We start from the raw sequence: 224,918 nt of genomic DNA on the forward strand, positions 1-224,918 counted from the left end.
CGTGCACGATCACCCCCGGGATGCCGGCAATGCGATAGGCGTCGCGCAGCAGCTGGTCGTCGACCTCGAAGAAACCCTTGTGGGTGAAGTAGTGGTTCTCGATGCGCGCGAACGCGAGCGCGAACTGCGCGTCCTCGTGCCCGGTGACGAAGTCCTGGTCGACGTGCAGGAACGAGGTGGCGCCCTCCCAGACGCTCCAGGCGCGCGCGGCGGCCAGGCGGGTGCCCTCGTCGTCCGAGGTCAGGCGGCGGTGGAACGCGGCGATCAGGTCGTCGCGCTCGCCCTCGGGAATCGCCGCGATGTACTGCTCCCAGGCCTCGGGGAACAGGCGCGACGCGCCTTCCTGGTAGAACCACTGCAGTTCCCAGTGGCGCAGCATGAAGATGCCGCGCAGCACCAGTTCGGTCACGCGCAGGCTGTGGGCCTGCGCGTAGGCCAGCGCGAGCGTCGAACCCCAGGAACCGCCGAACACCTGCCAGCGCTCGATGCCCAGGTGCTCGCGCAGCGCCTCGATGTCGGACACCAGGTGCCAGGTGGTGTTGTCGACCAGGTCGGCGTGCGGCGTGGACCGCCCCGAGCCGCGCTGGTCGAACAGCACGATGCGGTACTTCGCCGGATCGTGGAAACGGCGCATCTTGGCGTTGCAGCCGCCGCCGGGCCCGCCATGCAGCAGCACCACGGGCTTGCCCTTCGGGTTGCCGCACTGCTCGTAGTACAGCGCGTGGCGGTCGTCGACCTGCAGACTGCCCGTGTCGTAGGGCGCGATCTCGGGGTACAGCGTGCGCATGCGGCGCCTCCAATCATCGTTCGCGCCAGTCTAGTGGCAGCGCCGCAACCGCGCGACCGCGTACCGCGAGCCGCTATGCAGGCAGGCGCCCGAGGCTGATCCGGTCCCGTTGCTCGAGGTCGGCATGGGTGGCGACCTCGGACAGGCCCGCCGCCAGCAGCAGCGCGCGCACCGCGGCGCCCTGGTCCCAGCCGTGTTCGAGCAGCAGCCAGCCGCCCGGCACGAGATGGGCCGGGGCGGCCGCGGTGATCGCGCGGATCGCGTCGAGCCCGTCCGGACCGGAGGACAGCGCGGCAGGCGGCTCATGGCGCAGGTCGCCCATGTGCAGATGCGGATCGTCGTCGGCGATATACGGCGGATTGCTGGCCACCAGGTCGAAGCGACGGCCCGCCACGGCGTCGAACCAGTCGCCCTGCCGGAACTCGACGTTGCCCAGGCCCAGTCGGGCTGCGTTGTCCCGTGCCACGTCCAGCGCGGCGGCGCTCGCGTCGGTCGCCGTCACCCGCGCGTGCGGACGCTCGCTCGCCAGGGCCAGTGCGATCGCGCCGCTGCCGGTGCCGAGGTCGGCGATGTCGGCGGCGCCCCCGGCGGGCAGGCGTTGCAGCGCCAGTTCCACCAGCAGCTCGGTTTCCGGGCGCGGGATCAGGGTGTCGGGAGTGACGGCCAGTTCAAGCGTCCAGAAGCCGCGCCGGCCACACAGGTAGGCGACCGGTTCGCCCCGGGCGCGCCGCGCCAGCAGCGATGCGAAGGCTTCCTCGTCCGCGTCCGCCACCGGATCGTCGGCGTGCGCGAACAGCCAGCCGCGCGGGCGGCCGAGGACGTGGCACAGCAGCAGCGCGGCATCCTCGGGGTCCACGCGGGGGCGCGCTTCCTCGAGCAGGCGGCGAACGGTCGTGGGACGGGTCATGGCAGGCATCGTAGCGGCGCCCCGCCTGGCGCCCGGACAAAGTGAAGGCGGCCGAAGCCGCCTTCAAAGATTCCGTACGCGTGTGGGAGGGAGGAACGAATACGGAACTCGGCGGGATCGGCGTGCGGGCACGCCGGATCCGATGCCCTGCACTGCCCCGGAGGCTCCGAACCTGCGTCACCCCGGACTGCAGTGCGTGGACGAAATATGCTGCACTGCAAAAACGGATGCAAGCACTTCGGTGGACCCATGACTTGAAATTTGCGGCAAATCTGATAGATTTTATCTATTGAAAGAATAAATACATTTGATTTCACTAATTGATAGTCGATGTCTATCATTCCTCCGTCGATCGCACTCCCGGTCGAAGCACGTCCATCCGCAACCACAGAGGTGCCCATGTCCCTGATCAACACCGAAATCAAGCCGTTCAAGGCCTCCGCCTACCAGAACGGCGAGTTCATCGAAGTCTCCGACGCCAGCCTCAAGGGCAAGTGGTCGGTCCTGATCTTCATGCCGGCGGCCTTCACCTTCAACTGCCCGACCGAGGTCGAGGACGCGGCGAACAACTACGCCGAGTTCCAGAAGGCGGGCGCCGAGGTCTACATCGTCACCACCGACACCCACTTCTCGCACAAGGTGTGGCACGAAACCTCCCCGGCGGTGGGCAAGGCCCAGTTCCCGCTGGTCGGCGACCCGACCCACCAGCTGACCCGCGCCTTCGGCGTGCACATCGAGGAGGAAGGCCTGGCCCTGCGCGGCACCTTCATCATCAACCCGGAAGGCGTGATCAAGACCGTCGAGATCCACGACAACGCCATCGCCCGCGACGTCAGCGAGACCCTGCGCAAGCTCAAGGCCGCCCAGTTCGTCGCCGCCAACCCGAACGAGGTCTGCCCGGCCAAGTGGAAGGAAGGCGAGAAGACCCTGAAGCCGTCGCTGGACCTGGTCGGCAAGATCTGATCCGGCTTCACGCCTGATCCATCGCGACACCCCGCCCCGTGCCGCATTCGCGGCGCGGGAGCGGATCGGAGCCGATGCCGGCCCAGCCCGCGGCTGGAAACCCCTCCCCTCGTCCGGCGGCAAGCCAAGCCGGCGTCGGTTCCGATCCGCTTCCGCAGCGTCCTCCCCCAGGAGTCCCACGTGCTCGACAACGATCTCAAGGGCCAGCTCAAGGCCTACCTCGAACGCCTGCAGCGACCGGTCGCGATCGTCGCCTCGGTCGACGATGGCGACAGCTCGAAGGAGATGCTCGAACTGCTCGAGGACATCCGCGCGCAGTCGTCGCTGATCAGCGTCGAGGTGCGCCGCGACGACGCCGAGCGCAAGCCTTCGTTCGCGCTGACCTCGCCCGGCCAGGATATCCAGCTTCGCTTCGCCGGCCTGCCGATGGGCCACGAGTTCACCTCGCTGGTGCTGGCGCTGCTCCAGGTGGGCGGACATCCGTCCAAGGCCGCACCCGAGCTGCTCGAGCAGGTGCGCGGGCTGGATGGCGAATTCCGCTTCGAGACCTATTACTCGCTCAGCTGCCAGAACTGCCCGGACGTGGTCCAGGCGCTGAACCTGGCCGCGGTGCTGAACCCGAACATCTCGCACGTCGCCATCGACGGCGCCCTGTTCCAGGACGAGGTCGAGGCGCGCCAGGTGATGTCGGTGCCCTCGATCTTCCTCAACGGCGAGCTGTTCGACCAGGGCCGCATGAGCCTGGAGCAGATCGTCGCCAAGCTCGACACCGGCGCGGCCCAACGCGAGGCCGCGAAGATCGCGACCAAGGACGCGTTCGACGTGCTCGTGGTCGGCGGCGGCCCTGCCGGCGCGGCCGCCGCGGTCTATGCCGCGCGCAAGGGCATCCGCACCGGCGTGGCGGCCGAGCGTTTCGGCGGCCAGGTGCTCGACACCATGGCGATCGAGAACTTCATCTCGGTACCGCATACCGAAGGTCCGAAGCTCGCCGCGCAGCTCGAACAGCACGTGCGCGAGTACGACGTGGACGTGATGAACCTGCAGAAGGCCACCGCCCTGGTGCCGGCCGGTGCCGATGGCCTGGTCGAGGTGAAGCTTGAAAGCGGCGCCTCGCTGAAGTCGAAGACGGTGGTGCTCTCCACCGGTGCGCGCTGGCGCCAGATGGGCGTGCCCGGCGAGGACCAGTACCGCAACAAGGGCGTGGCCTACTGCCCGCACTGCGACGGCCCGCTGTTCAAGGGCAAGCGCGTGGCGGTGATCGGCGGCGGCAACTCCGGCGTCGAGGCGGCCATCGACCTGGCCGGCATCGTCTCGCACGTCACCCTGTTCGAGTTCGATTCGAAGCTGCGCGCCGACGAAGTGCTGCAGCGCAAGCTGCGCAGCCTGGCCAATGTCCGCATCATCACCAGCGCGCAGACCACCGAGGTGCTGGGCGACGGCCAGAAGGTCACCGGCCTGGTCTACCGGGACCGCGTCGGCGGCGACAGCCACCGTGTCGAACTGGAGGGCATCTTCGTGCAGATCGGCCTGCTGCCGAACACCGAGTGGCTCAAGGGCACGGTGGAACTGAGCCCGCGCGGCGAGATCGTCGTCGACGACCGCGGCCAGACCAGCGTGCCGGGCGTGTTCGCCGCGGGCGACTGCACCACGGTGCCGTACAAGCAGATCGTGATCGCGATGGGCGAAGGCTCCAAGGCGGCGCTGGCCGCGTTCGACCACCTGATCCGGACCTCGGCGCCCGCGCCGACCCCGGTCGAAGCCCACGCGGCCTGAGCGCCACCGGAGCCGGACGGTGAACCTGCGCGACCTCAAGTACCTGATTGCGGTCGCCGACCACCGCCACTTCGGCCGCGCGGCCGCGGCCAGCTTCGTCAGCCAGCCGACCCTGTCGACCCAGATCCGCAAGCTCGAGGACGAACTGGGCGTGGCGCTGATCGAGCGCGCGCCGCGCAAGGTGATGCTGACCCCCATCGGCGCGGAGATCGTCGAGCGCGCGCGCCGGGTGGTCTCCGAAGTCGAGCAGATGAAGGAGGCCGCGCGGCGCAGCCAGCGGCCGGAAGCGGGCGCGGTCCGCCTGGGTATCTTCCCGACCCTAGGTCCCTACCTGCTGCCGCATGTCATCCCGACCATCCGCGCGCGCTATCCCGACCTGCAGCTGCTGCTGGTCGAGGAGAAGAGCGACGAACTGCTCGCGCGGTTGCGCGACGGGCGGCTGGACGCGGCGATCCTGGCCCTGCCGGTGCACGACGACCAGCTGCACCAGGAATACCTGTTCGAGGAGCCGTTCCTGCTGGCGGTCCCCGAACAGCATCGCCTCGCCCGCCAGCCCGGATTGAGCGTGGACGACCTGGCCAGCGAGAACCTGCTGCTGCTCGAGGACGGCCACTGCCTGCGCCGGCAGACGCTCGAGGTCTGCCAGCTGGCCGGCGCGCACGAGAAGAGCGAGTTCCGCGCCACCAGCCTGGAGACGCTGCGGCAGATGGTGGCGGCCAACGTCGGGATCACCCTGCTGCCCGCGCTGGCGGTGCAGCCGCCGGTGAGCCAGCCGCCGCATATCCGGGTGCTGCCGTTCAGCGGCACCCAGCCCAGCCGCGAGATCGCGATGCTCTGGCGCCGCAGCTCGGCCATGTCCGGCTTCCTCGCCGGGCTGGCGGGCGTGTTCCGGACCCTCCCCCCGGCCCTGCTGGCCGCGCCGGGCACCGTGCCGGAACGCAGCGTCGCGCCACCACCACCCCCCGACATGCTCTGACCCGCCGGACCACTTGAAGCGCGCCGCCGGGAGCGCTACGTTAGAGGCACCACGAAGCGGGCGACGCGCCAGACGCGCCGTCCGTTTTTCTTTGGGTTGGCCCCCGCCCGCCCGGACCTGTCACGGAGCAAGACCACATGACTTCCCAATCCAGCGGCGGCCTGCCGCCCCCGATCGTCGTCTCCCGCCGCGACGCGGCGCGGCTGGATGCCCTGCTCGACTCGCCGCGCTGGCAGAACGACGCCACCGCCGAAGCGCTGCTCGGCGAGCTGACCCGCGCGGAGGTGGTCGACGACGCCGACATGCCGGCCGACGTGGTCGGCATCCAGTCGCGCGTCGAATGCGTGGACGAGAACAGCGGGGAGCAGCACACCCTGACCCTGGTGCTGCCGCACGAGGCCGACGCGGGCGCGGGCCGGATCTCGGTGCTGGCGCCGGTCGGCAGCGCCCTGCTCGGCCTGTCGGTCGGGCAGTCGATCGACTGGAACACCCCGCAGGGCCGCGTGCTGCGCCTGCGCGTCACCGCCGTGCACCCGGCCGCGACCTGAGGAATGCCCGCGCCGGCCCGGCCGGCGCGCATCCTCCACGCGCCGTCCGCGCCCGTCCCGCGGGCGCGGACCGGCTAGCCGGCGAGTCCTACGGGGCAGCTCACGCCGGTGCCGCCCAGGCCGCAATAGCCGGCCGGATTCTTCGACAGATACTGCTGGTGCTCGTCCTCGGCGTAATAGAAGGGCGGCGCCGGGAACGCGATCTCGGTCGTGATCGCACCGTATCCCGCCTCCCGCAGGCGCTGCCCGAAGGCCTCGCGGCTGCGCAGCGCCTGCGCATGCTGCGCGGCCGTGGTGCAGTAGATCGCCGAGCGATACTGGGTGCCCACGTCGTTGCCCTGGCGCATGCCCTGGGTGGGATCGTGGTTTTCCCAGAACGCCTGCAGCAGCGTCTCGAACGCCAGTGTCGCCGGATCGAAGGTCACCAGCACCACCTCGGCATGCCCGGTCTGGCCCGAACACACTTCGCGATAGGTCGGGTTGGGCGTCTGCCCGCCCGCGTAACCGGCGGCGGTCGACACCACGCCGGGCAGCGACCAGAACTTGCGCTCGGCGCCCCAGAAGCAGCCCATGCCGAACTGCACCTGCTGCAGGCCCTCGAAACGATCCTGCAGCGGCGCATCGAGCACGTGGTGCCGGTTGACCCGCAGCGCCAACGGCGTGTCCCGTCCCGGCAGGGCGTCTCCGGGCTGCGGCAGGCGTTGTTTCCAGGCTCCGATTCCCAGCATCGCGCGACTCCAGGTGGGTGGAGGGACTGACATGCGGCCGGGCACCGGCGCTTCAAGCCGGCGCGCGCCTCAGCTGAATACGGCAGGCGCCACCTGCACGCAGTTGCGGCCGTGCGACTTGGCCGAGTACAGCGCGCGATCCGCGCGCGCCAGGGCGCCTTCCGGCGTGTCCTCGCTGGGCAGGCGGGTGGCCACGCCGACGCTGACCGTCAGCCGCAGCGGCTGGCCATTCCAGACCGGCCGCAGGTTCTCGACCGCCATGCGCAGGTTCTCGGCGGCCATGCGCGCGGCCGCGCCGTTGCGCCCGGGCAGGATGGCGATGAACTCCTCGCCGCCGTAGCGCCCGAACAGGTCGCCCTCCTCCAGTGCGCCACGCAGCGCGACGGCCACGTGGCGCAGGCAGAAGTCGCCACCGGCGTGGCCATGGCGGTCGTTCACCGCCTTGAAGTGGTCGAGGTCGATGAACAGCACCGAGACCGGCTGGCTGTCTCGCGCCGCCTCGCCGAAGCAGCGCGCCAGCCACTGGTCGATGGTGCGGCGGTTGAGGCTGCCGGTCAGCGCGTCGAGCTCGGCCGAACGGCGCAGGTTGTTGGCGGCCACGGCCTGGTCGATCTGTTGCACCGCCAGCTGCAGGAACTCGCCGGCGAGCGAAAGCTCGTCCGTGCTGAAGCCGTCGCCGCCGGCGCGGCGCAGCAGCAGCACGCCCCAGGCGGGCGCGCGGATCTGCATCGGCACCACCGCCTCCATCGCCACGATCGCGGGCTGCGCCGGATCGGTGACCGGCTGCTGCTGCGGCACCCCCTGGGCCGCCAGGCGGCGGAGCGCCAGCTGCCGCCTGGCCAGTTCCGGGTGCACGGACAGCAGCAGGCGCGAGGGTTCGGCCAGCACCAGGTCCACGCCGTGGTAACCCTGCACCGCGACCACGCACGACTGCACCGGCAGCAGCGGCAGCAGCCGGTCGACCAGCAGGCGGAAGGCCGTGGTCTGCATCTCGGCCGGGGGCAGGGATCGCAGCTGGGACTGCAGTTCCGTGGCCAGGCCCGAGCGCGCGGTCTCGCGGGCCATCCGGCGCTCGGTATCGGCGCGTGCGAGCAGTTCGCGGTCGCGCTGGTGCCGGTACTCGCTGATCCTGCCCAGCAGGCCCACCGCCAGGATCGCCACGCACAGGGCCACCGACAGCTGCGAGCCGTAGCGCACCACCAGGGTGTCGACCACGTGGCCACGGCTGGCCAGTTCGCCCAGCACCACGCCCGCGAGGGTGAACAGGGCCAACGTGGCCAGCGGCCAGGCCATCGCGATGCGCCGGCGTCCGCCATCGACCAGCATGGCCACGCCCAGCAGCAGCGACAGCGCATAGGGCACGACCTGGAACTTCAGCATCGGCTGCGCCAGCGCGGGCAGGTTGAGCAGGCACACGCCCGCGAGGGTGGCGACCGCCAGCGACATGCCGTCGACCCACCGTTTCCACGCCACCCGTCCCTGCCGCATCTCGACGAAGCGGAGCAGCATCTGCAGGCAGGCCGCGCACAGCAGCAACGTGAGCGCGACCGCGCCCTGGCCGCCCCAGTGCGCGAACAGGCGCAGTCCGGGCATCTGGTAGAGATGGCCGTTGACCGCCGACAGCGCCAGCAGGGCGGCAAGGGTCAGGCCGAACAGCCCCAGGAACAGCAGGTCGCGCGCGGCCGAATACAGCGCCAGCGCGAGCAGGCCGATGGTGAACAGGCAGGCATAGATGGTGGCGCTGGCGGCGACGCCGTACTGCTCCAGCTCCATCGCCCGGGCCTGTTCCATCACCTGGGGGCGCAGGGGACGGCGGCCACCGCCGACGGCGTGGAGTTCGAGTTCCACCGCCCCGTGCCAGTGCGCCGGCAGCGCAAACAGGAAACTGCTCGGCAGCACGCCCGCGTCCTCGCCCGGCTCGAAGAAGCCCTGGGGCGGGCTGCGCCAGTCGCCGCGTTCGACCCAGACCTGTTCGAGCGCGCTGCGCTCCAGGCGCACCGCCCAGCCCGGCCCGCCCGACTGCGCCGGCAGTTCGAAGCGCAGCAGCAGCGCATGGCGCCGCGACCCGTCCGGATCCAGCGCCACGGCCGCACCCGGCAGGGGAGTGACCCTCACGGGCAGGCCCTGACCCTCGGGCACGCTGCCGGCCACCGCCGCGGCGAACAGCCACAGCAGCAGGGCCAGGCAGACCGCGACCAGGCCGTCGTGCCGCGCTCCGGTGTCCTGCGTCCCGGTCAGGAGCTACCTCCCCCGGCGGCCGGGCAGCGGCGCACGCGCCATGGCGAAGCCGGGAGATCCCCGATCGGTCGGACAGCGGACATGCGTTCCCCCTCCTTCGCCCATGCGCATGGGGATGGTAAGCAAGCATCATGCCGACCCTGCCTGCCCGCTGCACTCCGCCACCGACGGACGTTCCCGGGGAAGCGGCGGGGGCGCTCGGCTACACTGGCGTTTTTCCCCCAAAGCGCGTCATGACTTCTCCCGACCCGGCCGCCGCGGCAGCGGCGCCGTCCGATGCGGCCACCCCGGCCCGCCACGACTTCATCCGCCAGATCGTCCGCGAGGACCTGGCCAGCGGCAAGCACGACGCGATCCGCACCCGCTTCCCGCCCGAGCCCAACGGCTACCTGCATATCGGCCACGCCAAGGCGATCTGCCTGGACTTCGGCATCGCCGAGGAATTCGGCGGGCGCTGCAACCTGCGCTTCGACGACACCAACCCGGCCAAGGAGGACCCCGCCTTCGTCCGCGCGATCCAGGAGGACGTGCGCTGGCTGGGCTTCGACTGGGCCGAGCTGCGCCACGCCTCGGACTATTTCGAGGTCTATTACCTGGCCGCCGAGAAGCTGGTCGCGCAGGGCGACGCCTTCGTCTGCGACCTCACGCCCGAGCAGGTGCGCGAGTACCGCGGCAGCCTGACCGAGCCGGGCCGCAACTCGCCGTTCCGCGACCGCTCCGTTGAGGAAAACCTGGACCTGTTCCGGCGCATGCGCGCGGGCGAGTTCGCCGACGGCACGCGCACGCTGCGCGCGAAGATCGACATGGCCAGCGGCAACATCAACCTGCGCGACCCGGCCCTGTACCGGATCAAGCACATGCCCCACCCGATCGCGGGCGAGGGCTGGTGCATCTACCCCATGTACGACTTCGCGCATGCGCTGGGCGACGCGATCGAGGGCATCACCCACTCGCTGTGCACGCTGGAATTCGAGGACCACCGCCCGCTGTACGACTGGTGCGTGGAGCGGGTGGACCTGGCCGGACACCCGGCCCTGCTTGCGCCGCTGGTCGAGAAGGGCCTGCCCAACGTCGCCGCGCGGCCTCGACAGATCGAGTTCTCGCGCCTCAACATCAACTACACGGTGATGAGCAAGCGCAAGCTCACCCAGCTGGTCGCCGAGGGCCTGGTCGACGGCTGGGACGATCCGCGCATGTACACCCTGCAGGGCCTGCGCCGTCGCGGCTACACGCCGTCGGCCCTGCGCCTGTTCGTGGACCGGGTGGGCATCAGCAAGCAGAACTCGGTGATCGATTTCTCGGTGCTCGAGGGCGCGCTGCGCGAGGACCTGGACGCGCATGCGCCGCGACGCATGGCCGTGGTCGAGCCGCTGAAGCTGGTGCTGGCCAACCTGCCCGAGGGCCACGAGGAAACGCTGTCGTTCGCCAACCATCCCAAGGACGAATCGTTGGGGATGCGCGAGGTGCCGTTCTCGCGCGAGGTCTGGATCGAGCGCGAGGACTTCGCCGAGGTGCCGCCCAAGGGCTGGAAGCGGCTGGTGCCCGGCGGCGAAGTGCGCCTGCGCGGCGCCGGCATCGCGCGCGTCGACGAGGTGGTCAAGGACGACGAGGGCAACGTCGTCGAGCTGCGCGGCTGGCTCGATCCCGAGTCCCGTCCCGGCATGGAAGGCGCCAACCGCAAGGTCAAGGGCACCATCCACTGGGTGAGCGCGCAGCACGCCGTGCAGGCCGAGATCCGCCTGTACGACCGGCTGTTCTCCGCCGCCGACCCGGACGACGAAAGCGAGGGCCGGAGCTATCGCGACCATCTCAACCCGGACTCGCGGCGCAGCGTGCGCGGCTGGGTGGAACCGGCGGCCGCGGCCGCGGCGCCCGAACAGTCCTTCCAGTTCGAACGCCTGGGCTATTTCGTTGCCGACCGCGTCGACCATCGCAACGATGCACCCGTGTTCAACCGCAGCGTGTCGCTGCGCGATACCTGGGCGGCCAAGGCGTGAGCATGGCGATGTGGGCGCGCCATCTGTGCATGTTCTGCCTGGCGCTGGTGCTTGGGGCCTGCACGCCAGGCGCGGAACGGCCCGCGTCGGCGGAACCGCCGCCGGTGGCAGGGCCGGCACAACCTGCTGCGCCGGCGCTGGCGCCCGACCGCTCCTGCCGGCTTGCCAGCGACTGCACGGTGCGCAACGTCGGCAACTGCTGCGGCTACGCACCGGCCTGCGTCAACAAGGACGCGCAGGTCGACCCGGAGGCCGTGCGCGCGCAGTGCGCGCGCGAGGGCCTGTCCTCAGTCTGCGGCTGGCAGGACATCCAGGCCTGCGACTGCGTGCAGGGCCAGTGCAGCGCAGTGGACACGCTGTCGCCGGCGGCGCGCTGATGCTGTACGCACAGGTCCACCTCACCCTGCCGGCCTGGGTGCACGAACGCATCGACCTCGCGCGCGCGTATCCGGGCGACGAGGCCAAGGTCGCGCTCGCGATCGAGCTGTCGCGCCTGAACACCGAGGCCTGCAGCGGAGGCCCCTTCGGCGCGGCGGTGTTCGACGCCGGCAGCGACCGCGTCGTCTCGGTCGGCGTCAACCGCGTACTGCCGCAGAGCTGTTCGGTCGCGCATGCCGAGACGATGGCCTACATGCTCGCGCAGCAGCGGCTGCAGCGCGCGCGCCTCAACCGCGACATGGACGGCAACGTGGTCGGCCGCTACGTGCTCGCGACCTCGGCGCAGCCGTGCTGCCAGTGCTATGGCGCCACCGTCTGGGCAGGCATCGACCGGCTGCTGATCGGGGCGCGCTCGGAGGACGTCGAGTCGCTGGCCGCGTTCGACGAAGGGCCGCTGCCGGCCGACTGGGTCGGCGAACTGCAGCGGCGCGGCATCGAGGTGGTGCGCGACATCCATCGCAACGCCGCGTGCGAGGTACTGCGCGCCTACGGCGCATCCGCTCCCGGCCGCTACTGAACGGCGGATCGGGCGCAGGCCCGCACTACACTGGACCACGATGACCACGGGTCTGCTCTGCTACTGCCGTGCCGGTTTCGAACCGGACCTCGCCGCCGAACTCGGCGACCGTGCCGCGCAGGCCGGCGTCGCCGGCTATGCGCGCGCCAATCGGGGCGACGGCTATGTGGTGTTCCCGGGCGACGATCCGGCCATGGCCGCGCGCCTGCCCTGGCGCTCGCTGGTGTTCGCGCGCCAGTCGCTGGCGCTGTTCGCCGAATTGCGCGGCCTGGATCCGCGCGACCGCATCACGCCGATGCTCGGGGCGATCGAAGCGGCGTGCACCGGCGTGCGCTATGGCGACCTGTGGGTCGAACATCCGGATTCCGACGCGGGCAAGCCGCTGTCGGGGCTCGCGCGCAGCTTCGGCAACGCGCTCCGGCCCGCGCTGCGCAAGCGCGGCCTGCTCACGCCCAGCGCGGATACCGCATTGCCGCGCCTGCACGTGTGCTTCGTCGAGGGCGACCACGTCCTGCTCGCGCACGCCGAGCCCGCCGCCACCGCGCCGTGGCCGCTGGGCGTGCCGCGGCTGAAGCTGCATGCCGACGCGCCCTCTCGTTCGGCGCTGAAGCTCGAGGAGGCGCTGCTTGCCCTGCTCGACGACGCGCAGCGCGCGCGCTGGTTGCAGCCGGGCATGACCGCGGCCGACCTGGGCGCCGCGCCCGGCGGCTGGACCTGGGTGCTGGCGCGCCATGGCCTGCGCGTGACCGCGATCGACAACGGCCCGCTGCGCCAGCACGTGCTCGACACGGGCCTGGTCGAGCACCTGCGCGCCGACGGCTTCCGCTGGCACCCGTCGACCCCACTGGACTGGATGGTCTGCGACATGGTCGAGCAGCCCTCGCGCGTGGCGCGGCGCATGGGCGAGTGGTTCCGCGAAGGCTGGTGCCGGCAGGCGATCTTCAACCTCAAGCTGCCGATGAAAAAGCGCTGGCTGGAAACGCAGCGCAGCCTGGAGGCGTTCGTGGAGTCGGCCGGCGGCGCGGTCGAGGTGCGTGCGCGCCAGCTCTACCACGACCGCGAGGAAATCACGGTCCTCGCCAGGCGCGTGGCCGGCGCCTGAACGCGAGGCGGCGGGCGGGTCGCGCTTGACGCCTGTTTCATTGGGTGCTGCCGAGCATTGGGCCTCCCAACGTCCGGGAGTCCTCCCATGAACAACAGGAATCTCCAGTCCGGCATGCTCGCCGCCGCGATCGCCCTGGCCTGCGGGGTCGCTTCGGCGCAGCAGGCCGGCATGTCCCAGGTCCGCCACGCCGCCGACAGCGCGGCTGATGCGGCACGCCTCGAGGCGGAGGCCGCGCGCCTCGTCGCGCGTGACGCGCAGCAAGCCGCGGCCGTCGCCGAGGCCGCCGCCGATGCGCCCGCGCTGACCGCGCGGGGCGAGGCCAGCGCCGCCTACCATGCCCGGGTCGCGCGCGACGCGGCGCTACGTGCGCAGGAATCCGCGCAGTCGGCTGCCGATGCGGCCAATCGGAGCGGCGCGGCCAGCGGGGTCGGCCACGCCGGCACCGCCCAGCCGCTCGACGCGCTGGCCAAGGCCCACGGCGGCAGCCACGAGGCGGGGGTCGCCAGCCTGGTCGCGCAGCAGGCTGCGGCAGAGGCGGTGGTCTCGTCGCGCGCGGCGATCGAAGCCGTGAACGCGCCTCCTCCGCAGCCGCCCGTCGCGCCTGCCATGGCCCAGCCCGAGCCGCAGGTCACGGTGACCTCGCATGTTTCGGACCCGGCCATGGTGGCCGCCAGTCGCGCCTTCGACCAGCTGGATGCGGACCGCGACGGCGCCGTGTCGCGCACGGAAGCGGCCGCCGAAGCCGCACTTGCCACCGGCTTCGACGCGGTCGATACCAGCGGCGACGGCCGGATCGACCGCGACGAGTACACCGCGCGGATCCGCTGAAGCCGGGACCAGGCGCGGTAGGGCCTTGCCGCCGCCTCCGGGCGGCGGCTTCGCGTCGGGTCCTCCCCCCGGCTCACGCCGGCCCGGCCCTACAATCGCCTCCTTCCCACACGGCGTCCCTCCATGGCCTCCAGCCTGCTAGTCCTGCTCGACGACATCGCGACGATCCTCGACGACGTCTCGGTGATGACCAAGGTGGCGGCGAAGAAGACGGCGGGCGTGCTGGGCGACGACCTCGCGCTCAATGCCGAGCAGGTCAGCGGCGTACGCGCCGACCGCGAGTTGCCGGTCGTCTGGGCGGTGGCCAAGGGTTCGGTCCGCAACAAGCTGGTCCTCGTCCCGGCGGCGCTGGCCATCAGCTCGTTCCTGCCCTGGCTGGTGACCCCGCTGCTGATGGCCGGCGGCCTGTTCCTCTGCTACGAGGGCGCGGAGAAGCTGCTGCATCGCTTCCTGCACGGTCGCGACGAGCGGCAGCGACACCACGCCGCCCACGCCGCCGCACTGGCGGCCTCGAACGAAGAACTGCTGCAGCGCGAAAAGGACAAGATCAAGGGTGCCGTGCGCACCGACTTCATCCTCTCGGCGGAGATCATCGTCATCTCGCTGGGCACGGTCACCGACAAGCCGTTCCCGGTGCAGCTGGGCGTGCTGGTCGGGATCGCGGCGCTGATGACGGTCGGCGTCTACGGCCTCGTGGCGGGCATCGTGAAGCTGGACGACTTCGGGCTGTACCTGAGCCGCGGCATCAGCGGTTTCGCGCGCGCGGTCGGGACCGGCATCCTGCGCATGGCGCCCTGGCTGATGAAGGGGCTGGCCGTGGCCGGCACCGCGGCCATGTTCCTGGTCGGCGGCGGCATCCTGACCCACGGCTTCCACGCGGTGAGCGAATGGATCGGCGACGCGGCCGTGGATGCCTCGCACGTCCCCGGGATCGGCGTCGTGCTCGGGGCGCTGACCCCGATGCTGATCAACGCCGCGGTCGGGATTGCCGCCGGCGCGGTGGTGGTCGGGGCGATCGCGCTGGTGCGACGCCTGCGAGGCGCGTCTCCGGAAGCCGCGCACTGACCCCGCCCGGTCAGAGGCCTGCCGCGCGCCGCCAGAACATCCCCAGCAGCGGCGGCATCCTTCCGGCGATGCCGAGCAGGTGTCCCCGCAGCAGCGTGGGCACGACCGCGTCGTTGGAGAACAGCCGGTTGATGCCTTCGAAACTGTAGGCCGCGATCGTGTTGTCGCTGCGCCGGCTCCGCGCCCAGCGCGCGAGGCGCTGCGGGGAGTCCCAGCGCGCGCGCAGCCGCAGTGCATCGCGCACCGAGCGCTGGAGGGCGGCCACGTCGCGCAGCCCGAGGTTCACCCCCTGCCCGGCCAGCGGATGCACCGCATGCGCCGCATCGCCCGCCACGAGGATGCGTCCGCGCTGCTGCCGCGCCGCCAGCTGGCGCCGCAGCGGGAAGGCGACCCGGGGGCTCACGGGGAGGATCTCGCCCAGCCGCGCCTCGAAGGCACTGGTCAGCGCCTGGGCGAATGCGCCGTCCTCGAGCGCCAGCACGCGCGCCCCTTCGTCGGTCGGCAGGGTCCACACGATCGAACAGGTGCCGTCGGCGCAGGGCAGCAGCGCCAGCGGTCCGGTTGGCAGGAAGCGCTGCCAGGCCGTGTCCTGGTGCGGGAGTTCCGTGCGCACGTAGCCAACCACGCCCTGCTGCGCGTAATCGTGCGCATCGACCTCGATGCCGGCGAGCGAACGCAGGCGCGAGGCCGCGCCATCGGCCGCCATGGCGATGCGGGCCGACACCCGGCTGCCGTCGTCCAGCCGCAGGCGCAGGCCGTCGTCATCCTCGTCCAGCGCCTCGATCGTCGCCGGGCAGCGCAGGCGCACGCCGGACTGCTCCAGGCGCCGCCACAGCGCGTCGACCAGCAGGCCATGCTCGACGATGAAGCCCAGTTCCGTCCGCGCCAGCGCATCGGCGTCGAATACCACCGGTCCGCCACCCGCCGCATCCCAGACGTGCATGCGGCGGTAGGGGTGGGCGCGCGCGTTGCGCACATCGCGCCATGCGCCCAGCGCCTCGAGCAGGGCGACGTTGTCGGGCGCCAGTGCGTACACGCGCAGGTCGGGGGCCTCGCGCGACCAGGCCGGCGGCCGCCGGGCCTCGACCAGGCAGACATCCAGGCCGACCTCGGCCAGCGCCAGCGCGCAGGCCGCGCCGACCACCCCGCCGCCCACCACCACCACGTCGTGCGGATCGCGGCGACTCATGCCCCGGCTCCCCGGCACAGCGCCGGCACGTCGCCGCGATACCCCATCGCGCCGCCCGCCAGCATCGACTGCAGCGCAGGCACGGCGCCCAGCGCGGTCAGTCCGAAACTGCGCAACGGGCGGAGCAGTGGCGCAGGATTGGCGGTGATCCGCGCGAGTCCGTCCGAAAAGGCCAGCGTGCGCCGGCGATCCTCCTGCCTGCGCCGCACATAGGCATCGAGCAGCGCCGCAGCCCCGGGATCGTCCGCGCCGCCCAGCAGTTCGGCGAGCGTCAGCGCGTCGCGAAGCCCGAGGTTGAAGCCCTGCGCGCCGATCGGATGCAGGGCCTGGGCGGCATTCCCGACCAGGACCACGCGCCGCGCGGTGGTACGGGCGGCGACCACCCGCTGCGCCGGATAGGCGCTGCGCTCGCCCACCTCGAGGAAACGGCCGGCGCGCCAGCCGAAAGTATCCTGCACGCGCGCCAGGAAATCGCGCGCGCCGAGTGCCGCCACCCTGTCGGCCTCGTCCGTGGCGACCCCGTGGACCAGGCCGTAGCTGCCATCGCCACGCGGCAGCAGCGCGGTCGGGCCGGCGTCGCCCAGGCGCTCGTAGGCCGTGCCGTCCGGCGCCTGCTGCGTACGCAGCTTCGCCACGAACAGCCGCTGTCCGTAATCATGGGTGTCCGCCCCGATGCCGGCCGCGCGGCGCACCTGGCTGTCGGCGCCGTCGGCGGCCACGACCAGGCGCGCGGCCAGCACCCGCTCCCCTTCCGCGCCGGCCACGCGCACGTGCTGCAGGCCTGCGTCGCGACCTTCGTCGAAGCCGAGGAAGCGCAGCGGGCGCAGGCGCGTGATCGTGCCGGCCTCGGCCAGGCCAGCCTCCAGCGCTTCGCCCAGGTCGCGCGCCACCACCACCCGACCGAACGCCGTACGCCCGAAGTCCGACGCCCGCAGGCAGGCCTGGCCGAAATCGCCCGCGCGGCTGATGTGGATGCGGCGGATCTCGCCGGGTGCCCGCCGCAGTCGCGCCATCACCCCGAGCGCGCCGAGCGCGTTGACCGTGGCCTCGGCAAAACTGAGGTTGCGCTGGTCGAACACCTCGGGCATCGCCGCGGGCGGCGTCGCCTCGAGCAGGGTGGCGGCCACGCCGGCGCGATCGAGCGCCAGCGCCAGGCTGGCGCCGACCAGGCCGCCGCCGATGATCAACACGTCGTGGATCTGCAGGTCTGCCATGCGGCGCCATGATACCGGCAGCGGTCCTGCGGCCGGCGCGAAGGCGGCGACGGCCCGGATCGGCGCGAACGGGTAGAATGCCCCGGTTTCCTACGTCCGCGACCGCCCGCCATGACCCGATCCGCCCCAGACTCCCCGTTCGCACCCGGCCCGATGGTCCTGACGGCGATGATCCTGCTGGCCGCGTTCTCGCGGCTGCTGCCGCTGCCGCCGAACTTCGCGCCGATCGAGGCGATCGCCCTGTTCGGCGGGGCCTACTTCGCCCGCCGCGGCCTGGCCTTCGTGGTGCCGGTGCTGGCCATGCTGCTTGCCGACCTGGCCCTGGGCCTGCTGCGCGGCGATACCTACCTGGCCTACTTCACCACCGCCGGCTACCTGCCGAGCCTGCTGGCCAACTACCTGAGCATCCTCGCCACCGTGGTGCTGGCGTTCGGGCTGCGCGGCCGGGTCAATGGCGCGCGCGTGCTGGGCTATTCGCTGGCCGGTTCGGTGCTGTTCTTCCTGGTCAGCAATTTCGCGGTCTGGCTGACCGCGTTCATGGTGCCGGGCTATCCGGCGTGCAGCACCGGCCTGCTGCCGTGCTACGTGGCCGCCCTGCCCTTCTTCAAGACCACCCTGCTGAGCACGCTGGCCTATTCGGCCCTGCTGTTCGGCGGATTCGCCCTGCTGCGCAGCCGCCTGCCGGCGCTGCGCGCGCAGACCGCCTGACGCACGCAGGCCCGCCGTGGGCAACCGTCTCTCGAAGATCTACACGCGCACCGGCGACGACGGCACCACCGGCCTGGGCGACGGCAGCCGCATCGCCAAGGACGCGCCGCGCGTCGCCGCGTACGGCACCGTCGACGAGGCCAACTCGGCGATCGGCCTGCTGCTGGCGACGACGCTGCCGGAGGACGTGCGCGACCTGCTGGTCTCGGTCCAGCACCAGCTGTTCGACCTGGGCGGCGAACTGTGCATCCCCGGCCATGCCGCGATCTCGGACGCCGATGTCGCGCGCCTGGAGGAACGGCTCGACCACTACAACGCCGACCTGCCGCCGCTGAAGGATTTCATCCTGCCAGGCGGCGGCGAGGCTGCGGCGCGCTGCCACGTGGCGCGTACCGTCGTGCGCCGCGCGGAACGCGAGACGGTGACCCTGTCGCGCCACGAAGCGGTGCGGCCGCAGGCCATCGGCTACCTCAACCGGCTGTCCGACCTGCTGTTCGTGCTCGCGCGGGTGCTGGCGCGCGCCGGCGGGCACGGCGAAGTCGTCTGGCGGCACGAACGCCGCTAGGACAGCCCATGGCGCGCCTGCTCGGCTACACCCATCCGGCGTGCCTGGAGCACGACACCGGGCCGGGCCATCCCGAATGCGCCGACCGCCTGGGCGCCGTGCTCGAAGCGCTGCACGAGGCCTTTCCCTGGATCGAGTGGCGCGAAGCCCCGCGCGCGACCCGCGGCCAGCTGCTGCGCGTGCACGACCCGCGCCTGCTCGCCACCGTGCTCGCACCGCATCCGTCTGGCCGGGTCCGCCTCGATCCGGATACCGTGGTTTCGCCCGGCTCGCCCGAAGCGGCGCTGCGCGCAGTGGGCGCCGGTGTCGCCGCCACCGAGGCGGTGATGCACGGCGAGGCCGACGTGGCCTTCTGCGCGGTGCGTCCGCCGGGCCACCACGCCACCATCGACGCGGCGATGGGCTTCTGCCTGTTCGACAACATCGCCGTGGCCGCGGCGCACGCGCTCGACCGCTTCGGCCTGGCGCGGGTCGCCATCGTCGACTTCGACGTCCACCACGGCAACGGCACCCAGGCGATCTTCGAGCAGGAGCCGCGGGTGCTCTACCTCAGCTCCCACCAGGCGCCGCTGTATCCCTGGACCGGAGCCGGCAACGAGCGCGGCGCCGGCAACATCGTCAACGCCCTGCTCCACGCCGGCGACGGCGGCGAGGCGTTCCGCCGCTGCTGGGAGACCCAGCTGCTGCCCACGCTCGACGGGTTCTCGCCCCAGCTGGTGCTGATCTCGGCCGGTTTCGACGGCGACCGCCGCGACCCGATGGCGCAGCTTGAACTGGCCCCCGCCGATTTCGCCTGGCTGACCGGCGAGCTGCGGCGGCTGGCCGCGCACCACGCCGACGGCCGCATCGTGTCCATGCTCGAGGGCGGATACCACCTGCAGGCGCTGGGGGAATGTGCGGTCGCCCACGTCGGCGCGCTGGCCGGGAACCCGCCAGAAGCTGGATGAACCGGCGCTGGCGGCCTGCATTGCCGCTGCACATGGCTTCCGGCAAGCTAGCGACCTTTCCGCCCCCGGGATCCCGTCGCGTGCGACCTGCGTTCCGCCTGCTGCCCCTGCCGCTCTGCATCGCCCTGTCGCTGGCGGCCCGCGCGGACGACGACATCCCGGTCGACTGGTCGATGTGCCCGATCGAGGACGCGGTTCCGCTGTTCCCCGATGCCCAGCCACCGGTGGGCAACGTCGCCGACCGCGAGAACCTGCCGACCGACATCCAGGGCGACCAGACCATGGGCATGGACGGCGGCATCTACAACGTCACCGGCAACGTGACCCTGCGCCGCGGCGACCAGTTCCTCGGCACCGACAACATCGAGTTCGCCCAGGACACCGGCACCTACACCGCCACCGGCAACGTGCGCTACCAGGACTCGGGCATGCGGGTGGTGGCCGAGCGGCTGGAGGGCGACCAGAACACCGATTCGCACCGCATCGACAACGTGCGCTACCAGCTCACCGAGCGGCGCGGCAACGGCGGCGCCGAGCGCATCGAGATGCAGGAGTCGAAGGGCCGGATGTTCGAGTCCACCTATTCCAGCTGCCCGCCCAGCCAGCGCTGGTGGGAACTGCGTGCGCAGCGCATCGACGTCGACACCGAGGAAGGCACGGGCGTGGCGCGCAACGCGACGCTGCGCATCGGCAAGGTGCCGGTGCTGTACGTGCCCTGGCTGGCGTTTCCGATCGACGACCGCCGCCGCACCGGCCTGCTCTACCCGAGCATCGGGCTGTCCAGCCGCAACGGTTTCGACTGGCGCCAGCCGGTGTACTTCAACCTCGCGCCCAACTACGACCTCACCCTCACCCCGCGCTGGATGAGCAAGCGCGGGCTGCAGCTGGGCACGGAGTTCCGCTACCTGACCGATCGCGGCCGCGGCACGTTCGAGCTGCAGGCGCTGCCCTCGGACGACCTCACCTGGCGCGAGCGTCCGGAAGAGATCGCCGATTCGCGGATCCCGCCCGAGAACTACCGCGAAGAGGATCGCGGCATGTTCCGGTACACCGGCTCGCAAAACGTCAACCGGACCTGGCAGGCGAGGGCCAACATCTACTGGCTCAGCGATCCGCGCTGGATCGAGGACGACAGCAGCACCGCCGAGGGCATGGCGATCTCCTCCCTGCGCAGTACCGCCGGCATCTACGGACGCGGCCGCTACTGGAACGCCGCGGTTCTGGGCGAGTACCGACACCTCACCGACTACACGATCGACGAGTCGCGCCTGCCCTACAACCGGCTGCCCCGCACCTACCTGCGCTGGGAACAGCCCTTCGGGCGATTCGTCGCAGGTACCGACGCCGAGGCGGTGCGGTTCACGCACATCGACGGCGAGGCCAAGCCCGGCGGCAGCCGCCTCGACCTCAAACCGTTCGTGAGCCTGCCGCTTGAGGGTCCCAGCTGGTACGTGACCCCCACCCTGGCCTGGCGCTACACCGGCTACCAGCTCGACGACGAGTACGCCGAGCGGTCGCCGTCGCGCAGCCAGCCGATCGGCAGCGTCGATGCCGGGCTGTTCTTCGACCGCGACACGCGTTTCCGCGGAGAGAGCTTCCTGCACACGCTCGAGCCGCGCCTGTTCTACCTGAACTCGCCCTACCGCGACCAGGACGACATGCCGCTGTTCGATACCCGGCCGATGACCTTCAGCTGGGGCCAGCTGTTCCGCGACAACCGCTATTCGGGTGCCGACCGCCAGGGCGACGCCAACCAGCTGACCATGGCCCTCACCACCCGCCTGATCCGCGAGTCCGACGGGCGCGAGAAGCTGTCGGCCAGCATCGGCCAGATCCGCTACTTCGAAGACGCCAGGGTCACCCTTGGCAGCGAGGTGCCGGTCGAGAAGGGCAGCTCGTCCTGGGTCGCGGACGCCAACTACGCCATCAACGACCGCTGGACGGTGGGCGCTTCCTACCAGTGGAATCCGGCCACCCGCCGCGAGGACCTGGCGACGTTCCGGACGCGCTACCTGATCGGCGACGACGGCATCGTCAACCTCTCCTATCGCTACCGGCGCAACGTGCTGCGCCAGACCGACCTGCTCGAGCAGGTGGACCTGTCGTTCCTGTACCCGATCACCCCCGCCTGGAGCCTGGTCGGCCGCTACTACTACTCGCTGCAGGACCGCCAGGTGCTCGAAGGCATCGCCGGCGTGCAGTGGGAAAGCTGCTGCATCGCCGCGCGCCTGGTGGGCCGGCGCTACGTGCGCAACACCCGCGGCGAGATGAACGATTCGATCCAGCTCGAGATCGAACTCAAGGGCCTGGGCTCGGCCGGACCGGACAATCGGGGCCGGCTGCGCCGTGCTATCCTCGGCTATCACCGCGACGACCTCTACCTCGTCCCGCCGTCGGAGCTGCGCAGCGGCCTGGACGACGACGAGTATCCCGCAGAACTCTCCCCATGAAGATCCGCATCGCATCCGTGTGCGTCGCCCTGCTGTTGGCGGGCACCCTCCACGCGCAGTCCGTCGAGCCGCTCGAGCGCATCGCCGCCGTGGTCGACGAGGACGTCATCCTGCAGAGCGAACTCGACCGCGCCGTCCGCAACATCGTCGCGCAGTATGCGGGCCGCCAGAACCAGCTGCCGCCGCGCGCGGTGCTCGAACGCCAGGTGCTCGAGCGCCTGGTGCTGGTCAAGCTGCAGACCGCGCGCGCGGCGGAGACCGGCGTACGCGTGAGCGACCCCGAGCTCGACATGGCGATCGGCAACATCGCCCAGCAGAACAACCTGTCCCCCGACCAGCTGCGCCAGCAGCTGGCGCGGGACGGCATGTCGTTCGACGACTTCCGCAGCTCGCTGCGCGACGAGATGCTGATCCAGCGCCTGCGCCAGCGCTTCGCCCAGAGCCGCATCAGCGTCAGCGATGCGGAGGTCGACGCCGCCATGTCGGCGCAGGCCGGCGGCGCCCAGTACCAGCTGGCCCACATCCTGGTCGCCCTCCCCGAAGGCGCGACCCCGGAACAGATCGCGACCGGCCAGCAGAAGATCGACGGCATCAAGAGCCTGCTCGACCGTGGCGAGATGGAGTTCGGCGCCGCGGCCGTGCGCTATTCGGACAGCCCGAACGCGCTCGAGGGCGGAAGCCTAGGCTGGCGCAGCCTGGACGAGATCCCGGTGGCGTTCGCCAACGCGATCCGCACCATGTCGCCCGGCGACGTGATCGGCCCGATCCGCGGCCCCAGCGGCTTCCAGCTGCTGCAGCTGGTGGACACGCGCGAAGGCGCGCCGGCCGGTGCCGGCGGCACCGTGACCCAGTACAGCGCGCGCCACATCCTGGTGCGTCCGGCCGAGGGCCCGGGCGGCGACGGCGAGGCCAAGGCCCGGATCGACACCCTGCGCGCGCGCATCGCCGGCGGCGCCGACTTCCAGGAAGTCGCCCGCGAGCATTCCGACGACACCGTCAGCAAGGCCGAGGGCGGCGACCTCGGATGGTTCACCCAGGACGAGTTCGGCCCCGAGTTCGGCGGCCAGGTCTCGGTGCTGGAGGACGGCCAGGTGTCCGCGCCCTTCAAGACCCAGGCCGGCTGGCACATCGTCCAGCGCGTCGCCACCCGCCAGACCAGCGCCGGCGACGAGAACCGCCGCGCCCAGGTCCGCGAAGCCATCGGCCAGCGCAAGCTGGAAGACGAGTGGGACCGCTACGTGCGCGAAATGCGCGGCGAAGCCTACGTCGACCTCCGCGTCGGCAACGAGCAGGCCGCCGGCGACGGCGGCTGAGATGCCGCCGCCGCGGCTGGCGCTGGTGCCGGGCGAGCCGGCCGGCGTTGGACCGGAGCTGTGCGCGCGCGCGGCCCAGCGCTCCTGGGACGCGGACCTGGTGGCTTTCGGCGATCCGGCATCGCTGCTCGACGCGGCGGGCCGACTCGGCCTGCCGCTGACCCTGCTCCCGCCCGACGCGGACTCCGCCGGCCCTGGCGAGCTGCGCCTGCGGCCCGTACCGGCCCCGGTGCGCTGCCAGCCCGGGCAGCCCGCGGCCGGCAACGCCGGCGCGGTGGTCGCCGCCCTGACCGCAGCCGCCGACGCCTGCGCCCGGGGCGCGTGCGCAGGGATGGTCACCGGTCCCGTGCACAAGGCCACGATCAACCTCGGCGGGATCCCGTACACCGGCACCACCGAGCTGCTGGCCACCCAGGCTGGTTGCGACGTGGTGATGATGCTCGCCAACGACGTGGTCCGGGTCGCCCTGGCCACCACCCACCTGCCCCTGCGCGACGTGCCCGGCGCGATCACGCCGTCTGCGCTGGAACGGGTGCTGCGCATCCTGCACCGCGCCATGCACCGCGACTTCGGCATCGCCGCGCCGCGCATCGCCGTGCTCGGCCTGAATCCGCACGCGGGCGAATCCGGACACCTTGGCCGCGAGGAGATCGAGGTGATCGCCCCGCTGCTGGCGCGCCTGCAGGCCGAGGGCATGGCACTGCAGGGGCCGCTGCCCGCCGACACCGCGTTCCTCCCCGCCCGCCTGCGCGAAGTGGACGCCGTGCTGGCGATGTACCACGACCAGGGACTGCCCGTGCTCAAGTACAGCGGCTTCCAGCGCGCGGTGAACCTGACCCTGGGACTGCCATGGCCACGCGTGGCCGTCGATCACGGAACGGCCTTCGACCTGGCCGGCACCGGCCGCGCCGATCCGACCAGTCTTTTCGCCGCCATCGAGACCTGCGCGCGACTGGCAAGGCGCGAGGCAGGCTGAGTTTCCGCGCGGCGCCCTGTTTCCGCCGCCCCATCGTCTACCCTTTGCAGCGACGCCGCGGACCGGGTCCGCCGCAGGATTTCCCGCCATGCCCCCGACAGCACAAGACGCCACCATTCCCCGTCCCGCCACGCAGGACATCGACTGGAACGACTTCCTCAAGGTCGAGCTGCGCGTCGGTCGCGTGCTCTCGGCCCGCGCGTTCCCGGAAGCGCGCAAGCCGGCCTATGTGCTCGAGGTGGATTTCGGCCCGGACATCGGCGTGCGCAAGTCCAGCGCGCAGATCACCGCCCTGTACGAGGCGGATGCGCTGGTCGGGCGCCTGGTGGTCGGCGTGGTCAACTTCCCGCCCAAACAGGTCGGGCCGCTGATGTCGCAATGCCTGGTCACCGGTTTTCACGACGCCGAAGGGCGGGTCGCGCTGTGCGTGCCCGATCGCGATGTCCCGCTCGGGACGCGCCTCCTGTGAGCGGCTTCAGCCAACCGGCCAAGAAGTCGCTCGGCCAGCACTTCCTGCACGAGCGCGGCGTGGTCGACAAGATCATCCTGGCGGTGGACCCTAAACCGGGCGACCGCCTGGTCGAGATCGGGCCCGGCCAGGGGGCGATGACCTTCCCACTGCTGCAGCGCCACGGCAGCCTGACCGCGATCGAATTCGACCGCGACCTGCTCGCCCCGCTGGCCGAAGCCGCACGCGCCCACGGCGCACTGGACCTGGTGCACGCCAACGTCCTGGACGTGGACTTCACCGCACTGGCCGGAGGCAGCCCGATCCGCCTGGTCGGCAACCTGCCCTACAACCTGTCTTCGCCGATCCTGTTCCATGCCCTGGAGCACGCCGCGGCCATCCGCGACATGCACTTCATGCTGCAGAAGGAGGTGGTCGACCGCATGGCGGCCGCTCCCGGCAGCAAGGTTTACGGCCGACTGAGCGTCATGCTCCAGGCCTGGTGCAAGGTGACGGCGCTGTTCACGGTCGGTCCGGGCGCGTTCCGCCCGCCGCCGAAGGTGGATTCGGCCGTCGTGCGGCTGGTGCCGAGGCCGCCTGGCACGATCGGTATCGACGATCCGTCGCGCTTCGCGGCCATCGTCCGCGACGCCTTCGGCCAGCGTCGCAAGACCCTGCGCAATGCCCTGTCCGCGCAGTGCGACGAGGCGAGCATCCGCGGCGCCGGGATCGACCCGCAGGCGCGGGCCGAGCAGCTGGCCGTGGCCGATTTCGTGCGCCTGGCAAACCACGCCGGAGCCGCCGCCCGGGCGGAGACGTAGTCGAACCGTTCACGGCAAGCGCATACACTGGACACATGAGCCGCAACGCCGACTACAGCCTGGAGATCCAGATCGCGACCCAGTTCCTCGACGAGGAATCGGAGCCCGAGGACGACCGCTACGTCTTCGCCTACACGATCCGGATCCGCAACCTCGGCCGGCTGCCGGCGCAGCTGGTGGCCCGCCACTGGATCATCACCGACGCCAACGGCCGCACCGAGGAAGTCCGCGGCGACGGCGTGGTGGGCGAGCAGCCGCGGCTGGAGCCCGGCGAGCAGTTCGTCTATACCTCCGGCGCCACCCTGCCCACCGCGGTCGGCACCATGGAAGGCAGCTACGACATGGTCGGCGACGACGGCACCCGCTTCGACGCGCCGATCCCGCCCTTCACCCTGGCCGTGCCGCGCACGCTGCACTGAGCGCGCATGGCCGTCTGGGCGATCGGAGACCTGCAGGGCTGCTATGGCCCGACCCAGCGCCTGCTGGAGAAGATCCGCTTCGACCCGGCCCGCGACCGGCTGTGGTTCTGCGGCGACCTGGTCAACCGCGGCGGCGAGTCGCTGCAGACGCTGCGGCTGGTGCACTCGCTGCGCGAGAACGTGGTCAGCGTGCTCGGCAACCACGACCTGTCGCTGCTGGCCATCGCCGAGCGCAGCCGGCCCGAGCAGCGCAAGGTCAAGCCGGACCTGCAGTCGGTGCTGTTCGCCGACGACCGCGACGTCCTGCTCGACTGGTTGCGCCAGCAGCCGCTGGTCCACGTCGACCGCGACCTGGGCTGGCTGATGGTGCATGCGGGGCTCGCCCCCAAGTGGACCACCGCGATCGCCGAGCAGCACGCCCGCGAAGTCGAACGCAAGCTGCGCGGGCCCGAGGCGCGCAAGATGCTGCGCAACATGTATGGCGACCAGCCGGTCTGGTCGCCGCGCCTGCGCGGCACCGACCGAGACCGCGCGATCATCAACGTGTTCACGCGCATGCGCTACTGCTCGCCGCGAGGGCGCATCGCGTTCGAGGAGAAGGGCGCGCCGGGCACGCAGCAGCCTGGCCTGTACCCATGGTACGAAGTGCCCGGGCGGGTCGAGCGCGACCTCAGGATCGTCTGCGGACACTGGTCGGCGCTGGGCCTGTTCATCGGCCACGGCGTGCACGCGCTCGACACCGGCGCGGTCTGGGGCGGCACGCTCACCGCGCTGCAGCTCGATGCGGAAGGACTGAACATCGTGCAGGTGCCGGGCCGCGACGCACCGGCGAACGCCCGCCACGGCGACTGACGCTTCAGGCGGCGGACACGAGCGGACCGGCCGGGCCGACCCGCTGGTAGTCGACGAATTCGAATGCGAATGCGTGTCGCGCGTCGGCCTCATGCCGCTCGCGCGCGATCGGCTGCCAGTGCGCGGGGTCGAATCGCGGGAACCAGGCGTCGGCACCCGCCACTGCCGTGTCGACATGCGTGACATGCAGCCGGACGGCCCGCGGCAGCGCGAGGGCATACACCTCGCCACCGCCGATCACGCACAGCTCCTGCGCCCCCTGGGCGGCGGCCTGCCGCAAGGCCTCGTCCAGCGACGGCACCGCCCGCATGCCGTCGTACGGCACCCGCCCCTGTCGCGTCAGCACCATGTTCAGTCGCCCCGGCAGGGCACGCCCCAGCGATTCGGCGGTGCGGCGCCCCATCAGGATCGGCTTGCCGAGGGTGAGCGACTTGAAGCGCTTGAGATCGTCGGGCAGGTGCCAGGGCAGCGCATTGCCCTTGCCGATCGCGTACGCCCGATCGAGCGCCACGACCAGGACGACGCGCGGCCCCGCGTGGACGCCCGCCTGCGCCGCGCTCACACCGCCACCGGCGCCTTGATGGCCGGATGCGGGTCGTAGCCTTCGATCGCGATGTCGTCGTAGCCGAAGGCGAACAGGTCGGTGACCTCGGGGTTGAGCCGCAGCCTCGGCAGCGGCCGCGGCTCGCGCGCCAGCTGCTGCCGCGCCTGCTCGAAGTGGTTCGAGTACAGGTGGGCATCGCCGAGCGTGTGCACGAAATCGCCGACCCCCAGTCCCGTGGCCTGCGCCACCATGTGGGTCAGCAGCGCGTAGCTGGCGATGTTGAACGGCACGCCGAGGAAGATGTCGCCGCTGCGCTGGTAAAGCTGGCAGCTCAACCTGCCGTCGACCACGTAGAACTGGAACAGCGAATGGCAGGGCATCAGCGCCATCTGCGGCAGTTCGGCCACGTTCCACGCGCTCACCACCAGCCGGCGCGAGTCGGGGTTGCGGCGGATCTCGTCGACCAGCCACTGCATCTGGTCGATGTGCCCGCCCTTGCCGTCCGGCCAGGCGCGCCACTGGCGGCCGTATACCGGACCGAGTTCGCCCGACGCGTCGGCCCATTCGTCCCAGATGCCGACGCCATGGGCCTTGAGGTAGGCGATGTTGGTCTCGCCCTTCAGGAACCACAGCAGTTCGTGGATGATCGAGCGCAGGTGCAGCTTCTTGGTGGTGACCAGCGGGAAACCTTCGCCAAGGTCGAAGCGCATCTGCCAGCCGAACACACTGCGCGTGCCGGTGCCGGTGCGGTCGGACTTTTCGGCGCCATGTTCGAGCACGTGGCGCAGCAGGTCGAGGTACTGCCTCACCGGCCAGCCTCCAGCGGAACGGCCGGCTGCAGCGTGGGCGCGGTATGCGATTTCCACAGCAGGAACAGGCCCAGCAGCACCAGCGGCAGCGACAGCAGCTGGCCCATGGTCAGCCAGCCGAACGCGATGTAGCCGATGTCGGCATCGGGCACGCGCACGAACTCGACCGCGAACCGGAACACGCCGTACAGCAGCGCGAACAGGCCGCTGACGGCATATCTCGGCCTCGGCCGCGACGAATACCACCACAGCGCCACGAACATCGCCACGCCCTCGAGGAAGGCCTGGTAGAGCTGCGAGGGATGGCGTGCGAAGGCATCGAGCGCACCGCTGGCGAACTGCGCCTGCAGTTGCTCGGCGCTCCAGCCGGCGAAGCGCGGATCGGTCGGGAACACCACGCCCCAGCCGGCCTGGGTGTACTTGCCCCAGAGCTCGGCGCCGATGTAGTTGCCGATCCGCCCGAAGCCGAGGCCGGCGGGCACCAGCGGCGCCACGAAATCCATCGTGTCGAAAAAGTGCAGCCGGTACTTGCGCGACCAGATCCAGGCCGCCGCCAGCACGCCGAGCAGGCCGCCATGGAAGCTCATTCCGCCTTCCCAGAGCTTGAACATGCGCAACGGCTCGGCCAGGTAGCCGTCCAGGTCGTAGAACAGGATCGAGCCGATCCGCCCGCCCAGCACCACGCCGATCATCCCGTAGAACAGCAGGTCGCTGAACGCATTGGCGTCCACCGGCAGGCGGCCTGCGCGGATGCGCCGGCTGCCCAGCCACCAGGCGGTAACGAAGGCCAGCGCGTACATCAGCCCGTACCAGTGCACGCGCACCGGCCCGAACGCGAAGGCGACCGGGTCGATCTGGTGGAGATGGATCATGGGACGGACGGCACTCCGGTCGGACTGCCGTCATTGTGCCCGAGCGGGCGCCGCCGCGGCAGCGCCGGCCGCGGCATCGTTCAGAGCGGCACGTCCACGCCCGTCGTGGGCTTCTCCCCGCGACGGCGCGCATTGCGCTTGACCCACAGGTTCAGGCACTCGACCAGGGCAGAGAAGCCCATCGCGCCATAGATGTAGCCGCGCGGAATGTGCGCGTCCAGGCCCTCGGCGATCAGGTAGGCGCCGATCAGCAGGATGAAGGCCAGGGCCAGCATCTTGATCGTCGGGTTGTTGTCGATGAACTGCCCCAGCGGTCGCGCCGCCAGCAGCATCACCGCCACCGCGATCAGGATCGCCGCCACCATCACCGGGATGTAGTCCCCGGCCATGCCCACCGCCGCGATCACCGAGTCGAGCGAGAACACGATGTCGATGATCGCGATCTGCGCGATCACGCCGGCGAAGGACACCTTGGGCTTGGCGTCGACGTCCTCGGATTCGGGCTCGCCGACGATCAGGTCGCGGATCTCCATGCCGCCCTTCACCAGCAGGAACAGTCCGCCCAGGATCAGCACCAGGTCGCGCACCGAAATACCGTGGCCCAGCACGGTGAACAGGTCGCTGGTCAGGCTGGCCAGCCAGGCCAGGGTCAGCAGCAGGCCGATGCGGGTGATGCAGGCCACGGCGATGCCGAACTTGCGCGCGAACTCGCGCCGCTCCGGCGGCAGCTTGCTGACCGCGATCGAGATGAACACCAGGTTGTCGATGCCCAGCACGATCTCGATCGTGGACAGGGTGGCCAGCAGGATCCACACCTGCGGATCGCTCAACATCTCCAGCATCGAACACTTCCTCTAAAGTTTCAGAACCAGCGCGGGCCCAGCACCAGGCCCCACACCAGCACGACATTGACCATGCAGACGAACACCGCCGCGGACCCCATGTCCTTGGCGCGTCCCGCCAGTTCGTGATGCTCGGCGCCGTAGCGCTCGATCACCGCCTCGATCGCCGAATTCAGCAGCTCCACCGCCAGCACCAGCAGGCAGCTGCCCAGCAGCAGCGCCCGCTCCACGCCATCCTGGCCCAGCCACAGCGCCAGCGGCGCGAGCACCACCAGCAGGTACACCTCGAGCCGGAACGAGGACTCGTGCAGCCAGGCCGCCCGCAGGCCCTGCAGCGACCATACGGTCGCCTTCAGGATCCGGGCGGGACGTCGCGGCAGGTGCCCGGTTTCGTCGGCCATCAGGCGGCACCCTGGCCCGGCCCGCGGGCGGGTGCCCCGACCCGGCCGGGGCCGGAGCGGAACTGCGACGGGGTCGACAGCATGCGGCGTTCAGCGACGCGGCCGTAGCCGCAACCCGCCGATTTTGCCACAGACAGCCGTGATCCCGGCGTCCGGGACCTGCGGCGTCCCGTTCCGTGACGGCGGGCGGCCCACGCCTGGGGGTTCCGAACGCGCCCTGCCGCCGCCCCGCCTACTGTTGTCGCAACGCTTCGATCGGATCGAGCTGGCTGGCCTTGCGCGCCGGGTAGTAGCCGAAGAACAGGCCGGTGGCGATCGAGAAGCCGGCAGCCAGTGCGATCACCTTGCCGTTCAGTTCCACCGGCAACTCGGTGTTGATCTGCCCGACCAGCAGGGCTCCGGCCACGCCGATCAGGATCCCCAGCAGGCCGCCGCCCAGCGACAGCAGCATCGCCTCGGCCAGGAACTGGCGGCGGATGTCCGACGGCCCGGCGCCGACCGCCATGCGCAGGCCGATCTCGCGGATCCGCTCGGTCACCGAGACCAGCATGATGTTCATGATGCCGATGCCGCCGACGATCAGCGAGATCGTCGCCACCGCACCCAGCAGCCAGGACATCAGCCGCGTGGTCGCGGTGCGCGTGGCCACGATCTCGGACATGTTGCGCACGCGGAAATCGTCCTCGCCGCCGGGCGGAATGCGATGGCGCTGGCGCAGCAGCGATTCGATCTCGCCCTGCACGTAGCCCAGGTCGTCGGGGTTGGCGACCGCCAGCGAGATCTCCATCACCGCGCCGGGTGGCATGCCCATCGATCCCATCAGGCGGCGGCGCGCGGTCTCCAGCGGCACCATCACGATCTCGTCCTGGTCTCGGCCCCAGCTGCTCTGGCCCTTGGGCGCCAACGTGCCGACCACGGTCAGCGGCACGCGGCCGATGCGGATGGTCTCGCCGATACCGCTGTCCTCGCCGAACAGCTCGCGGCGCACGGTCTCCCCGATCAGGACCGACTTGTCGTCGCCGGCCTCGTCGAAGCCCGCGCCCTCGCGCACCACCCAGCCATTGATCACCAGGTAGTCGGCATCCACGCCCTGCCAGCTGCTGTTCCAGTTGCGCTCGGCGTAAACCACCTGGCTGCTGCCGCGCAGCGATCCGGAGATGTACTGGACCTCGGGAATCTCGCTGCGGATCGCCTCCACGTCGCCTTGGCTGAGGGTGAAGAAGCTGCTGGCGCTCATGCGCACGCCGCCGCTGGCGCGCGCGACGTTGGGCGAGATGTCGAGCCGCTGCGAGCCCAGCCCGGCCACCATCTTGTCGATCTCGGCCTGCGTGCCCTGCCCCACCGACACCATCACGATCACCGAGGCGATGCCGATGATCACGCCCAGCGAGGTCAGCGCCGAACGCATCCAGTTGCCGCGCAGGGCGAACAGCGCGGTGCGCAACACGTCGCTGAACTTCACGGGCGTTCCTCCTCGTGCAACTCGCCGTCGCGCATCACGCAGGTGCGGTCGGCATGCGCCGCGACCTCCGCATCGTGCGTGATCAGGACCACGGTGTGGTCCTCGTCGCGCAGCCGCTTGAACAGGGCCAGGATCTCCTCGCCGGTCTTCGAATCCAGCGCGCCGGTGGGCTCGTCGGCCAGCAGGATCGGCGGGCGGTTGATCAGCGCCCGCGCGATCGCCACGCGCTGCTGCTGGCCTCCCGACAGTTCGCTGGGCCGGTGGTGGGTGCGACCGCCGAGGCCCACCGCCGCGAGCGCCTCCTGGGCCATGCGCCGGCGTTCGGCCGGCGGCACCTGGGCGTAGCCCAGCGGCATGGCGACGTTGTCCTCGGCCGACATGCGTGGCAGCAGGTTGAAGCCCTGGAACACGAAGCCGATCTTGTCGCGGCGCAGCGCCGCCAGTTCCTCCCGGTCCAGCGTGGCGACGTCGATGCCGTCGCACAGGTACTGGCCGGACGTCGGCGTGTCCAGGCACCCGATCAGGTTCATCAGGGTCGACTTGCCCGATCCCGATGGCCCCATGATGGCGATGAACTCGCCGCGCGCGATGCGCAGGTCCACGCCATGCAGGGCCACCACCTCGGCCTCGGTGCCCTCGGCGTAGACCTTGCGCAGCGCGCGGGTCTCGATCACCGGCGTGTCGGCGCCGCTCATCGGCGTGCGCGCTCGCCGGTGATGATCACGTCGCCGGCCTCCACGCCGCCGCGGACCTCGGTACTGGTGCCGTCGCTGGCGCCCACGCGCACCTGCACCGGCTGCGGCGCGCCGTCGACCAGCTTGTAAAGGGTGACGCGCGTGGCGCCCAGGGCCGAGACCAGGGCCGCGTCCCAGCGCGCGCGCTGTTCGGGATTGAGCGTGCGGGTGAAGCCGGCGAACGACTCCTGCATGCGCTCGAGCATGCGCTGGCGCATCTGCGCCTGCATGCCGGCATCGCCGCCACCCTGGCCCATCCGGATCATCATGCCCGGCGGCGGGCCACCCTGGCCCCCGCCCGGTCCACGCTGGCCACCCGACTGGCGCGCGGCTTCCGCGCGCTGGCGCTGCGCGGCAAGCGCCGCGTCGAAGGCGGCGCGCTGCGCCTGGTCGAGGTCGAGTTCGCCCGCCACGCGCTCCAGTTCGCCCAGCATCGCGGCGCCGCCGCGGCCACCGCCCGCCTGCGGCGCGGCGGTATCGCCCACCGGCTTGTAGCGCAGCGCGGCGTTGCTGACCTTGAGCACGTCGCTGCGGTTGCTGACCTCGATCTCGGCATTGACCGTCAGGCCCGGCAGCAGGGTGTTGTCCGAGTTGTCGACGCTCACCACGACCGGGTAGGTGACCACGTTGTTGGTGGTGGTCGCGGCCAGGCGCACCTGGTCGACCACGCCGCGGAACTGGCGGTCCGGGAACGCGTCGGCGGTGAACGACACCGGCTGGCCCGGCTTGACCTGGCCGATGTCGGCCTCGTCCACCGCCAGCTCGATCTTCATCTTCGACAGGTCTTCGGCGATGGTGAACAGCTCCGGCGCCTGCAGGCTGGCCGCCACGGTCTGGCCTGGTTCGATGGTGCGGGTGAGCACCACGCCGTCGACCGGCGAGGTGATCACGGTGCGTTCGAAGTTGACCCGGGCGGTTTCGGTGGAGGCGTTCTGCTGGCGGATCTGGGCCTGGGTCGCGGCGACCTGGGCGCGCGCCTGGTCGAGTGCGGCGCGGGCGAGGTCGACATCGGCGCGGGAGACCAGCTGGCGCCCGCCCAGGTCGGCCTTGCGCCGGTAGTCCAGCTCGGCATTGCGCAGCGTGGCCTGGGCCTGCGCCAGCGAGGCGCGGGCGCTGGCGATCTGTGCGGCGCCCTGCTCGATCTGCGCCTCGTAGGTGCGCGGGTCGATGCGCGCCAGCACGTCGCCCTGGCGGACCTGACTGTTGAAATCGACCAGCACCTCGGTGACCTGCCCCGAGATCTGGCTGCCGACGGTGACCGTGGAGATCGCGCTGAGCGTGCCGGTGGCCGAGATCGCCACGCGGATATCGCCACGCTCGACCTGGACGGTGCGCCATGGCGATTCGTCGCCGCGTTCGGCCGCGCCCCGCCACCATACCCAGGCAGCGGCAGCCAGCGCGACGGCGACGACTGCGGCCACGAGATAACGGGGGGACAAGCGCCGGCGGCGGCTTGGGGGTCGGCTCATGCTTTGGTCCAGAGACAGTTCTGCGTCAGGCAGGCCAACGCACCGGCACGCGCCCGGTTGACAGGCGATGCGCGTGGCCCGGCATGCGGGTCAGGCCGGGGAGGCCGGCGTGAAGCGGAGGGTGGCGACCGTGCCCTGGTGCTCGACGCTTTCGAGCTGCAGCTGCCAGCCGAAACGGCGCACCAGGCGGTTGGCGATGGTGAGCCCGAAGCCCTTGCCGAGCGGACTGAAGGCGTCGGCGCGGAAGAACGGGTCGTAGACATGGCGCAGGGTGTCGGCGGACATGCCGATGCCGCTGTCGCGCACCACCACCCGGTCCTGGCCGACCGACACATCGACGCTGCCGCGCTCGGTGAAGTGGCAGGCGTTCTGCAGCAGGTTGCGCACCACCACGCCCAGCACGCTGGGCGGCACGAACAGCGCGGGTTCGGCCTCGACCGCCAGCCGCAGCTCGACCGGCTTGCCGGCCAGCAGCGGCCGCGCCTTCTCGACTTCCTCGCGCACGACCTCGGCCACGTCGACGTGCTCGCTCACCGGCGCCACGCCGCTCTCGCGCGCCAGCACCAGGAACGCGTCGACCACCGCCTCCATGTCGCGCGAAGCGCGCTGGATGCGTTCGAGCGGGCGCCGGCCGTGCGCCGGCAGCGCCGGGTCGGCCAGGAGCATGTCGCTGGCCACGCGGATCACCGTCAGCGGGGTGCGCAGTTCGTGGCTGGCGTCGCGGGTGAAGTCGCGTTCGCGCTGCACGAACTCGCCGATGCGCCCGGCCAGGCCCTGCAGCGCATGCGACAGCGCCTGCACCTCGCGGCTGGGCTCGTCGGCGAACTCGGACAGCACCAGCGGTGCGGTGAGATCGCCCTGCGAAGGGTCCCAGCGCTCGACCTCCTCCGCCAGCCGGTTGACCGGCAGCACCATGCGGCGCGACTTCCGGTAGGTGATGCCGGTGATCGCCATCGCGGCCAGCAACCCGAGGACGATCATCACTCCGGCCGATGTCCACATCAGGCCGTCGATGCCACTGGTATGCAGCACCAGGTACAGCATGCCGGCCGGCCGCTGCTGCACCAGCACCGCCTTGTGCCCGCGGTAGTCGAAGTTGACGCCCTGCGGGAGCGAAGCCACGTCGGGCGGCACCGCGCCGCCCGCATCCGCCGGCCGGAAGTAGCCTCGCAGGGTGGCCGTCTCGGGCAGCCACTCGCCGGTGCCGGCGTCCCGACGGTCCCAGAACGCCTGTGCTTCGACTGTCAGGCGCTGCTTGATCAGCGCGTCGCGGGTGAGCAGGGTGAGCAGGCTCACCCCGAACACCACCGCGAGGATCAGCAGCAGCCCCTGGGTGACGAACGCATAGCGGATCTTGCGGGGTAACCCCTGCGGCATTGCACGGTTCCGCTGGATCAGGCGGGCGACTGGTCGATGTCGGCGATACGGTAGCCCGCGCTCTGCACGGTGTGCAGCAGCGGCTTGTCGAACGGCTTGTCGATGATCTTGCGCAGGTTGTACAGGTGGCTGCGCAGGGTGTCGGAGTCGGGCAGGCCGTTGCCCCAGATCTCACGCTCGATTTCCTGGCGGTTGACCACCCGCGGCGACTCGCGCATCAGGATGGTCAGCAGCTTCATGCCGATCGGCGAGAGCTGCAGCTCGGTTCCGCCGCGGGTGGCGCGCATGCTGGCCGGGTCGAGCACCAGGTCGGCCACCTTGAGTACCTCCGAGCCGACCTGGCGGCGCTCGCGCCGGATCAGCGCCCGCAGCCGGGCCTCCAGTTCCTGGATGGCGAACGGCTTGGTGAGATAGTCGTCCGCGCCCGACGACAGGCCGGTCAGCTTCTCGTCCAGCGTGTCGCGCGCGGTCAGCATCAGCACCGGAGTCGACTTGCGCGCCTCGGCCCGCAGCCGCTTGCACACTTCCACGCCGTCCAGCCGGGGCAGCATCAGGTCCAGCACGATCACGTCGTAGCTGTTCTCCACCGCCAGCCGGTAGCCGTCGAGGCCGTCCGAGGCGTAATCGACCTCGAAACCGCGGCCTTCCAGGTACTCGCCCACCATTTCCGAAATGTTGCGGTTGTCCTCGACGATCAGGACCAGACCGCCGGTTTCCTGCCCTGCACGCATGTTTGCTTCCTCAGAGGGGGTCTTCAGCTTTGTGAAAGGTGCCAGCCGGACTGTACAAGCACCGTGAAGATCGCGGATCTTTTCCGCGCCCACCCCGGACCCGCCCCCATGCCCGTCGACCGCGTGCTCCCGATCCTGCTGCTGCTCGGCTCCAACATCTTCATGACGTTCGCCTGGTACGGGCACCTGAAGTACAAGTCCTCGGCCCTGCTGCCGGTGATCCTGGTCAGCTGGGGCATCGCCTTCTTCGAGTACTGCCTGATGGTGCCGGCCAACCGCATCGGTTCGGCCGTCTATTCCGCACCCCAGCTCAAGGGCATGCAGGAGGTGATCACCCTGCTGGTGTTCGCGGGCTTCTCGGCCTGGTACCTGGGCCAGCCGCTGAAGTGGAACCACTGGGCCGGCTTCGGCCTGATCGTGGTGGCGGCCTGGCTGATCTTCCTGGACTAGCCTCGACCCCGCTCCGGATCGGGCGCGGCGGAAGGACGGTCGGCGCGCGCAGCCGACCCGCTGCGCGGCAGCTCGTCAGCCGGCAACGGATCCGCGACCGCGCGGATCGACTCCGACCGCGTCGTGGACCCCATGGCGGCCTGCTCCGTTTCGTGAAACCCCTGCCTTCGCCAGCGCCGCCTCGATTTCACCCAGGCAGTGCGCCATTCCGCGCGGCGGTCGAGCATCGTGTCGAGGTCGAACTGCCCGATCCATCTGCGGCGGCGTTTGACCCGCCCGCAGGCCCGCTGGCAGTCCGACAGCGCTTCAGCGGCTCCTGGAATCCCGATCCGATTCCAGGCAGGCCCAGCGTCCAGCCTGGAGAATGTGAGATTCCCGAGCGCGACGTGTTTTATCTGGCCTGGGGAGGATCGGCCAGGTTCGACACCGTCGCCTGCACGTCCACCAGCATCGGGTCCTGGATCACGCCACGACATAGGCCATCGGCACCATCGGGCGCATCGACACGCTCTGCGCTGGTTCCGTACGACTCGGGGTGACTATCCAGCGCGCATGCATCCCCTGCATCCGCCCCGTCCGGAGGCATCCACCAGGGTGTCGCCGATGCGAACAGGTTCGCGTGGCGGCGTCAGAAGCGGATCCTGCCGGTCAGGATGTCCTTGAACATCACCCAGTCGCCGGCGAAGGAATAGAACGGGTGGCGGAAGGTGGCCGGACGGTTCTTCTCGAAGAAGAAGTGCCCTACCCAGGCGAAGGCGTAGCCGCAGACCAGCGCAGCCAGCAGCCACCAGGCATTGCGCGTGGCGATCGCGACGGCCACCAGCGCCAGCGCGCCGCAGCTGCCGATGAAGTGCAGCCGCCGCGACGTGCGGTTGGCGTGCTCGTCCAGGTAGAACGGATAGAACTCGCGGAAGCTGGCGAAGCGGCGCATGGGCGTCCTCCGGTCAGGCGGGCCTGGGCGAGAACATGATGACCGCCATGCCCAGCAGGCACAACGCGGCGCCGAGCAGGTCCCAGCGGGTCGGCCGCACCGCGTCCACCCACCACAGCCAGGCCAGTGCGACGCTGACGTAGACCCCGCCGTAGGCCGCATACACGCGCCCGGACGCGGTGGGATGCAGGCTCAGCAGCCACACGAACAGTGCCAGGCTGGCGGCCGCCGGCAACAGCAGCCAGGCGTTGCCGCCCTTGCGCAGCCACAGCCAGGGCAGATAGCAGCCGACGATCTCGGCGATGGCGGTGGCGACGAACAGCAGCAGGGTTTTCATGGCGTTGCGCGTCCCCCTCCGGCGCGGGCGCTGGCCCGCTGCTCCCCATCGCCCGGGACTCAGCCGCCTTCGGCCTTGACCCGGTTCCAGTAGGCTTCCTGGCGCTCGAGCGGCAGTCCGGCCAGCGTCGTGCCATCGGCCGCGGCGAGGGCCTCCATCGCCCGGAAGCGGCGCTCGAACTTGTGGTTGGCCCCGCGCAAGGCGGCGCCCACGTCGACTTTGGCATGCCGCGCCAGGTTGGCGGCCACGAACAGCAGGTCGCCGATCTCCTCCTGCAGCCGCGCCTGCGCCCGCGCATCATCCGGCGCCGCCGCCACGGCGGCGAACTCGGCGCGGACCTCGTCGATCTCCTCGTGCAGCTTGTCGATCACCGGCTGCGGGCCCGGCCAGTCGAAGCCGGTCCGCGCCGCGCGCGCCTGCAGCTTCACCGCGCGCTGCCACTCCGGCAGTCCGCGCGAGATGCCGGCCAGGGCCGAGGTGTCGGCATCGCCCGCGGCTTCCCGCTCGGCGCGCTTGATCGCTTCCCAGCTGGCGGTCTGCGCCTGCGCATCAGGCACGCGCCGGTCGCCGAACACATGCGGGTGGCGCCGCACCATCTTGTCGCAGATCGCCGCGACCACGTCGCCGAAATCGAACGCGCCCTGCTCCTGCGCCATCCGCGCATGGAACACGACCTGCAGCAGCAGGTCGCCCAGTTCGTCCTTGAGCGCGGGCAGGTCGCCGCGGTCGATCGCGTCGGCGACTTCGTAGGCTTCCTCGATCGTGTAGGGCGCGATCGTCGAGAAGTCCTGCTCGAGGTCCCAGGGACAGCCGCCGTCGGGATCGCGCAGGCGCGCCATGATCGCAAGCAGTTCGCGCACGTCGCGGCCGCCGCTCACTGCAGGCTCCCGCAGGCGCGGTGCGCGCCGATGCCGCGCGCCGCCGCAACCATCAGTCCGCCAGCCATGTGCGCCAGGGCAGGCCGGGATCGCCCAGCGCGATGAATTCGCCGTTAAGCAGGGTGTCGCGCTGGTTGTAGCGGAACGCGCGCCCCCGCGGATCGAGCAGCAGCCCGCCCGCGCCTTCCAGGATCGCCTGGCCGGCAGCCGTGTCCCACTCGCTGGTCGGGCCGAAGCGCGGGTACACATCCATCCCGCCTTCGGCGATGCGGCAGAACTTGAGCGACGACCCGAGCCCGACCGGCTCCACTTCGCCCATGCGCGCCATCACCGCCTCGGTGCGCGAGTCGCGGTGCGAGCGGCTGGCGGCCACGCTCAGCGGCGAGGCCGCCGGTGCGCGCGTGCGCAGGGGCCGCTCGCCACGCACGTCGCGCAGCCACGCGCCCTGCCCCGGCGCGCCGTGCCAGAGGGTGCCGGTGACTGGCGCCTGGATCACGCCGAAGGTCGCCACGCCGTCCTCGATCAGCGCGATGTTGACGGTGAACTCGCCATTGCGCTTGACGAACTCGCGGGTGCCGTCGAGCGGATCGACCAGCCACAGCCGGCGCCAGCCGCGGCGGGTGGCGGTGTCGACCAGGTCCGCCGATTCCTCGGACAGCACCGGGATCTCGGGGGTGAGCGCGGCCAGGCGGTCGACGATGCAGTGGTGCGCGGCGAGGTCGGCCTGGGTGAGCGGGCTCGCGTCGGCCTTGTGCTCGACCTCGAAACCGGCCTCGTACACCCGCAGGATCGCCTCGGATGCGGCCCCGGCGATGGCGATCACGCCCTCGCGCAGGTCGGCGGCGATCGGTGCGCGTGCCTCAGCCATTCGTTTCGCGCCGCAGGTATTCGCGCGCGGCGACCAGCGCGGCGATCGAACGGCCTTCGGAGAAGTCCTCGCGCAGGGCCAGTTCGTCCAGCGCATCGAAGCGCCAGGGCACCACTTCGAGCTCTTCGGGCTCGTCTCCCGGCAGCCGCTCCGGATAGAGGTCGCGGGCCAGCACCACCGTGGTCTCGTGGCTCATGTACACCGGCGCAAGGGTCAGCGTGCGCACCACGTCCAGCCGGCGCGCGCCGTAACCGGCTTCTTCCTTGAGCTCGCGGTCGGCCGCCTGCAGCGGCGTCTCGCCGGCGTCGATACGTCCCTTGACCAGGCCGAGCTCGTAGCGGTGCAGGCCGGCGGCGTATTCGCGTACCAGCAGCACGGTGTCCTCGTCGAGCAGCGGCACCACCGCCACCGCGCCGTGGCCGCGGCCGCGCAGGCGTTCGAACTGGCGGCGCTCGCCGTTGCTGAACTCCAGGTCCAGCCGCTCGAGCCGGTACGGGCCGGCGTCGTGCTCGGTGACGCCATGGATCGTCGGCAGGCGGCGACTCATGGCGCCGCCCCGGACGGGCCACGGGCGATAATGGAGGCATGTCGAATCACGATGGCTCCATTCTAGACGAGGCCGGTCGCTGGCGGTCGCGCGACCTGGCGGTGCTCTGGCACCCCTGCACGCAGATGCGCGAACACCCGGACGTGATGCCGCTGCTGCCGGTCGCGCGCGGCAACGGAGCCTGGCTGGTGGGCCACGACGGCAGCCGCACGCTGGACGCGGTGAGCAGCTGGTGGGTGAACCTGCACGGCCATGCCGAACCGCGCATCGCCGCGGCGATCGCCCGCCAGGCGACGACCCTGGAGCAGGTGATCCTGGCCGGCTGTTCGCATCCGCCCGCGGTGGAGCTGGCCGAACGCCTGCTGGCCATCGCCCCGCGCCAGGCCGGTCGCGCCCGCCTGTCGCGGGTGTTCTATGCCGACAACGGCTCGGCCGGGATCGAGGTCGCGCTGAAGATGGCGTTCCACTGGTTCCGCAACCGCGGCGACGAACCGCGCCGAACAAAGTTCGTGGCGCTGCAGAACGGCTACCACGGCGAGACCATCGGCGCGCTGTCGGTCGGCGACATCCCGCTGTACCGGCGCATCTACGCGCCGCTGCTGATGGAAGCGGTGTTCGCGCCCTCGCCCGACGCCTTCCTGGCGCGCGAGGGCCAGAGCGCCGAAGCCTGCGCCGAGGATGCGGCCGACGCATTGGCGCACCTGCTGGACGAGCATGCCGGCGAGATCTGCGCGCTGGTGCTCGAGCCGCTGGTGCAGTGTGCGGGCGGCATGCGCATGCACCATCCCGCCTACCTGCGCCGCGTGCGCGAACTGTGCGACGTGCACGGCATCTTCCTGATCGCCGACGAGATCGCGGTCGGCTTCGGCCGCACCGGTACGATGTTCGCCTGCGAGCAGGCCGGCATCCAGCCCGACCTGCTGTGCCTGTCCAAGGGCCTGACCGGCGGCTTCCTGCCGCTGGCCGCGGTGCTGGCGACGGACGCGATCTACGAAGGCTTCCTCGACGACTCGCGCGAGCGCGCCTTCCTGCATTCGCACAGCTACACGGGCAATCCGCTGGCCTGCGCGGCGGCGCTGGCCTCGCTCGACATCTTCGCGGCCGACGACGTGCTCGCGCGCAACCGCCGCACGGCCGAGCGCATGGCGACGCTCGCCGCGCCGCTGGCCGCGCTGCCGCACGTGGCCGACGTGCGCCAGACCGGGATGATCCTGGCGATCGAACTGTGCGAAGGCGGCCGCAGGGCCACGCCGTTCGAGCCGTCGCGGCGGATCGGCCTGCACGCCTACCGGCACGCGCTTGAGCGCGGCGTGCTGCTGCGCCCGCTCGGCGACGTGCTCTACTGGATGCCGCCCTACTGCATCGACGATGCGCAGCTGGAGCTGCTGGCTGCGGTCACCGGTTCGGCGATCGAAGCGGCGACGGCATGAGCCGGAAGCCTTTCGCCCCGCAGCGCCGCATCCACCTTTCCCTTCCCGACGGCTCCAGCCCATGCGCGTGACCCGCAGCTACGTCGACCTGCCGCTTGCTCCGGGCGTCCACCTGGCCTTGCCGGAAGAGGCGTCCAGCCACCTGCTGCGCGTGCTGCGGCTGCGCGTAGGCGACCGCTGCGTGCTGTTCAACGGCGATGGCCACGACTACGAGGTCGTCCTGACCAAGGCCGACAAGCGCGGGGGCGTCGTGGAGGTGATGGAGCGCCGGGTGGTGGAGACCGAATCGCCGCTGCGCATCACCCTGGTCCAGGGCATCGCGCGCGGCGAGAAGATGGACCTGATCCTGCAGAAGGCCACCGAACTGGGGGTCGCGGCGATCGTGCCGGTCGACGCCGAGCGCACCGAGGTGCGGCTGGACGGTGCGCGCCTGGCCAAGCGCCTGGCGCACTGGCGCGGCGTGGTCGCCTCGGCCTGCGGCCAGTGTGGCCGCGCGCGCCTGCCCGCGCTGGCCGAACCGCTCGACATCGCACGGATCGCCGACGCGGTGCCGGAAGCCGGCCTGCGGCTCACCCTCGACCCGCAGGGGGACCATGCGCTGACCACGCTGTCGGATGCCGCGCACGCGGCCGGCGGTCACGTCGCGCTGGCGATCGGGCCGGAGGGCGGCTGGGCGCCTCGCGATCGCGAACACCTGCGCGCCGCGGGCTTCGAAGGCTTGCGCCTGGGCCCGCGCATCCTGCGCACCGAGACCGCCGGGCTGGCGGCGGTCGCCGCGCTGCAGGCGCTGTACGGCGACCTGCGCGCCTGAGAATCAGGCGGCCAGGGCGCCGCGCAGGGCCAGTTCGATGCCGTCGATGTCGGGCACCAGGGCCGGCTCGTCGTTGAAGCGCACCTGGGCGCGTACGCCGGGAGCCAGCGCCTGCCCTTCCGCATCGTCGAGCATGCGATCGCGCGAGACGGTCACCAGGCGCGGGAAGCCGCGGCTGAGCAGGGCGAAGTACGGCATGGTCGCCTGTCCGCCGAGCGTCTTGAGGACCACCACCTTGTGGCCGAGGCTGCCCTGCTCGGGACCCTGCCCGCTGAAAGGCGCGAACGCCACCAGCGGCAGGCGCCAGCCGCGCCAGCGGATGGTGCCCAGCAGCCAGTCCGGCGCGTTGTCGATCGGGTCGGGCTCGGCGTAGGACAAGACCTCGGAAATCGTGGCGTTGGGCAGGAGCAGGCGCGCGGCTTCGGTCTGGATCAGCACGGCGCGGATGTCGGAGGTGGCGGTAGTCATCACGGCGTTCCGTCCGGATCGGTGTGGGGGTTCCCGCCCGTCGCCGGCCAGCGCGCCAGCAGCTGCCCGGCCAGTTCGCCGGGGCTGCCCGGGGAAGCGCCGGCCTCGATCGCCGCGCGCGCGGCCGCGGGGTCGTAGCAGCCGTCGTCCGGCGTCTGCCCGAGCACCAGGCCGGCCCACTGCCCGCCGGCGACCGGCGGCACCAGCGCGACATCGGCGCCGCTGAGGAAGACCACTGCGCTGTCGTCGGCGGGCAGCGACGCGGGATCCAGCGTCTCGCCGGCCTCGAACGCCCAGCCGGCGCCGGCGGGGCGGATGCCCAGGCCCGGCGGAACGAAATAGATGCTGCCCTCGGCGGCGCGGGCGCCGGACTCGGCCACCTCGACCGGGGCCGTGGTCGCACGGGTCATCTGCTTGACCAGGCGGTCGTAGCGCCCGCCTTCCAGCGCGAGACGGATCAGGATCGGCTTGGAGAAGCCGGCAGGCAGCGCGGCCAGCATCTGACGCACCGCATCGGGGCCGCCCAGGCCGGCCTCGATCAGCACCAGGCCGGGCCGCTTGCCGTGGCCGTAGCTGTCCGGGTCGACCAGCGACAGGCCCGCGCCCAGCGATTCCAGGTCGAACGTGGGTGCCGACTTCGCCGGCGCAGCCCGCGCGGCGGGCACGTGGTCGTCCTCGACCAGGCTGAGGCTGGAGAAATCCACCCGCGGGCCGGTCACCGCCGGCGCGGGATCGGCATCGACTGCGGCGCCGGCCTGCTGCGCTTCGACCGCCGCGTCGGCCTGGACCGCGTCGGGCGTCCGGGCGATCTGGGCGGCCAGGAATTCCTCGATCCCGCCGGCTTCCCCTTCCGCCTGGCCGGCGCGGCTGAAGCGTTCCGGATCGAACGCCAGCGCATCCAGTCCGTCGCCTGCGTCGTCGAGCGACAGGGTCGGCATGTCGGAGTCCGACTCCACCGGGATATCGGAGACGGCCGTGGCCTCCAGCGCGCCGTCGGCGCCGTCCGGCACCAGGTCCAGCGGCGTACCGCCCCACTCGATCGCGGCGTTGTCGTCCAACGCCGGCTCCAGCACCAGGGCGACCGGGGCCTCCCCTGCCGCGGCAGTTGCGTCGGCCGCGGGCGCGGACAGCTCCGGCGCGGCCAGCGGCTCGAGTTCCAGATCCGTCGGCAGGCCCTGCGGGGCCGCCCCGTGCAGGCCTTCCAGCCCGTCGGGCGGCACGTCGTCGGCACGGTCCTGGGCTTCGTCGGTCAGCGCCACGATCGCATCGTCGAAATCGACGCGGGGCGACTGCGCCGGCATCGGTTCGGCGGTGAGTTGCACCTCGTCGGGCGGCTCGGCGCCGGCCGGGAGCACGTCGTCGTGGCGGTGCAGCTTGGCCGAGAGGTGGCGCAGCCAGCGCGCGGCATCCCAGCCGCTGCGCTGCGCGGCCTGCTCGGCCTCCTCGAAGATCACCATGTAGGCCGGATCGGCGAGCACGTCCTCGTAGCGTTCGATCGCGTCCTCGATCGCCGGCTCCAGCGCCACCAGCACCGCCTGCGGCTGTGCCCGGCGGACCTCGTCGCTGCCGGCCTGCATCGGGTCGGCCACCAGCACCAGTTCGGCGCCCGCGTCGCGCAGCGCCTGGGCGATGCGCTCGCAGGCTTCTCCGGCGCGGGCGAGCAGCGCGACGCGGGGCGTGGCCTCACTCGCGGCCATGCGAAACCTTCAGCAGTTCGTGCACGTTGCGCATGAGTTCCGGCTCCTGGTAAGGCTTGCCCAGGTAGCGGTCCACGCCCAGGTCGAAGGCGCGCTGGCGGTGCTTCTCGCCGGTACGCGAGGTGATCATCATGATCAGCACGTCGCGCAGGCGCGGGTCGGCCTTCATCTGCCGGGCCAGCTCGTAGCCGTCCATGCGCGGCATCTCGATGTCGAGCAGCATCAGGTCGGGCACGCGTTCTTCCATCCGCTCGAGCGCGTCGATGCCGTCCTTCGCCGTGAGCACCTCGAGGTTGTGGCGTTCCAGCACGCGGCCGGTGACCTTGCGCATCGTCACCGAGTCGTCGACCACCATCACCAGCGGCACGCGGCGGCGTTCGGCCTGCGGCTCGGGCGCCGTATCGCGCGGCAACACGGCGTGGCGGCGGGCCAGCGGGGCGACGTCGAGGATCACCACGACGCTGCCGTCGCCCATGATGGTGGCGCCGAAGATGCCCGGGATCGAAGCGACCTGCGGACCGACCGGCTTCACCACGATTTCGCGGCTGCCGATGATCTCGTCCACCGCGACCGCGGCGCGCAGTTCGCCGGAGCGGACCAGCAGCAGCGGCATCTGCAGGTGGCCGTCGGCACGCGCCGGCGCATGTCCGACCAGCAGTCCGAGGTCGTGCAGCGCGTACTCCTCGCCGCCGTAGCTGTAGCTCGCATCGCCGGAGGCCAGGCGATCGCGTTCGATGCGGCCCACGCCGCGGACCGAGGCGATCGGCACCGCGAACTGGGTCTCGCCGATGCGGACGAACACCGCCTGGGTGACCGCGAGCGTCTGCGGCAGCCGCAGGGTGAAGCTGGTGCCCTGGCCGCGCCGGGTGGAGATGTCGAGCGAGCCGCCGAGCTGGCGCACTTCGCTGGCGACCACGTCCATGCCCACGCCGCGGCCGGCCAGGCGGCTGACCTCGTCGGCGGTGGAGAAGCCGGGTTCGAAGATCAGCGCGTCCAGATCGCCGTCGCTGAGCACGGCGTCGGTGCGCACCAGGCCACGTTCCTCGGCGCGGCGGCGGATCGCGCCGCGGTCGAGGCCGGACCCGTCGTCGCCGATCTCCAGCACGACTTCCGAACCCTCGCGGCGCACCGCGATGCGGACCGTGCCCTCCTCGCCCTTGCCCGCCTCGCGGCGGCGCTCGGGGGATTCGATGCCGTGCGCGACCGCGTTGCGCAGCATGTGCTCCAGCGGCGCGGTCATGCGTTCGAGCACGTTGCGGTCGAGCTCGCCCTGGGAGCCGTCGAGCTTGAGCTGCACCTGCTTGCCGGTATCCGACGCGGCCTGGCGCAGCACGCGGCGCAGGCGCGGCACCAGCGCGTCGAACGGCACCATGCGCGTGCGCATGAGCCCTTCCTGCAGGTCCGAACTCACCCGCGACTGCTGCAGCAGCAGGGTTTCGTACTGGCGCGTCAGGTCGTCCAGCGTCTGCTGCAGGCTGGTCATGTCGGCCGCCGACTCGCCCAGCGCGCGCGAAAGCTGCTGCAGGGTCGAGAAGCGGTCGAGCTCCAGCGGGTCGAAGCTGGCGTCGCCGGCGTCGCCCTCGCGCTGGTAGCGCGCGATGATCTGGGCCTCGGTTTCGATTTCAAGGCGGCGCAGCTGGTCGCGCAGACGCGTATTGGTCTGCTCCATCTCGTTCATCGCCGAGCGGAACGCGCCGAGCTGCTGTTCCAGGCGGGCGCGGTAGATCGCCACCTCGCCCGCGTAGTTGACCAGGCGGTCGAGCAGGTCGGCGCGGATGCGCACCTGCTCCTGCGGCGCGCGGATCGCCGTGTCGTCGTCGGCACCGAGGTCGTTGATGGGCGTGGACAGCGGCGCCAGCTCGGGCTTCTGCGCAGCGGCCGGCTCTGGCGTCGCCTCCGCGGCCAGCAGCGGGCGGCCGCGGGCCAGCGCGTTGAACGCGTCGATCAGCGCCTGCGGCATGTCGATCGCACGCCGCTCGGCAACCCGCGTGACCATGGCATGCAGGCGGTCGAAACCGCCTTCGAGCAGGCCGATCCCGGTCCGGTCGAGTTCGCAGCGTTGTTCGACCACCGCTTCGAGCATCGACTCCATCGCGTGGCCGAGTTCGCCGATGGTGAAGACGCCGGCCATGCGTGCACCGCCCTTGAGCGTGTGCAGGTCGCGCTGCAGCGCGATCAGCGGTTCGCGCGAATCCGGGGACTCGCGCAGCTGCGTCAGTGCCGTGTCGGCATGGTCGAGCAGATCGCCGCTCTCCTCCAGGAAGATGTCGAGCAGCTCGATGTCCAGGCGCGAGGTGTCGAAAGGCTCGTCGGGATCGTCGCTGGCCAGCACGCGGGCCAGCAGTGCGGCCACGGCCGCGTCGATGCCGGCGGGCACGGACGGCTGGAGTTCCGCCGCCGGCTCGGCCGCCGACTCGGCAACGGGCGCTTCGTCGTGGGCGACCGCGTCGTCGGCGTCGGCGACTTCGACCTCCGGCTCCGGTTCCACGGCTTCGGCTTCGGCTTCGTGCTGCTCGGCTTCGAGGCGCTCGGCTTCCAGTCGCTCTGCTTCGACGCGCTCCGCTTCGACGCGATCCGCTTCGAGGCGCTCTGCCTCGAGGCGCTCTGCTTCGAGGCGCTCCGCTTCGAGGCGCTCCGCTTCGAGGCGCTCCGCTTCGAGGCGCTCCGCTTCGAGGCGCTCCGCTTCGAGGCGCTCCGCTTCGAGACGCTCTGCCTCGAGACGCTCTGCTTCGAGGCGCTCTGCTTCGAGGCGCTCAGCTTCGAACCGCTCTGCTTCGAACCGCTCTGCTTCGAACCGCTCTGCTTCGAACCGCTCTGCTTCGAACCGCTCTGCTTCGAACCGCTCTGCTTCGAGACGCTCTGCTTCGAGGCGCTCGGCTTCGAGGCGCTCTGCTTCGAGACGCTCTGTTTCGACGCGCTCGGCCTCGAGGCGCTCGGCTTCGAGGCGCTCTGCTTCGAGGCGCTCTGCTTCGAGGCGCTCTGCTTCGAGGCGCTCTGCTTCGAGGCGCTCTGCTTCGAGGCGCTCTGCTTCGACGCGCTCCGCTTCGAGGCGCTCCGCTTCGAGACGTTCTGCTTCGAGACGTTCTGCTTCGAGACGTTCTGCTTCGAGGCGCTCTGCTTCGAGGCGCTCGGCTTCGAGACGCTCCGCTTCAAGACGCTCGGCTTCGAGGCGCTCGGCTTCCAGTCGCTCTGCTTCGACGCGCTCGGCTTCGACGCGCTCGGCCTCGAGGCGCTCGGCTTCGAGGCGCCCCGCTTCGAGGCGCTCTGCTTCGAGGCGCTCTGCTTCGAGACGCACGGAATCCAGGTTCGCTACCTCGAGGCCCTCCACGGGAACACCGGCATCGACGCCTGCGGTTGCCGCGATCCCCAGGCCCCCGGTTTCGGGAATTCCAGCATCGACCGTCTGCGCGCCGTCCTGCAACGCATCGGCCGGCAGATCGGTTCCGGACGCACCGGAGACCTCCCCGCCAGGCGCATCGTCCTGGACAGCGGACTCCACGGTCCGCTCGATCGCGATATCGTCCGCAAGATCCAGGTAGGCGCTGAGATCGTCGGTGGTCAGCGCCGGCGCTTCGGCGCCGGCCGCTTCCTCCAGTCCCTGCGCGTCCACCAGCGACGCCAGGCCGCTGGCGGCTTCGGGCAGGCTGTCGCGCAGCGCGACCAGCCGCGCCGCCAGCGCGTCCTGCGGCGCCAGCGCAGGCGCCGGCCCCTTCAGGATCTCCACCGTCTCACGCACCGCCACCGACAGTTCGGCGACGGCGTCGATGCCCTCCGGCGCTGCCATGGCCTGCGAAGCCAGCAGGCGCCGCGCGTAGTGCTCGGCCGGACCCAGCACGCTGTTGATGACCGGCACTTCGGTCATCGCGAAGGCGCCGTTCATCGTGTGCAGCGCCCGCAGCAGCGCATCGCTGCCGTGGCTGTCTCCGACGCGGGCCTGCGCGACCCAGGCATCGACGGTCTGCAGGTGCCCTTGCACCTCGGCGTCGAGGATCTCCAGCAGCAGCGCGTCGATGCTGGCCGGCACGCGCTCGGGCTGCGGCTCGGGCTCGGGCTCGGGCTCGGGCTCGGGCTGCGGCTCGACCGCATCCGGCGCAGGCTGGGCCATCTCGTCCACCAGCGGCGCATGCACGACGGCCGGCGCGGCCTCGGGCGGCATCGTCTCGTCGCCGGACGCGATGCGATCGGCGGCGTCCTGCAGCGCCTCGAGGTCGGTGGACACGCCGCGTTCGCCGCGCAAGGCCGCCTGCAGCTCGGGCAGCGTGTAGAACGCACGGTCGACCATCGCGATCACCGCCGGACTCGGCGGACGCGAGCGGTCGAGCACGCGGTTGAGCATGTTCTCGATCTTCCAGCTGAACTCGCCCAGCGCGCGGGCGCCGACCAGCCGTCCGCTGCCCTTGAGGGTGTGGAACACGCGCCGGATCGGGCGCAGGCGCTCCATGTCCTCGGGCACCGAGCGCCACTGCGGCAGCAGCGCGTCGAGGTTGTCGATCTCCTCGGCGAACTCCTCGAGGAAGACCTCGCGGATCTCCTCGTCGATCTCCTCGCCGACGGTTTCGAAGCCGCCCGCTACCGGCCCCACCGGCAGGTCCGCTGTCCGGACCGGGGCGGCCACCTCGATCTCGACCGGGGTCGATACCGGGAGCGCCACCGGCTCGGCGACGGCAGCCGCTTCGACCGGCTCGGCCAGGGCCGCGGAAACGTCGGTGGACGCCGCCGCGGTTTCCTCGTCATGCCCGGGCTCCGGCTGCGCCGCCGGCGGCGCCACCGGTTCGGGCAGCGGCCAGTAGCCGAGTGCCTCCAGGCTGCCGCGCGCGATGTCCAGGATCTCGTCGCGGTTGCCGCGCTGCTCGCGCAGCGCTTCCAGGTAGTACTCCAGGCTGGCCAGCGCGTCGGCCAGCGTGTCCAGCTGGCGACCATTGGGCACGCGCTGGCGTGCGATCAGTTCGTTCTGGGTATAGCGGCTGACGGCGACCAGATAATCGGCCGGCTGCGCCAGCTCCATCATCCGCAGCGCGCCCGCGACCTCGTCGAGCAGGCGCGGCACGTCGCTGAGCTGCTCGTGCTGCCAGCTCGTTTCGACGAAGGCCACCAGGGCCTGGCGGGCCTGCACGAAATTGGCGATCGCCTCGCGCACGATGGTATCGACCACCTGGCGCGCTTCGCCGGCGAACGGTTCGCCGTCGGCGCCGGCCGACTCGGCCGCCCCCAGTCGCGCCACCTGGTCGTCCAGCGTGGCGTCGACGTAAAGCAATGCCCCGGCGACATCCAGCAGCGCGTCCTCGTTCGCCGCGACCGCGCCGTCGAGGATCGCCTGCAGGCCGTCGCGCTGCTGCTGCACCACCTTGCGCGCCGCGCCGAGCCCGAGCATGCCCAGCGTGTCGGCCACGCGGCCCAGGGTCTCGGCATGGGGCTGCAGCGCGGCCAGGTCGTCCGAGCCGGTGCGCAGGTGCAGGTCGAGCGCGTCCTTGACGTGGAGCAGGTCGTCCTTCACCGCCGCGGAGACGGTATCGAGCAGCGCGCGGTTGCGTCCGCTGATGCTGCCCTGGGCGTGTTCGAGTTCGGACTGGGTCGGCAGCGCCGCCTCGAGTTCGAAGACCTGGCGGAGCTCGCGCAGCGCCGGATGGCCGTCGTCGGGCTGGTGGGCGACGTGGTAGAGCAGCTGCCGCGTCGGTTCCTGCGCGCCTTCGCCGCTGGCCTCGGCATAGCCGTCGTTGTCGAGCAGGGCGCGGCGCGCCTCGCGCTCGACGCCCGCGAATACCTTGCGCAGCGCCGGCGAGGCCGGCAGCGCGCCATCGGCCACGGCGCGCGCGACGCCGGTGGCGACCCACAGCATGCGCTGCACCGGCACCTGGCGGACGTGGCCCAGCAGGCCCTCCAGCGCAGGGGCCAGGCTGGACAGCGCCGTCGCCGGCGTGTGTTCCTGCCACTGCCCGATCTCGCGCCGCAGCGCTTCGAGCAGGGGCGGCATGTCGTCGTTGGAGGCCGCGCCGGCGGCCGCGATCGCGCCCGGGAGCGGGCGCTCCAGGTCGGGCGAGAACAACACGCTCTCGCTGAGCAGGCTCTCGCCGCGCGCGGCGCGCAGCTCGTTGAGCAGCGGCAGCAGCACGATCGGGATGTCGCGATGCCCACCCTGCAGCCGTTCGAGGTAGTCGGGCAGCAGCACGATGCCGCGCAGCAGCGCGGCGCAGGCGCCATCGCGGTCGGCGACGGTGCCGCCGTGCAGGCCCAGCGCGACCTGCTCCATCTCCTCGGCCACCATCGCCGGCGCGTACAGCTCGACCATGCGCAGCGTGCCCTGCACCTGGTGCAGGTAGCCGGCGCACAGCCGCATGCGACCGACGTCGGCCGGGTCCTCGACATAGTCCTCCAGCTCGGCCTTGGCCAGCCGCAGGGTTTCGTCGAGCTCCGGCTTGATCCAGCCCAGCGCGGTGTGTTCGAGGGCCTCGCGCAGCGCAGTCATCGCTTCACCCCGCGCGTGTCGGCGTGCGTCGGCCTGCGACCGGTGGTCGTCGCGTTCATCCCGAGTCCTGGCTCCGTGCTCAGGCCGGCAGCTTGAAGTCGGCGACCGAACGACGCAGGTTGGCGGCCAGCTGCGCGAGGTTGCCGATCGACTGCGCCGTCTGGTTCGCGCCCTGCGAGGTCTGCGCGGTGATCGACTGGATCGTGTTCATGGTCTCGGTGATGTTGGTCGCCGCCGCCGACTGCTGCTTGGCCGCGGTGGAGATCCCGAGAATCAGGCCGGCGAGGTTGCTCGACACGCTTTCGATCTCGCCCAGCGCGGTACCCGCGTCCTCCGCCAGTCGCGCACCGGCGACCACTTCCGAGGTGGTCTGCTCCATCGAACTGACCGCCTCGTTGGTGTCGGACTGGATCGTCTGCACCAGCGCCTCGATCCGCTTGGTCGCGTTCGAGGCGCGTTCGGCGAGTCGCTGCACTTCGTCGGCCACCACCGCGAATCCGCGACCCGCCTCGCCGGCCGACGCCGCCTGGATGGCCGCGTTGAGCGCGAGGATGTTGGTCTGCTCGGAGATGTCGTTGATCAGTTCCACGATCGAGCCGATTTCCTGGGAGCTCTCGCCCAGGCGCTTGATGCGCTTGGAGGTCTCCTGGATCTGGTCTCGGATCGAGTCCATGCCGGCGATCGTCTCGCGCACCACGCCGGCGCCCTTGGTCGCGATCTGCACCGAGCGCTGCGCCACGTCCGCCGATTCGGCCGAGTTGCGCGAGACCTGGTCGATGCTCGAGGCGATCTCGTTGATGCGGTTGGACGCGGAGTTGATCTCCTGCGCCTGGTGCTCGGCGGCCTCTGCCAGGTGCATGGCGGTGGCCTGCGTCTCCTGCGCGCTCGATGCCACCTGCGCCGAGGTGTCGTTGATGGTGCCCACCAGGTCGCGCAGGTTCTCGACCGCGAAGTTGATCGAGTCGGCGATGGCGCCGGTCATGTCTTCGGTGACGGTCGCCTTCACCGTCAGGTCGTTTTCCGCGAGCGCACCGATTTCGTCCAGCAGGCGCATGATCGCCTCCTGGTTGCGGTTGTTCAGCTCCATCGTGTCTTCGTAGCGCTTGCGCTGCGCGCGGTTCAGCGACCAGAGCAGGCCGCCCAGCGCGACGATGGCGAGCAGGCCGGAGATGATGCTGATCCAGACGTTGCCGAACAGGCTCTTGTCGTTGAGCGAGCCGAACGCGGTGAACGCCGAGAACAGGTCCTGCGCATCGGACAGCAGCTTGTCCGAGCCGGTGGTGAGCGCGGCCGACGCGGCCTGGGCCTGGAACAGCGCCGGGGCGCTGGCGATGATCGCGTCCAGGTCCTGCTTCATCGCCGTCCAGCGTTCGGCCGCCTGGTTGAGCGCGGCGACCGCGCCGCTGTTGTTCAGCGCCTGCACGTTCATCGCCTGGTCGCCCGAACGCAGGCCCTCGAGCACCTGCTCGAACACGCCCACGTCGCGCGCCAGCGCGTCGCCCGCCATCGAGGCGCCGCTGCCGCCGGCCTGGATCTCGGCGACGCGTCGCGCCATGTTGCCGGCCAGCACGTTCTGGCGAAGCGCGATGTAGACCTGGGAGGCGGGCGAGCCGCTCGAGGACATCGCGCGCACCAGTTCGTCGAGCTGGGCCTGCAGCTGCGGCACCGCCTGCGTGAAGCGCTGGGCGTTGGTCGCGAAACCGCTCACCGCCTGTTCGCTCGCCGCCACCTGCTCGGCGCTGGCGGCCAGCGGCGTCCAGGTCGCGGTCACGGTCTGGATCGGCCCGGCGACGCCGGTGGTGCTGCCGAAGTTGGCGTTGAGCTGCTCGACGTCGCTGTCGATGCGGCCCTTGGTGTCCTTGAACGCGGTGAAGGAGGCGGCATTGCCAGCGACCGCTTCCCGCGCCTGGTTGGCCAGCCGCTGCGAGTTCACCTGCAGGCTCGAGGCCGCGGTGCTGGCGCCGCCCAGGCGTGCCGCCTTCCAGCCGGCGTAGCCGGTGTTGGCGCCGAAGATCACGAGCGTCGTGACCAGCGCCGCGATCCAGAAGTTGCTCCCCAGCCCGCGCCCCTTGCCGGCGACCGTGTCGACTACTGTGCTCATGGTCCCTTACCCCTGCCCCTGCTTCTGTGCTGCTGGACGCGACCGTCAGGCCGCGGCTTGTCTGAATTCCGGCGTGCGGGCCAGCCTGGCCAGGCTGAAGACGCCCCAGTCCTGGTCCGCGTGCCGGTAGGCGCGCTCGATGAAGTGCGCGTAGCGGCCCTGCGCCACCGACCCGGCGTCGACCTGCTGGTCGTCGTGGAAGCCGCGCTGGCCGTACAGCTCGTCGATCGTGACCGCGACGTTGCCGTCGGGCTGGCGCACGATCAGCACCCGCTGCGTTTCGTGCAGCACGGTGCGCTCGCCTTCGAGGAACTGCCTGAGGTCGACGATGGGCAGCAGGTTGCCGCGCACGTTGCCGACGCCCAGCATCCACGCCTGCGCGCCTGGCACGGGCGTGATCTGCGGCAGCGGCAGGATCTCCAGCACTTCGTCGAAGGCCGACGCGAGCCTGCGTTCGCCGATCCGGTAGCCGACGCCGCGCCACAGGCCCGGTGCGTCGAACTGCTCGGGCAGGCCCGCGACGTGCGCGAGGCTGCGCTGCTCGAAGTCGAGCAGCATCGCGAACGGGTCGCGATGCTCGGTCATCCCGCTGCCCCCAGCAGGCGGTTGACCTCGTTGATCAGCACGTCTTCCTTCACCGGCTTGACCAGGTAGCCCTTGGCGCCCTGGCGCATGCCCCAGGCCTGGTCGGTCTCCATGCCCTTGGTGCTCACGATCAGGACCGGGATCTCCTTGGTGCCGCCATCGCGACCCAGCGCGCGCGTGGCCTGGAAGCCGTTCATGCCGGGCAGCACCACGTCCATCAGCACCAGGTCGGGCTGTTCCCGCTTGCAGGTCTCGATGCCGTCCTCGGCGCTGGACGCGGCCAGCACCTCGTGGCCGTTGCGCTCAAGCAGCTGGGTGAGCACCGCGGTATCGGTCGGCGAGTCTTCGATCAACAGGATTCGGGCCACGGCGGTTCCCCCTTTCACGCCTTGACATGGGTGCGGATCGCGTCGAGGAGTTCCTCGCGCGTGAATGGCTTGGTCACGTACTGCTCGGAGCCGACGATGCGGCCGCGCGCCTTGTCGAACAGGCCGTCCTTGGAGGACAGCATGATCACCGGCGTGTTCTTGAACAGCTGGTTGTTCTTGATCAGCGCGCAGGTCTGGTAGCCGTCCAGCCTCGGCATCATGATGTCGACGAAGATGATCTGCGGCTTCTGGTCGGCGATCTTGGCGAGCGCCTCGAAGCCGTCCACCGCCGTCACCACGTCCGCGCCCTCGCGCTTGAGCAGCGTCTCGGCGGTACGCCGGATCGTCTTCGAATCGTCGATGACCATCACCCGCAGGCCTTCAAGGCTGCCGGCGCGGCTTTCGTGTTCCGTCATGCGTCCTTCCCCCGGCGCGCAGTGGCGGGCCACTGCCCGCACTGCCGCGATCGCCGTATATTCCAGCCTGCCGCCGGACTGTCAAGCGCCGTTGAAGAAGATTGCGCAAGTCGGTGCAAGCACGGGCGAAACCGGCGCGCGCGGCGACTGCTAACATTTGTCAGAAACTGCCACTGGTGGGTCATATGCAGCTGAACGTGGTGGTGGTGATGGACCCGATCGGGTCGATCAACATCGCAAAGGATTCGACCTTCGCCATGCTGCTGGAAGCGCAGCGCCGCGGCCATTCGCTGCTGTATGTGCAGCCGGGCAGCCTTGGCACGGTTCATGGGCAGGCGCATGCGCGGTTGGCGCCGTTGACCGTGCGCGACGATCGCAATGGCTGGTATGAACTGGGATCGGCGTCACATCGTGCGCTGGGCGCCGGCGACCTGGTCCTGATGCGCAAGGATCCGCCGGTGGACGCGGACTTCGTCCACGACACCCAGATCCTGTCGATGGCCCAGCGCCAGGGCGCGCGCGTGGTCAACGACCCGCAGGGCCTGCGCGACATGAACGAGAAGCTGGCCGCGCTGGAATTCCCGCAGTGCTGCCCGCCAACGGTGGTCAGCCGGGAGGCCGCGACCCTGAAGGCCTTCGTCGCCGAGCACCGCGACGCGGTGCTCAAGCCACTGGACGGCATGGGCGGGCGCTCGATCTTCCGGGCCAGTGCCGGCGACGCCAACCTCAACGTGATCCTGGAAACCCTGACCCAGGGCGGCCGCCACCTGGCGATGGCGCAGCGCTACCTGCCCGAGATCGTGGACGGCGACAAGCGCATCCTGCTGATCGACGGCGTGCCGGTGGACTACTGCCTGGCACGGATCCCGCAGGGCGACGAGTTCCGCGGCAACCTGGCCGCCGGCGGCCGCGGCGAGGGCCGCCCGCTGAGCGAGCGCGACCGCTGGATCGCTGCCCAGGTCGGTCCGGAGGTGAAGCGGCGCGGCATGCGCTTCGTCGGCCTGGACGTGATCGGCGACTGGCTGACCGAGGTCAACGTCACCAGCCCGACCTGCATCCGCGAGCTCGACAAGCAGTTCGGGCTGAACATCGCCGGCCTGCTGTTCGACGCGATCGAGCGGGAATAGCCGCGCGCCCATGTCTTCGCTGGCCCTGCCCCCGCCTCCCGTCATCGGCGAGCGCGAACGCCTGAGCGCAACGATGGTGCTGTCCCTGCTGCTGCACGGGATGCTGGTGCTGGGCCTGGGCTTCGCGCTGGACGAGGCGGCCCCGGTGCTGCCGACGCTGGACGTGATCATCACCGAGACCACCAGTCCCCTGACCCAGGCCCAGGCGGACTTCCTCGCCCAGGCCAGCAACCAGGGCGGCGGCGAGGACGAGCGCAGCACCCGTCCGCGCGACGACCAGGCCGGCCTCGTCGCCCAGGCCGAATCCGGCGTGGCGCCGATCGAGATGCGCGCGCAGTCCCCATCCGCGCAGCCGCCGCCGCAGGCGCGGGTAGTGGCCAGCCAGCGCGGCGCGGAGACCCTGCCCGATGCGGACGCGCGTCCCGAGGCCGACGACAGCGCGCTGCCGCGCGGTCGCGAGCGGATCGAGCGCGACCTGCAGATGGCGCGGCTGGCGGCAGAGATCCACCTGCGCTCGGAGCGCTACGCCAAACGGCCCAAGCGCAAGTTCGTCTCCGCCAGCACCCGGGAGTGGGCGTACGCCGGCTACCTGCGCGACTGGGTGGACCGGGTCGAGCGCGTGGGCAACCTCAACTATCCCGACGAAGCGCGCCGGCGCCAGCTGTCGGGCGAACTGGTGATCAGCGTGGCGATCCGCCGCGACGGCTCGGTCGAGCGCGCCGACATCCTGCGCTCCAGTGGCACGAAGCTGCTCGACGACGCTGCGCTGCGCATCGCGCGCTTGGCCGAGCCCTACCCGCCACTGCCGCGCACCGAGGAGGAGATCGACATCCTCCATGTCACCCGCACCTGGCAGTTCCTGCCCGGCGGCACCCTGGTCGACGACTGAGCGCGTCCGGTCCGGCGACTACAGCCGCTTCCAGACCGGTCCTTCGCCGCGCCGCCAGTACACGCCCAGGGCGCGGCCGTAGAACGCCTGCTCCGGCACCAGGCCGAACCAGCGACCATCGGCGCTGGCGCCGCGATGGTCGCCCAGCACCAGCACCATGCCTTCCGGCACCAGGGAGGGCGCGATGTCCGGCCCGCCGCCGTGGGCCAGGTCCAGCCTGAAAACGCGCTCGCCGAGGCGCTCGAGCGGTGCGCCGGGATCTGCGGCCAGCGGCTGCCCGTCGACCAGCAGGCGCCCGTCCACCAGCGCCACCGTCTGCCCGCCCACGGCAACCACGCGCTTGATCAGGCGGGTGCCGTCGGCCGGCGACTTGAACACCACCACTTCGCCCGGCGCCGGACGGCCGCGGTCGAGCAGTTCGATCGCGGTGAACGGCACGCGCAGTCCGTAGGCGCTCATGTCCACGACCACCCGGTCGCCCGGCAGCAGGGTCGGCATCATCGAGCCGCTGGGCACCTGGTAGTGGTTGGCGAACGAGGCGCGCGCGACCACCAGCAGGGCGATGGTCAGGGCGAGCGGCGGCAGCTCGCGGCGCAGCCAGCGCTGCAGCCGGCCGCGGCGTGGGTCGGAAGAATCGGCGTGGTCCATGGCGGGGTCCTGTCGGGTCCACCGTGGCAGACCACGCGACGCACGCCGGGTTCCCCGCTCAGCGGCGGGCGTCGCGCAACGCCTGCTGCTCGCGGCTGGTCAGGGCGACGTTGTCGCGCAGGTATGCCGGCTCCAGCCGCTCCGGCGCCAGCCCTTCGCCCCGTCCCAGGGCCAGCGCGCCCAGGCGCGCCACATCGCCGGCGCGCGGCAGCGCCGCGGCATCGGCACCGGCCAGCGCCGCGCCCATCCGCGTGCGCAGCGCACCCTCGCCCGCGTCGAAGCCGGTGCCCACGCCCCACCAGCCCGTGCCTTCGGGCAAGGCCGCATCCACCGGACCGACCACCCGTTCGGGCATGAGCGCCCGCGGCTCGCCGCCGCCGCGGTCGAACGCCCCCAGGTAGACCTCGCCCATCCGCGCGTCGATGGCCGCCACGATCCGGTCGCCGGCCGCTGCGGGGGCGCCCGCGGCCAGTACCGCCAGGGTGGAGACCGGCAGCACCGGCCGGTCGAGCGCCAGGGCGATGCCCTGCGCCAGCGCCACCGCCAGGCGCACGCCGGTGAAGGCGCCCGGGCCCCGCCCGACCGCGATGGCGTCGAGCTGAGCCTTCGCCAGTCCCGCCTCGGCCAGCAGCGTCTCGGCCCAGGGCAGGGCCAGTTCGGCATGGCGCCGCGGCGCAAGCTCGTGGCGTTCGAGCACGCGGCCGTCCACGTATACGGCGACGGAACAGGCTTCGGTGGCGGTTTCGAACGCGAGCAGTTTCATCGCGCCATGGTAGCGGCGCGGCGGCGCCCACCGAAGCGTGGCGTGCCGATCAGCCTGGCGACAGCGCGCCGAAGGCCACCGTGCCCTCGGGCGAATGGAAGCAGGGCGTGTTGAAGAACGCGGCCAGGTAGGCGTCCGGCGCCGGCTTGAATCCCGAGTCCAGCGTGTAGGTGTTGCCGCTGGCCGGATCGACGGCGGTGAGGTTGATGCCGCCGCTGTCGAGATGGCGAAAGCGGGTGATCTCCCAGCCCTGCCCCTGCCAGCGCGCGTGCGCGGCCTCGATCTGCCTGGCGATGTCGCGGCCCGGCGCCAGCCCGCGCAGCCCCACCCAGATGTAGAACAGGTCGTCGCGCGTCTCGCCGCCCTGGCCTTCGCAGCGGTTGGCGCGCACTTCCAGCGATTCGCGCTCGATCGACAGTTCGGCCAGGACCTGTTCCACCTGCGGCAGGAATCCGGCGGCGGCCTGTTGCGGGGTCATGGACTGCATGCGGTCGGTGTCCTTGGCGCCGGCGCAGCCGGCGAGCAGCAGGCACGCAAGCGCGCCGGCGAGGGGAAGGGGCCGCGTACCACGCCGGGGACCGGTCTCCATGCGCCCCAGCATAGCGCCCGCGCCCGATCAGCCGAAGCGGCGGCCGACCGTGTCCACCTGCTCGTAGTTGCCGGTGACGATGTAGGCCTGGTTGCGCAGCGACTCGGTGCCGGGGTTCCAGTAGTCGCTGTGCCCCGAGGCGCCTTCGGTGGTGATCCGCTGGCCGCCGAAGCTCCAGTCGACCGGGCTGTTGCCGTGCACCTCGGTGTAGCTGACCACGTCGTCGCTGGCGGCGCCGGCCCAGAAGTGGTCGGCGCCGATGTGCATGTCACTCACGTCGTCGACCAGCGCGCTGTCGAACCAGCCCTGGCGCTCGGCGGACTCGTAGCCCATGCCGGGGCTGCCCATGGCGATGATGTCGTCCACCGCCAGCCCCTGCCCTGCCAGCGCGTCGGCGGTGCCGACCACGGTCGAGCCGTAGGAATGGCCGATGACGGTCACCCGCGCGTCGGGACCCTGGTGCGATTCGCGCAGGCCCAGGGTGAAATCGCGCAGGTCCCCGGCGCCGTCCTTCGCGTAGCCGGCCCCCAGCGCGTCGGGGAAGATCGCGTCGGGCGCGTCATAGCCCAGCCAGACGATGGTCGAGGTGTCGCCCGAACCCGGGATCGTGCGGGCCTGGGCCTGCAGGTCGGCCATGCGGTCGATGTTGCCGCCGATGCCGGCGACGTCCGAGCTGGTGCCCGGGACGAACACCGCCACGTTGTCGGCCGCGTCCGGATTGCCGATCGCCACGATGGCCTGCGCGTCGGCGCCGTCCGCGGCCGGCTGGAAGCCCAGCAGCAGCAGGCGCTCCCCGGCCGGGGCGGCCTGCGAGGCCTCGATCCGGTCCAGCAGCGCCTGCGAGGCCTGGCGGTCGGTGCCGCCGGCGGCATCCTGGCGCAGCGCGGCCAGGTTGGCCTCGTGGCGTACCTCGGACGGCAGTCCATCGAGGTTGCCGATCAGCGCGCCCTGGGTGGACAGGTGGTTGGCCTGTTCCTGCGGCGACAGGTCGGCCCACCACTGCGCGTTCTCGCGCGCGCTGCCCGACGGCGGCAGGCCGGCCGGACAGGCGTTGGGCGGCGGCAGGTCGAGCCGGGTGGAGACCGGGTCCAGGGTCGGGCTCATGCGGCGCTCCGTGCAGGAAGGCGGGATCCTGCGCCAAGCCTCGCCCATGCGGCGCCACCGCGACAGCTAGGGCTGACCCTTGGCGTCGCCAGCCGCGAAGAACGCTTCGACGTCGGCCGCGCTGCGGGTGGTCGCGAACGGCGGCAGCGAGTCGAGGAAGGTTTCGCCATAGGACTTCTGCGTCAGCCGCGGATCGCAGAGCACCAGCACTCCGCGGTCGCGCTCGGTGCGGATCAGGCGGCCCACGCCCTGCTTGAGCGCGATCACCGCCTGCGGCAGCTGTTCGTCGCGGAACGGGTTGCCGCCGGCGCGGCGGATCGCCTGCAGCCGCGCCTCGAACACCGGATCGTCCGGCGCGGCGAAGGGCAGCTTGTCGATCACGACCACGCTCAGCGCCTCGCCGGCCACGTCCACGCCTTCGCGGAAGCTGGCCGCGCCCAGCAGCACCCCGTTGCCCGACTCGCGGAAACGCTGCAGCAGCACGTGGCGCGGCGCCTCGCCCTGCACGAACAGCGGCCAGTCGCCCTCCTCGCGCAGCAGTTCGGCCGCCTCGCGCAGCGCGCGGTGCGAGGCGAACAGCACGAACGCGCGTCCCGCCGAGGCCTGCAGCACGGGGCGGATCGCGTCGACCACCGCCCAGGTGTAGTCGCGGTCGGCCGGCTGCGGCATGCGCGTGGGCAGGTAGCACAGCGCCTGCGCCGGCCAGTCGAAGGGGCTGGGCACCAGCAGGGTCTCGGGATCCTGCAGGCCCAGGCGCGTGGACAGGTGGTCGAAGCTGCCCTCCACCGCCAGCGTGGCCGAAGTGAACACCCAGGCCGCGCGCGACTGTTCGCGATGCGTGCGCAGCGGACCGGAGACGTCCAGCGGCGTGCGCTGCAGGCGGAAGCCGCGCGGCGACAGTTCGTACCAGCGCACGTCGTCCTCGCGCGCGGCGGCGGCCGCCTCCCCGACCCCGCCCGCGCCGGTCCAGCGGGCCAGTCGCGACACGTTGTCCAGCGCGCGCGCGTGGCAGGCATCGAACCCGGGCGAGGACTCGCGCAACGGCGCGAGCGCATCGCGCAGCGCGGCCAGCGCGCGCGAGACCGCATCGAGGCCGCTGTCGAAGGCGGGCCAGTGCAGCGCGCGGTCGCGGGTGCCGCGGGTGGGCAGGCCTTCCATGGTGGCGCGCAGCGCGCGGGTGGCGTGCTCGAGTTCGCGCACCGGCTGCTGCAGCACCGCCATGGCGCCGGGCTGGTCCTTGCATTCGGACAGCGCGTCGCGCGCCAGTTCCACCAGCGGCCGCGCAGACAGGCTTTCTCCGAAGAACTGCGCGGCCAGTTCCGGCAGCTGGTGCGCCTCGTCGACCACGAAGGCCTGCGCGCCGGGCAGGATCTCGCCGAAGCCTTCCTGCTTGAGCGCCAGGTCGGCCAGCAGCAGGTGGTGGTTGACCACCACCAGGTCGGCCGACTGCGCCCGCTGGCGCGCCTGGACCACGAAGCACTCGGTCCACATCGGGCACTCGCTGCCCAGGCAGTTGTCCGCGGTGGAGGTGACCATCGGCAGCAGCGGCGAGTCCTCCGGCAGGGCCTCGAGTTCGGCCAGGTCGCCCATGCGCGTGCGCCCGCTCCAGGCCACGATGCGCTGGAACTGGCCGATCTGCTCGCGCGTGCTGAAGCGTGGTTCGCCCTTGGCGCGGTCCAGCCGGTAGCGGCACAGGTAGTTGGCGCGGCCCTTGAGCAGGGCGGTCTTCAGGCCGGTGCCGAGCGCGTCGCGCACGCGCGGCAGGTCGCGGTGGTAGAGCTGGTCCTGCAGCGCGCGGGTGCCGGTGGACACGATCGCCTTGAGTCCGGAGAGCAGCAGCGGCACCAGGTAGGCGAAGGTCTTGCCGGTGCCGGTGCCGGCTTCGGCCAGCAGGGTCGTGCGGTCGTCCAGCGCATGCGCGACCGCGCCGGCCAGGCGCTGCTGCGCCTCGCGCGGGGCGAAGGCCGGGATCTGCCGCGCCAGCAGTCCGCCCTCGGCCAGCGCCTCTGTGCTGCGCCTGGCCAGGGCGCTGCTGCGCGCCGCACCTGCCGTCGCGGAGATCTCAGAAACGGTTGGGACCCTCGACCTTGCAGCCTTCGACCTGGGCCTTGGCCGAGGCCGCCCCCTCGGCGTCGCCCTCGACCAGGCGCACCTGCTCGATGGTCGCCCAGTGGCGCCGGCACAGCGGGCCGACCTGGGCGCCGAGCGTGAAGGCGCGCCCGGCCAGTTCGCCGGCGCGGGCGAAGTCGCGCAGCAGCAGCGCCGCTTCCGCGCGCTCCTGCAGCAGCGCCGGGTCGCCGGGCACCAGCTCCAGCGCGCGGTCGAGCGCCTCGGCGGCCTGCTCGTGGCGCCCCGCATCGTGGGCCTGGCGGGCCTGCGCGCGCAGGTCGTCGACCATCGGATCGCGCAGCGGCTGCACCGCGAGCTCGCCGTCGCCGTCGCCGGCCGCCGCGTCGATCAGCGCGACCATCTCCTCCGGCGTGGCGCTGGTCAGGGCGGCAGGCGCGGGCTCGGGCGGGGTACTGGCGCAGGCGGCCACCAGGACGGCGGCCAGCGCGGCGAAGACAGGGCGGAACTTCATGGAAATCACTCGCTGGGCGGGGGAGTCGATGGCGCGGGCGCCGGCTCGGGCGCGGGCGGCGGCTGCGGGTCGCGGCGACCGAAGCCGAACCACTCGCGCCAGCCGCGGCGCTCGCCGCCTTCGCTGCCGTCCTGCGACGGATCGGCAAAAGGATCGGTCGGCAGCAGCACGTCGCAGGGCTGGTACGGCGGCGCGAAGCCGGCCACGAACGCGAAGCGGCGCGCGCCGGGGCATTCGGCGTCGGTGGCGTTGGACTGCAGCACCCACTGCCAGTCCAGGCCGTCGTTGCCCACCCGCAGCGCGGCACTGGGGAGGTGCTTGAACAGGCCCGACCAGATCCGCATCGCACCGGTGGCGCCATACAGCCCGGTCTGCTCGTTCTGGTCGTTGCCGACCCAGGCCACGGCCAGGTGGTCGCCCGTCCAGCCGGCGAACCAGCTGTCGCGGCCGTCGTTGCTGGTGCCGGTCTTGCCGGCGGCGTTGAGCCGGCCGAGCCCGTCGTTGACCAGCTGGCGGCCGGTGCCCGAGGTCACCGCATGCTGCAGGGCCAGCGTGACCAGGCGGGCGGCGATGGCGTCGCCCTCGGTGGCGGGCGCGGGATCCTTGTCGTAGCGCTTGACCACCTCGCCCTCGGCATTGATCACCCCGCGCACCGCATGCAGCGGCTGGATCTCCCCGCCCGAGGCGAGGAACTGGTACAGCTGCGCCATCGCGTACGGACTCTGGTCCACCGAACCAAGGATCAGCGACGGATTGGCTTCGGCCTCGATCCCGGCCAGCGTGCGCACCAGGTCGGCCAGGCGGCGCGGATCGACCTGCATGCCGATCCGCACCGTGGCCTGGTTGTACGAACGCGCCAGCGCGTCGATCGTGCGCACGGTGCCATGGCTGCGCCCGTCGGAATTGCCCGGCGACCAGCGCTTGCCGTTGTCGAGCGTGACCGTGACCGGGGAATCGTCCACCCAGGTCGCCAGCGACCAGTTGCGCGGGCTGGCCAGCGCCAGCAGGTAGACGAAGGGCTTGAGCAGCGAACCGACCGGCCGGCGCGCCTCGACCGCGCGGTTGAAGCCGTGCACGGTCGGCGTGCCGCTGCCGACCACGGCCACCACCTCGCCGCCGTGCACGTCGGTCAGCACCAGGCCCGCCTCCAGCGGCGGACGCTTGCCGGTCTGCAGCGACTTGAGCGTGCGCGTCACCGAGGCTTCGGCGTAGGCCTGGGCGGAAGGCGACATCCCGGTCATGACCGACAGGCCGGCACCCTGCAGCGCATCGGCCGGGTAGTCGCGGGCCAGCTGTCGGCGCACCAGGTCGACATAGGCCGGGAAGCGGTTGGCGGCGACGCTGCCGGGACCCGCGGTGATGCCCAGCGGCGCGGCCACTGCGCGGTCGTGGGCGGCCTGGTCGATCAGCCCGGTCTCGAGCATGTTGGCCAGCACGAAGTCACGGCGTTCACGGGCACGCTCGGGATGGCGGCGCGGATCGTAGTGCGAGGGTCCGCGCACCATGCCGACCAGCAGCGCGATGTGCTCGGTGTCGAGGTCCTCGAGCCGGCGCCCGAACCAGAACTCCGCGCCCGCGGCCATGCCGTGGATGGCCTGCGCGCCGCGCTGGCCAAGATAGACCTGGTTGAGGTAGGCCTCGAGGATCGTGCCCTTGTCGTAGCGCGCCTCCATCAGCAGCGCGTACAGGATCTCGTTGAACTTGCGGCTCCAGGTCTGCTCGCGGCCGATGCCGAGCAGGCCGCTGCGCGCCAGCTGCTGGGTCAGCGTGCTGGCGCCCTGGCGCTTCTCGCCCGAGCGCAGGTTGACCCAGGCCGCGCGCGCCATGCCGCTGAAGTCGATGCCGATGTGGTGGGCGAAGTCGCGGTCCTCGACCGCCTGCAGGGTATCGGTGACCAGCGCGGGCACGTCCTCGACCCGCACCAGGCGGCGCTCTTCCTGCTTCTGCCCGTACAGCGTGGCGATGCGCGCCGCGTCCAGGCGCGCGGACTTGATCGCGCGGTCGCCGGACAGGTCCTTGAGCGCGCCCACCCGACCGCCCGAGACCACGGCCTCGATGCGGCTGGGACCGACCGCGCCGTCCACGTCGCGGAAGCCGCGGCTCGAGATCCGCCAGCGGCTGCCCTCGCGGGCGTAGGTGCCCGGGCGCACGCCGTCGCCCTCGCGGTAGGAGGCGGCGTCGAGCTCGGTCTTGAGCGTCTGCGCGTCCATCGCCAGGCCCGGCGCCAGCCGCAGCGGGCGCGCGTACACGCGGGTGGGCAGCTGCCAGCGCAGCTCGCCGAAGCGCTCGCTGATCTGGTGGTTGAGGTACAGGGTGTAGGGCAGCAGGAAACCGATGCCCAGCCCGATCGCCGCCAGCGTCCAGGTCGCGATCCGGCGGCGCCAGTCGACCGGGTTCGCGCGATTGGCTGGTTGTTCGTCTTCGTCGTATTCGATGCGGGCCATGGGCGCCTCGGGCCTGCCCCCTGCAGGCGCCGGGGATGCGAGAATGGGGCCGTCGAGTCTAGCGCAGCGCCCCGGATGGACCGCGTCGCCACCGACTCTCCATTCAGCCTGCCAGGAAGCGATCCCCCGACGTGCGCCCCACCCTGTCGTACCAGCTGCGCCGCCTCCGGTCGCGCCTGCACCGGATGCGGATCGCGCTGGCGGTGCGTGGTTGGCGCGGGCTGCTGGCGCGGGTCTTCGGCCCGGGTCCCACCGACGCGACGGAGTCCGGCGCAGCGCCGGCCCTCCCCGCGGCGATGCCGCCCCAGCCGCAGGCGGCGGCAACGCGGCGCTGGCTGCTGGTCGACGTGACCACGCCGAGACCGGACCGGGACTCGGGTTCGCTGCGCAGCTGGAACCTGATGCGCCTGCTGCGCGCGCAGGGGCACCAGGTCGATTTCCTGCCCGACGACGGCGCCGACGCCGGCCACTACACGGCTGCGCTGCGTGCGCTGGGCGTGACCGTGCACGCGGGCGCCGGCTCGCTGGCGCGCTGGTTCGGCCGGCACCTGGCCGACTACGACGTGCTGGTGGTGAGCCGCTACCACCTTGCCGAATCCCTGCTGCCGCTGGCGCGCGCGACCGCACCCGGCGTGCGCGTGGTGCTGGACACGGTCGACCTGCACCACCTGCGCGAGCAGCGGGAAGCCGAACTGCGCGCGCATCCCGGCCTGCTGCGCCTGGCGCGTACCACGCGCCAGCGCGAACTCGCCATGGTCGCGGCGGCGGACATGGCCTGGGTGGTCAGCCCGGTGGAGGCGGCGCTGTTGCGCGAAGCGATCCCCGGCGCGTGCGTGGCGCTGCTGCCCAACATCCTCGAGCCGCTGGCGTCTCCGCGCGGATACGCCGGCCGCAGCGGGCTGCTGTTCGTCGGCGGCGCGCGCCATCCGCCCAATGTCGATGCGGTGGAGTGGCTGGTGCGCGAAATCTTTCCCCTGGTGCGCGCACGGCTCCCCGACTGCGAGCTGCACCTGGCGGGCGATGGCCTGGCGGCGCTGGCGGTCGCGCGGGAGGGCGCGCCCGGCGTCGTGGTCCACGACCATGTGCCCGACCTGGCGCCGCTGCTCGGCCGCTGCCGGTTCGGGCTGGCGCCGCTGCGCTACGGTGCCGGGGTCAAGGGCAAGGTGAACATGTACATGGCCCACGGCCTTCCGGTGGTGGCCACGCCCAGCGCCGCCGAGGGCACGTTCCTGGAGCACGGCCGCGACGTGTTGCTGGCCGCGGACGCCGCCGGCCTGGCCGATGCCGTGGTCGAGGCCAGCCGCGATCCGGCGCTGTGGCAGCGCCTGGCCGCCAATGGCCTGGCCAATGTCCACGAGCACTTTTCCTTCGATACCGCGCGACGCGCCGTCGACGGGATCCTGGAGACCCTGCGCTGATGCGCCTGCTGCTGATCGCCTACGAGTTCCCGCCCAGTCCGTCGCCGCAGTCGCTGCGCTGGACCTACCTGGCGCGCGAACTGGCGCGGCAGGGCCACGAGGTGCACGTGCTCACCGCCGACCTGGGCGGCACCACGCCGGGCCTGCCGGACCTGCCCGACAGCGTGCGCGTCCATCGCACCTGGCCGGGGTTGCTGCGCGGCGCGCTCGCCTGGCATCGCGAGTACCGCCAGCGCAATCCGCGCGCGCCGGCGCCTGCACCCACGCCCGCCGCGGACGGGGACGGCGTCGCGCCGGTCGCCGCGCTGCGGCCGCCGCGCAACTGGAAACAGCGCATTTCCGAGGCAGTGCAGGCAATCGCGGCCTGGGTGCACTATCCCGACATCCGCGGTGAATGGCGGGGGCATGGACGGCGCGCCCTGCGCCGCCTGCTGGCCGAGCTTCGCCCGGACCTGCTGATCAGCTCCCATGAGCCGCCCACCACCCTCGAACTGGGACTGGCGGTACGCGGTGCCGGGCTGCCCTGGGTGGTCGACCTGGGCGATCCGGTGCTTGCGCCCTACACGCCGCCCCGCTGGCGCGCGCGTTCGCTGCGCCTGGAGCAGGCGGTGTTCCGCCACGCCGCCCATGTGATCGTCACCAACCCGCGCGCACTGGCGCAGATGCAGGAGCGGCACGGGACCGCCACGCCGATCAGCGTGCTGACCCAGGGCTTCGACCTGGCGCCGGCATTGCCCCAGGTCGGCGAAGGGCTGTTCGAGCCCGACCGTCTGGAGCTGCTCTATACCGGCAGCCTGTACGCGTTCCGCCGCATCGACGTGCTGCTGGCCGCGTTGCGCTGCGATCCGCGCGTCCGGCTCAGCATCGCCGCGGTGACCGTGCCCGAGAGCATTCTCGCCGCCGCGCGCGAGATGCCCGGCCAGCTGCGCCTGCTCGGCTTCCTGCCGCACCGCCACGCCCTGGCGCTGCAGCGCCGCGCCGACGTGCTGGTGAACATCGCCAACGACGAACCCGCGCAGATTCCCGGCAAGTTCTACGAATACCTCGGCTCGGGACGCCCGATCCTTCACCTGAGCGATACGCAGGACCTGGTCGCAGAGCGTATCGCGTCGCTGCGGCGCGGCTGGGTCTGCGCCAACGACGAGGCCGATATCGCAGCGCGCCTGCTGCAACTCGCTGGCGCCAGGGCGCGGGGCATGCTCGACGACGGCCTGTCGCTGGATGCCGGCCCGGTACGCGAACATTCCTGGCAGTCGTTGGGCGCGCAGCTGTCGGGCCTGCTGGCACAGGTGGCGGCGCGGCGCCGGCCCTGACGCCCGGCTACTCGCGCGCGGCAACCCGCAGCCGCTGCTGGAATTCGTCCAGGCCCGGTACCTGCGGATCGATCGCACGTGCCGCCGCCAGCGCCGCCGAGGCCGGCTGCAGCTGCCCCGCCGCGAGCCGCTCGTCGCCGATCGCCAGCCAGCGCAGGGCCAGCCGGCGCCGCGCTTCGGACAGCGTGCGGGGCGCGTCGCCCAGCGCGTCGCGCGCTTCCAGGCAACGCCGCGCCAGGGCCAGGTTGTTGGCGCTGAGCGCACGCTCGAAGCATTCGCGCGCCGACGGCAGCAGCCGCGCGATGGCCCGCCGCACCTCGGCATCGCGCGGGGCCAGCGCCTGCGCCGCGCGCAGGCGGTCGTAGGCACTGTCGCCGGGCGGTGTCAGCAGGTCGCCGCGGGCTTCGGCTTCGGCCGCCTGGCGCAGCAGCTGCGGCACTCGCGCGCGCTGCGCCGGCGCCGCGGCGGGAACCCGCACATGACTGCGCCGCGCGCGTTCCAGCGCCGCCTGCGCCATGGACACGCCTGCGGCGTCCGGCGCCAGCGCGCGCGCCCTGTCCAGCGCCCGGGCCGCTTCGTCGAAGCGGAAGTCCGCGGCCAGCCGGCTCGCACGCGCCGCATGCGCGTCGGCGGCACGGCGCAGGCCGTCGGCAGCGCCCGCATCGCCAGGTGCCAGCGCCTCCACGCGTTGCCATGCCGCGACCGCCGCATCGATGCGGCCGCGGCGCAGGTCGGCATCGGCGCGGGCGCGCAAGGTGTCCAGCTCCTCGCTGAAACGCGCCTCGGTGTCGGGCAGGTCGACGTGGCCGGGATCGTAGCGGCGCGCCGCCCCGATCGCGCCCGCCGCGGCGGCCAGATCGCCGCCGCGCAGGTCTTCGCGCGCCTGGTCGAGCAGGTCGCCCAGCGCCTCGTCGCGGCCGCGCAGGGCTTCCGGATGCCCGGGCTGCAGTTCCAGCACGCGCGCGTACAGCGACAGCGCCGCGTCCTCGCCGCCGTCCAGGCGACCGGCGACGTGCGCGGCGGCGGCACGTGCGACCAGGTTCTCGACACCGGCCAGCGCCGCCTCGCGATCGCGCAGCCGCGTGGCCAGCGCATCGGCCTGCTCGCGCGGCACCGACAGCTCGCGCGCCAGCCGCAGGTGGGCACGGGCATCGGCGAGGCGGCCGGCGGCCAGGTCTTCGCGCGCCCGCGCGAGCGCGGCCTCGGCCACGCGGGCGAGGCCTTCGCGGGGCTCGATGCGGTCGGGATCCATGGCCAGCGCCGCCTCGTAGAGCTGGCGGGCGCCGCTGCCGTCGGCGGCGCTCAGGTGGCCGCGCGCCAGGGCCTGGTCGCCCTGCGCGTCGAGTTCATGCACGCGCGGGCGCGGCCACAGGCGGTCGCCGACCGGCCCCTGCGCCACCGCCAGCGCCAGCAGCACCAAGGCGCCAACCACGGCCCCGCCCACAAGCCAGCGGCGGCCCGCTCCGGGCGGCGGGCCGCCTGCGCGCGGGCGGGCGGGCGCGTCCAGGCGCAGGCCGCGCAGGTCGCCGACCACGGGTTCCCGGCGTGCGCCCGTCGCGTCGGAAGAAGGTTCGCTGGCCACGGGCGCCAGAGTACGCGCCGCGACTGAACGCGTGCGTGACCGCGCGCTATTCGCGCCGCGCCTGCTCCACGCCGGGCAGGCCGTCGAGCTTGGCCAGCACCCGCGAGAGTTGCTCGTAGCCGTCCACCCGCAGGCGCAGGCGCAGCCGCACCCGGCCGTGCCGCCCCGCCTCTCCGCGGATCGACACCACGTGCGCTTCCTCCTGCGCGATCACGTTGCTGACGTCCTTGAGCAGGTGCTTGCGGTCGACCGCGTCGACCACCGCTGCCGCTTCGTGCACGCCGCCCTGCCGGCCCCAGTCGACCGGCAGCACGCGCTGCGGCTGCGCGGCCGCCAGGCGCAGGAAGGCGGCACAGTCGGCGCGGTGCACGGTCAGGCCGCGGGCGCGGGTGAGGTAGCCGGCAATCGCCTCGCCCGGCAGCGGCTGGCAGCAGCGCGCGACCTGCACCAGCAGGTTGCCCACGCCGACCACGGTGAAGCCGGAGGTCGTGGCCTGGGGCACGCGCCGGCGCGGCTGCGGCTGCGCGGGCGCGGCTTCCGCCTCGCTGCGCGCGCTGGCGCGTTCGTGCTCCTGCAGCGCGCGCCCGACCTGGTGCGGACCGATGTCGCCCAGCGCCACCAGCACCAGCAGTTCGTCCACGGCGGCGACGTTGAAGCGACCCAGGACCGGCTGCAGGTCGGACTGCAGCAGGCCCATGCGCCGCAGTTCGCGATCGAGCATCTCGCGGCCGGCCTGGAGGTTGCGCTCGCGGTCGAGGCGGTGGAACCAGGTGCGCACCTTCTCCCGTGCGCGCGGACTGGCGAGGAAGCCGTTGGCCGCCACCAGCCAGTCGCGGCGCGGTTCCGGCTCCTTGGCCGTCAGGATCTCGACCCGGTCGCCGCTGCGCAGCTTGTGGTCGAGCGGCACGATGCGCCCGTCCACCTTCGCGCCACGGCACCGGTGCCCGACCATGGTGTGCACGTGGTAGGCGAAGTCGAGCGGGGTCGCCCCGCTGGGCAGGTCGATCACCTCGCCGGCCGGGGTGAGCACGTAGATGCGGTCCTCCACCAGTTCGGTGTCGAAGGAGCCGGCCAGGCCCGCGCCCTCCTCGCCTTCGGCATGCGCCTCGAGCAGGCGCCGCATCCATTCGATCTTGCGCTCCAGCGCGGCATTGCCCGCGGCCGAGCGCTGCGAACCGCCGGTCTCCTTGTAGCGCCAGTGCGCGGCCACGCCCAGTTCGGCCTGCTCGTGCATCTCCCGGGTGCGGATCTGCACCTCCAGGGTCTTGCCCTCGGGCCCGAGCACGGCCGTGTGCAGCGAGCGGTAGTCGTTGTTCTTCGGGCGCGCGATGTAGTCGTCGAACTCGCCCGGCACCGGCGCCCATAGCGCATGCACCACGCCCAGCGCGGCATAGCAGGCGGGAATATCGTCGACCAGCACGCGCACCGCGCGCAGGTCGTAGAGCTCGCCGATCGGCACGTCCTTCTTCCGCATCTTCTTCCAGATGCTGTAGATGTGCTTGGCACGGCCGGCGATGTCGGCCTCGATGCCCTGCGCGCGCAGGGCGCGGTCGAGTTCGGCGCTGACCCCGGCGATGTAGCGCTCGCGGTCGGTGCGCTTCTCGTCCAGCAGCGCGGCGATGCTGCGGTAGGTCTCGGGCTCGAGGTGGCGGAAGGCCAGGTCCTCGAGTTCCCACTTGAGCTGCCAGATGCCCAGGCGGTTGGCCAGCGGCGCGAGGATGTCGCGGGTCAGCCGGGCCAGTGCCTGGCGTTCCTCCTCGGGCAGCGCGGCGGCATGGCGCATCCGCGCCAGCTGGCGCGCCAGCAGGATGGGCACCACCCGCAGGTCGCGCACGATGGCCAGCAGCAGGCGGCGCAGGCCCTCGGTGTTGCCCTTGCCGGTGCTCTCGGCGTGCAGCGTCCACACCTGGCTGGCCGCGCGCTGGCCGTCGAGCAGGGCGGCGACGGCGGCGTGGCGCGGCGGCAGCGCGGCTTCCACGCGTGCGGCCAGCTGCGGCAGTTCGAACAGGATCGCCGCGGCAACCGAATCGCCGTCGGCGCCAAGCAGGACCAGGGACGCCAACGTGTCCTCGAGCACCGGCGCGGAGGCCGGATCCGCGTCGAGGTCGCGGCCGGCCGCCCGCATGGCCTCGCGCAGCGCCGGGGCGATCGCGGCGCCGGCGGGCGAGGCAAGCCAGGTTTCGAGGCCGGAGGTCACGGCGGCGATGCATTCGACGGCGGGGGACGTCCTACACTATCGGTCTCCCGCCGAGAGGAACAGCCATGCGACCGATCCCCGCCCTGCTGCTCGCTACCCTGCTCGCCCTGCCCGCGCTCGCCGGCGCGCAGGACGCACCGCCGCTGCAGCAGGCAATGAGCGCCGAGGAATTCAAGGCCGCCGGCCTGGACAAGCTCAGCGCCGAAGAACTGGCCCGGCTCAACGCCTGGCTCGATCGTCGCGTCGAACAGCAGACCTCGGCAGCGGTCGCCGCCGCAGTCGAGGAGGCCCGCGAGGAAGGCCGCCAGGAAGTGGTGGAGAAGAACCGCGGATTCTTCCACTTCGGCTCCCAGGAGCCGATCGAGGCCAGCATCGCAGGCGAGTTCACCGGGTTCGGCAGCCGCAAGCGCTACACGCTCGACAACGGCCAGGTCTGGGTGCAGACCGATGCGACCTCGCTCAATGGTGTGCGCAAGACCAGGCCCAAGGTGTACATCAAGCCCGGGGTGATGGGCGTGTGGTACATGCGCATCGACGGCTACAACACCCAGGCCAAGGTGCAGCGGGTCGAGTAACCCACCTCACGGGATCCGGCAACCCGCCGCCGACGCCGGTCGGCGAGCGCGCCACCGGATCCGGTAACCAGGCCGTGCCGCGCATGCGCCGTTCCGAAGGGATCAGTCCAGCGCCGCGATCCGCGCCGCCAACTTCTTCGCCGTCGCCCCGCCGCGCGCGGCGAGTTCCTGGGCGTAGGTCGCCACCCGCACCTCTTCCAGGTCCCAGCGCAGCGCGTCGTGCTCGGCCTCGGTGCCGCGCCCGGCCGCCCGGGCCTCGGCCAGCGCGTCCATCAAGGGCTTGAGGTCGAGCATGCGCTGCTGGTCGCGTAGTGGATCGCGCTGCGCGCGCTCGGCCCGCGCCGACAGCGCCTTGAGGTAACGCGGATACGCGGCCAGCGCGCTGGCGGGCACCTCGCGCAGGAAGCCCGGATACGCGAGCGCGGCCAGGTGCGCCTGCATGTCGTCGAGATTGGCCCGGGCCCAGCCGACCAGCTTCGACTCGAGCCGCGCGCGGACCTCGGCGACCAGGGCCAGGATCGCCTCGGCCTGCTGCAGCCGCGCCATCGCCTCGCCGAACAGCGCGCGCCCGGCCGCATCGCGACGCGCGGCGAACGCTTCCGGATCGCGGATCCCGCCCAGCCCCTCGGCCAGCAGCGCAGCCAGCGCACCGTCGACCAGGTCCTCGCGCAGGCGATCGCCGCCGCGGGTGCCGCGCTGCAGTTCGCCGGACGATTCGATCGCCGCATACAGCAGCGCGGTCTTCGGTTGCACCGGCAGCTGCTTGCGCGCCTGCTTCACCCGGTCCTGCAGGGCGATGGCCAGCAGCCGGCGCACGCCCTGCGGATGCAGGCGCGCGGCCAGCGCGGGATCGGCGTGGACCGCCAGCGAGGCGCTGTCGCCGTCGTCTTCCAGCGCCGGCCAGGCCGGCACGCCGCCGGCACCCGGCACCGACAGCGGGATCGGCTCGGCCGGAAACTCGCGCAGTCCGCTGCGCGCCAGGCCTTCGGCGGCATGCGCCGAGAATGCTTCGGCCGCGCGTGCGCCGAAGCGCGCACGCAGATCGTCCAGGTCGCGCGATTCGGCCAGCACCTGGCCACCGCCGCGCCCGCGCACGTCGACCAGGCGCAGGTTGGCGCGCAGGTGCGGCTCCAGCGCCGATTCGTCGAAGTCGCCTGGCTGCAGCGACACGCCGGTCATGCGCGACAGAAAGCGCGCCAGCGCGCCGGTGAAGGCATCGGGCTCGCGCGCGCCATGCGCCTGGGCGAAGGCGCGCGCGAAATCCGGCGCCGGCACGAAGTTGCGGCGCAGCGCCTTGGGCAGCCCGCGGATCAGGGCGGCGGCCTTGTCGGCGACGAAGCCCGGGGCCAGCCACGACAGCTGCACCGGGTCGATCGCGTTGAGCAGGTGCAGCGGCACCGAGACGGTCATGCCGTCGTCGGGCGCGCCGGGCTCGAAGCGGTAGCGCACCGCCAGCCGCGCCTCGCCCAGCGGCAGCCAGGCGGGGAAGCGCACCGCGTCGGCGCCCTCGCCCATCAGCAGCTCGTCGCGCGACCATTCCAGCGCGCGCCTGCCCTCGCCGGGCAGCTTGCCGTACCAGGCGTCGAGCGAGCGGCTGTCGACGATCTCGACAGGGATGCGGTCGGCATACCACTGCTGCATCCAGTCCTCGTCCACCACCAGCCCGGCGCGGCGCTGCTTGGCTTCCTCCTCGCGCGCCGCCTCGAGCGTCCTGAGGTTGCGCGCGATGAAGGGGCTGCGCAGGTTGACCTCACCCATCACCAGCGCGTCGCGCAGGAACAGCGCGCGCGCCTCGGCCGGGTAGAGGCGGCCATAGTCCACCGGCTTCTTCGGCGCCAGCACCAGGCCGAACAGGCTGATCTGCTCGCTGCCCAGCACCCGCCCCTGCGAGCGCGACCAGCGCGGATCGTGGTGGCGCCGCGCCAGCAGGTGCGGCAGTTCGGCGATCGCCCAGTCAGGTTCGATCGCGGCGTTGGTGATCGCCCAGACCTTCTCGGTATCCAGCAGGGTCGCCGAGAGCACCCACGGCGGCGGCTTGCGCGCCAGGGCCGAGCCCGGGAACAGCTGGAAGCGGCGCCCGCGCGGCCCTTCGTAGACGCCGCGCTCGGTGACGTGGCCGATCTGGGTGGGCAGGCCCGCGATCAGGGCCCGGTGCAGCAGGGCGTAGCGCGTGGCCTCGCTGGCCGGCGCCCCAGGCGCGGCGGCGGCGACGGTGCGTGGCGGATCGCCCGCGGCGGCGGGGCGTTTGCCGCGCCGGCTGCGGGCCGGCGCGCGCTCGGCATCGCGGCCACCCGCTACGGGCGCGTCGCCGCCCGGCCACAGCTCTTCGCACTGCAGCTTGAGCTGGCGGTGCAGCTCGCGCCACTCGCGCAGGCGCAGGAAGCCCAGGAAGTGCTTCTCGCTCCATTTGCGCAGCTGCGACTGGGTCAGTTCTTCGTGCGCTTCGCGGTAAGCCTCCCAGAGCTTGAGGATGCCGGCGAACTCGGATTTGGGATCGGCGAACAGCGCATGCGCGTTGTCGGCCGCGGCGCGCTGGTCGGCCGGGCGTTCGCGCGGGTCCTGGATGCCCAAAAACGAGGCGATCGCCAGCATCTCGTGCAGGCAGCGATGGCGCTGCGCGGCGATGAGCATGCGCGCCAGCTTCACGTCCACCGGCAGCCGCGCCATCTGCCGGCCGATGTCGGTGAGCCGGCGCTGCGCATCGATCGCGCCCAGTTCGGCCAGCTGCTGCCAGCCGTCGGCGACCGCACGCGGGTCCGGCGGCTCGACGAACGGGAAGGCGTCGATGTCGCCCAGGCCCAGCGACAGCATCCGCAGGATCACGCCGGCCAGCGCGGCGCGGCGGATCTCCGGATCGGTGTACTGCGGGCGCGAGAGGAAATCGGCCTCCGAATACAGCCGGATGCAGGTGCCCGGCGCGATGCGGCCGCAGCGGCCCTTGCGCTGGTCGGCGCTGGCCTGCGACACCGGCTCGATGTGCAGGCGGTCGAGCTTCTGCCGCGGGCTGTAGCGCTTGACCCGGGCCAGGCCGGGGTCCACCACGTAGTGGATGCGCGGCACGGTGAGCGAGGTTTCGGCCACGTTGGTGGCCAGCACGATGCGTCGCTGCGGCCCGGGATTGAACACCCGGTCCTGGTCGCGCGCCGACAGCCGCGCGTACAGCGGCACCACCTCGGTATGGCGGTATTTGCGGCGCTCGAGCGCCTGGTGCGCGTCGCGGATCTCGCGCTCCCCGGCCAGGAACACCAGGGTGTCGCCCGTACCGCGCTCGCGCATGATCTCGTCGCAGGCGGCGACGATACCGTCGAGCACCGAGATCCCGCCCTCGGCGTCGGCGCGGCCACGGGCCGTGCCGCCCGGTGCCGCCTCTCCATCTTCGCCGCCCAGGGCCTCGAGCGGCCGCCAGCGCACCTCCACCGGATAGCCGCGCCCTTCCACGCTCACCACCGGCGCGTCGTCGAAGTGCTTCGAGAACCGCTCGGTATCGATCGTCGCCGAGGTGACGATCAGCTTGAGGTCCGGCCGCTTGCGCAGCAGCTGCTTGAGGTAGCCGAGCAGGAAATCGATGTTGAGGCTGCGCTCGTGCGCCTCGTCGACGATGATCGTGTCGTACCGCGACAGCCACCGGTCGGACGCGATCTCGGCCAGCAGGATGCCGTCGGTCATGAACTTGACCGCGGTCTCCTCGGACACGTTGTCGTTGAAGCGCACCTGGTAGCCGACCAGCCCGCCCATCGGCACCTGCAGCTCCTCGGCCACGCGGCGCGCCACCGCGCGCGCGGCGATCCGCCGCGGCTGGGTGCAGCCGATCATGCCGGCCGCGCCACGCCCGGCCTGCAGGCACAGCTTCGGCAACTGGGTGGTCTTGCCCGAGCCGGTCTCACCGGCGATCACCACGACCTGGCGGCCGCGGATCAGGTCCACGATTTCCCCGGCCTTGCCGGCGATGGGCAGTTCCGCGGCCACGCTCGCAGCGGGCAGCCGGGCTGCGCGCGCCTCCCGTGCCTGCACCGACGCCTGCAGGGCGGCGGCGAACGCCGCCTCGGCCCCGGCCTCGCCGGGCCTGGCGTTCCAGCGCGACCACAGCCCCAGCAGCCGCCCACGGTCGCGCGACAGCGCGCCTTCGACGGCCCGCCGCGCCTGCTTTAACGCAGCCGTCGCGGGGCCGCGCCTAGACTCCACCGGCACCCTTGCATCCGCGGCCATCGTTCGCATATCGGTCGTGCATCGGCCTATTGTCGCCAAAAACCACCCGTATCGAGGTCACCATGTCGAAGACGAGTTCGAAGAAGCAGTCCAGCGCCGCCAGCCGCCCGAAGCCGGCCAGGTCCGGCAACGGCGGCAACACCCAGGCCAAGGCTGTCGTGCCGGCGGCCTCCCCCGCCAGCGGCGACGCCGGTCCGGGCATCGACATCGGCATCTCCGCCGGGGACCGCCAGAAGATCGCCACCGAGCTTTCGCGCTTCCTCGCCGATGCCTACACCCTGTACCTGAAAACCCACAACTTCCACTGGAACGTGACCGGGCCGATGTTCAACGCCCTGCACAACATGTTCGAGGAGCAGTACACCGAGCAGTGGAACGCGCTCGACGACGTGGCCGAGCGCATCCGCGCGCTGGGCTACAACGCTCCGGGCTCCTACGCCGAGTTCATCAAGCTCACCTCGATCAAGGAAGAGCCGGGCGCGACCGAGGCGCCGGACTGGCGCGAGATGGTGCGCCAGCTGGTGGTCGGCAACGAGGCGGTCTGCCGCAGCGCCCGCAAGGCCATCGACGTCTGCGACGACGCCGACGACGAGCCCACCGAGGACCTGCTGATCCAGCGCCTGCAGACCCACGAGAAGTACGCCTGGATGCTGCGCTCCCTGCTCCAGTAAATCCCCGCGTGCCCGCGACGGCGGGACGTCAGCCCTCGGAGACGGCGCGGCAACGCGCCGTCTCCGCATTCCGCGGGCGGTTTTCCTACAAGCCGCCCCCGGGCCGGGCCGCTATCCTGTGCACATGCTGTCCCACGCCCACCACCTGCTCGAGACGATCTTCGGCCACCGCGGTTTCCGCGGCGAGCAGGCCGAGATCGTCCGCCATGTCGCCGAGGGCAACGACGCCCTGGTGCTGATGCCGACCGGCGGCGGCAAGTCGCTGTGCTACCAGCTTCCCGCCCTGTTGCGCGACGGCGTGGCGATCGTGGTTTCGCCGCTGATCGCGCTGATGCAGGACCAGGTGGACGCGCTTCGGCAGCTTGGCGTGCGCGCGGCCTGCCTGAACTCCACCCTGGACGCCGCCGCCGCGCAGTCCGTCGAGCGCGACCTGCTCGCCGGCGACCTCGACCTGCTCTACGTCGCGCCCGAGCGCCTGCTCACCGCGCGCTTCCTGTCCCTGCTCGACCGCGCGCCGCTGGCCCTGTTCGCCATCGACGAGGCGCACTGCGTGTCGCAGTGGGGCCACGACTTCCGCCCCGAATACCGCGAGCTCACCATCCTCCACGAGCGCTGGCCGCAGGTACCGCGCATCGCGCTGACCGCCACCGCCGACCCGCCCACCCAGCGCGAGATCGCCGAGCGCCTGCAGCTGGAGGATGCGCGCCGCTTCGTCAGTTCCTTCGACCGGCCCAACATCCGCTACACGGTGGTGCAGAAGGAGAACGCCAGGCGCCAGCTGCTGGATTTCCTCGAGCCGCGTCGCGGCGAGGCCGGCATCGTGTACTGCCTGTCGCGGCGCAAGGTGGAGGAAACGGCGGAGTTCCTCGCCGGCCACGGCATCGACGCGGTCCCCTACCACGCCGGCATGGACCCGGCCCTGCGCCTGGCCAACCAGCACCGCTTCCTGCGCGGCGAGGGCGTGGTGGTCGTCGCGACGATCGCCTTCGGCATGGGCATCGACAAGCCGGACGTGCGCTTCGTGGCCCATATCGACCTGCCCAAGTCGATCGAGGGCTACTACCAGGAAACCGGTCGCGCCGGCCGCGATGGCGAGCCGGCCGAGGCCTGGATGTGCTACGGCCTGGGCGACCTGGTGCTGTTGCGGCAGATGATCGAACAGTCCGAGTCCGGTCCAGAGCGCAAGCGCCTGGAGCACCGCAAGCTCGACGCCCTGGTGGGCTACTGCGAAACCATGCGCTGCCGCCGCCAGGTGCTGCTGGACAACTTCGGCGAGACGCTGCCGAAGGCCTGCGGCAACTGCGACAACTGCCTGTCGCCGCCCGAGTCCTGGGACGGCACCGAGGCCGCGCGCAAGGCGCTGAGCTGCGTCTATCGCACCGGCCAGCGTTTCGGCGCCGCGCACCTGATCGACGTCCTGCGCGGCGCCGATACCGAGCGCATCCACCAGTTCGGCCACGACCAGCTGGCGGTCTACGGCGTGGGCGCCGACCTCGACGCGCGGAGCTGGCGCGGCGTGTTCCGCCAGCTGGTGGCATTGGGCCTGCTCGAGGTCGACGCCGAAGGCCACGGTGGCCTGCGCCTGTCCGAGGCCGCCCGCCCGGTCCTGCGCGGCGAACAACCGGTCCTGCTGCGCAAGGAATCTTTGCGCAAGGGCAGGCGCGAGCGCGGCGACGGCCGCGGTGCGCGCCCTGCCATCGACATTCCCGCGGCCGACCGTCCCCTGTTCGAGGCGCTGCGCGGCCTGCGCACGCGCCTGGCGCGCGACCAGGGCGTGCCGCCCTACGTGATCTTCCACGACGCCACCCTGCGCGAGATCGCCCGCCAGCGCCCCCAGACTCCCGGCGACCTGGCCCTGATCGGCGGCATCGGCGCCGGCAAGATCGAACGCTACGGCGACGAGGTGCTGGACGTGGTGGCGGAGATCGAGGCGGCATAAGGCTTCCCAGTCCATGACCGTCCCCTCCGCCACTTTGCGCAGGGCACCGCTGCCCGCATAAGCTGTGTTCCGCACTGGGGAGAGCGGTCATGTCTAGAGCGTTCTGGCTGGCAGTCTGCCTGTTTTTGTCCGCATGCTCGACGACGAGCACGGTCCACCAGCCCCCGACTGCAGGGACCAGCGGACCATATGGCTACAGCTTCGAGAATTATGGCGGCGACGATCTGGCCGCGATTGCCGAGCTGGACAGAACGATCCAGCGAACCTTGCGCGATGCAGGAGTCTTTGTGCCCGGCACTGACGCGCCACGGATCGAAATCACGGTGACGCATTTCTATGTCCGTTCCAACGGCGCCCGTTTCTGGGCGGGCGTCATGGCCGGACGCGACAAGATCTCGAGCCGGATCCGGATCGTTGATGCAGCTGGCACTCAGCTTGCCGACTTCGAAGTGGAATCCACCAATGCGACAGCCCTGGGCAGCTCAGGTGGGCTGATGGAAAAGCACGCGGCGGAAATCCTGTCTCGGCTCCGCTAGAGCCGGGCTGACAGACTGCAGCCGCGAGCGGCAGTGGACCTGCCGCGTCGCCGGCAATGTGCTGCCGATCGACGGCGAAGGAATCACCTTCAAGCCTGAGGACGATGGCGGCTACGTGCGCGCCTTCGTCGACTGCATCGCGACCACCCGGAACCTGCCTCCTGACCGCCGGGCCCGGTCTCCTGCGACGACGCAGCCGCGCGCAGCCAGCGCACCCCGGGCGCGGCCGGTGTACCGGGCCCCACGACGAAGGTCTGCGGCAGGAGCCTGCGTAACGTCGGCCTGGGGCGTGGCGCGCAGGTCGTGTGCCGGCATGCCGGAATGCGAAGCGCCCCAGGCAGCAGTGGCCGGATGCTGGTGGGCCGTGATGGATTCGAACCATCGACCAGCGGATTAAAAGGCTCCCCGCTACTGCTATCAAATCAAGCGATTGCAGCGCGCTAAATTACGGAATCGGGCACGTGGAACACGCATGCCGCCGTGACCACGGGTCCAATTTTACGGAGCGCGGCGGGGGCGGCTAGCATGCGAGCCAATCAGGAGGACCCCATGTGCTACTCCGCCCAGGTCAACCGCGAGTTCAAGAAGTTCGTCCGGGCCACCGGCGGGCACGGGATGGACATCGACACCTATGTGAAGGTGTTCTGGTGGCAGCAGGGCAAGGACCCGCGGAAGCGCCCGAAGGTGCCGCGGGCGATCGAGCGCGGCCTCCTGGCCAACGGGCCGCCCGAGGTGGCCGAGCTGATCCGCCGCTGGGACGCCTGGGAGGTCGACCAGCTCACCCAGGAGATCTTCGCCCAGCGCCGGCGGGTAGCGGATGCCGAGCGCGCCCTGCAGGCCAAGGCCACGAAGAAGGCGGCCGAGGACGTGCGCATCGGCACCAACAAGGTCGCCGCGGCCCAGCGCCGGCTGGATGCCCTGAAAGGCAAGGAGAGCGACCAGGACTGGCGGATCTACCCGGGCGTCTATGCGCCGGTGATCGTCGCCGAGGGCGGCCAGCGCCAGGTGAAGCTGATGCGCTACCAGTGCCGGCCGGCGGGCAAGCCCGCCTTCTACGACCGCAAGTTCCCGGGCACGTACAACGCCCGGCGGGACAACCTCGAGGGGTTCTGGCAGGGCCAGTTCGGGCGTCACCACGGGTTGCTGGTGGCCGACGTGTTCTTCGAGAACGTGGAGGGGCCGGACGGGAAGAACCGGGTGCTGGCCTTCACCCCGCGCGATCGGGAGCCCATGCTGATCGCCTGCCTCTGGTCCCACTGGACCGATCCGAAGGGCCTCGAGCCGGACCTGCTCTCCTTCGCGGCCATCACCGACGAGCCGGAGCCGGAAGTGGCCGCCGCCGGCCACGACCGCACCATCATCAACATCAAGCCCGAGCACATCGACGCGTGGCTGAACCCGGATCCGGCGAACCTTGCCGCCTTGCACGCCATCTTCGACGACAAGCGCCACCCCTACTACGAGCACCGGGAGGCCGCATGAGCGAGCCCGAGATGTTCGAAATGGTCCAGCGCGTGCGGGCGCTGACCCGCTGGTGCCGCGGCTACCGGGAGGTTCCGGCGAACGCTGGGAAGACGTACAGCCAGTTCTGGGCCGAATACGACGCCCGCGACCCGGAGATCCTCGGGATCATCGAGGCCTACCGAGGACGCACCATCCCCAATCCGCTGAAGGCGGCCTGCGTACGGTTCTGGCTCACGCTCGATGCCGGCGAATGGGACAGCTCGAGCCGCGGCTCCCAGCTCCTGGTGAGCGAGATCTTCGGCTTGGGGCCCACCACCCGCCCGCCGGACCGTGCCTGGCTCGATCGGCATCTGGACGAGCTCGAGCGACGCATATCGCACATGGTCGAGACCATCCCGCCCGAATACGTCATGGAAGAGTTCGCTGGCTACGCCGACGTGATCCGGGACTCTGCGCCGGCCGAACACCTGCCCCATGTCGACGCCCGCATCGACTGCATGCTGCACAAGGCCGGGCTGGTGCCCGGCGACGAGGAGGAACGCTGCGATGACGCCTGAACAGCTGGAGGAGCGTCTGCAGATGCTGCCGCTCTCGGCCTAGCGACGGTGTCTGGCGCGCCGGCGATGTGTCGTCGCAACCGTCCCCGCTGGGGGAACCTGCATGGTGACTCCTCCATACAGGGTGATCGGATTCGGGCCCTCTGCACGGATCTCAGCTTCCCATTTGCACGCCCAGGCTTCGATGTACCGCCTGCCGATGTCATACGTAGGAAAGAAGGCATAGTGCTGGCCTATCCGGTCCGGGCGGGTGTTCACCCGGCAGTTGCCCCCATCGAGCGCAGTCAGCGTCGCCAGCTGCCGAGGCCCAAAGTACAGAGCCTCGCCGCCTAGGCTGGGGCGCCATTGAAAGTCGTCGGGGAGCATGGGCGCAGGGTACTGGCAAGCGTCTCACCGGCGGAGACGCCTACTCCTGTTGCGCGTTGAGCTGGTCGGCCAGCTCCTGCATCTCGCCGCGACTGAAGCCCGTCACGACCGCGCCTTCGGGGCCCTCGTACCGGCGGTCGGCTTCGTCCACCAGCACCCAGCCGACCTTCTGCCAGGTCCCGTCCGGAAGCTCGAACTGCTCGAGGTGCGGCGTCCACATGGGAGCGACCCTGCGCCTGTCGACGTGAAGGGCGTGCCAGCTGCGCCTCACCGGGAGGCGCACGCACGTGGATACCATCGGGCCGGTCGCGTCGGCGAGTGCGCTGCTGGCCGCGGCAGGATAGACGCCAGCGGCCGCCCTAGGAAACGGCCCGCCCCTCGCGCATTGCCCGTCCATCGGTCAGGCGTCACAGCGGCAGGGGGCGTTGCTGGCGGGAAGAAGATACCTGCGCCCAGAGATCCCAGATATACGGGGACGGCGCGGCCGCGTGTAGGGGAAGTCCTCAATCTTGCGCTACCGCACGGAAGGGTGCTCAGTGAACACTTCTACGCCAGCTTGGCGCACCAGTGTGCGGCCGCCGCGCAGGTCCTGCAGACCTCGAATGCCCGGAGAGTAGAAGACAAGATTCTGCGGCCGGATCCGGAACGCCCTGAACCCCATCCCCAAGGCAGCCATCTCAACAGCAGACAGCGCGACGTTCCAGATGGCTCGTTCTGCGATCTCACCCTCGAGCCACTGGCTGCTGGAATCCAGGCCTCCCCCGAAGGTCTGGCTTCCCAGCACATCGGCATACACGTCGTTGCCCGCCGCGCCGGCCATGCCAGGCGTCGTATTCGACACAGCCAGCTCACCGTTCTTCCAACCATGCATCTCCGTCCCGAGGAAGGTGACGCCGAGCGATACCCATTGATCGACCGGTAGGCTGGTAAACTTCAGCGGCCAGTAGCTCCCGGTCACCGAGCGGTGGTGGTATCCCCCAGCGTAATCCGCCGCGCCGTGCTCCCAATACAGGATGTCGTGCGGATTCTGCCCGTTGCCGACAAGCCCCTCCACTCCGCGAAACCTCGTGGCTGAGACTGGCGCGGAACACCGCACAATGCAGTGACGCGTGTGAGCAGCATGAAGCCCGGCCGAAGCCGGGATCGTTGATGCCGGACGGTAGTACGCTCCCCCGGAGCCTGAGATCGACACGGTTACTGCTCCCTCATGTGAACCGCGAGCAACTCGGCATCGCCCGTCGCCGTGTCGTTGGAAACGTCACGGCGCACACGCAACCTGAACAGCTCGCCCGCCTGCAGACCGTCAATCTCGGCTCCGTCGGCCAAATTGACCGTCACAGCCAGGATCTGCCCAGAAGTTCCTGGAACCGTGGCAGGCGCGGCCGCCACCGCTGTCGCGAAGCTGTCGGCGTCGGTGTCGAGCCCAGTTACATTCACCCTTTCGACCGCGACATCCCAGCCGATCGTCCCGCTGGTTGCCGTCGATGCGGCGCAGTAGAGCGTTACCGCGATCCCGTTGCCACCATAGCCGGCGGGCAGCACGCTCGTGAATACGCACGCCTCCTGGGTCGTGGCGTCGAAGTCCAGCACCGGGCGATTGTTCCGCAGGTCGAGCGTGGCGTAATTGCTGCCCGGCGGCTCGTTGTCGTAGGGCTTGAACGTGACAGCCCAGGGCGCGCCGCCCTCGCTGGTCGCTGCCGGCTGCTGCAAGGTAAGTTCCAGAGCCTCGTCCGCTAGGAAGTCGCCTGCAACGGCCACCGGCTCGACGCCTACCGTGCTGTAGTCACCGTCGTCGCTGATGCTGATCACGCGCCACTTCTGCAACGTGCTGCGCCGTGCCGAATCGGCGACGGCTTGTAGGTACACGAAGCCGCCGATCTGGAGATCTGACAGGAAGCTGGAGATGTCCTCCTCCCCAGCATCCTCGTGACTGATGTACAGTTCCGTGGCATCTTTGGGATCGGCGTTGTTCCAGCGCACATTGCCCGCGCCAGGGTCCGATGCCGCCGTGCCCGACAGGTCCGCGGCCATCGGCCTGAACAGACAGACCACGGCCCCTTGGGGCACGTTCCTGTTCAGGAGGGCCGGCATGCGCCGGTTGCCTTCCGCCCCGCCCCCCTGCAGGACGGGCATCAGTTCAAGCCCGGTAAGCGGCAGCGACACCGGCAACATGCTGGAAATTTCAGGCATTTCTGTTACTCCATAACGATCGGCTCGCCGTCCTCAGTGCGGATCGGCTCGCCGTCTTCGGCTAGAAGGATTGTTCCGCTATCAAACTCACGCACCACTCGCTGCCAGCTCTCAAGGCCGTCGCGCACGCTGAACACCTCGAGGCGATTGGTGGAGGCCAGGCTGGAGCTGGGCACGACGTGGGGCCACTCGGTGATGCCGGTCTGAACGTAGGTCTGGACGTTGGTCGCCCGGTCCACGTTCCTCACCGTGTAGGTCGTCCCAGGCTCAGGCCCGATGTCGCCGACGGACTGGTCGACCAGCTGATCGGCCTGTAGAACACGATCGCGGTGAACCGCGGTGATCACCACATCGCCATTTATTCCAAGCGGCGCCGCCTCCCCATTGAGCCGAACGTTGGCGGGCGGGTACGGCCTCGCTTGGCGGCCTGCGAACTCGAGCGGCAGTGCTGGAGCCGAGCTCAGCGGCAGTTCCGCGGTTGGCGTCCTGGTGAGTAGCTTGGCAAGCACTTCCTCACCGTCACTGAATTCTCCGGGGCCGCGAGCCACTTCCACGACGATCCAGATCCGCTCTCCAGCAGCATGCACGTGCGCGACGGTGTCGGCGCATCCACGCGCCAGCGTGATGGTGCCGCTGACCACGTCTAGGTCGTCCAGCCGGCATATCTCGCTCCCCCACAACACAGGAGATCCCACTACCGCGAGCGCGAGGTGCCGCCCGCTGACGAACGTGAACTCCGTCGCTGCGTGATCCGCCGCCTCGACAATGAGCGCCGTGGGGCACCAGCGGGCCGTGCCCCCGGCGTGGTAAGCACCATCAGCGGACGCTACGGCGACGCGATAGTCCAGATGTTGCCCCGGGTCGGCGGCTACTGTCAGCAGGTAACCCACATCGTCGGGGATCGCTGCCAGCTCGGCGCGTGGGACGGACCCTGCAAGGACCACGTAAGGCGCCTCGAACACTTGCCCAAGGGCGACAGCAAGCGGAGTCTCCGGGGGCCGGGTATCGACGCCGGGCTCTACCTCGATATAGCTGGCATCGGGCAGACCATAGACGTCCTGCGTGACTTTGCGCCTCAACGCGCCGCTGCGCAGCGTGCCGGCGTCCTGCTCGCCCATGATGCACACCATGTCCGCGATGCCGCGGCGTGGCGACTGCAGGCGGAAGTACTGGTTGTTGCGTATGGCACGCGTGCGCGGCGTGGTCATCAGTTCGAAGGTGCGCTTCGGCGTTACGTAGGCTCGCAGCTCGCGGTCGGCGACCCGTGTCGCAGTGCGACCGTCGGGGATCTCCGGAAAGTCGAGCGTCTGGTGGATCTCACCGAACATGCGGATCAGGCCCAGAGCGCGCACCGCCGGCGTGATGATCTTCTCTTTGCGCTCCGGGTCGAAGTAGCGCACCGACACGCTGTTGACCGCGCGATCGAGTGTGGTTGGCAGCTCCCGGAACTCTAGGATGTCGTCGTCGCCGATGATCGGCAGGCTGTCGATGTCGTAGTCGCCGCGCGCGAGGTCCAGGTACCACTGCCCGTCGACGAGGCTGCGCGTGAAGCTGCCGCCGATGATCCGGCAAATGTGCTCGCTCCAGCTGTCGGGCGTGTCCTGCTTGGGGTCGTACTGCCAGCAAATGCCGAACCCCTCGGCGTACAGCCGGTCCGCCGCGGCGCGCAGGCTGTCGTCGTTGATGTTGGCGTAGGGTTCGCGCCCCTTTTCGCCATCAGTGCGCACGTAGTACAGCGCGTGCGCCGGATTCATAGCGATGAGATCGCCCTCGTCGTCTAGGCGCCAGTCGAACCAGAACCAGTTGTCGGGCGGTCCCCCGGTGTGCCTGTCCCACCCAACGACCGCGATGGAGTTCTCTCCGACGACGAACGCCGCGGTTGAGATGGGAACGTCGTAGTAGGCGCCGTGATTGGCGCCAACGGTCACAACATGCTGTCCGTTGACGTAAAGGATCGCGTCGTTGTCGAGGAACGCTTGGAAGCGGATTTCTGGAGGCAGTTCCGGAAAGTTCAGTCGCGCCCGCATCCAAACTTTTCGCGCAGCCGGCACAACTGTCGCAGGCTCCCCCGAGAATCCATATTGCTCCGGCAGGAACCACGAGGCGTTGGCAAACGGTGGCCGGCCAGTGGCCCATGCGCTGTCATCGTAGTCCGCCGCCGACCTGTCTGTTGCGTCAGACAAGACCGTGACCAAGTATCGCCAATCTCTGCCGGCAGCGGCCACGCGTCCCATTCGGATCTCGGCCCGTTCCGGGTACCAGCACGGATCCTCGCCCCAGTCGCCGTCCCAACCCTTGAGGATCTTGCGGACCTTGTAGGCCGGCTTCTGCGGCATCGGGTTCATGGCGCCATAGCGCCCGCCGCAGAACGCCACGGTGGCCAGGCCGCGCCAGGCCACCGTCTGGTCACCGAACACTTCCTGCAGGTAGGGGTTGGGCATCTGGTCGGCCTCGCCGAACATGATGTTCATCGGGCCTTCGATGCCGCCCTGGTCCTTGCTGCCACCGAACAGGTTGGGCTTGCCGATGTAGATGCTGCCCGACGCGGTGAGCGGGCCGGTGGCGGGCAGGGTTTCCTCATTGATCGGATAGCCCGAGCCGCGCTTGCGGATCGCCTCGCCGCCCAGGAACCACGTCTGCGCGCTTCCGTCCCATGCAGTCTTGTCCGCCGCGCGAAACTCCAGGAACGCATCGATCGGGCCGCGCCCCAGCCCCGCGTGGTACGCCACGCGGTAGTGATAGCCGATGACCGGCTTGTCGTCCTTACCGCCCACCGGCAGCCTCCTGCTCCGCGCACTCGCGCGCCCACTTCACCAGCGCCAGCGCCAGGCCGTCCCCCGTCTCCTCGAGCTTCGAGGCGGGGATGCCGTTGCGCACGAAATCGGTCCAGTCCAGCCCGTGCCGGCGGAACCACTCGCGCGACTGGCCGCGGCAGAAGCCGTTGCGGGTGGTGAAACCCGGGATGGTGAACAGGTGCTGGCGGGTCACGATCAGCTCGCTCACTTCTTTCCGCCCTCTCCGTAGATCGGGTCCTGGCCGACGACCTTCCACGCCAGCAGGAAGTTGTCGTCGTGCTCGATCCAGACCGTGCCGCCGTAGTCCTTCACCGCGGTGCCGTCCTCGACGGTCGGCGGTTCGGCCTTGCGCTGCTCGGCGCCCTGCGGCTTGGGACGCAGCGCGTACGCCACCACCGCGGCCACCACCAGGATGATCAGCTGCACCACCCACCAGTACACGGCCTGCGCGGGCTCGCCAGCGGGCCGCGGCAGCGTCGCCGTGACGGCCATGCGCACCAGCTGCGCGACCAGCACCAGCACCGCCATGCAGAAGCCCACCACGTGCGCGCGGGCGCCGCTGTCGGTGTCCATCCACCAGTAGCGCAGGCGCCAGCCCCAGACGTAGCGGCGCATGCGGATGCGCTCCATCAGCCCCATGACATCGACACCCCTTGCGTGATCGGATCCTGCACCGGCTTGTAGATGGCGCCGCCGAAGTGCAGCTCCGGGTCGGGCCGGCGTGCCGCGCAGGCAGCCCATGTGTTGGGGCAGTTGGGCAGCGCCGAGACGGCAAGCCCCTCCTCCAGGCCATCGCCGCCCCAGAGCAGCGTGACCGCGCCCGTGGCCTGGTTGTGGCCCATCACCGGGCGCTCCTCGCGCAGGCCGTCCGGGCGCACCCAGTACAGCGTGCCGCCCAGCAGGCTGAACTCGGTGCCGATGAAGTCGGGCACCGTCAGCACCAGGCCGTCGATCGCGTCGACCTCGCCGTGCACCCAGAAGCCGCGCGTGTACAGCGTCACCTCGGCGTCGGCCGGCATGTCATCGATCGCACCGGCGATGGTGACCGTGGTGCCAGCGTGCGCGGTGATGGCACGCTCGTGCAGCGCCTCGTCCTCGTCCAGCCAGGTGATGCGGCCGCCCACCAGCGTGCGCTTGTGCGGCCCGGCGAACGCCGCAGCGGTGAGCGTCGTACCGCTCGCGCCGGACAGCGTCACGGTCGACGCGTAGCCGTGCTCCGGCAGGTTGCAGCCGCGGATGCCGGTGCTGTACACGGTCTTCCAGCAGGCGCGCTGCCACTTCGGGCCCTGGTTCTGGTTGTTGCCGTGCGGCGGGTTGGGGTCGCAAGTGAGCTCGAGCTGGGTGTCGGTGTAGCTCGGGCCCACCGCCCAGCCCGTCCACTCCACCCGCGGCGGGTCGATCGCGCCGTACTCGGTGGCCAGGCAGACCACGGTGATCGGGTCGTTGGGGATGTGCGGGCGCCACCAGTCGCCGATCGCCTGGGTGATCGGGTACTCGTCCGCGGCCGGGTCGGTGAGGTAGGCCATGCGGATCTTGAGGCGGTCCTTCGCCCGCTCCGCGGTCTGGCGGATGGCGTCGCGTTCGATCTGCGCGGCGTAGTACGTGTGCTCGCCCACCACCACGTCGCGCGTGCCCGACGCCAGGCGGTGCGTGATGTGCTGCCGCCGGATGATGAACAGATGGACGGGGTTGCCCAGCCAGGGCGCCGCCGCGCCGGTGTCAAAGGCCATGCTGGCACCCCACGAACGTCAGCTGCGACTGCACCACGCCCTGCCCCCACAGCCGCAGGGCGTTCACGTCCGCGTCCTGCCGGCACAGCGCCATGAAGCTGATGCAGGCCACCTGGTCGACGCTGAAGCCGCCGGGCAGCGCGGCGTCCAGCACCAGGCGCTCGCCGTCGGTCACCGGGTTCACCGCGGTGATGCGCCGGTACAGCGGCGCGGCGCCGTGGCGCTCGATGCGGATGTCGCGCCGGTTGGCCTGCAGCGGCCAATCGCCGAAGCCGAACCACTCGACGTCCAGCGTGGTGGACGAGGGCGCGGCCAGCAGCCGGAAGTCCTGCGCGAACGATGGCACCCACACCGGGTGGTGGCGGCCGGACAGCGCGGCCAGCAGCGAGCGATGCGCGCCGATCTCCGCGGCCCCCACCGCCGTCACCTCCACGGTGATGCGCGGCAGCACCATGCCGGCCTGGTCGTGCAGCAGGATCGGGCCGATCCCATCGTCCAGCGTGGCCACGCGCCGCGCCGGCGTGTATCCCGGGTCCTGCGTCCAGTACACCGGCTGCTCGAACACCGGCAGGTCGCGGTAGCTGGGCACGCTCTCCGGCGCGCCCAGCGGCATCGTCTCGCCGGCGCGGAAGGCGACCGAGTACGGCGCGTCGTCGCCGGTGAAACGGCTGAACTGGGGCGCGCCATCCAGCCAGCAGCCCAGCGTCGGCATCAGCAGGCTGCCGGCCGGCCAGTCGCGCAGCAGCGGCGTTTCGAGGAACAGCGCGTCGGCCTGCACCTCCTCGATGCGCACCATCTCCGCGAGCCGCGGCTGCCCCGGCATCACCAGCATGGCGTTGCCGCCGGCGACGAAGCGCCGGTGCGCCGTGTCGGCGCCCACCACGGTGGCGTCGGCGGCGGCCGCGGCGGTGGTCTCCACCGCATCGCAGGCAAGCGGCACGTGCCAGCGCCCCGCGCCGTGCATGGCCACCAGGTGCTCCATCCAGCGGCGCGCGCCGGCCTTCTCCAGCCCGTCGAACGTCAGCAGCACTCGCGGGTCCTGGCGCAGGCGGTGCGTGGTCTCCATTCCGTACGCCGGCGGCATGCCGTCGGTGAGCCACTCGTAGCGCTCGGCGATGGCCCCGCCCATGGCGAAGGGCCACGCGATGGCGGCCTCAAGCTCCACTGGACAGGGCCTGCCAGTTGTTGCGCACGTGGGTGAGCACCACGTCCTCGCCGGCGGCGCCGGCCAGGGCGTCGGCGACGGCGCGGTCGCCGATCGCGACCACCGGCGTCTTGACCACCATGCGGCCGCTGCCCGCGTCGAGTTGCGCCTGCAGCGCCTTTTCCTGCTGCTGGGTGCGGATGGTCTCGCCGCGCTCGAGCACGGACACCACCTCGTTGTGCTTCAGGCTGCCGGGCTGCAGACCCGCCATGCCGCCGCCGTGATAGCGCGGTGCGACACCCAGCATGGCCTCGGGCACCCAGCGGCGCACGCCGCCTACCTGGCCCGCCTTGCCGCCGGCGTGGTTCTGCCCGGCGCCCATCATCGCCGCGGTCGTCTTGCCCAGGCCGGGGTAGATGGCATCCAGCATCTGCAGCACCAGGAACGTGGCCAGCGCCCGGGCTGCGATCTGCGCCATGCCGAGGGCGAAGTTGCGCACGAAGTCCCGCAGCGCGTCGCCTGCCGACTTGGTGCCCTCCACCAGGTCCATGAAGAAGCCGGACAGCGCGTCGGTGGCCACGTCCTTGACCTGGTTGCGGTACACGTCCACCGACGCCGCAATGTTCAGATAGCCGGTCTGAAGCTCGTGGAGGCCCTGCAGGGCCGCGGAATGCTCCGGGCTGCCCGGCGACATCATGGTCAGCACTTCGCGCTGCAGGCGGATCTGCTCGGCCAGCTGCTCGAGGGCCACCATGCGCGCCTGACGCAGCCTCTCCTGCCCCTCGACGAAGCCCAACATGCCAGCGTCGACCTGGGCGCTGACCGAACCCTCCTCCGACTGCAGGCGCGACGTGATGTCGCTGGCGCGCGCGCGGATGGCGTCGGTTTGCGCCTTGCGCACCAACTGCTCCACGAGGTTGCGCACCATCTCTTCGCCGGCTTCGTGGCTTTCCTTGCGCAGCTTCTTGAATAGCTCAAGGAACTCCGCCTCTATCCGAATGCGCGCGGCACGTGCAGGGTCTCCTCCTAGCTCGGCCAACCGCGCCTTGACCTCGCCCAACTGGTCAATCAGGTCATTCTCTGCATCCGCCTGGCCGCGGGCAGCTTGCCCGCCCAGCTCGGCGCGGTCCCGCATCAGGATGGCGATCTGCTCCTCGATGTCACGGCGTTTGCCGGCATCCTTGGTGATGGCTAGCTCGGCGCGCGCCTGCTCCACCTGCAGGTCGATCGCTCGTTCCTGCAGCTGCTGGCGAGTGGCGAAGTACTCCCGGATGCCCACATCGTGGGCTTTGTACAGCTGGTCCAGTTCGGCCAGGGCGCGGGCCACGGAATCCCGCAGCAGCGCATTGGAGGCGGCGATGGCCTTGGCCGGGTCGCCGCCGCCACCGGTGCCGGCACCGCTGCCACCGCCACCGGTTGTAGAAACGTTGCGCCAGCGCGGGTGCCGCGTATCGACGTTGCTGAAGTCTGGAGGAGGCGCAGCACCGAACTCCTTGTAGAGCCAAGGGGCGCGCTGCTCGAGGAACGCGCGCACACCCAAGGCATCCTGCGGGTTGCCACCGCGCTGTCGCGCCAATAGCGCGGGCACATTGGCGTTGCGCGCCATGAACCGCTCTGCCTCGGCGAACACATCCCGTAGATTGGAACCGACGCGCGCGAGCTCACCTCCCACGTCGACGGCCAGGCGCGCAACCTGAGTCAAGCCGCTGATCAGGTCAGCAAAGCCTCGCTTCGCATCGTCCGACTCAAGGAATCGAGCCAGATCCGAGATCGCTACCGCCAGATCCTTGCTCGCGCCTTCCGCCTTGTCGGTATCACCGACCAGCTTGGTCAGGGAGTTCCGCAGCTGAGTCGTTGCCCTCGCGACGGTGAGCGGCAGCTGCCCGAACTCCTTGTCCATCTGATCGGCGGCATTTCGGATCGCCCGCAGCAGGATCTCGCTGCTCACCTTGCCGTCGTTGACGTACTGCCGCACCTGCCCCGAATGAATCCCGAGCTCATCGCCGAGAGCCTGTACCAGTCGACCGTTGGTGTCGACGATGGTATTGAACTCTTCTGCGCGCAAAACACCGCCGGCGATTGCCTGGGACAGCTGACGGATTCCGTTGGCAGTCTCCACGGCATCAGCGCCCGAGACGGCGAACGACTGGCTGATCGTCTTGGTGAGCGCCAGAATGTCGTCCTGGGCGAGGTTGGTGGTCTGGCTCAGCCGCGCATACAGCGCAACCACCGACCCCCACTCAGCGGATGTGTCCTGAGCGAGGCGGAAGGTTCCCTGTTGAGCCCGATTGAACTCCTCTTGGGATTTCGTCGCCAGGCGCAGTCGGCCAGCAAGATTCGCCGCCTCGTCCGCGAGACGCACGTACGCACCACCGGCACGGAGAGCCCCGTATGCCGACACGATGCCCACCAACTGCGAGCGGACGGCCGCCAGGCCGCGGGACCACGCGGTATTGTCCGGCAGGGCTCGCTGGGCTTGGCCGCGCACCTTGGCCAGCTCGCCGCGCAGCATGCCGAGGCCCTGCTTGATGTCGGCCAGGTCGGCCGAGATGCGAACGCGGAGGTTGGGGCGGCTATTCATCGAAGGCCTTCAGGTACTTCTGCCAGGAATCCTTGTCGTACTGCGCGGCGCGGGCGTTGATGGCCTGGTCGCGCAGCTGCTCGCGGTACAGCCGCGCCGCGGCCCGGGTGTAGAGCCGCAGCTGCGCGAACGTCATGCCGTACACGTCCGCGCGGGTGTGGCCGTGCGCGATCAGGAAGTGGACGGTGTCGGCCCATCCCCATTGCTTCTTCCCGCCCCCTGCAGGCGCGCCCGCCACCTTTCGAACAGCGGGGCGAGGCGCTGGTCGAAAAAATCGCGGTTCACCTCGTACACGGTGCCGCACAGCTCCAGCGTCTCGGCCAGATCACCGCCCTTGATGAACTCGGCGTCCCGGCCGCTCGCGATGGCCAGCACGCGCGGCACCTGGTCGCCGTGCTTGGCCAGCAGCCCGGAGAAGAACACGATGTCGTCGTTCAGCCCGGACTGCGAGGCATAGGCCACCAGCCCCTCCACCAGCGGCGCGCCGGCGGCGATGATCTCCAGCGCTTGGCCGAACCGGAGCGGCTGGATCTCCAGCCGCTCGCTGCGGAACTCGACCGCCGTGCCGGCGCCTGCGAGCGCCTTGACTTCGGCCATGCCTTCCATCACTTCTCGATCTCGATCGTGAAGTACTGCGACAGGCCCGCGCCCTTGCTGGTGTCGGCCAGCAGCGCGCCGGTGACGGTGCCGGCGCCGTACTGCTCACCCAGCAGCCCCAGCTCCTGCAGGACGCCGCCGCTCACCTTGTGCGCGTGCACGCGCACGCGCTTGCCGCTGCGCGCCTCGTTGAGGCCGGCGAACAGCAGCTGGTACTGCTTGGCCGACTCGACGAACGCCTGGGTGACCTGCACCGCGCCGTGGCTGTAGTCCACCTCGATGTTGGGAGCGCCGGCAGTCGGCGCCGGGATGGACGACGTGAGCGGGACGAAGATGCCGCCGTCCTGCAGCACGTAGTCGTCACCGGCGTCGTAGGCGGTACCGCCGCCCGGCGGTTCCACCGAGGTGATGGCCGACGCGGTGCGCGCCAGCGGGGTGAAGCCGCCCTTGTACGCAACCACCGGCTCCGCGGTGATGTTGCCGGCGGCGACCTCCGCCACCGTGCCGCGCAGGAAGTCGGCGAAGTTGGCGCCCTCGAAATCGTGGAAGGTGAGGCTCATCTCCACGTCGCCGACGCGATCGACGCGGTTGCGCGTCCCGCCGCCGGGCTTGGTGTGGTCCGGCAGGGAGAGCGTGTTGGTCTGCGGGCTGAAGGTGAGCGCCGAGCAGTTGCCGATCTCGCGCATCGGCTCGGCAGCGCCGAACTCGCGGATGTAGATCTTGCCGCTGCCCAGGTAGCTGTAATCGTCCATCGTGGGTTCCTCAGGGTGTTGCCGCGCCGGGCGGCGGGTCAGGTGGTGGCGTGGATGGGGATGAAGCCGGTGACGGTGACCTGCACGCCGATCCAGGCGGCGCCGGCCGGCGGCACCAGCGGCTCGGCGGACTGGTACTGCGGGTACTGGTAGCCGACCGGGAAGCGCACTTCCTGCTTCGCCAGCGCGGTCTCGATGTCCTCGACGATCAGGTCCAGCCGCTCGCGCGCGTCGGTGAGCGTGGCCGGCACACGGGCGATGATGTCGACCGTGGTGGCGCGCGACGTGCGCGTGACCGCCGGTTCCGTGGCCCGGGCCTGGCGCGACCACACCACGGCGATGAACGCCTCGTCGCTCTCCGCCAGCTTCGGCGTGGGTTCCAGCGTCACGGCCAGGCCGGCGTTGGTGTTGTAGCCGCTGGACTGCAGGATCTGCCGCATGCACTGGGCGATGCAGTCCAGGTAGACGGCGCGCGGGCTAGCCATGCTGCACCCACCAGGCGCCGATGCCTTCGTCGTGGCGCGTGCGCTGGGCGAGGGTGAACACCTCGGCCACCAGGCCGTTCGCGTCCAGCAGCGACACCACGCCGCCCTCCTCCGCCGTCACCTCCAGGCGCTGGAAGGTGATGCGGGTGCGGAAGGTGGAGACGGGCGCGACCTCGTCGCCGAAGTCCTCGACCTCACGGTCGACCAGCACGGTGCATGGCGTGGCCGGCGTGCCGGGCATCGCGTGCGGCGGCAGGTACTCGCCCGCGTCGGCGATGCCGGCCGCGGCGAAGGCGGCGAAAGCAGCGGCGTCGAACGCCTGCAGGAAGTCGCGCTGGCTCATCGGCGCCCCCGCAGGGTGGCGTTCTGCACGGCCTTGGCCAGCTCGCGCTCGAAGAAGAACGGCATCAGCTTGTTCCACTGCCGCTGGGCGAGGCCGAAGATGTCGAAGCGCCGGCGGTACACAGGCGCGCGGACGAAGATGAAGATGCTGTCGATGCGGCTGCGGGCGCCGATGGCGCGGCGCGCGGCGTCGCCGGCGGCCATCTCGCGGCGGCGATAGATGCCCGGCAGCAGGTTGCCCTTCTTGCGGCGCAGGACGAAGTAGTCCGAGCCGCCGCGGCGCTTGCGGCGCGTGCGCGACTTCTCGCTCTCGTTCGACACGTAGCCCGCCTCGCGGCCGGCGCCCAGCTGCGAGATGATCTGGCGCACCACGCGCGAGGCCACGTTACCGTAGCCGTCCAGGTCCGCGCCCTTGCCCGGCACGGCGAACATGCCCGCCGGCAGCCACGCCTGGCCGCCACCACCGCTGGAGCGCAGCAGTGCCTCCATGCCCTTCGGCCGGCGGCTGCCGCCTTCCACCTGCGGCAGCAGGTACTTGGCCGGCGGCGTGCCCTTGGCGGCCTCGTCGCGGATGAACACCTCGGCGAACGGCTGCGCCTTCGTGGCCTTGCGGTACAGGATGGCGTTGGTGGTGAACGGCGTGGGCCGGTCGAACACGCGCTGGGCCGTGGTCTTCCAGGTGTTGCGCAGCTCGAACGCCACGGCGTTGCTGGCCTGCATGGCGGCGAACGGCAGCTGGGTGCGCTCCAGCTCGCTGAACTGGCGGGCCAGCACGCCGTCGGCGTCCACTTCGATGCGCAGGGGCACGCTCATGCCGACACCACCTTGGCGCCCGGCGCCAGCCTGGCGACGGTGAGCGCCGCGCGGCGGGCGTCGCGCTCGCGGGTGTGCGCTTCGCCCACGGCGACGACGCGGCCGTTGCCGGCCACCAGGCGCCAGCGCCACGCGCCGGCGCGATCGACGAAGGTCTCGAAGTGGGCTCCCTTCACGGCTCCACCTCGGTGCCCTGCACCGCGGCGCACTGGGCGATCTTGGCGTTCGCGCGCTCGAGGGCGGCGCGGCGCTGGGCTGCGACTTCGAAGCATTGGGCGATTGGCCCCTCTGCGATCGGCTCGGCGGTGAGGTCGCCCGGGATCGGCACGTACACGCGCTTCTCCACCGTCACTACCTCGGGGGCGACGACGGTGCCGGCGCCGGGCAGGTCCGGCTTGACCTCGTCCCGGTGGCGGCAGCAGCCGGCCAGGACGAGGGCCAGGGCGATGGCGAGCAGCAGGCGCATGGTCAGTAGCCTCCGAAGGCCGGGCAGGCCTGCTGCACGGCGTTGAGCGCGGCGGCGCAGTCGCCCACGCGCACTTGCTCGGCGTAGCGGTCCATCCAGCCGGCCAGTGCGCGGTTGGCCTCGGCCTCGCGTGCGCGCGCCGCCGCGAGCGCCTGGCGGCCGGCCTCGTCCAGGCGCCGCGCCTCGCGCTGCGAATCGGCCAGCAGCTGGCGGGCGGTGCCGAAGGCGGTTTCCCAGCGCGTGGTGGCCTCCAGGGCGGATTGCGCGGCGTGCTTCCAGGCATCGCGCTCGGCAACATGCTGGTTGGCGCGCGCGTCGGCCGCGGCGGCGCCGCCGTTCGCAGCATCCACGTCGGCGCCCAGCATGTGCACCCGCACGCCAAGCGCGGCCACGGCCACCAGCAGCAGGCCGCAGGCCCACAGCAGTGGCGTCACCGTCAGCTTGGCGAGCAGGCCGGCCATGGGTCAGGCGCCTGCCTGGTCGGTGGGGTCCGGGATGTCCGGGAATTGGAAGCTCGGCATGCCCTGCCCCTTCAACCGCAGCAGCAGGAAGACGCCACTGGCCACCTGCACGAATGCGCCGAGGGAGGGATGGTTGAACAGCCCGCCGAACTGGGCCTGCAGGAAGTCCACCTGTTGCGTGGCCCAGGCGAACAGGCTCACCACGTACTCGCCGAAGACGGCGCCGATCGCCGCCAGCCACGCGGTGTAGCTGCGGAAGGCGGCCTCCAGCGGCACGGCGCCGCGCTTGGTGAACTTGTCGTAGAACACCCACGCCAGCACGGCGAGGATGAGCATGGCGAGCGAGAGCAGCAGGTTCATGGCGGGCCTCAGTTGTCGGTGGCGGCGTAGCGCAGGTTTGCGGCGATGCGACGCGCCCAGCCCCGGCCGTGGTGCGGCCAGTTGCTCAGGCGGGTCATGAAGTCAAGCCGTTCGGCGTTGAACAGCAGGACGATGTCGTTGGGGTTGGCGGCCTTGATGGCAGCCAGGGTGACCGGGCCGATGGCACCGTCGTCCGACACGCCGACGGCACGCTGCAGCCAGCGGGTGGCCTGGCGGATGCCGCTGTTCACCGCCCCGTCCAGCAGCTGGAACGCGGCGACGGGCGGCAGCTGGTGGCACCGCGCGGCCTGCCAGAAGTCGCGGCGGTAGATCGCGATCGCCTGCGCGCGGGTGAGGCCCTTGATGTCGAGCGTGGGGTAGCTGTTGGCCGCGATGCCGAACTTCGTGCCGCGCAGCTCACCGGCGCCCACGCGGCCGCCGGTCCAGTTGCCGGGGTCGGTGCGGTCGGACGAGTAGCCCCCCTCGTGCGAGAGCAGGCGGTCGATGAAGCTGGGGAAGTGGTCGGTCATGGGGTCTTCTGCGCGGCTTCGACGGTGTTGACGCGGCGTTCGAGTTCGGTGATGCGCCAGATCACGCCGCTGTCGAGCTTGGCGTTGATGACCTGGACATCGCCGGTGACGCCCTGCAGCTTGTTGGTCTGTTCGGTCTGCAGGGTCTTGATGTCGTGGAGCTGCGACGTGATGAACCAGGCGAACCCGGCGAAGACGAACGGTGCCAGCCAGACGAAGATCCGCACGGCGATCTTCGCCAGCTTGGAATCCATCGCATCCTCAGCGTGCATCGCGTTCTCGCTCATCGCCCCTGCCCGAACTGGTGGAAACCTCCTCGCCGCACGCCGCCGCAAAGCGGTTCACGTGCGGCGAGGACTACTGCGCCGATCAGGTCGCGAGCGAGCCCGCGCCGGGGGTGAGCTTCACGACGCAGGTGGTCGTGCCGTTGCCCGCCGCGGCGATGGCCACGCCGAAGTTGTTGAGGTCGCCGGCGGTGGCACTGGCCACGATCACCTGGCCGGCGCTGACGTCCCAGATGACCTTCGCGCCGGCGGCGATGACGGCCGTCGACAGCTTCGGCAGGATGAAGGCGCGTTCGATCTGGACGGCGACGGGCTCGCCTTCGGCCGCGTCGGTGACCGGGATGGCCAGGAGCGTGCCGAGGATGAAGGGAACGCCCGAGGTGGCGCCGCCCGAGGGGGCCGGCACGGTGATCGTGTCGGCGATGCTGTGTGCGTTGAGCATGGGTGCTGTCTCCAGGAGAAGTCGGATCAGTGCGCCGCGACCGGGCCTACACCGGCGCGACCGAGGTCGCGCCGGTGGTCAGGCTCAGGGCGTGCCCGGGAACGGCGACGGGGTGCCGCCGGCGTTCTTGAACAGGCCGCGCCAGTCGATGGCCTTGGCGCCGAACACGTGGCGGCACTTGACCTGCACGCCGTCCACCTCGAAGCCCTGGCGGGTCTCGGTGAACACGCCCTCGTGGCCTTCCAGATAGGCGTACTCGATGGTGTCGACGCGCGACGGGTCCGCAGCGCCGTACCAGGCGGTGGCGCTGCCGTCGTGCAGGCGCGGCTCGGTGATCGGGGTGAGCGTGGGGCCCACCACGTTCACGTCGCTGCCGCGGGCGGCCACGATGGCGGCATTGGTCACCTTCAGCGCGGCCTCTTCCAGACCCGGGGGCACCAGGAGGTACTTCGGGCGGACCGTGATGTAGCGGCCTTCGGCGCCCTTCTGCAGCAGCATCGCCGCGCGCATGGCCGCCAGCGGGTTGCCGACGGTCGGGTCCAGGCTCACTGCGTCGATCAGCGCGGCTGCCGGGTTGCCCAGGTTGCCGTGCGCGGCGCTGAACAGAGCGTTGCCGTCGGCCATGTTCGGGTTGGCGTTGAGGATGCCGTAGACGATGTCGGACTCGAGGTCCGCCGCGCTGGCGCCGAACATCTCCGGGATGCGGGTCAGCGCATCCATGTCGTCGTTGATGATCACCTCCCAGGTGATCGCGACGATGCGACCGTACTTCTGGACCGCGTACTTCTCGGCGCCGTCGCCGATCGTGCCGAACTCGTACTCGGCACCTTCGACCACGCGCTTCAGGCTCGGCGCCCCGGCGAGCTGGGCGCGGCTGACCTGGCGGAAGTCCGGCAGGGTGGCCTGGCGGGTCCACGGCACGAAGGTGCGCTCGCTGGCCTCGTAGGCACGGCGCAGGCTCCTGGTGATGACCGCCTCGAGGATGTGCGGGAAGTCGCTGGTGGACTGCAGCGCCTGCACGGCGATCTCCTGCCGGGACAGGCCGCGGGTCTTGCGCCCGGCGCGCTCCAGGCAGTCGCGGCCGTGGTCGAGCAGGTTCATGCCGCGGAACTGCTGGGACTTCTCGTCGTGCTTGAAGGCCTGCGGATCCTTGCGGTGCAGCAGCGACAGGATCGCGCCGTCGCGATAGGTCGCGGTCTCGTCCTGCGTGCCGGGCTCCGCGCGCGGGCCGCCGGTGGGCGTGGTGTCCTTGCCCAGCATGGCGAGCAGCCTCTGGCCTGCGGCCTCGGGCGTGGTGTCGCTGTCGTCCTCGCACTCGCGCTGCAGGTTCTGCAGAGCGGCCACGTCGAGATCGGTGCGCGCCACGAACGGGGCGAACTGGTTGCGGATGGCCTCGCGGCGCGCCTTGTCGGCGGCGAGCGCGGCCTTGGCCGCGGCCTTCTTCTCTTCTTCGGTCATGGGGATTGCTCCAGAGGGGTCGGAACCGGTATCCACCGGCGGGGTCGCGGCCGGTGCGGCCGGCGGATTCGGTGCGGACGGCGCCGGCCGCGCCCCGGCGGGGTTCACCCCGCCGGGGGTTGGCGTTGTCGTCGTCGAGGTATTCGGGGCCCCGCGCAGCGCGGCGGTGACGACCATGCCGGCGTACTTGGCCGGCGCGCCGCGGGCGCTGATGCGCTCCAGCAGCTGATTGGCGTAGGCGCGCGCGTTCTCGTCGGGGCTGTCGTTGCCGTCGTCGTCGTTGGTGACGGCGTCGGCGAAGCCTTCGGCCACCGCCTCCTCGCCGGTGTAGTAGTGGTCCTCGCCGTCCTTGAGCAGGCTGAGGATGTCGTCCTTCGCCTTGCCGGACTTCTTGACGTAGGCGTCGGCCATGGAGTCGGAGAACTTGTCCAGCACGTCGGCGTACTGGCGCATCTCCTTGGCGTTGCCCCAGCATCCGCCCCAGGGCGCGTGGATCATGAGGATGGACGTGGGCGGCATGGACACCGTGTCGCCCGCCATCGCGATCAGCGACGCGCTGGACATCGCCACGCCGTCGATCGTCACCGCCTTCGTCGCCTTGTGGCGCTTGAGCGCGTTGTAGATCGCCAGGCCATCGGCCACGCTGCCGCCGTAGCTGTTGATGCGCACGTTGATGGTGGCGACGGTGTCGGCCAGGCCGTTGAGTTGCTCCGCCACCGACTGCGCCGTGACCGACTCGCCCCACCAGCTGTCGCCGATGTCGCCGTAGATCAGCAGCTCGTAGGCGCTGTCGTCGGCCGCGCACGGGCGGAGGGTCATCTGCGGCTCGATGTGCGGGCGATCCTGCCGGTCGCGCGGTGCGGCGAGCGGCGCCGTGGCGAGGGCAGCGGCACAGGCCAGGAACAGGGCGTTGCGTTTGGTCACGGGGTGTCTCCGGTGGTGCGCACCAGGCGCATGCGGTGGCCGCGCTGCCGTGGCGCGCGGCGCTGTTCGTCGTCATCCCGGTCGTCGGGCGGTGGCGCGTCCGCGGGCGCGTTCGAGACGGTGTCGAGCGGGAAGCCGAGTTCGGCGGCCAGCTCCCGCTCGCGGGCGATCTCTTCGAACTTGTCCTGCACTCGGCCGCCGCGCTCGGCGATGACGGCAGTGCGGGACTCGACCCGCGCCTCGAACAGGGCCTTGAGGCCGTTCGCTTCCTTCAGCGGGTCGATCCACGGCATCTTCGGGCCGCGGAACACGGCCTGCGCGACCGAGTCGCGGCGGATGTGCGCCGGCACCTTCACCGTGCCATTGGCGATGGCCAGGTCGACGAAGCGCTCCCACACCGGCTGCACGAACGACGCCACGAACTGTTGCGTCATGGTGCGGTAGCCGTCGTAGGCCTCGATCAGTTCCTGGCGCTGGGCGCTGTAGGTGCCGTCGTAGTCGCCCGAAAGGCTGGAGTAGCTGAGGCCGATGCAGCGCGAGACCGCGCGCATCATCGCGGTGCGGAACTGCTCCAGCACCGTGTTCGGCCGGTTCGGGTTGATCATCTCGATCGACTCGCCCGGCATGGTGTCGGTGAAGATCGCGCCGGCTTCCAGCAGGAAGTCACGCTCCACCGGGTCGCCCTGGGCGTCGGTCTCGACCGGCGGCGCCGTCCACTCCATGTCCTTGTCGCGCTTGATGTACGCGGCGATCCGCGCCGCGATCCGCGCCGCGGTGCGCTCGGACTCTTCGTAGTCCTTGATATCGAGCAGGCGGTCGATCGCCGGCGCGAACAGGCTGATGCCGCGCAGGCCGGACAGTCGACGCCGCACCGCCAGGTGCAGCACGCGCTGCGCCGGCACGCGCTTCAGGTCGCCGTGGATGAAACCGCGGCCATTGCCCGGATGGTGCTTGTAGAAGTAGAACGCGACCGGCTGACCCCAGGCGTTGCGCTCGATGCCGGCGTCGACGTTCTCCTTCGGGGCGTGGTCCAGCGGGCAGACGTCGGCCTCGAGCAGTTCGAGCGACAGCGGTACCCGGCTGGCGTGCTGGATGTACGAGCCGGTGCCTTCCACCAGCTGCGTGAACTGGTCGCCGTCGCGCAGCCATGAGCGGCATGCCAGGTCCTGCGCCTGCACCCAGTTCAGCGTGCGGGTGACCTCGGGCCGCTTGCACCACTCACGGAACTCGTTGAGCAGGGTGCGGGCGAAGTCGTCGTCGATGTCGTCGTAATTCTCGCCCGGCGTGCCGACTCGCGGGGTCGGCTCGATGCTGATGCCGGACGGCCCGATGATGTGGCGCACCAAGGTGGACAGCGCGCCGTCGACCAGATCGTAGTTGCGCTCGAGGTCGCGGATGGTGGCGCGAACGGTCGCGGCGTCACGGACGACCAGGCGCTCGCCGCTGCTGTTGTCGCGGCTCTTCTTGCGGCGCTTGGAGCTGCGGCCGCCTTCGTACAGCGACAACACCTGCCGGGCGAACATGCGCCGGGCGGCGACGCGCGGCGCGAGCACGGCGATGCCGCGCTCGATCAGGTTGGGCCTCGCCGGCGCCGGCTTCGTGGCCGCGCGCGTGCTCACCGGTTGAACACCGTGGTGACGTAGCGGAGGCTGCCGCGGCCAGGACGCGGACCCTGCTCGGCGGCCACTTCGCGCTGCAGGGAGGCGATAGCCTTGCGGATCTCGGCGAGTTCGGCTTCCTGCCGGCGGCGCACGTCCAGCTGCACGCTGAAACCCGCAGTGAGGATGCGGGCTTCAGCTGCCAGGTAGAGGTCCAGCCGTTCTTGCGCGGTCGACATGGACAGACAAGCTATACACCGCCCTGTCTCCCGTCATGGCGGCTGGGAGACTTTTTCAGCCCGTCTTCGCGCGACGGGCCTTCTTGTTCGGATGGTGCCTGTACGCAGTCGCCCTGCTGATCTTGTGTGCCTGGCAGACCTCAACGATGGACAGCCCGCGCCGCCATGACTCAGCGATGCCTTCGGCGTCAATGGGCACCGCCTGGCGGTACCGCACCCGAAGACCGGCCAGCAGGTCCAGCTGCACCAGCGCCAACGCATCGGCCAGCTGCAGTGCCTGGTGCGCAGGCAGATCCTTGATCTCCTCGCGCAGCTTCTGATTGAAGCTGTCGCGTAGCTGGTCGACCAGCTCGTCCGCCTTGACGTCTTCTGCCATACCCCCTCCTCAATCCTTCCAGCCGCCGCGGCGGCGCTGTCGTGTTCCACGGGAATCCATCGGGCGCGCCAGGGCCGGCGCCGCCGGCGCGCGTGTTTCACGGGAATCATCGTTCGCCGCCGCCTGCTGGATGGTGGCCAGCACCTGCGCCTCGCGCATGTCCCAGTTCGCCCGGGTCCAGCGGTGCAGCCGCAGCTCGGGGTGCAGGGCGGCGGCGTAGGCGTACACCCAGGTGTCCAGCGGCTCGTTGCGCGGGGTGCCGCGGATCTTCTCGAAGCGGTTCTTCCGCGGGTCGTACGTCTCCGACACCAGGCCGCCGAAGTAGTCGCGGCTGAGTTCGTCGCTGAAGCGCACCTTGCGCTCCTCGGCCAGCTTGTCGGCGTCGGTGCTGAGCATGGCGAACAGGTGGTGCTTGATGGCGACGGTGCCCACCGGGTAGGCGTGCACGCCGCGCTTGTCGACCATGCCGCGGTAGTTGATGTCGTGCAGCTTGGCCTTGCCCAGGGACGGGGCGTTGTTGGCGGTGGCGCCGAAGCCGGCCACCAGGCGGCGCACGCGCTTCTGGCGCACGTAGGCCTTCACCGCTTCGGTGCGGTGGCCCAGCATGTCCTGCAGGGCAGCGTCGACGCGCAGCACGGCGCCGTCGGCGCGCTCGATGGGGGCGTTGAGCAGCGCGGTGAGCGCGGTCCACACCTCGTCCTCGTTCGGGTCGCCCGGCAGCTCCACGTAGTCGATCGGCCAGCAGGTCATGCCGCGGCCCCAGCCGACGATCTGCACCGGCAGGCGGTTGTCCTGGGTGTCGATGCCGGCGGTGACGGCCAGCACCCAGTTGGGCACGGGCTTGAGCGGCAGCGGCTCGGCGCGGTCGGCGATGATGTTGAACTTCACCGCGCGCATGGCCGGGTCTTCCCAAGGCTCGGCCAGGCGGTCGTTGATGAAGGTCTTGAGCTTGGCCGGGTCGCCCTGGGCGTCGCGCCACATGGCCACCAGCTCCACCCAGCGCGGGCCCAGGCCGATGGGGTAGTACAGGGCGTTGGCGTGGTAGCCGCGGCTGCGGGCGCCCGGGTTCTCGGCCACCCAGCGGCCGCGCGCGATCATCGCGGTCTTCTGGTGCTCCTCGATCACCACGCCGCACTCGCGGCAGACGTACCAGGCGTGCAGGCCGTCGGGCGTCCACTGCAGGCCGCTCCACTCCAGCGGCTGCTCGTGGCCGCAGTCCGGGCACGGCACGTAGTAGCGGCGCTGGTCGGACTTGTCGTAGAGCTCGCTGATGCGGCAGCGGCCGGCGATCTCGGGCGTGCCCACCTTCAGCCGCTTGTACTTCGACGGGAAGGCGGAGGTGCGGCCGTCAAGCATCTCGGCCGGGTCGTCGCCGGACTTCAGCAGCGAGGCGAAGCTGCTGAACTCGTCGGCCAGCACCATGCCGGCGCTGGTCGACTTCAGGCGCACGGGGTTGCCCGCGTGCTCCACGTAGAGCTGGCCGCCCTGGAAATCCTTGAAGGTGCGCCGGTTGGACGCCTCGCGGCTGGCCATGCTGGTCATCACGGCCTGGACGGCGGGCGTCTCGTCGATCAGCGGGTTGAGCTTCTGGTCGATCCACTTGTTCATGGAGACCTCGGCCGGGAGCGCCACGATGATCGGCATCGGGTTCTCGCACATGGTGTAGCCGAGGATGTTGGTCTCGATCTCGCTCTTGCCGAACTGGATGGGCAGGCGCGCGACCACGTCGCGCACCGGGCTGCGGGCCGAGAAGCAATCCATGATCTCGACCTGCAGCGGGTTGGTGTCGTTGCGCCACTTCGCCGCGTTCTGGCTGCCTTTGGTCGACAGGATCCGCTTCGCCTCCGCCCACTCGCTGACGCGCATGGGCTTGCGCGGCGCGATGGCCTTCGCGACGGTCTGGAAGATCAGGGGGCGGGCGGCGGCGTAGGTCATCGGCGCGGGGCCTATCACGCCTCGCTCGGCGACACGTAAGGCATCCAGTGGGTCGGCGCCCGACAGCCGTCTAGCTTCTCTTGCGTGACGCTGCCTCGGGTGTACGACCACCAGCCGACGTAATCGTCCACGGTTTCCCCCGGCGACGAGAACACCTGGCCTACGCGCTCCCACTCTTCCTCGCTGTTGAACCAGGCGAGGTGCACGACTTCCACCGACGCCACCTCAACGTAAACCAACACGGTGGTTCCATCGGTCGGCGCTGTCTCGATCGGTTGCCATTTCATGGAGTTCGGCCTCTTGATTGATGGGCAATGGTCAGACATGCCTGCCAATGGCGCTGCACTTCCGGCTGAGCTCCTCGAGCGCATGCTCGATGCCGTTGGCCAGGATCACGCGGCAGCGCTCCTCGGCGCTCTCCGCGGCCAGGGATGCCGACAGGACGGTGGGCAGGTTCTCCAGGCCGGTGCGCAGGGTGGTGATGGCGTCGGCGATCACCGCCACCACCTCGTCGCGCTGCAGCAACTCGCCCAGCTCCTGCTGCTCCTCGCGCAGAGCCTTGCGCAGTGCGGCCTCCTCGCGCTCGGCCTGGGCACGGGCTCGGCGCAGGGCCAGCGGGTCGTCGTAGGCGACGGGCGCGCGGTCCTCGCCGTCCTCGTCGCCGCCGGCGGCGCCCTGCCCCGCCTCCTGGGCGGTGGAGGGGGATGGGCTCACCGCGGCCCGCGCAGCGGCGTGGCGCGCCGCGACGCCGGCCTTGCTGGGGTCGGCCAGGTCGGCCAGCAGCTGGCGGCTCTCGGCGACGCGCACGCGGCGGCCGTCTTCGGTCAGCACCAGGTGGCCCTTGCCCTTGAGCTCGGTGACGTAGCTGGGCCGGAAGCCCATGAGCGACGCGAACTCGCGGAACCCCAGGGTGTCGGGCAGCGGGCGCGGCTCAGCCATCGAGGCGGCCTCCTTCCATTTTCTTTTCGAGGGGCGAAGCGAGAAGGTCGCGCGCGCGCCCGCGACCGGGCCTGTGCGGGGTCGGCGTGGGCGGTGCGGGCAGGTGTGCGGGGAGCGCAGCGCGCAAGTGCCTGATCGCGCAGGCCTGTGCGGCCTGTGCGGCCTGTGCGGCGTGCGCTCCGTGTGCGCGCATGTGCGGGCGCGGGTGGGCGCACTGGCGGAGCGCCCCTCGCGTACGCGGGCGCGCAATCTGCCCGCACAGGCCGCACAGGCGCGCAACAGCGCCATTTCTGCCCGCACAGGTGCCCGCACTGTGCGGGGACGGTGGCCGCACAGGCGCGTGGCCGGTCATCGCGACCCCTTCAGCGCACCCAGGCGCAGCTTGAGCGCGGACACCTGGCGGCCAAGCCAGACCGCTTCGTCGGCGCCTTCGGGCGGTTGGGCGCCGAAGGTGAGCACGCTGTGTGGCCCGACCTTCTCGGGCATCTCGAATTCCGCCTCGACGAGGTAGCGCTTGCGCTCCGCCCGCATGCCACGCTTCTTCTCGATCGCGTTGACGAAGCGTTTCAGCGACGCGGGCTTGACCCCCACCTGTCCGCACCAGTGGCGGTAGACCTCGAACCAGTCCTGCGTCAGCCCGGCCAGCACTGCGCCATCTGAGATGAGCTGCGGGTAGTCCACCCGGAAGACCGCGTCGACGAACTCCACCGGGCTGTCCTGCGCCAGGTCGATCAGCTCGCGCTTGGCTTCGGTGTCCGGCGGCAGGGTGCCGGGGTTGAAGTCTCCGAGGTCCAGGTGTAGCAGGTAGTCGTGCAGGGCCTCGACGCCGCCGGTCTCGATCTCGCGCAGCAGCTCGGCGTAGAACTCCTTCGGCTTCTTCGGCGGCGTCCAGATGATGCAGTGGCGCCGGTCGTCTTCCTCGAGCACCACCGGCATCGATTCGTTCGACAGGAACACCAGGTTGACGTGATTGGCCTCGTCGTATGCGGCGATGTGCTTGGGGTTGATGCGGATCCACGTGCCGGTGATCAGCGTCTTGAGCTTGTTCTTGACCTCGAAGCGGTGCGCCTGGGCGACCACCTCGTCGGCGATCAGGAACAGCTTCCGGCTGGCCCAGTCGTTGTGCTTGTCGGTCAGCGCGTCCTGGTCGAGGATGCGGCCGTACTTGCCATAGATGGCCATCACCGTTTCGAAGAACAGGTTCTTGCCGGTGCCCTGCGGGCCGTGCACCACGATGGTGGACTTGAGCTTGGCGCCGGGGTGCTGGATCGGGTACGCCACCCACTTCAGCACCCAGTCGTACAGGTCGCGGCTGTTGGCCTCGCCGCTGCACATGTAGTGCAGCAGCTCGAGCAGGCGATCGCATTTGCCCTTGCGCGGTGTGGTGGGCCAGCCGCCCCAGAGGTTGCAGGTGATCTTGGAATCGGTCTCGGCCGGGTCGAAACCCACCTCGTCCTGGCGCACGACGTCGCGCTCGGGGTGCTCCATCCATGCCTTGTGCAGGTCGGCGCGGATGCAGAGGTTGCGCATGTCGGTGAGCGGCAGCAGGCAGTGCTCGGCCTTGTCGAAGACCGCGCCGCCGGCGGCGTACACCAGCGCGTAGCGCTCGAGCAGCTCTTCGAGGTGCTGGATCACCCGCAGCTTGCCGCCCCCCTCCCCGGTTGTGGAGGAAGAAACCGCGCGCAATTGCGGGGGGTCCCAGCGCAATTCCAAGAGGCGGGCACGCACCTGCGCGCCGACGGCGGCGATGCCCTCCAGGGCGTGGAGGTCGTTGAAGTCGGTGAGCTTGTGGCCATTGGCGGCGTGCTTGGCCTGGCGCGCCTCCTCGTCGGCGAACGCCGGCGAGATCCACGCGCCGTTGACCGCGAGCGCGGCGGCGCTGGCCGCGGTGACGCCGGGGTTGCCGTCGGTGAAGCAGTCGTCGTCGGCGCACACCAGGATGCGCGCCTTCTTGTAGCGCTTGCGCAGCGCCTCGGCCACGGGCAGCAGGTTGCCGGCGTCGAACGCCACGGCGACCGGGAAGCCGGTGGCCTCGTAGAGCGAGGCCGCGGTGGCATACCCCTCGGCGACCAGCACGATCCAGTGCGGCTGGTGGCCGATCAGGTGGAAGTGGCCCTTCTTGGCCACGCCGACCGGCCAGAACTCCTTCGCCGGCCGCTTGCCCTCCCTCGCCTGGGCGGCGGTACGGAGGAACTGCAGGCCGTGGACCTTGCCTGTGGTATCCACCAGAGGCAGCACGGCGGTGCCGTGCCTGGTGAACTTGAGCCCGTGGGCGCCGACGCCCTTGGCCTTCAGATACGGCGACTCGCCGTCGGGCGCGAGCACGGCCCAGGCTTTGGCGGCCACGCCGGCGGCGCGCGCGGCCTCGCGGGCGCGCTCGCGCTCGACGCGCTTGCGGTCCTCGGCCAGCTTCTTGCGCAGGGCCGCGGCCTGGTCGGGCGTCAGCGGGTCCTTCTTCGACAGCTCGATCTTCTGGCTGTTCGGCTCGTTGCCGCGCCAGATGCCGTAGCTGCCAACGATGATGAAGTCGCCCGGGTTCGCGGTCGACGGCAGCTCGTGCAGGCTGTACCAGCCGCGCTTCTCCCGCCCCCCGCCTTCGACCAGGCAGCGGACCGTGCGCGCGGATCCGATCTCCAGACCGCCCCGCGGGAGGATCAGGCCCGCCGCGGTGAGCTGGCGGACGACGTCGTCGTAGTTCGAGGCTGCCATTTCAGTAACCCTCAGCCCCGCTGACTACCCGGCAAGCGGGGTCCGAATTACCCGCAACGGGGGTCGCCCGGGAGGACCCACGACCGGCGAACCTGAACAGCCCGACCGACCCGCGATCGCGCCCGAAGGCCCGCGCAAACGCGCGCGCGCATCCCCTCACCAAGGGGCGCGGGGATCGCAAGGCCATCATTTCGCGGCCGCCTTGCGCCGCACACGCTTGTCGGCCTGCTGGCCGGCGGCGTATTCGCGCTGCAGTTTGGGGATCATGCGCTTGCGCCAGGCCAGCTCGGCCTTGCGGTCTTCCGGCGTCATGGCCTCGAAGTCCTCGACCAGCCGCTTGAACGTGCGGTCGCTCAGGCGCTGCTGAACTTCAGCTCGCCCTGCCTTCGCCTGGCCGCTTCCACCTCGCGATGCAGCTGGTCGCGCGTGGCGATCGGGTCCGGGTCGTTCGACGGTGGATCCACCTGCAGCGCCAGCAGCGCGCATGCCCTCCACTTCTCCGACGCGTTGGGCGCCGGCTTTCGCGGCAAGTCCACCCAGCGGCGGCCTCGCGGAAGTCCCATGGGTCACCTTCCCCTCCCAGGTGCGTATTGGTGCGCGCGGATGTCTTCCTCGCGCTGGCAGTCGGTGCACAACCGGGCGCCGAGGCGCTGGCGTGCTTCCTCGATCGGTTCGCCGCAGTCCAGCTGCTCGCACGCGGGCAGGCCGGGGCGGCGCGTGGTTGCAGTGGCCTGGTGGCGCTTGAGCGCATCGGCGATGCGCGCGTCCACATCGGCCTGCACGGCATCCATGGCGTCAGGCATCGTTGGCCACCCCTGCCTGCAGAACGCGGCGCAGGGCCGCCACCTCCTCCCGCAGCAGGCGGTTCTGACGCTCCACCTCGGTTTCGCGGTGGCGCAGGCTGTGCAGGTCGTAATTGCGTTGGTGCAGCATCCACAGCAGCGGCGCGTCGTTGCCGCACACGCTCATCAGCCGGTCCAGCTTGGGCCATACCACGCCCTCCCCGCCCGACATCCAGCGCGAGAACTGGGCCTTGTCGACCTCGAGCTCCAACTGCAGGCCCTTGTCCAGGGCATAGCCGCCGGCCTTGGCGCACAGGGCGATCGCATCGCCCAGCGACTTCTCGCGCATGACCTCTTCCGGCCGCAGCGGCAGCGGCATCGCCAGCTGGCTACTCATCGCCGCTCAACCGAGTTGAGTGGAGTTGAGAGACTTCCGCCGGCCAAAATTTTTTCATGGACACAGGCACTTGCAGCGACACGACGCTTTCCCCCCTGTGGGAAATTCAGGACGGCCACCGCACGCGCTTGGCCGCCGTTCTCTTCCGGATGGCGCCCGCCCCCGATGTAGGCTGGCAGGCGCTTGAGCCCCAACCCGACACCGGAGACGGACATGGCACAACCGGACTTGCCGACCAGCCAACTGCTGGCCGCGAAGACCTTGGCGATGGAAGTGGCCCTGCTGGCACTGCTGCGCGAGCAGCGCGACAACCAGCCGTTCTGGGAGAGCTTGGACAAGCTCACGCAGGTCGTCCTGTCCCTGGACGATCTGGGTGCGCACCCCGATCCGGAGATTGCAGCGATGGCCGAGTCCGCTCAGGACTTCCTGGACTCGTGGCGCGCGATCGCTGGTACCAACCCGAACGCGCCAGCGCCTCCCGGAGCTGGTCCTTTCCATCCCGGATCAGGGTGAGTACCGCTAGCTCGCCGGCCTCAGCCATTGCTCGCGCCCTCGCCCTCGGCTGGGGCGGTGTCGTCGTTGGCGGGAAGCGATGCGAATCTCCCGAACAGGTCCGGTCGCTTGAACACGGCCGCTAGCGCCCGGCGCTCAGGGATTGGATCGTCCTCGCCCCACTGGCTCACAGCCGCCTGGGAGATTCCGAAGAAGCGGCTGATCTCCGCGTCGTTGGCGGGGCCGCCCAGTGCGGCTCGAAGCTGCTTTTTGGTGATCGCGAGCATGGGTCGAGACCTTAAGACCTCTTAAGGTGACCTGTCAAGCGGTCTTTAGCCTCAGAAACTTAAGCTATCTTTATGCCTCCACAGTCCCTCGGCCAGCGCCTCGAGTCCCGCATGCGAGAGCGCGATCTACAGCCCGCCGAGGTCGCGCGACGGGCGAAGACCACCGAAGCCACTATCCACAACTGGCTGAAGGACAAGGTCCGCACGGAACACGTGAAGGCCGCCCAGCTGTTCAATATCGCCGAGGCCGTGGGCGCCGACCCACGCGAATTGCTCCTGGGGCATGCCGCCCCCTACCGCGCGCCCCTGCGGATAGCAGACGCCGCGCCCGCCGAGGCGTCTCAGGTTCTGAAACCCGAGGCCCTCACTCTCGCGTTTCAGCTGGCAACCGAGGTCGAGGACGCGCTTCAGCGACAGGCCCGCACGTTGCCACCCGCGAAGCGGGCAGAACTCACGCAACTGGCGTACGAACTGCTCGACGAGGGACTGCCTCGGGCGAAGGTGCTGCGCTTCGTCCTTGCTGCCGCGGCCTAGCCGCTACAGGGGAAATCGATGCACGACGCTGCTTCGCTCCAGGCGAAGGTCTCTCGCCTGCGCCAGATCATCGCGGATTCGATTCCGGCGCCGGCACCGCAGTCGGCGGACGAGGTCGACGCCTGGCGCCGATACCAGCATTTCGCCGCGAACCAGCCGATGCCGGTTGTGGACATGACGCGGACCGCGCGCATGATTCGGGCGATCAACCGCGTCGCCATAAGCTACGGCTGGGTGAGCGAGCTCCAGCGCATGCTCGACATGTACGACGCACCATCCCTGTCCGCCTTAGATGACGACCAGATCGAGGCGGTGCACCAGCGCATGGTCACGCTGGAGGCATGCGTACAGGATGGATGCGACCCGCCAGACGCGCCGCCCGCCCGCTAGTGGTGATCGGCTCAGGGAGTGCCGATGCGCCCGCAGGCATCGCACCGTTTCGCCGGATCCATCTCGCGTGGTGCCTGCGAAGGCTGCGCGTCCGTCGCGGGTGAAACGGGCGCGGCGGCGGCGGGTGTAGCCGTTGCCGACGGCGCCTGCTCGGGCGTCTTGCAGACGATGAACAGGTTGCCGTCGATGTCGCCCAGACCCCAGTAATCCTTCTCGCTGGCCTCGATCGTGTAGCCGTAGGGGCACTGCTGAGCAGCACGCGAGTAGCACTGCGACGGCATCTCGCACCAGATCTTGTAACCCTGCGCACCCGATGGAGCCATCATCGGCCGGGAGGTGGTGCAGGCAGCAAGCAAGACCAGCGCGAGCAGGAAAAGCGCGATTCGCATGTGTGCGTCCCTTCTTCGGTCCGGGTCCCCACCCGGCTCCGCCCAGTTTGCGATGGGCGATCTTAAGAGGGCTTGACAGGAAGACTTAAGGGGTCTTAAGGTTCGCCCGTCCCGGTCATCCCCTCCGGGACGGGCGACCGGCAGGTCGCCAGCCGGTCCCACCCCTGACCGGCTGACTGGGCCTCCCCTCCCAGCGACCTGCCGGCCGCCTTCTTCCACCCGAAGGAGGCGACCATGCTGGCCATGCTCTACGACCCAGGCTTCGTCCTGGGCAACATCACCGGATTCTGCGCGGGCGGCCTGGCCGTCGCCGGGCTGATCCACTCCGGCGCCCGGGCGGCCACCGCACGCCTCAAGGCCGAGACCGACCTGGTCAAGGCACGCGCCACGGCCCATCGCCAGAGCGAGGCATGGACGCGCGCCGGCGCGGCCAACGAGCCGATCGACAGCCACCGCACCGCTCGCGCCGAGATGCGCGGAGGCCCCCGGTGAGCGCGCGCCAGACGCTGAGCGTGCCCACCGTGGCGGGCCTGACGCTCGAACTGGCCTTCGAACCCAACGGCTCGCGGGCCGGCCAGGTGAACGCCACGCTGTACGTGCCGGAAGGCAAGGCCGAGCCGGGGGCCAGCCTCACCGACCGCACCGCCGCGTTCCTTTGCGGTGGGCGCATCTGGTCGGACGTGTACATCGACGCGCGCACCCACCAGCACGCGCCCCCGGTGCTCTGGCTGCGCGGCGCCGCGATCGACATCGACGACGACACCGCCGCCACCGTGGAAGCCTGGCTGGCCAGCCGCCCGCGCGTGGCAGCCGAGGCCGTGCCCTCCACCCTGCCGCGGGACATCGCCGCGCCGGCCGCCCCGGCGGTGCGCGCATGAACGGCCTGGTGGTGGACCTGGGCCGCGTGCGCAACGCCGTGCAGCAGTCGGCGCGCCTGGGCATGCCCGAGACGCAGCAGGACGTCGTGCGCCGCATCGTCGCCGACGCGAAGGAGCGCCACGTAGACGGCGGCAAGCTCGCCGACCTCTACACCGAGCGCCTGCGCCGGCAGGTGTGCGCGTACAGCGAGCCGGGCGGTGCGGCATGAACGCCCTGCTGTGCGAGCTGCTGGTGCTCACCCTCCGTCCCATCGTCGCGGCCTGGGATGCGCTCGACCGCGTCCGCAGCATCGGGGAATACCAATGATCCCGCCCATCACCGCCGAGGACCTCGTCCTCCTGCGCGAAGGCCTGCGCGCGCTCGGCATCGCCGACGGCCACGCCATCAACCTCACCGCGAAGGAAAGCCAGAGCGCCTCGCAGAGCCGGATGCTGGTGAAGTTGGGCAATCGCCAGCGCCACCGCCAGGAGCTGGACTTCCGCCTGCGCGAACGCCTCGCCCAGCTCACCGGCATGCCCGAGATCCTGCACGGCAATGCCGACCTGGCCAGCGAGTCGACGCTCTATCCGCTGACCCACGACCAGCAGGCGCAGGAGGCCAACTTCCGTGGCTGACCGTCGCCGCAACCCCGACCACGCGCACCTGCGCACCTGGCGAGAGATCGCCGAGCGCGTGCTGCGCGCCTTCGTCATCGCCGGCGCCGTCGCCGGCTGGGCATTCGTCGCGTACGCCCTGCGTGCGCAGTTCACCGGAGGCTGACCATGCCCACCCTGCTCGACCACATCCGCACCACCAACGCCCAGGCCGGCCGCGCGCCGCGCATCCGCCGCCGCCACTGGCGCGCCGTGCTCATCGTCGCCGGCGCCCTGCTCACCCTCGCCTCGCTGATCGCCCAGCACGGCAGCTGACCGAATACCCCAACCGCCGGCCCTGGCCGGCAAAGGAACCACCGTGGCCGCGAACTCCGCCGGCACCGCCCCCCGCGTCACCCCTCTCGAGCGCACCGCCCTGCTGGCCGCCTACGGCGCGCCCGGGCACACCCTGCGCCGCTTCGGCGGCGGCTTCGTCGCCGCACCGCCGCGCGCCGCCACCACCGGCACCGTGCAGGCGCCCAACGTCACCAAGCGCATGGCCCTGCGCCTGCAGCGCGCCGACCTGGTGCAGCTGGACGACGAATACTGCCCCAGCTACCTCACCCTCACCGACGAAGGCGTCGCGATCGCGCGCGAGCTGGTCGAGGCCGCGAACGAGGCCGCGCCGTGACGTCCAGCGCCGCTCTCCCTGGCGCCGGCCGTGCTGACCGCCTGCGCGCCTTCCTGCGCGCGAACCCGCGCGCCTACACCGCCCGGGAGCTGGTGGATGCGCTGGAGCCCGGCATCCGCGTCGACAACATGCTCGGCTCGCTCAACACCCTGGTGAAGTCCGGCGAGCTGGTGCGGGTGATGCACGCCGGCCGTCCCCACTTCGCCGATCGCGAGCTGGCCGTCGCCGCAGCAGCTACTCCGCGCGTCGCGCCGATAGCGCCACCCGCACTCTCCCAGCCCGCCCAGGCACCGGCAGCGCCGGAGCCGCGCACCGACGCCAGCAGCCGACCGCCTACCGCCTCCGCCCGCATCCGCGGCTGGCTGCAGCAGGCGGCTGGCCCCGTCACATCGCGTCAGGTGCAGCGGGCCGTCCTGCCCGACACCGACATCCGCGTGGTCTCGGGCCTCATCGCGTCTATGGTCCGCAAGGGCCTGGTGGTGCGCACCGGCACGCAGGGGCTTGAGGGCCTGTACGCGCTGGGCCGTCAGGCGCGCGCATGGGGCTTCCCGCCGAACGCGCGCGCACCCAAGGCACCGAAGGCTGCCAAGCCGCCGGCCGCGCCCAAGCCACCCAATCAGCCGAAGCCGAAGCCCGAGCGCCCGGCCAAGGCTGCGAAAGCGCCGAAGCCGACACCGCGCCTCGTGCACGGCCCCGCGGCGCGCGAGCGCGACGTCCCACGCGGCCTGGCATCGATCGAGCGCCCGGCGCGCCGCAGCGTCGCGGCCTGCGCCCTGGACGGCATTCCCGACGCCGCCCGCGCGGCCAGCGAGCGCCTCAGCGCCGACATCGCCGCATTCGAGGCTGCCGGTGGGCGCATCGAGCGCCTCGGCCCCACCCAGTTCTTCAAGCACATCGGCATGGAAGCCGCGAACACCTTCCCGCCGCGCACCCCGCGCACCGGCACCTACGACCTGGACGACTGACCATGCCCCACGCCCACCGCCAGAGCGGGCCCGACTTCCTCGCCAGCGTCGCCGACCAGAACGCCGCCAGCGGGCTGGACACCAACGCCGCCGAGTTCCGCCAGCGCGCCGCCGACTGGCGCCAGGACCAGCAGCGCATCGAAGAGCTCGAGGCGCAAGTCGCCCGCCTCCAGCGCCAGCTGCGCACCGCCGACGACCAGGCGCGCGTGCTGGACGAGATCAAGCGAACCCTGCAGGCAGCGAACGACCCCCAGGCCGCTGCAGGCGCGGCCTGAGCAACATGCCAATCGCGACAGCCATCACCCCCGCCCTCTGCCAACGCTGCGGCGCCTGCTGCTCCGCGCTGGTCGACGGCGAGCTGATCGCCTGCCGCCACCTCGAAGTTGCGCAGGGCCTGCACCGCTGCCGCATCTACGCCACCCGCCCGCGCGTCTGCCGCGACTACGACTGCATGCGCACCGGTCAGCCGGATCCGGCTGTCGCCGATCGCGTCACCGCAGCCCTGCAGGCCATCGAACCCGCCAACGAACCCACCGCGGCGCCTGCCGCCGCCTGACCCAGGAGGAATCATGATCACAGTGATCTATGGCCCGCAGGCATCCGGCAAGACCCGGAACGCCGAAGCCCTGAAGCGGCACTACGGCTGCCGCCGCATCGTCGACGACGCCTTCCACGTCGTCCGCAACGGGGTCCGCAATGGCGTGGGCGACGTGAAGCTGCGCAGCGGCGACCTCGTCCTCACCAACGACAAAGCCACCGCCGAGAAGCTCGCAGAGCGCGGCGCCGTCGTCGTCGACATCAACACCGCCCTGCGCGCCGCGTGCGGCGCCCGCCACCACTAAGGAACACCGATGGCAGACGGTAGCCGCTCGCCCCAACACGGCTTTCACTTCCCGCAGGTCGTCGCGCGCTCGCGCCTGCGCCCCGGAGAGATCGTGGTCGACCTGTTCGCCGGCGGCGGCGGCGCGAGCCATGCGCTCGAATCCGCACTGGCGCGTGCAGTGGACATCGCGATCAACCACAACCCGTGGGCGATCGGCATGCATGCCGCGAACCACCCGTTCACGCGCCACCTGTGCGAGGACGTCTACGCCGCGGACCCGCGGGCCGAGGTGGGCGGCCGCCTGGTCGGCGTGCTGCACGGCTCGCCGGACTGCACCCACTTCAGCCAGGCGAAAGGCGGCCAGCCGCGTAGCACCGTGATCCGTGGCCTGTCGTGGGTGCTGGTGAAGTGGGCCGGCAGCCTGCGCCGCAGCGGCAACGCGCCGCGCATCATCACACTGGAGAACGTCGAGCAGATCCTCAAGTGGGGTCCGCTGGTCGCGAAGCGGTGCAGGGGGACCGGTCGGGTGATCCGGCTGGACGGCACCGTGGCCGCGCCGGGCGAGCGCGTGCCGCGCCACGAGCAGTTCCTGGTACCGGACAAGCGCCACGCCGGCAGGACCTGGCGCCAGTTCGTCGCCGCGCTGGGCGCGCTCGGCTACGCGGTCGAGTGGCAGAAGTTGAAGGCCTGCGACTTCGGCGCCGGCACTAGCCGCACCCGGCTGTTCATGGTCGCCCGGTGCGACGGCGAGCCGATCCGGTGGCCCGAGCCGACGCACGGCCCCGGCCGCGCGCAACCGTACGTGACGGCGGCCGACTGCATCGACTGGTCGATCCCGTGCCCCTCCATCTTCGACCGTCGCAAGCCGCTGGCCGACGCCACGATGCGGCGCATCGCGCGCGGCGTCCGTCGCTACGTCCTCGACACCGCCGAGCCGTTCATCGTCCAGTGCGCCAACGCCAGCGCCAGCGGCGTGCACCCTGGCGACGAGCCCCTGCCGACGATCACCGGCTGGCCGAAGGGCGGCGCGCACGCGGTGGTGGCGCCCACGCTGGTACCACGCTACGGCGAGCGCGACGGCCAGGCGCCGCGCGCCGCGTCGGTCGCGGAACCGCTGGCCACCGTCGTGCCCACCGGGAATGGCGCGTCGCTGGTCGCTCCGGTGCTGGTGCCGGCAACTCATCACGGTTCCGACCGGGTCAATGACCCTGCCGACCCGCTCCCCACGATCACCGCCGCGCATCGCGGCGAGCTGATGCTGGCCGGCGCAGCCCTGGTCAAGTTCCGCGGCGACAGCGCCGGCAGCGCGATCGACGAGCCGGCCCCCACCATCACCAGCGGCGCCGGCGCTGCCCGGCCCGCGGGGGCGGCCAACGCCTTGGGCGTGATGACCGCCTTCCTCGAGCAGGCCGCCGGCGGCCCGAACAGCAACACCAGCCGGCCGCGCGGCGCCGACGAGCCGGTGTCCACGATCGCTCAGACCGGCAGCCAGCAGCGGCTGGTCGCGGTCCATCTGCAGCACGCGTCGACGTCGAACACGAACGGCGGACGCGGCCGCGCCGACCTCCCGCTGCGCACAGTGCTGGCAGGTGGCCAGCATCACGCCGTGGTCGAGTGCACCCTGAGCCCCGAACACGAGGCCGGCGCGCTGCGCGTCGCCGCGTTCCTGATGCGCTATCACGGCACCGGCGGCCAGGACGCGGATGCGCGGGCGCCGCTGACCACCATCAGCACCCGGGACCGGCTGGCGCTGGTGACGGTGACAATCCGCGGCACTCCGTACGTGATCGTCGACATTGGCCTGCGCATGCTCCAGAAGCACGAGCTGTTCAGGGCGCAGGGCTTTCCGCGCGGCTACATCATCGACCGCACCGCCGACGGCCGCCCGCTGACCGTCAGCCGAAGCGTGGCCATGTGCGGCAACAGCGTGAGCCCGCCGCCCTACGAGGCGCTGCTCGTCGCGAATCTCGACCCCTCTCGCCAGCCCCTCCAGGAGGCCGCATGACGCCCCAGGCACCGTTCGGCACATCTCGCAGCGGAGAAGACGAAGGCAAAGCCCCGCGCCAAGAACCCGACCACGGGCGCGAAGGCGAATGCCGCGTGAGGACCGACGTCGAGCGCACCAGCGCCGCCCGGGGGCATGATCAGCATGCCCAAGCCTTCGGAGAGCCACATGATCCAGCCGGTCACCGACACCCGCCGCCAGCGCCTGCGCGACCTGATCGACGAAGTGGCGCAAGGCAATCAGGCCCGATTTGCAACCATGATCGGCAAATCGCGGGCCTACGTCGGCTTCTGGCTGGCCGACCCGACCAAGCCACACGCCAAGGCGATGAACCACGAATCGGCGCGCGAAATCGAGACGCGCTTCGGCAAGCCGCCTGGGTGGCTGGATACGAAAGGGGCGTAATTCGCGTCATCGACCTGTTCGCCGGAAGTGGCGGCATGGAGACGACGAATGGCTGACGTCACCCGCCTCCCCACCGCCCACGCCCTGGCCAACGTCCCCCACATGCTCCGGCACTGGGCCGACGTGATCGAGCGCGACACAGCGGCGGGCGTCCAGCTCGAGTTCGCCGCGCTCACCATCATCCAGGCCGGCGAGGCCAAGCCCGCGTTCTTCATCGCCGATCGCGCACCAGGCATGCCGCCCCACCCGCTGTTCGCCGCTGGCGTGTTCGACTACTGCCGCCAGCAGCTGATCAACGACGCCGCCCGCGTGGACGACGAAGGCTGACCACCGTGCTGCACCCGTCCATCGTCCCGTTCGAAACCCTGCAGCAGCTGTGCCGCCCCGGCGAGAACCCCCGCCGCGCGACGGTCGAGGCCTGGGCCAAGCGCGAGGGCATCCTCTACCGCTACGACGGGAAGGGTGGCATCTTCACCACCATCGAGGCCGTCAACGTCGCCCTGGGCGTCGCGGCCGCGAACGACGACCGCGCCGCCTACGAACCGGACATCATCTGAGCCATGCCCCCCGCCGGCCGCCCGCGCAAGGTCCCCGCCAACCTGCCGCCGCACATCGACTACGCGCGGGTGCCGAAGGGCGTCTACTGGGACGCCAGCGGCACCGGCCGCTGGTTCGTGTTCGAGCTGGGCGACAGCGGCCGCAAGGTGCGCAAGACCATCGCCGGCCGCGATGCCCGCCTGTCGGAGCTGCACGGCTTCGTCGAGGACAAGGCCGGCACCGGCACCGTCGACTGGCTGGCCGCGGCCTACCACGCCAGCCCCAAGTTCAAGGCGCTGGCCAAGACCACCCGCGCCGACTACGAATACAGCCGCGACGTGATGCTGGCCCAGTCGACGAGCTCCGGCGGCCGCGTTGGCCTGCTGCAGGCCGACCGCCTGCGCACGCACCACCTGCAGCGCCTGGTCGACCGCATCGCCGCCGAGGGCACGCCCACCAAGGCCGCCAAGGTGCTGCGCTACGCGCGCCTGCTCTTCAGCTGGGGCCTGCGGCGCGGCCTGGTCAGCCAGAACCCTGGCAAGGGCCTCGAGGCGCCGGAGGAACGCCGCCGGCAGCGCCTCCCGGCCCAGCAGGCCTATCTGGCCATGCTGTCCTACGCCGTCGACGCCGCGGCGCGCACAGCGCGCACGAAGGGCTCGCACGCGCCCTACCTGCCGCTGGTGATGGAGCTCGGCTACCTGTGCCGCCTGCGCGGCATCGAGACGCTCAACCTCACCGAAGCCCAGGAGACGCCCGACGGGATCCGCACGAACCGCCGCAAGGGCAGCCGCGACAACGTCGTCGCCTGGTCCCCGCGCCTGCGCGCCGTCTGGACGTCCGCCCTCACCTACCGCCGCGACATCATCGCCCGCACCACCAGGCTGCACCCGCTGCGCGCCGAAGACCGCTACCTGATCCTCGCCGAGAACGGCGAACCGCTCACCCGCTCGGGCCTCGACAGCGCATGGCAGCGCCTGGTGCGCGCCGCGATCGAGGAAGGCATCATCGATGCCTCCGACCGCTTCAGCCTGCACGACCTCAAGCGCAAGGGCGGCACCGATACCCCCGGCACCCGCGCCGAAAAGCAGGACGCACTGGGCCTGACCGAGCAGATGATGAAGGTCTACGACAAGAGCGTGCCCACCGTGAAGCCATCGGCCTGATAGGCTCGCGGACGGCGGAGACGCGGCTATGGGGAACTACAGATGAAGATTTCAGACCTTGCCGGCCTGAGCAAGCCCATAACGCGCTTGATCGAAGTGATTTCGAAGGGGACCGGTGCTGTTTCCGCGCCAAGCCTAACCAAGGCGAACGCGAAAGCCACCGCTGAGAAGGTCCACGTGCTCGCGGCGGCGATTGCGCAGGCGAACGAAGAACACGGACTCGCCATTGCCTACAAAGATCAAGAGCTGGAGATTTGGCGACGTCCGGAAGATGACGATTTCCGAGTCGGCCCCTCCACACTTGACGCTCGAGGGGAGCAGCGGCGCGAGTACGTAGCCCGCCTGCGCCAGAACAACGTGGAGTCGATTACGTCGGCGGCGGCAATCGAACTAGCGCCTGAGAGCGAAGTGCCCGATACCGCTCCAGAGCAGGACTGGATCAATAGGTTCTTTCGCGCGGCAGAAGACATCTCCTCCGAGCAGATGCAGTTGCTCTGGGGCAGGATATTGGCCGGAGAGATCAAAAGTCCGGGCAGCTACTCGCTGCGAACCCTAGAGTTCTTTCGGAATCTCACGCGAGAGAACGCTACCCTGCTCGAATTGCTGTGCAGGCAAGCAGTGTGGTACGCGGGGGCGGCCTTCATACCCATGCAAGATCCAGCATGGCTCAAGACTCACCGGCTTGTTTACGAAGGTCATCACTTCGAGGCAGCGGAATTCGGCGCTCTCTACCCGACGGCCCTGACGTATAGGTTACTCACCACTGCAGCATCGATCGAAGTGCTTTCGGCCGGCCGCTGGGCTTTGAAGCTGGAGCGTGGGCAGTCGACAGACCTGTTCTTGCTACCCGTATGGAAGTTCACCAACGTCGGCAAGGAACTCGTCCAGCTGATAGGCCACGACGGCGACCGCGAGCAGCTAGTCCGCATAGGGGCCTGGTTCGCACAGCAAGGCGCATCGGCGGCGATCGGCGAGCTAGTCGCTGCAGACGGCCGTGACTACACAATTCGCGGCTTAACGGATGTTCCGGCGAACGCCTAGCTCACAACAGCACGCGCATTTTACGGAGAATTTTACGGAGGGCGCCGCGCGGCGCGCGTAAGTTGTTGATGCAACTGGTGGGCCGTGATGGATTCGAACCATCGACCAGCGGATTAAAAGTCCGATGCTCTACCGACTGAGCTAACGGCCCGTGCAGGCCGGCGATTATAAGCCATGCCGACGGCGCGCCCCCGGTACTGACCTGGGTCAAGGCCTGTGCAGGCCGCGTGGGCGACAATGTCGCCATGGCCGCTTCCGCCCTCCTGCAGACCCCGTCGCCCGGCGAGGCCCACCTCCCCGACGAAGCCGCGATCCGGCGCCTGGTCCACGCGTTCTACGCGCGGGCCCGCACCGACTGGCTGCTCGGCCCCATCTTCGAAACCACCGTCGATGACTGGCCGGCGCACCTGGACACGCTGGTGCGCTTCTGGAGCTCGGTGCTGCTGCGCGCGGGAAGCTACCGCGGCAACCCGATGGCGGCGCACCGCCCGCTGCGGTTGGACGACCAGCACTTCGCGCGCTGGCTGGCGCTCTGGGACGCCACCGCGCGCTCGGTGCTGACGCCGCTGCAGGCGCGACATGTGTTCGAGACCGCGCAACGCATCGGCCGCTCGCTGCGCATCGGCCTGGAGATCGATCCGCTGCGGCGCGAGCGCCGCGATGCCGGAGGCCCCGGCTGCCCGCACCACCACGCGCCGGATGACCGAATGGATCAGCCCGCGTAGCGGGTCGGATCGTCCACGCCCGCCGCGGCGAAGCCCTCGGCGCGCAGGCGGCAGGCGTCGCAATGGCCACAGGCCCGGCCGGCGTCGTCGGCGCGGTAGCAGGACACGGTGGCGGCGAAGTCCACGCCCAGGCGCAGGCCCTCGCGCACGATGTCGGCCTTGCCCAGGCGCAGCAGCGGCGCATGCACCCGGATGCCCGCGCCTTCCACGCCGGCCTTGGTGGCCACGTTGGCCAGTCGTTCGAAGGCCTCGATGAATTCGGGCCTGCAGTCCGGATAACCCGAATAATCCACCGCGTTGACCCCGCAGAACAGGTCGTTGGCGCCCAGCACCTCGGCCCAGCCCAGCGCCAGCGACAGCATGATCGTGTTGCGGGCCGGCACGTAGGTGACCGGGATCCCGGGGCCGCCGGCGTCCGGCACCTCGATGTCGTCGGTCAGCGCGGAGCCGCCGAAGGCGCGCAGGTCCACCTGCACGGTCTTGTGATCGCGCGCGCCCAGCATGGCGGAAACGCGATCGGCGGCCTCCAGCTCGGAGGTATGGCGCTGGCCGTAGCTCACGCTCAGCGCGTGCACGGCGAAGCCTTGTTCGCGGGCGATGGCCAGCACCACGGCGGAATCCATGCCACCGGAAACGAGGACGACGGCTTTCTTCATGGGGATCGTCGGGCGGAATCAGGAAACAGGGGAGCCGGTTCAGCGGCCCGGCTCGTCGTTCCACAGCAGCTTGTGCAGCTGCATCTGGAACCTGACCGGCAGGCGGTCGGCGACGATCCAGTCGGCCAGGTCGCGCGGCGACAGCTCCGATTTGCTCGGCGAGAACAGCACGTCGCAGCGCGCTTGCAGGGCATGCCGGTGCAGCACTTCGCGCGCCCACTCGTAGTCGGCCCTGCTGCAGATCACGAACTTGACCTGGTCGTGCGGCGTCAGCAGCGGCAGGTTCTCCCAGCGGTTGCGCTCGACCTCGCCCGAGCCGGGGGTCTTGATGTCCAGCACCCGCGAGACGCGCGGATCGACGCAGCCGATATCGAGCGCGCCGGACGTTTCCAGCGACACCACGTAGCCCGCGTCGCACAGCCGCGCCAGCAGCGACAGGCAGCGCTTCTGCGCCAGTGGCTCGCCTCCGGTCACGCAGACGTGGCGCACGCCATGGCGCGCGACCTCGGCCAGGATCGCCTCGATGTCCCACCACTGCCCGCCGTGGAAGGCGTAGGCCGTGTCGCAGTACACGCAGCGCAGCGGACAGCCGGTCAGGCGCACGAACACGGTCGGCCAGCCGGCGTCGCGGGCTTCGCCCTGCAGCGACAGGAAGATCTCGGTGATCTTCAGCCGGTCCGCCGTCGATGCGGCGGCCGCATCGGGCACGACGGCGTTCATGCTCAGCGGCTGACGCGCGCCAGCTGGATCGCGTGCAGCCGATCCTCGGCGGTGCGCGCCGCGTCGGTGCCCGGGAACTGCGAGGCCACCCGGGACAGGGTCGCCTCGGCGCCGTCCAGGTCGCGCAGCCCGTACTGCGACAGGCCGATCTTGAGCAGGGCGCCAGGCGCCTTGTCGTGGGTGGGATAACGGTCCATCAGGACCTGGAACTGCTCGCGCGCCATCTCGTAGTTCTGGGTGACGTAATAACTCTCGCCCAGCCAGTAGCGCGCGTTGGGCGCGTACACCCCTTCCGGGTACACGCGCAGGAAATCCTGGAACAGCTGGGCGGACTGGACGTAGTCGCCGGTCTTGAGCGCGGCGAACGCGGCATCGTAGGCGCCACGCTCGTCGGCGGTATTGGCGATCAGGCCAGCGTCGCCGTGCACACTCGGCCTGGTGTCGGCGGGGGCGGCCGGGGCCGCGCCCACCGGGGTCCCCGCACCGGCCGGATCGGGCAGTGCGGGCGCGCCCGCGCCTTCCAGCCGGTTGAGCCGGCCGTCGAGGTCGAGGTACTGGCTGCGGCTGGTCGACTTGAGCTGTTCGTTCTGCTGCTGCAGCTCCTCCACCTGCGAGCGCAGGGACTGCACCTCGCGGCGCAGCTCGGTCAGCTGGTTGAGCAGGTCGACGTTGCCGCGGTTGTCGGCCGCGCGCTGCTCGAGCACGGCCACGCGGTCGGCCAGGCTCATGCGCTGGCCGGAAGCGGGCGCGGCGGCCACGAGGGCCGCCGCGAACGCGATCGGGACGATCAATGCACGCATCGTCGCTTCTTACTTCGCCGTGTAGACGATCTCGACGCGGCGGTTCTTGGCCCAGCAGTCCTCGCTGGACTCGGTGCAGGTCGGGCGCTCTTCGCCGTAGCTGACCACGGTCAGCTGGCTGCCCGAACCGCCGTTGGCCTGCAGGGCCGACGACACCGCGTTGCCGCGACGCTCGCCCAGGCCGAGGTTGTACTCGCGGCTGCCGCGCTCGTCGGCGTTGCCTTCCAGGGTGATGCGCGAGGACGGACGGTCACGCAGGTACTTGGCATGGCACGACATCGCGGCTTGGAACTCCGGACGCAGCGCGTCCTGGTCCAGGTCGAAGTACACCACGCGCTGGCGCAGGCAGGCGTCGGTGTCCAGGTCCGCCGGGGTGTAGGCGCCCGGAGCAGTGGTTCCACCCGTCTGGGCCGGCGGCGGCGTGGTATCGGCCGGGGGGACATCCTTGACCTTCTTGGAACAGGCGGCCATGGCGACGCACATCATTGCGATGAGCACGGCCTTGCCGAGCACGGCGGACTTGTTGGTGTTCATTCTCGTCGATCCTCAGGCGTTGAAACGGACGTTCAGGTTGATGGAATAGCTGTGCAGGATTTGTCAGCGGGGGGTCCGGTATGGCCCCCACGCTGGTTCGCGTACATCCCCGTCGGCCAGGACCAGGCGCTGTCGCACGCGGCCGTCGGCCGAGACAGCATACAGGACCCCCCGCCGTCCTTCACGCGCCGCGTAGAGGATCATGCTGGCGTTCGGGGCGAAGCTCGGGGACTCGTCCAGCGAGCCGGGGGAGATGGTCGACCAGCGCGGCGAACCGAGGCTGCGGTCCATCACCGCGATCCGGTAGGTGTTGCCGGCCCCCTGGGCCACCGCGATCTTCTGGCCGTCCCAGGAAATGCTCGGATCGGCGTTGTACCTGCCCTCGAAGGTCACCCGGGTGGCGCCACCGCCGGAGGCCGACACCTGGTAGACCTGGGGCTGGCCGCCGCGGTCGGAGGTGAAGTAGAGACTGTTGCCGTCCGGACTCCAGACCGGCGCGGTGTCGATCCCGAACTGGTTGGTGATCTGGGTCAGGGCCTTGCTGCCCAGGTCCATCACGTAGATCTCCGGGTTGCCGCTGCGCGAGAGGGTCAGCGCCAGGCGGCGGCCGTCGGGCGAGAACGCCGGCCCGCTGTTGATGCCGCGGAAGCTGGACACCAGCTCGCGGCTGCCCGTGGTGATGTTCTGGATGTAGATCGAGGAGTTGCCGCGCTCGAAGCTGACGTAGGCCAGGCGGGTGCCGTCGGGGCTCCAGGCCGGGGACAGCAGCGGTTCGTTCGAGCGCACCACCGTCTGCGGGTTGTAGCCGTCGGCGTCCGCGACCATCAGCGCGTAGCGGGTGCCCTGCCCCGCGCCGGTGGCGGTGACGTAGGCGATGCGGGTCCAGAACGCGCCGCGGATGCCGAGGATCTTCTCGTAGATGGCGTCGGCCATCTGGTGGGCCACGTCGCGCATCGCGCTGCCGGGCGCGGTCAGGGCCAGGCCGAGCAGGCGCTCCTGCTTGGCCACGTCGAACAGTTCGTACTCGACCCGGTAGCTGCCCGAGCCGGCGTCGGCCACGCGGCCGACCACCAGGAAGTCCTGGCGCAGCGCGCGCCAAGCCGGATAGTCGACCTCAGAGCCGCGGGTCGGACGGGAGACCATGTCGCGTTCGGGCAGCGCGCGGAACTGGCCCGAGCGCTCGAGGTCGGCACGGACCACCGCGGCCACGTCGGTGGCCGGCGCGGTGCCCCCGCCCTGGTAGGGCATCGGCACGATGGCGATCGGCAGGGCCGAGGCGTTGCCGCCGATGATGTCGATCTCCAGTCCCTGCTGCTGCGCGGCCGCGCCGAGCGGCAACAGCAGAGCGAGCATGGCGAACAGGCAGCGTTTGAAAGTCATCGGGGAAGTCCCTCGAGGGTCGTGAATGAGGCGGCGACAGCTTGGCGGGGAATCGTCGCACGAAGATGAACGGCGATGGACTCCAGCGGTGCGCGCACGGGGGCCGTCGCCCTTGGCCGTGCGAGAGGCGCAGCACGCAACCGCCCGACGTCGCCCGGGCGAACGCTACGCGCGGTGGCGTGAAGGTTTCGCCGTGGCGTCGACCCGCGGCCGACGCCTGCGCGGGCTCAGCGGTCCTGCGCCTGGAAGTTGAGCGTGATCGTGCGCTGGAAGACCGACTCGAAGCCGGCATAAGGCAGCGGCTGCGCCTTGAGCACGGCCGCCTCGACCGAGCGACGACCGAGCTCGTCGTAGGGGCACGAGGGACTGACGCGCGCTTCGACCACCTCGCCGCCCGGAATCTGGCGGATGACGATCTGGCAGCGCTGGCCGGTCGGCACGGTGTCGGGCCGGGTCCAGTTGCGCAGGATCGCCTCCTGCAGCGCGGCCGCATAGCGTGCGGCGAGACCCGTATCGACGCCCTGGTTCCCGGGCGGCGGCGGCGCGGACGAGGACTGGGCCTGGTCGGAGGCCTGCCGCGCCTGCCGGTCGGCGATCTGCTGCAGCCGCTGCTGGGCCTGGCGCTGCTCGCGTTCGAGCTTCTCGCGTTCGGCGCGGATCTTCTCCAGCTGCTGCTGGGCCAGGCGCCGCTTCTGCTCGGCCTCTTCCTGGCGCTTGCGCTCGGTCAGGTCGATCTGCTCCTGGCGGCGCTTCTCTTCCTGTTCCCGATCCACGCGGGCACGCTCGGCCTCGGCATCGCGGCGCACCTCTTCCTGGTTGACCGGCTCCGGATCGGGCACCCGTTCCTGCGGCGTGGGCTGGCGTTCGACCGGCGCCTCCTCGGGGACCGGCTCGGGCAGCGGCTGCGGCGGCGGCGCAACGTCCTCGTCGATCGGCTGTGGCAACGGCTCCACCACGGGCTGCGGCAAAGGTTCGGGATCGAGCGCCAGCGCGCGCTCGACGGCGCGCTGGTCGGCGCTGGAGACATCCAGCACCGCTTCCATCGACGGCGCGCCGGCCACGCTGATGCGGTCCGGGTCCCAGCTCAGCAGGGGCGACAGCAACAGCATTGCCAGCACCAGCACGTGCACGACCACGGCCCAGGCGATCGCCCGGCCCAGGCCTTCTTCCGGCGGCGTCCCGGCGGGACGCTGGAGGGCGTCAGCGTGCATCACCGCCCGCGTTGGTCATCAGGCTGACGTTGCTCACCTTCGCGCGGCGCAGCACGTCCATCGCATCGAGCACGTTCTGGTAGGGCGCATCGCCCTGCGCGGCCACCATGACCCGGAAGTCGTTGCCCTGCTGCTCGCGGATGGGAGCGAGCATGCCTTCCATCTGCGTCGCGTCGATGACGCGCGGGCGCCCATCGCCGGGCAGCTGCAGGCCCAGGCTGCCGTCGGGATAGGCGATGACGATCACCGGATCGGTGCGTTCCTGGGTCGCCCGCGCCTCGGACGAAGGCAGCTTGACGTCGACGCTGAGCGTCAGCAGCGGCGCGGTCACCATGAAGATGATCAACAGCACGAGCATCACGTCGATGTAGGGCACGACGTTGATCTCGGACTTCAGCTTGCGCCGCTTGCGGTGGATGATGCTTCCGGACATCGGAGCCCCCGCCTACTCGATCGAGCTCTGGCGCTGCAGGATGGTGCTGAACTCCTCGGCGAAGCTCTCGTAGCGCACCGACAGGCGCTCGACCCGCGTGGTGAAGCGGTTGTAGGCCCACACCGCCGGGATCGCCACGAACAGGCCGATGGCGGTGGCGAACAGCGCCTCGGAGATGCCCGGCGCCACCGCGGCGATGCCGGTCTGCTCGCCGCTGTTGAGCATGTCGTGCATGGTCACCATGATGCCGAACACCGTGCCTACCAGGCCCACGTAGGGTGCGGTGGAACCGATGTTGGCCAGCAGCTCGAGGTTGCGCTCGAGCTGGTCGACCTCGCGGGTGTAGCTCACCCGCATCGCGCGCTGCGCGCCCTCCAACTGGGCACGGGCGTCGAAGCCGCGCTTCTCGCGCAGGCGCGCGAACTCGCGGAAGCCGGCCTCGAAGATCGCTTCCAGTCCGGTCACGTGGCGGTTGCGGTCGGTCGCGCCCGAATACAGCTTGCCGAGGTCGGCGCCCGACCAGAACCGGTTCTCGAACTCGTCGGCGTCCCGGTTGGCGAGCTTGAAGATGCGCGCCTTGCGGAAAATGATGACCCAGCTGATCAGCGAACCCGCCAGCAGCAGCAGCACGATCAGCTGCACAGGCAGGCTCGCCTTGAGCATCAGGTCGATGTAGTTGATGCCCTCGCTGGCGGCCACGGCCGCGGCAGCAGCCGCGGGGTCGGCCAGCTGGGTCGTCGTCGCGGCGGCCTCTTCGGGCAGCGGCTCGATCTGGGTGGCCTGCAGCAGCATTGCGAGGGGGATCATTCTTCCTGGGCTCCGGGTTCGACGAGTCGGATCAGTTCCTGGTGCAGCGCTTCGGGAATCGCCCGCGGGCGGAACGTCGACGCTTCCAGCGCCGCGCACCGCACTTCCGCGTCCAGCAGCAGCTCGCCATCGCGCAGGATGGACTGCGCGAACACGATGCTCGCGTGCCGGCAGCGGCGCAGCGACACCGTGACCTGCAGCGCATCGTCCAGCCGCGCCGGCTTGCGGAAATCGATCCGCATCGCCCGCACCGCGAACACCAGCCCGTGGGTCAGTCGCAGCGCATCCTGCCCGTACCCCAGCGACCGGACCCACTCGGTACGCGCCCGCTCGAGGAACGCCACGTATTGCGCGTGATAGACCACGCCACCAGCGTCGGTATCTTCCCAGTACACCCTTGTCGGGATGCTGAACGCTGGACGACCGGAATCGGAAAGCGCGGAAGGGCTCAACTGTGGACGCTCCGTGATGAAGGGGGGCGGCGCGTGCGCCATCAGAACAGGCTTTCGGTGTCGCCGATGCCGGTAGCGGCCCCGCGGCGCGGCTCCAGGCCCAGGTGGCGCCAGGCCTTTACCGTGGCCATGCGGCCGCGCGCGGTGCGGACCAGGAAGCCCTGCTGGATCAGGTAGGGCTCGATCACGTCCTCGAGCGTGCCGCGCTCCTCGCTCAGGGCCGCGGCCAGCGAATCCACGCCGACCGGGCCGCCATCGAAATTCTCGATGATCAGGTTGAGCAGGCGCCGGTCGAGTTCGTCGAAGCCTTCCGGGTCGACCTTGAGCATCTTCATCGCCGCGTCGGCCACGGACTGGTCGATGCGCCCCCCGGCCTTGACCTGGGCGTAGTCGCGCACGCGGCGCAGCAGGCGGTTGGCGATGCGCGGGGTGCCGCGCGAGCGCCGGGCGATCTCGGCCGCGCCTTCCTCGGCACAGTCGATGCCGAGGATCTGTGCAGCGCGGCGCACGATCCGGGTCAGCTCGGCGGCGCTGTAGAACTCCAGCCGCTGCACGATGCCGAAGCGGTCGCGCAGCGGCGCGGTCAGCAGGCCGGCGCGGGTGGTCGCGCCGATCAGGGTGAAGGGCGGCAGGTCGATCTTGATCGAGCGCGCGGCCGGGCCCTCGCCGATCATGATGTCGAGCTGGAAATCCTCCATCGCCGGGTACAGCACCTCCTCGACCACGGGCGAGAGGCGGTGGATCTCGTCGATGAACAGCACGTCGTGCGGCTGCAGGTTGGTCAGCAGCGCGGCCAGGTCGCCGGCCTTCTCGATCACTGGGCCGGAGGTCACCCGCAGGCTCACCCCCAGCTCGTTGGCGATGACGTGGCTGAGGGTGGTCTTGCCCAGGCCGGGCGGGCCGAAGATCAGGACGTGGTCCAGCGCCTCGGCGCGGCGCTTGGCCGCCTCGATGTAGATGCCCATCTGCTCGCGCACGGGCTGCTGGCCGAGGTACTCGTCCAGCCGCCGGGGGCGGATGCTGGCCTCGAGGGCGTCGTCTTCGCGGGTGGCGCCGGCGCCGATGATGCGGTCTTCCATCGCGCTATGGTCGCATGCCGCCCGGGGCGCCGCATCGTCCGGTCGCGCCCGCGGGACCCGGCCGGAACGGCCTTCCGTCCCGCGGCCCGGCGGCCGCAGCCGGGATGCCTAGTGCGCGGCCGCCGCCGGCGCCGCCTGCACGCCCTGCGGCACGCCCGCCATATTGGGCAGCCGGTGGGCGATGCCCTTGTGGCAGTCGATGCAGGTCGCGTCGCCGGTGGCCAGGAAGGTGCGGTGGGTGCGGGCGGCGCGGCTCGCCTGCCGGGTCAGGTCCATCGACTCGTAGTCGTGGCAGTTGCGGCACTCCAGCGAATCGTTGGCCTTGAGCCGGGCCCATTCATGGGTGGCCAGCACCAGGCGCTGGTCGAGGAACTTCTCGCGGGTGTTGATGGTGCCGAAGATCTTGCCCCACACCTCCTTGGAAGCCTGCATCTTGCGCGCGATCTTGTCGGTCCAGTCGTGCGGCACGTGGCAGTCCGGGCAGGTGGCGCGGACCCCGGAGCGGTTGCTGTAGTGGATCGTGGTCTTGAGTTCCTCGAACACGTTGTCGCGCATCTCGTGGCAACTGGTGCAGAACACCTCGGTGTTGGTCGCGTCCATCGCCGTGTTGAAGCCTCCCCAGAACAGGATCCCGGCGATGAAGCCGCCCAGGGTGAGGAAGCCCAGGCTCAGGTAGCGTGCCGGCGCGGTGAACTGGCGCCAGAAGCCCCGCAGGGTCGCGATGGCGCGGTGGACCGGGCTCATTGGTGCGCCTGCCCGGCCTGCGCCGCCCGCTCCTCGCGCAGCATCGTGTCGATGTCGCGGAACTGGTTGCCGACCAGCGGCTTGGCGTCGGTCTGCACCACGTGGCACTGCACGCAGAAGTAGCGTCGCGGCGACACCTCGGCCAGGAACTGGTCGTCCCGGTCCATGTAGTGCGTCACGCTCACCGGAATCGCCTGGAACTGCGCGGCGGTGTTGCGCGCATGGCAGAGCATGCAGCGGTTGGAGTTCAGGTCGACCTGGTAGCCCTCGATGCTGTGCGGGATGGTGGGCGGCTGCATCGGGTAGGCGCGTTCGCGGCGCAGGTCGAAGTTCTCCACGCTGGCCATCGGCAGGGGGGTGACCTCGGTGGTGATCGGGATGTTCCGGCGCAGGCCGTCGATGTCCTGCGCCGGGTTGCCGCGGGCGCCGACCTCGGGCGCGGGCGGGGCCACCTGCGGCGGCGGCTCATTCCGGCCGCAGGCCGCCAGCGCCAGCAGCACCAGCGCCAGCAGCGAGTTGGATGCGAGCGCACGCATGTCAGGCCCCTCCCACGGCGGCCACCCGGACCGCGCACTTCTTGAAGTCGGTCTGCTTGGAGATCGGGTCGGTGGCGTCGAGCGTGACCTTGTTGATCAGCTGCGCGGCGTCGAACCAGGGCACGAAGATCACCCCCCGCGGCATCCGGTTGCGACCGCGCGTTTCCACCCGCGTGCGCATCGCCCCGCGCCTGGAGACGACCTCGACCTCGTCGCCGCGCTTGAGCCCGCGCGCGCGCGCGTCGTCGGGATTCATGAAGGCGACCGCCGACGGCACCGCGCGGTAGAGCTCGGGAATGCGCATCGTCATCGACCCCGAATGCCAGTGTTCGAGCACGCGCCCGGTGACCAGCCACAGGTCGTATTCGTCGTCGGGCGATTCGGCGGGCGGTTCGTAGGGCAATGCCCAGATCACGGCGCGCCCGTCGGGCTGCCCGTAGAACTCGAAGCCCTTGCCAGGCTTGACGTAGGGATCGGCGCCCTCGCGGTAGCGCCAGCGCGTTTCCTTGCCGTCGACCACCGGCCAGCGCAGTCCGCGGACCTGGTGGTAGGTGTCGAATGGCGCGAGGTCGTGCGCGTGCCCGCGCCCGAACTCCGCGTACTCCTCGAACAGGCCCTTCTGCACGTAGAAGCCGAACGCCTCCGACTCGTGGTTGGCGTAGCCCTCCTCGATCTGGTCGACGCCGAATGCATCGACCTTGCCGTTGCGGTACAGCACCTCGAACAGGGTCTTGCCGCGGAACTGCGGGTTGGCCGCCAGGATCTCCTCGGGCCAGCACTCGTCGGTGGTGAAGCGCTTGGAGAACTCCATCAGCTGCCACAGGTCCGAGCGCGCCTCACCGGGCGCGTCCACGAGCTGGTGCCAGAAATGGGTGCGGCGCTCGGCATTGCCGTACGCGCCCTCCTTCTCCACCCACATCGCCGAAGGCAGGATCAGGTCCGCGGCCTGGCAGGTCACCGTGGGATAGGCGTCGGACACCACGATGAAGTTGTCCCGGTTGCGATAGCCGGGATAGCCCTCCTCCAGCATGTTGGCCGCGGCCTGCATGTTGTTGTTGACCTGCACCCAGTAGGCATTGAGCTTGCCGTCCTTGAGGGCGCGGTTCTGCTCGACCGCGTGGTAGCCGGGCTTGTCCTTGATGATGCCGTGCGGGATCTTCCAGATCTCCTCGGCGTGGCGGCGGTGCTCGGGATTGGCGACGACCATGTCCGCCGGCAGGCGGTGGCTGAAGGTGCCGACTTCGCGCGCGGTGCCGCAGGCGGAGGGCTGGCCGGTGAGCGAGAACGGGCTGTTGCCGGGGGTGGCGATCTTCCCGGTCAGCAGGTGGATGTTGTAGACCATGTTGTTGGCCCACGTGCCGCGCGTATGCTGGTTGAAGCCCATCGTCCAGAACGACATCACCTTGATGCCGGGATCGGCGTAGAGCTCGGCGAGCTTCTCCAGCCAGCCGCGCTCGATGCCGGTCATCTCGACCGCACGCTCGAGCGTGTATGGCGCCACGAAGCGCGCGAATTCGTCGAAGTCGATGTCGACCCCGCCCTCGGGGTCGTGGCCGTGCGTGGCCGCCACCTGCAGCGGATGTTCGGCGCGCAGGCCGTAGCCGATGTTGTCGTGGCCGCGGCGGAACTTGGTGTGCTTCTCGACGAATTCGCGATTGACCTTGCCGCTGCGGATGATGTGGTTGGCGATGTAGTTCAGGATCACCAGGTCGGTCTGGGGCTTGAACACCATCGGGATGTCGGCGAGGTCGAAGCTGCGGTGCTCGAAGGTCGACAGCACGGCTACCTTGACGTGCGGGTTGGACAGCCTGCGGTCCGTCACCCGGGTCCAGAGGATCGGATGCATCTCGGCCATGTTCGACCCCCACAGCACGAACGCATCGGCGGCCTCGATGTCGTCGTAGCAGCCCATCGGCTCGTCCATGCCGAAGGTCCGCATGAAACCGGTGACCGCCGAGGCCATGCAGTGGCGTGCGTTGGGATCGATGTGGTTGCTGCGGAAGCCGGCCTTCATCAGCTTGTTGGCCGCGTAGCCTTCCCACACCGTCCACTGGCCCGATCCGAACATGCCGATGCCGTCGCCGCCCTTGGCCTTGAGCACGGCGCGGAACTTCTCCGCCATCACGTCGAAAGCCTCGTCCCAGCCCACCGGGGTGAAGTCGCCTTCCTTGTCGTACACGCCGTTCTTCTTGCGCAGCAGCGGCGTGGTGAGCCGGTCGGCGCCGTACATCACCTTGGACAGGAAATAGCCCTTGACGCAGTTGAGGCCGCGGTTGACCTCGGCCAGCACGTCGCCGTGGGTGGCCACCACGCGACCGTTATGGACGGCGACGTTGATGCCGCAGCCGGTGCCGCAGTAGCGGCACGGGGCCTTGCTCCACTTGAGCGCATTGCCGCCCTCGACGACCGGCTCGGCCACCTGGGCCGGAACCGGCAGGCCGGCGGCCGCGGCCGCACTGGCGATGGCGGTATTGCGGATGAACTCGCGGCGACTTGTACTCATCGCAGTGACTCCTGGCGGGCGGGCGCCGATGCGGCTGCGTCGGCCAGCCCCCGCGGTTCGACATGGTGGTAGACGAGGTTGACGGCATAGACGCCGGCCACCGACTCGATCAGCCGGATGTTGTCCATCAGCCCGGCGGTCCCGTCGCTTTCCTGGAGCAGCACGCTGCGGGTGTCGTCCTGCAGGGCGAGTTCGAGTCCCTGCGCGCCTGCGATGGTGGCCGCGAGCGCGGGGATCGCGTCGGGGCGGTGGCGCACCACCAGGCTGGCCAGATGCCATTCGGGCGCAGGTTCAGGCATCGATGGCCTCCTCGTGGAGCGCGGACAGCGACAGGGCGCCGGCCGGGCAGCCGGCGATGCAGGCACCGCAGCCGGTGCACCGGTCGGACAGCACCTCGGGTACCGGCATCGTGCGCGACGGTGCGAAACGGATGGCGGCGGTGGGGCAGGCATCCCGGCAGCTGAAGCAGACCACGCCCTGGGTGGCCAGGCACTCCTGCCCGACCAGCGCACGCAGTGCCCATGGCCGCTGCTCGACCGGTCGGAACAGCTGCGCATCGCACGCACCTGCGCAGTCGCCGCAGAAACTGCATTCGCCGCGCCGCGGGTCGAACATCGGCAGACCACCGGCCGCCTGCACCAGGACAGCCTCTGGACAGGCGCGCACGCAGTCTCCGCAGCCAGTGCAGGCGTCGGAGAATGGCGATTCATCGATCGCCCATGGCGGGCGCAACACCGGTTCGCCACGCAGCCGCCCACGCAGCAGCGTCCTGCGTGACACGCTGGCGCGGTCAGGCGCGATTCCCGCCACGCCCCTCACCCGCCCGCGGGGCCTGGCGGGCCCGCGATCATCTGGTAGATCCACACCGCGAAGCCGTACCCGCCCACGATCATGACCGACAACACCGGAAACAGGACCACGGTGATGAACAGGAACAGCAGGATTTCCCGTCGTTTCCGCGGCTGATCGGGACTGGTCTCCACCTGCATCACTCCTGCTGGCGCCTCGGCTTGCCCGGGAAGCCTACCCTCTGCACGAGTGAAGGCCAAGCAGCGCGTGCCCGCGTCGTGACGCCCGGCGCTGTCGTCAGCTGCATGCTGCAGCGCACAGCGGTCGACGGCCGGGCGCCCTCAGTCCTGCGCGGATCCCGCGCGCGAGAACGCCCTCGCCGCGAGGGCGAACGAATGACAGCGCGCCTGATGGTCGAATACGTTGGCCGTCAGCATCAGTTCGTCGGGACGATGCCGCGCGGCGAATGCGGCGATGCCCTCGCGCACGTCATCGGCATCCCCCACCACCGAACAGGCCAGCGCCTGCTCCACCATCGCCTTTTCCTGCGGCGTCCAGAACGCTTCGATGTCGTCGATCGGCGGCGGGATCAGCCCGGGCGCGCCGCGGCGCAGGCGCACGAAGCTCTGCTGCTGCGTGGTGAACAGGCGCTGCGCATCGGCGCGCGTATCGGCCGCCACCACGTTGAGCGCAAGCATGGCGTACGGTGCGCGCAGGTACTTTGACGGGCGGAAATCCCGGTGATAGAGCGCCACCGCCTCGGTCATGGCCGCGGGCGCGAAGTGCGAGGCGAAGGCATACGGCAGGCCCAGCGAGGCGGCGAGCTGTGCGCCGAACAGGCTCGAGCCGAGGATCCAGACCGGCACGTCGAGACCTGCGCCTGGCACCGCCTGCACCGGCTGGCCCGGCTGCGCGGGCTCGAAATAGCGCAGCAGTTCCATGACATCGGAAGGAAAGGCGTCGGCGCCGGCGTAGTAGCGGCGCAGCGCGCGGGTCGTGGGCTGGTCGGTGCCCGGCGCGCGCCCCAGCCCAAGGTCGATGCGGCCCGGGTACAGCGACGCCAGGGTACCGAACTGCTCGGCCACCTGCAGCGGCGCATGGTTGGGCAGCATCACCCCGCCCGCCCCGACACGGATGGTCGAGGTGCCGCCCGCGATATGGCCGATCAGGACAGCCGTCGCCGCGCTGGCGATGCCGGGCATGTTGTGGTGTTCGGCCAGCCAGAACCGGCGGTAGCCCAGCGCCTCCGCCTGGCGCGCCAGGTCCAGCGAATTGGCGAAGGCCTGGGCCGGTGTACTGCCCTCGCAGACCGGCGCCAGGTCGAGCAGGGAGTACGGGATCGACGGAGCGGGATGGTTGGCCATGGCGCTGAGGTGGGGGCGGTCGGCCGGCTTTCCATGCCGGGACATGGAACGGGAACGCGACAGGGATGGAAAAATGCCGTGGCCCCGCATGATGTGATAGAACAGGGCTTCGCCGCCAGCTCAGGAGGAGCAGGGATGCAAAGGATCGCTACGGCCGCAGGACCCCGTGCCCGCACGGGCGCCGCCTTGTTGACGCTCGTTCTCGGCGTCTGGGCAGTCAACGCCTGCGCGCAGACACACGGCTCACTGCAGGGCAAGGACACTGGCCTGCCCGCCCTCCTTCCCGCTGAAATCCACGGCGTCTGGGATCTGGCTCCTGAACCGTGCTACGTCGACCCGACGGTCGAGAGCGACAGCCGTCTGCAGATCGGTGCGGACTTCGTTCGCGGCTATGAGGAACTGATGGAGATCCGCGAAGTCGCGAGGATTTCGGACATCCCGCTGGCTTTGCGTGTCCTTGCAGTCTCGGACATCGCACCCCCGGATCTGCAGGGCCCAGCCATCTATGTGCTCTCCGGTGACTCGCTGACGATCGCGGACGCCGAACAGGCGCGAAGCTATGTACGCTGCCGGAGCGCATCGAGCGGGCGGGACGGGTCATGAGCCCGGAAGGCGGAAGCGGGCACCGGGTCCTTCAGCTCGGTGCGCCCGATGCGCACGGAAACCAGACCAATATTCCGGTCACCGGCCTGGAGTCGCTGGTCACCCATCATCCGAAAGGCAACCGCCACGCGGCAATGATCGACGGCGTGATCGTGGGCGTGGAGTCCAGGACCAAGCGCTCGTATGCCTACATCGGTGGCGAATTCCAGGAAATCGAGACGCGGCGGACCGACGAATACGGCGCGCTGGCTCCGGACCAGGTGCTGCTGATAAAGGATTTCATCATCGAGTCGCGGGGCGCCGGCGACGCGGGATGGTCCAGACAGCTGGATGTTCCATCCCCGATTTCCGGGACGATCAGCCGGCGCGACGATCGAAACGGACTGGTCGAGATCTCGAACGAATCCGGCGAGGTCATCGCGCGCATGCGTCACCTGAGCGGCATCGAGGTGAATGCAGGGGACGATGTCTCCTACGGGCAGCCGTTGGGAACCCAGGACAACCTGGGACTCGGCCTGCCGCCTGGGCGAGCCGTGCACGTGCACATGGAAATCGACACCCGCCACTACGCCCAGTTCGAACGCTACGTGGCAGACCTGGTCGAAGGGCGACTGCTCCACACCGCCCCGTCCCGAGGCGGGAGCCAAGAGCTGGCTGTCGCGCACGACGGCACCTTCCGCCTCGGCGAATCCCACGCCCGCATCGGCGTCCTGCAGCAGGTCATGCATGGCGAGGGCTATCGCGCGGCGGGCGGCGGGCCGCTCGATCGCGATGGCGTCTACCGGGCGTCGATGCAGGGGGCGCTGCTGGACTTCCAGCGCGCGCATGGCCTTCCGCAGACGGGCGACATCGATCCGGCCACGCTGCGCCTCGCGCCCGCACCGCGCCCGCGCGAGCGCGACCTGGCCGACCACTTCGAGCCCGGGCGGCCGCTGCCGCGCCAGGCGGACCAGGCCACCGCGCCCGGGCATCGCGACCATCCGGACCACCGGCACCGGTTGCCGCCCGAAGCGGAAGCGCCGGTCAACCGCCAAGGGGCGCGCCCGGCGTCGACCGGGCTGCTCGACCGGCTGTTGCCCGCGCTGGACGGAGGCGATCCGGGCGCGGTCGCGCGTGCACTCTCCGATCTCGCCAGGTCCGAAGAGATGCAGGCCTGGCTGCGGCAGGGACACGTGGCACTTGAGCTCCAGCAGCCGCAGGCCGCCGCCGGTCGCGACCACGCCCGCGCGCCTGAGCCCTTGCCCCAAGGCTGAGGATCCGGAGCTCCGCTCGGCAGGATCGGTCGACGGCAACGAGGGGGGCTGCGCGGTGACCGCGAAGCGTTCGCCCCGCCGCCCTACCCTGCCATCACCACGCGGTTGCGGCCCCCGGCCTTGGCCAGGTACAGCCGGCGGTCCGCATCGCCCAGCAGCCGGTGCAGGTCGTCGCCCGGCGTCGCGGTACGCACGCCGATGCTGACGGTCATGCGCAGCGCACCGCCGGGCACGCGTACCCGCAACGCTTCGATCCGCTGCCTCAGCGTCTCGAAATAGGACGCCAGGGCGTCGCCTTCCAGCCCGGGCACGAGCAGGCAGAACTCCTCGCCGCCAAAACGGGCCACGTGGTCCTGCGGGCGGGCGTGTTGCGACAGCTCGCCCGCCATGGCGCGCAGCGCATGGTCGCCGGCGTCGTGGCCCCAGCCGTCGTTGATGTGCTTGAAGTGGTCGATGTCGAGGATGGCCATGGCCAGCGGCTGGTCCTGCGCGCGCAGTTCCGGCACCAGGCGCTCGGCCTGCTCGAGGAAGTGGCGCCGGTTGGGCAGGCCGGTGAGGAAATCGCGGGTGGCCAGGTCCTGCAGGCTGCCGATCAGCTCGAGCTGGTCGACGTTCTGCGACACGCGGCAGAAGAACTCCTCGCGCGAGAACGGCTTGCGCAGGAAGTCGTTGGCGCCGTTCTTGAGGAAGCGCGCGACCAGCCCGGCATCTTCGCGTCCGGACACGCCGATCACCGCGACGCGGTCGCGGGCGCGCACGCCGCGCATGCGGCGGGTCAGCTCGACCCCCTGCATGCCGGGCATTTCCTGGTCGACCAGGGCCAGGCGGATCGTGGGATCGCCCTCCAGCAGCCGCAGCGCCGCGTCGCCGTCCTCGGCCTGGACCACGCGGTAGCCGTAGGTCTCGAGCAGGCTGGCCGTGTGCGCGCGCGCCGACGACGAATCGTCCACCACCAGCGCCGAGATGCGGCGGTTGCGCTCCAGCCGCTTCACCAGCCAGACGATGTAGTCGAGGCTGCCCGGGGTGCTCTTGAGCACGAAGTCGATCACCCGCCGCCGCAGCAGCCGCTCGCGCAGGTCCTCGTCGTAGACGCCGGTGACCACCACCGTCGACAGCCCGCGCTCGAGCAGGCAGTTCACCACCTCGTCGCGGTCGCCGTCGGCCAGCACCAGGCCGGTCAGGGCGAGGAACCAGTCGTCATGGCGGTCCAGCAGCGCCCGTGCCTCCGACAGCGTGGTGGCGACCATCACCGGCAGCTCCAGCTTCTGCTCGATCGCCCCGGCCACCGCCTGGGTATAGGCGCGCGAGTTCTCCAGCAGCAGCACGCGCTGCGGCAGGGTGGTCCTGGCGACGATTGGCTGGAGCAGGGTCATGCGCCCGCACCCGTGCGGTGGCGTCACACCGATAACGGCCGATCCCGGGCCGGCTTGAACAGGCCGCGCCCGGGGCTCCGGCTCAGATCTCGACCTGCGCGCCCAGTTCCACCAGCCGGTTGCCCGGGATCCTGAAGAACTGGTTGGCGGGCGCGGCGTTGCGGTGCATCACCGCGAACAGGCGGTCGCGCCAGACCGGCATGCCGCGGTTGGCGCTGGACACGATGGTTTCGCGGCTGACGAAATAGGTGGTCTCCATCGGGTCGAAGATCAGCGAACCGTGGTCGGCCGCCTGCATCAGCGCCTGGGGCACGTCGGGCGTTTCCATGAAGCCGAAGCGCACCACCACCCGGTGGAAGCCGTCCCCGATCGAATCGATGGACAGGCGCCTGCCCGCCGTGGCGTACGGTACCGTCAGCGTTTCCACGGTGAGGAACACATTGCGCTCGTGCAGCACCTTGTTGTGCTTGAGGTTGTGCAGCAGCGCATGCGGGACCACGCCCTTGTCGCTGGTCATGAACACCGCCGTGCCTTCCACGCGCACCGGCGGCGCCAGCATCAGGCCGGGGATGAACGCATCCAGGCGGATGCCTTCCTTCTGCATCTCCTCGCGCAGGACCTCGCGCCCGCGCCGCCAGGTCCGCAGCAGGGTGAACAGCACGATGCCCAGCACCACCGGGAACCAGGCCCCCTGCAGCACCTTGGCGCCATTGGCCACCAGGAAGGCGATGTCGATGACCAGGAACAGCGCGCACAGCGGCAGCACCCAGCGCCGCTGCCCGGGCCACAGCGTGCGCGCCACCAGGGCCAGCAGCAGGGTGTCGATCAGCATCGTCGCCGATACCGAGATGCCGTAGGCCGCCGCCAGCGACGAGGAGTTGCCGAACGACAGCACCAGCCCGACCACGATCGCCATCATGGTCCAGTTGATCGCGGGGATGTAGATCTGGCCGATGGTCTCGCTGGAGGTGTGCTTGATCCGCATCCGCGGGATGTAGCCCAGCTGCATCGCCTGGCGGGCGATCGAGTAACCGCCGGTGATCACCGCCTGCGAGGCGATCACCGTGGCCAGGGTGGCCAGCACGATCATCGGCCACTGCGCCCAGTCGGGCACGCCCACGTAGAAGGGATTGCGGATCGCGGCCGGGTCCTCGAGCACCAGCGCGCCCTGCCCCAGGTAGTTGAGCATCAGCGCCGGCAGCACGAAGAAGTACCAGCCGTAGCGGATCGGGCGTGGCCCGAAATGGCCCATGTCGGTGTAGATCGCCTCGCCGCCGGTCACCGCCAGCACCACCGCACCGAGGATGAAAATGCCGCCCCAGGTGTGGTCGATGAAGAACCGGGCCGCCCACCACGGGTTGATCGCGTGCAGCACTTCCGGCTCGTGCAGGATGTTCATCAGCCCCAGCGCGGCCAGCGCGGCGAACCACAGCACCGTGATCGGCCCGAACACCCGGCCGACCCCGGCCGTGCCGTAGCGCTGGCTCGCGAACAGGGCCACCAGCACCACCAGGGTGATCGGCACGATCCAGCGGTGCAGGCCCGGCGCCACCACCTCCAGGCCTTCGACCGCCGAGAGCACCGAGATGGCCGGCGTGATGACGCCGTCGCCGAAGAACAGCGAGGCGCCGAGGATGCCGAGGATGCCGACCGTGTAGGCCGAGCGCGAACCCTTGGGGAAGCAGCGCTGCGCCAGGGCCATCAGCGCCATGATGCCGCCCTCTCCGTCGTTGTCGGCGCGCATGATGATCGTGACGTACTTCAGCGTGACCACCAGGCTCAGCGCCCAGAAGATCATCGACAGTACGCCCAGCACGGTGTCGTGGTCGGCCACCAGCCCGTAGTGCGGCGAGAACGCCTCGCGGATGGTGTACAGCGGACTGGTCCCGATGTCGCCGAACACCACGCCGATCGCGCCGATCACCAGGCCGGCCATCCCGACCCGGCCGTTGCCCGGCGCATGCGTTCCGGATCCTGCAGGCGGGTGGGCGGTGTTGGACATGGCGGGCAGCGCGTCCGGTCAGCGAAGCGCGGACTGTAGCGCCTTGCGGATGATGGTTTCGGCAGGGTCGCCTTCCGACGCGGCGGCCTTGGCCATCTTCTGCGCCTCCGCCGGCTTGTAGCCCAGTTGCTGCAGGGCCACGATCGCCTCGGACAGCGGGTCGGCCGGGACCGGCGCGCCCACGCCGGGAACCGTGCCCACGGCCAGGTCGGCGGCGCGGTCGCGCAACTCCACCACGATCCGCTCGGCGGTCTTCTTGCCGATCCCGGGGATGCGGGTGAGTGCGGTGACATCGCCCGTCTGCACGAGCGTCGCGAACTGGTTGACCGTGGCGCCGGACAGGATCGCGAGCGCGATCTTCGCGCCGATGCCGCTGACCTTCTGCACGTCGCGGAACAGCCGCCGCTCGGCCTCCGTGAGGAAGCCGTACAGCGACACGCTGTCCTCCTTCTGCGCGTAGTGGGTGAACAGCGCCACCTCGCGCCCGGCTTCGGGCAGGTCGTAGAAGGTGCTCATCGGCGCCTCCAGTTCGTAGCCCACCCCGTGCACGTCGACGACGAGCCAGGGCGGCTGCTTGTGGACGAGGATGCCCCTGAGGCGACCGATCATGGCGCTGGCCTCCAGCCAATCGATGTGGAATGCGAGAACGCGCGCGCGACGCGCGCGGACCGGGACGCGCCGGCGGGCGCGGACAGGGTGGCGGCCGCCCTCATTTCCTGCTCCAGGCCTGCTGCGTGCTCACGCCCAGGCGGCGCGCGGTCGCGCGCACGTGGGCGTGGGTGATCGCGATGGCCAGCGCGTCGGCGGCGTCGGCCTGCAGCTTGCCCTGCAGGTTGAGCATCAGCCCGACCATGTGCTGGATCTGCCCCTTCTCCGCCCCGCCCTTGCCGACCAGGGCCAGCTTCACTTCCTTGGCCGCGTACTCGTGCACGGGCAGGTCGCGCAGCACCACGGCGCTGATCGCCGCGCCACGCGCCTGGCCGAGCTTGAGCGCCGAGTCGGGATTGCGCGCCAGGAACACGCGCTCGATCGCCACTTCCTGCGGTTGCCAGGTCTCGATGACCTCCGCCAGCCCCAGCAGCAGGCGCCTGAGACGCTGGGCGAAATCGCCTTCGCCCAGCAGGACCAGTGCGGTGTTGTAGACGTGGGTGGCGCGTCCCGCGGCGTCGACATCGATGATGCCCACGCCGGTCCGCTGCGACCCGGGGTCGATGCCGAGGATGCGGGTCATGCCGCGCGTCCGCGGCCCGGAACGATCGGCTCAGCCGAACGCGGCATCGCCCAGCTCGGCGTTGGAGTAGACGCTCTGCACGTCGTCCATGTCCTCGAGCCAGCGCAGCAGCTTGACCACCTGCTGCGCGGTCTCGCCGTCCACGGCGATGTCGTTGTCGGCGCGCATGGTCACCTCGGCGAGGTCGGGCGCAAGGCCGGCGGCGTCCATTGCCTGCTTCACGGCGGAGAAGGATTCCGGGGCAGTGATGACGTCGATCGCCCCGTCTTCGGGGTACACCACCACGTCGTCGGCGCCGCCCTCGATCGCGGCCTCGGTGATTTTCTCCTCGTCCGCGCCCGCTCCGTAGGAGAGCACGCCCATCTTGCGGAACATGAAGGCCACCGAGCCCTCGGTGCCGAGGTTGCCGCCGAACTTGCCGAAGGCGTGGCGCACGTCGGCGACGGTGCGCACGCGGTTGTCGGTGAGGCAGTCCACGATCACGGCGACGCCGCCGGGCGCGTAGCCCTCGTAGCGGATCTCCTCGTACTCGACGCCTTCCAGCTCGCCGGTCGCCTTCTTGATCGCCCGCTCGATGACGTCCTTGGACATGTTGACCGACAGGCCCTTGTCGATCGCGGCGCGCAGCCGCGGGTTGCCCCCGGGGTCGCCCCCGCCGGCGCGGGCGGCGACGCCGATCTCGCGGATGATCTTGGTGAAAATCTTGCCGCGCTGCGCGTCGACGGCGTTCTTGCGTGCTTCGATGGAAGGACCGCGTCCCATGGATCGTAAGGCCGTATGGGGAAGACGCGGCGATTATACGTTTGGCGCGTCGTCCCCATGCTCGAAGCGCCCGCTGCGCAGGAAGCAGGCCGCCTGGCGCGCGGCCTGCGGGGACAGCAGCAGGCCGCTGTGGCTGGCCTGGACGATGCAGTGGTCGCGCAGGCCCGGGACCCGGGTTTCGGCGATCGCCACGGTCCCGTCCGATTCCGGGTCCACCACGGCCAGCAGCCGCCCCAGCCCACGCGGCACGCAGCCGGCCACCACGCCGACCTCCACCGGCGGGGGCGCGTCGCCGAGCCCGCGCTGCAGGAGCCGCGCGCTGCGTCCGAGCAGCGGCGAGGACCAGCGGTGCGCGCCCAGCGAGCGCGCGGTGCAGCTGCCGCACAGCGGCGATCCCAGGCACACCACCCGCCGCACCGGCAGGGCGGGGGCGATGCGCAAGGCCTCCAGCGCCACCAGCCCGCCGAGGCTGTAGCCGACCAGGTCCATCTGCGGGCCACCGCGCAGCCGCTCGGCCAGCGCCCGCGCCGCGTGCGCCGGATCGTCTAACACGCTGCTGTAGCCCCAGATGCGCGCATCGAAACCGGCCGCGCGCAGCTTGCGCGCCAGCGGCAGCAGCCACAGGCGCGCGTTCCAGATGCCGTGGATCAGCAGGACCGGCGGCCGGGCCGGGCTGTCGATGGGCGACACGGGAGAGTCGGACATGCGTGGATTGGGCCGAAGCCGCGCGGGCTGCGCAAGTCTGCACGTTGCGTGGACGACGGCATCCGGCCGGCGCCACCCGCGAGCGATCAGGCAGGCGGCTGCGCGGGCCGCCGCAGGATGTATTCGAGGTCGATCGTATTGCCGACCGGGAAGTCGTACTCCCCCACCCGCTCGAACCCGCGGCGCGCGTAGAAGCGCTGGGCGCCCGGGTTCTCCGACCACACGCCCACCCACAGCGTGCGCGGGCCGTCGCGCAGCAACCAGTCCATCACCGCGTCCATGATGCGCCCGCCGTGGCCGCCGGACTGGTAGTCGCGCAGCACGTACAGCCGCTTGAGCTCGCCATCGCCCGGCGCGACGTCCGGATGCGGCAGCCCGCAGGGACCGGCGGCGGCATGCCCCACGGCCACGCCGTCGTCCTCCAGCAGCCAGACCGCGTAGTCCGGATGCGCCAGGATCGTGCGCTGGCGCTCGACCGCGTAGGACCCGGCGAGAAAGCTGGCGAGGTCCTCCGGCGGATAGAGGTGGCCGAAGGTCTCGGTGAAGGTACGCGCGCACAGCGCCGACAGCGTGGCGGCGTCGGCAAGGCTGGCGCGACGGATTTCAACCGGCATTGGCTGGCCCCCGCCCCGACCCCGTCAACCCTGCGGCCGCACCCGCACGTGCACCTCGGCCAGCTGCTCGTCCGGGATCGGCGAGGGCGCACCGGTCATCAGGCACTGCGCGGAAGTGGTCTTGGGGAAGGCGATCACGTCGCGGATCGACTCGGTGCCGGCCATCAGCGCCGCGATGCGGTCGATGCCGAAGGCGATGCCGCCGTGCGGCGGCGCGCCGTAGCGCAGCGCGTCGAGCAGGAAGCCGAACTTCAGCTCGGCCTCTTCCTGGCCGATGCCCAGCAGCTCGAATACAGCGCTCTGCATGGACGAACGATGGATGCGGATCGAACCGCCGCCGATCTCGTTGCCGTTGAGCACCATGTCGTAGCCGCGCGACACCGCCGTGGCGGCATTGGCGCGCAGGTCGGCCTCGTCGTCCACGGCCGGGGCGGTGAAGGGATGGTGCAGGGCCACGTAGCGCTGCGCCTCCTCGTCCCATTCGAACATCGGGAAGTCGGTGACCCAAAGCGGCTTCCAGCCGTCCTCGACCAGGCCGAAATCGCGGCCGGCCTTGAGCCGTACCGCGCCCATGAAGTCGCTCACGGTCGAGTACCTGCCGGCGCCGAAGAACACGATGTCGCCGTTGCCGGCGCCCACGTGCGCGACCAGCGCGGCGAACGCGGCCTCGTCGAAGAACTTCTGGATCGGCGAGGTCACCTCGCCGCCCTCGCCGATCTTGATGTAGGCCAGGCCCTTGGCGCCGTATTTGCCGGCGTGCGCGGCGTACTCGTCGATCTGCTTGCGCGAGAGCGAGGCGCCTCCGGGAATGCGCAGGGCGGCGACGCGGCCGGCGGGATCAGCGGCCGGGCCGGTGAACACCGCGAAGCCGCTGTCCCTGACCAGGTCTGCCACGTCCACCAGCTCGAGCGCGATGCGCAGGTCCGGCTTGTCCGAACCGTAGCGGCGCATGGCCTCGGCATACGTCATGCGCGGGAATTCGGCGGCCAGTTCGACGCCGGCGACCTCGCGGAACACGTCGCGGATCATCGCCTCGACCGTGTCCTGCACGTCGCGCTCGGACACCCAGGCGAACTCCATGTCGAGCTGGGTGAATTCCAGCTGCCGGTCGGCGCGCAGGGCCTCGTCGCGGAAGCAGCGCGCGATCTGGTAGTAGCGGTCGAAGCCGGCCATCATCAGGATCTGCTTGAACAGCTGCGGCGACTGCGGCAGGGCGTAGAACTCGCCCGGGTGCATGCGCGCCGGGACCAGGAAGTCGCGCGCGCCCTCGGGCGTGGCCTTGGTCAGGATCGGCGTCTCGATGTCCTGGAAGCCGCGCGCGTCCAGCCAGTGGCGCAGCGCGCTGACCAGCTTCGTGCGGGTGCGCATCTTGCGCTGCATCTCGGGGCTGCGCAGGTCGAGGTAGCGGTACTTGAGGCGGATGTCCTCGCCCGGGTTCTCGTGGTGGTGGAACGGCAGCGGATCGGCCTTGTTCAACACCTCGATGCGCTCGGCCACGATTTCCACCTGCCCGGTACGGATCTTCGCGTTGACCGAGTGGCGGCGGCGCACGGTGCCGGTGATGCGCAGGCAGTCCTCGTAGCCCACCTTCTCGGCCATGGCCACCACTTCGGCGTTGCCGGCAGCGTCCGACGGCTCGGCCACGACCTGGACGATGCCCTCGTGGTCGCGCAGGTCGATGAAGCAGACGCCCCCCAGGTTGCGGGCGACGTCGGCCCAGCCGCACAGGGTCACGGTCTGCCCGACCAACGACTCGTCGATCAGGCCGCAGAAATGGGTACGCATGGAACGGGAACTCCGGAAGGTCGTGCCGGCGGTGCCGGCAAACCGCCAAGTTTAAGGGGCCGGCCGCCGCGACGCGACGGAAAGTGAACCGCTCGGGGGGCGATCGGGTTCCCGGGGCTGCCGTCGACGGGAGATTCAGCAATATGACGGCAAGGTGTCAGCCTGGCCCCGTCATGCGGGAGCCGGCCCCGTCCGCCCGAGGAAGCCCATCCGCATGACGCCGATCCTGCTCCTGTCCCTGCTCCTGCTGGCCTACCTCCTGGTCGCCTCGCCGCGCCTGGCGTGGCTCAAGGCGGGCCTGCTGTCGGCCCTGCTGCTGGCGCTCAGCGTCTGGTGGCTGGTCGACCGGATGAGCGGGAACGGGATCGATGCCGCCACCCTCTACCACCTCCAGGCCGGCCTGCAGGGCGCCGGCGTGGGCGACTTCGGCGCGGACATCGCCCGGTTCCTGGGCCTGGCCCTGCTCTCGCTGCTGCCGCTGGCCCTGGTGCCACTGCTGCGCGGACGCCTGCGGGGCTTCCGCCTGCGCCATTCCACGCCCGCCGTGTCCGCGGGCTTCGCAGCCACGCTGGCCCTGGCCTTTCTCGCCAGCCCGCTGTGGTCCGACCTGCAGCGGCTGCGCGGCCACTTCGCCCCGGCCGACGCGGACGGGGTGGCGGCCCAGTACCAGGTCCCCGGCGGCGAGCTGCCGAGGCGTCCCAATATCGTCTGGATCTACGCCGAGAGCCTGGAACGCACCTATCTCGACGAATCGGTCTTCCCGGGCCTGATGCCGCACCTGGCCAGGCTGGTGAAGGAGGGGCTGGATTTCCGCGACATCGCCTCCCCCGAGGGCGGCGGCTGGACCATCGCCGGCCTGGTCACCTCGCAGTGCGGAATCCCGCTGACCGCCGCGCGCGGCGACGAGAACAGCCTGGGGCGGATGAGCGACTTCCTGCCCGGGGCCCACTGCCTGGGCGATTTCCTCAAGGGCCAGGGCTACCGCAACCTGTTCCTCGGCGGGGCCGACGCGAACTTCGCGGCCAAGGGCCGGTTCCTGGAACAGCACGGCTACGACGAGGTCCGCGACCTGGCACATTACCGCGAGGCCGGGATCGAGCCGCGGCACTTCTCCAACTGGGGCCTGCACGACGACGTACTGCTCGAGGATGCCTTCGACACCTTCCTGGCGCTGTCGGCGGCCGGCGCGCCGTTCATGCTCAACGCGCTGACCATGGACACGCACCATCCGGCCGGGCACCTGCCCGAGGCCTGTCGCGACGTGCGCTACGAGAGCCCGCTGGGCGACATCGGCCTGCTGCATGCGATCAAGTGCAGCGACCTGCTGATCTCGCAGCTGGTCGAGCGCATCCGCGCCTCCGACTACGCCGACGACACCCTGATCGTGCTGGCCTCCGACCACCTGGCCATGCCCAACCACCTGAGCCACGTGCTCAAGGACATGCGCCGCGAGAACCTGCTGCTGTTCCTCGGCCCCGGCATCGAGGGCCAGCAGCTGGCGGTGCCCGGCACGACGCTGGATTCGGGCGCCACCCTGCTCTCGCTGATCGACCCGGACCGGACGGCGCTGGGCTTCGGCCGCTCGCTGCTGGCGCCCGATGCCGCGCCGGGCGCCAGCGTGGCGGCGCTGGGCGCGTCCGGCGCGGAGTACGCCCCATACCTGGCCTACGCGCGCAGCCTGTGGACCGGCGGCGATACCCGCACGCTGCAGGTGGACGATGGCCAGATCCGCATCGGACTGCAGCAGGTGCATCCGCCGGTGATGATCGAATACGAGCCGGACTGGACCCTGGGCTCGATCACGATGGAGGACGCACCGCGCCAGTTCGGCATCGACGACCCGGCCAACGTGCGCGCCTACGTGGACCGCTGCACCGCCTTCGACGACGACGCGCTGAGCGGCGAATGGTGCGCCCTGCTGGTGGACGGCCAGAACAACCGCAGGCTCTTTGCCGACGCCGACCTGCAGCGGGGCGTGCGCGTGGATGCGCCGCTGGAGGCCGCCCCGGGCCCGCGCCCGCGTCCGCGCCGCGCGGTCTGGCTGGGCCATGAAACCGAAGTGGTGGCGGGCCAGTACCAGCTGCGCGTGCGCCCGCGCGAATGGCCAACCCACCCGTTCTGGCTCGAGGCGGTGGCCTCGGACGGGCGCGTGGTGGCGCGCGAGTGGGTGCAGCCGGAGGGACGCCGGCCGACCGGGCCGATCCGCCTGCAGATCGGGGTGGACGAGACCATCACCGACCTGGAGTTCCGCGCCTGGCTGGACTGGGCCGAATACATGGAGCTCGACAGCCTGGCGATGGTGCGCACGGCGCCGCGCTCGCGCGGCTGAGCGCGGGCGGCGGACACGGCAACGTTCGCGGGTCCCGGGCGCGCTGCGCGCCCGGACCGGGTTCAGGCTTCGGCGGCCTTCGGCGCCGGGGCGGGCGTGGACGCGGCCGGCTTGGCGGCGTCGGTGGACGACGGTTCGGACTTGGGCGCCTTGGCCTCGTCGCCGCCGGCCAGGTTGCGCTTCTTGTCGCCGTCCTTCTTGAAGTCGGTCTCGTACCAGCCGCCGCCGGCCAGGCGGAACGACGGCGCGGTCAGCGCGCGCTTGACCGAAGCGGCGTTGCAGGACGGACAGGTCTCCGGATCCGGGTCGGAAAGCTTCTGCAGCCGGTCGAAGCTGTGGCCGCACTGCTCGCAGCGGAACGCGTAGATGGGCATGGCGATATCGGGAAGGGGTGGTTCGTCCAGGCGCGCAGGATGGGGGCGCCCGGCGCGGATTCAAGCCCGGGCCGGGCTCAGGGCGCCTCGCTGCCCCAGGGCGGCGGCGGCAGGTCGACCGGGCGGCCCAAGTCGAACGCCACCTTGAACTCGCGGCCACCCGGGCGGGTGAGTTCGTAGACGAAGCGCTCGCCGGGCTCGACCTCCAACGCCCAGGTATTGGCGACCGAGGCGTCCAGGCCTTCGCGCTGGAACATCGCGACCGACTCCTCGTCCACCGGGAACTCCTGGCGCACGGCCGTGCCGGGGCCGGCGGTGTGGCCGCCGTACATGGTCACCGCGTCCTCGCTGCCGTCCTCGTGGCGGTGGTCGTGCTTCAGGCGCAGGCCGGTCCCGGTGCGGGTGAGCACCCAGGTCCGCGAGCGGTCCTCGCCGACATGGAACGGCACCAGCAGTTGCTTCGCCGGCTCATCGCAGCCGCGCACGTGCATCACCAGGCGCTTGCCCTCGAAATCGTCCGGCTCGCTGCTCCTGGGCTCGTTGGCGACGATGCGGCCCTCGAAGGCCTGGCCGCAGTGGCTGGCGAGGGCCGCGAGGAAGGCATCGGCCGGGGCGGTCGCGGCGGTGTCGCCCGCCGCATCGGCGGCTCCGGCCCGCGGGGCGGCGTCGGCGGCGGGAAGATCGACCTCGACGGTCGGGGTGCAGGCGGCGAGCGCCAGCGCGAGGGTCGAGGCGGTGGCGGCGGCGAGGCGTCTGTGGGACATGGCACCAGGGTCGTCGGAGGCAGCCCGCACCGTAGCCGCGGGGTCATCCGATCGCAAGCCGCCGCCCGGCGATCCGCCAGGGCATGGACCGCGCCCGCCAGCGGTGCGGCCGTGCCCGTCCTGCGGGCGATGCCCGCAAGCTGGCAGCGCGCGAACGTGCCGCACGCACGAGCCGCAGCACAGGCAGGCCGCGTGCCGGCACCTAACGGAAATCGCGCGCAGGCGACCGCGCCGGCGGCCTCAGCCGTACAGGGCCAGCAGTTCGCCCTCGGCCTCGTCGAGCTGCGCGCGCAGCGCCGCCTGCCGCTGGCCCAGGGCCGAGACCCGGGCGCCGTCGGCGTAGACCGCCGGATCGGCCAGTTCGGCGTCGATGCCGGCCAGCGCCTGCTCCAGTTCGGCGACCCGCGCCTCGGCCTTGCCGAGCTTGTGCGGATTGACCTTCTGCGCCGGCTTTGCCGGTTCGGCCGTGGGCTCGGCCGCCTTCGGCATCGCCGGGGCGCGGGCCTGCTCGCTGGCCGGCCGCGAACGCAGCCACGCGGCGTATTCGTCGAGGTCGCCGTCGAAGGGCTTCACCACCGCGTCGGACACGCGCCAGAAGGTGTCGCTGACCAGGCCGATCAGGTGCCGGTCGTGCGAGACCAGCACGATCGCGCCGTCGAAATCGCTCAGCGCCTCGGCCAGCGCCTCGCGCATGTCCAGGTCGAGGTGGTTGGTGGGTTCGTCGAGCAGCAGCACGTTGGGCTGCTTCCACGCGATCAGGGCCAGCGCCAGGCGCGCGCGCTCGCCGCCGGAGAAGCCGTCGATGCTCTCGAACGCGCGGTCGCCGGGGAAATACCACTTGCCGAGGAAGTCTCGGAAGGCCTGGGTCGGCGAATCGGGCGACAGCTCGCGCAGGTGGTCGATCGGCGAGGTGCCTGCCTTCAGCGACTCCACCGTGTGCTGGGCGAAGTAGCCGATGCGCAGGTCCGGGTGGGCGTAGCGCTCGCCCGCCACCAGCGGCAGTTCGCCCACCAGCGACTTGACCAGGGTCGACTTGCCGGCGCCGTTGGGGCCGAGCAGGCCGATGCGGTCGCCGGCCTCCAGGCCGAATCCGACGTTGGCCAGGATCCGCGCGTCGGCGCCATAGCCGCAGACGCCGTCGTTGATGCGCAGCAGCGCATGCGGCAGCTTCAATGGCGCCGGGAACTCGATCCGGAACTCGCGCTCGGCGCGCACCGCCTCGGTGCCGGCCAGCTTGGCCAGGCGCTTCATGCGGCTCTGCGCCTGGCGCGCCTTGCTGGCCTTGGCCTTGAAGCGGTCGATGAACTTCTGCAGGTGGGCGCGCTCGGCCTGCTCCTTCTCGTGCGCGATCTGCTGCTGGCGCAGGTGTTCGGCGCGCTGGCGCTCGAAGGCGGTGTAGTCGCCGACGTACAGCTTCGCCTTGCCGTCGTTGAGGTGCAGGGTGTGGGTGGACACGCCGTCGAGGAACTCGCGGTCGTGCGAGATCAGCAGCAGGGTGCCGGGGTACTTGAGCAGCCACTGCTCCAGCCACAGCACCGCGTCGAGGTCGAGGTGGTTGGTGGGTTCGTCGAGCAGCAGCAGGTCGCTGGGCATCATCAGCGCCCGCGCCAGGTTCAGGCGCACGCGCCAGCCCCCCGAGAACGAACTGACCGGGCGGTGGTGGGTCTCGGCCGGGAAGCCCAGGCCGTGCAGCAGGCGGCCGGCGCGGGCCTCGGCGTCGTAGCCGCCCAGTTCGGCCAGCTTCTGGTGGGCCTCGGCCACCGCTTCCCAGTCCTCGCGGGCGTTGGCCTCGGCCTCGGCCTTGATCACGGCGTGGATCACGTCGTCGCCGCCCAGCACGAAGTCGATGGCGGGGTCGGGCAGCGAAGGGGTTTCCTGGGCCACGCTGGCGATGCGGACCCGGTTGGGCACGTCGAGGTCGCCCAGGTCGGGCTCGAGCTCGCCGCGCACCGCGGCGAACAGGGAGGACTTGCCGGTGCCGTTGCGCCCGACCACGCCCACCCGCCAGCCGGCGTGCAGGGCCAGGTCGACGTTGGACAGCAGCAGGCGCTCGCCCCGGCGGAGGGCGAAATTGCGGAAGGCGATCATGGGGCGCGGATTCTACCGGAGCCGGCAGGGGGGCCCGCCCGCGCGGGCCGCACGGGCGACTTATGCAGAATATGCATAAGAAGATGGCTTATTCCGTTTTGTTTGCTTGTTACGCCGGAGTTAATTTCACGTCCATCCCCCGCTGTCGCAAGGAGTTCCGCATGGCCCGCCATCCCCTCGCCGCCGCCCTGCTGCTGGCGCTTGCCGCCCCCGCGGCGCTCGCCCAGTCCGCGGACGCCCCCAGCCCCGGCACCCTGGACACGATCATCGTGACCGGCACGCGCGTGGCCGACCGCACGGTCGCCGAGTCCCAGTCGCCGATCGACATCATCGGCAGCGAGGCCTTGCAGGCCACCGGCACCACCGAGCTGGCCACCGCCCTGGCCCGCGCCCTGCCCTCCCTGAACTTTCCGCGCCCGGCGCTGACCGACGGCACCTCGGCGATCCGCCCTGCCCAGCTGCGCGGACTCGCGCCCGACCAGGTGCTGGTGCTGGTCAACGGCAAGCGCCGCCACACCTCGTCGCTGCTCAACCTCAATGGCACGATCGGCCGCGGCTCGGCCCCGGTGGACCTCAACACCATCCCGGTCTCGGCCATCGACCGCGTCGAAGTGCTGCGCGACGGCGCCTCGGCCCAGTACGGCTCCGACGCCATCGCCGGCGTGGTCAACGTGGTGCTCAAGGGCGCGCGCGAGGGCGGCAGCCTGCTGGTGCAGCACGGGCAGTACTCGGCCGGCGACGGCGCCCAGTCGCAGATCGCCGGCGACGGCGGCCTGGCGCTGGGCGAGGACCGCGGCTTCCTGCACCTGTCCGCACAGATCGGCCGCCAGCACCGCACCAACCGCGCGCGCCCGTTCGCCGGCACGCCCGGGCCCACCCAGCCTGCGCTGGGCCAGAAGGCCTTCGTGATCGGCGAGCCGGACGTGGACTTCGGTGCGGTCGGGCTCAACCTCGACTACGCGCTGACCGACCATCTGTCGGTCTACGCCTTCGGCACCGCCAGCAACCGCGACATCACGTCGTTCGCGTTCTTCCGCGCGCCGGGCAACCCCACCCAGAACATCCCGTCCATCTATCCCGACGGTTTCCTGCCGGAGATCAACAACATCTCCAGGGACCGTTCGCTGGTCGCGGGCCTGAAGGGCTTCACCGACAGCGGCTGGAACTGGGACCTGAGCTACAACCACGGCTACAACCACCTCGAGTTCTATACGCGCAACACGCTCAACGCCAGCCTGGGCGCGTCCTCGCCGACCGAGTTCTACGACGGCGCGCTCGAGACCACCCAGAACATCGTCAACCTCGACGTCAGCCGCCAGTTCGACTGGGGCCTGGCCTATCCGGCGACGCTGTCGTTCGGCGTCGAGGCGCGCAACGAGAAGTGGAACCAGTCGCCGGGCGAGTACGGCTCCTGGGCCGACGCCGGCCAGGGCCCGGTAGGGGCGCCGGGAGGCGCGCAGGGCTTCGGCGGTTTCGCGCCGGCAGTCTCGGGCGCCTACGACCGCGACAGCCATGCCGCCTACGTCGGCCTGGAGGCGGATTTCACCGAGCAGTTCTCCGGCGGCATCGCCGCGCGCTACGAGGACTACGACGATTTCGGCAGCCAGGCCTCGGGCAAGCTCTCGGCGCGCTACGCCTTCAGCGATGCCGTCGCCCTGCGCGGCACCGTGTCCTCGGGTTTCCGCGCGCCCTCGCTGGCGCAGCAGTATTTCCAGACAGTGAGCACGGTGTTCCTGCCGGGCGTGTCCACCCCCTTCGAGATCCGCACCTTCCCGGCCAGCAGCGCGGTGGCCCAGGCCTTCGGCGCCGAGCCGCTGCAGCCGGAAGAGTCGCTATCCTACAGCCTGGGCCTGGTGCTGCAGCCGACCGAAGGGCTGTACGTGACCGTGGACGCCTACCAGATCGACGTCGACGACCGCATCGCACTCTCGTCCAACCTCACCGGCGACGCGGTGCGCACCCTGCTCGAATCGCGCGGCATCTTCGGCGTGAACGGCGGCCGCTACTTCACCAACGCCATCGACACCCGTACCCGCGGCATCGACGTGGTCGGTACCTGGCGCGTGCCGCTGGCGGCCAGCACGCTGGACCTCACCGGCGGCTACAACCACACGAAGACCGAGATCACCCGGATCGCCGCCAACCCGCCGGAACTCGAGCAGAACGGACTGAACCTGGAACGCATCGACCGGGTCGAGGCCGGCCGCATCGAGCAGGGCTTCCCGCGCAACAAGCTGCTGCTGGGCGGCGTGTGGACCGGCCAGCAGTGGTCGTTCTCGGTCAACGCGACCCGCTACGGCAGCGTGCGCACCACGCCCAACAACGCCGCGCTCGACCAGGAGTACGGCGCCAAGTGGCTGCTCGATGTTTCGACCAGCTTCCGGCCCGACGACCGCTGGACCCTGACCCTGGGCGCCGACAACGTGCTCAACGAGTACCCGGACGAGAACAGCTTCGGCAACTCGACCAACGGGCAGTTCCCGTACAGCAACCTGTCGCCGTTCGGGTTCGGTGGTGCGTTCGTGTACGGCAAGGTCGGCTACCGCTGGTAGGCGGCGCCCCGGCTCCCGCGCGTCCCGCAACGCCCCGGTCCCGCCGGGGCGTTGCGCTTTTGGCGTCGCGCCTGCTCCTCGCCTTTGATGTTCGAGCCGTGAGGCTCGCTTGACGGCTCGGTCAGCAACGGCACCGGCCAGCGCGGGAGGCGGAAGCGAGAGCCGCATCCGGCGATGTCCGCAGCGCGGGCGCACGAAACCTGCGCCAGGATTGCTCGAACGTGCCAGCAGGCAATGCAGCGCCTAGTCGGAAAAAAACCCGGAATCCCGCCCGGAATTGATCGATCCGCCCGCATCCGCCAAACTGCAACCCCAGAAGCCACGCTAGACCACGGGCCTCGATGCATCATGACACCGACCTGATCAACATCGTCGCCGTTGGCCTTGCCGTCGCGTTCGTGCTCGGTGCCCTGGCCAACCGGCTGCGCATGTCCCCGCTGGTCGGTTACCTCGCCGCGGGCATCATCGTCGGACCCTTCACCCCCGGATTCGTCGCCGACCAGGAGCTGGCCAACCAGCTCGCCGAGATCGGCGTGATGCTGCTCATGTTCGGGGTCGGCCTGCACTTCTCGCTCAAGGACCTCATGGAGGTCAAGGCGATCGCGATCCCGGGCGCGGTGGCGCAGATCACCGTGGCCACGGTGCTGGGCTGGGGCCTGTCCGCGATCCTGGGCTGGCCCACCCTGCATGGCGTGATCTTCGGCTTCGCGCTGGCGACCGCCAGCACCGTGGTGCTGCTGCGGGCGATGGAGGAGCGACGCCTGCTGGAGACCACGCGCGGCAGGATCGCGGTCGGCTGGCTCATCGTCGAGGATCTCGCCTGCGTGCTCGCGCTGGTGATGATGCCGGTGCTGGCCGACATCTTCGTCGGCACCGAGGGTGCGCCGCCGCCCACGCTGGGTGGCGTGCTCAACACCGTGATGTGGACCATGCTGAAGGTCGCGGCCTTCGTGGCGGTGATGCTCGTGGTCGGGCGACGGGTGATCCCGCTGGTGCTCGAGCGCATCGCCGGCACCGGTTCGCGCGAGCTGTTCACCCTGTCGGTGCTGGCGATCGCGCTCGGCATCGCCTTCGGCTCCGCCCTGCTGTTCGGCGTGTCCTTCGCGCTGGGCGCGTTCTTCGCCGGCATGCTGCTCAACGAGTCCGAGCTCAGCCACAAGGCGGCCAACGATTCGCTGCCGCTGCGCGATGCGTTCGCAGTGCTGTTCTTCGTCTCGGTCGGCATGCTGTTCGACCCGATGATCCTGGTCAACCGCCCGCTCGAGGTGCTGGCCACCGCGTTCATCATCATGTTCGGCAAGTCGGCTGCGGCGTTTTTCATCGTGCGCGCGTTCGGCCATCCGGTCTCGACCGCGCTGACCATCTCCGCCAGCCTGGCCCAGATCGGCGAGTTCGCCTTCATCATCGCGGGCCTGGGCGTGGCGTTGCGCATGCTGTCGGTGGACGAACAGTCGCTGGTACTGGCCGGCGCGCTGATCTCGATCATGCTCAACCCGATGATCTTCCGCCTGCTCGACCGGCGCCTGGCCAGGCGCGCCGCGACCGAAGCCGCCGCGGCCGAAGACGCGGCCAGGAGCGAGGAGGAGCAAGATCCGCTCGCGCATCCGGCGCTGGACGTGGACGACCACACCATCGTGGTCGGGTACGGCCGCGTCGGCCGGCAGCTGGCGCTGCTGCTGCGCGACCGCGGCGTGCCGGTGGTGGTGGTCGAGGAGGACGGCGACCTGGCGCACCGCGCGCGCGAGGACGGCCTGCTGGCGGTACGCGGCAACGTGGCCTCGGTGCCGGTCATGCAGGAGGCCCTGCCGGGTCGGGCCAAGCTGGCGGTGTTCGCGATCCCGCGCGCGCTCGAGGCCGGCGAGACCATCGAGCGCATGAAGACGCTCAACCCGGCGCTGACCGTGCTGGCCCGCGCCCACAGCGAAGCCGAAGTGCGCCACCTGCTGCAGCACGGCGCCGACGGCGCGGTGCTGGCCGAACGCGAGCTGGCGTTCTCGCTGGCGGAGATGGTGATGTCGACGCCGCCCTACCGGCCTGCGCGCAAGCCCGCGAGCGACGACACCGCGCCGCCCAGCGATCCCGCGCCGGCCGCGGCCTGAGCGTGCGCGGCGACCGTCGCCGGGGCCACGGCCGATGCGAATCGCCTTCCTGACCGGTGCCGGCATGTCCGCCGAAAGCGGCGTGCCGACCTTCCGCGACGCGCTGACCGGCCTGTGGGCCCGCTACGATCCCGAACAGTTGGCGACCGAGGCCGCGTTCCGCCGGGACCCGGCACTGTGCTGGGGCTGGTACCGCTGGCGCGCGGCCCTGGTGCGGCGCGCCCTGCCGCATGCGGGACACCTGGGCATCGCCGCGCTGGCGAACTCCGGACACGCGGTGTCGGTGGTCACCCAGAACGTCGACGACCTGCACGAGCGCGCCGGTTCGACCGGCGTGATCCACCTGCACGGCAGCCTGTTCGCCTCGCGCTGCCTGGACTGCGGGCACCGCGTCTCGCCCGATCCCATCCTCGCGGACCTACCGCCCGGCGACGCAGGCGCGCGCGAAACGCCACCGCCCTGCCCCGCCTGCGGCGGCCCCTTCCGCCCGGGCGTGGTCTGGTTCGGCGAGGCGCTGCCCGAGGCCGCCTGGACGGCCGCCGGCGACGTGCTCGACCGCTGCGGGTTGCTGGTGGTGGTCGGCACCTCCGGCCTGGTGCATCCGGCGGCCTCGCTGCCGATGCGCGCACGTCGGCGAGGCGTGCGCGTGGTCGAGATCAACCCGGTCGAAAGCGCGGTCTCGACCTTCGCCGACGAACACCTGCGCATGCCGGCCAGCGCCGGCATCCAGTCCCTGCTCGACCGGCTGCGCTGAGCGGCGCTGCGCTCAGGCCTGCGCCAGCGCCTGGTCGAGGTCGGCGACCAGGTCGTCGACGTGCTCGATGCCCACGCACAGTCGCACCGTCTCCTCGCTGACGCCCGCCAGCGCCAGTTCCTCCGGCGAGAGCTGACGATGCGTGGTCGAGGCCGGATGGGTGGCGAGGGAACGCGTGTCGCCGATGTTCACCAGCCGGGTGAACAGCTGCAGCGCGTCGAGGAAGCGCGCACCGGCCTCGCGGCCGCCGCGCAGGCCAAAGGTGAACAGGCCCGAGGCGCCACCGTCGCGCAGGTATTTCCGGGCCAGCGCGTGGTCGGGATGGTCGGCCAGCCCCGCGTAGTTGACCCACTCCACCTTGGGATGCCCCTGCAGGTGCCGCGCGACCGCCAGCGTGTTGGCGTTGATGCGGTCCATGCGCAGCGGCAGCGTCTCGATGCCCTGCAGGATCAGGAAGGCGTTGAACGGCGACAGCGCCGCGCCGGTATTGCGCAGCGGCACCACGCGCGCGCGACCGATATAGGCCGCCGGCCCCAGCGCCTCGGTATAGACCACGCCGTGGTAGCTCACGTCCGGTTCGTTGAGGCGGCGGAAGCGCGCCTTGTGCTCGGCCCAGGGGAAGCGGCCCGAATCGACGATCGCGCCGCCAATGCTGTTGCCGTGCCCGCCCAGGTACTTGGTCAGCGAATGCACCACGATGTCGGCGCCGAAGTCGATCGGCCGCAGCAGGTACGGCGTGGGCACGGTGTTGTCGACGATCAGCGGCACGCCATGGGCATGGGCCACCTTCGCCACCGCCTCGATGTCGGTGATGTTGCCCAGCGGGTTGCCGATCGATTCGACGAAGACCGCCCTGGTGCGGTCGTCGATCAGCCGGGCGAACGATTGCGGGTCGCGATGGTCGGCGAAGCGCGTCTCGATCCCGAACTGCGGCAGCGTGTGCGCGAACAGGTTGTAGGTGCCGCCATAGAGCGCGGTGGACGAGACGATATTGTCGCCGGCCTCGGAAATGGTCTGGATCGCGTAGGTGATCGCCGCCTGGCCCGAGGCCAGCGCCAGCGCGCCGATGCCGCCCTCCAGCGCCGCGACGCGCTGCTCGAGCACGTCGGTGGTCGGATTCATGATCCGGGTGTAGATGTTGCCCGGCACCTTGAGGTCGAACAGGTCGGCGCCGTGCTGCGCGCTGTCGAAGGCGTAGGCGACGGTCTGGTAGATCGGCACCGCGACCGAACGCGTGGTCGGGTCGGGCGAATAGCCGCCGTGCACGGCGATGGTTTCGGGCTTCCAGCTGTTTTCGGCCATGGCGACGTGGTGTCTGGAGACGGGCTTCCGACCATACGTCAAAGCTGGCGCGCGTGGACGTCAGGTTGCACGGGCAACCTTATGTCGCCGGCGGCCTCGTTCCGCTGCCGGGATCCGTGGGCCTGCCGCTCGGCCTGCCCCCACCCCGGCCCTCCCCCGCAAGCGGGGGAGGGAGATGGCGGGCAAGGCGGGAAGAGTCTTCGACACGCTTGCATCTGCGAGATCCCGCGCTGCCTGCAGCCGCGCGATCAGCACCCTCCCACCGCTGCCTGCGCGATCAGCCCCCTCCCCCGCTTGCGGGGGAGGGTTGGGGTGGGGGCCCGTCCGAAGGCGCGCCAGCCACCCACATCAGCCCTTGCCGAAGACCAGCTTCCCGCCTTCCGCATCCACCCGCACCGTATCGCCGTTGCCGAACGCGCCCGACAGGATCTGCTGCGCCAGCGGGTTCTCCAGCTGCTGCTGGATCGCGCGCTTGAGCGGACGCGCGCCGTACACCGGGTCGAAGCCGACGTTGCCGAGCAGCTCGAAGGCGTTGTCCGACACCTCGATGCGGATGCCGCGCTCGGCCAGCCGCTTCTCCAGTCCGCGCAGCTGGATCCGCGCGATCGCCTTGATCTGCGCCTTGTCCAGCGGGTGGAACACGACGATGTCGTCGAGCCGGTTGATGAACTCGGGACGGAAGTGCGCCTGCACCACGCCCATCACCGAGGCCTTCATCTGCAGGTAGGCCTCGGGCGAATCGTCGCCGGCCATCTCCTGGATCTGGTGCGAGCCGAGGTTGGAGGTCATCACGATCACGGTGTTGCGGAAGTCCACCGTGCGGCCCTGGCCATCGGTCAGGCGGCCGTCGTCGAGCACCTGCAGCAGGATGTTGAACACGTCCGGATGCGCCTTCTCGACCTCGTCGAGCAGGATCACGCTGTAGGGACGGCGCCGCACGGCCTCGGTGAGGTAGCCGCCCTCTTCGTAACCGACGTAGCCCGGGGGCGCGCCGACCAGGCGCGAGACGGCGTGCTTCTCCATGAACTCGCTCATGTCGATGCGCACCATCGCGTCGGCCGAGTCGAACAGGAACTCGGCCAGCGCCTTGCACAGCTCGGTCTTGCCCACGCCGGTGGGCCCCAGGAACAGGAACGAGCCGCTCGGGCGGTTGGGATCGGCCAGCCCGGCGCGCGAGCGGCGCACCGCGTCGGAGACGACCTTGATCGCCTCCTCCTGGCCGACCACGCGTCCGTGCAGCGCGTCCTCCATCTTGAGCAGCTTCTCGCGTTCGCCCTCGAGCATCTTGCTGACCGGGATGCCGGTCCAGCGCGCGACCACCTGCGCGATCTCCTCGGCCGTCACCCGGTCCTGCAGCAGCTGGAAGCCGCTGGTCTCGGCCTCCTGCGCCGCCCTGAGCTGCTTCTCCAGCTCCGGCAGCGTGCCGTACTGGATCTCGCTCATCTTCGCGTAGTCCTGCTGGCGCTGGGCGGCCTCGAGCTGGAGGCGCGCCTGCTCGATCTGCTCCTTGATCTTCGTCGCACCCTGCACCGTGGCCTTCTCGGCCTTCCAGATCTCCTCGAGGTCGTTGTACTCGCGCTCCAGCTCGGCGATCTCGGATTCGAGATCGGCCAGGCGCTGCTTCGACTCGGCGTCCTTCTCCTTCTTCAGCGCCTCGCGCTGGATCTTGAGCTGGATCAGGCGGCGCTCGCGGCGGTCGAGCTCCTCGGGCTTGGAGTCGATCTCCATGCGGATGCGGCTGGCGGCCTCGTCCATCAGGTCGATGGCCTTGTCCGGCAGCTGGCGGTCGGCGATGTAGCGGTTGGACAGCGTGGCCGCGGCGACGATCGCCGGATCGGTGATCTCCACGCCGTGGTGGACCGCATAGCGCTCCTTGAGCCCGCGCAGGATCGCGATGGTGTCCTCGACCGTAGGTTCGCCCACGAACACCTTCTGGAAGCGGCGCTCCAGCGCGGCGTCCTTCTCCACGTACTTGCGGTACTCGTCGAGCGTGGTCGCGCCGATGCAGTGCAGTTCGCCGCGCGCGAGCGCCGGCTTGAGCATGTTGCCCGCGTCCATGGCGCCGTCGGCCTTGCCGGCGCCGACCATGGTGTGCAGTTCGTCGATGAACAGGATGATCTGGCCCTCGTTCTTGGCCAGGTCGTTGAGCACGCCCTTGAGGCGCTCCTCGAACTCGCCGCGGAACTTGGCGCCGGCGATCAGCGCGCCCATGTCGAGCGACAGCACGCGCTTGCCGCGCAGGCCCTCGGGCACTTCGTTGTTGACGATGCGCTGGGCCAGGCCTTCCACGATCGCGGTCTTGCCCACGCCCGGCTCGCCGATCAGGACCGGATTGTTCTTGGTGCGCCGCTGCAGCACCTGGATGGTGCGACGGATCTCCTCGTCGCGGCCGACCACCGGGTCGAGCTTGCCGCTTTCGGCGCGCGCGGTCAGGTCGATGGTGTACTTCTCCAGCGCCTGGCGCGATTCCTCGGCGTTCTCGTCCTGCACGCGCTCGCCGCCGCGGACCCTGTCGATCGCCGCGTCCAGCGCCTGCTTCGTGGCGCCGGCCGCCTTGAGCGCGCGCCCGGCCTCGCCGCTGTCCTCCAGCGCGGCGAGCAGGAACAGCTCGCTGGCGATGAAGGCATCGCCGCGCTGCTGGGCCAGCTTGTCGGTGACGTTGAGCAGGCGCGCAAGATCGTTGCCGACCGAGAGCTGCCCGGCCTGGCCGGTCACCTTGGGCAGCCGCTCGAGCGCTTCGCCCAGGCGTTCGCGCAGCACCGGCACGTTGACGCCGGCCTGCGACAGCAACGGTCGCGTGCCGCCGCCCTGCTGGTCGATCAGGGCCACCAGCAGGTGCACCGGTTCGATGAAGTTGTGGTCGCGGCCCACGGCCAGCGACTGCGCGTCCTGCAGGGCCTGCTGGAAGCGCGAGGTGAGCTTGTCCATCCGCATCGGGAGTTCCTCGAGGGGAGCGGCCGGCCACGCCGGCGATGTTCCCCAGATGCGGGCCGGTTCCCCAGGTTACAAGCCGGGAATCAACAGGGGCGGCGCCTCAGCGCTCGAGGAAACGGTGCGCCAGCGCCGGATCCGGCAGCCGGCAGGCCTGGCGGCGGCCGGACAGCCGGTAACGATGGCGTGCGACCAGCCGGTACAGGCGGTCGCGCGGGCCGCGCGGCAGCCAGCGGGCGAGGCCGGCGACGCGCCATGCCCCGCCCAACCCCGCCAGCACGCGCAGGATGGCGCCGGTATCGACATGCGCGCCCTGCCGGTCCAGCAGCAGGAAAGAGGCGGGATCGTCGGGATCCAGTCCGTGCTCCGCGAGCAGGCGACGGCCGGCGGGCGACTGCATCGCGGCGAAGCGGTAACGCTGCCGGCGGTCGCGCGCCAGCAGGAAATCCACCCAGCCGTTGCAGAGCGCGCAGACGCCGTCGAACACGATGATCGCGCCCGCCGCGGCGGGCGTCGTATCCGCATCCCGCATCCGGCGTCCCGGGTTCACTCCGGCACCAGCCAGCCGGCGTAGCGCACGATCCGGCCCGCCACCGGCAGCGCCGCGTCGACCTCGAAATGATAGCGCTCGTCCTGCTCGTACTCGCGGCAGCGCACGCCGTCGAACATCGACGCCGGCAGGGGCAGCAGCCCGAACAGCCGCGCGCCGGCCACGGTCCACCAGATCGCGCCGTCGTTGGCGTGCAGGGCGAAGCGGAACGACACCGGACCCAGGCGCTCGCGCAGCAGTCCGTCGCGCAGTCCCAGGACCGAGGTCATGCGCGCCGCCCCGAACTCGCGACGCCAGGTTTCGCGCGCCGGGCCGCAGTCGAACTCCACCACGGTCGCCACGTCCTGGCCGGCCGGCGGCAGTCCGGCGATCCGCGCACACAGCCGCGCGAGCGGATTGCGGCCGCGTTCGACGCTGGCCCGGCCCACCCAGCGCGTGCGTCCGCGGTTGGAGTGCAGCAGGCGCAGGCTGTCGGGAAGGCGGAAGAACGCGGCGCCTAGCGCCTGCTGGAACACGGTGGGCTGCATGCACGGAATCGCGACCGGGGGCGGCAAGCATAGCCGCGCGCCGGCGCACGGTGTCCGCTTCCGGCGCGGCCTACGCGACCGCCGGCGCTATCGGGCGCGATCGGGAATCAGATACGGTCGGGCGACGGGGATGGCTGCGCCTGGCCGCGCTGCAGCGACAGCGCGCCGACCAGCAGGGCCAGCGCGCCGTAGGCGCCGGCGAACTGCCAGGCGATCACCGCGCGCAGCCCTTCCAGCGTCCACGGCAGGTAGATCCCGCCGCGCGGATCGACCGAGTGGATGACGCCGAACAGCGTGAGCACCGCGCACAGCAGCAGCACCCCGGCCGCCGCGCGCATGCGGCCCTCGATCATCGCCACCAGCAGGGTCGCCCACAGCATCGCGGTGATGATGAAGCCGTTGCCGAGGGTGACCAGGGCGGCGAGTTCCGGCAGGCCGTGCGCGCCGGTGTCGGCATAAAGCGCGGCGAAGCGCTCGGGCGCGATCCAGGCCGGGTTGCCGAGCTTGATCGACAGCAGGTAGGCCAGCGACGGCAGGAAGGCCAGCGCCACCGCCGGCGCATGCCGCGCGGGCGTGGCGTGGAAGGCCTGCACGGTGATGCCGATGCCGACGTAGACGATGATCGGCGCCAGCACCGCCAGCGGCAGCCACTGCACCAGTCCGGCGACGATGCCGAGCATGCCGCCGATCCCCACGAACAGTCCGGTCAGCAGGGTGTAGCCGCTGCGCGCGCCCATCTGCTTGTAGGCCGGCTGGCCGATGTAGGGGGTGGTCTGCGCGACGCCGCCGCAGACGCCGGCGACCAGGGTGGACAGCGCCTCGACCAGCAGCACGTCGCGGGTGCGGTAATCATCGCCCGCCGCGCGCGCGCTTTCGCTGACGTTGATCCCGCCCACCACCATCAGCAGGCCGAACGGCAGCAACAGCGGCAGGTAGGGCACGGTGGACGGCAGGCCTTCGAGGAAGCCGATCCCCAGCAGCGGCAGCTGCGGCGACAGGCGCACCGGTTCGGGCACGGCGAACCCGGGGACGCCCAGCCCGGCGAGGCCCAGCCCGTAGTACAGCGCAGTGCCGACCAGGAACGCCAGCAGCACGCCCGGGATCCGCAGCGGCAGCGCGCCGCGCGCCACCAGGACGTAGAGCAGCAGGCCGAAGGTGACCAGGCCGACCACCGGATTGCGCAGCAGTTCGACCAGCGGCAGGAAGCCCAGCAGCGCCAGCGCCGCACCGCCGATCGACCCCAGCAGCGCGGCGCGCGGCAGCGCCCGCGTGATCCAGTCGCCGGCGAACGACAGCACCGTCTTGAGCAGGCCCATCACCACCAGCGCGGCCATGCCCAGCTGCCAGGTGGCGATCGCCGCGGCCTGGTCGTCGAGCCCGTCGGCCCTGAACGCGGCGAAGGCCGGCCCGAGCACCAGCAGCGCCATGCCGATGCTGGTCGGCGCGTCCAGGCCCAGCGGCATCGCGGTGACGTCGTCGCGGCCCGTGCGTCGCGCCAGTCGCCGCGCCATCCAGGTGTAGGCCAGGTTGCCGAGCAGCACGCCCAGCGCGGTGCCCGGGAACATGCGCGTGAACACCACCTCCGCCGGGACGCCATAGATGCCCACCAGGGCCATGGCGATGAAGCCGAGGATCGAGAGGTTGTCGACCAGCAGGCCGAAGAAGCCGTTGAAGTCCCCGGCGACGAACCAGCGCGGCGCGTGGCGGGCGGGAGGTGGGGTCATGCGGGGAGGGTCCTCGGGGGCTCCGGATCAGGGGTGGCGCCATGGCGCGGGGTGAGGCGATGGACCAGGGCGTCTGGTCGCGTGCTGCGGGAAAGCGGGGAGCAGGAGCAGCGGCAAGAGCGCCCCCACCCCAACCCTCCCCCGCTGCGCGGAGGAGGGAGTACGGCGATGCGCGGTGCTTTCGGCTTCCGGCTTCCGGCTTCCGGCTTCCGGCTTTCGGCTTCCGGCTTTCGGCTTCCGGCTTTCGGCTTCCGGCTTTCGGCTTTCGGCTTTCGGCTTCTGGCTTCTGGCTCTGGCTGTTGGCTTTTGGCTTCGGCTTTCGCCCCTCCCCCCGCTTGCGGGGGGAGGTTGGGAGGGGGGGCCTCCCAGGTCGCCGCTCCCTAGAACCGCGCCGTGAACTCCACGCCCAGCGTGCGCGGCTCGTTGAGGAAGCCGGTGAGGTTGTTGAAGTCGATGCCGCCCACCACGCGCAGCTGATCGGTGATGTTGCGGCCGAACACCGCCACTTCGCGGTCGCCCTCGGCCCAGCTGTAGCCCAGCCGCAGACCGCCTTCCAGGCTCGACTTGCCGGTGAACTCCGGCGATTCGTACAGGAAGAAATTGACCTCGCTGCGATAGGCCCAGTCGGTGAACACGAAGAACTCGCCCGCGCCCACCGGCACGCCCCAGCGCGCGGTGAGGTTGTGCACCCACTTGGGCGACTGCGGCAGCGCATTGCCGTCGATGTAGTAGCGCCCGGTCGGCTGGCCGGCACCGTCGAGCACCGGCGGATCGGTCACCGTGCACTGCGCGCAGCCGGCCACCGACAGGTCCGCATCCTCGATCTCGGTGTCGTTGTAGCTGCTGCCCAGGGTCACCAGCAGCGAGTCGGTCAGCCAGGCCTCCAGGTCAAGCTCCACGCCCTGCCCGCTGGTGCGGTCGGCGTTGAGCAGGGTGGCGATGTTGGCGCCGCCGCCCACGGCGATGATCTGCTGGTCGTCGACCTCGTAGCGGAACACGTTGAAGCCCAGGCGCGCGCGCCGGTCCCACAGGTCGGCCTTGACGCCGAGCTCGTAGGAGATCGCCTCTTCGGAGCTGGCCGTGGTCACGCCGCCGTTGGGCGCGGCAGGATCGGCGAACAGCAGCCGGCCCTGGATCGACGGCGCGCGGAAGCCCGTCGCCACGCGCGCGTACAGGTTCACCGCGTCGCTGGCCTCGTACACGCCGCTCAGGTCCCAGCTGACGTTGCTGTCGTCGACCGAGACCTCGTACGGGCCGCCCGGCGGCGCGCCGAACGGCGCGCCTTCCAACACGGTGGCGCTGAACTCCTTCTCGTCGCTGGTGTAGCGCAGGCCGCCGCGCAGCTTGAACTGTTCCGTCGCCGCGAACTCGCCCGAGGCGAACACCGCCCAGGCCTTGTTGCGCTGGGTCTGCACGGCGAAGCCGGCGCGCGGGTTGCCGGGCGCGAGCGAGTCGTAGTTGAAGCTGTCGACGGTCAGGTCCTCGTCGAACCAGAACAGGCCGGCCTGCCATTCGAAGCGCTGGCCGTAGTCGGATTCGATGCGGAATTCCTGGGTGATCTGGCGGTGGTCGGGCAGCCCGTCGGCCGACTCCGAAGCGAAGGGGATGATGCCCGGTCCGGTCAGCTCCGGCGGCAGGAATACGGCGCCGTAGCCGCCGTCGATGTCGCCGCGGTTGATCGTCTCCACCGTCTCGTAGCCGGTGATCGAATACAGGTTGTAGTCCCCAAGGTCCCAGCGCAGGCGCGCGCTGCCGCCCTGGCTGTCGAGCTCGGAGAAGTTCTGCCCGTCGATGGCGACCCGGTCGCGGTCGAAGCCCGGCACCAGGTCGTTCGTGCCGGGCTGGATGATGTTGGCGCGGAACACGCGCGCGGTGCCGTTGAGGTGGCGGCCGTGCAGGTTCAGCAGCGCCTCGAAGTCCTCGCCCTCGTACAGGAACTGCACGCGCGCGGCGGATTCGTCGAAGCCTTCCAGGCCGTCGTTGGCCGCGCCCGGATGGGTGTTGTCCACCGAATCCTCGCGACGCTGGTACAGCGCCGACACGCGCGCCGACCAGCGATCGGTGAGCGGGCCGCCCCAGGCGCCTTCCACGTTCCACAGGCCGTCCGTGCCGGCGGCGATGCGCGTGTAGCCGCCCGCCTCCTGCGACGGTTTCGCGGACTCGAACTTCACCACGCCCGCCGGGCTGTTGCGGCCGAACAGGGTGCCCTGCGGGCCGCGCAGCACTTCGACGCGTTCGAGATCGAACACCGGGAAGCCCTTGAGGATCGGTTTTCCTGGACCACGTCGTCGTAGACCAGCGACACCGGCTGCGAGGCGTTGAGGTCGAAGTCGGTATTGCCCAGCCCGCGGATGTAGAAGCGCGGGAAGGCGCGGCCGAACGAGGATTCGATGTTGAGGCTGGGCACGCGCCCGGACAGGAAGCGCACGTCGCCCGCGCCCGAGGCCAGCACGCCGAGCTTCTCGCCGGAGAGCGTGCTGATCGAGATCGGCACGTCCTGGATGTTCTCGACCCTGCGCTGCGCGGTGACCTCCAGCGCGTCCAGGGTGACCGCCTCGCGGCCGGCGTCCTCCTGCTGGGCGGACGCGGCCATCGGGACGGCCAGCGCGAGGGCCAGCAGGCTGCGGCGCAGGGGGCGACGGGGGAAATGCGGGGGCAAGGCGGTCATCGTGGGATCCTGGCAACGTGGAAACGGAAGGCATCGCGCGCCCCTGGCGGCAGCGCACGACATCGGCCCGGCGCCGCTGTCCGCGCCGGGATGCGGGTCCATCTGCACCAGAATACTGTCGGCGAACGACGAGGGGCGCTCGAAATAACCGTTGGGAATAAGCAGATGGGCGGCCGGTGCGGGACCGGTGCGGCTGCCGCCTGTCGGCCCTTTCGACGGGTCTTGGGGGAGCGACTGTGCCCAGCGCGACGCGGCTGGGCGGCGCGCGCTCGGCGCTGATCAAGGCGCGCGCACGCCCGCGGAGCGCTCCGCGCGGCCGCGGGAATCAGCCGCCCGGCGCGATCCAGGCCAGCGTCGCGATCCGTCCGCTACGGCCGTCGCGGCGGTGGGAGAAGAATCGGTCGGGCCAGGAGATCGTGCACAGGTCGCCGCCGTGGATGTCGGCCACGCGCATGCCAGCGGCGGCGAGCCGGCGGCGCGCCAGCGCGGGCAGGTCGGCCAGCCAGTGGCCCTCGCGCACGGGCGAGAATGCGGCGGCCGCGCCCGGGTCGGATCCGACGAAGGCGTCGAAAACGTTGCGCCCCACCTCGTAACGCGCGGGGCCGGCGCAGGGGCCGATCCAGGCGACGAGTTCGCGTGGCGGCGTGCGCATGGCGGCCAGCGTGGCCTCGAGCATGCCCTTGGACAGCCCCGGCCAGCCGGCGTGGGCGACCGCCAGTTCGCTGCCGTCGCGGGCGGCGAACACCACCGGCAGGCAGTCGGCGGTGAGGATGGCGAGGACGACACCCGGCGCAGAGGTCACGGAGGCGTCGGCTTCGGGTTCGAGGCCGGGGGCTGGGGCTTCGGACAGGCCCCTTCCCCGGCCCTCGCCCGCAGGCTGGGGAGGGAGATGGGCCACGGAGGGAGAAGTGGCTTCGGACAGGCCCCCACCCCGGCCCTCCCCCAAGCTCCCTCCCCCGCTTGCGGGGGAGGGTTGGGGTGGGGGCCCGGCCGGCGCATCGAACCTGAGCACCCGCGTCCCGTGCACCTGCCGCAGCCAGTGCGGCCAGGACGGCAGCCCGAAGCGCGCCACCAGCTCGGCGCGGTTGCGCGCCACCGTCTCGGGATCGTCGCCCTCGGGACCGCGGAAATTGCCCAGGTTGAAGCTGTCGAACGGCGCCGCCGATCCCCCCGCCCCGTGGCGCAGCGTCGTGAACGCCCGCACGTTGGCCGGGAACGGCGCCGACGCCGGAACGCCCGGCGGCGCCAGCGCCTCGACGCGACCGGCTACCACCGCCGCGCGCGCTCGGCTTCGGCGTGGGCCGCGGCGTCCGCGCGCAGCGCGGCCATCAGCGCCAGCATGTCGTCCGGCACCGGGGCGGTGCAGCGCACGGGCTCGCCGCTGCCCGGATGGGCGAACTCCAGGGTCTCGGCATGCAGCGCCTGGCGGCGGAAGCCGCGCAGCGCCGCGACCAGGTCCTCCGACGCGCCCTTGGGCAGCTTCAGCGGCCCGCCGTACAGCGGATCGCCCACGATCGGGAAGCGCAGGTGGGCCATGTGCACGCGGATCTGGTGGGTACGCCCGGTCTCAAGCCGGCATTCGAGCGCTGTGTGCGCGCGGAACCGCTCGCGCAGGCGGTAGTGGGTGACCGCGTCGCGGCCGTCTTCGCGCACCGCCATCTTCACACGGTCGCGCGGATGCCGGTCGATCGCGGCGTCGACCGTACCTCCGGCCACCAGCGCCCCGGTCACCACCGCCAGGTACTGGCGATGCACGCCGCGCGCCGACAGTTGCGCCACCAGCGCGGTCTGCGCCTGCAGGGTGCGCGCCACCACCATGACCCCCGAGGTGTCCTTGTCGAGCCGGTGCACGACACCCGCCCGCGGCAGCGTCGCCAGCGCCGGGTCGCGGTGCAGCAGGGCGTTGACCAGGGTGCCGTCGGGATTGCCCGCGCCGGGATGGACCACCAGGCCGGCCGGCTTGTCGATCACCAGCACCTGCGCGTCTTCGTAGAGCACCTGCAGCGGGATGTCCTGCGGCTCGGCGCGGGTGTCCTCCTCCAGCCGGGCGTGCAGGGTCACCTGCTCGCCCCCGTGCACGGGATCCCGCGGCCGCAGTTCGCGGCCGTCCACGCGCACGTCGCCGGAGCGGATCCAGGCCGCCAGCCGCGAGCGCGAGAATTCGGGAAACAGCTCGGCCAGGACCGCGTCGAAGCGGCGCCCGGCGGCGGATTCGGGGACGCGGGCCTCGCGTGGCGGGGTGTCGACGGGACCGGTATCGGACATGGACGGCTGCGATTCAGGCGATGGACCCGGCGGGCCGGGACGGGCTGGTATTATCCGCCGTTCGTGCCTTGCCTGCCCCGGTGCCCATGACCGTCCGCCCGACCCCGTTCCACCGCACCGTGCTGCTGCTGCTCGTGATCGTCATGGCGACCTCCGGTTGCGCGCGCCTGAAGGGTGTGTTCAAGGACGAGGACGAGAACGAAGGCGTCCCGGTCGAGCAGCTCTACGACAAGGGCCAGGGCCAGATGCGCAACGGCAACTGGGCCGGCGCAGCCGTCACCTACCGTCGCCTGCTGGCGCAGTACCCGTACGGCCCCTATACCGAGCAGGCGCTGATGGAAACGGCGTATGCGCAGTTCAAGATGGGCAACAACGAGGAGGCGATCTCCACCATCGACCGCTTCCTGCGCACCTACCCCACCCACAAGAACACGCCGTACATGTACTACCTGCGCGGCCTGGTGAACGCAAACCGCGACACCGTGTTCCTGCAGCGGGTGTGGAAGCTCGACGCCAGCCGCCGCGACCTGGCCACCCCCAACCAGGCCTATTCCGACTTCAACACCCTGATCGAGCGCTACCCCGGCAGCCGCTATGCGGAGGACGCGCGCCAGCGCATGGTGGCGCTGCGCAACATGTTCGCGCGGCACGAGATCGAGGTGGCGCTGTACTACCTGCGCCGCGACGCCTGGGTGGCCGCCGCCGACCGCGCGACCTACCTGCTGGAAACCTATCCGCAGAGCGAGTTCCAGAACGACGCGGTGGCCGTGCTCGTCGCCGCCTACACCGAACTGGGCAACGAGACCTTGGCCGCAGACGCCCGCCGCGTGCTGCAGCAGAACGACCCGGACCACCCCTACCTGGCGGACAACTGGCCGGATTACCCCTGGAACATCCGCAAGCTCAACCCCTTCGCGGGCGAGCGCTCGGCGATCGACAACGATCCGCGTCGCGCCGACTGAGCCATCGCGCAGCGACGCGCAGACGCCGCCCACCGGGCGGCGTTTGCGTTTGGGGGCCCGGGAATCGACGTCGCGGTGCGCGGGCTCCGGGCAGGTCGCGGGTGTCTCCGCCCCGGACCACGGCAGCCCTGGGGGCAGGCGATGTCGGCGGCGGGCCGGCTCTGGCGTGTCCGGCAAGCCGCTGACGCCGGCACAAGGCCGCCTGCCGGCAGCGAGCGGTGCGACGTCCGGCGGTGATGGGAGGGCCGGGCCGTCGCTTCCGGCCGCTGGCCTGTGCGACACGCGCATCCGCGCCGGGCAGGCGAACTGGAAGACCGTGTTGTCGCCCGACCGGACGGGAAGCCGGCGGATGCCCCTGTGCGAGCCGCCGCCCGCCCTGCGCCCCGCGCCCGCGCCATGCCCTCAGGCCGGATAGCGGTTGCTGATCGGGTAGCGCCGCTCGCGCCCGAAGGCGCGGCGCGACACCTTCGGCCCCGGCGCAGCCTGGTGGCGCTTCCACTCGCTCACCCGCACCAGCCGCAGCACGCGGTCGACCGTGGCCGCGTCGAAACCGGCGCCGACGATCTCGTCGCGCGACTGCTCCTGGTCCACGTAGCGGCGCAGGATCGCGTCGAGCACGTCGTAGGGCGGCAGCGAGTCCTGGTCGAGCTGGTTGGCGCGTAGTTCGGCCGAGGGCGGGCGGTCGATCACGCCCGGCGGGATCACCGGCGCGCCGCCGACGGTGTTGCGCCATTTCGCCAGGCCGTAGACCTCGGTCTTGTACAGGTCCTTGATCGGCGCGTAGCCGCCGCACATGTCGCCGTAGATGGTGGCGTAGCCCACCGCGTACTCGCTCTTGTTGCCGGTGGTCAGCAGCAGGCCGCCGAGCTTGTTGGACAGCGCCATCAGCATGGCGCCGCGAGCGCGCGACTGCAGGTTCTCCTCGGTCGCATCGACATCCTTGCCGGCGAACTGTTCCGACAGCGCGTCGAGGTAGCCCTGGAACGGCAGTTCGATGGGCAGGGTGAGCAGTTCCACGCCCAGCGCGTCGCACTGCTCCTGCGCCAGGTCGTTGGACAGGCCGGCGGTGTAGCGCGACGGCATCCGCACCGCGGTCACGTTGCCCGCGCCCAGCGCATCCACCGCCATCGCCAGCACGATCGAGGAATCGATGCCGCCCGATAGTCCCAGCCACACCTTCCGGAATCCGTTCTTGCCGCAGTAGTCGCGGATTCCGCGCACCACCGCGCGCCAGGCCAGCGCATCCACGCTCTCGTCGCCGTCGTCCATCCACAGCACGGGCGAGAAGCGGCGCGCGGCCACGTCGTAGTCCACCACCAGCCACTGGTCGGTGAACGCCGCCGCGGCCGGGTGCACGCTGCCGTCGGCGTCGGCCACCAGCGAGGCGCCGTCGAACACCAGCGAGTCCTGTCCGCCGACCACGTTGAGATAGGCCAGCGCGGTACCGCTTTCGCGGGTGCGCTCGGCCAGCATCGCGTCGCGCCGCGCGTGCTTGCCGCGCTCGAACGGCGAGGCGTTGGCGATCAGCACCAGTTGCGCGCCCGCGCGCGCGGTCTCGGCCAGCGGCTCCGGGAACCAGGCGTCCTCGCATACCAGTACGCCCACCGGCACGCCCTTGACCTCGAACACGCAACTCTCGCCGTCCGGATCGACGTGGAAGTAGCGGCGCTCGTCGAACACGTCGTGGTTGGGCAGCTCGCGCTTGCGGTAGGTCGCCTCGATCCTGCCGCCGCGCAGCACGCTGGCCGCGTTGTAGAGGATGCTGCCGGCGCTCTCGGGCCAACCGACCACGGCGACGATGCCGGTGGCGGCCTTCGCCACCTCGCGCATCGCGCGGTCGCAATCGGCCAGGAACGAGGGCCGCATCAGCAGGTCCTCGGGCGGATAGCCGCTGATGGCCAGTTCCGGGAACAGCACGATGTCGGCGCCGTATTCGTCGCGCGCCTCGGCGATCATCGCCTGGATGCGCGCCGTGTTGCCCGCCACGTCGCCGACCGGAAAGTCGAACTGGGCCATGGCGATGCGGAGGGTGTCGGTCATGTGGGGTCCCTGCTGCGGCGTCACGATGAAGCCAAGTATCGCCTGTCGGAGGTGAGGGCCGAAGCTTGGGGCCATGAGCTGGCCCGGGCGGCTCCAGATGCTTTGTCGCTGCCCTGCCCCCACCCCGGCCCTCCCCGCAAGCGGAGGAGGGAGTACCCCGGCGCGATGCGGTGCGCACGCATCGAAGCCTCAGCCCCTCCTCCGCCTGCGGGGCGCGAGGACGAGCGCGGCGGTGCGATGCGGCGCGCAACGAAGCCTCAGCCCCCTCCCGCGCCTGCGGGCCGCGAGAACGAACGCGGCGGGTGCGATGCGCCCCCAACGAAGCCTCAGGTCCCTCCCCCGCTTGCGGGGGAGGGTTGGGGTGGGGGCCCGGGCGCAAGCCGCGCCAGGATCGCCTCGCACACCGCGTCCGGCTGCGCCAGCACCTCGTGGTTCCAGAAGCGGAGCACGTGGAAGCCGGCCGCGTGCAGGAATGCATCGCGCCGCCGATCACCGGTCGAACCCGCGTGCTGTCCACCATCGACCTCGACCACGAGACGCGCCCGCCGGCAGGCGAAGTCGACGATATAGGGTCCGACGGGCACCTGCCGCCGGAACCGATGGCCCTCGAGCTGGCGCATCCGCAGGCATCCCCAGAGCAGGCGCTCGGCATCGGTCATGGTGGCGCGCAGCATGCGTGCGCGATCGAGTTTCTGCCCCTGGCGCATCCTGCTTCCGTGTCGGGGGATTGCAGGGTGGCGTGGGCTGGAGCGCCGGGGAATCGGCGGAGGGTCCCTTGGGCTGTCGGAGATTTCCTCGCGGCGGCTGCCCCCACCCCAGCCCTCCCTCGCGAGCGGGGGAGGGGGCAGAGGCAGAAACACCACGCGGGACAGCGTCTCAGCACACTGATGCCGAGAGCTCGACTGGCCGCCAGCGCGAAGAACGACGCTGCCTGGGCATCGCTGCAGCTCCCCCCTCCCCCGCGGGGGAGGGCTGGGGTGGGGGCCAACGATCGCGGCGATCTCGAACGCGCGCCATCGGCGCGCGCCCCCATCCCGACCTTCCCCCGCAAGCGGGGGAAGGAGCAGAGCGATGCGCCTGCTGGCGCTCGCGCGAGGAAGAGCTCGCGCGCCGCCCCCTCCCCCGCTCGCGGGGAGGACTGGGGTGGGGGCAAGCGGTCGCGGCGGTCCCGAACGCGCGCCATTGGCGCGCGCCCCCCATCCCGACCTTCCCCCGCAAGCGGGGGAAGGAGCAGAGCGATGCACGTGCTGGCGCTCGCGCGAGGAAGAGCGCGCGCGCCCCTCCTCCGCTCGCGGGGGAGGGCTGGAGTGGGGTCCAACGATCGCGACGGTCTCGAACGCGCGCCATGGGCGCGCGCCCCCATCCCGACCTTCCCCCGCAAGCGGGGGAAGGAGCAGGGCGATGCGCCTGCTGGCGCTCGCGCGAGGAAGAGCTCGCGCGCCGCCCCCTCCCCCGCTCGCGGGGAGGACTGGGGTGGGGGCAAGCGGTCGCGGCGGTCCCGAACGCGCGCCATTGGCGCGCGCCCCCCATCCCGACCTTCCCCCGCAAGCGGGGGAAGGAGCAGAGCGATGCACGTGCTGGCGCTCGCGCGAGGAAGAGCGCGCGCGCCCCTCCTCCGCTCGCGGGGGAGGGCTGGGGTGGGGGCCAACGATCGCGGCGGTCTCGAACCCGCGCCATCGGCGCGCGCCCCCATCCCGACCTTCCCCCGCAAGCGGGGGAAGGAGTAGATCGATGCACCTGCTGACACTCGCGCAAGAGAAGAGAGAGCGTCGCCCCCTCCCCCGCTCGCGGGGGAGGGCTGGGGTGGGGGCCAACGGTCGCGGCGATCTCGAACGCGCGCCCTCGGCGCGCGCCCCCAAACGCAGAAGGCCGCCCGGAGGCGGCCTTCCACTTGCAGCACGACGCGACGGATCAGCCGTTGAGGCGCTTGGCGATCGCGGCGCCCAGGTCGCCCGGGGACTTCACGGTGGTCACGCCCGCCTTCTCCAGCGCGGCGAACTTGCCCTCGGCCGTGCCCGAGCCGCCCGAGGCGATCGCGCCCGCGTGGCCCATGCGCTTGCCCTTGGGGGCCGAGGCGCCGGCGATGAAGCCCACCACCGGCTTGGTGACGAACTGGCTGATGAACTCGGCCGCTTCTTCCTCGGCGCTGCCGCCGATCTCGCCGACCAGGATGATGCCCTCGGTCTGCGGATCGTCCTGGAACAGCTTCAGCGCGTCGATGAAGTTGGTGCCGTTGATCGGGTCGCCGCCGATGCCGATGCAGGTCGACTGGCCGAGGCCGGCGTCGGTGGTCTGCTTGACCGCTTCATAGGTCAGCGTGCCCGAGCGCGAGACGATGCCCACCTTGCCCGGCTTGTGGATGTGGCCCGGCATGATGCCGATCTTGCACTCGCCGGGGGTGATCACGCCGGGGCAGTTCGGGCCGATCAGCACGGTGTCCGGGTAGCCCTTGAGGGTGTTCTTGACCCGCAGCATGTCCAGCACCGGGATGCCCTCGGTGATGCACACGATCACGCGGATGCCGGCGTCGGCCGCTTCGAGGATCGCGTCGGCCGCGAACGGCGGCGGCACGTAGATCACCGAGGCGTCGGCGCCGGTGTCGGCCACGGCATCGGCCACGGTGTTGAAGACCGGCAGGCCGAGGTGCTCGGTGCCGCCCTTGCCCGGGGTCACGCCGCCGACCACCTTGGTGCCGTAGTCGAGCATCTGCTGCGCGTGGAAGGTGCCCTGCTGGCCGGTGAAGCCCTGCACGATCACCTTGGTGTTCTTGTTGACCAAAACGGACATTTCTTTGAGTTCCTTGGTATTCGGATGTCGGTCGCTTCGGACGGGCCGGACAAGGCGTGCAGCCTCCTTGTCCGTTCGCGCGCTCCTCCACAACCCCCACCCCGCCGCTGCGCGCCGGGGTCGCCCCCTTGACTCAAGAGGGCTGGAAGAGCCGTTGCGTCAGGCCGCCTGCTTCACCGCGGCGACGGCCTTCTTCGCGCCGTCGTTGATGTCGTCGGCCGGCGTGATCGCCAGGCCGCTCTCGCGCAGCAGCTTCTTGCCCTCTTCGACGTTGGTGCCTTCCAGGCGCACGATCACCGGCACCTTGACGTCCACTTCCTTGACCGCGGCGATGATGCCCTCGGCGATCATGTCGCAGCGGACGATGCCGCCGAAGATGTTGACGAAGATCGCCTTGACGTCCTCGTCCGACAGGATCAGCTTGAACGCCTCGGTCACGCGCTCCTTGTTGGCGCCGCCGCCCACGTCCAGGAAGTTGGCCGGCTCGCCGCCTTCCAGCTTGATCACGTCCATGGTCGCCATCGCCAGGCCGGCGCCGTTGACCATGCAGCCGATGTTGCCGTCCATGGTCACGTAGTTGAGGTCGTGCTGGCTGGCGGCCACCTCGGTCTCGTCCTCCTGGCGGATGTCGCGCATCGCGACCAGGTCGGCGTGGCGGAAGCTGGCGTTGTCGTCGGAGTTCACCTTGCCGTCGAGCACGGCCAGGTTGCCGTTGGTGAGGATCGCCAGCGGGTTGAGTTCGACCAGGGCCAGGTCCTTTTCATTGAACAGCTTGTACAGGCCCATCATGATCTTGGTCAGCTGGCCGACCTGCTTGGCGTTGAGGCCCAGCGCGAAGCCGATGTCGCGGCACTGGTAGGGCTGCAGGCCCTGTACGTAGTTGACGTTGAGCGTCTGGATCTTCTCGGGCGTCTCGGCCGCGACCTGCTCGATGTCCACGCCGCCCTCGCTCGAGGCGATGAAGGTGATCGACTGGGTCGAGCGGTCCACCAGCACCGACAGGTACAGTTCCTGGGCGATGTCGGTGCCCTCGGAGATCAGCACCGAATCGATCGGCAGGGCGACGCCGGCCGACTGGTAGGTTTCCATCTTCGTGCCGAGCATGGCCTTGGCGTAGTCGCGCACTTCGTCGTAGCTGCGGGCGAGCTTCACGCCGCCGGCCTTGCCGCGGCCGCCGGCGTGGATCTGGGCCTTCACCACCCAGAGGTCGCCGGGGATGGACTTGGCGGCGTCGACCGCCTCCTCAGGCGAGCGCGCGACGCGCCCCGCCGGCACCGCGATGCCGTAGTCGGCGAACAACTGCTTGGCCTGGTATTCGTGGAAGTTCATGTGGGGTCCGTGCTGGGGAGGATCGCGTCGCGCGCCCCGGACCCGGAGGCCAGCAGGCAGCACGCGGCCGCCTATTCTCGCCCATGCGCCGCCCCCGGGCAAAACCGGGGGGCGGCCGCGCCCCGGCCCGGCGGCGCCGGGCGCCCCTATACTCCGGGGCTGCCCACGCCCGCAGCCGCCCCTTGCCCGCCTCCGCCGCAGCCACCCCAGCCGCCCAGAGACCGTCGCCGGGCCGCGAGCTTTACCTGTTCGCGCTGTACCGCGTACTGGTGGCCAGCCTGCTGGCCCTGGTGGTCTTCAGCCCCGCCGGAGCCCTGATCGGCGACCTGCACCTGCCGGAACTGGCGCGCACGGTGTCGGCCACCTACCTGGCCCTGTCGACCCTGCTGCTGGTGCTCGCGCGACGCGCGACCGGTCCGAACGGCCTCGCCCCGCACGCGATCGCCGGCGTGGCGATCGACATCACCGTCGTGGTGCTGGCCACCCACGCCATGCCCGGCGCCGGCCCCGGCATCGCCCTGATGCTGGTGTTCAACCTGGCCGCGGCCGCGCTGTTCGTGCCGATGCGCTGGGCGATGGCCTTCGCGAGCCTGGCCACGCTGGCGCTGGTGGGCGAGTACGTGTGGGATCGCATCGAGCAGGTCCACGCCTACCGCCCGCTGGCCGAAGTGCTGATGTTCGCGGTGGCCTACTTCGCCGTCGTCGCCCTGATGCGCCACCTCGGCCGGCAGATGCACGACGCCCGGCGCCTGGCCGACCAGCGCGGCGCCGAAGCGGCCAACCTGGCCGAGATCAACGAACTGGTGATCCGCCGCATGCGCATCGGCGTGGTGCTGGTGGACGGCACCGGTCGCGTGCGCATGGCCAACGAGGCCGCGCAGATGCTGCTGGGCGACAACACCGCCACCGAACGCCCGGCCATGCACGGCCAGGTGCTGGCGCAGGTGGCGCCGGAACTGGCGATGCGCCTGGCCGGCTGGCTGCAGGACGGCCGCCATGACGATACGCCGATGGCCTGCGGCCCGGACGAGACCGAGGTACTGCCGCGCTTCGCCCGCCTGCTGGCGACCAGCGACTCGACCCTGATCTTCCTCGACGACACCTCGCTGGTCTCGCGCCGCGCCGAGTCGATCACCCTGGCCGCGATGGGCCGCTTCTCGGCCAGCCTCGCCCACGAGATCCGCAACCCGCTGGCGGCGATCAGCTACGCCACCCAGCTGCTGGAGGAATCGCAGGACCTGAGCGCCGCCGACCGCCGCCTGCTGCAGATCATCCACCAGCAGTGCATGCGCACCAACGGCATCGTCGAGAGCGTGCTGGGCCTGGCCCGGCGCGAGCGCGCCAAGCCCGAGCACATCGACCTGGTCGGTTTCATGCGCCACTTCATCGACGATTACCGGTTGATCGTCCCCGAGGAGAACGCGCAGCTGCGCCTGACCGAGGGGCCGGGACGCCTGCCGGTGATGTTCGACCCGCGCCACCTGCAGCAGATCATGACCTCGCTGGTGAACAACGCCGTGCGCTACGGGCACATGCCCGGCGAGATGCCGCGCATCGCGATCCACGTCGAAGGCGACCAGCGCGCGCCGGCGATCAACGTGCTCGACCGCGGACCGGGGATTCCGGATGCGGTGGCGAGCCAGCTGTTCCGTCCGTTCTTCACCACGTCCGAAAACGGCACCGGCCTTGGCCTCTACATCGCGCACGAGCTATGCCGCGCGAACGAAGCCACGCTCGAGTACGTCGCAGTCCCGGGCGGCGGCGCCTGCTTCCGGATCTCCCTGCCCCCGCAGCACGCCCTGCTGCAGGACTGAGCGCCACCGACGCGCGCCTTCGGCGCGCGCCCCCATCCCAACCTTCCCCCGCAAGCGGGGGAAGGAGCAAGGCGCTGACGGGTCCGCTCCCTCCCCCGCCCGCGGGGGAGGGCCGGGGTGGGGGCAGCAGGTCGCCGCGCCACCAGTACGCGCCTTCGGCGCGCCCCCATCCCAACCTTCCCCCGCAAGCGGGGGAAGGAGCAAGGCGCTGACGAGTCCGCTCCCTCCCCCGCCCGCGGGGGAGGGCCGGGGTGGGGGCAGCAGGTCGCCGCGCCACCAGTACGCGCCTTCGGCGCGCCTCCATCCCAACCTTCCCCCGCAGGCGGGGGAAGGAGCAAAGCGCTTACGGGTCCGCCCCCTCCCCCGCTCGCGGGGGAGGGCCGGGGTGGGGGCTCGCAGGTCGCCGCGCCACCACCACGCGCCTTCGGCGCGCCCCCCATCCCAACCTTCCCCCGCAGGCAGGGGAAGGAGCAGGACGCCGCATCCCGCCTACGCCCATACCCCACCGCACGCGCCCTCGTCACCCGCGTCAAAAACTGTCAATATTGGTCACCTTTGCCATCCCGCACCTCCCATGACCGAAGCACGCAGTGCCCTGATCGTCGATGACGAGCAAGACATCCGCGAACTGCTGGTGCTGACACTGGGGAGGATGGGCCTGCGTACGGACACCGCGCCCAACCTGCACGCGGCCCGCCAGATGCTGGCCACGGTGTCCTACGACCTCTGCCTGACCGACATGCGCCTGCCCGACGGCTCGGGCCTGGAGCTGGTCAGCGAGATCTCCACCCGCTTCCCCAACACCCCGGTCGCGGTGATCACCGCCTACGGCAACGTCGAGGCCGCGGTCGAGGCGCTCAAGGCCGGGGCCTTCGACTTCGTCAGCAAGCCGGTGGACATCAACGTGCTGCGCGGCCTGGTCCGCCAGGCGCTGGAACTCAACGCGAAACGCCTGTCCCAGCCGGAAGATGCCGGGCGGCTGCTGGGCGGCTCGCCGCCGATGGTGTCGCTGCGCCAGACCATCGCCAAGGTGGCGCGCAGCCAGGCGCCCGTGCACATCCTCGGCGAGTCGGGCACCGGCAAGGAGCTGGTGGCGCGCACCATCCATGCCCAGGGCTCGCGCGCGGGCGGGCCGTTCGTGCCGGTCAACTGCGGCGCGATCCCGTCGGAACTGATGGAAAGCGAGTTCTTCGGCCACAAGAAGGGCAGCTTCACCGGCGCCACCAGCGACAAGCCCGGCCTGTTCCAGGCCGCCGACGGCGGCACCCTGTTCCTGGACGAAGTGGCCGAACTGCCGCTGCCGATGCAGGTCAAGCTGCTGCGCGCCATCCAGGAAAAAAGCGTGCGCCCGGTCGGCGCCCAGGGCGAAGTGCCGGTGGACGTGCGCATCCTCTCGGCCACCCACAAGGACCTGTCGCAGCTGGTGGCCGACGGCCGCTTCCGCCACGACCTCTACTACCGCATCAACGTCATCGGCCTGCTGGTGCCGCCACTGCGCGAGCGCGACGGCGACCTCGCCCTGCTCTCCGATGCCGTGCTCGAGCGCCTCTCGCGCGCGATGAAGCGCCAGCCGCCCACGCTGGCGCCCGACGCCGTCGCCGCGCTCGAGCGCTATCCCTTCCCGGGCAACGTGCGCGAGCTGGAGAACGTGCTCGAACGCGCCCTGGCCCTGGCCGACGGCAACACCATCCACGCCGACGACCTGCAGCTGCCCGGCGGCAGCAGCCAGCCGGCGCCGCAACCGGGCGCGCCGTTCGCACCCCCTCCGGCGCCCGTGCCGGGGGCCCCGGCGACGCCCCCGCCGGCCGGCACCGGCGCCGACCCGCGCAACCTCAATCCCTTCGACACCTCCAGCAGCGCCCTGCCCTCCTACATCGAGGAGATCGAGCGCACCGCCATCCAGCAGGCGCTGCAGGAAAACCGCTACAACAAGACCAAGACCGCGGCGGCGCTGGGCATCACCTTCCGCGCGCTGCGCTACAAGCTCAAGAAGCTCGGGATCGATTGAGTCGCGCCGCCGTGCTCCTGCGCAGGGCAGCATGTGGAGGCCCGCGCGGGAAGTCCGCCGGTCGAGCCGGCGGGACCGCATCCCTGCCCCACCGTCCGCATCGTTGCTTTCCGCGCGTCGTGGCTGTCCGCCAGCGGCGCCGGGCTTCGTCTCCCCGGTGGATATCCGCGCGTCATCGCGCGCTACGCCGCACCCACCATCCGGATGCGAATGCGACAACTGACCTTTCGCGTCACTTTCCGACAAAGTTTTGTCAGGTGCTGTCCGGGGCATCTGCGTGGCGGACTGTGATCGGCTCCACTCTTACGGCACGCGAGCCCTCAAGATCCAAGATGGCACGCATCCTGCGATAATCTCCACGCACGTGCACCGCTTGCACGGCACCCACTGGACCCGGCGCGACCGCACCAGCGGGACACGTGATAGTCGACTGATCCACAACCCTAGGGGATACACATGAAGAAGATGCAGAAGGGCTTCACGCTCATCGAACTGATGATCGTGGTCGCCATCATCGCGATCCTGGCCGCCATCGCGCTGCCGGCGTACAACAACTACCGCATCCGTTCGGCCGAAGGCGCCTGCCAGTCCGAGGCCAAGGCCTGGATGAACTCCGCCGTTGCTGCGGCGCAGTCGCAGATGAGCGCCCCGTCGTTCCCGCAGCGCGCCTGCTCGGGCGTGACCCCCGGCAACACTGTGACTGCTTCTCAGGTCGCCGCCAGCACCAACTTCACCTTCGCTCCGGCGCAGCCGGGCACGGCGAGCACCACCTGCCGCGCCGATTCGGCGACCTGCTCGATGACCCCGTCGACCTGATCGCGAATCGCCCTGGCGATAGAAGGCCCCTCCCAGCGAGGGGCCTTTTTTTTTGGGCTCGCGACAACCATCACATTCCCGCGGGATGGCACGCTCCTTGCGCCATTTCACGTCGGGGATTCTCAGAGACACGAGCATGGCACGCAGGGCCCGCGGCTTCACCCTGATCGAACTGATGATCGTCGTGGCGATCATCGCCATCTTGGCCGCGATCGCGCTGCCGGCGTACAACGACTACCGCATCCGCTCGGCCGAGGGGGCCTGCCAGGCGGAGATGAAGAGCTATGCCAACTTCGCCCTGGCCACCCTGCACAACAACGGCACGCCCAGCGCCCCGCCGCTGCAGGCCTGCCGCGCCGCCGACACCGCCAGCGCCATCGGCACGCCCATCACCGGCACGCCGCGCGACCCGGGCACCCGGCTCACCACCTGCGACATGGATACCGCCAACTGCACCGTGGCGCTGTAACGACCGGCGGAGAGTGCAGCATCCGCGCGCCCGAGGTGTCACAATCGGGCGCAGGGGAACACCGGTCCAACCACGATGACGCCACTTCGTCCCAGCCGCATCCTGCGGTCCGATTTCACGCGCTATGTGCTGGTGTCGATCGCCGCGTTCGCGCTCGACCTGGCGGTGCTGTCGGCCTGCCTGCGGCTGGCCGGCCTGGACCTGCCGCTGTCGGCCTCGATCGGCTTTTCCGCCGGCGCCGTGCTGGCCTATGTGCTGAGCACGCGCTGGGTGTTCCGCCACCGCGCCTACCGCGACGCGCCGCGCCTTGAGTTCGCCATGTTCGTGGCCATCGGTCTGGCCGGGCTGGGCGTGACCCAGCTGGTGCTGTGGGTCGGCGCCGGCAGGATGGGGCTGCTGCCCGAAGCGGTGAAGTTCGCCGCCGCCGGCGTCACCTTCCTGTTCAACTACGCGGTGCGCAAGATGCTGCTGTTCGTGGCCCGGCCGCGGGCCGGCGCGGTGCGGGGGACGCCGGCTTGAGCCAGCCGGGGGTGGTGATCATCGGCGGCGGTCCGGCCGGCCTGACCGCCGCGCTCGAACTGCAGCGCGCCGGCATCCACGACGTCACCGTGATCGAGGCCGACAGCCAGGTCGGGGGCATCTCGCGCACGGTCGCGCACCACGGCAACCGCATCGACATCGGCGGGCACCGCTTCTTCTCCAAGTCCGACTGGGTGATGGACTGGTGGCGCGGCCTGCTGCCGGTCGCCGCACCGGAATCCCCGGAGGCGGCGCGCGAACTGCGCTACCAGGGCGCCGCCGGCGCGCTGCCCCCCGCCACCGCGCGGGAGTCGGACGAGGACGTCCTGCTGGTGCGCAATCGCCTGTCGCGCATCTATTACAACAAGCGTTTCTTCGACTACCCGCTCAAGCTCAACCTCGACAGCATGCTCAAGCTGGGGCCGTGGAAGGTGGCGACCTTCGGCCTGAGCTACGTGTGGGCGCACCTGAACCCGGTGAAGCCCGAGCGCTCGCTCGAGGACTTCATGGTCAACCGCTTCGGGCGCCGGCTGTACCGCCAGTTCTTCAAGGAGTACACCGAGAAGGTCTGGGGCGTGCCCTGCGGCGAGATCAGCGCCGCCTGGGGGGCGCAGCGCATCAAGAGCCTGTCGATCACCAAGGCGCTCGCGCATGCGGTGCGCAAGGCGCTGGGCGGCGGCGGCAAGGCCGAACAGACCTCGCTGATCGAAAGCTTCCTCTATCCCAAGTACGGGCCCGGCCAGATGTGGGAAGCCGCCGCCCGGCGTTTCGTGGAGCAGGGGGGCACCCTGCTGATGCGCAGCCGGGTGGACGGCATCGACATCACCGGGGGCCGCGCGCGCGCGGTGCGCTACCGCGACGCCGACGGCGCGTCGCATGAACTGCCCTGTTCGCACCTGCTATCGACGATGCCGATCCAGGAACTGGTGCAGTCCTCGGCAGACGCGTGGCCCGCAGGCGTGCGCGACATCGCCGCCCGGCTGTCGTACCGGGATTTCATCACGGTGGGGCTGCTGTACCCGCGCGCGGCGATTCCGCGCAAGCTGGACGACAACTGGATCTACATCCAGGAGCCCGGCGTCAACGTGGGCCGCGTGCAGGTCTTCAACAACTGGAGCCCGCACCTGGTCGCCGACCCCGGCACGCTGTGGCTGGGCCTGGAGTTCTTCTGCCGCGAAGGCGACGCGCTGTGGGCGATGGACGACGAGGCGCTCAAGGCGCTCGGCCATCGCGAGATGGTGCAGATCGGGCTGGTGGACGCCGACGCGCCGCGCGATGCGGTGGTGCTGCGCGTGCCCAAGGCGTATCCCGGCTATTTCGGCGAGGCCTACGAGCGCTTCGACGAACTGCGCGCCGCGCTGGACGCGGTGCCGAACCTGTTCCTGATCGGCCGCAACGGCATGCACCGCTACAACAACCAGGACCACTCGATGCTGACCGCGCGCGAGGCGGCGCGCCAGATCGCGACGGGCCAGGTGGACAAGGCCGCGATCTGGGCGATCAACGTGGACGACGAGTACCACGAGGAGAAGTAGGTGGGTGTCCACAAGGCCAGACCTGTCACGACGGGCGGCGGTGAAGCGCCGCAGCGGCTGACGCTGCTGTGGGGAGCCACGCTCTTGCTGGCGCTCGCTGCGCCCTTGGCGCTGTGGTCGAGCCGGGTGCCAGGCGTCGGCGAGTTGGATTACCTGATCTTCTACCGGCTTCTGTTCTTCAACGACCTCACGGCGTCGGCTGCCATGCTGGGCGGCTTGGCGCTAGCGACGTTGATTAGGCCAGTTCGTCGGATTGCCGCCCATCTTGCCTCCGCGGCCTCTGCGCGCCCGATGCATGCCGCCGGTGTCGCCTTCGTCTTGCTTGCCGTATGCGCTTTGATAGTCTATCAACGCTTCCCACTAGCCATGGATGAGTACGCGCCGGTGCTTCAGGCGCGGATCTTTGCAAGTGGCGAATTGACCGCTCAATACCCTGTCGAACTACTCGACTATATGGTGCCACCCGGCTTCCAAGGGTATTTTGTACTGGCTAATCCAGAAACTGGACATGTCGCGTCGGCTTACTGGCCGGGATTGGCATTGCTGATGACACCTTTCGCCCTGATGGGGGCGGAATGGTTGCTCAATCCGCTGCTGGGTGCGCTGGGATTGTTGCTGCTGGGCGATCTTTCCGCGCGCGCATCAGGCAGACCCGAGGCTCGTGGTTGGGCCATGCTCGCCGCACTGGCGTCGCCCCAGTACACAGTCAGCGCCATCTCCTTCTACGCCATGACCGGCGTACTCACCTTTAACCTGTTATTCGTCTGGCTGCTGCTGCGACCTGGCACTAAGTGGGCATTCCTCGCAGGCGTTGCAGGAAGCGTCGCCCTGACGATGCACAACCCACTACCGCACGCGCTCGTGGCAGCCGCGTGCATGCCATGGCTAATATTCCAGCCTGAGCGGCGGCGTGCTCTTCTTGCCATCATCGCCGGTTATTTGCCGCTTGCAGCAATACTCGGCCTAGGTTGGCCTCTGCTGACCTCAGAACTGGGTATGCGCGCACACGGTCTGGCTACGGATCTAGGCTTCTTCTCGGGCTGGATGCAGAAGTTCAGGGACATGCTGGTGTGGCCGAGCATTGAGATGCTTCGCCTGCGCTCCTACGCTGCATGGAAGATGCTGATTTGGTCGGCTCCGGGACTACTCCTCGTCGCCTTTCTGGCGCGGCCACGCACGGCGGTGCTCAGGCTGTTCTTGGTTGGGTTTCTCGTGACCTACATATTCTATTTTTTCGTCCCCTTTGACCAAGGTCACGGGTGGGGGTTCCGCTACATCCACCCCGCTTGGGGATTCCTGCCGGTGGCGGCAGGTGTCTTCGCGGCCTGTGGCGGACCCAAAGCACGCGCATTCGTCGCATGTGCAATTGCCGGAGGGCTCATTGCTACCCCCGTTTTCATGCAACAGACTCATCGGACTATCGCTAGTTCGATTTCCTTACAGCCAGAAGGCTCCAAGGAGGGTCACGGCATTCTGCTCGTCACCTACCAACAACATCTCTACACGGGGGACTTGGTTCGCAACTACCCCTCAGATTTCCCCGACAGGATCATGATGCTCAGCACGGGATCGTCCGATCACGACGCGGAACTTGTCGCGTCGATCGCTCCGGATGCCGAGCTGATGCATGCAGATCACCGCGGCGCCGCTTGGCAAGCTAGTGAGAAGCAGATAGAAGAACAGCACACCAGAGCGGCCGAATGATGGAACTGACAGTCCTAATGCCTTGCCTCAATGAGGCGGAAACGTTGGCGACATGCATCGTCAAGGCGCAGAGATTCCTGCAGGCCGCTGGGATAGATGGTGAGATCGTCATCGCGGACAACGGCAGTACAGACGGGTCCAGGGAAATCGCCGCCGCCGCCGGGGCCCGAGTTGTCGATGTGACCGAGCGCGGCTATGGCGCGGCGCTGGCGGGTGGGATAGATGCTGCGAACGGCCGCTTTGTGATCATGGGCGATGCAGACGACAGCTACGATTTCTCTGCACTTGCCGGAATCCTTCAAAGTTTGCGCGCAGGCAATGAACTGGTGATGGGCAACCGTTTCCGCGGCGGCATCGGCGCAGGTGCGATGCCTTTCTTGCATCGCTATCTGGGGAACCCGGTGCTGAGCTGCTTGGGACGGCTGTTTTACCGTGTGCCCATCGGCGACTTCCACTGCGGGTTGCGCGGGTTCTCACGGGAAGCCATTCGCTCATTACAGCTTAGTTCGCCAGGAATGGAGTTCGCGAGCGAGATGGTGGTCAAGAGTGGGCTACACGGCTTACGCATCGACGAAGTGCCGGTGACGCTATCACGTGACGGACGATCACGGCCACCTCACCTTCGGACTTGGCGCGACGGTTGGCGCCACCTCAAGTTCCTCTTGCTACACAGTCCGCGTTGGCTGTTCCTCCTACCAGGCTTAATGCTCTTACTGGCAGGTGCCGGCGCAATGTCTGCCATCGCCTTTAGATGGGTAGAGTTGGATATCCATACGATGGCCTACGCCGGCGCAGCGATCACACTCGGCGTGCAGATGCTTTTGTTGGCCGCCTTTACCAGACTGATGGGCGCGTTACGAGGCTGGCTGCCTGCGAGCGAGAGGAAGCAGCGATGGGCTTCGCGGCTGCGGATTGAGCCTTGCTTGATCGTAGCTGGCACCCTGTTCTTGACCGGGTTGGCCATGTCACTGCATGCGCTTGAGCTCTGGGCGGCGGTGGACTACGGGGAACTTGACCCAAGAGTAACGATGCGGTGGGTCGTACCTTCAGTCACAATCTTGGCTGTAGCGGGCGAGATCCTGCTTGCAGGATTCTTCTTTGAAGCTTTGCGGATTCCGGCACGACAGGCACCCCCACTCCTGCGCGGAGCAAGCAGTGACGATTGACATCGGCATCATCGGATTGGGCTGGGTGGCGACCCACCGACACATTCCGTCCATTCTGCAGGATCGGCGATTCCGAATCGTAGGCGTGGCCGACCGTGATGGTGTGACAGCGCAAAAATGGGGCAAGAGACTAGGCGTAGCGCACTGCGCAGCCAGCAGCTTGGCCGACATCGAATGGCTGCATAAGGCGGATGCAATCGATATCGCGACCGCGCCGATGTCACACTATGCGCTCGCCGCCGAGGCTTTGTCGGCCGGCAAGCATGTGATCACTGAGAAGCCCTTCGTGATGAGCCTGCAAGAGGGCGAGGATTTGGTGGCGCGGGCGGGGGCCGCGCGTCGCGCACTGGCGATCGTCCACAATTTCCAGTTCGCTAATGCCGTGGTGAAGTTGCGAGGCGACATCGAGCGCGGAGTCATAGGCCCGATCAGGGCAATCTCCGCTACCCAGTGGGGAAATCCAAGCAGAAGACTGCCGAAGTGGTACGACACCTTGCCTGGCGGGCTCTTCTACGACGAGAGCCCACACCTTCTCTACTTGGTCAGGACCTTGTCTCCCGGCCCGATCTCGCTCGTAGGGGTGGACGCGTGCCCCAGTTCAATGGGCCTCCGGACGCCAGCCTCGATCGACGCCAGCTTTCGCGCCCATGCGGAATACGGCACCGTGCCCGTCAGCATCAGTTGCAGATTCGAGTCGCCCCTTAGCGAGTGGCATGTCGCTGTCCTAGGCGAGCGTTCTGCCGGAATCATCGATGTCTTCCGGAACATCTATCTTCGCCTGCCGAACGACGGCGGCCACGGCACCCGAGAGGTTCTCACGACGTCGTTGAAGGCGACGTGGTCCCACTGGTGGCAGCACTTGACGAATGGCCCCCAGCACCTTGCCGGCCGACTGTTGTATGGAAATCCGACCATCTTCGAGCGCTTCGCGAATTCCATTGCATCGGGCACCCCGCCTGCAGGAATCTCCGGCGATGATGCACTTTCGGTTCTCCGCCTGCAGTGGGACATACTCTCGCGTTGTCGTGAGGTATGGGACAACTAGGAGCCGATATGGACGCAAAGAAGATATTTAGGCTGCTTGTAGCGGATGCGCCGTACCAGCCCGCCACGAATTACTGGCGTGCCGTGGAACTCGACGTGGTCGCCCGCCATGGCCTTCCACCTGGTCGAACGCTTGATCTTGGGTGTGGAGACGGAAAGTTGACACGGGTCTTGGCGTGGGCCGTAGGGAATACACAGGGCCGATCATGGATCGGGGTGGACCCAGACCCGGCAGAAACTGCGCTCGCATCCAACATCGAGCTTTACGACGACGTCCACACCTGTGGGGGTGACCAGATTCCAGAAGAATCGGGATCCTTCGATGTCGTGTTGTCCAACTCGGTCTTGGAACACATTCCGGATATAGAGCCGGTAATCGCAGAAGTAGCGCGCGTGCTGCGGAGGGGCGGCCGCTTCGTATTCACGGTGCCCTCTTCCAACTTCCACTCCTGTTTGGGCGGCCCCCTGTTTGGCCAGATCACTGCCGCATATCGTCGACGTCTCGACGAGCGATGCGCCCACGTGCGGTATTGGGGCCTTGGCGACTGGGCAGCATGTCTTGACAAGCACGGTTTCGATATTTCTGCTCATGTTCAGTACTTGAACCAGAAGCAGACGCGGCGATGGGAGCGACTGTCGAACATGACCGGCGGCCTGCTTTACAATCTACACGGGCATCGCAAGCGCCCGATCGAGATACAGCGGCGATTGAATATGCGCCGACCGAGCCCGTCTTGGCTGGATAGATTCGCCGGCCGGATTTCGCATACTGCACTGCTCGGCGCAGAACTCGAGACGCGCCCCGAAGTTGGCCAACATGCCTGCTTGCTGCTGGACGCGGTAAGGCGCTGAAGAGTGCGAAGTCCTGCCCTCACACTCTGGTCTTTCTTTAAATTCGGGCTAGTCGGCGCATGCTTTGCCGTCATCAACGTTGCGTTGCTCGCATTACTGGTTTCTGCTTGGGGAATGCACTACTTGGCCGCATGCGTCGCCTCCTTCTTTCTGCTGAACTTTCTGAGCTATCTCGCAAACAAGTCAGTTACATTTCGCCTCGGGGCTAAGGTCGTTCGCGGACAGCTTGGGAGGTACTACATCGTGATGGCCGCGAGCCTGGCCGTGAACCTGCTCCTGATGTACTGGCTAGTAGCCGGCATGTCCCTGCATTACCTAGTCGCCAGTGCCATCGTGGCGGTGGCACTGTCTGTTGCGAACTTCTTTGCTCATGCAGCAATCTCGTTCGCAGACTCTTGGATGAAGAAGGACTTCGATTATGAAATCCTTCAGGTATCTGCGTTTTACGCGGGTCATGGCGGCGGCATCGAGATCGTCGCCGGGCATTTGGCATCAACCTGGGCCCAGGCCGGTCTTCGTGTTGCTTGGTGCGCCGGTGGGGATACGCCCGCAGGGAAACTGGCCAGCGGCGTCACTTGCGCTCCAACCGCGTACTGGGACCCAATGGAGCGGCATGCAGGCTTGCCGATGCCAATCTGGCCTGTATCAGGGCTTATTACGCTATGGCAGACCATGCGTCGGTCGCGTGCAGTATTGGTGCACGACTCGCTGTACGTTCCCAGCATGGTGGCCGTGGTGTTCGCACGGCTGCAGCGCAAGCCAGTTATTCTCACTCAACATATCGGCGAACTTCCAGTTCAAAGCCCTCTTGTCCGAACAGCGGTTCAGCTCGCCAATCGAACTGTGGGACGCTGGATGCTGTCCGGGGCCACCCAAGTGGTGTTCATTGCCACTGCTGTGCAGAACTACTACCTCCGCTTCGTGCGCTTCCGCAGGCCCCCATTACTGATCCCCAACGGCGTTTCACACCACCTTTTTTACGCAACGCAACGAGACCGCCCCGCGATTGACGAAGGTATTAGCCTTCTTTTTGTTGGCCGGTTTGTCGAGAAGAAGGGCGTACATTTGTTGCGCGCCTGCATGGATATCCCGGGAGTTTGCTGGACCCTAGTGGGGAAAGGGCCGCTTGACCCGGCCCAATGGCCGGAGCGCCACGCTAACGTGAAGCTCCTTGGACACACCGAGCCTGACACGCTCGCACAGCTCTACCGACATGCTGACCTCTTGGTGCTGCCGAGCGTTGGCGAAGGATTTCCTCTTGTTATTCAGGAGGCACTAGCATGTGGCACGCCTGTGCTCGTCAGCACGGAGGTGGCGGACAATTGGACCGAGGCAGACCCCAACTGCGTCTTCCGGGTAGATGTGACAGAACCGGGAGCGGGCTCACGTTTGCGTGAAGCTATTGAGGCTTTGGCCCGCAACCCGGTCAGACTGCATTTGGCTCGGCGGCAGGCGGTTGAACTCGCGAAACGATGGTCCTGGGAAGTCTGTGCTCAGGCATATATCGACGCGTTCATCAGGATCGCCGACTCCGGTTGTGACGGACCAAACTCAGTTGGTTCCTTTAAGACACCGGCATATCGGGACTGACCGCAGTCTAGCGCAGTAAGGCAATCGAAATTCCGCCCACTGCGCATGCAATAACGCTGGCTGTGAGCTCCTCAGGGACCAATGAACAAGGTACTCACAACGCGTTCGCACACGACCTCGCACGTGAAGGGATGCGACCTCGTGGCACACCCGTCAAGAGATCTTGACCGGTTGCCCCTTGTGGCGGGTGCCCTCTGGGGCTTGGCCGCACTGCTCTACTTTCGTCGCTACTTCGGCATCTACCACGACTCGATCCTGTACTTAGGCCAAGGGCTCATGACGCGCTGGCCCAGCATCTACGGCCAGGACATGTTCTTTCAGCACGGCAGCCAAACCGACTATTCGGTGCTGCCGCTACTTCTGGGCAAGGCATTCGGCGTGTGGACTCCGCCGGTCGCCTTCATGTGGGGAACGCTTGCCAGCCTTCTGCTCTTCTGGGCGGCCAGCTGGTATGCCTTGCGCGCGCTCATGCCCGCGCGGCAGCGCTACTGGGCCTGGCTCGCCACGCTATGCCTGCCGGCCATGTATGGCGTGGTGAGCATCTTTAGCTACAACGAGAAATTTCTCACCGCGCGCCCGCTCGCCGAGGGCTGCAGCCTCCTGGCGGTCGGGATGTTCGCACGCGGGTGGACTTGGCGGGCACTGCTCGCGCTCGCAGCTGCGGCCGCGTTCCATCCACTGCAAGCCCTCGGTGCTGCCGCAATCCTGTGGGTTTGGCTGGTGTTCCGCGATCGGCGCTGGATGCACGCTACATGGCTGGCGGTTCCCACAATGCTGCTCGCGGTCGCCGGTATCGCGCCATTCGACGGGTTGTTCCGCCGGCCCGATCCGGAGTGGATGGCCGCAATCCACGAGTCCTACCACCTTTTCGTGACCCGCTGGGACCTCAACTCGCTCAAGGCGCTCGGTTTCGACGTTGTGCTGTTGGCATTCGGGTGGCGCCTTCTGGGGACGGAGTTCTCGCAATGGTGCCGGGCCGCGCTGATCGGACTGGGTTTGGGAATCGGCGCCAATCTGGTGCTGGTTGACTGGCTGGAACTGATCTTGCCGGTCAGCCTGCAGCCGTGGCGCGTGCAATGGTTGGCGCACTGGTTCGCCATCGCAGCCCTGGCCGCCCTGCTGTTTCGGGATATGCAGGCGCGAGACTACGGTCGCATATTGCTGCTTGTGCTGGCTGCGCAGCTGGCATGGGGCGAGACCGCCGTCGGCTGGGTGGGCATGATTCTCCTCTATATCGCCTGGCCCCGACTGGTGCAGCCGCCGCGCGCGCACCTCCGTCCGCTGCTGGCGTGCGTATTCGCGCTGATGCTAGCCTTCCTGTTGGCCAACCACCTCGTCGACGAGTTGCAGCGGTTCGGTGAGGCAGGCTACCGCTTGGACGCCTACGCCTTCGACCTGCGAATACTGGTCTTCCCCGCGCTCGCCCTGGGCCTGCCCCTGCTGGGCTTGCTCGCGTGGGAGCGAAGTGGCCTCAAACTTCGGCTGGCAATACTGGTCGCCGGCGTTGTACCGTTGCTCGCGTGGTCCGCCTGGACTTGGGACGGACGCACCGCGATGATGCGCCAGTTCGAAAACTCGGCGTTCCGCGAGGATGTCTTCGGAGTCATGCTGCCCAATGGGGCACAGGTGTTCTGGGAACCCGAGGCGCTCGTTGGGTCGTGGCTGGTCCTGCAGCGACCCAACTATTTCAGCCCCAGCCAGCTCGCGGGCCAGATGTTCAACCGTGGCACCTTTGTGGTGGGCAGGGAGAGGCGCACTCGCATGCAGCCGCTGATGGACGAGGGTGCCCGGTGCAGGCGCGATCCGGCTGCGTTCGTTGCCGGCCAGTGCCAGATCAGTGAAGCGGCCCTGCACGCGGCGTGTGAACCCGGGACGACGCGCGCACCGGACTACCTGGCGCTCAGCTATCCGCTGCGGTATCCAGCGCTCGGCATATGGCTGTTTGATGCGCCCCAGCCCGCACAGCGACTCATCTACCGGCTGTATGGCTGCGCCGAACTGATGCAACTGATGGAGGCAGGCAACGACGTCGCCGACGGCCATCCCGACACCACCGACGCAACAGGGCCCTTCGATGCCATTCGTCACTGAATCGCAACCTGCCCCGTGGCGCGAGCGTGCACCGGCGGCCATCGCAGGGGCCCTGCTGGGCCTGTCCATGCTCCTGCTTCTCCGGCGCTACTGGGGCCTAGACCATGATTCGGCGCTTTACCTCGGCCAGGCCTTGCTGCAGCGCTGGCCGGAGATCTATGCCAAGGATCTGTTCTTCGCGCATGGCAGCCAGGGCAGCTACACGCTGTTCCCATGGCTGATCGCACAGGCCATGGAGTGGCTGGATCCGTCGACCCTGTTCCGGTCCGGCGCCCTGCTGGGCCTGGTGTTCTTCGCCGCTGCCGGCTGGTATGCGCTGCGCGCGCTCCTTCCGCCCGAGCAGCGCTATTGGGCCTGGCTGGGGGTGGTCTGCCTGCCGACCGTCTACGGGACGACCCACATCTTCGGGTACGCCGAGTCGTTCATGACTCCGCGCACCTTCGCCGAGCCGCTCTGCCTTGTGGCGATCGGGCTGCTCGCCCGCCGCCGATGGCAGCTCGCCGCGGCCTGTGCCGCAGTCGCCGGCGTGCTCCATCCATTGCAGGCGATCGCCGCGGTACTGGTGGTGTGGCCGTGGCTGGTCACCCAGGATCGTCGCTGGCTGCACGCGGCTTGGCTGGCCGTGCCCGTGGCATTGGTCGCCATGGCCGGCGTCAGGCCTTTCGACGGTCTGTTCCGCGTGATCGATCCTGCGTGGATGGAGGAACTGCTGCGCTTCAACGGGCAGTTGTTCGTGTCCCGACTCCGGCCGTTCGACTACAAGACAGTGGTGCTGGACACGTTCCTGCTTGCGCTGGCATGGCGCAGCCTGCGCGGTCCCTTCGGCACCTGGTGCGCGGCAGCTCTGTCGGGACTCTGGCTCGGCCTGCTGGCCAGCCTGCTGCTCGTGGATGCGCTGCACCTTGAGCTGCCGGCAGCGCTGCAGCTGTGGCGGGCCCACTGGCTGGCGCACTGGTTCGCCATGGCCGCGATGGCCGCCCTGCTCTATCGAGACGCGAGGTCCGGTGACGGGCCACGAGGCCTGCTGCTGGCGCTGACATTCCTCATCGCCTGGGGCACCTCAGCCTGGATGTGGCTGCTGCCCGCGGCGTTCTACGTCGCGTGGCCGTATGCATCGCCGCATCTGCGCCCGAGGGTCCGGCTGCTTCTGGGCGCGCTGTTCGTGGCGATCATGCTGGTGCTGTTGGCCAACCACGTGATGGGGGAGCTGATGGCCTTCGAGCGGGTCGCGCACCGGCTCGACCTTTACGCGATCGACCGCCGGCTGCTGCTCTTCCCCCTGGTTGCACTGGGACTGCCCCTCCTTGGACTGCTGGTCTGGAGCCACTGCGGGGAACGCCGCCGGCTGATTCTGGTTGCGTTGATCCTGTGCCCGCTGCTCGTCGCCGCCCTGGTGCGTTGGGACGTACGCCACCCGACCACGCGCGCACTGGAGTCGAATGCGTTCCGGAGCGACCTGTTCGGGGTCGAACTGCCCACCGATGCGCAGGTGTTCTGGGACGGCGTCAGCCTGGTGGGTCCCTGGCTGACGCTGCAGCGTGCGGACTATTTCAGCCCGCAGCAGGTCTCCGGCGTCATCTTCAACCGGGGAACTTCCCGCGACGCGATCGAGCGGATCGAACGGGTCGGCCTGCTGTCGCAACAGAGTCTCTACTGTCGCGAACTCCCCCCGGGCAGCGACGAGGCCCGGGCCTGCCATGCCGACGACGACGCGCTGCGCCGGGCTTGCGGGCCCGGACCCGCGCCGGGGCCCGACTATCTCGTCCTGCTCGTCCCCCAGCCGCAGCGCGCCGCCGGAACCTGGACCGTCGAGGATCCCGTCGAGGGCGGGCCGCTGGCGACGTACTACCTGTACCGGTGTACCGACATCATGGCCGAACTGGGGCGCCCCCCGGCCGCCGAATAGCGGGTGGCCTGCCCCGTCGCGCTGGTCCGGGGCTGCGCCGTTCCACCAGGTCGCCGAGCGGGAACAGCCCACCGGGCAGGAGCGGCCGCACATCCGGGCGCCCCTGCGGTACAGTTTTCAGCAATAGGAGGATCCCCATGAATGCAGCGCCCACCGCCAATCTCGTCGGCATCACCGGCATCGCCCGACGCCTGGTCATGGACGGGGCCCTGGACGAGGCGGCCGCCCGCGAGGCGCTGGACAAGGCCACCGCGGAGCGCCGGCCGGTGGGCGCCTGGATGCGCGAGCACAAGCTGGTGACCGCGGCGCAGATGGCCGCCGCCAACTCGATCGAGTTCGGCATGCCGGTGTTCGATCCCGCGACCATGGACGCCGCCGCCAGCGCGGTGAAGCTGGTCAGCGAGGAGCTGCTGAACAAGCACCAGGTGCTGCCGCTGTTCAAGCGTGGGGCCAAGCTCTTCGTGGGGACATCCGACCCGACCAACAGCCATGCGCTGGACGAGCTGAAGTTCCACACCAACCTGGTGGTGGAGCCCATCCTGGTCGACGAGGACAGCATCCGCCGCACGCTCGAGCTCTGGCTGCAGGCGGCCGACGGCTTCGGCGAGTCGCTCGACGATGCCGAGGGACTGGAAAACCTGGACGTCGAGGCCGGTACCGACGACGACGCCAAGGAAGGGGGCGTCGACGGCAAGCAGGACGACGCGCCGATCGTCAAGTTCGTCAACAAGGTGCTGATCGACGCGATCAAGCGCGGCGCCTCGGACATCCATTTCGAGCCCTACGAAACCGACTACCGCGTGCGCCTGCGCGTGGACGGCATCCTCAAGCAGTCGGCCAAGATGCCGGTGAAGCTGCATTCGCGCGTGACCGCGCGCCTGAAGGTGATGGCGCAGCTGGACATCGCCGAGAAGCGCATCCCGCAGGACGGGCGCATCAAGCTCAACCTCAGCAAGACCAAGCAGATCGACTTCCGCGTCAGCACCCTGCCCACGCTGTTCGGCGAGAAGGTGGTGCTGCGTATCCTCGATGCCGGCGCGGCCAAGCTCGGCATCGACAAGCTGGGCTACGAGGAAGACCAGCAGAAGCTGTTCATGGACGCCATCCACAAGCCCTACGGCATGGTGCTGGTCACCGGCCCCACCGGCTCGGGCAAGACGGTGTCGCTGTACACGGCGCTGGGCATCCTCAACAACGAGGAGCGCAACATCTCCACGGTGGAGGACCCCGTGGAAATCCGCCTGCCGGGCGTGAACCAGGTGCAGCAGAACGAGCGCCGCGGCATGACCTTCGCCGCCGCCCTGCGCAGCTTCCTGCGCCAGGACCCGGACATCATCATGGTCGGCGAAATCCGCGACCTGGAGACGGCCGAGATCGCGGTCAAGGCGGCGCAGACCGGCCACATGGTGCTGTCCACCCTGCATACCAACGATGCGCCGCAGACCATCGCGCGCCTGATGAACATGGGCATCGCGCCCTACAACATCATCAGCTCGGTGACCCTGGTGATCGCCCAGCGACTGGCGCGCCGGCTGTGCGAGAAGTGCAAGCGGCCGGTGCAGCTGCCCGACCACGCGCTGCTGGCCGAGGGCTTCACCGAGGCCGAGATCAACGAGGGCTTCACCGTGTACGAGGCCGGCGGCTGCGACGACTGCACCAACGGCTACAAGGGCCGCACCGGTCTCTACCAGGTGATGCCGATGACCGACGAGATTGCGGCCATCGTGCTCGAGGGCGGCAACGCCATGCAGATCGCCGACGCGGCCCAGCGGTCGGGCGTGCGCGACCTGCGCCAGTCCGCCCTGCTGAAGGTGAAGAAGGGCATGACCAGCCTTGCCGAGATCAACCGCGTCACCAAGGATTAGTCGGACCGCGCGCGGCGACGCGGCACCAGCCAGACGGCGATGCATTTGGCTGGGGATCCTCCAGGGCGGGGGCCGGTGGTTCCGGCCTCGCCCGTCGCGTCGGCAGTGGCGCGGACGCACCTAGCCGGGCCGGTTCGCACCTGCCGCGGGGGGAGCTTCGGACCGGCGTCCAAAACCCTGCGCGCCGTCACAGAGACAAATTTCACTTCCCTCCGTAAAGGGTTACCATGCAAGGGATTTCCCGGCTGGGGAGGCCGGGCTCGCTGCTGCAGGGGACTAGCTGATGGCCGTGACACGTTCCGCCACCAAGCCCAGCGCGAGGACCGCCAAGCCGGTCCGCGAAGGGGTGAACATGCCGACCTTTGTCTGGGAGGGCACGGACAAGCGCGGCAAGAAGATGAAGGGCGAGCAGCAGGCCCGCAACGCCAACCTGCTACGCGCGGAGTTGCGCAAGCAGGGCATCCAGCCTTCGGTCGTCAAGCCCAAGCCCAAGCCGCTGTTCGGTGGCGCAGCGAAGAAGGTCACCCCCAAGGACATCGCGGTCTTCAGCCGCCAGCTGGCGACGATGATGAAGTCCGGCGTGCCCATCGTGATGGCGCTGGAGATCATCGGCAACGGCCAGAAGAATCCCAAGATGAAAAGCCTGGTGGACGAGCTGCGGCTCGACCTCGAGGCCGGCTCGTCGATCTACGAGGCGATGAGCAAGCATCCTGTGCAGTTCGACGAGCTGTACCGCAACCTGGTGCGGGCCGGCGAATCCTCCGGCGCGCTGGAGACGGTGCTCGAGACGATCGCCACGTACAAGGAGAACATCGAATCGGTCAAGGGCAAGATCAAGAAAGCCTTGTTCTACCCGATCGCGATCATCGGCGTGGCGATACTGGTGTGCGCCATCCTGATGATTTTCGTGGTGCCGATCTTCAAGGAGCAGTTCGCCAGCTTCGGCGCGGACCTGCCCGCATTCACGGCCCTGGTGTTCGGTTTCTCCGAGATCATGGTGAAGTGGTGGTGGGCGATGCTCATCATCGCGCTGGGCGCGTTCGCGGTATTCATGTACTTCTACAAGCGCTCGCTGAAGCTGCAGCACACTATCGACCGCCTGATGCTGAAGATTCCGGTGATCGGGCAGGTGCTGCGCAGTTCCTCGATCGCGCGCTTCTCCCGCACGCTCGCGGTGACCTTCAAGGCCGGCGTGCCGCTGGTCGAAGCGATGGACAGCGTGGCCGGCGCCACTGGCAACCGCGTGTACACGGACGCGGTCTACCAGATGCGCGACGACGTCGCGGTCGGCTATCCGCTCAACATGGCGATGAAGCAGGTGGGCGTCTTCCCGCACATGGTGGTGCAGATGACGGCGATCGGCGAGGAGGCGGGCGCCTTGGACACCATGCTCTTCAAGGTGGCCGAGTTCTACGAGGAAGAGGTCAATAACGCCGTCGACGCGATTTCCAGCCTGATCGAGCCGTTCGTGATGGTGATCATCGGAACGATGGTGGGCGCGATCGTCATCGCGATGTACCTTCCGATCTTCAAGATCGCGATGACCGTGATGGGCTGACGTCGCGCGGGGCGACGCGGCGCTCGCGGTATGCTGTCGCAGGCGTGTCCGGCCCGGCGGTCGCGGAGGATGGCATGGCCCTGTCCGGCCGCAGAGGCCGGATGTGGCTGCCCGGGACGGGCCGCACCAGCCACGACCCGTCCGCCGCAAACGGCAAACCGCGCCACGCTTCCCTCAGGCTGATTGAATGGCATACCCCGACAGCGCCCCGACGATCCCCGCATGCGCCGCCACGCGCCGCGCCAACCGCATGCAGCCGCCCGCCCGCGTGGTGGCCGACCATCCACAGGCTGACTGAATGGCATTCCTGGACCAGAATCCCGCGCTCGGCTACCCGCTCGTGGCCGGGCTCGGCCTGCTCGTGGGCAGCTTCCTCAATGTGGTGATCCTGCGCCTGCCGCGGCGCATGGAATGGGAGTGGAAGCGCGACGCGCGCGAGACGCTCGGCGAACCGGAACTCTACGACCCGCCTCCACCGGGGATCGTGGTGGAACGTTCGCACTGCCCGCACTGCGGGCACCAGCTGTCCTGGTACGAGAACATTCCTGTGCTGAGCTGGGTCGCGCTGCGCGGCCGCTGCCGCAGCTGCAAGGCGCCGATCTCGGTGCAGTACCCGGCGGTGGAATTGGTGACCGCGCTGCTGTGCCTGGCCTGCGTGTGGCAGTTCGGCTTCGGCTGGCAGGGCTTCGGCGCCTGCCTGCTCAGCTGTTTCCTGGTGGCGCTGTCGGGCATCGACCTGCGCACGCAGCTGCTGCCCGATTCCCTGACCCTGCCGTTGATGTGGCTCGGCCTGATCGCCTCGCTGGACAACCTCTACATGCCGGCGAAGCCCGCGCTGCTGGGCGCGATCGCGGGCTACGTCAGCCTGTGGTCGGTGTGGTGGCTGTTCAAGCAGGTCACCGGCAAGGAAGGCATGGGCCACGGCGATTTCAAATTGCTGGCGGCGCTGGGTGCCTGGGTGGGGCTGGCGGGCGTGCTGCCGATCATCCTGCTCTCCTCGCTGGTGGGCGCGGTGGTGGGCTCGATCTGGCTGTTCGCCAAGGGTCGCGACCGCGCGACGCCGATCCCGTTCGGCCCCTATCTGGCGGTGGCTGGCTGGATCGTCTTCATGTGGGGCGAGCAACTGGTCGGCGCGTACCGGGATTACGCGGGGTTCTAGCGGCGGGCCCCTCCCCGCCCGTGCGATAAGGCCGGGATCGGGACTGGGTAGTCGGCTGTTCTCCTTCCCCCGCACGCGGGGAAGGCCGGGATGGGGACAGGCGGAGCCGCGCTACCTCTCGCACGCTGCGACCTGACACGCCCCCACCCCAACCCTCCCCCGCAGGCGGGGGAGGGAGGGATACCGGCGGACGCACATCCCCGGTTCAACCGCAGCGAGCGGAGCCCGCCCTGTTCCTTCCGCTCGCGGGGGAAGGCCGGGATGGGGCAGGCGGAGCCGCGCTACCTCTCGCACGCTGCGACCTGGGACACCCCCACCCCAGCCTTCCCCCGCACGCGGGGGAGGGCGTGGATCCCGCCGCACGTTCCCGGTTCAACAGCAGAGCGGCCACACGTTCCCGGTTCAATGGCAGCGAGTGGAGCCCGCCCTGCTCCTTCCCCCGCTCGCGGGGGAAGGCCGGGATGGGGGCAGGCGGAGCCGCGCTACCTCTCGCACGCTGCGACCTGGGACACCCCGCCCCAATCCTCCACGCACGCGGGGAGGGAGCGGATCTCGCCGTGCTCCGTCCCCCGCTCGCAGGAAGCCCGAGATGGGGCACGTGACGCCGTGTCGGACCTTACGCATCCAACCGTTCGCAATCCTCCCGCGTCCCGACACGGGTCCGCTTTCCCCCAACCCCATGCACAATCCCCCCATGGCCAAGTACATCGTGGGACTGACCGGCGGCGTGGCCTCCGGCAAGACGGCAGTGAGCCGCCTGTTCGAGGCGCGCGGGGTGACGGTTGCCGACGCGGACATCGCCGCGCGCGATGCCGTGGCGCTGGGCAGCGAGGGATTGGCCGAGGTGGTGGCCAGCTTCGGAACGGGCGTGCTCGCTGCCGATGGCACGCTCGACCGTCCCGCGATGCGCCAGCGCGTGTTCGCCGACGACACAGCGCGGCTGCGGCTGGAGGCCATCGTGCATCCGCGCGTGCGCGCCCTTCTGCGCGCGCAGTGCGACGCCGCGCCCGGGCCGTATGCGATCGCCGCCATCCCCTTGCTGGCGGAGGCCCAGGCGGCGGGTGGCGGCAGCGCGCGCGAGGTCTACCCGTGGCTGCACCGCGTGCTGGTGATCGACGTTCCCGTGGCGTTGCAGCGCGCGCGCCTGCTGGCCCGAGACGGTATCGATGAAGTACTGGCCGACCGCATGATCGCCGCGCAGGCCACGCGCCAGCAGCGACTCGCCATCGCCGACGACGTGATCGTCAACGACGGCCCGCTGGAAGCGCTGGACGCGCAGGTGGCTGAGTTCGATGCGCGCTACAGGTTACTGGCCGGCTGAGGCCATCGGCGCGCGGGGCGCACGCTCCGGTCGGCATGGCCTGGTCGCCGGATCCCCGTCACGGCGTGTGGGTGTGTGGCGCCATCGGGTTGCGTCGCGAAGGATCGCCAGGCCGCACGTCATTGGCGCTGGATGGGTCGAACGGTCGCTGACGGGGTCATGCCAGGGACTCCGGAGGCGCGGGGCGGAGCTGCCGCCGTCAGCACGTACCGCTTCCGACATGGCGCATCAGTCGTCGACGGATGGCCGCCGGACCGTGGCCGGCATCGCGGCACCCCGCTGACGGCGGATCTGGTGTGCGTTCGACCGCAGGCGTCGGCGTGATTTACGCCTGCGCACCGGGCCAGAGGCCGCGGATGGCCGCGATGCCCTGCGCGCCATGGCCGCGGGCAGTGGCGACGTCGTCCGGCGCGAGCCCGCCGATGGCGTAGAGCGGCAGCGACGAGCGCGCGCGCAGCTGTTCGAAGCGGTCCCAGCCGATGCCGGGCTGGCCGGGATGGCTGGCGGTAGGCCGGACCGGGCCCAGGATGGCGAAGTCGCAGCCAAGCGCCTGTGCGTGCTCGAGTTCGGCTTCGTCGTGGCAGGACGCCGACAGCGGCTGGTCAGCCCCGACCGGCCGTTCGCGGCACATGCGCAGCATCGCCGACGGCAGGTGCAGCCCGACGCCGGCCTCGCGGGCGAACGCCGGATCGCCATTGACGAAGGCCTGGGCGCCGGCGGCGCTGCAGCAGGCGAGCGCCTGCGCCCGCAGGGCGTCGCGCCGTGCCGGCTCCAGTCCTGGCAAGCGCAGTTGCACGCGGCGCACTCCGCCGTCGAGGGCCGCCTGGAGGGCGGCAAGCCAGGCCACGTCGTCGACCGGCAACGGCGTGACCAGGCAGTGGTCGGGCTGCAGCAGGGCGGCGACCACCGGCAGGTCGGGCGCGGGCATGTCGTAGCGGCCGAGCTTTTCCGGCTGCACCCAGGCCAGGCCCTGCCCCTCGCAGCCCTTGGGCGTCCCACGCCAGGAATGGATGCGGCGGACGTCGAGCCGCAGCAGGCGGCTGGGGGTGCGGTGCGGCACCACCATCACCGGCGCGCCGACCTCCACCTCGATGCCGAGCTCCTCGGCGAGTTCGCGTGCCAGCGCCGCCTCCGGGGACTCGCCCGCCTCGACCTTGCCGCCCGGAAACTCCCACAGGCCGGCCAGTTCGCGCCCCGCGCCACGCCGGGCCAGCAGCACGCGGCCGCGCTTGTCGGTAATCACCCCCGCCATGACGTGGACGGTGGCGGCGGGGATTCCGGGTGACGCGGTCTGGAGCGGTCTGGCGACGTGCACGGGCGAGGCAGGAATGCGCAGGAAGGCAGGGTAGCAAAGCTGCAGGCGTGCGGAAGGGGTACGAGGCCGCGTCTTGCTCCTTCCCCCGCTTGCGGGGGAAGGTCGGGATGGGGTCACGCGCCGAAGGCGCGCGCCGGGTGGCGTAGCGACCTGCCGGGCGCCCACCCCAGCCCTCCCCCGCGAGCGGGGGAGGGAGCGGATCGGGACGGCTGTTCGGGTCGGGCAAGGCCATCCGCAGTCAAACGGAGGGAGTCAGGTCCTGCTCCTTCCCCCGCTTGCGGGGAAGGTCGGGATGGGGGCACGCGCCGACCTGCTGGCCCCACCCCAGCCCTGCCCCGCGAGCGGGGGAGAAGCGAATCGGGACGGCTGTGCGGATCGGGACGGCTGTGCGGGTCGGGCGAGGCCATCCGCAGTCAAACGGAGGGAGTCACGCCCTGCTCCTTCGCCCGCTTGCGGGGGAAGGTCGGGATGGGGGCACGCGCCGAAGGCGCGTTAGGTGACGCAGCGATCTGCTGCTGGCCCCCACCCAGCCCTCCCCCGCGAGCGGGGGAGGGAGCGGATCGGGACGGCGGTGCGGATTAGGCGAGGCCATCCGCAGGCAAAGGAAGGGAGCCGTGCCCTGCCCCTTCCCCGCCTGCGGGGGAAGGTCGGGATGGGGGCGGGTGACGTCGCGGCGAACCCGCCGGCTGCAGCGCGCGCGGACGGATCGCCGCCGCGCTGGCGTCCGCAGCGACTGCGTCAGGCCAGCTGGCCGTGGCAGTGCTTGTACTTCTTGCCGCTGCCGCAGGGGCAGGGATCGTTGCGGCCGATCTTGGCGCCGTCGCGGACCACCTGCGCCGGCTGGCCGTGCTGGTAGTCGGGCTGGGCGGCTTCCTCGTCGGCACCGTACCCGCCGACGTCGGCGTGCTGGAACTGCGCCTGGCGCAGGCGCGCCTCGATCTGCGCGCGCTCCTGCGCCTCGATCGCGGCCACCTCGTCCTCGGTGCGCACGCGCACGCGGGCGAGCATGGTCACCACCTCGCGCTTGACCTTGTCCAGCATCTCGCTGAACAGCTCGAACGCTTCCTTCTTGTATTCCTGCTTGGGCTGCTTCTGCGCATAGCCGCGCAGGTGGATGCCCTGGCGCAGGTAGTCCATCCGGCCCAGGTGCTGCTTCCAGTTGTCGTCGAGCACGTTGAGCATGATGTGCTTCTCGAGCGCGCGCATCGTCTCGGCGCCGATCTGCGCCTCCTTCTGCTCGAACACGCGGTCCAGCTCCTCGCGCACGTGGTCCTGGATGCCCTCGGCATCGAGTTCCTTGCGCGCGGCGGCCAGGCCCTGCAGGTCCAGGCGCAGGCCGAATTCCTGCTCCAGCGTGGCCTCCAGGCCCGGCAGGTCCCACTGGTCGTCGATCGACTCGGGCGGGACGAAACGCTCGACCGCCTCGGCCACCACGTCGCCGCGGATGCCGTCGATGTTGTCCTTCACGCTCTCGGCGTCGAGCAGCTCGTCGCGCTGGCCGTAGATCACCTTGCGCTGGTCGTTGTTGACGTCGTCGAAGTCGAGCAGGTTCTTGCGGATGTCGAAGTTGTGGGCCTCGACCTTGCGCTGCGCGTTGGCGATCTGCTTGGACACCAGCGGCGACTCGATGATGTCGTCTTCCTTCAGGCCCATGCGCGCCATCACCTTCTGCACCCAGTCGGCGGCGAAGATGCGCATCAGGTTGTCTTCGAGCGACAGGTAGAAGCGGCTCGAGCCCGGGTCGCCCTGGCGGCCGGAACGGCCGCGCAGCTGGTTGTCGATGCGGCGCGACTCGTGGCGTTCGGTGCCGAGGATGTGCAGGCCGCCGAGCGCGACGACCTCGTCGTGGCGCTTCTGCCACTCCTCGCGCACGCGCGCCCGGTCGGCGTCGCTGGCGCCCTCGCCCAGCGCATGCAACTCGGCTTCCAGCGAGCCGCCCAGCACGATGTCGGTACCGCGGCCGGCCATGTTGGTGGCGATGGTCACCGCCTTGGGGCGGCCGGCGTTGGCGATGATCTGCGCCTCGCGCTCGTGCTGCTTGGCGTTGAGCACCTCGTGCGGGATCTTCTCGCTGCGCAGGAACTGCGACAGCAGCTCGGACACCTCGATCGAGGTGGTGCCCACCAGCACCGGCTGGCCGCGCTCGTAGCAGTCCTTGATCTCGTTGCAGACCGCGCGGTACTTGCCGTTGCGGTTGAGGAACACCGCGTCCGGATGGTCGACGCGGATCATCGGGCGGTGGGTCGGGATCACCACCACTTCCAGTCCGTAGATGCTGTTGAACTCGAAGGCTTCCGTGTCCGCGGTGCCGGTCATGCCCGAGAGCTTTCCGTACATGCGGAACAGGTTCTGGAAGGTGATGCTGGCCAGCGTCTGGTTCTCGCGCTGCACCGGCACGCCTTCCTTGGCCTCGACCGCCTGGTGCAGGCCGTCGGACCAGCGGCGCCCGGTGAGGGTGCGGCCGGTGAACTCGTCGACGATCACCACCTCGCCGTCGCGGACGATGTAGTCGACGTCGCGCTGGTACAGCGCGTGCGCGCGCATCGCCGCGTTGAGGTGGTGCACCACGTGGATGTTGTGCGGCGCGTAGAGGTCGTCGCCCTCGGCGAGGATGCCGGCCTTGTGCAGCAGCGCCTCGGCGTGCTCCTGCCCGGCTTCGGACAGGTGCACCTGCTTGCCCTTCTCGTCCACCCAGTAGTCGCCCACGCCGTCCTCGACCTCCTGCCGCTTGAGCGAAGGGACGATGCGGTTGACCTTGATGTACAGCTCGGGCGACTCGTCGGCCGGGCCGGAGATGATCAGCGGGGTGCGCGCCTCGTCGATCAGGATCGAGTCCACTTCGTCGACGATGGCGTAGTTCAGGCCGCGCTGGAAGCGGTCGCCCTTCGACATCGCCATGTTGTCGCGCAGGTAGTCGAAGCCGAACTCGTTGTTGGTGCCGTAGGTGATGTCGGCGCGGTAGGCGGCGTGCTTGTCGCCGTGCGGCATGCCCGGATAGACCACGCCCACGCTCAGGCCCAGCCAGTTGTAGAGCCTGCCCATCTGCGCGGCGTCGCGGCGTGCCAGGTAGTCGTTCACCGTGACCACGTGCACGCCCTTGCCCTCGAGGGCGTTGAGGTAGCACGGCAGGGTCGCGACCAGGGTCTTGCCCTCGCCGGTGCGCATCTCGGCGATCTTGCCCATGTGCAGGACCATGCCGCCGATCAGCTGCACGTCGTAGTGGCGCATGCCCAGCACGCGCACGCTGGCCTCGCGGCAGACGGCGAAGGCCTCGGGCAGCACCTTGTCCAACGACTCGCCGTTGGCGACGCGCTCGCGCAGTTCGGGGGTCTTGGCCTGCAGTTCGGCGTCCGACAGCGCCTGCATCTGGGGTTCGAGGGCGTTGATCTTCTTGACGATGCCGCCGAGCTGCTTGATGAGGCGTTCGTTGCGGCTGCCGAAGACGCTGGTGAGCAGGCGATTGAGCATGGGTTTACCGGAAGCTGGGACGGGGCCGGCGGCTGCGCCGGATGGACGCGCCGGCAATGAAAAAGGGCGCAGTGGCGCCCTTTTCGATGGCAACGCGCATTGTACCGTGGTGGCGGGGTCCCGCGTTTGCAAGGGGCGCCAGACGTCCCCCCCATGGGACCCGCGATGCGGAACGCGTCGCCACGCGCGACATCGGTGAACGACCCGCCGTAGCCACCCGGCGCCCCTGGTGCTGGCCCGGGACCAGGCCCGCAGCGGCTCACCGAGCCTTGGTCGCTGCTGCCCAGCGCCTCGAGTCCCTGCCAGAAGCGCACGCGCCCCCGCAAGGACGCATCGCCCGGAAGGCGGTCGGCCGGCGTCCTCAGCCGCGCCTGGCGTCCATGTCGCCGAGGAACTTGCGCGGGTTGTGCACGCGCCCGTTCTCCCAGACCTCGAAGTGCACGTGGGCACCGGTCGATCGGCCGGTCGAGCCGGCGCGGGCGATCTCCTGGCCTACGCGGACCAGGTCGCCCACCTTCACCGTATTGCGCGAGTTGTGCGCGTAGCGGGTGACGAAGCCGTTGCCGTGGTCGACCTCGACCACGTTGCCGTATCCGCTGCGCACTCCCGAATAGCTGACCACGCCATCGGCCACGGTCATCACCGGATCCCCGGTGTTGGCGTCGAAGTCGATGCCCTTGTGGTACTGGCGGCCGCCGCCGAACGGATCGGCGCGTCCACCATAGCCGGAGGTGATGTAGCTGTTGGCGACGGGCGAACGCGAGGGCATCGCGTTGCGCTCGAGCTCCTGGTCGAACAGCAGCGCCTCGAGCACCGACAGCTGCCGGCCGGCGCTGCCGAACTGCGCACCGACCTCGTCCAGGCCGCCGACCAGCTGGCGCGCCGGCATGTCCTGGCTGGGCTCGGCGCCGCCGACGCCCACCGGCCTGTCGAAATCGAACTCGCCGTCGCCGAGCTTGGCGATGCGGGTGAGGCGGTCGCCCAGCGCGTTGAGCCGGTTGGCCTGGGCCTGCAGTTCGCCCAGGCGCGCGGCCAGGGCATTGAGTTCGCGCTGCGCCTCGCGGCGGGTGTTGTCGAGCGCCTGCTCCTGGCTGGCAACCTGGCGCTGCATGCGGGTCATCGCGGAGGCGTTGAGCCCGGCCCCGACGACCAGTCCGGCGCCTACCAGGACCAGGGCGGCGGCCACCGGCCGTTCGTGCAGTCGCTTGCGCGCGCGTTCGCCGAGGTTCCTGAGCGTCGACAGCGCCTGCACGGAAATTGTGTGTAAAGTCATAGGTGTATGTCTGATTCCCGATCGCGGCGGTCCAGTTCGCCAAAGGTGCCGCCTGCTGCGGATCGCTCCGCGACCATGCAGTCGGCGCTCGATGCACTGCTGTCCGGTACTGCCCGCGACCCGGTGCGTCATGCACTGGGCCTGGAAGCGCTGGACCGCCAATTGCGTCCCCTCCTGCCGCCCGGACTGGCCATGCATGTGAAGCTGGCCAATGTCGTGGACGGCAGATTGGTGTTCCTCGCCGATTCGCCCGTCTGGCACGCCCGGCTTCGCCTGGCGACCGACCAGTTGCTCGGCGCCGCCCGCTCCGTCGGGCTGGAAGTGCATGAAGTCGCCATCCGGACGACCTCGCAACCGCTGGGACCACAGCCTCCCCAGGCCGCGCCCCGCCCCCGTGTCCCGGGCCCGGCTGCACAGGAGGCGTTCCGCGCCGCGCTGGACACCCTGGCCGACGACACCGGGCCGGCGGACCGCAAGCCCCACGGATAAAGGGAACTGCGGTGTCCGCGAGTGGTTGCCCCGGCATCCCGGCCGGCCACGCGGACAGGGCATGCTAGCGGCCACCCTCCGTCGGGTCGTTAAGCGTCCGCTTCACAGATGCTTATTTTTCGTTAAATTTCCGTAACGATTCCGCATTTTCGACGGCCGCACGGGGGCTGCAGGCGTGAAGACGCCGTCGAGGCGGTTCAGCGAAGAGGGCGCGTTGTGAACACGCCGCGCGCCGAATCACGACCACGTTCACGGAACGGCGCCAGCGGATCGCTGGTTGGGATGTGGGCGGCCGGTCAGGCCGCGACGGGTTCGCCGTAGAGGACCGGCGGCGGCGCGGTCTTCGGGAAGGTGACCTCGTCCCAGGCCGACTGGTCGGCCAGCAGCGCACGCACGAGCTTGTTGTTGAGCGCGTGCCCGGACTTGTAGCCCTCGAAGGCGCCAAGGATCGGGCGTCCCGCCAGGTAGAGGTCGCCGACCGCGTCGAGGATCTTGTGGCGGACGAACTCGTTGGCGTAGCGCAGGCCGTCGTCGTTGAGCACGCGGAACTCGTCGAGCACGATGGCGTTGTCCATCGAGCCGCCGAGGCCGAGGTTGCGCTCGCGCATGTATTCCAGGTCGCGCATGAAGCCGAAGGTACGCGCGCGGCTGACTTCGCGGATGTAGTTGCCGGTAGAGAACTCCACTTCGGCGCGCGATTGCGACTGCGGGATGGCCGGGTGGTCGAACTGCACGGTGAAACCGAGGCGGAACCCGTCGTAGGGTTCGAACCGCGCGATCTTGTCGCCCTCGCGCACCTCGACCGGGCGCTTGATGCGGATGAAGCGCTTGGGCGCGTCCTGCTCGACGATGCCGGCGGACTGCAGCAGGAACACGAACGGGCCGGAGGAGCCGTCCATGATCGGCACCTCCGGCGCGGACAGCTCGACGTAGAGGTTGTCGATGCCGAGGCCGGCCAGCGCCGACATCAGGTGCTCGACGGTCTGCACCTTGGCGCCCTCGCAGGTCAGGCCGGTGCACAGCGTGGTCTCGGTCACCAGGTCGCCCGAGGCCGGGATCTCGACCACCGGGTCGAGGTCGACGCGACGGAACACGATGCCGGTATCGGGCGCGGCCGGGCGCAGCGTCAGGAACACCTTGTTGCCGCTGTGCAGGCCCACGCCCGTCGCGCGGATCACGTTCTTGATGGTGCGTTGCTGCGGCATCGGTGCGGCCTGTAAGGGTCCCTGGCGGCCCCTGGGCGCGGGGCAACGCCGCAGATTATCACCCGACCCGCTGAACTGAACGGGAGTGGAGGTGAAGGTGGCGTGTACCGGGCGGGGTCGGGATGGCTTGTTCCTGTTCTATCAGCAGGGCGAAGCATTTGGCGTTGGACGCCGTGGCGGCCTGGCGGCCAGGACTCCGAACGTGCCCCCACCCTTCCCTCCCCCGCAAGCGGGGGAGGGAAAGGCCGCGAGCGGCGAGTCGAAGGCCGCAAGCGGAGTCGAAGGTCACAAGCGGGAGTGAAAGGCCGCAGCGGCGAGGGAAAGGGTCCGCGAGGATGGCGCGAACCCTGCCCTGCCGCCCTGCCCTTCCCCCGCATGCGGGGGAAGGCCGGATGGGGGCCAGCCCGACGCCGCGCCAGCGACCCTTCGCCGCCGCTTCCTCAGTCCGCCTGGCGGCGCAGGAACGCCGGGATGTCGAGGTAGCTGTCACTGCCGAAGTCGGCCACCTGCGGCGCGGCCGGCGCGGACTCCGCGGCGACGCTGCGGCCGCGCAGGCTGGAGGCGATGCTGCCACCCGAGGCATAGGCGTCGCTGCCGTCCTCGACGAACATGCCGGTGGTGCCGTCGCGCTTGCCGGTATTGATCAGCTGCACGTGCGGGCGGCGGACCGTCTCGTACGAGCCGTGGTCGCTGCGGCCGGTGCCGCGCGCCACGCCGCGGTTCAGGCCGGTCGCCACGACGGTCACGCGCACGTCGTCCTGCATGTCCGGGTCGAGCACGGTGCCGATCACGATGGTCGCGTCCTCGCTGGCGAAGTTCTCCACGGTGCGGCCGACCTCGTCGAACTCGCTCATGGTGAAGTCCGGGCCCGCGGTGATGTTGACCAGGATGCCGTTGGCGCCGGCCAGGTTGACGTCGTCCAGCAGCGGGTTCTGGATCGCCGACTCGGCCGCGGCCTGGGCGCGGTCGTCGCCGCGGGCGTGGCCGGTGCCCATCATCGCCAAGCCCATCTCGGACATGACGGTGCGCACGTCGGCGAAGTCGACGTTGATCAGGCCCGGGCGCACGATCAGGTCGGCGATGCCCTGCACGGCGCCGAGCAGCACGTCGTTGGCGGCGCGGAAGGCCTGGACCATGGTGGCGTTGCGGCCGAGCACGGTGATCAGCTTCTCGTTGGGGATGGTGATCAGCGAGTCGCAGTGCGAGGACAGGTCCTCGATGCCCTTGAGCGCGACCTGCATGCGGCGGCGGCCCTCGAACGGGAACGGCTTGGTGACCACGGCCACGGTCAGGATGCCCATTTCCTTGGCCAGCTGCGCCACGACCGGCGCCGCGCCGGTGCCGGTGCCGCCGCCCATGCCGGCGGTGATGAAGACCATGTCCGCGCCCTGCAGCGCATCCATGATGATCTCGCGGTCCTCGAGCGCGGCTTGGCGACCCACTTCCGGGTTGGCGCCGGCACCCAGGCCCTTGGTGACGTTGCCGCCGAGCTGCAGCTGCAGCTTGGCGCCGCAGTTGCGGATCGCCTGCGAGTCGGTGTTGGCGGTGATGAACTCGACGCCGTCGACGCTGCTGTTGACCATGTGCGCGACCGCGTTGCCGCCGCCGCCGCCCACGCCGATCACCTTGATGACGGCGTTCGGAGCCATCTTTTCCACCAGTTCGAAATGTGCCATGTCCTTGTCCTCTCTAGTTATCTGATAGTTATCGGTTCACCGGTTGCCACGTACCGCAAAGCTTCGCCTTCGTCGTCGTCTCGTCCTGTCCGCGCGCACGCGCCCTCCCGCGGGAAACATCAGAATTCCCCCCGGAACCACGTGCCGAGTTTCTTGAGCAGGCTGCCCGCCTTGCCGGTCGGCAGGGACGGACGCCGCGGATTCTCGATCTGGCTGCCCATCAGCAGCAGGCCCACGCCGGTGGCATGGACCGGGTTGTTCACCACTTCGCCCAGGCCGGTGACGTGCTGCGGAATGCCCACGCGCACCGGCATCTGCAGCATTTCCTCGGCCAGCTCGACCACGCCTTCCATCTTCGCGGCGCCGCCGGTGAGCACCATGCCGGCGCGCACGTGCTGCTCGAAGCCCGAGCGGCGCAGCTCGGCCTGCACCATCTCGAAGATCTCCTCGTAGCGCGCCTGCACCGCCTGCGCCAGCGACTGGCGCGGCAGGCGCCGCGGCGGGCGGTCGCCCACGCTCGGCACCTGGATCGATTCCTCCGACGTGGCCAGCTGCGCCAGCGCGCAGGCGTAGCGCACCTTGATCTGCTCGGCCTCGGGCGTGGGCGTGCGCAGCATGTGCGCGATGTCCTCGGTGACCTTGTCGCCGGCGATCGGCAGGCTGGCGGTGTGGCAGATCGCCCCCTGCACGAACACCGCCAGGTCGGTGGTGCCCGCACCCATGTCCACCAGCACCACGCCCAGTTCGCGCTCGTCTCCGGTGAGCACGGCGGTGCTCGAGGCCAGCGAGGACAGCACCAGGTCGTCGATCTGCAGCCCGCAGCGCTGCACGCACTTGCTGATGTTGGCCGCGGCCGACTGCGCGCACACCACCAGGTGCGCGTGCACCTCCAGGCGCACGCCGGTCATGCCGACCGGGTTGCGGATGCCTTCCTGCGAATCGTCGAGCACGTACTCGCGCGGGATCGCGTGCAGGATCTTCTGGTCGGCCGGAATGGCGACGGCCTTGGCCGCGTCGAGCACGCGGTCGAGGTCGGCCCAGGTCACCTCGCCGTCGCGGATCGGCACGATGCCGTTGGAGTTGCGGCACTGCACGTGGTTGCCGCTGATCGAGGCGTAGACGCTGCGGATCTCGCAGCCGGCCATCAGCTCGGCCTCCTCGATCGCACGCTGGATCGACTGCACGGTCGACTCGATGTCGACCACGACGCCGCGCTTGAGGCCGCGGGATTCGTGGGAGCCGATGCCGATCACCTCGATCGGATTGCCCGGCGAATACTCGCCGACCAGGGCCACCACCTTGGAGGTGCCGATGTCGAGGCCGACGATCAGGGCCTTGTCGCCTTTGCGGTTCATGTGGAGGAGCCGGAATTCGTGGTGGATGCGGTAGGAGCGATGGGATCGCCCCAGGTCAGGGCGAAGCCGTTGGTGTAACGCAGGTCGGCGCGCTGCAGCGCCTGCTGGTTCCGCGCGAGCAGCTGCGGCAGCACGCGCGCGAAGCGCTTCAGGCGCAGGCGCGCCTCCTGGCTGCCGACCACCACTTCGACGCCGTTGTCGAGGGTGAGCGACCAGCTGTCGCGGCTGTCGAGCGCCAGGCGCGCGACGGCGTGGCCACTCGGCGCGAACATGTCGCGCGATTCGTTGTAGAGCGCGACCACGTCCGGCACGCGCGCATCGGCGGCGGCGAGCTGCGGCAGACCCTCGGGCACCTCGATGCCGGCGACCGGGAACAGCCGCCCCTGCTCGGACAGCAGCCGGTCCTCGCCCCAGCGTGCGAACGGGCGGTGTTCGGTGATGCGCACCTCCAGCACGTCCGGCCAGCGCTTGCGCACCTCGGCGTGCTCGACCCATGGCAGCTGCGCGATCGCCGCCCGCGCCTGGTCGAGGCGGACGGCGAAGAAGCCCGAGGACGCGTACGGGAGCAGGGTGTCGCGCAGGCGCGCGGTGTCCACCCGCTCCAGGCCGTCGTTGACCCGCAGGGTGCGCAGCGGCCAGCGCTCGGCGCCGATCCAGCCGTTGAGCACCGCGACCACGGGCAGTGCCACCAGGGCGATGGCGACCGCCCAGGTGCCGACCTGCAGGGTGCGGCGCAGCGCGGCGTTCATGCGGACGCCACCTCCACGGTCTGCTCGAGCACGCGCCAGCACAGCTCGGCATAGTCGATGCCCAGCTGGGCGGCGGCCTTCGGCACCAGCGAATGACTGGTCATGCCGGGGGCGGTATTGATTTCCAGCAGCAGCAGGCGGCCGCTGGCGCGCTCGCGCATCAGGTCGACGCGGCCCCAGCCGCTGCAGCCGGCGGCGTTGAAGGCCGCGAGCGCGAGCTCTCCAATGGCGCGCTCCTCGGCATCCTCCAGTCCCGGGCACAGGTACTGGGTGTCGTCCGCAAGGTACTTGGCGTTGTAGTCGTACCACTCGCCCGCTGGCACGATCCGGATCGACGGCAGCGCCACGTCGCCCAGGACGGCGACGGTGAGCTCGTCGCCCACCACCATCTCCTCGACCAGCATCTCGCCGCCGTACGCGCGCGCGACCTCGACCGCATGCGCGACGTCGGATTCGGCCACCACCCGCGCGGCGCCCACGCTGGAACCCTCGCACGAGGGTTTCACGAACGCCGGCAGGCCGACGGTCGCAATCGCCGCGGCCAGGTCGCCGCCAGCGGGCACGCGCGCGAAGCGCGGCGTCGGCAGGCCTTCGGCGATCCACACCTGCTTGGTGCGGATCTTGTCCATGGTCAGCGCACTGCCCAGCACGCCGGGGCCGGTGTACGGCACGCCCAGCGCCTCGAGCAGCCCTTGCACCACGCCGTCCTCGCCACCGCCGCGGTTGCCGTGGAGGATGTTGAACACGCGGTCCACGCGGCCGGCGCGGATCGCGTCGACCAGGGCCGGGATGCCGTCGACGGCCGTCGCGTCCACGCCGCGCGAGCGCAGCGCGGCGAGCACGCCGTTGCCGGAATCCAGCGACACCTCGCGCTCGGCGCTGGTGCCGCCCATCAGCACCGCCACGCGGCCGAACGCGGCCGGGTCGGTGACGCGCAGCGCGGGCACGGCCGGGCTCATCGCGGCACCTCCGCGAAACCTTCGCGCGCCAGCTGCTGGGCGGCGTGGCCGATGTCGCCGGCGCCCATCATCAGCAGCAGGTCACCGTCCTGCAGCACGTCCGGCAGCACGCTGGCCAGCTCCTGGGCGCCGTTGACCACGACCGGATCGATGCGGCCGCGCGCGCGGATGGCCCGCGCCAGGGCCTTGGCGTCGGCGCCCGCGATCGGCGGCTCGCCGGCCGGGTACACCTCGGTCAGCACCAGCGCGTCCACGTCCGACAGCACCGCGGCGAAATCGTCGAACTGGTCGCGGGTGCGGGTATAGCGGTGCGGCTGGAACGCCACCACGAGGCGGCGGTCGGGCCAGCCGCCGCGGGCCGCGTCGAAGACCGCGGCCAGCTCCTTCGGGTGGTGACCGTAGTCGTCCACCAGCTGCACCCGCGCGCCCTGCGCGGTACGCAGCTCGGCCAGCAGGTTGAAGCGGCGGCCGATGCCCTGGAACTTCTCCAGCGCCGCGGCGATCGCGGCAGGCTCCACGCCCAGCTGCCAGCCGATCGACGAGGCAGCCAGCGCGTTAAGCACGTTGTGGCGGCCCGGCAGGGCGAGCGTCACCGGGGTACGCGAGCCGTCCGGCAGGCACAGGGTGAAGCGCATCGCGGTGCCCTGCTGCTCGACGTCCTCGGCGCGCACGTCCGCGCCCTGCGAAAAACCGTAGGTCATCGCGTGGCGCGGCGTGTCCTGGGCCAGCCTCGCCACCTCGGGATCGTCCACGCACAGCACCGCCAGGCCGTAGAACGGCAACCGGTGCAGGAACTCGGAGAATGCCGACTGCACGCGGGCGAAGTCGCCGCCGTAGTTTTCCAGGTGGTCGGCGTCGATATTGGTGACGACCGCGATCAGCGGGTTCAGGCGCAGGAAGCTTCCGTCGCTTTCGTCGGCCTCGGCCACGAGCCACTGCCCGCCGCCCAGGCGTGCGTTGGCGCCGGCGGCGAGCAACTGTCCGCCGATCACGAAGGTCGGATCCAGTCCGCCCTCGCCCAGCACGCTGGCGGTGAGCGAGGTGGTGGTGGTCTTGCCGTGCGTGCCAGCCACGGCGATGCCGCGGCGGAAGCGCATCAGTTCGGCCAGCATTTCTGCGCGCGGCACGATCGGAATGCGCTGCGAGCGTGCCTCCATCAACTCGGGATTGTCCGGGCGGATCGCGCTGGAGACCACGATGCAGTCGCAGCCGAGCACGTTGGCCGCGGCGTGGCCGCGATGCACGGTCGCGCCCAGCCGCGTGAGGCGCTGGGTGGTCGCGTTGTCGGCCGTGTCCGAGCCCGAGACCTGGTAGCCCAGCGTGCACAGCACCTCGGCGATGCCGCTCATGCCGGCGCCGCCGATGCCGACGAAGTGCACGCGCGAGAACGCGCGGGCGATGCTTTCCTTGGTGAGCTCGCTGGCGGCGAGCAGGCGGCGGATCATGCGTTCCTCCCGAGTCCGCCCAGGGTCGGCTCGATGCGCGGGCGCAGGCGGCTGGTGCCGCGTGCGGCGGCCACCGCGGAAGGCGGCGGCTGGGTGGTGGGGGGCGGCGGCGCGGATTCGCCGCCCGGGGGCGCGCCCGCACCCATGCCGCGCAGGCGCGCGACCTGGCGCTGGGCGCGGTCGAGTTCGTAGGACACGCGCAGCAGCAGCCCGATCGCCACGCAGGTCATCATCACGCTGGAGCCACCCGACGAGATCAGCGGCAGGGTCAGGCCCTTGGTCGGCAGCAGGCCGAGGTTGACGCCCATCGAGACCAGGCTCTGCAGGCCGATCATCAGCGCCACGCCGAAGGCGACGTAGCCGGCGAAGTGGCGGCGCATCTCCACGCAGCGGTAGCCGATCCACAGCGCGCGCCCGACCAGGGCGGCGAACAGCCCGATCACGAACAGCAGGCCGAGGAAACCCAGCTCCTCGCCGATCACGCTGAAGATGAAGTCGGTGTGCGCTTCGGGCAGGTAGGAGAGCTTCTGGATCGATGCGCCCAGGCCGACGCCGGAGAATTCGCCGCGGCCGATCGCCATCAGGGCGTTGCTGAGCTGGTAACCGGCGCCGAGCTGGTCTTCCCAGGGGTTCCAGAACGAGGTGATGCGGCGCAGGCGGTACGGTTCGATCACCGCCACCGCGACCAGCGCGGGCAGCAGGCAGGCGACGGGAAGCATCATGCGCTTGAGGTGGCCGCCGCCGAGCAGCAGCATGCCCGCGGTGACCGCCAGCAGCATGGTGGCCGAACCGAAATCCGGCTGCATCAGCAACAGCGCCACGAGCACGATCGCCACGCCGATCGGCTTGAGCATTGCGCCCCAGCCGGCGTTGACCTCGTCGCGGAAGCGCACCAGGTAGCTGGCCAGCCAGACCAGGTAGAAGATCTTCACCGCCTCGACGATCTGGAAGTTCGAAACGCCCAGGTTCACCCAGCGGCGCGCACCGTTCACGGTGTGGCCCAGGCCCGGCACGAACACCATCAGCAGCATCAGCGCGCAGGCGCCGAGCAGAGCCTGCGGATACTTCTCCACCAGCTTGAGGTCGGTGCGCATCACCGCGGCGCACAGGCCGATACCGACCGCGAGGAACACGATGTGCCGGACGAGGTAGTAGAAGGGTCCTTCGCCGTGGTTGACCGCCACCGCGATCGAACTCGAGGCGACCATGACCACGCCGAAGGCGGCGATGGCCGTGGCGATCGCGATCAGCCAGCCGTCGTAGCGGCCGTCGATGGCCTCCAGGCGCGTGGCCTGGCGGCTGCTGTCGAACATGCGGGAGTCTGCGGTCACGGCCATCAGCGCACCTTCAGCGTGGCGAGGCCGACCAGCACCAGGATCACCGAGATGATCCAGAAGCGCACGATCACGCGCGGCTCGGGCCAGCCCTTGAGCTCGAAGTGGTGGTGGATCGGCGCCATCCGGAACACGCGCTTGCCGGTGAGCTTGAAGCTGGCCACCTGGATCATCACCGACAGCGTCTCGATGACGAAGATGCCGCCCATGATCACCAGCACCAGCTCCTGGCGTACGATCACCGCCATGGTGCCCAGCACCGCGCCCAGCGCCAGCGCGCCGATGTCGCCCATGAACACCATCGCCGGATAGGTGTTGAACCACAGGAAGCCCAGGCCGGCGCCGGCGATCGCCGCGCAGATGATGATCAGCTCGCCCGCGCCCGGTACCGGCGGGATCTGCAGGTAGCGCGAGAACTCGGCGTGGCCCGAGGCGTAGGCGAACACGGCGATGCCGCCGGCGACCAGCACGGTGGGCATGATCGCCAGCCCGTCGAGGCCGTCGGTGAGGTTGACCGCGTTGGAGAAGCCGACGATCCAGAAGTAGGCGATCGCCACGAAGCCGACGCCGGCCAGCGGCAGCGCCACCGACTTGAACAGCGGCACGTAGAAGGTCGTGGCCGCCGGCACGTCGGCGTAGAGGTACAGGTACAGGCCGGCGGCGAGGCCGAAGACCGACTGCAGCAGGTACTTCCAGCGCGACTTGAGGCCGTTGGGATCGCGCTTGACGATCTTGATCCAGTCGTCGTACCAGCCGATCGCGCCGAACGCCAGCATCACCAGCAGCACCACCCACACGTACTTGTTGCGCAGGTCGCCCCACAGCAGCACCGAGGCGGTGATGGTGAACAGGATCAGCGCGCCGCCCATGGTCGGCGTGCCGGCCTTGGAGAAGTGCGTCTGCGGGCCGTCCTGGCGGATCGGCTGGCCACCCTTGTACTGGGCGAGCCGGCGGATCACCGCCGGTCCCCACCACAGCGAGAGCAGCAGCGCCGTCAGCGCGGCGAGGATGCCGCGGAAGGTCAGGTAGCCGAACAGGCCGAACAGCCCCTCGACCTGCTGCAGCCAGCGTGCCAGTTCAAGCAGCATCGTGTTCCCCTGTTGCGCGCGCCAGCAGCGCATCGACGATGCGGTCCATGGCACTTCCGCGCGAACCCTTGACCAGCATCCGGACGCCCGGATGCAGGTCCGCGGCCAGTGCCGCGGCGAGCGCGTCGTGGTGGTCGAAATGCCGGCCGCCCTCGCCGAAGGCTTCGGCAGCGGCAGCGCTCAGCGGACCCAGCGCGTAGACGCGGGCCAGCCCCGCGCGGCGCGCGCGGCGCCCGGCCTCGGCGTGCAGGTCGCGGGCGTCGCCGCCCAGTTCGCGCATGTCGCCGAGCACCAGCCAGGCCTCGCCGCCGCCGGAGGCCAGGGTGTCGATCGCGGCGTTGAGCGAGCCGGGATTGGCGTTGTAGCTGTCGTCGATCAGGACCGCGCCGCCGGCCAGGCGGTGCTGGACCAGGCGACCCTTCACCGGCTGGGCGTCGCCGAGTGCGGCGGCGATCTCCTCCAGCGGGATGCCCAGCGCCAGCGCGATCGAGGCGGCGGCCAGGGCGTTGGAGACGTTGTGCCGGCCGGGCAGCGGCAGGACCACGTCGACCTCGCCGGTGGGAGCGACGAGCACGAAGCGCGACCCGTCCGCATCGCTGGACACGGCGCGGGCGGTCACGTCGGCGCTGGCCTCCAGGCCGAAACGCAGCAGGCGCCGGCCGTGGGCGCGTTCGGCGAAGTACGGCGCGAACGCGTCGTCGGCGTTGATCACCGCGACGCCGTCGTGCGGCAGCGCGTCGTAGACCGCGGCCTTGGTGTCGGCGATGCCGAGCAGGCTGTGCATGCGCTCCAGGTGCGCCGGCGCGATGTTGTTGACCAGGGCCACGTCCGGGCGGGCGATGGCGGTCAGGTAGGCGATGTCGCCGGGCTTGCCGGCGCCCATCTCGTACACCGCCACCTCGGCGTCTTCCGGCGCGTCGATCACCGCCAGCGGCAGGCCGATCTCGTTGTTGCGGTTGCCGGGGTTGGCATAGGCGCGCAGCGAACGTGCGGCGATGGCGTGGACAAGCTGCTTGACGCTGGTCTTGCCGTTGCTGCCGGTGATGCCGACGACCCTGGTCGTGCGCGAGCGCTGCATCGCCGACGCCAGCGCAGCCAGCGCGCGCTCGGTGTCGGCCACCACCACCTGCGGCAGCGGCGCGTCCACTTCCCGCGAGACCAGGGCGGCGCGCGCGCCGCGATCCGCCGCGGCGGCGACATGGTCGTGGCCGTCGAAGCGTTCGCCCTTGAGCGCGACGAACAGCGTGGCGCGTCGGTCGCGCGCGTCCAGCGTGCGCGTGTCGGTCGCGACCGCGTCGATCGGCAGGTCGTCGCCCAGCAGGCGGCCGTGGGTCCATTGCGCGATGCGTGCCAGCGCCATCGGGGTCATGCGCCGCCTCCCAGCGCCTCGCGGGCGACCACGCCGTCGTCGAACGGATGCTTGACGCCGGCCACTTCCTGGTAGGTCTCGTGGCCTTTGCCGGCGACCAGGACGATGTCGCCGGCGCGCGCGCGGGCGATGGCGCCGGCGATCGCGGCGCGACGGTCGCGCTGCACGATCACGCGCGCGGGCTCGGCGAAGCCGGCGAGGATACCTGCGACGATGGCGTCGCCGTCCTCGCCGCGCGGGTTGTCGTCGGTCACCACCACTTCGTCCGCCAGGCGCTCGGCGATGGCCGCCATCTGCGGGCGTTTGCCGGTATCGCGCTCGCCGCCGCATCCGAACACGCACACCAGCCGCCCGCGCAGGTGGCCGCGCAGCGACTGCAGCGCCTGCTCCAGCGGGTCGGGCTTGTGCGAGTAGTCGACCACCACCAGCGGCCGGTCGCCGCCGCCGAGGCGGTTCATGCGCCCGGCAATCGGCTGCAGCCGCGACAGCACGCCCGCGATCGCGTCCACCGGCTGGCCGAGGGCGTGCAGCACGCCCGCCACCACCAGCAGGTTGTCGACGTTGAAGCGGCCCAGCAGCGGCGACCGCACGCGAGCGACGCTGCCGGCCAGGTGCAGGTCGAACGCGATGCCGTCGGCATCGAGCGCGACGTGCGTGGCGCGCACGTCCGCGTCGTCGGCGCCGCGCGCGCTGGTGCCGATCGCCTGCAGCGATCCGGGCAGGTCCAGCGCGAGGCGGCGCCCGTAGGCGTCGTCCAGGTTCACCACCGCCGTGCGCATGCCCGGCGTGGCGAACAGGCGGGCCTTGGCCGCGCCGTAGGTCTCCATGTCGCCGTGGTAGTCGAGGTGGTCGCGGCTGAGGTTGGTGAACACGCCGACCGCGAAATGCACCGCGTCCACGCGTCCCTGGTCGAGCGCGTGCGAGCTGACCTCCATCGCCACGGCCTGTGCGCCCTCGTCGCGCAGTTGCGCGAGCAGCGCATGGGTCTGCAGCACCAGCGGCGTGGTGAAGCCGGTGGCGCGCGCCTGGCCGTAGAGGCCGGCGCCCAGCGTGCCGATGGTGCCGGCGCGGGTGCCGCACAGCTCCAGCGCCTGCGCCAGCAGCTGCACGGTGGAGGTCTTGCCGCTGGTGCCGGTGACCCCGATCGTGGTCATCCGCCTCGAGGGCTGGCCGTGGAAGGCGTCGGCCATCGCGCCCATGCGCGCGCGCAGGCCCGGCACCGCGATCGCGTCCGCCGGCGGCGCCGGCACGTCGGCGGGCACCGGCGGTTCGAACAGGATGGCCGCGGCGCCGGCTTCCCTGGCCTGCGCGGTGAAGTGCAGGCCATGTGTGCCGAAGCCGCCGATCGCGACGAAGCCATCGCCGGGGTGCACGTCGCGGCTGTCAAGCACCAGGCCCGACACGGCGAGCCCAGCCGGCACGCCGGCCACGTCGGGCAGCAGCTGCGCAAGCGGCATGGCGCGACTCATGGCGCCGCTCCCCGCTGCGCGGCGGACGCTGCCGGCGCGGCCGCGGCCAGCGCACGCGCGCGCTTGGCCTCTTCGGCCGACTGCGCGGCGATCCAGGTGTCGATGTCGTCCGGCGGCACGTCCATCAGCCGCAGCGCGCCCTCCATCACCCGCGCGAACAGCGGCGCGGAGATCCAGCCGCCGCCATAGGTCGAGCCGCCCCCGGACGTGTCGGGATCGTTGACCACCACCGTCACCGAGAAGCGCGGCCGTTCCACCGGCACCAGGCCGGCGAAATAGGCGATGTAGCGCCTGGCGTAGCCGCCGCCGGAGGACTTGCGCGCGGTACCGGTCTTGCCGGCCACGTGGTAGCCCAGGATCGCGGCGCGGGTGGCGGTGCCGCCCGGCTCGGTGACGGTCTGCATCATCTCCACGACCTGGGCGGCGATCGCCGGGTCCAGCGCCTGCTGCGTCTCGCCGCTGTGGCCGCCCTTGACGAAGGTGGGCGTGACCAGCCGACCGCCGTTGCCGAGCGCGGCGTAGGCGCGCGCGATCTGCAGCGGCGTGACCGACAGCCCGTAGCCGTAGGACAGGGTCTGCTTGGTGGTGCCGCTCCAGCGCTCGGGCGTGGGGAAGGTGCCCGGCGCCTCGCCGGGGAAGCCGCTGCCGGTGCTGCTGCCGAAGCCGAAGCGGCGCAGGAAGGCGTCGAAGCTGTTGTCGGGCAGCAGCTTGACGATCTTCGACACGCCCACGTTCGAGCTCTTGGTGATCACCCCGGTGGTGTCGAGCACGCCGTAGTTGCGGAAATCGCTGGTGCGATAGCGGCCGTTGGGGATCCAGCCGGGACTGGTATCAAAGCGCGTGGTGGGCGTGATCACGCCGGCTTCCAGGCCGGCGGCCACCGTCAGCGGCTTCATGGTCGAGCCGGGCTCGAGGAGATCGGTGACCGCACGGTTGCGGTACGCGTCGCGGTTCTCGCCGCTGACGCGGTTGTTGTTGTACGAGGGCAGGTTGGCCATCGCCAGCACTTCGCCGGTGGCCACGTCCAGGATCACCACCGAGCCGCTGGCCGCGCCGGTCTCGAGCAGGGTGCGCTTGAGCTCGCGATAGGCCAGGAACTGGATGCGGCGGTCGATGCTCAGCACCAGGTCCTTGCCCGGTTCGGCCGGACGCAGCAGGTCGACGTGCTCGACGATGCGGCCGTGCCGGTCGCGGATCACCTTCTGCAGGCCGGGCGTGCCGCGCAGCCATTCGTCGAAGGCCAGTTCCACGCCCTCCTGGCCCTGGTCGTCGATGTTGGTGAAGCCCAGTACGTGCGACACCGCCTCGCCCTGCGGATAGAAGCGGCGGAACTCGCGCTGCGAGAACACGCCCGGGATCTTCAGCGCCAGGATCTTCTGCGCCACGGCCGGGTTGATCCGGCGGTGCCGCGGCACGTACATGAACTCCTTGTCCTTGCGCTGCGAGACGTAGCGGGTGAGGTAGTCCAGCGGCAGGTCCGTGGCCTCGGCCAGGCGCGCGATCGCGGCCGGGTTGTTGGCCAGCTCCTGCGGATTGGCGTACAGCGACTCCACCGGCGAGGACACCGCCAGCGGCTCTCCGTTGCGGTCGGTGATCATGCCGCGCGAGGTCGGGATCGGCACCTCGCGCAGGAAGCGCGCGTCGGCCTTCTGCTGATAGAAGGCGTTGTCCACCAGCTGCAGGTCGACCGCCCGCACCACCAGCGCCACCGCGCACAGGGCCATCGCCCCGCCGACGAGCATCAGCCGGCCCTGCAGGTTGAACTGGGCGCGCGGGCGCGGCTTCTTCGCCGAACCGCCGGAGGTGCGGATGAACTTCATGGACGCACCACCACGATCTCGTCCGTGGCCGGGAACTTCATGCCCAGGCGCGTACGCGCGACCTGGTCGATGCGGTTGCTCTCGGCCCAGGTGGCCTGTTCCAGCTGCAGCCGCCCGAACTCGATGTTGAGTTCGTCGCGGGCGCGCTCGAGTCGGGTCAGCTGCACGTACAGCTCGCGGTGCTGGTGGCGCGCGTGCACCACGCCGATGGCGCTGATGGCGTTGGCCACGACCAGCACGGCGACGAGCAGGCGGGTCATGGCCGCGCCCCCGTGGCCAGCTTCTCGGCCACGCGCAGCACCGCGCTGCGGGCGCGGGGATTGGCCGCCAGCTCGTCCGGGCGCGCCTTGGCCGCGTCGCCGATCGCGCGCAGCGTGGGTACGAAGCCGGTCGCCTCGGGCAGGCGGCGGTTGCCCGGCGGCGCCTTGGCGCGCGCGGCGATGAAGCGCTTGGCGATGCGGTCCTCGAGCGAATGGAAGCTGATCACCGCCAGCCGCCCGCCTGGGCGCAGCGCGTCGTGCGCGGCGGCGAGGCCGCGCTCGAGATCCTCGAGTTCGCGGTTCACGTGGATGCGGATCGCCTGGAACGAGCGGGTGGCCGGATGGATGTCGTGGCGGCCGCGCGGCACCACGGAGGCGATCAGCTCGGCCAGTTCGGTGGTGCGGGTGAGCGGCTGCGTGGCGCGGCGGGCGACGATCGCGCGCGCGATGCGCCGGCTCATGCGTTCCTCGCCGTAGGTCCACAGCACGTCGGCGATCTCGCTCTCCTCGGCGCGCGCCAGCCACTGCGCCGCGCTCTCGCCGCTGTCCGGGTCCATGCGCATGTCGAGCGGACCGTCCTTGCCGAAGCTGAAGCCGCGGCCGGCCACGTCCAGCTGCGGCGAGGACACCCCGAGGTCGAGCAGCACGCCGTCCAGTCCGGCGGCCACCGCATCCCAGTGGCCGAGGTCGGCGAAGCTGCCGCGGCGGATCGCGACGCGTGCGTCGGCGCCGAACTCGCGTCCGGCGACCGCAACCGCTTCGGGATCCTTGTCCATCAGCAGCAGCCTGCCTCCCTCACCCAGCCTCTCGAGCACGCCGCGCGCATGTCCGCCGCGCCCGAACGTGCCGTCGAGATACGTCCCGTCCTCGACCACGCGCAGCCCTTCCATGACCTGCTCGAACATCACCGGAAGGTGCGCGGCGCGGGCGTCCGCAGCACCCCCGCTCACAACTGCAGTCCAACCAGTTCGTCGCCGAAATCCTCGTCCGCCAGCGGCGTCTCGATCTGCGCGCGGTGGGCCTGCTCGCTCCACAGTTCGAACTTGTCGCCCATGCCCAGCAGCACGGCCTTCTTCTCGATGCCGATGGCGGCGCGCTGGCTGGCGGGGATCGGGATCCGGCCGTTGCCGTCGGGCTCGACGATGGCGGCCGCGCCCACCAGCTTCAGCTGCAGCGCGCGATTGGCGGCCTTGAGCCGGGGCAGCGCGTTGACCCCGTCGCGCACCTTTTCCCAGGTGGCATAGGGGTAGATGTAGAGCGAGCCCTTCTCGAAGGGGTTGTAGGTGATCACCAGGCGATTGCCGCACTCGGACGCGACGAGGTCCCGGTAGCTGGTCGGGATCGCCAGCCGGCCCTTGTCGTCGATCGTGATGGCGGTCTCGCCCTGGAACACCACATCCTGCCCGGAGGTGCCCGTCTGCGGCGGGCTTCAGCATCGGAAAACCACGAAATTCCCGGTTTCCCCACGAAGCGCCACCTTATGGACGGGTCATGGGGATGTCAACAGCTTTGATGTGGAAATTTCATTAATCCGGTCAATGACTTGCGCGATAGTTCACAGACTTGTTCAAGCCTTATCCACAAGCTGCTGATTAGTCTCAAATTTTGAGAATCGGCGAATATTTCGCCTCCGGGGCGCTGTCGGCCACGCGACCAGCCCACCGCTTAACAGGACGGTCCGGACAAACGGGGTGGACGAGGCGGTGGCCCGGCCAAGGCGCTCGCCAGGCTGCCTGACGGCCCAGACGGCGCCGTCTGCCGCCGGTGGCGACGGAGAACCTCGCCGGCACCGGCGTCCCGCGCCTGCCCCAGCCACGCCGGGTCGCGGCGTGCCTCCATCACACGGGGCCGGGGGGGGGGGGGCCGCCCGCGTGACCAGGGCCGGAGGCTGGCCAAAAAAAAGCTGCGGCCCCCGCAGGGACCGCGGCCGGAACAGCAGGCGCCGGGATCAGAAGCGCTGCTGGTACTTCATGAACACGAACCGGCCGATGTCGAAGCCGCCGTAGTAGGCGAAGCTCGAGTTGGCCTGGTCGTACGACGGCGCCGCGTAGTGGTTGAACACGTTGTTCGCACCCACCGCCACGGTGGCGTTCCAGGGGGGTCTTCACCGAGAACTGGACGTCGTGGAAGGTGTTCGAACCGGTCCGGTTCATCGGCACGATCTGGCCCTGGGTATCGGGCGCGGCGTAGTTCGGATCGCTGCAGAACTCGTCGAAGTAGCACTCTTCCTTCATCGCCGAGTAGTAGCGCATGCCCCAGTTCGCCGAGTACGGACCGTTCTCCCAGTTCAGGTTCAGGTTCGAACGCAGGCGGAAGCTGCCGCCGAAGCTGACGTACACCGATTCGGGCGTGTCCGCGTCGTTGGTGGTCTTGAGGTTGTTCTTGGAGACGTAGGTGTTCTGCCAGGTCGCCGAGAAGTTGCCGTACTCCGTGCCCAGGCGGTAGGACACGTCGAAGTCGAAGCCCTCGGTCTCCTGGTAGCCGGCGTTGCGCAGGCCGTAGGTGAGGTCGTCGAGGATCCCGGTCTCGCGAGGGCAGTGACCATTGCCGAATCCGGGCCGGCCGTGGCCGAGGCCGACCTTCGGCACAACGGCGGCAAAGCCCGCCCGACAGCTGAGTCTTGCGCACGGCCCCCCTCCTCTCTCTCCCCTGGGGCCGTGCGCATTTTTTTGTCTGGAGGCGGCGGAGCCGGCCTGTAAGCCGGGTTCTGTCGAGGACAGTCATTCCTCTAGGCGCAGCGTCGCCGCTACGCTCAAGCAACCTACCCGGAGACACCGCGGGCCGCGGCATAGCCTCCCTATTTGGTCTTGCTCCCGGTGGGGTTTGCCGTGCCGGCCTGTTGCCAGGCTCGCGGTGCGCTCTTACCGCACCATTTCACCCTTGCCACGCATTCCGTAGAACCGTTCGGCGGTATCTTTCTGTTGCACTTTCCGTCGGCTCGCGCCGCCCAGGCGTTACCTGGCACCGTGCCCTGAGGAGCCCGGACTTTCCTCGGCATCCGCGAGGGATGACGCGACTGTCCGGCCGACTCCGCCGCGTGCATTGTCGCACGTGCCGGGCGCGCCGGGCCGCGCGGATTCAGTTGCCGTAGAGCGCCTTGCGCGGTGCGCCGGTGATCTCGGCGGCCAGCCGGGCGGCGGCCGATGGCGGCATCTGGGCGCTGAGCAGCGCGTACACGCGCCTGCCTTCGGCCAGGGTGGCGTCGGCGTCGTCGCCGGCGCCTTCGACCACCAGCACGAATTCGCCCTTGCGCTGGTTGTCGTCGCCCTGTACCGCATCCAGCAGCTCGGCCAGTCCGCCGTCGAGCACCGTTTCAAACAGCTTGGTCAGCTCGCGCGCCAGCACCGCAGCGCGCGATGCGCCGAATGCGGCCACGAAGTCCTGCAGCGCCTCGACGATGCGGTGCGAGGACTCGTAGAAGACCAGGGTGCGCGGTTCGGACGCGAGCTGGCGCAGGCGCTCGCGCCGCGCCGCGGCCTTGGCGGGCAGGAAGCCCTCGAACGCGAAGCGGTCGCTGGCCAGCCCGGCCACGCTCAGCGCCGCGATCGCCGCGCAGGCGCCGGGGACCGGGCTCACCCGCACGCCGGACGCGCGGGCGGCGCGGACCAGGCGGTAGCCCGGATCGCTGACCAGCGGGGTGCCGGCATCGCTTACCAATGCCAGCGATTCGCCCTCCAGCAGGCGGGCGACCACGCGCTGCGCGATCGCCTCCTCGTTGTGCTCGTGCAGTGCCACCAGCGGCGTGGAGATGCCGAAGTGCGACAGCAGCTGGCCGCTGCGGCGGGTGTCCTCGGCGCAGATCGCCGCCACGCCGCGCAGCACCTCCTGGGCGCGCGGCGACAGGTCGCCGAGGTTGCCGATCGGCGTGGCGACCACGTGCAGGACGCCGGCGGCGCGGGGGGCGGCGGGACCGCTTGTCATCGTCTCTCCCGGTTGGGACGCTAGAATCGTGGCTATTGTCCCCCGCGGAGCCCGCAGATGCGGCAGATCTCGAAATGGATGTGGGGCGCGGCCATGGCGGCGACGCTGGCGGGCTGCGCGTCGGTGCAGGTCGCCGCGCCCCCGGCGACAACGGACGTCGTACCGGCGCCGCAAGCCAATCCGCGCTGGAGTTTCGACGCCGCGCGCCAGCCCGGCGACCGCGACGGCTACCGCCCGCCGCGCAAGCTGGCCGTCCTCCTGCCGATGAGCGGCGAACTGGCGACCGCCGCGGGCCCGGTGCGCGATGGCCTGCTGGCCGGCTACTACGCCGAACGCCGCGTCCGACCCGAACTGGTCTTCTACGACACCGCCGGCACGCCCTCCGGCGCGGTGTCCGCGCGCGATCGTGCGATCGCCGAAGGCGCCGACCAGATCCTCGGTCCGCTCGGCCGCGACGAGGTCTCGACCTTCTTCAACACGAGTCCGCCGGTGCCGCTGCTGGCGCTCAACCGCGGCAATACCGCACCGCCGGACAATGCGGGCCAGTTCTCGCTGGCGCCCGAGGACGAAGGCGCCGCCGCGGCGGCCTACCTGCTCGAACGCAACGCGCGCCGGGTGCTGGTCCTGAGCAATGGCGACGACCATGCCCGCCGCAGCGTGGAAACGCTGCGCGCGCGCCTGGAGGCCGAAGGCGGCGCCATCGCCGGCACGCTGGCGATCACCGGCGACGAGCCCGGCGACCAGACCCCGGCGCTGCGCGCGGCGGCGTCGCGCGAAGGCGGCATCGACGCGGTGCTGATCGCCCTGCGCGGCAACGAGGCCCGGCTGATGATGCCGCAGCTGTTCGCCGCCGGACTGGGCCAGAAGGTGCTGCTGGCGACATCGCAGCTCGATTCCGGGACCGGCAAGCCGGACGAGGACCGCGCGCTGGACGGCATCGTCTTCGCCAGCGAAAGCTGGCGCACGCGCGGCGTCGCGTCGCTGCCCTCCGCCGCGACCCTGGCCGCGGACCTGCCGACCGCGCGCGGCCCGGCGGCGCGCCTGTTCGCCTTCGGGTACGACGCCTGGCTGCTCAGCGGCCACCTGCAGCACCTGGCCGACGACCCGGCCGCCAGCATTGAAGGCGCCACCGGCCGGCTCAGCCTGGACCCGGACGGCAACGTGGTGCGCGTGCCGGCCTGGGCCACCTTCCGCAACGGCGTGGTGGTGCCGCTGGCCGGCGCCGGCGGCTGAGCCGGGCCGTCCGCGCGGATGTCGCCTGCGCGGCCCGCCAGCGGCACCGGCATGCGCGGCCGTGGCGCCGCGGTCGAGGCCGCCGCGGCACGCCACCTGGCCGGGGCCGGACTGCGGCTGCTCGCGTCCAACG

At 70.3% G+C, this 224,918-nt stretch carries 213 protein-coding genes, 1 tRNA gene, 1 other RNA gene and 3 pseudogenes (2 of these 218 cut by a window edge); 82 read left to right on the forward strand and 136 right to left on the reverse strand.

Translation table 11 applies throughout. From position 1 onward, the window contains the following. On the reverse strand, positions 1-787 hold the 5' portion of the coding sequence (pip, locus tag ACFQ2D_RS15565; protein WP_280942880.1) for a prolyl aminopeptidase. It extends 161 nt beyond the left edge of the window; 787 of the gene's 948 nt are visible here — the first part of the coding sequence; it begins with the start codon at positions 785-787; its stop codon lies off the left edge, out of view. Between the two features lie 73 nt (positions 788-860). After that, the gene (prmC, locus tag ACFQ2D_RS15570) at positions 861-1,703 is read right to left on the reverse strand and encodes a peptide chain release factor N(5)-glutamine methyltransferase (RefSeq protein ID WP_280942879.1); all 843 of its coding nucleotides are present in this window, start codon (positions 1,701-1,703) and stop codon (positions 861-863) included. A gap of 390 nt (positions 1,704-2,093) precedes the next feature. Between prmC and ahpC the strand changes: the two genes are divergently transcribed. The 4 genes from ahpC to rnk all read left to right on the forward strand — a co-directional run bounded on the left by ahpC (position 2,094) and on the right by rnk (position 5,954). Further along, a complete protein-coding gene (gene ahpC / locus ACFQ2D_RS15575; protein ID WP_280942878.1) occupies positions 2,094-2,657 on the forward strand; it encodes an alkyl hydroperoxide reductase subunit C in 564 nt (187 codons plus the stop codon). A gap of 180 nt (positions 2,658-2,837) precedes the next feature. Next, positions 2,838-4,430, forward strand: coding sequence for an alkyl hydroperoxide reductase subunit F (gene ahpF / locus ACFQ2D_RS15580; protein WP_280942877.1), 1,593 nt, complete (start codon positions 2,838-2,840; stop codon positions 4,428-4,430). Positions 4,431-4,449: 19 nt separating this feature from the next. Continuing rightward, positions 4,450-5,406 carry a LysR substrate-binding domain-containing protein gene (locus ACFQ2D_RS15585; protein ID WP_280942876.1) on the forward strand — a complete coding sequence of 319 codons (957 nt, stop codon included), beginning with the start codon at positions 4,450-4,452 and terminating at the stop codon, positions 5,404-5,406. Between the two features lie 137 nt (positions 5,407-5,543). Beyond that, the gene (rnk, locus tag ACFQ2D_RS15590; RefSeq protein ID WP_280942875.1) at positions 5,544-5,954 is read left to right on the forward strand and encodes a nucleoside diphosphate kinase regulator; all 411 of its coding nucleotides are present in this window, start codon (positions 5,544-5,546) and stop codon (positions 5,952-5,954) included. A 74-nt stretch (positions 5,955-6,028) separates the two neighbouring features. On the opposite strand, the gene msrA is transcribed toward rnk, so the two are convergent. Together msrA and ACFQ2D_RS15600 are read right to left on the reverse strand one after the other, a co-directional pair. Continuing rightward, a complete protein-coding gene (msrA, locus tag ACFQ2D_RS15595) occupies positions 6,029-6,682 on the reverse strand; it encodes a peptide-methionine (S)-S-oxide reductase MsrA (RefSeq protein WP_280942874.1) in 654 nt (217 codons plus the stop codon). A gap of 69 nt (positions 6,683-6,751) precedes the next feature. Further along, positions 6,752-8,797, reverse strand: a complete 2,046-nt coding sequence (locus tag ACFQ2D_RS15600) for a GGDEF domain-containing protein (RefSeq protein ID WP_280942873.1) — start codon at positions 8,795-8,797, stop codon at positions 6,752-6,754. Positions 8,798-9,153: 356 nt separating this feature from the next. On the opposite strand from ACFQ2D_RS15600, the gene ACFQ2D_RS15605 reads away from it, so the two are divergent. The 6 genes from ACFQ2D_RS15605 (at position 9,154) to ACFQ2D_RS15630 (ending at position 14,870) form a co-directional block, all read left to right on the forward strand. Next, positions 9,154-10,917, forward strand: coding sequence for a glutamine--tRNA ligase/YqeY domain fusion protein (locus tag ACFQ2D_RS15605; protein ID WP_280942872.1), 1,764 nt, complete (start codon positions 9,154-9,156; stop codon positions 10,915-10,917). Positions 10,918-10,919: 2 nt separating this feature from the next. Then, positions 10,920-11,294, forward strand: coding sequence for a hypothetical protein (locus ACFQ2D_RS15610; protein ID WP_280942871.1), 375 nt, complete (start codon positions 10,920-10,922; stop codon positions 11,292-11,294). Beyond that, on the forward strand, positions 11,294-11,872 hold the full coding sequence (locus ACFQ2D_RS15615; RefSeq protein WP_280942870.1) for a nucleoside deaminase: 579 nt from the start codon (positions 11,294-11,296) through the stop codon (positions 11,870-11,872). The genes ACFQ2D_RS15610 and ACFQ2D_RS15615 overlap by 1 nt, the downstream gene beginning before the upstream one ends. A gap of 40 nt (positions 11,873-11,912) precedes the next feature. Continuing rightward, positions 11,913-12,974, forward strand: coding sequence for a 23S rRNA (cytidine(2498)-2'-O)-methyltransferase RlmM (gene rlmM, locus ACFQ2D_RS15620; protein WP_280942869.1), 1,062 nt, complete (start codon positions 11,913-11,915; stop codon positions 12,972-12,974). A gap of 87 nt (positions 12,975-13,061) precedes the next feature. Beyond that, a complete protein-coding gene (locus tag ACFQ2D_RS15625; protein ID WP_280942868.1) occupies positions 13,062-13,805 on the forward strand; it encodes an EF-hand domain-containing protein in 744 nt (247 codons plus the stop codon). Between the two features lie 123 nt (positions 13,806-13,928). Then, a complete protein-coding gene (locus ACFQ2D_RS15630) occupies positions 13,929-14,870 on the forward strand; it encodes a DUF808 domain-containing protein (protein ID WP_280942867.1) in 942 nt (313 codons plus the stop codon). A 10-nt stretch (positions 14,871-14,880) separates the two neighbouring features. Here the strand turns inward: ACFQ2D_RS15630 and ACFQ2D_RS15635 are convergent, their stop codons facing one another. Then, positions 14,881-16,059 carry an FAD-dependent oxidoreductase gene (locus ACFQ2D_RS15635; RefSeq protein ID WP_280942866.1) on the reverse strand — a complete coding sequence of 393 codons (1,179 nt, stop codon included), beginning with the start codon at positions 16,057-16,059 and terminating at the stop codon, positions 14,881-14,883. Then, complete coding sequence (ubiH, locus tag ACFQ2D_RS15640) at positions 16,056-17,273, reverse strand: 2-octaprenyl-6-methoxyphenyl hydroxylase (RefSeq protein WP_280942865.1); 1,218 nt, start codon at positions 17,271-17,273, stop codon at positions 16,056-16,058. The genes ACFQ2D_RS15635 and ubiH overlap by 4 nt, the downstream gene beginning before the upstream one ends. 111 nt (positions 17,274-17,384) lie before the next feature. On the opposite strand from ubiH, the gene ACFQ2D_RS15645 reads away from it, so the two are divergent. The 10 genes from ACFQ2D_RS15645 (at position 17,385) to ACFQ2D_RS15690 (ending at position 26,772) form a co-directional block, all read left to right on the forward strand. Then, a complete protein-coding gene (locus ACFQ2D_RS15645; RefSeq protein WP_280942864.1) occupies positions 17,385-17,981 on the forward strand; it encodes a DUF6580 family putative transport protein in 597 nt (198 codons plus the stop codon). A 16-nt stretch (positions 17,982-17,997) separates the two neighbouring features. After that, on the forward strand, positions 17,998-18,546 hold the full coding sequence (locus ACFQ2D_RS15650) for a cob(I)yrinic acid a,c-diamide adenosyltransferase (RefSeq protein WP_280942863.1): 549 nt from the start codon (positions 17,998-18,000) through the stop codon (positions 18,544-18,546). Between the two features lie 17 nt (positions 18,547-18,563). Beyond that, a complete protein-coding gene (locus tag ACFQ2D_RS15655; protein WP_280942919.1) occupies positions 18,564-19,493 on the forward strand; it encodes a histone deacetylase family protein in 930 nt (309 codons plus the stop codon). A gap of 80 nt (positions 19,494-19,573) precedes the next feature. Beyond that, positions 19,574-21,943, forward strand: a complete 2,370-nt coding sequence (gene lptD, locus ACFQ2D_RS15660) for an LPS-assembly protein LptD (protein WP_280942862.1) — start codon at positions 19,574-19,576, stop codon at positions 21,941-21,943. Continuing rightward, positions 21,940-23,256, forward strand: a complete 1,317-nt coding sequence (locus tag ACFQ2D_RS15665) for a peptidylprolyl isomerase (RefSeq protein ID WP_280942861.1) — start codon at positions 21,940-21,942, stop codon at positions 23,254-23,256. Before lptD ends, ACFQ2D_RS15665 begins: the two co-directional genes overlap by 4 nt. Before the next feature lies 1 nt (position 23,257). Further along, entirely contained in the window at positions 23,258-24,232 is a 975-nt protein-coding gene (gene pdxA, locus ACFQ2D_RS15670) for a 4-hydroxythreonine-4-phosphate dehydrogenase PdxA (RefSeq protein ID WP_280942860.1), read from the forward strand. 88 nt (positions 24,233-24,320) lie between these two features. After that, positions 24,321-24,701, forward strand: coding sequence for a tRNA-binding protein (locus ACFQ2D_RS15675; protein ID WP_280942859.1), 381 nt, complete (start codon positions 24,321-24,323; stop codon positions 24,699-24,701). After that, the gene (rsmA, locus tag ACFQ2D_RS15680) at positions 24,698-25,501 is read left to right on the forward strand and encodes a 16S rRNA (adenine(1518)-N(6)/adenine(1519)-N(6))-dimethyltransferase RsmA (RefSeq protein ID WP_280942858.1); all 804 of its coding nucleotides are present in this window, start codon (positions 24,698-24,700) and stop codon (positions 25,499-25,501) included. The genes ACFQ2D_RS15675 and rsmA overlap by 4 nt, the downstream gene beginning before the upstream one ends. Positions 25,502-25,536: 35 nt before the next feature. Next, complete coding sequence (apaG, locus tag ACFQ2D_RS15685) at positions 25,537-25,920, forward strand: Co2+/Mg2+ efflux protein ApaG (RefSeq protein ID WP_280942857.1); 384 nt, start codon at positions 25,537-25,539, stop codon at positions 25,918-25,920. Positions 25,921-25,926: 6 nt separating this feature from the next. After that, the gene (locus ACFQ2D_RS15690) at positions 25,927-26,772 is read left to right on the forward strand and encodes a symmetrical bis(5'-nucleosyl)-tetraphosphatase (RefSeq protein ID WP_280942856.1); all 846 of its coding nucleotides are present in this window, start codon (positions 25,927-25,929) and stop codon (positions 26,770-26,772) included. Between the two features lie 4 nt (positions 26,773-26,776). On the opposite strand, the gene ACFQ2D_RS15695 is transcribed toward ACFQ2D_RS15690, so the two are convergent. From ACFQ2D_RS15695 to ACFQ2D_RS15740, 10 genes are all read right to left on the reverse strand, one after another. Further along, positions 26,777-27,334, reverse strand: a complete 558-nt coding sequence (locus tag ACFQ2D_RS15695) for a dihydrofolate reductase (RefSeq protein WP_280942855.1) — start codon at positions 27,332-27,334, stop codon at positions 26,777-26,779. Continuing rightward, positions 27,331-28,125: a thymidylate synthase gene (locus ACFQ2D_RS15700; protein ID WP_280942854.1), complete on the reverse strand. Its 795-nt coding sequence runs from the start codon at positions 28,123-28,125 to the stop codon at positions 27,331-27,333. The genes ACFQ2D_RS15695 and ACFQ2D_RS15700 overlap by 4 nt, the downstream gene beginning before the upstream one ends. Beyond that, positions 28,122-28,997, reverse strand: coding sequence for a prolipoprotein diacylglyceryl transferase (gene lgt, locus ACFQ2D_RS15705; protein ID WP_280942853.1), 876 nt, complete (start codon positions 28,995-28,997; stop codon positions 28,122-28,124). Before lgt ends, ACFQ2D_RS15700 begins: the two co-directional genes overlap by 4 nt. 80 nt (positions 28,998-29,077) lie before the next feature. Beyond that, positions 29,078-29,839 carry a TerC family protein gene (locus tag ACFQ2D_RS15710; protein WP_280942852.1) on the reverse strand — a complete coding sequence of 254 codons (762 nt, stop codon included), beginning with the start codon at positions 29,837-29,839 and terminating at the stop codon, positions 29,078-29,080. Between the two features lie 20 nt (positions 29,840-29,859). After that, entirely contained in the window at positions 29,860-30,240 is a 381-nt protein-coding gene (locus ACFQ2D_RS15715) for a diacylglycerol kinase (protein WP_280942851.1), read from the reverse strand. A gap of 232 nt (positions 30,241-30,472) precedes the next feature. Further along, positions 30,473-31,702, reverse strand: coding sequence for an ABC transporter permease (locus ACFQ2D_RS15720; protein WP_280942850.1), 1,230 nt, complete (start codon positions 31,700-31,702; stop codon positions 30,473-30,475). Beyond that, positions 31,699-32,397 (reverse strand): ABC transporter ATP-binding protein, encoded by a 699-nt coding sequence (locus ACFQ2D_RS15725; RefSeq protein WP_280942849.1) that lies wholly within the window; start codon positions 32,395-32,397, stop codon positions 31,699-31,701. Before ACFQ2D_RS15725 ends, ACFQ2D_RS15720 begins: the two co-directional genes overlap by 4 nt. Further along, the gene (locus ACFQ2D_RS15730; protein WP_280942848.1) at positions 32,394-33,905 is read right to left on the reverse strand and encodes an efflux RND transporter periplasmic adaptor subunit; all 1,512 of its coding nucleotides are present in this window, start codon (positions 33,903-33,905) and stop codon (positions 32,394-32,396) included. Before ACFQ2D_RS15730 ends, ACFQ2D_RS15725 begins: the two co-directional genes overlap by 4 nt. Positions 33,906-33,995: 90 nt before the next feature. After that, positions 33,996-35,282 carry a sensor histidine kinase gene (locus tag ACFQ2D_RS15735; protein ID WP_280942847.1) on the reverse strand — a complete coding sequence of 429 codons (1,287 nt, stop codon included), beginning with the start codon at positions 35,280-35,282 and terminating at the stop codon, positions 33,996-33,998. Between the two features lie 17 nt (positions 35,283-35,299). Beyond that, the gene (locus ACFQ2D_RS15740; RefSeq protein ID WP_280577302.1) at positions 35,300-36,013 is read right to left on the reverse strand and encodes a response regulator transcription factor; all 714 of its coding nucleotides are present in this window, start codon (positions 36,011-36,013) and stop codon (positions 35,300-35,302) included. Positions 36,014-36,121: 108 nt separating this feature from the next. Here ACFQ2D_RS15740 and ACFQ2D_RS15745 point away from each other — a divergent pair, with 108 nt between their 5' ends. Continuing rightward, positions 36,122-36,463, forward strand: a complete 342-nt coding sequence (locus tag ACFQ2D_RS15745; protein WP_280942846.1) for a DMT family protein — start codon at positions 36,122-36,124, stop codon at positions 36,461-36,463. 628 nt (positions 36,464-37,091) lie between these two features. Here ACFQ2D_RS15745 and ACFQ2D_RS15750 read toward each other — a convergent pair. The 5 genes from ACFQ2D_RS15750 to nudE all read right to left on the reverse strand — a co-directional run bounded on the left by ACFQ2D_RS15750 (position 37,092) and on the right by nudE (position 40,024). Further along, positions 37,092-37,394: a DUF962 domain-containing protein gene (locus ACFQ2D_RS15750; RefSeq protein ID WP_280942845.1), complete on the reverse strand. Its 303-nt coding sequence runs from the start codon at positions 37,392-37,394 to the stop codon at positions 37,092-37,094. A 13-nt stretch (positions 37,395-37,407) separates the two neighbouring features. Further along, positions 37,408-37,731 carry a YnfA family protein gene (locus ACFQ2D_RS15755; protein ID WP_280942844.1) on the reverse strand — a complete coding sequence of 108 codons (324 nt, stop codon included), beginning with the start codon at positions 37,729-37,731 and terminating at the stop codon, positions 37,408-37,410. A 59-nt stretch (positions 37,732-37,790) separates the two neighbouring features. Further along, a complete protein-coding gene (mazG, locus tag ACFQ2D_RS15760; protein ID WP_280942918.1) occupies positions 37,791-38,570 on the reverse strand; it encodes a nucleoside triphosphate pyrophosphohydrolase in 780 nt (259 codons plus the stop codon). A gap of 91 nt (positions 38,571-38,661) precedes the next feature. Continuing rightward, positions 38,662-39,477: a 3'(2'),5'-bisphosphate nucleotidase CysQ gene (gene cysQ / locus ACFQ2D_RS15765; protein ID WP_280942843.1), complete on the reverse strand. Its 816-nt coding sequence runs from the start codon at positions 39,475-39,477 to the stop codon at positions 38,662-38,664. Continuing rightward, positions 39,470-40,024: an ADP compounds hydrolase NudE gene (gene nudE / locus ACFQ2D_RS15770; protein ID WP_280942842.1), complete on the reverse strand. Its 555-nt coding sequence runs from the start codon at positions 40,022-40,024 to the stop codon at positions 39,470-39,472. The genes cysQ and nudE overlap by 8 nt, the downstream gene beginning before the upstream one ends. 38 nt (positions 40,025-40,062) lie before the next feature. Here nudE and bioA point away from each other — a divergent pair, with 38 nt between their 5' ends. Together bioA and ACFQ2D_RS15780 are read left to right on the forward strand one after the other, a co-directional pair. Then, entirely contained in the window at positions 40,063-41,454 is a 1,392-nt protein-coding gene (gene bioA, locus ACFQ2D_RS15775; protein WP_280942841.1) for an adenosylmethionine--8-amino-7-oxononanoate transaminase, read from the forward strand. A gap of 61 nt (positions 41,455-41,515) precedes the next feature. Beyond that, a complete protein-coding gene (locus ACFQ2D_RS15780) occupies positions 41,516-42,265 on the forward strand; it encodes a 16S rRNA (uracil(1498)-N(3))-methyltransferase (protein WP_280942840.1) in 750 nt (249 codons plus the stop codon). Positions 42,266-42,268: 3 nt separating this feature from the next. Here the strand turns inward: ACFQ2D_RS15780 and ACFQ2D_RS15785 are convergent, their stop codons facing one another. From ACFQ2D_RS15785 to ACFQ2D_RS15795, 3 genes are read right to left on the reverse strand one after another with little or no spacing between them, the layout of a single operon-like run. Further along, positions 42,269-42,733: a chemotaxis protein CheW gene (locus ACFQ2D_RS15785; protein ID WP_280942839.1), complete on the reverse strand. Its 465-nt coding sequence runs from the start codon at positions 42,731-42,733 to the stop codon at positions 42,269-42,271. Next, on the reverse strand, positions 42,733-44,430 hold the full coding sequence (locus ACFQ2D_RS15790; RefSeq protein ID WP_280942838.1) for a chemotaxis protein CheB: 1,698 nt from the start codon (positions 44,428-44,430) through the stop codon (positions 42,733-42,735). Before ACFQ2D_RS15790 ends, ACFQ2D_RS15785 begins: the two co-directional genes overlap by 1 nt. After that, a complete protein-coding gene (locus ACFQ2D_RS15795) occupies positions 44,417-46,807 on the reverse strand; it encodes a response regulator (protein WP_386795720.1) in 2,391 nt (796 codons plus the stop codon). Before ACFQ2D_RS15795 ends, ACFQ2D_RS15790 begins: the two co-directional genes overlap by 14 nt. On the opposite strand from ACFQ2D_RS15795, the gene ACFQ2D_RS15800 reads away from it, so the two are divergent. Beyond that, positions 46,774-47,976, forward strand: coding sequence for a pentapeptide repeat-containing protein (locus ACFQ2D_RS15800; RefSeq protein WP_386795721.1), 1,203 nt, complete (start codon positions 46,774-46,776; stop codon positions 47,974-47,976). The genes ACFQ2D_RS15795 and ACFQ2D_RS15800 overlap by 34 nt on opposite strands. 715 nt (positions 47,977-48,691) lie before the next feature. Here the strand turns inward: ACFQ2D_RS15800 and ACFQ2D_RS15805 are convergent. The 5 genes and pseudogenes from ACFQ2D_RS15805 to pilG form a co-directional block, all read right to left on the reverse strand. Further along, positions 48,692-50,893 (reverse strand): annotated as a pseudogene (locus ACFQ2D_RS15805) (Hpt domain-containing protein); the annotation flags it as partial. Positions 50,894-50,972: 79 nt separating this feature from the next. Continuing rightward, entirely contained in the window at positions 50,973-52,994 is a 2,022-nt protein-coding gene (locus tag ACFQ2D_RS15810) for a methyl-accepting chemotaxis protein (RefSeq protein WP_280942836.1), read from the reverse strand. 45 nt (positions 52,995-53,039) lie between these two features. Next, positions 53,040-53,579, reverse strand: coding sequence for a chemotaxis protein CheW (locus tag ACFQ2D_RS15815; protein WP_280942835.1), 540 nt, complete (start codon positions 53,577-53,579; stop codon positions 53,040-53,042). Further along, on the reverse strand, positions 53,576-53,947 hold the full coding sequence (locus tag ACFQ2D_RS15820) for a response regulator (protein WP_280942834.1): 372 nt from the start codon (positions 53,945-53,947) through the stop codon (positions 53,576-53,578). Before ACFQ2D_RS15820 ends, ACFQ2D_RS15815 begins: the two co-directional genes overlap by 4 nt. Positions 53,948-53,961: 14 nt before the next feature. Beyond that, positions 53,962-54,363 (reverse strand): twitching motility response regulator PilG, encoded by a 402-nt coding sequence (pilG, locus tag ACFQ2D_RS15825; RefSeq protein WP_280942833.1) that lies wholly within the window; start codon positions 54,361-54,363, stop codon positions 53,962-53,964. A 185-nt stretch (positions 54,364-54,548) separates the two neighbouring features. On the opposite strand from pilG, the gene gshB reads away from it, so the two are divergent. Both gshB and ACFQ2D_RS15835 read left to right on the forward strand, forming a co-directional pair. Beyond that, complete coding sequence (gshB, locus tag ACFQ2D_RS15830) at positions 54,549-55,490, forward strand: glutathione synthase (protein ID WP_280942832.1); 942 nt, start codon at positions 54,549-54,551, stop codon at positions 55,488-55,490. Between the two features lie 10 nt (positions 55,491-55,500). Then, positions 55,501-56,379 carry an energy transducer TonB gene (locus tag ACFQ2D_RS15835; RefSeq protein ID WP_280942831.1) on the forward strand — a complete coding sequence of 293 codons (879 nt, stop codon included), beginning with the start codon at positions 55,501-55,503 and terminating at the stop codon, positions 56,377-56,379. A gap of 18 nt (positions 56,380-56,397) precedes the next feature. On the opposite strand, the gene lepB is transcribed toward ACFQ2D_RS15835, so the two are convergent. The 7 genes from lepB to mrcB all read right to left on the reverse strand — a co-directional run bounded on the left by lepB (position 56,398) and on the right by mrcB (position 64,508). Continuing rightward, positions 56,398-57,027: a signal peptidase I gene (gene lepB, locus ACFQ2D_RS15840; protein ID WP_280942830.1), complete on the reverse strand. Its 630-nt coding sequence runs from the start codon at positions 57,025-57,027 to the stop codon at positions 56,398-56,400. A gap of 58 nt (positions 57,028-57,085) precedes the next feature. Next, positions 57,086-57,790: a tRNA (adenosine(37)-N6)-threonylcarbamoyltransferase complex dimerization subunit type 1 TsaB gene (tsaB, locus tag ACFQ2D_RS15845; protein WP_280942829.1), complete on the reverse strand. Its 705-nt coding sequence runs from the start codon at positions 57,788-57,790 to the stop codon at positions 57,086-57,088. A gap of 49 nt (positions 57,791-57,839) precedes the next feature. After that, entirely contained in the window at positions 57,840-58,379 is a 540-nt protein-coding gene (locus tag ACFQ2D_RS15850) for a hypothetical protein (protein ID WP_386795708.1), read from the reverse strand. 27 nt (positions 58,380-58,406) lie between these two features. Further along, positions 58,407-59,483 (reverse strand): alpha/beta hydrolase, encoded by a 1,077-nt coding sequence (locus tag ACFQ2D_RS15855; protein WP_280942827.1) that lies wholly within the window; start codon positions 59,481-59,483, stop codon positions 58,407-58,409. 66 nt (positions 59,484-59,549) lie between these two features. Continuing rightward, on the reverse strand, positions 59,550-61,544 hold the full coding sequence (locus ACFQ2D_RS15860; RefSeq protein ID WP_280942917.1) for an ATP-dependent DNA helicase: 1,995 nt from the start codon (positions 61,542-61,544) through the stop codon (positions 59,550-59,552). Between the two features lies 1 nt (position 61,545). Continuing rightward, a complete protein-coding gene (locus ACFQ2D_RS15865; protein WP_280942826.1) occupies positions 61,546-62,064 on the reverse strand; it encodes a hypothetical protein in 519 nt (172 codons plus the stop codon). Positions 62,065-62,069: 5 nt separating this feature from the next. Further along, complete coding sequence (mrcB, locus tag ACFQ2D_RS15870) at positions 62,070-64,508, reverse strand: penicillin-binding protein 1B (RefSeq protein WP_280942825.1); 2,439 nt, start codon at positions 64,506-64,508, stop codon at positions 62,070-62,072. A gap of 131 nt (positions 64,509-64,639) precedes the next feature. Here mrcB and ACFQ2D_RS15875 point away from each other — a divergent pair, with 131 nt between their 5' ends. Together ACFQ2D_RS15875 and ACFQ2D_RS15880 are read left to right on the forward strand one after the other, a co-directional pair. Next, positions 64,640-65,926: a glycosyltransferase family 4 protein gene (locus tag ACFQ2D_RS15875; RefSeq protein ID WP_280942824.1), complete on the forward strand. Its 1,287-nt coding sequence runs from the start codon at positions 64,640-64,642 to the stop codon at positions 65,924-65,926. Continuing rightward, on the forward strand, positions 65,926-67,239 hold the full coding sequence (locus ACFQ2D_RS15880; protein WP_280942823.1) for a glycosyltransferase: 1,314 nt from the start codon (positions 65,926-65,928) through the stop codon (positions 67,237-67,239). The genes ACFQ2D_RS15875 and ACFQ2D_RS15880 overlap by 1 nt, the downstream gene beginning before the upstream one ends. A 7-nt stretch (positions 67,240-67,246) precedes the next feature. Here ACFQ2D_RS15880 and ACFQ2D_RS15885 read toward each other — a convergent pair whose 3' ends face one another. Next, positions 67,247-68,671, reverse strand: a complete 1,425-nt coding sequence (locus ACFQ2D_RS15885) for a hypothetical protein (RefSeq protein WP_280942822.1) — start codon at positions 68,669-68,671, stop codon at positions 67,247-67,249. A gap of 196 nt (positions 68,672-68,867) precedes the next feature. Beyond that, positions 68,868-70,946, reverse strand: coding sequence for a RelA/SpoT family protein (locus ACFQ2D_RS15890; RefSeq protein ID WP_280942916.1), 2,079 nt, complete (start codon positions 70,944-70,946; stop codon positions 68,868-68,870). Between the two features lie 137 nt (positions 70,947-71,083). Between ACFQ2D_RS15890 and ACFQ2D_RS15895 the strand changes: the two genes are divergently transcribed. Then, entirely contained in the window at positions 71,084-71,593 is a 510-nt protein-coding gene (locus tag ACFQ2D_RS15895) for a hypothetical protein (protein ID WP_280942821.1), read from the forward strand. 102 nt (positions 71,594-71,695) lie between these two features. Here ACFQ2D_RS15895 and hrpA read toward each other — a convergent pair whose 3' ends face one another. Beyond that, positions 71,696-75,799: an ATP-dependent RNA helicase HrpA gene (gene hrpA, locus ACFQ2D_RS15900; RefSeq protein ID WP_280942820.1), complete on the reverse strand. Its 4,104-nt coding sequence runs from the start codon at positions 75,797-75,799 to the stop codon at positions 71,696-71,698. Positions 75,800-75,957: 158 nt separating this feature from the next. Here hrpA and ACFQ2D_RS15905 point away from each other — a divergent pair, with 158 nt between their 5' ends. From ACFQ2D_RS15905 to ACFQ2D_RS15925, 5 genes are all read left to right on the forward strand, one after another. Then, a complete protein-coding gene (locus ACFQ2D_RS15905; protein WP_386795722.1) occupies positions 75,958-76,470 on the forward strand; it encodes a Dps family protein in 513 nt (170 codons plus the stop codon). A gap of 124 nt (positions 76,471-76,594) precedes the next feature. Then, positions 76,595-78,409 carry a DNA helicase RecQ gene (recQ, locus tag ACFQ2D_RS15910; protein ID WP_280942818.1) on the forward strand — a complete coding sequence of 605 codons (1,815 nt, stop codon included), beginning with the start codon at positions 76,595-76,597 and terminating at the stop codon, positions 78,407-78,409. 89 nt (positions 78,410-78,498) lie between these two features. Then, the gene (locus tag ACFQ2D_RS15915; RefSeq protein WP_280942817.1) at positions 78,499-78,945 is read left to right on the forward strand and encodes a DUF4410 domain-containing protein; all 447 of its coding nucleotides are present in this window, start codon (positions 78,499-78,501) and stop codon (positions 78,943-78,945) included. A gap of 549 nt (positions 78,946-79,494) precedes the next feature. Beyond that, positions 79,495-80,427 carry an SOS response-associated peptidase family protein gene (locus tag ACFQ2D_RS15920; protein ID WP_280942816.1) on the forward strand — a complete coding sequence of 311 codons (933 nt, stop codon included), beginning with the start codon at positions 79,495-79,497 and terminating at the stop codon, positions 80,425-80,427. Continuing rightward, on the forward strand, positions 80,424-80,966 hold the full coding sequence (locus ACFQ2D_RS15925; protein ID WP_280942815.1) for a hypothetical protein: 543 nt from the start codon (positions 80,424-80,426) through the stop codon (positions 80,964-80,966). Before ACFQ2D_RS15920 ends, ACFQ2D_RS15925 begins: the two co-directional genes overlap by 4 nt. 406 nt (positions 80,967-81,372) lie before the next feature. Here the strand turns inward: ACFQ2D_RS15925 and ACFQ2D_RS15930 are convergent, their stop codons facing one another. The 34 genes from ACFQ2D_RS15930 to ACFQ2D_RS16095 all read right to left on the reverse strand — a co-directional run bounded on the left by ACFQ2D_RS15930 (position 81,373) and on the right by ACFQ2D_RS16095 (position 108,661). Further along, a complete protein-coding gene (locus ACFQ2D_RS15930; RefSeq protein ID WP_280942814.1) occupies positions 81,373-81,552 on the reverse strand; it encodes a hypothetical protein in 180 nt (59 codons plus the stop codon). A 294-nt stretch (positions 81,553-81,846) separates the two neighbouring features. Then, on the reverse strand, positions 81,847-82,386 hold the full coding sequence (locus tag ACFQ2D_RS15935; RefSeq protein ID WP_280942813.1) for a hypothetical protein: 540 nt from the start codon (positions 82,384-82,386) through the stop codon (positions 81,847-81,849). A 140-nt stretch (positions 82,387-82,526) separates the two neighbouring features. Further along, positions 82,527-83,522 (reverse strand): hypothetical protein, encoded by a 996-nt coding sequence (locus ACFQ2D_RS15940; RefSeq protein ID WP_280942812.1) that lies wholly within the window; start codon positions 83,520-83,522, stop codon positions 82,527-82,529. A gap of 5 nt (positions 83,523-83,527) precedes the next feature. Then, the gene (locus ACFQ2D_RS15945) at positions 83,528-86,296 is read right to left on the reverse strand and encodes a hypothetical protein (protein ID WP_280942811.1); all 2,769 of its coding nucleotides are present in this window, start codon (positions 86,294-86,296) and stop codon (positions 83,528-83,530) included. Beyond that, positions 86,286-86,525 carry a hypothetical protein gene (locus ACFQ2D_RS15950; RefSeq protein ID WP_280942810.1) on the reverse strand — a complete coding sequence of 80 codons (240 nt, stop codon included), beginning with the start codon at positions 86,523-86,525 and terminating at the stop codon, positions 86,286-86,288. Before ACFQ2D_RS15950 ends, ACFQ2D_RS15945 begins: the two co-directional genes overlap by 11 nt. Next, a complete protein-coding gene (locus ACFQ2D_RS15955) occupies positions 86,522-86,932 on the reverse strand; it encodes a hypothetical protein (RefSeq protein ID WP_280942809.1) in 411 nt (136 codons plus the stop codon). The genes ACFQ2D_RS15950 and ACFQ2D_RS15955 overlap by 4 nt, the downstream gene beginning before the upstream one ends. Positions 86,933-86,946: 14 nt before the next feature. Then, positions 86,947-88,047 (reverse strand): DUF2163 domain-containing protein, encoded by a 1,101-nt coding sequence (locus ACFQ2D_RS15960; protein WP_280942808.1) that lies wholly within the window; start codon positions 88,045-88,047, stop codon positions 86,947-86,949. After that, positions 88,037-89,212 carry a hypothetical protein gene (locus ACFQ2D_RS15965; RefSeq protein ID WP_280942807.1) on the reverse strand — a complete coding sequence of 392 codons (1,176 nt, stop codon included), beginning with the start codon at positions 89,210-89,212 and terminating at the stop codon, positions 88,037-88,039. The genes ACFQ2D_RS15960 and ACFQ2D_RS15965 overlap by 11 nt, the downstream gene beginning before the upstream one ends. After that, on the reverse strand, positions 89,202-91,772 hold the full coding sequence (locus ACFQ2D_RS15970; RefSeq protein ID WP_280942806.1) for a tape measure protein: 2,571 nt from the start codon (positions 91,770-91,772) through the stop codon (positions 89,202-89,204). Before ACFQ2D_RS15970 ends, ACFQ2D_RS15965 begins: the two co-directional genes overlap by 11 nt. After that, on the reverse strand, positions 91,765-91,908 hold the full coding sequence (locus ACFQ2D_RS15975) for a hypothetical protein (protein WP_280942805.1): 144 nt from the start codon (positions 91,906-91,908) through the stop codon (positions 91,765-91,767). Before ACFQ2D_RS15975 ends, ACFQ2D_RS15970 begins: the two co-directional genes overlap by 8 nt. Before the next feature lie 35 nt (positions 91,909-91,943). After that, a complete protein-coding gene (locus ACFQ2D_RS15980) occupies positions 91,944-92,378 on the reverse strand; it encodes a hypothetical protein (protein WP_280942804.1) in 435 nt (144 codons plus the stop codon). Then, positions 92,378-93,121, reverse strand: a complete 744-nt coding sequence (locus tag ACFQ2D_RS15985; RefSeq protein ID WP_280942803.1) for a phage tail tube protein — start codon at positions 93,119-93,121, stop codon at positions 92,378-92,380. Before ACFQ2D_RS15985 ends, ACFQ2D_RS15980 begins: the two co-directional genes overlap by 1 nt. Positions 93,122-93,159: 38 nt before the next feature. Continuing rightward, entirely contained in the window at positions 93,160-93,606 is a 447-nt protein-coding gene (locus ACFQ2D_RS15990) for a hypothetical protein (RefSeq protein WP_280942802.1), read from the reverse strand. Beyond that, positions 93,599-93,949 carry a hypothetical protein gene (locus ACFQ2D_RS15995; RefSeq protein WP_280942801.1) on the reverse strand — a complete coding sequence of 117 codons (351 nt, stop codon included), beginning with the start codon at positions 93,947-93,949 and terminating at the stop codon, positions 93,599-93,601. The genes ACFQ2D_RS15990 and ACFQ2D_RS15995 overlap by 8 nt, the downstream gene beginning before the upstream one ends. Next, complete coding sequence (locus ACFQ2D_RS16000) at positions 93,946-94,761, reverse strand: hypothetical protein (RefSeq protein WP_280942800.1); 816 nt, start codon at positions 94,759-94,761, stop codon at positions 93,946-93,948. Before ACFQ2D_RS16000 ends, ACFQ2D_RS15995 begins: the two co-directional genes overlap by 4 nt. Further along, a complete protein-coding gene (locus tag ACFQ2D_RS16005) occupies positions 94,758-94,937 on the reverse strand; it encodes a YegP family protein (protein ID WP_280942799.1) in 180 nt (59 codons plus the stop codon). The genes ACFQ2D_RS16000 and ACFQ2D_RS16005 overlap by 4 nt, the downstream gene beginning before the upstream one ends. After that, positions 94,934-95,227 (reverse strand): hypothetical protein, encoded by a 294-nt coding sequence (locus ACFQ2D_RS16010; protein ID WP_280942798.1) that lies wholly within the window; start codon positions 95,225-95,227, stop codon positions 94,934-94,936. Before ACFQ2D_RS16010 ends, ACFQ2D_RS16005 begins: the two co-directional genes overlap by 4 nt. A 2-nt stretch (positions 95,228-95,229) precedes the next feature. After that, the gene (locus ACFQ2D_RS16015) at positions 95,230-95,688 is read right to left on the reverse strand and encodes a hypothetical protein (protein WP_280942797.1); all 459 of its coding nucleotides are present in this window, start codon (positions 95,686-95,688) and stop codon (positions 95,230-95,232) included. Positions 95,689-95,691: 3 nt separating this feature from the next. Further along, entirely contained in the window at positions 95,692-96,048 is a 357-nt protein-coding gene (locus tag ACFQ2D_RS16020; RefSeq protein WP_280942796.1) for a hypothetical protein, read from the reverse strand. 8 nt (positions 96,049-96,056) lie between these two features. Continuing rightward, positions 96,057-96,578 (reverse strand): glycoside hydrolase family 108 protein, encoded by a 522-nt coding sequence (locus ACFQ2D_RS16025; RefSeq protein ID WP_280942795.1) that lies wholly within the window; start codon positions 96,576-96,578, stop codon positions 96,057-96,059. Continuing rightward, positions 96,575-96,832, reverse strand: coding sequence for a hypothetical protein (locus tag ACFQ2D_RS16030; RefSeq protein WP_280942794.1), 258 nt, complete (start codon positions 96,830-96,832; stop codon positions 96,575-96,577). The genes ACFQ2D_RS16025 and ACFQ2D_RS16030 overlap by 4 nt, the downstream gene beginning before the upstream one ends. Positions 96,833-96,947: 115 nt before the next feature. Then, positions 96,948-97,304, reverse strand: coding sequence for a DUF2190 family protein (locus ACFQ2D_RS16035; protein ID WP_280942793.1), 357 nt, complete (start codon positions 97,302-97,304; stop codon positions 96,948-96,950). Between the two features lie 84 nt (positions 97,305-97,388). Further along, complete coding sequence (locus ACFQ2D_RS16040) at positions 97,389-99,686, reverse strand: ClpP-like prohead protease/major capsid protein fusion protein (protein WP_280942792.1); 2,298 nt, start codon at positions 99,684-99,686, stop codon at positions 97,389-97,391. Then, entirely contained in the window at positions 99,683-101,305 is a 1,623-nt protein-coding gene (locus tag ACFQ2D_RS16045) for a phage portal protein (protein ID WP_280942791.1), read from the reverse strand. The genes ACFQ2D_RS16040 and ACFQ2D_RS16045 overlap by 4 nt, the downstream gene beginning before the upstream one ends. Further along, positions 101,302-101,523: a hypothetical protein gene (locus ACFQ2D_RS16050; protein WP_280942790.1), complete on the reverse strand. Its 222-nt coding sequence runs from the start codon at positions 101,521-101,523 to the stop codon at positions 101,302-101,304. The genes ACFQ2D_RS16045 and ACFQ2D_RS16050 overlap by 4 nt, the downstream gene beginning before the upstream one ends. A gap of 55 nt (positions 101,524-101,578) precedes the next feature. Then, positions 101,579-101,899: a hypothetical protein gene (locus ACFQ2D_RS16055; protein ID WP_280942789.1), complete on the reverse strand. Its 321-nt coding sequence runs from the start codon at positions 101,897-101,899 to the stop codon at positions 101,579-101,581. 9 nt (positions 101,900-101,908) lie between these two features. Then, a complete protein-coding gene (locus ACFQ2D_RS16060) occupies positions 101,909-103,834 on the reverse strand; it encodes a phage terminase large subunit family protein (RefSeq protein ID WP_280942788.1) in 1,926 nt (641 codons plus the stop codon). Positions 103,835-103,848: 14 nt separating this feature from the next. Further along, the gene (locus tag ACFQ2D_RS16065) at positions 103,849-104,076 is read right to left on the reverse strand and encodes a hypothetical protein (protein ID WP_280942787.1); all 228 of its coding nucleotides are present in this window, start codon (positions 104,074-104,076) and stop codon (positions 103,849-103,851) included. Between the two features lie 76 nt (positions 104,077-104,152). Beyond that, a complete protein-coding gene (locus tag ACFQ2D_RS16070; protein WP_280942786.1) occupies positions 104,153-104,773 on the reverse strand; it encodes a hypothetical protein in 621 nt (206 codons plus the stop codon). 348 nt (positions 104,774-105,121) lie between these two features. Then, positions 105,122-107,482 (reverse strand): DUF5906 domain-containing protein, encoded by a 2,361-nt coding sequence (locus tag ACFQ2D_RS16075; protein ID WP_280942785.1) that lies wholly within the window; start codon positions 107,480-107,482, stop codon positions 105,122-105,124. Between the two features lie 186 nt (positions 107,483-107,668). After that, entirely contained in the window at positions 107,669-107,794 is a 126-nt protein-coding gene (locus ACFQ2D_RS16080; RefSeq protein WP_280942784.1) for a hypothetical protein, read from the reverse strand. Between the two features lie 41 nt (positions 107,795-107,835). Then, the gene (locus ACFQ2D_RS16085) at positions 107,836-108,045 is read right to left on the reverse strand and encodes a hypothetical protein (protein ID WP_280942783.1); all 210 of its coding nucleotides are present in this window, start codon (positions 108,043-108,045) and stop codon (positions 107,836-107,838) included. A gap of 3 nt (positions 108,046-108,048) precedes the next feature. After that, positions 108,049-108,285, reverse strand: coding sequence for a TraR/DksA C4-type zinc finger protein (locus ACFQ2D_RS16090; protein WP_280942782.1), 237 nt, complete (start codon positions 108,283-108,285; stop codon positions 108,049-108,051). Then, positions 108,278-108,661, reverse strand: coding sequence for a hypothetical protein (locus tag ACFQ2D_RS16095; RefSeq protein WP_280942781.1), 384 nt, complete (start codon positions 108,659-108,661; stop codon positions 108,278-108,280). Before ACFQ2D_RS16095 ends, ACFQ2D_RS16090 begins: the two co-directional genes overlap by 8 nt. Positions 108,662-108,874: 213 nt before the next feature. On the opposite strand from ACFQ2D_RS16095, the gene ACFQ2D_RS16100 reads away from it, so the two are divergent. Further along, a complete protein-coding gene (locus tag ACFQ2D_RS16100; protein WP_280942780.1) occupies positions 108,875-109,174 on the forward strand; it encodes a hypothetical protein in 300 nt (99 codons plus the stop codon). A gap of 20 nt (positions 109,175-109,194) precedes the next feature. Here ACFQ2D_RS16100 and ACFQ2D_RS16105 read toward each other — a convergent pair whose 3' ends face one another. Beyond that, a complete protein-coding gene (locus ACFQ2D_RS16105; protein WP_280942779.1) occupies positions 109,195-109,440 on the reverse strand; it encodes a hypothetical protein in 246 nt (81 codons plus the stop codon). A gap of 72 nt (positions 109,441-109,512) precedes the next feature. On the opposite strand from ACFQ2D_RS16105, the gene ACFQ2D_RS16110 reads away from it, so the two are divergent. Then, positions 109,513-109,974 carry a helix-turn-helix domain-containing protein gene (locus ACFQ2D_RS16110; protein WP_280942778.1) on the forward strand — a complete coding sequence of 154 codons (462 nt, stop codon included), beginning with the start codon at positions 109,513-109,515 and terminating at the stop codon, positions 109,972-109,974. 18 nt (positions 109,975-109,992) lie between these two features. Beyond that, positions 109,993-110,364 (forward strand): hypothetical protein, encoded by a 372-nt coding sequence (locus tag ACFQ2D_RS16115; RefSeq protein ID WP_280942777.1) that lies wholly within the window; start codon positions 109,993-109,995, stop codon positions 110,362-110,364. A gap of 11 nt (positions 110,365-110,375) precedes the next feature. Here ACFQ2D_RS16115 and ACFQ2D_RS16120 read toward each other — a convergent pair whose 3' ends face one another. Continuing rightward, the gene (locus tag ACFQ2D_RS16120; RefSeq protein ID WP_280942776.1) at positions 110,376-110,753 is read right to left on the reverse strand and encodes a hypothetical protein; all 378 of its coding nucleotides are present in this window, start codon (positions 110,751-110,753) and stop codon (positions 110,376-110,378) included. Positions 110,754-110,987: 234 nt separating this feature from the next. Between ACFQ2D_RS16120 and ACFQ2D_RS16125 the strand changes: the two genes are divergently transcribed. From ACFQ2D_RS16125 to ACFQ2D_RS16205, 17 genes are all read left to right on the forward strand, one after another. Beyond that, a complete protein-coding gene (locus ACFQ2D_RS16125) occupies positions 110,988-111,245 on the forward strand; it encodes a hypothetical protein (protein WP_280942775.1) in 258 nt (85 codons plus the stop codon). After that, positions 111,242-111,631 carry a hypothetical protein gene (locus ACFQ2D_RS16130; protein ID WP_280942774.1) on the forward strand — a complete coding sequence of 130 codons (390 nt, stop codon included), beginning with the start codon at positions 111,242-111,244 and terminating at the stop codon, positions 111,629-111,631. Before ACFQ2D_RS16125 ends, ACFQ2D_RS16130 begins: the two co-directional genes overlap by 4 nt. Next, the gene (locus ACFQ2D_RS16135; RefSeq protein WP_280942773.1) at positions 111,628-111,840 is read left to right on the forward strand and encodes a hypothetical protein; all 213 of its coding nucleotides are present in this window, start codon (positions 111,628-111,630) and stop codon (positions 111,838-111,840) included. Before ACFQ2D_RS16130 ends, ACFQ2D_RS16135 begins: the two co-directional genes overlap by 4 nt. Before the next feature lie 94 nt (positions 111,841-111,934). Continuing rightward, complete coding sequence (locus ACFQ2D_RS16140) at positions 111,935-112,246, forward strand: hypothetical protein (RefSeq protein ID WP_280942772.1); 312 nt, start codon at positions 111,935-111,937, stop codon at positions 112,244-112,246. Next, the gene (locus tag ACFQ2D_RS16145; RefSeq protein ID WP_280942771.1) at positions 112,239-112,391 is read left to right on the forward strand and encodes a hypothetical protein; all 153 of its coding nucleotides are present in this window, start codon (positions 112,239-112,241) and stop codon (positions 112,389-112,391) included. The genes ACFQ2D_RS16140 and ACFQ2D_RS16145 overlap by 8 nt, the downstream gene beginning before the upstream one ends. 2 nt (positions 112,392-112,393) lie before the next feature. Continuing rightward, positions 112,394-112,540: a hypothetical protein gene (locus ACFQ2D_RS16150; protein ID WP_280942770.1), complete on the forward strand. Its 147-nt coding sequence runs from the start codon at positions 112,394-112,396 to the stop codon at positions 112,538-112,540. A gap of 43 nt (positions 112,541-112,583) precedes the next feature. Next, positions 112,584-112,895 carry a hypothetical protein gene (locus ACFQ2D_RS16155; RefSeq protein WP_280942769.1) on the forward strand — a complete coding sequence of 104 codons (312 nt, stop codon included), beginning with the start codon at positions 112,584-112,586 and terminating at the stop codon, positions 112,893-112,895. Then, on the forward strand, positions 112,892-113,860 hold the full coding sequence (locus tag ACFQ2D_RS16160) for a hypothetical protein (RefSeq protein ID WP_280942768.1): 969 nt from the start codon (positions 112,892-112,894) through the stop codon (positions 113,858-113,860). Before ACFQ2D_RS16155 ends, ACFQ2D_RS16160 begins: the two co-directional genes overlap by 4 nt. A 2-nt stretch (positions 113,861-113,862) precedes the next feature. Continuing rightward, positions 113,863-114,135, forward strand: a complete 273-nt coding sequence (locus tag ACFQ2D_RS16165; RefSeq protein WP_280942767.1) for a hypothetical protein — start codon at positions 113,863-113,865, stop codon at positions 114,133-114,135. A gap of 5 nt (positions 114,136-114,140) precedes the next feature. Continuing rightward, positions 114,141-114,416, forward strand: coding sequence for a hypothetical protein (locus tag ACFQ2D_RS16170; RefSeq protein WP_280942766.1), 276 nt, complete (start codon positions 114,141-114,143; stop codon positions 114,414-114,416). 13 nt (positions 114,417-114,429) lie between these two features. Beyond that, positions 114,430-114,702, forward strand: coding sequence for a hypothetical protein (locus ACFQ2D_RS16175; protein WP_280942765.1), 273 nt, complete (start codon positions 114,430-114,432; stop codon positions 114,700-114,702). Between the two features lie 9 nt (positions 114,703-114,711). Then, positions 114,712-116,688 (forward strand): DNA cytosine methyltransferase, encoded by a 1,977-nt coding sequence (locus ACFQ2D_RS16180; RefSeq protein ID WP_280942764.1) that lies wholly within the window; start codon positions 114,712-114,714, stop codon positions 116,686-116,688. A 168-nt stretch (positions 116,689-116,856) separates the two neighbouring features. Continuing rightward, positions 116,857-117,093 carry a hypothetical protein gene (locus ACFQ2D_RS16185; RefSeq protein WP_280942763.1) on the forward strand — a complete coding sequence of 79 codons (237 nt, stop codon included), beginning with the start codon at positions 116,857-116,859 and terminating at the stop codon, positions 117,091-117,093. A 48-nt stretch (positions 117,094-117,141) separates the two neighbouring features. Continuing rightward, positions 117,142-117,420, forward strand: coding sequence for a hypothetical protein (locus ACFQ2D_RS16190; RefSeq protein ID WP_280942762.1), 279 nt, complete (start codon positions 117,142-117,144; stop codon positions 117,418-117,420). Positions 117,421-117,425: 5 nt separating this feature from the next. Further along, entirely contained in the window at positions 117,426-117,650 is a 225-nt protein-coding gene (locus ACFQ2D_RS16195; RefSeq protein WP_342457133.1) for a hypothetical protein, read from the forward strand. A gap of 3 nt (positions 117,651-117,653) precedes the next feature. Further along, positions 117,654-118,793 (forward strand): site-specific integrase, encoded by a 1,140-nt coding sequence (locus ACFQ2D_RS16200; protein WP_280942761.1) that lies wholly within the window; start codon positions 117,654-117,656, stop codon positions 118,791-118,793. 42 nt (positions 118,794-118,835) lie between these two features. Beyond that, complete coding sequence (locus tag ACFQ2D_RS16205; RefSeq protein WP_280942760.1) at positions 118,836-119,834, forward strand: DUF2806 domain-containing protein; 999 nt, start codon at positions 118,836-118,838, stop codon at positions 119,832-119,834. A 75-nt stretch (positions 119,835-119,909) separates the two neighbouring features. Here ACFQ2D_RS16205 and ACFQ2D_RS16210 read toward each other — a convergent pair. Beyond that, positions 119,910-119,985 (reverse strand) — tRNA-Lys (locus ACFQ2D_RS16210). A gap of 94 nt (positions 119,986-120,079) precedes the next feature. On the opposite strand from ACFQ2D_RS16210, the gene ACFQ2D_RS16215 reads away from it, so the two are divergent. Next, entirely contained in the window at positions 120,080-120,559 is a 480-nt protein-coding gene (locus ACFQ2D_RS16215; protein WP_280942759.1) for a group III truncated hemoglobin, read from the forward strand. Here ACFQ2D_RS16215 and queC read toward each other — a convergent pair. From queC to ACFQ2D_RS16300, 17 genes are all read right to left on the reverse strand, one after another. Next, positions 120,547-121,215: a 7-cyano-7-deazaguanine synthase QueC gene (gene queC, locus ACFQ2D_RS16220; RefSeq protein WP_280942758.1), complete on the reverse strand. Its 669-nt coding sequence runs from the start codon at positions 121,213-121,215 to the stop codon at positions 120,547-120,549. The genes ACFQ2D_RS16215 and queC overlap by 13 nt on opposite strands. 39 nt (positions 121,216-121,254) lie before the next feature. Then, positions 121,255-121,935, reverse strand: a complete 681-nt coding sequence (gene queE, locus ACFQ2D_RS16225) for a 7-carboxy-7-deazaguanine synthase QueE (protein ID WP_280942757.1) — start codon at positions 121,933-121,935, stop codon at positions 121,255-121,257. 2 nt (positions 121,936-121,937) lie between these two features. Continuing rightward, positions 121,938-122,735: a tol-pal system protein YbgF gene (ybgF, locus tag ACFQ2D_RS16230; RefSeq protein ID WP_280942756.1), complete on the reverse strand. Its 798-nt coding sequence runs from the start codon at positions 122,733-122,735 to the stop codon at positions 121,938-121,940. Between the two features lie 9 nt (positions 122,736-122,744). Further along, a complete protein-coding gene (pal, locus tag ACFQ2D_RS16235; RefSeq protein ID WP_386795723.1) occupies positions 122,745-123,221 on the reverse strand; it encodes a peptidoglycan-associated lipoprotein Pal in 477 nt (158 codons plus the stop codon). A gap of 111 nt (positions 123,222-123,332) precedes the next feature. Then, complete coding sequence (gene tolB / locus ACFQ2D_RS16240) at positions 123,333-124,649, reverse strand: Tol-Pal system beta propeller repeat protein TolB (protein WP_280942754.1); 1,317 nt, start codon at positions 124,647-124,649, stop codon at positions 123,333-123,335. Between the two features lie 227 nt (positions 124,650-124,876). After that, complete coding sequence (locus ACFQ2D_RS16245) at positions 124,877-125,860, reverse strand: cell envelope integrity protein TolA (protein WP_280942753.1); 984 nt, start codon at positions 125,858-125,860, stop codon at positions 124,877-124,879. After that, on the reverse strand, positions 125,850-126,293 hold the full coding sequence (locus tag ACFQ2D_RS16250; RefSeq protein WP_280942752.1) for an ExbD/TolR family protein: 444 nt from the start codon (positions 126,291-126,293) through the stop codon (positions 125,850-125,852). Before ACFQ2D_RS16250 ends, ACFQ2D_RS16245 begins: the two co-directional genes overlap by 11 nt. 12 nt (positions 126,294-126,305) lie before the next feature. Beyond that, a complete protein-coding gene (gene tolQ, locus ACFQ2D_RS16255; RefSeq protein WP_280942751.1) occupies positions 126,306-127,100 on the reverse strand; it encodes a protein TolQ in 795 nt (264 codons plus the stop codon). After that, positions 127,097-127,594, reverse strand: coding sequence for a tol-pal system-associated acyl-CoA thioesterase (gene ybgC, locus ACFQ2D_RS16260; RefSeq protein WP_280942750.1), 498 nt, complete (start codon positions 127,592-127,594; stop codon positions 127,097-127,099). The genes tolQ and ybgC overlap by 4 nt, the downstream gene beginning before the upstream one ends. Further along, entirely contained in the window at positions 127,594-128,631 is a 1,038-nt protein-coding gene (ruvB, locus tag ACFQ2D_RS16265; RefSeq protein ID WP_280942749.1) for a Holliday junction branch migration DNA helicase RuvB, read from the reverse strand. Before ruvB ends, ybgC begins: the two co-directional genes overlap by 1 nt. A gap of 108 nt (positions 128,632-128,739) precedes the next feature. After that, positions 128,740-129,375 carry a NapC/NirT family cytochrome c gene (locus tag ACFQ2D_RS16270; RefSeq protein WP_280942748.1) on the reverse strand — a complete coding sequence of 212 codons (636 nt, stop codon included), beginning with the start codon at positions 129,373-129,375 and terminating at the stop codon, positions 128,740-128,742. After that, on the reverse strand, positions 129,372-129,911 hold the full coding sequence (locus ACFQ2D_RS16275; RefSeq protein ID WP_280942747.1) for a nitrate reductase cytochrome c-type subunit: 540 nt from the start codon (positions 129,909-129,911) through the stop codon (positions 129,372-129,374). Before ACFQ2D_RS16275 ends, ACFQ2D_RS16270 begins: the two co-directional genes overlap by 4 nt. A gap of 1 nt (position 129,912) precedes the next feature. Further along, positions 129,913-132,414, reverse strand: a complete 2,502-nt coding sequence (napA, locus tag ACFQ2D_RS16280; RefSeq protein WP_280942746.1) for a periplasmic nitrate reductase subunit alpha — start codon at positions 132,412-132,414, stop codon at positions 129,913-129,915. Next, positions 132,411-132,713 (reverse strand): chaperone NapD, encoded by a 303-nt coding sequence (locus ACFQ2D_RS16285; RefSeq protein ID WP_280942745.1) that lies wholly within the window; start codon positions 132,711-132,713, stop codon positions 132,411-132,413. The genes napA and ACFQ2D_RS16285 overlap by 4 nt, the downstream gene beginning before the upstream one ends. Beyond that, the gene (gene napF / locus ACFQ2D_RS16290; protein ID WP_386795709.1) at positions 132,706-133,278 is read right to left on the reverse strand and encodes a ferredoxin-type protein NapF; all 573 of its coding nucleotides are present in this window, start codon (positions 133,276-133,278) and stop codon (positions 132,706-132,708) included. Before napF ends, ACFQ2D_RS16285 begins: the two co-directional genes overlap by 8 nt. After that, positions 133,230-133,397, reverse strand: a complete 168-nt coding sequence (gene napE / locus ACFQ2D_RS16295) for a periplasmic nitrate reductase, NapE protein (RefSeq protein WP_280942914.1) — start codon at positions 133,395-133,397, stop codon at positions 133,230-133,232. The genes napF and napE overlap by 49 nt, the downstream gene beginning before the upstream one ends. Positions 133,398-133,544: 147 nt before the next feature. Continuing rightward, entirely contained in the window at positions 133,545-134,567 is a 1,023-nt protein-coding gene (locus ACFQ2D_RS16300; protein ID WP_280942913.1) for an LLM class flavin-dependent oxidoreductase, read from the reverse strand. A gap of 135 nt (positions 134,568-134,702) precedes the next feature. On the opposite strand from ACFQ2D_RS16300, the gene ACFQ2D_RS16305 reads away from it, so the two are divergent. After that, a complete protein-coding gene (locus tag ACFQ2D_RS16305) occupies positions 134,703-135,170 on the forward strand; it encodes a hypothetical protein (RefSeq protein WP_280942743.1) in 468 nt (155 codons plus the stop codon). Then, positions 135,167-136,423, forward strand: a complete 1,257-nt coding sequence (locus tag ACFQ2D_RS16310; RefSeq protein WP_280942742.1) for a peptidoglycan-binding protein — start codon at positions 135,167-135,169, stop codon at positions 136,421-136,423. The genes ACFQ2D_RS16305 and ACFQ2D_RS16310 overlap by 4 nt, the downstream gene beginning before the upstream one ends. An 83-nt stretch (positions 136,424-136,506) precedes the next feature. On the opposite strand, the gene ACFQ2D_RS16315 is transcribed toward ACFQ2D_RS16310, so the two are convergent. The 8 genes from ACFQ2D_RS16315 to aspS form a co-directional block, all read right to left on the reverse strand. Further along, on the reverse strand, positions 136,507-137,796 hold the full coding sequence (locus ACFQ2D_RS16315; RefSeq protein WP_280942741.1) for a diguanylate cyclase: 1,290 nt from the start codon (positions 137,794-137,796) through the stop codon (positions 136,507-136,509). An 82-nt stretch (positions 137,797-137,878) separates the two neighbouring features. Then, entirely contained in the window at positions 137,879-139,798 is a 1,920-nt protein-coding gene (locus ACFQ2D_RS16320; RefSeq protein ID WP_280942740.1) for a potassium transporter Kup, read from the reverse strand. 18 nt (positions 139,799-139,816) lie between these two features. Next, positions 139,817-140,407 carry a Holliday junction branch migration protein RuvA gene (ruvA, locus tag ACFQ2D_RS16325; RefSeq protein WP_280942739.1) on the reverse strand — a complete coding sequence of 197 codons (591 nt, stop codon included), beginning with the start codon at positions 140,405-140,407 and terminating at the stop codon, positions 139,817-139,819. Between the two features lie 100 nt (positions 140,408-140,507). Then, entirely contained in the window at positions 140,508-141,029 is a 522-nt protein-coding gene (gene ruvC / locus ACFQ2D_RS16330) for a crossover junction endodeoxyribonuclease RuvC (RefSeq protein ID WP_280942738.1), read from the reverse strand. A gap of 30 nt (positions 141,030-141,059) precedes the next feature. Beyond that, on the reverse strand, positions 141,060-141,791 hold the full coding sequence (locus ACFQ2D_RS16335) for a YebC/PmpR family DNA-binding transcriptional regulator (RefSeq protein ID WP_280942737.1): 732 nt from the start codon (positions 141,789-141,791) through the stop codon (positions 141,060-141,062). 33 nt (positions 141,792-141,824) lie between these two features. Then, positions 141,825-142,496: an esterase/lipase family protein gene (locus tag ACFQ2D_RS16340; RefSeq protein WP_280942736.1), complete on the reverse strand. Its 672-nt coding sequence runs from the start codon at positions 142,494-142,496 to the stop codon at positions 141,825-141,827. Positions 142,497-142,582: 86 nt separating this feature from the next. Continuing rightward, on the reverse strand, positions 142,583-143,110 hold the full coding sequence (locus tag ACFQ2D_RS16345) for a GNAT family N-acetyltransferase (protein ID WP_280942735.1): 528 nt from the start codon (positions 143,108-143,110) through the stop codon (positions 142,583-142,585). Positions 143,111-143,134: 24 nt separating this feature from the next. Then, entirely contained in the window at positions 143,135-144,895 is a 1,761-nt protein-coding gene (gene aspS, locus ACFQ2D_RS16350; protein WP_280942734.1) for an aspartate--tRNA ligase, read from the reverse strand. Positions 144,896-145,109: 214 nt separating this feature from the next. On the opposite strand from aspS, the gene ACFQ2D_RS16355 reads away from it, so the two are divergent. After that, the gene (locus ACFQ2D_RS16355) at positions 145,110-147,224 is read left to right on the forward strand and encodes a phosphoglycerol transferase I (protein ID WP_280942733.1); all 2,115 of its coding nucleotides are present in this window, start codon (positions 145,110-145,112) and stop codon (positions 147,222-147,224) included. 62 nt (positions 147,225-147,286) lie between these two features. Here ACFQ2D_RS16355 and ACFQ2D_RS16360 read toward each other — a convergent pair whose 3' ends face one another. The 3 genes from ACFQ2D_RS16360 to ACFQ2D_RS16370 form a co-directional block, all read right to left on the reverse strand. Continuing rightward, positions 147,287-147,598, reverse strand: coding sequence for an FmdB family zinc ribbon protein (locus ACFQ2D_RS16360; RefSeq protein WP_280942732.1), 312 nt, complete (start codon positions 147,596-147,598; stop codon positions 147,287-147,289). Positions 147,599-147,675: 77 nt separating this feature from the next. Beyond that, complete coding sequence (locus tag ACFQ2D_RS16365) at positions 147,676-148,362, reverse strand: hypothetical protein (protein ID WP_280942731.1); 687 nt, start codon at positions 148,360-148,362, stop codon at positions 147,676-147,678. A gap of 240 nt (positions 148,363-148,602) precedes the next feature. Next, positions 148,603-150,450 carry an ABC-F family ATP-binding cassette domain-containing protein gene (locus ACFQ2D_RS16370; protein WP_280942730.1) on the reverse strand — a complete coding sequence of 616 codons (1,848 nt, stop codon included), beginning with the start codon at positions 150,448-150,450 and terminating at the stop codon, positions 148,603-148,605. 161 nt (positions 150,451-150,611) lie between these two features. Here ACFQ2D_RS16370 and ACFQ2D_RS16375 point away from each other — a divergent pair, with 161 nt between their 5' ends. The 3 genes from ACFQ2D_RS16375 (at position 150,612) to ACFQ2D_RS16385 (ending at position 155,855) form a co-directional block, all read left to right on the forward strand. Then, positions 150,612-153,002 (forward strand): TonB-dependent receptor plug domain-containing protein, encoded by a 2,391-nt coding sequence (locus ACFQ2D_RS16375; RefSeq protein ID WP_280942729.1) that lies wholly within the window; start codon positions 150,612-150,614, stop codon positions 153,000-153,002. Positions 153,003-153,343: 341 nt separating this feature from the next. Next, the gene (ybaL, locus tag ACFQ2D_RS16380; protein WP_280942728.1) at positions 153,344-155,101 is read left to right on the forward strand and encodes a YbaL family putative K(+) efflux transporter; all 1,758 of its coding nucleotides are present in this window, start codon (positions 153,344-153,346) and stop codon (positions 155,099-155,101) included. A gap of 34 nt (positions 155,102-155,135) precedes the next feature. Next, complete coding sequence (locus tag ACFQ2D_RS16385) at positions 155,136-155,855, forward strand: SIR2 family NAD-dependent protein deacylase (RefSeq protein WP_280942727.1); 720 nt, start codon at positions 155,136-155,138, stop codon at positions 155,853-155,855. A 12-nt stretch (positions 155,856-155,867) separates the two neighbouring features. On the opposite strand, the gene ACFQ2D_RS16390 is transcribed toward ACFQ2D_RS16385, so the two are convergent. The 8 genes and pseudogenes from ACFQ2D_RS16390 to rluD form a co-directional block, all read right to left on the reverse strand. Continuing rightward, positions 155,868-157,157: an O-acetylhomoserine aminocarboxypropyltransferase/cysteine synthase family protein gene (locus tag ACFQ2D_RS16390; RefSeq protein WP_280942726.1), complete on the reverse strand. Its 1,290-nt coding sequence runs from the start codon at positions 157,155-157,157 to the stop codon at positions 155,868-155,870. A 348-nt stretch (positions 157,158-157,505) separates the two neighbouring features. Continuing rightward, positions 157,506-160,091, reverse strand: a complete 2,586-nt coding sequence (gene clpB / locus ACFQ2D_RS16395; RefSeq protein ID WP_280942725.1) for an ATP-dependent chaperone ClpB — start codon at positions 160,089-160,091, stop codon at positions 157,506-157,508. A gap of 100 nt (positions 160,092-160,191) precedes the next feature. Continuing rightward, positions 160,192-160,620: a thiol-disulfide oxidoreductase DCC family protein gene (locus ACFQ2D_RS16400; protein ID WP_280942724.1), complete on the reverse strand. Its 429-nt coding sequence runs from the start codon at positions 160,618-160,620 to the stop codon at positions 160,192-160,194. Positions 160,621-160,634: 14 nt separating this feature from the next. Beyond that, positions 160,635-161,165 (reverse strand): DUF4166 domain-containing protein, encoded by a 531-nt coding sequence (locus ACFQ2D_RS16405; RefSeq protein ID WP_280942723.1) that lies wholly within the window; start codon positions 161,163-161,165, stop codon positions 160,635-160,637. A gap of 107 nt (positions 161,166-161,272) precedes the next feature. Then, the gene (locus ACFQ2D_RS16410) at positions 161,273-162,889 is read right to left on the reverse strand and encodes a hypothetical protein (RefSeq protein ID WP_280942722.1); all 1,617 of its coding nucleotides are present in this window, start codon (positions 162,887-162,889) and stop codon (positions 161,273-161,275) included. 380 nt (positions 162,890-163,269) lie between these two features. Beyond that, positions 163,270-165,557 (reverse strand): annotated as a pseudogene (locus tag ACFQ2D_RS16415) (TonB-dependent receptor). A 325-nt stretch (positions 165,558-165,882) separates the two neighbouring features. Beyond that, positions 165,883-166,830: a polyphenol oxidase family protein gene (locus tag ACFQ2D_RS16420; RefSeq protein WP_280942721.1), complete on the reverse strand. Its 948-nt coding sequence runs from the start codon at positions 166,828-166,830 to the stop codon at positions 165,883-165,885. Beyond that, positions 166,824-167,822 carry a 23S rRNA pseudouridine(1911/1915/1917) synthase RluD gene (gene rluD / locus ACFQ2D_RS16425; RefSeq protein ID WP_280942720.1) on the reverse strand — a complete coding sequence of 333 codons (999 nt, stop codon included), beginning with the start codon at positions 167,820-167,822 and terminating at the stop codon, positions 166,824-166,826. Before rluD ends, ACFQ2D_RS16420 begins: the two co-directional genes overlap by 7 nt. 86 nt (positions 167,823-167,908) lie before the next feature. On the opposite strand from rluD, the gene ACFQ2D_RS16430 reads away from it, so the two are divergent. Continuing rightward, positions 167,909-168,784, forward strand: coding sequence for an outer membrane protein assembly factor BamD (locus tag ACFQ2D_RS16430; RefSeq protein WP_280942719.1), 876 nt, complete (start codon positions 167,909-167,911; stop codon positions 168,782-168,784). Positions 168,785-169,186: 402 nt separating this feature from the next. Here the strand turns inward: ACFQ2D_RS16430 and ACFQ2D_RS16435 are convergent, their stop codons facing one another. From ACFQ2D_RS16435 to sucC, 4 genes are all read right to left on the reverse strand, one after another. Further along, positions 169,187-170,824 (reverse strand): NAD+ synthase, encoded by a 1,638-nt coding sequence (locus tag ACFQ2D_RS16435; RefSeq protein ID WP_280942718.1) that lies wholly within the window; start codon positions 170,822-170,824, stop codon positions 169,187-169,189. 326 nt (positions 170,825-171,150) lie between these two features. After that, entirely contained in the window at positions 171,151-171,531 is a 381-nt protein-coding gene (locus ACFQ2D_RS16440) for an endonuclease domain-containing protein (protein ID WP_280942717.1), read from the reverse strand. 1,204 nt (positions 171,532-172,735) lie between these two features. After that, the gene (gene sucD / locus ACFQ2D_RS16445) at positions 172,736-173,611 is read right to left on the reverse strand and encodes a succinate--CoA ligase subunit alpha (RefSeq protein WP_280941602.1); all 876 of its coding nucleotides are present in this window, start codon (positions 173,609-173,611) and stop codon (positions 172,736-172,738) included. 159 nt (positions 173,612-173,770) lie between these two features. Next, positions 173,771-174,940: an ADP-forming succinate--CoA ligase subunit beta gene (gene sucC, locus ACFQ2D_RS16450; RefSeq protein WP_280941601.1), complete on the reverse strand. Its 1,170-nt coding sequence runs from the start codon at positions 174,938-174,940 to the stop codon at positions 173,771-173,773. 182 nt (positions 174,941-175,122) lie between these two features. Here sucC and ACFQ2D_RS16455 point away from each other — a divergent pair, with 182 nt between their 5' ends. The 17 genes and pseudogenes from ACFQ2D_RS16455 (at position 175,123) to coaE (ending at position 198,357) form a co-directional block, all read left to right on the forward strand. Continuing rightward, complete coding sequence (locus tag ACFQ2D_RS16455; protein WP_280941600.1) at positions 175,123-176,754, forward strand: sensor histidine kinase; 1,632 nt, start codon at positions 175,123-175,125, stop codon at positions 176,752-176,754. A 574-nt stretch (positions 176,755-177,328) separates the two neighbouring features. Then, positions 177,329-178,762, forward strand: coding sequence for a sigma-54-dependent transcriptional regulator (locus ACFQ2D_RS16460; protein WP_280941599.1), 1,434 nt, complete (start codon positions 177,329-177,331; stop codon positions 178,760-178,762). 456 nt (positions 178,763-179,218) lie between these two features. After that, entirely contained in the window at positions 179,219-179,578 is a 360-nt protein-coding gene (locus tag ACFQ2D_RS16465; protein ID WP_386795710.1) for a prepilin-type N-terminal cleavage/methylation domain-containing protein, read from the forward strand. Between the two features lie 136 nt (positions 179,579-179,714). Further along, a pseudogene (locus tag ACFQ2D_RS16470) lies at positions 179,715-179,817 on the forward strand (prepilin-type N-terminal cleavage/methylation domain-containing protein); the annotation flags it as partial. Positions 179,818-180,122: 305 nt separating this feature from the next. Next, positions 180,123-180,566 (forward strand): GtrA family protein, encoded by a 444-nt coding sequence (locus ACFQ2D_RS16475; RefSeq protein ID WP_280941597.1) that lies wholly within the window; start codon positions 180,123-180,125, stop codon positions 180,564-180,566. Further along, positions 180,563-182,101: an NAD(P)/FAD-dependent oxidoreductase gene (locus tag ACFQ2D_RS16480; RefSeq protein ID WP_280941596.1), complete on the forward strand. Its 1,539-nt coding sequence runs from the start codon at positions 180,563-180,565 to the stop codon at positions 182,099-182,101. Before ACFQ2D_RS16475 ends, ACFQ2D_RS16480 begins: the two co-directional genes overlap by 4 nt. After that, the gene (locus ACFQ2D_RS16485; protein ID WP_280941595.1) at positions 182,102-183,805 is read left to right on the forward strand and encodes a hypothetical protein; all 1,704 of its coding nucleotides are present in this window, start codon (positions 182,102-182,104) and stop codon (positions 183,803-183,805) included. After that, entirely contained in the window at positions 183,805-184,971 is a 1,167-nt protein-coding gene (locus tag ACFQ2D_RS16490; RefSeq protein WP_280941594.1) for a glycosyltransferase family 2 protein, read from the forward strand. The genes ACFQ2D_RS16485 and ACFQ2D_RS16490 overlap by 1 nt, the downstream gene beginning before the upstream one ends. Beyond that, a complete protein-coding gene (locus ACFQ2D_RS16495; protein ID WP_280941593.1) occupies positions 184,961-186,016 on the forward strand; it encodes a Gfo/Idh/MocA family protein in 1,056 nt (351 codons plus the stop codon). Before ACFQ2D_RS16490 ends, ACFQ2D_RS16495 begins: the two co-directional genes overlap by 11 nt. Positions 186,017-186,024: 8 nt before the next feature. After that, positions 186,025-186,867: a class I SAM-dependent methyltransferase gene (locus tag ACFQ2D_RS16500; protein WP_280941592.1), complete on the forward strand. Its 843-nt coding sequence runs from the start codon at positions 186,025-186,027 to the stop codon at positions 186,865-186,867. Between the two features lie 3 nt (positions 186,868-186,870). Continuing rightward, complete coding sequence (locus ACFQ2D_RS16505; RefSeq protein WP_280941591.1) at positions 186,871-188,457, forward strand: glycosyltransferase; 1,587 nt, start codon at positions 186,871-186,873, stop codon at positions 188,455-188,457. 201 nt (positions 188,458-188,658) lie between these two features. Continuing rightward, positions 188,659-190,548 carry a hypothetical protein gene (locus ACFQ2D_RS16510; RefSeq protein WP_280941590.1) on the forward strand — a complete coding sequence of 630 codons (1,890 nt, stop codon included), beginning with the start codon at positions 188,659-188,661 and terminating at the stop codon, positions 190,546-190,548. Next, positions 190,532-192,454 carry a hypothetical protein gene (locus tag ACFQ2D_RS16515; RefSeq protein WP_280941589.1) on the forward strand — a complete coding sequence of 641 codons (1,923 nt, stop codon included), beginning with the start codon at positions 190,532-190,534 and terminating at the stop codon, positions 192,452-192,454. Before ACFQ2D_RS16510 ends, ACFQ2D_RS16515 begins: the two co-directional genes overlap by 17 nt. A 137-nt stretch (positions 192,455-192,591) precedes the next feature. After that, on the forward strand, positions 192,592-194,319 hold the full coding sequence (gene pilB, locus ACFQ2D_RS16520) for a type IV-A pilus assembly ATPase PilB (protein WP_280941588.1): 1,728 nt from the start codon (positions 192,592-192,594) through the stop codon (positions 194,317-194,319). Between the two features lie 283 nt (positions 194,320-194,602). Further along, positions 194,603-195,877, forward strand: a complete 1,275-nt coding sequence (locus ACFQ2D_RS16525; protein WP_280941587.1) for a type II secretion system F family protein — start codon at positions 194,603-194,605, stop codon at positions 195,875-195,877. 298 nt (positions 195,878-196,175) lie between these two features. After that, a complete protein-coding gene (locus ACFQ2D_RS16530) occupies positions 196,176-197,036 on the forward strand; it encodes a prepilin peptidase (RefSeq protein WP_280941586.1) in 861 nt (286 codons plus the stop codon). 694 nt (positions 197,037-197,730) lie between these two features. Next, positions 197,731-198,357 (forward strand): dephospho-CoA kinase, encoded by a 627-nt coding sequence (gene coaE, locus ACFQ2D_RS16535; protein ID WP_280941585.1) that lies wholly within the window; start codon positions 197,731-197,733, stop codon positions 198,355-198,357. Between the two features lie 325 nt (positions 198,358-198,682). On the opposite strand, the gene ACFQ2D_RS16540 is transcribed toward coaE, so the two are convergent. The 3 genes from ACFQ2D_RS16540 to ACFQ2D_RS16550 form a co-directional block, all read right to left on the reverse strand. Continuing rightward, on the reverse strand, positions 198,683-199,633 hold the full coding sequence (locus ACFQ2D_RS16540) for a Nudix family hydrolase (RefSeq protein WP_280941610.1): 951 nt from the start codon (positions 199,631-199,633) through the stop codon (positions 198,683-198,685). A 777-nt stretch (positions 199,634-200,410) separates the two neighbouring features. After that, positions 200,411-203,140 carry a preprotein translocase subunit SecA gene (gene secA, locus ACFQ2D_RS16545; protein ID WP_280941584.1) on the reverse strand — a complete coding sequence of 910 codons (2,730 nt, stop codon included), beginning with the start codon at positions 203,138-203,140 and terminating at the stop codon, positions 200,411-200,413. A 361-nt stretch (positions 203,141-203,501) separates the two neighbouring features. Further along, positions 203,502-204,413: a M23 family metallopeptidase gene (locus ACFQ2D_RS16550; protein WP_280941583.1), complete on the reverse strand. Its 912-nt coding sequence runs from the start codon at positions 204,411-204,413 to the stop codon at positions 203,502-203,504. A 6-nt stretch (positions 204,414-204,419) separates the two neighbouring features. Here ACFQ2D_RS16550 and ACFQ2D_RS16555 point away from each other — a divergent pair, with 6 nt between their 5' ends. Next, on the forward strand, positions 204,420-204,902 hold the full coding sequence (locus tag ACFQ2D_RS16555) for a DUF721 domain-containing protein (RefSeq protein ID WP_386795711.1): 483 nt from the start codon (positions 204,420-204,422) through the stop codon (positions 204,900-204,902). A gap of 296 nt (positions 204,903-205,198) precedes the next feature. Here the strand turns inward: ACFQ2D_RS16555 and lpxC are convergent, their stop codons facing one another. From lpxC to rsmI, 17 genes are all read right to left on the reverse strand, one after another. Then, positions 205,199-206,107: a UDP-3-O-acyl-N-acetylglucosamine deacetylase gene (lpxC, locus tag ACFQ2D_RS16560; RefSeq protein ID WP_280941581.1), complete on the reverse strand. Its 909-nt coding sequence runs from the start codon at positions 206,105-206,107 to the stop codon at positions 205,199-205,201. A 440-nt stretch (positions 206,108-206,547) separates the two neighbouring features. Continuing rightward, entirely contained in the window at positions 206,548-207,783 is a 1,236-nt protein-coding gene (gene ftsZ, locus ACFQ2D_RS16565) for a cell division protein FtsZ (RefSeq protein ID WP_280941580.1), read from the reverse strand. A 119-nt stretch (positions 207,784-207,902) separates the two neighbouring features. Then, on the reverse strand, positions 207,903-209,138 hold the full coding sequence (gene ftsA, locus ACFQ2D_RS16570) for a cell division protein FtsA (RefSeq protein ID WP_280941579.1): 1,236 nt from the start codon (positions 209,136-209,138) through the stop codon (positions 207,903-207,905). Further along, on the reverse strand, positions 209,135-209,875 hold the full coding sequence (locus tag ACFQ2D_RS16575; RefSeq protein ID WP_280941609.1) for a cell division protein FtsQ/DivIB: 741 nt from the start codon (positions 209,873-209,875) through the stop codon (positions 209,135-209,137). The genes ftsA and ACFQ2D_RS16575 overlap by 4 nt, the downstream gene beginning before the upstream one ends. 8 nt (positions 209,876-209,883) lie before the next feature. Then, on the reverse strand, positions 209,884-210,846 hold the full coding sequence (locus ACFQ2D_RS16580) for a D-alanine--D-alanine ligase (RefSeq protein WP_280941578.1): 963 nt from the start codon (positions 210,844-210,846) through the stop codon (positions 209,884-209,886). After that, entirely contained in the window at positions 210,843-212,291 is a 1,449-nt protein-coding gene (murC, locus tag ACFQ2D_RS16585; RefSeq protein ID WP_280941577.1) for a UDP-N-acetylmuramate--L-alanine ligase, read from the reverse strand. The genes ACFQ2D_RS16580 and murC overlap by 4 nt, the downstream gene beginning before the upstream one ends. Beyond that, a complete protein-coding gene (ftsW, locus tag ACFQ2D_RS16590) occupies positions 212,288-213,604 on the reverse strand; it encodes a putative lipid II flippase FtsW (protein WP_280941608.1) in 1,317 nt (438 codons plus the stop codon). Before ftsW ends, murC begins: the two co-directional genes overlap by 4 nt. A gap of 23 nt (positions 213,605-213,627) precedes the next feature. Then, positions 213,628-214,713 (reverse strand): phospho-N-acetylmuramoyl-pentapeptide-transferase, encoded by a 1,086-nt coding sequence (gene mraY / locus ACFQ2D_RS16595; RefSeq protein WP_280941576.1) that lies wholly within the window; start codon positions 214,711-214,713, stop codon positions 213,628-213,630. Beyond that, complete coding sequence (locus ACFQ2D_RS16600) at positions 214,703-216,082, reverse strand: UDP-N-acetylmuramoyl-tripeptide--D-alanyl-D-alanine ligase (protein ID WP_280941575.1); 1,380 nt, start codon at positions 216,080-216,082, stop codon at positions 214,703-214,705. The genes mraY and ACFQ2D_RS16600 overlap by 11 nt, the downstream gene beginning before the upstream one ends. Then, on the reverse strand, positions 216,079-217,551 hold the full coding sequence (locus tag ACFQ2D_RS16605) for a UDP-N-acetylmuramoyl-L-alanyl-D-glutamate--2,6-diaminopimelate ligase (RefSeq protein WP_280941574.1): 1,473 nt from the start codon (positions 217,549-217,551) through the stop codon (positions 216,079-216,081). The genes ACFQ2D_RS16600 and ACFQ2D_RS16605 overlap by 4 nt, the downstream gene beginning before the upstream one ends. Next, the gene (locus tag ACFQ2D_RS16610) at positions 217,548-219,371 is read right to left on the reverse strand and encodes a peptidoglycan D,D-transpeptidase FtsI family protein (protein ID WP_280941573.1); all 1,824 of its coding nucleotides are present in this window, start codon (positions 219,369-219,371) and stop codon (positions 217,548-217,550) included. Before ACFQ2D_RS16610 ends, ACFQ2D_RS16605 begins: the two co-directional genes overlap by 4 nt. Further along, positions 219,368-219,631 carry a cell division protein FtsL gene (gene ftsL / locus ACFQ2D_RS16615; protein WP_280941572.1) on the reverse strand — a complete coding sequence of 88 codons (264 nt, stop codon included), beginning with the start codon at positions 219,629-219,631 and terminating at the stop codon, positions 219,368-219,370. Before ftsL ends, ACFQ2D_RS16610 begins: the two co-directional genes overlap by 4 nt. Next, positions 219,628-220,581: a 16S rRNA (cytosine(1402)-N(4))-methyltransferase RsmH gene (gene rsmH, locus ACFQ2D_RS16620; RefSeq protein WP_280941571.1), complete on the reverse strand. Its 954-nt coding sequence runs from the start codon at positions 220,579-220,581 to the stop codon at positions 219,628-219,630. The genes ftsL and rsmH overlap by 4 nt, the downstream gene beginning before the upstream one ends. Next, on the reverse strand, positions 220,578-221,024 hold the full coding sequence (locus ACFQ2D_RS16625) for a division/cell wall cluster transcriptional repressor MraZ (protein WP_280941570.1): 447 nt from the start codon (positions 221,022-221,024) through the stop codon (positions 220,578-220,580). Before ACFQ2D_RS16625 ends, rsmH begins: the two co-directional genes overlap by 4 nt. A 445-nt stretch (positions 221,025-221,469) precedes the next feature. Then, positions 221,470-222,219 carry a hypothetical protein gene (locus ACFQ2D_RS16630; protein ID WP_280941569.1) on the reverse strand — a complete coding sequence of 250 codons (750 nt, stop codon included), beginning with the start codon at positions 222,217-222,219 and terminating at the stop codon, positions 221,470-221,472. A 92-nt stretch (positions 222,220-222,311) separates the two neighbouring features. Beyond that, positions 222,312-222,663, reverse strand: an RNA gene (rnpB, locus tag ACFQ2D_RS16635) — RNase P RNA component class A. A 46-nt stretch (positions 222,664-222,709) separates the two neighbouring features. Further along, positions 222,710-223,552, reverse strand: a complete 843-nt coding sequence (rsmI, locus tag ACFQ2D_RS16640) for a 16S rRNA (cytidine(1402)-2'-O)-methyltransferase (protein ID WP_280941568.1) — start codon at positions 223,550-223,552, stop codon at positions 222,710-222,712. A gap of 57 nt (positions 223,553-223,609) precedes the next feature. On the opposite strand from rsmI, the gene ACFQ2D_RS16645 reads away from it, so the two are divergent. Together ACFQ2D_RS16645 and ACFQ2D_RS16650 are read left to right on the forward strand one after the other, a co-directional pair. After that, positions 223,610-224,785 carry a penicillin-binding protein activator gene (locus ACFQ2D_RS16645; RefSeq protein WP_280941567.1) on the forward strand — a complete coding sequence of 392 codons (1,176 nt, stop codon included), beginning with the start codon at positions 223,610-223,612 and terminating at the stop codon, positions 224,783-224,785. Positions 224,786-224,836: 51 nt separating this feature from the next. Then, positions 224,837-224,918, forward strand: the start of a protein-coding gene (locus ACFQ2D_RS16650) for a YraN family protein (protein WP_280941607.1). 281 nt of this gene lie beyond the right edge of the window; 82 of the gene's 363 nt are visible here — the first part of the coding sequence; the start codon lies at positions 224,837-224,839; the stop codon falls past the right edge of the window.

It is taken from the genome of Luteimonas composti, from assembly GCF_042678665.1.
Classification (GTDB): domain Bacteria; phylum Pseudomonadota; class Gammaproteobacteria; order Xanthomonadales; family Xanthomonadaceae; genus Luteimonas; species Luteimonas composti.

Bases quoted from the DNA above. Each gene is read 5' to 3' on its own strand.
- prmC (WP_280942879.1), bottom strand. From the start codon at position 1,703: ATGCCTGCCATGACCCGTCCCACGACCGTTCGCCGCCTGCTCGAGGAA.
- ahpC (WP_280942878.1), top strand. From the start codon at position 2,094: ATGTCCCTGATCAACACCGAAATCAAGCCGTTCAAGGCCTCCGCCTAC.
- rnk (WP_280942875.1), top strand. From the start codon at position 5,544: ATGACTTCCCAATCCAGCGGCGGCCTGCCGCCCCCGATCGTCGTCTCC.
- msrA (WP_280942874.1), bottom strand. From the start codon at position 6,682: ATGCTGGGAATCGGAGCCTGGAAACAACGCCTGCCGCAGCCCGGAGAC.
- ACFQ2D_RS15605 (WP_280942872.1), top strand. From the start codon at position 9,154: ATGACTTCTCCCGACCCGGCCGCCGCGGCAGCGGCGCCGTCCGATGCG.
- ACFQ2D_RS15610 (WP_280942871.1), top strand. From the start codon at position 10,920: ATGGCGATGTGGGCGCGCCATCTGTGCATGTTCTGCCTGGCGCTGGTG.
- ACFQ2D_RS15615 (WP_280942870.1), top strand. From the start codon at position 11,294: ATGCTGTACGCACAGGTCCACCTCACCCTGCCGGCCTGGGTGCACGAA.
- rlmM (WP_280942869.1), top strand. From the start codon at position 11,913: ATGACCACGGGTCTGCTCTGCTACTGCCGTGCCGGTTTCGAACCGGAC.
- ACFQ2D_RS15625 (WP_280942868.1), top strand. From the start codon at position 13,062: ATGAACAACAGGAATCTCCAGTCCGGCATGCTCGCCGCCGCGATCGCC.
- ACFQ2D_RS15630 (WP_280942867.1), top strand. From the start codon at position 13,929: ATGGCCTCCAGCCTGCTAGTCCTGCTCGACGACATCGCGACGATCCTC.
- ACFQ2D_RS15635 (WP_280942866.1), bottom strand. From the start codon at position 16,059: ATGAGTCGCCGCGATCCGCACGACGTGGTGGTGGTGGGCGGCGGGGTG.
- ubiH (WP_280942865.1), bottom strand. From the start codon at position 17,273: ATGGCAGACCTGCAGATCCACGACGTGTTGATCATCGGCGGCGGCCTG.
- ACFQ2D_RS15645 (WP_280942864.1), top strand. From the start codon at position 17,385: ATGACCCGATCCGCCCCAGACTCCCCGTTCGCACCCGGCCCGATGGTC.
- ACFQ2D_RS15665 (WP_280942861.1), top strand. From the start codon at position 21,940: ATGAAGATCCGCATCGCATCCGTGTGCGTCGCCCTGCTGTTGGCGGGC.
- pdxA (WP_280942860.1), top strand. From the start codon at position 23,258: ATGCCGCCGCCGCGGCTGGCGCTGGTGCCGGGCGAGCCGGCCGGCGTT.
- ACFQ2D_RS15675 (WP_280942859.1), top strand. From the start codon at position 24,321: ATGCCCCCGACAGCACAAGACGCCACCATTCCCCGTCCCGCCACGCAG.
- apaG (WP_280942857.1), top strand. From the start codon at position 25,537: ATGAGCCGCAACGCCGACTACAGCCTGGAGATCCAGATCGCGACCCAG.
- ACFQ2D_RS15690 (WP_280942856.1), top strand. From the start codon at position 25,927: ATGGCCGTCTGGGCGATCGGAGACCTGCAGGGCTGCTATGGCCCGACC.
- lgt (WP_280942853.1), bottom strand. From the start codon at position 28,997: ATGATCCATCTCCACCAGATCGACCCGGTCGCCTTCGCGTTCGGGCCG.
- ACFQ2D_RS15710 (WP_280942852.1), bottom strand. From the start codon at position 29,839: ATGCTGGAGATGTTGAGCGATCCGCAGGTGTGGATCCTGCTGGCCACC.
- ACFQ2D_RS15715 (WP_280942851.1), bottom strand. From the start codon at position 30,240: ATGGCCGACGAAACCGGGCACCTGCCGCGACGTCCCGCCCGGATCCTG.
- ACFQ2D_RS15725 (WP_280942849.1), bottom strand. From the start codon at position 32,397: ATGAGCGGCGCCGACACGCCGGTGATCGAGACCCGCGCGCTGCGCAAG.
- ACFQ2D_RS15730 (WP_280942848.1), bottom strand. From the start codon at position 33,905: ATGAGCCGACCCCCAAGCCGCCGCCGGCGCTTGTCCCCCCGTTATCTC.
- ACFQ2D_RS15735 (WP_280942847.1), bottom strand. From the start codon at position 35,282: ATGCCGCAGGGGTTACCCCGCAAGATCCGCTATGCGTTCGTCACCCAG.
- ACFQ2D_RS15740 (WP_280577302.1), bottom strand. From the start codon at position 36,013: ATGCGTGCAGGGCAGGAAACCGGCGGTCTGGTCCTGATCGTCGAGGAC.
- ACFQ2D_RS15745 (WP_280942846.1), top strand. From the start codon at position 36,122: ATGCCCGTCGACCGCGTGCTCCCGATCCTGCTGCTGCTCGGCTCCAAC.
- ACFQ2D_RS15750 (WP_280942845.1), bottom strand. From the start codon at position 37,394: ATGCGCCGCTTCGCCAGCTTCCGCGAGTTCTATCCGTTCTACCTGGAC.
- ACFQ2D_RS15755 (WP_280942844.1), bottom strand. From the start codon at position 37,731: ATGAAAACCCTGCTGCTGTTCGTCGCCACCGCCATCGCCGAGATCGTC.
- mazG (WP_280942918.1), bottom strand. From the start codon at position 38,570: ATGGCGCGCCTGCGCGATCCCGACGGCGGCTGTCCCTGGGACCTCGAG.
- cysQ (WP_280942843.1), bottom strand. From the start codon at position 39,477: ATGGCTGAGGCACGCGCACCGATCGCCGCCGACCTGCGCGAGGGCGTG.
- nudE (WP_280942842.1), bottom strand. From the start codon at position 40,024: ATGAGTCGCCGCCTGCCGACGATCCATGGCGTCACCGAGCACGACGCC.
- bioA (WP_280942841.1), top strand. From the start codon at position 40,063: ATGTCGAATCACGATGGCTCCATTCTAGACGAGGCCGGTCGCTGGCGG.
- ACFQ2D_RS15780 (WP_280942840.1), top strand. From the start codon at position 41,516: ATGCGCGTGACCCGCAGCTACGTCGACCTGCCGCTTGCTCCGGGCGTC.
- ACFQ2D_RS15785 (WP_280942839.1), bottom strand. From the start codon at position 42,733: ATGACTACCGCCACCTCCGACATCCGCGCCGTGCTGATCCAGACCGAA.
- ACFQ2D_RS15790 (WP_280942838.1), bottom strand. From the start codon at position 44,430: ATGGCCGCGAGTGAGGCCACGCCCCGCGTCGCGCTGCTCGCCCGCGCC.
- ACFQ2D_RS15810 (WP_280942836.1), bottom strand. From the start codon at position 52,994: ATGAGCACAGTAGTCGACACGGTCGCCGGCAAGGGGCGCGGGCTGGGG.
- ACFQ2D_RS15815 (WP_280942835.1), bottom strand. From the start codon at position 53,579: ATGACCGAGCATCGCGACCCGTTCGCGATGCTGCTCGACTTCGAGCAG.
- pilG (WP_280942833.1), bottom strand. From the start codon at position 54,363: ATGACGGAACACGAAAGCCGCGCCGGCAGCCTTGAAGGCCTGCGGGTG.
- gshB (WP_280942832.1), top strand. From the start codon at position 54,549: ATGCAGCTGAACGTGGTGGTGGTGATGGACCCGATCGGGTCGATCAAC.
- ACFQ2D_RS15835 (WP_280942831.1), top strand. From the start codon at position 55,501: ATGTCTTCGCTGGCCCTGCCCCCGCCTCCCGTCATCGGCGAGCGCGAA.
- lepB (WP_280942830.1), bottom strand. From the start codon at position 57,027: ATGGACCACGCCGATTCTTCCGACCCACGCCGCGGCCGGCTGCAGCGC.
- tsaB (WP_280942829.1), bottom strand. From the start codon at position 57,790: ATGAAACTGCTCGCGTTCGAAACCGCCACCGAAGCCTGTTCCGTCGCC.
- ACFQ2D_RS15850 (WP_386795708.1), bottom strand. From the start codon at position 58,379: ATGGAGACCGGTCCCCGGCGTGGTACGCGGCCCCTTCCCCTCGCCGGC.
- ACFQ2D_RS15855 (WP_280942827.1), bottom strand. From the start codon at position 59,483: ATGAGCCCGACCCTGGACCCGGTCTCCACCCGGCTCGACCTGCCGCCG.
- ACFQ2D_RS15865 (WP_280942826.1), bottom strand. From the start codon at position 62,064: ATGAAGTTCCGCCCTGTCTTCGCCGCGCTGGCCGCCGTCCTGGTGGCC.
- mrcB (WP_280942825.1), bottom strand. From the start codon at position 64,508: ATGGCCCGCATCGAATACGACGAAGACGAACAACCAGCCAATCGCGCG.
- ACFQ2D_RS15880 (WP_280942823.1), top strand. From the start codon at position 65,926: ATGCGCCTGCTGCTGATCGCCTACGAGTTCCCGCCCAGTCCGTCGCCG.
- ACFQ2D_RS15890 (WP_280942916.1), bottom strand. From the start codon at position 70,946: ATGCGGGCGGCCGGCCGCGACCTCGACGCGGATCCGGCCTCCGCGCCG.
- ACFQ2D_RS15895 (WP_280942821.1), top strand. From the start codon at position 71,084: ATGCGACCGATCCCCGCCCTGCTGCTCGCTACCCTGCTCGCCCTGCCC.
- hrpA (WP_280942820.1), bottom strand. From the start codon at position 75,799: ATGGCCGCGGATGCAAGGGTGCCGGTGGAGTCTAGGCGCGGCCCCGCG.
- recQ (WP_280942818.1), top strand. From the start codon at position 76,595: ATGCTGTCCCACGCCCACCACCTGCTCGAGACGATCTTCGGCCACCGC.
- ACFQ2D_RS15915 (WP_280942817.1), top strand. From the start codon at position 78,499: ATGTCTAGAGCGTTCTGGCTGGCAGTCTGCCTGTTTTTGTCCGCATGC.
- ACFQ2D_RS15920 (WP_280942816.1), top strand. From the start codon at position 79,495: ATGTGCTACTCCGCCCAGGTCAACCGCGAGTTCAAGAAGTTCGTCCGG.
- ACFQ2D_RS15925 (WP_280942815.1), top strand. From the start codon at position 80,424: ATGAGCGAGCCCGAGATGTTCGAAATGGTCCAGCGCGTGCGGGCGCTG.
- ACFQ2D_RS15930 (WP_280942814.1), bottom strand. From the start codon at position 81,552: ATGTGGACGCCGCACCTCGAGCAGTTCGAGCTTCCGGACGGGACCTGG.
- ACFQ2D_RS15940 (WP_280942812.1), bottom strand. From the start codon at position 83,522: ATGCCTGAAATTTCCAGCATGTTGCCGGTGTCGCTGCCGCTTACCGGG.
- ACFQ2D_RS15955 (WP_280942809.1), bottom strand. From the start codon at position 86,932: ATGCGCCGCTACGTCTGGGGCTGGCGCCTGCGCTACTGGTGGATGGAC.
- ACFQ2D_RS15960 (WP_280942808.1), bottom strand. From the start codon at position 88,047: ATGGCCTTTGACACCGGCGCGGCGGCGCCCTGGCTGGGCAACCCCGTC.
- ACFQ2D_RS15970 (WP_280942806.1), bottom strand. From the start codon at position 91,772: ATGAATAGCCGCCCCAACCTCCGCGTTCGCATCTCGGCCGACCTGGCC.
- ACFQ2D_RS15975 (WP_280942805.1), bottom strand. From the start codon at position 91,908: ATGACGTTCGCGCAGCTGCGGCTCTACACCCGGGCCGCGGCGCGGCTG.
- ACFQ2D_RS15980 (WP_280942804.1), bottom strand. From the start codon at position 92,378: ATGGAAGGCATGGCCGAAGTCAAGGCGCTCGCAGGCGCCGGCACGGCG.
- ACFQ2D_RS15985 (WP_280942803.1), bottom strand. From the start codon at position 93,121: ATGGACGATTACAGCTACCTGGGCAGCGGCAAGATCTACATCCGCGAG.
- ACFQ2D_RS15990 (WP_280942802.1), bottom strand. From the start codon at position 93,606: ATGGCTAGCCCGCGCGCCGTCTACCTGGACTGCATCGCCCAGTGCATG.
- ACFQ2D_RS15995 (WP_280942801.1), bottom strand. From the start codon at position 93,949: ATGAGCCAGCGCGACTTCCTGCAGGCGTTCGACGCCGCTGCTTTCGCC.
- ACFQ2D_RS16000 (WP_280942800.1), bottom strand. From the start codon at position 94,761: ATGAGCGTGCCCCTGCGCATCGAAGTGGACGCCGACGGCGTGCTGGCC.
- ACFQ2D_RS16010 (WP_280942798.1), bottom strand. From the start codon at position 95,227: ATGCGCCTGCTGCTCGCCATCGCCCTGGCCCTCGTCCTGGCCGGCTGC.
- ACFQ2D_RS16015 (WP_280942797.1), bottom strand. From the start codon at position 95,688: ATGGCCGGCCTGCTCGCCAAGCTGACGGTGACGCCACTGCTGTGGGCC.
- ACFQ2D_RS16020 (WP_280942796.1), bottom strand. From the start codon at position 96,048: ATGAACCTGCTGCTCTCGCTCGCCATGCTCATCCTCGCCGTGCTGGCG.
- ACFQ2D_RS16025 (WP_280942795.1), bottom strand. From the start codon at position 96,578: ATGACCGACCACTTCCCCAGCTTCATCGACCGCCTGCTCTCGCACGAG.
- ACFQ2D_RS16030 (WP_280942794.1), bottom strand. From the start codon at position 96,832: ATGGATTCCAAGCTGGCGAAGATCGCCGTGCGGATCTTCGTCTGGCTG.
- ACFQ2D_RS16035 (WP_280942793.1), bottom strand. From the start codon at position 97,304: ATGCTCAACGCACACAGCATCGCCGACACGATCACCGTGCCGGCCCCC.
- ACFQ2D_RS16050 (WP_280942790.1), bottom strand. From the start codon at position 101,523: ATGTCGACCGCGCAAGAACGGCTGGACCTCTACCTGGCAGCTGAAGCC.
- ACFQ2D_RS16055 (WP_280942789.1), bottom strand. From the start codon at position 101,899: ATGGCAGAAGACGTCAAGGCGGACGAGCTGGTCGACCAGCTACGCGAC.
- ACFQ2D_RS16060 (WP_280942788.1), bottom strand. From the start codon at position 103,834: ATGACCTACGCCGCCGCCCGCCCCCTGATCTTCCAGACCGTCGCGAAG.
- ACFQ2D_RS16070 (WP_280942786.1), bottom strand. From the start codon at position 104,773: ATGGCTGAGCCGCGCCCGCTGCCCGACACCCTGGGGTTCCGCGAGTTC.
- ACFQ2D_RS16075 (WP_280942785.1), bottom strand. From the start codon at position 107,482: ATGGCAGCCTCGAACTACGACGACGTCGTCCGCCAGCTCACCGCGGCG.
- ACFQ2D_RS16080 (WP_280942784.1), bottom strand. From the start codon at position 107,794: ATGACGCCGGAAGACCGCAAGGCCGAGCTGGCCTGGCGCAAGCGCATG.
- ACFQ2D_RS16085 (WP_280942783.1), bottom strand. From the start codon at position 108,045: ATGGGACTTCCGCGAGGCCGCCGCTGGGTGGACTTGCCGCGAAAGCCG.
- ACFQ2D_RS16090 (WP_280942782.1), bottom strand. From the start codon at position 108,285: ATGCCTGACGCCATGGATGCCGTGCAGGCCGATGTGGACGCGCGCATC.
- ACFQ2D_RS16095 (WP_280942781.1), bottom strand. From the start codon at position 108,661: ATGAGTAGCCAGCTGGCGATGCCGCTGCCGCTGCGGCCGGAAGAGGTC.
- ACFQ2D_RS16100 (WP_280942780.1), top strand. From the start codon at position 108,875: ATGGCACAACCGGACTTGCCGACCAGCCAACTGCTGGCCGCGAAGACC.
- ACFQ2D_RS16105 (WP_280942779.1), bottom strand. From the start codon at position 109,440: ATGCTCGCGATCACCAAAAAGCAGCTTCGAGCCGCACTGGGCGGCCCC.
- ACFQ2D_RS16110 (WP_280942778.1), top strand. From the start codon at position 109,513: ATGCCTCCACAGTCCCTCGGCCAGCGCCTCGAGTCCCGCATGCGAGAG.
- ACFQ2D_RS16115 (WP_280942777.1), top strand. From the start codon at position 109,993: ATGCACGACGCTGCTTCGCTCCAGGCGAAGGTCTCTCGCCTGCGCCAG.
- ACFQ2D_RS16120 (WP_280942776.1), bottom strand. From the start codon at position 110,753: ATGCGAATCGCGCTTTTCCTGCTCGCGCTGGTCTTGCTTGCTGCCTGC.
- ACFQ2D_RS16125 (WP_280942775.1), top strand. From the start codon at position 110,988: ATGCTGGCCATGCTCTACGACCCAGGCTTCGTCCTGGGCAACATCACC.
- ACFQ2D_RS16135 (WP_280942773.1), top strand. From the start codon at position 111,628: ATGAACGGCCTGGTGGTGGACCTGGGCCGCGTGCGCAACGCCGTGCAG.
- ACFQ2D_RS16140 (WP_280942772.1), top strand. From the start codon at position 111,935: ATGATCCCGCCCATCACCGCCGAGGACCTCGTCCTCCTGCGCGAAGGC.
- ACFQ2D_RS16150 (WP_280942770.1), top strand. From the start codon at position 112,394: ATGCCCACCCTGCTCGACCACATCCGCACCACCAACGCCCAGGCCGGC.
- ACFQ2D_RS16165 (WP_280942767.1), top strand. From the start codon at position 113,863: ATGCCCCACGCCCACCGCCAGAGCGGGCCCGACTTCCTCGCCAGCGTC.
- ACFQ2D_RS16170 (WP_280942766.1), top strand. From the start codon at position 114,141: ATGCCAATCGCGACAGCCATCACCCCCGCCCTCTGCCAACGCTGCGGC.
- ACFQ2D_RS16175 (WP_280942765.1), top strand. From the start codon at position 114,430: ATGATCACAGTGATCTATGGCCCGCAGGCATCCGGCAAGACCCGGAAC.
- ACFQ2D_RS16180 (WP_280942764.1), top strand. From the start codon at position 114,712: ATGGCAGACGGTAGCCGCTCGCCCCAACACGGCTTTCACTTCCCGCAG.
- ACFQ2D_RS16185 (WP_280942763.1), top strand. From the start codon at position 116,857: ATGATCCAGCCGGTCACCGACACCCGCCGCCAGCGCCTGCGCGACCTG.
- ACFQ2D_RS16190 (WP_280942762.1), top strand. From the start codon at position 117,142: ATGGCTGACGTCACCCGCCTCCCCACCGCCCACGCCCTGGCCAACGTC.
- ACFQ2D_RS16200 (WP_280942761.1), top strand. From the start codon at position 117,654: ATGCCCCCCGCCGGCCGCCCGCGCAAGGTCCCCGCCAACCTGCCGCCG.
- ACFQ2D_RS16205 (WP_280942760.1), top strand. From the start codon at position 118,836: ATGAAGATTTCAGACCTTGCCGGCCTGAGCAAGCCCATAACGCGCTTG.
- ACFQ2D_RS16215 (WP_280942759.1), top strand. From the start codon at position 120,080: ATGGCCGCTTCCGCCCTCCTGCAGACCCCGTCGCCCGGCGAGGCCCAC.
- queC (WP_280942758.1), bottom strand. From the start codon at position 121,215: ATGAAGAAAGCCGTCGTCCTCGTTTCCGGTGGCATGGATTCCGCCGTG.
- queE (WP_280942757.1), bottom strand. From the start codon at position 121,935: ATGAACGCCGTCGTGCCCGATGCGGCCGCCGCATCGACGGCGGACCGG.
- ybgF (WP_280942756.1), bottom strand. From the start codon at position 122,735: ATGCGTGCATTGATCGTCCCGATCGCGTTCGCGGCGGCCCTCGTGGCC.
- pal (WP_386795723.1), bottom strand. From the start codon at position 123,221: ATGATGTGCGTCGCCATGGCCGCCTGTTCCAAGAAGGTCAAGGATGTC.
- tolB (WP_280942754.1), bottom strand. From the start codon at position 124,649: ATGACTTTCAAACGCTGCCTGTTCGCCATGCTCGCTCTGCTGTTGCCG.
- ACFQ2D_RS16245 (WP_280942753.1), bottom strand. From the start codon at position 125,860: ATGCACGCTGACGCCCTCCAGCGTCCCGCCGGGACGCCGCCGGAAGAA.
- ACFQ2D_RS16250 (WP_280942752.1), bottom strand. From the start codon at position 126,293: ATGTCCGGAAGCATCATCCACCGCAAGCGGCGCAAGCTGAAGTCCGAG.
- tolQ (WP_280942751.1), bottom strand. From the start codon at position 127,100: ATGATCCCCCTCGCAATGCTGCTGCAGGCCACCCAGATCGAGCCGCTG.
- ybgC (WP_280942750.1), bottom strand. From the start codon at position 127,594: ATGGCGCACGCGCCGCCCCCCTTCATCACGGAGCGTCCACAGTTGAGC.
- ruvB (WP_280942749.1), bottom strand. From the start codon at position 128,631: ATGGAAGACCGCATCATCGGCGCCGGCGCCACCCGCGAAGACGACGCC.
- ACFQ2D_RS16270 (WP_280942748.1), bottom strand. From the start codon at position 129,375: ATGAGCCCGGTCCACCGCGCCATCGCGACCCTGCGGGGCTTCTGGCGC.
- ACFQ2D_RS16275 (WP_280942747.1), bottom strand. From the start codon at position 129,911: ATGCGTGCGCTCGCATCCAACTCGCTGCTGGCGCTGGTGCTGCTGGCG.
- napA (WP_280942746.1), bottom strand. From the start codon at position 132,414: ATGAGTACAAGTCGCCGCGAGTTCATCCGCAATACCGCCATCGCCAGT.
- ACFQ2D_RS16285 (WP_280942745.1), bottom strand. From the start codon at position 132,713: ATGCCTGAACCTGCGCCCGAATGGCATCTGGCCAGCCTGGTGGTGCGC.
- ACFQ2D_RS16300 (WP_280942913.1), bottom strand. From the start codon at position 134,567: ATGGCCAACCATCCCGCTCCGTCGATCCCGTACTCCCTGCTCGACCTG.
- ACFQ2D_RS16305 (WP_280942743.1), top strand. From the start codon at position 134,703: ATGCAAAGGATCGCTACGGCCGCAGGACCCCGTGCCCGCACGGGCGCC.
- ACFQ2D_RS16310 (WP_280942742.1), top strand. From the start codon at position 135,167: ATGAGCCCGGAAGGCGGAAGCGGGCACCGGGTCCTTCAGCTCGGTGCG.
- ACFQ2D_RS16315 (WP_280942741.1), bottom strand. From the start codon at position 137,796: ATGACCCTGCTCCAGCCAATCGTCGCCAGGACCACCCTGCCGCAGCGC.
- ACFQ2D_RS16320 (WP_280942740.1), bottom strand. From the start codon at position 139,798: ATGTCCAACACCGCCCACCCGCCTGCAGGATCCGGAACGCATGCGCCG.
- ruvA (WP_280942739.1), bottom strand. From the start codon at position 140,407: ATGATCGGTCGCCTCAGGGGCATCCTCGTCCACAAGCAGCCGCCCTGG.
- ruvC (WP_280942738.1), bottom strand. From the start codon at position 141,029: ATGACCCGCATCCTCGGCATCGACCCCGGGTCGCAGCGGACCGGCGTG.
- ACFQ2D_RS16335 (WP_280942737.1), bottom strand. From the start codon at position 141,791: ATGGGACGCGGTCCTTCCATCGAAGCACGCAAGAACGCCGTCGACGCG.
- ACFQ2D_RS16340 (WP_280942736.1), bottom strand. From the start codon at position 142,496: ATGTCCGACTCTCCCGTGTCGCCCATCGACAGCCCGGCCCGGCCGCCG.
- ACFQ2D_RS16345 (WP_280942735.1), bottom strand. From the start codon at position 143,110: ATGCCGGTTGAAATCCGTCGCGCCAGCCTTGCCGACGCCGCCACGCTG.
- aspS (WP_280942734.1), bottom strand. From the start codon at position 144,895: ATGCGTACCCATTTCTGCGGCCTGATCGACGAGTCGTTGGTCGGGCAG.
- ACFQ2D_RS16355 (WP_280942733.1), top strand. From the start codon at position 145,110: ATGACGCCGATCCTGCTCCTGTCCCTGCTCCTGCTGGCCTACCTCCTG.
- ACFQ2D_RS16360 (WP_280942732.1), bottom strand. From the start codon at position 147,598: ATGCCCATCTACGCGTTCCGCTGCGAGCAGTGCGGCCACAGCTTCGAC.
- ACFQ2D_RS16365 (WP_280942731.1), bottom strand. From the start codon at position 148,362: ATGTCCCACAGACGCCTCGCCGCCGCCACCGCCTCGACCCTCGCGCTG.
- ACFQ2D_RS16370 (WP_280942730.1), bottom strand. From the start codon at position 150,450: ATGATCGCCTTCCGCAATTTCGCCCTCCGCCGGGGCGAGCGCCTGCTG.
- ACFQ2D_RS16375 (WP_280942729.1), top strand. From the start codon at position 150,612: ATGGCCCGCCATCCCCTCGCCGCCGCCCTGCTGCTGGCGCTTGCCGCC.
- ybaL (WP_280942728.1), top strand. From the start codon at position 153,344: ATGCATCATGACACCGACCTGATCAACATCGTCGCCGTTGGCCTTGCC.
- ACFQ2D_RS16385 (WP_280942727.1), top strand. From the start codon at position 155,136: ATGCGAATCGCCTTCCTGACCGGTGCCGGCATGTCCGCCGAAAGCGGC.
- ACFQ2D_RS16390 (WP_280942726.1), bottom strand. From the start codon at position 157,157: ATGGCCGAAAACAGCTGGAAGCCCGAAACCATCGCCGTGCACGGCGGC.
- clpB (WP_280942725.1), bottom strand. From the start codon at position 160,091: ATGCGGATGGACAAGCTCACCTCGCGCTTCCAGCAGGCCCTGCAGGAC.
- ACFQ2D_RS16400 (WP_280942724.1), bottom strand. From the start codon at position 160,620: ATGCGGGATGCGGATACGACGCCCGCCGCGGCGGGCGCGATCATCGTG.
- ACFQ2D_RS16405 (WP_280942723.1), bottom strand. From the start codon at position 161,165: ATGCAGCCCACCGTGTTCCAGCAGGCGCTAGGCGCCGCGTTCTTCCGC.
- ACFQ2D_RS16410 (WP_280942722.1), bottom strand. From the start codon at position 162,889: ATGACCCCACCTCCCGCCCGCCACGCGCCGCGCTGGTTCGTCGCCGGG.
- rluD (WP_280942720.1), bottom strand. From the start codon at position 167,822: ATGTCCGATACCGGTCCCGTCGACACCCCGCCACGCGAGGCCCGCGTC.
- ACFQ2D_RS16430 (WP_280942719.1), top strand. From the start codon at position 167,909: ATGACCGTCCGCCCGACCCCGTTCCACCGCACCGTGCTGCTGCTGCTC.
- ACFQ2D_RS16435 (WP_280942718.1), bottom strand. From the start codon at position 170,824: ATGACCGACACCCTCCGCATCGCCATGGCCCAGTTCGACTTTCCGGTC.
- ACFQ2D_RS16440 (WP_280942717.1), bottom strand. From the start codon at position 171,531: ATGCGCCAGGGGCAGAAACTCGATCGCGCACGCATGCTGCGCGCCACC.
- sucD (WP_280941602.1), bottom strand. From the start codon at position 173,611: ATGTCCGTTTTGGTCAACAAGAACACCAAGGTGATCGTGCAGGGCTTC.
- sucC (WP_280941601.1), bottom strand. From the start codon at position 174,940: ATGAACTTCCACGAATACCAGGCCAAGCAGTTGTTCGCCGACTACGGC.
- ACFQ2D_RS16460 (WP_280941599.1), top strand. From the start codon at position 177,329: ATGACCGAAGCACGCAGTGCCCTGATCGTCGATGACGAGCAAGACATC.
- ACFQ2D_RS16465 (WP_386795710.1), top strand. From the start codon at position 179,219: ATGAAGAAGATGCAGAAGGGCTTCACGCTCATCGAACTGATGATCGTG.
- ACFQ2D_RS16475 (WP_280941597.1), top strand. From the start codon at position 180,123: ATGACGCCACTTCGTCCCAGCCGCATCCTGCGGTCCGATTTCACGCGC.
- ACFQ2D_RS16490 (WP_280941594.1), top strand. From the start codon at position 183,805: ATGGAACTGACAGTCCTAATGCCTTGCCTCAATGAGGCGGAAACGTTG.
- ACFQ2D_RS16500 (WP_280941592.1), top strand. From the start codon at position 186,025: ATGGACGCAAAGAAGATATTTAGGCTGCTTGTAGCGGATGCGCCGTAC.
- ACFQ2D_RS16515 (WP_280941589.1), top strand. From the start codon at position 190,532: ATGCCATTCGTCACTGAATCGCAACCTGCCCCGTGGCGCGAGCGTGCA.
- pilB (WP_280941588.1), top strand. From the start codon at position 192,592: ATGAATGCAGCGCCCACCGCCAATCTCGTCGGCATCACCGGCATCGCC.
- ACFQ2D_RS16525 (WP_280941587.1), top strand. From the start codon at position 194,603: ATGGCCGTGACACGTTCCGCCACCAAGCCCAGCGCGAGGACCGCCAAG.
- ACFQ2D_RS16530 (WP_280941586.1), top strand. From the start codon at position 196,176: ATGGCATTCCTGGACCAGAATCCCGCGCTCGGCTACCCGCTCGTGGCC.
- coaE (WP_280941585.1), top strand. From the start codon at position 197,731: ATGGCCAAGTACATCGTGGGACTGACCGGCGGCGTGGCCTCCGGCAAG.
- secA (WP_280941584.1), bottom strand. From the start codon at position 203,140: ATGCTCAATCGCCTGCTCACCAGCGTCTTCGGCAGCCGCAACGAACGC.
- ACFQ2D_RS16550 (WP_280941583.1), bottom strand. From the start codon at position 204,413: ATGACTTTACACACAATTTCCGTGCAGGCGCTGTCGACGCTCAGGAAC.
- ACFQ2D_RS16555 (WP_386795711.1), top strand. From the start codon at position 204,420: ATGTCTGATTCCCGATCGCGGCGGTCCAGTTCGCCAAAGGTGCCGCCT.
- lpxC (WP_280941581.1), bottom strand. From the start codon at position 206,107: ATGCCGCAGCAACGCACCATCAAGAACGTGATCCGCGCGACGGGCGTG.
- ftsZ (WP_280941580.1), bottom strand. From the start codon at position 207,783: ATGGCACATTTCGAACTGGTGGAAAAGATGGCTCCGAACGCCGTCATC.
- ftsA (WP_280941579.1), bottom strand. From the start codon at position 209,138: ATGAACCGCAAAGGCGACAAGGCCCTGATCGTCGGCCTCGACATCGGC.
- ACFQ2D_RS16580 (WP_280941578.1), bottom strand. From the start codon at position 210,846: ATGAGCCCGGCCGTGCCCGCGCTGCGCGTCACCGACCCGGCCGCGTTC.
- murC (WP_280941577.1), bottom strand. From the start codon at position 212,291: ATGATCCGCCGCCTGCTCGCCGCCAGCGAGCTCACCAAGGAAAGCATC.
- ftsW (WP_280941608.1), bottom strand. From the start codon at position 213,604: ATGTTCGACAGCAGCCGCCAGGCCACGCGCCTGGAGGCCATCGACGGC.
- mraY (WP_280941576.1), bottom strand. From the start codon at position 214,713: ATGCTGCTTGAACTGGCACGCTGGCTGCAGCAGGTCGAGGGGCTGTTC.
- ACFQ2D_RS16600 (WP_280941575.1), bottom strand. From the start codon at position 216,082: ATGACCCCGATGGCGCTGGCACGCATCGCGCAATGGACCCACGGCCGC.
- ACFQ2D_RS16605 (WP_280941574.1), bottom strand. From the start codon at position 217,551: ATGAGTCGCGCCATGCCGCTTGCGCAGCTGCTGCCCGACGTGGCCGGC.
- ACFQ2D_RS16610 (WP_280941573.1), bottom strand. From the start codon at position 219,371: ATGAAGTTCATCCGCACCTCCGGCGGTTCGGCGAAGAAGCCGCGCCCG.
- ftsL (WP_280941572.1), bottom strand. From the start codon at position 219,631: ATGACCCGCCTGCTCGTCGCCGTGCTGGTCGTGGCCAACGCCATCAGC.
- rsmI (WP_280941568.1), bottom strand. From the start codon at position 223,552: ATGACAAGCGGTCCCGCCGCCCCCCGCGCCGCCGGCGTCCTGCACGTG.
- ACFQ2D_RS16645 (WP_280941567.1), top strand. From the start codon at position 223,610: ATGCGGCAGATCTCGAAATGGATGTGGGGCGCGGCCATGGCGGCGACG.